Source organism: Pseudomonadota bacterium (genome assembly GCA_041395565.1).
Lineage (GTDB): Bacteria > Pseudomonadota > Gammaproteobacteria > UBA9214 > UBA9214 > UBA9214.
The window spans coordinates 1-162,390 of the sequence record JAWLAI010000009.1; the positions used below are offsets into that span (position 1 = coordinate 1).

General features: G+C 61.9%; 130 protein-coding genes and 1 pseudogene. 42 read left to right on the forward strand and 89 right to left on the reverse strand.

What is annotated here, in order from left to right:
- The 3 genes from R3F42_14400 to R3F42_14410 form a co-directional block, all read left to right on the forward strand.
- On the forward strand, positions 1-397 hold a 397-nt coding region (locus R3F42_14400; GenBank protein ID MEZ5543209.1), incomplete at its 5' end, for a hypothetical protein.
- A gap of 123 nt (positions 398-520) precedes the next feature.
- A complete protein-coding gene (locus R3F42_14405) occupies positions 521-3,076 on the forward strand; it encodes a S8 family serine peptidase (GenBank protein MEZ5543210.1) in 2,556 nt (851 codons plus the stop codon).
- The gene (locus tag R3F42_14410) at positions 3,073-3,600 is read left to right on the forward strand and encodes a protease complex subunit PrcB family protein (protein MEZ5543211.1); all 528 of its coding nucleotides are present in this window, start codon (positions 3,073-3,075) and stop codon (positions 3,598-3,600) included. Before R3F42_14405 ends, R3F42_14410 begins: the two co-directional genes overlap by 4 nt.
- A 26-nt stretch (positions 3,601-3,626) precedes the next feature.
- Here the strand turns inward: R3F42_14410 and R3F42_14415 are convergent, their stop codons facing one another.
- From R3F42_14415 to ampD, 3 genes are read right to left on the reverse strand one after another with little or no spacing between them, the layout of a single operon-like run.
- Positions 3,627-4,550: an ROK family protein gene (locus R3F42_14415; GenBank protein MEZ5543212.1), complete on the reverse strand. Its 924-nt coding sequence runs from the start codon at positions 4,548-4,550 to the stop codon at positions 3,627-3,629.
- Positions 4,537-5,142, reverse strand: coding sequence for a histidine phosphatase family protein (locus R3F42_14420; GenBank protein ID MEZ5543213.1), 606 nt, complete (start codon positions 5,140-5,142; stop codon positions 4,537-4,539). Before R3F42_14420 ends, R3F42_14415 begins: the two co-directional genes overlap by 14 nt.
- Entirely contained in the window at positions 5,135-5,695 is a 561-nt protein-coding gene (ampD, locus tag R3F42_14425; protein MEZ5543214.1) for a 1,6-anhydro-N-acetylmuramyl-L-alanine amidase AmpD, read from the reverse strand. Before ampD ends, R3F42_14420 begins: the two co-directional genes overlap by 8 nt.
- A gap of 146 nt (positions 5,696-5,841) precedes the next feature.
- On the opposite strand from ampD, the gene R3F42_14430 reads away from it, so the two are divergent.
- A complete protein-coding gene (locus R3F42_14430) occupies positions 5,842-6,510 on the forward strand; it encodes a TIGR04211 family SH3 domain-containing protein (protein MEZ5543215.1) in 669 nt (222 codons plus the stop codon).
- Between the two features lie 66 nt (positions 6,511-6,576).
- Here R3F42_14430 and R3F42_14435 read toward each other — a convergent pair.
- Positions 6,577-8,246, reverse strand: a pseudogene (locus R3F42_14435) (dihydroxy-acid dehydratase).
- Positions 8,247-8,584: 338 nt separating this feature from the next.
- Between R3F42_14435 and R3F42_14440 the strand changes: the two are divergent.
- The 6 genes from R3F42_14440 (at position 8,585) to cpdA (ending at position 15,371) form a co-directional block, all read left to right on the forward strand.
- Positions 8,585-8,737 (forward strand): hypothetical protein, encoded by a 153-nt coding sequence (locus R3F42_14440; protein MEZ5543216.1) that lies wholly within the window; start codon positions 8,585-8,587, stop codon positions 8,735-8,737.
- 122 nt (positions 8,738-8,859) lie between these two features.
- Entirely contained in the window at positions 8,860-9,573 is a 714-nt protein-coding gene (locus tag R3F42_14445) for an MBL fold metallo-hydrolase (GenBank protein MEZ5543217.1), read from the forward strand.
- Positions 9,574-9,806: 233 nt separating this feature from the next.
- A complete protein-coding gene (locus tag R3F42_14450; protein ID MEZ5543218.1) occupies positions 9,807-11,777 on the forward strand; it encodes an EAL domain-containing protein in 1,971 nt (656 codons plus the stop codon).
- A gap of 73 nt (positions 11,778-11,850) precedes the next feature.
- Positions 11,851-13,017 (forward strand): acetylornithine deacetylase, encoded by a 1,167-nt coding sequence (argE, locus tag R3F42_14455; GenBank protein ID MEZ5543219.1) that lies wholly within the window; start codon positions 11,851-11,853, stop codon positions 13,015-13,017.
- An 8-nt stretch (positions 13,018-13,025) separates the two neighbouring features.
- The gene (argA, locus tag R3F42_14460; GenBank protein MEZ5543220.1) at positions 13,026-14,363 is read left to right on the forward strand and encodes an amino-acid N-acetyltransferase; all 1,338 of its coding nucleotides are present in this window, start codon (positions 13,026-13,028) and stop codon (positions 14,361-14,363) included.
- A 186-nt stretch (positions 14,364-14,549) separates the two neighbouring features.
- Positions 14,550-15,371 (forward strand): 3',5'-cyclic-AMP phosphodiesterase, encoded by an 822-nt coding sequence (gene cpdA / locus R3F42_14465; protein MEZ5543221.1) that lies wholly within the window; start codon positions 14,550-14,552, stop codon positions 15,369-15,371.
- Between the two features lie 118 nt (positions 15,372-15,489).
- On the opposite strand, the gene gspF is transcribed toward cpdA, so the two are convergent.
- The 5 genes from gspF to rhlB form a co-directional block, all read right to left on the reverse strand.
- Entirely contained in the window at positions 15,490-16,707 is a 1,218-nt protein-coding gene (gene gspF, locus R3F42_14470; GenBank protein ID MEZ5543222.1) for a type II secretion system inner membrane protein GspF, read from the reverse strand.
- A 52-nt stretch (positions 16,708-16,759) separates the two neighbouring features.
- The gene (gene gspE, locus R3F42_14475) at positions 16,760-18,292 is read right to left on the reverse strand and encodes a type II secretion system ATPase GspE (protein MEZ5543223.1); all 1,533 of its coding nucleotides are present in this window, start codon (positions 18,290-18,292) and stop codon (positions 16,760-16,762) included.
- Positions 18,285-20,300: a type II secretion system secretin GspD gene (gene gspD / locus R3F42_14480; protein ID MEZ5543224.1), complete on the reverse strand. Its 2,016-nt coding sequence runs from the start codon at positions 20,298-20,300 to the stop codon at positions 18,285-18,287. The genes gspE and gspD overlap by 8 nt, the downstream gene beginning before the upstream one ends.
- 96 nt (positions 20,301-20,396) lie before the next feature.
- Complete coding sequence (gene gspC / locus R3F42_14485; protein ID MEZ5543225.1) at positions 20,397-21,308, reverse strand: type II secretion system protein GspC; 912 nt, start codon at positions 21,306-21,308, stop codon at positions 20,397-20,399.
- Positions 21,309-21,344: 36 nt separating this feature from the next.
- On the reverse strand, positions 21,345-22,640 hold the full coding sequence (gene rhlB / locus R3F42_14490) for an ATP-dependent RNA helicase RhlB (protein MEZ5543226.1): 1,296 nt from the start codon (positions 22,638-22,640) through the stop codon (positions 21,345-21,347).
- A 425-nt stretch (positions 22,641-23,065) separates the two neighbouring features.
- Between rhlB and trxA the strand changes: the two genes are divergently transcribed.
- Both trxA and rho read left to right on the forward strand, forming a co-directional pair.
- Positions 23,066-23,392 carry a thioredoxin TrxA gene (trxA, locus tag R3F42_14495; protein ID MEZ5543227.1) on the forward strand — a complete coding sequence of 109 codons (327 nt, stop codon included), beginning with the start codon at positions 23,066-23,068 and terminating at the stop codon, positions 23,390-23,392.
- A 176-nt stretch (positions 23,393-23,568) separates the two neighbouring features.
- Positions 23,569-24,825, forward strand: a complete 1,257-nt coding sequence (gene rho, locus R3F42_14500) for a transcription termination factor Rho (protein MEZ5543228.1) — start codon at positions 23,569-23,571, stop codon at positions 24,823-24,825.
- A 664-nt stretch (positions 24,826-25,489) separates the two neighbouring features.
- Here rho and R3F42_14505 read toward each other — a convergent pair.
- The 12 genes from R3F42_14505 to R3F42_14560 form a co-directional block, all read right to left on the reverse strand.
- The gene (locus R3F42_14505; protein ID MEZ5543229.1) at positions 25,490-26,587 is read right to left on the reverse strand and encodes a M48 family metalloprotease; all 1,098 of its coding nucleotides are present in this window, start codon (positions 26,585-26,587) and stop codon (positions 25,490-25,492) included.
- 45 nt (positions 26,588-26,632) lie between these two features.
- Positions 26,633-27,190, reverse strand: a complete 558-nt coding sequence (locus R3F42_14510; protein MEZ5543230.1) for a LemA family protein — start codon at positions 27,188-27,190, stop codon at positions 26,633-26,635.
- Between the two features lie 97 nt (positions 27,191-27,287).
- The gene (gene purD, locus R3F42_14515; protein ID MEZ5543231.1) at positions 27,288-28,595 is read right to left on the reverse strand and encodes a phosphoribosylamine--glycine ligase; all 1,308 of its coding nucleotides are present in this window, start codon (positions 28,593-28,595) and stop codon (positions 27,288-27,290) included.
- Positions 28,596-29,243: 648 nt separating this feature from the next.
- Complete coding sequence (gene purH / locus R3F42_14520; GenBank protein ID MEZ5543232.1) at positions 29,244-30,806, reverse strand: bifunctional phosphoribosylaminoimidazolecarboxamide formyltransferase/IMP cyclohydrolase; 1,563 nt, start codon at positions 30,804-30,806, stop codon at positions 29,244-29,246.
- Positions 30,807-30,810: 4 nt separating this feature from the next.
- On the reverse strand, positions 30,811-31,071 hold the full coding sequence (gene fis / locus R3F42_14525) for a DNA-binding transcriptional regulator Fis (GenBank protein MEZ5543233.1): 261 nt from the start codon (positions 31,069-31,071) through the stop codon (positions 30,811-30,813).
- Positions 31,068-32,054 (reverse strand): tRNA dihydrouridine synthase DusB, encoded by a 987-nt coding sequence (gene dusB / locus R3F42_14530; protein ID MEZ5543234.1) that lies wholly within the window; start codon positions 32,052-32,054, stop codon positions 31,068-31,070. The genes fis and dusB overlap by 4 nt, the downstream gene beginning before the upstream one ends.
- Before the next feature lie 113 nt (positions 32,055-32,167).
- Positions 32,168-32,950 carry a DUF3426 domain-containing protein gene (locus R3F42_14535; GenBank protein MEZ5543235.1) on the reverse strand — a complete coding sequence of 261 codons (783 nt, stop codon included), beginning with the start codon at positions 32,948-32,950 and terminating at the stop codon, positions 32,168-32,170.
- Positions 32,951-33,044: 94 nt separating this feature from the next.
- Positions 33,045-33,932 (reverse strand): 50S ribosomal protein L11 methyltransferase, encoded by an 888-nt coding sequence (prmA, locus tag R3F42_14540; protein MEZ5543236.1) that lies wholly within the window; start codon positions 33,930-33,932, stop codon positions 33,045-33,047.
- Positions 33,933-34,095: 163 nt separating this feature from the next.
- Positions 34,096-35,436 (reverse strand): acetyl-CoA carboxylase biotin carboxylase subunit, encoded by a 1,341-nt coding sequence (gene accC / locus R3F42_14545; GenBank protein ID MEZ5543237.1) that lies wholly within the window; start codon positions 35,434-35,436, stop codon positions 34,096-34,098.
- Complete coding sequence (accB, locus tag R3F42_14550; GenBank protein MEZ5543238.1) at positions 35,436-35,879, reverse strand: acetyl-CoA carboxylase biotin carboxyl carrier protein; 444 nt, start codon at positions 35,877-35,879, stop codon at positions 35,436-35,438. The genes accC and accB overlap by 1 nt, the downstream gene beginning before the upstream one ends.
- Before the next feature lie 50 nt (positions 35,880-35,929).
- Positions 35,930-36,379 carry a type II 3-dehydroquinate dehydratase gene (aroQ, locus tag R3F42_14555; protein ID MEZ5543239.1) on the reverse strand — a complete coding sequence of 150 codons (450 nt, stop codon included), beginning with the start codon at positions 36,377-36,379 and terminating at the stop codon, positions 35,930-35,932.
- 377 nt (positions 36,380-36,756) lie between these two features.
- A complete protein-coding gene (locus R3F42_14560) occupies positions 36,757-37,680 on the reverse strand; it encodes a hypothetical protein (protein MEZ5543240.1) in 924 nt (307 codons plus the stop codon).
- A gap of 590 nt (positions 37,681-38,270) precedes the next feature.
- Between R3F42_14560 and R3F42_14565 the strand changes: the two genes are divergently transcribed.
- Complete coding sequence (locus tag R3F42_14565; protein MEZ5543241.1) at positions 38,271-39,782, forward strand: tetratricopeptide repeat protein; 1,512 nt, start codon at positions 38,271-38,273, stop codon at positions 39,780-39,782.
- A gap of 152 nt (positions 39,783-39,934) precedes the next feature.
- Here R3F42_14565 and R3F42_14570 read toward each other — a convergent pair whose 3' ends face one another.
- The 5 genes from R3F42_14570 to R3F42_14590 form a co-directional block, all read right to left on the reverse strand.
- Positions 39,935-41,578 carry a sulfotransferase gene (locus R3F42_14570; protein ID MEZ5543242.1) on the reverse strand — a complete coding sequence of 548 codons (1,644 nt, stop codon included), beginning with the start codon at positions 41,576-41,578 and terminating at the stop codon, positions 39,935-39,937.
- Positions 41,571-44,042: a tetratricopeptide repeat protein gene (locus R3F42_14575; GenBank protein ID MEZ5543243.1), complete on the reverse strand. Its 2,472-nt coding sequence runs from the start codon at positions 44,040-44,042 to the stop codon at positions 41,571-41,573. The genes R3F42_14570 and R3F42_14575 overlap by 8 nt, the downstream gene beginning before the upstream one ends.
- Positions 44,039-45,322 carry a tetratricopeptide repeat protein gene (locus tag R3F42_14580; protein ID MEZ5543244.1) on the reverse strand — a complete coding sequence of 428 codons (1,284 nt, stop codon included), beginning with the start codon at positions 45,320-45,322 and terminating at the stop codon, positions 44,039-44,041. Before R3F42_14580 ends, R3F42_14575 begins: the two co-directional genes overlap by 4 nt.
- A 171-nt stretch (positions 45,323-45,493) precedes the next feature.
- Entirely contained in the window at positions 45,494-46,297 is an 804-nt protein-coding gene (locus tag R3F42_14585; GenBank protein ID MEZ5543245.1) for a phytanoyl-CoA dioxygenase family protein, read from the reverse strand.
- A gap of 6 nt (positions 46,298-46,303) precedes the next feature.
- Complete coding sequence (locus tag R3F42_14590) at positions 46,304-46,879, reverse strand: tetratricopeptide repeat protein (protein MEZ5543246.1); 576 nt, start codon at positions 46,877-46,879, stop codon at positions 46,304-46,306.
- A gap of 357 nt (positions 46,880-47,236) precedes the next feature.
- On the opposite strand from R3F42_14590, the gene R3F42_14595 reads away from it, so the two are divergent.
- Positions 47,237-47,935 (forward strand): 2OG-Fe(II) oxygenase family protein, encoded by a 699-nt coding sequence (locus R3F42_14595; protein ID MEZ5543247.1) that lies wholly within the window; start codon positions 47,237-47,239, stop codon positions 47,933-47,935.
- Between the two features lie 65 nt (positions 47,936-48,000).
- On the opposite strand, the gene R3F42_14600 is transcribed toward R3F42_14595, so the two are convergent.
- From R3F42_14600 to R3F42_14610, 3 genes are read right to left on the reverse strand one after another with little or no spacing between them, the layout of a single operon-like run.
- Positions 48,001-48,633 (reverse strand): TIGR02466 family protein, encoded by a 633-nt coding sequence (locus tag R3F42_14600; GenBank protein ID MEZ5543248.1) that lies wholly within the window; start codon positions 48,631-48,633, stop codon positions 48,001-48,003.
- A 27-nt stretch (positions 48,634-48,660) separates the two neighbouring features.
- Entirely contained in the window at positions 48,661-49,734 is a 1,074-nt protein-coding gene (locus tag R3F42_14605; protein MEZ5543249.1) for a hypothetical protein, read from the reverse strand.
- Between the two features lie 17 nt (positions 49,735-49,751).
- A complete protein-coding gene (locus R3F42_14610; GenBank protein ID MEZ5543250.1) occupies positions 49,752-50,450 on the reverse strand; it encodes a 2OG-Fe(II) oxygenase family protein in 699 nt (232 codons plus the stop codon).
- A gap of 167 nt (positions 50,451-50,617) precedes the next feature.
- Here R3F42_14610 and R3F42_14615 point away from each other — a divergent pair, with 167 nt between their 5' ends.
- From R3F42_14615 to R3F42_14625, 3 genes are all read left to right on the forward strand, one after another.
- The gene (locus R3F42_14615) at positions 50,618-51,664 is read left to right on the forward strand and encodes a hypothetical protein (protein ID MEZ5543251.1); all 1,047 of its coding nucleotides are present in this window, start codon (positions 50,618-50,620) and stop codon (positions 51,662-51,664) included.
- A 370-nt stretch (positions 51,665-52,034) separates the two neighbouring features.
- The gene (locus tag R3F42_14620) at positions 52,035-52,190 is read left to right on the forward strand and encodes a hypothetical protein (GenBank protein ID MEZ5543252.1); all 156 of its coding nucleotides are present in this window, start codon (positions 52,035-52,037) and stop codon (positions 52,188-52,190) included.
- 230 nt (positions 52,191-52,420) lie between these two features.
- Complete coding sequence (locus R3F42_14625) at positions 52,421-53,404, forward strand: tetratricopeptide repeat protein (protein ID MEZ5543253.1); 984 nt, start codon at positions 52,421-52,423, stop codon at positions 53,402-53,404.
- Between the two features lie 257 nt (positions 53,405-53,661).
- On the opposite strand, the gene R3F42_14630 is transcribed toward R3F42_14625, so the two are convergent.
- The 3 genes from R3F42_14630 to R3F42_14640 form a co-directional block, all read right to left on the reverse strand.
- The gene (locus R3F42_14630; GenBank protein ID MEZ5543254.1) at positions 53,662-55,224 is read right to left on the reverse strand and encodes a sulfotransferase; all 1,563 of its coding nucleotides are present in this window, start codon (positions 55,222-55,224) and stop codon (positions 53,662-53,664) included.
- Between the two features lie 11 nt (positions 55,225-55,235).
- The gene (locus R3F42_14635) at positions 55,236-57,320 is read right to left on the reverse strand and encodes a tetratricopeptide repeat protein (protein ID MEZ5543255.1); all 2,085 of its coding nucleotides are present in this window, start codon (positions 57,318-57,320) and stop codon (positions 55,236-55,238) included.
- A 334-nt stretch (positions 57,321-57,654) separates the two neighbouring features.
- The gene (locus R3F42_14640) at positions 57,655-58,392 is read right to left on the reverse strand and encodes a VPLPA-CTERM sorting domain-containing protein (GenBank protein ID MEZ5543256.1); all 738 of its coding nucleotides are present in this window, start codon (positions 58,390-58,392) and stop codon (positions 57,655-57,657) included.
- A gap of 791 nt (positions 58,393-59,183) precedes the next feature.
- On the opposite strand from R3F42_14640, the gene R3F42_14645 reads away from it, so the two are divergent.
- From R3F42_14645 to R3F42_14685, 9 genes are all read left to right on the forward strand, one after another.
- The gene (locus R3F42_14645) at positions 59,184-60,566 is read left to right on the forward strand and encodes an outer membrane protein transport protein (GenBank protein ID MEZ5543257.1); all 1,383 of its coding nucleotides are present in this window, start codon (positions 59,184-59,186) and stop codon (positions 60,564-60,566) included.
- A gap of 86 nt (positions 60,567-60,652) precedes the next feature.
- Positions 60,653-63,295: a hypothetical protein gene (locus tag R3F42_14650; protein MEZ5543258.1), complete on the forward strand. Its 2,643-nt coding sequence runs from the start codon at positions 60,653-60,655 to the stop codon at positions 63,293-63,295.
- A gap of 175 nt (positions 63,296-63,470) precedes the next feature.
- Positions 63,471-64,046 (forward strand): polysaccharide biosynthesis/export family protein, encoded by a 576-nt coding sequence (locus R3F42_14655; GenBank protein ID MEZ5543259.1) that lies wholly within the window; start codon positions 63,471-63,473, stop codon positions 64,044-64,046.
- A gap of 173 nt (positions 64,047-64,219) precedes the next feature.
- Positions 64,220-65,419, forward strand: coding sequence for a hypothetical protein (locus R3F42_14660; GenBank protein MEZ5543260.1), 1,200 nt, complete (start codon positions 64,220-64,222; stop codon positions 65,417-65,419).
- A 282-nt stretch (positions 65,420-65,701) separates the two neighbouring features.
- Complete coding sequence (locus R3F42_14665) at positions 65,702-67,453, forward strand: Wzz/FepE/Etk N-terminal domain-containing protein (protein ID MEZ5543261.1); 1,752 nt, start codon at positions 65,702-65,704, stop codon at positions 67,451-67,453.
- A gap of 235 nt (positions 67,454-67,688) precedes the next feature.
- Positions 67,689-68,486 carry a CpsD/CapB family tyrosine-protein kinase gene (locus R3F42_14670; protein MEZ5543262.1) on the forward strand — a complete coding sequence of 266 codons (798 nt, stop codon included), beginning with the start codon at positions 67,689-67,691 and terminating at the stop codon, positions 68,484-68,486.
- 13 nt (positions 68,487-68,499) lie between these two features.
- Positions 68,500-69,885 (forward strand): tRNA (adenosine(37)-N6)-threonylcarbamoyltransferase complex ATPase subunit type 1 TsaE, encoded by a 1,386-nt coding sequence (locus R3F42_14675; GenBank protein MEZ5543263.1) that lies wholly within the window; start codon positions 68,500-68,502, stop codon positions 69,883-69,885.
- An 11-nt stretch (positions 69,886-69,896) separates the two neighbouring features.
- The gene (gene galE, locus R3F42_14680; protein ID MEZ5543264.1) at positions 69,897-70,883 is read left to right on the forward strand and encodes a UDP-glucose 4-epimerase GalE; all 987 of its coding nucleotides are present in this window, start codon (positions 69,897-69,899) and stop codon (positions 70,881-70,883) included.
- Positions 70,884-70,885: 2 nt separating this feature from the next.
- A complete protein-coding gene (locus R3F42_14685; protein MEZ5543265.1) occupies positions 70,886-71,341 on the forward strand; it encodes a VanZ family protein in 456 nt (151 codons plus the stop codon).
- Here R3F42_14685 and cysQ read toward each other — a convergent pair.
- Positions 71,283-72,098 (reverse strand): 3'(2'),5'-bisphosphate nucleotidase CysQ, encoded by an 816-nt coding sequence (cysQ, locus tag R3F42_14690; protein MEZ5543266.1) that lies wholly within the window; start codon positions 72,096-72,098, stop codon positions 71,283-71,285. The two genes, R3F42_14685 and cysQ, sit on opposite strands and share 59 nt — an antisense overlap.
- Positions 72,099-72,223: 125 nt before the next feature.
- On the opposite strand from cysQ, the gene yrfG reads away from it, so the two are divergent.
- On the forward strand, positions 72,224-72,916 hold the full coding sequence (gene yrfG / locus R3F42_14695; GenBank protein MEZ5543267.1) for a GMP/IMP nucleotidase: 693 nt from the start codon (positions 72,224-72,226) through the stop codon (positions 72,914-72,916).
- Positions 72,917-72,943: 27 nt separating this feature from the next.
- On the opposite strand, the gene R3F42_14700 is transcribed toward yrfG, so the two are convergent.
- From R3F42_14700 to R3F42_14755, 12 genes are all read right to left on the reverse strand, one after another.
- Positions 72,944-73,381, reverse strand: a complete 438-nt coding sequence (locus R3F42_14700; GenBank protein MEZ5543268.1) for a YkgJ family cysteine cluster protein — start codon at positions 73,379-73,381, stop codon at positions 72,944-72,946.
- Positions 73,382-73,463: 82 nt separating this feature from the next.
- Complete coding sequence (locus R3F42_14705; GenBank protein ID MEZ5543269.1) at positions 73,464-74,984, reverse strand: hypothetical protein; 1,521 nt, start codon at positions 74,982-74,984, stop codon at positions 73,464-73,466.
- Positions 74,985-75,010: 26 nt separating this feature from the next.
- Positions 75,011-75,757, reverse strand: coding sequence for a type II secretion system protein N (locus R3F42_14710; protein ID MEZ5543270.1), 747 nt, complete (start codon positions 75,755-75,757; stop codon positions 75,011-75,013).
- Entirely contained in the window at positions 75,754-76,245 is a 492-nt protein-coding gene (gene gspM / locus R3F42_14715; GenBank protein ID MEZ5543271.1) for a type II secretion system protein GspM, read from the reverse strand. Before gspM ends, R3F42_14710 begins: the two co-directional genes overlap by 4 nt.
- Positions 76,242-77,453: a type II secretion system protein GspL gene (gene gspL / locus R3F42_14720; GenBank protein ID MEZ5543272.1), complete on the reverse strand. Its 1,212-nt coding sequence runs from the start codon at positions 77,451-77,453 to the stop codon at positions 76,242-76,244. Before gspL ends, gspM begins: the two co-directional genes overlap by 4 nt.
- 82 nt (positions 77,454-77,535) lie before the next feature.
- Complete coding sequence (gspK, locus tag R3F42_14725; GenBank protein MEZ5543273.1) at positions 77,536-78,498, reverse strand: type II secretion system minor pseudopilin GspK; 963 nt, start codon at positions 78,496-78,498, stop codon at positions 77,536-77,538.
- A complete protein-coding gene (gene gspJ, locus R3F42_14730) occupies positions 78,495-79,109 on the reverse strand; it encodes a type II secretion system minor pseudopilin GspJ (GenBank protein MEZ5543274.1) in 615 nt (204 codons plus the stop codon). The genes gspK and gspJ overlap by 4 nt, the downstream gene beginning before the upstream one ends.
- Entirely contained in the window at positions 79,106-79,498 is a 393-nt protein-coding gene (gspI, locus tag R3F42_14735) for a type II secretion system minor pseudopilin GspI (protein ID MEZ5543275.1), read from the reverse strand. Before gspI ends, gspJ begins: the two co-directional genes overlap by 4 nt.
- Positions 79,498-80,088, reverse strand: coding sequence for a type II secretion system minor pseudopilin GspH (gspH, locus tag R3F42_14740; GenBank protein MEZ5543276.1), 591 nt, complete (start codon positions 80,086-80,088; stop codon positions 79,498-79,500). Before gspH ends, gspI begins: the two co-directional genes overlap by 1 nt.
- Positions 80,054-80,476 carry a type II secretion system major pseudopilin GspG gene (gene gspG, locus R3F42_14745; GenBank protein ID MEZ5543277.1) on the reverse strand — a complete coding sequence of 141 codons (423 nt, stop codon included), beginning with the start codon at positions 80,474-80,476 and terminating at the stop codon, positions 80,054-80,056. Before gspG ends, gspH begins: the two co-directional genes overlap by 35 nt.
- A 181-nt stretch (positions 80,477-80,657) precedes the next feature.
- Entirely contained in the window at positions 80,658-81,149 is a 492-nt protein-coding gene (locus tag R3F42_14750; GenBank protein ID MEZ5543278.1) for a DUF5063 domain-containing protein, read from the reverse strand.
- A gap of 157 nt (positions 81,150-81,306) precedes the next feature.
- Complete coding sequence (locus tag R3F42_14755; protein MEZ5543279.1) at positions 81,307-81,480, reverse strand: rubredoxin; 174 nt, start codon at positions 81,478-81,480, stop codon at positions 81,307-81,309.
- A 107-nt stretch (positions 81,481-81,587) separates the two neighbouring features.
- Between R3F42_14755 and R3F42_14760 the strand changes: the two genes are divergently transcribed.
- The 4 genes from R3F42_14760 to R3F42_14775 all read left to right on the forward strand — a co-directional run bounded on the left by R3F42_14760 (position 81,588) and on the right by R3F42_14775 (position 86,501).
- Positions 81,588-82,385, forward strand: coding sequence for a hydroxymethylpyrimidine/phosphomethylpyrimidine kinase (locus tag R3F42_14760; protein ID MEZ5543280.1), 798 nt, complete (start codon positions 81,588-81,590; stop codon positions 82,383-82,385).
- Positions 82,385-83,017 (forward strand): thiamine phosphate synthase, encoded by a 633-nt coding sequence (gene thiE, locus R3F42_14765; protein ID MEZ5543281.1) that lies wholly within the window; start codon positions 82,385-82,387, stop codon positions 83,015-83,017. Before R3F42_14760 ends, thiE begins: the two co-directional genes overlap by 1 nt.
- Before the next feature lie 163 nt (positions 83,018-83,180).
- Positions 83,181-84,461 carry a glutamate-1-semialdehyde 2,1-aminomutase gene (gene hemL / locus R3F42_14770; protein MEZ5543282.1) on the forward strand — a complete coding sequence of 427 codons (1,281 nt, stop codon included), beginning with the start codon at positions 83,181-83,183 and terminating at the stop codon, positions 84,459-84,461.
- 21 nt (positions 84,462-84,482) lie between these two features.
- On the forward strand, positions 84,483-86,501 hold the full coding sequence (locus R3F42_14775) for a phosphatase PAP2 family protein (protein ID MEZ5543283.1): 2,019 nt from the start codon (positions 84,483-84,485) through the stop codon (positions 86,499-86,501).
- Between the two features lie 6 nt (positions 86,502-86,507).
- Here the strand turns inward: R3F42_14775 and R3F42_14780 are convergent, their stop codons facing one another.
- The 7 genes from R3F42_14780 to R3F42_14810 form a co-directional block, all read right to left on the reverse strand.
- Complete coding sequence (locus R3F42_14780) at positions 86,508-86,912, reverse strand: response regulator (GenBank protein ID MEZ5543284.1); 405 nt, start codon at positions 86,910-86,912, stop codon at positions 86,508-86,510.
- Between the two features lie 42 nt (positions 86,913-86,954).
- Positions 86,955-88,610: a hypothetical protein gene (locus R3F42_14785; GenBank protein ID MEZ5543285.1), complete on the reverse strand. Its 1,656-nt coding sequence runs from the start codon at positions 88,608-88,610 to the stop codon at positions 86,955-86,957.
- A gap of 512 nt (positions 88,611-89,122) precedes the next feature.
- Positions 89,123-90,490: a sigma 54-interacting transcriptional regulator gene (locus R3F42_14790; GenBank protein ID MEZ5543286.1), complete on the reverse strand. Its 1,368-nt coding sequence runs from the start codon at positions 90,488-90,490 to the stop codon at positions 89,123-89,125.
- Positions 90,477-91,019, reverse strand: coding sequence for a hypothetical protein (locus tag R3F42_14795; protein MEZ5543287.1), 543 nt, complete (start codon positions 91,017-91,019; stop codon positions 90,477-90,479). Before R3F42_14795 ends, R3F42_14790 begins: the two co-directional genes overlap by 14 nt.
- On the reverse strand, positions 91,016-92,395 hold the full coding sequence (locus R3F42_14800) for a HAMP domain-containing sensor histidine kinase (GenBank protein ID MEZ5543288.1): 1,380 nt from the start codon (positions 92,393-92,395) through the stop codon (positions 91,016-91,018). The genes R3F42_14795 and R3F42_14800 overlap by 4 nt, the downstream gene beginning before the upstream one ends.
- A gap of 370 nt (positions 92,396-92,765) precedes the next feature.
- Positions 92,766-94,484: a putative Ig domain-containing protein gene (locus tag R3F42_14805; protein ID MEZ5543289.1), complete on the reverse strand. Its 1,719-nt coding sequence runs from the start codon at positions 94,482-94,484 to the stop codon at positions 92,766-92,768.
- A 297-nt stretch (positions 94,485-94,781) separates the two neighbouring features.
- Positions 94,782-96,260, reverse strand: a complete 1,479-nt coding sequence (locus tag R3F42_14810; protein ID MEZ5543290.1) for a TIGR03013 family PEP-CTERM/XrtA system glycosyltransferase — start codon at positions 96,258-96,260, stop codon at positions 94,782-94,784.
- A 737-nt stretch (positions 96,261-96,997) separates the two neighbouring features.
- Here R3F42_14810 and asnB (R3F42_14815) point away from each other — a divergent pair.
- Both asnB (R3F42_14815) and R3F42_14820 read left to right on the forward strand, forming a co-directional pair.
- Positions 96,998-98,818: an asparagine synthase (glutamine-hydrolyzing) gene (gene asnB / locus R3F42_14815; GenBank protein ID MEZ5543291.1), complete on the forward strand. Its 1,821-nt coding sequence runs from the start codon at positions 96,998-97,000 to the stop codon at positions 98,816-98,818.
- Between the two features lie 7 nt (positions 98,819-98,825).
- Positions 98,826-100,232, forward strand: coding sequence for an O-antigen ligase family protein (locus R3F42_14820; GenBank protein MEZ5543292.1), 1,407 nt, complete (start codon positions 98,826-98,828; stop codon positions 100,230-100,232).
- A gap of 96 nt (positions 100,233-100,328) precedes the next feature.
- Here R3F42_14820 and R3F42_14825 read toward each other — a convergent pair whose 3' ends face one another.
- The 6 genes from R3F42_14825 to R3F42_14850 form a co-directional block, all read right to left on the reverse strand.
- On the reverse strand, positions 100,329-101,288 hold the full coding sequence (locus R3F42_14825) for a glycosyltransferase family A protein (protein ID MEZ5543293.1): 960 nt from the start codon (positions 101,286-101,288) through the stop codon (positions 100,329-100,331).
- Between the two features lie 502 nt (positions 101,289-101,790).
- Positions 101,791-103,845: a hypothetical protein gene (locus tag R3F42_14830; protein MEZ5543294.1), complete on the reverse strand. Its 2,055-nt coding sequence runs from the start codon at positions 103,843-103,845 to the stop codon at positions 101,791-101,793.
- A 760-nt stretch (positions 103,846-104,605) separates the two neighbouring features.
- Positions 104,606-105,076 (reverse strand): glycosyltransferase, encoded by a 471-nt coding sequence (locus tag R3F42_14835; GenBank protein MEZ5543295.1) that lies wholly within the window; start codon positions 105,074-105,076, stop codon positions 104,606-104,608.
- A 521-nt stretch (positions 105,077-105,597) separates the two neighbouring features.
- Positions 105,598-107,481 (reverse strand): asparagine synthase (glutamine-hydrolyzing), encoded by a 1,884-nt coding sequence (gene asnB / locus R3F42_14840; protein MEZ5543296.1) that lies wholly within the window; start codon positions 107,479-107,481, stop codon positions 105,598-105,600.
- A gap of 80 nt (positions 107,482-107,561) precedes the next feature.
- Positions 107,562-108,908, reverse strand: coding sequence for a hypothetical protein (locus R3F42_14845; GenBank protein MEZ5543297.1), 1,347 nt, complete (start codon positions 108,906-108,908; stop codon positions 107,562-107,564).
- A gap of 1,408 nt (positions 108,909-110,316) precedes the next feature.
- On the reverse strand, positions 110,317-111,093 hold the full coding sequence (locus tag R3F42_14850) for a class I SAM-dependent methyltransferase (GenBank protein MEZ5543298.1): 777 nt from the start codon (positions 111,091-111,093) through the stop codon (positions 110,317-110,319).
- A gap of 445 nt (positions 111,094-111,538) precedes the next feature.
- Here R3F42_14850 and R3F42_14855 point away from each other — a divergent pair, with 445 nt between their 5' ends.
- Positions 111,539-112,666: a glycosyltransferase family 4 protein gene (locus R3F42_14855; GenBank protein MEZ5543299.1), complete on the forward strand. Its 1,128-nt coding sequence runs from the start codon at positions 111,539-111,541 to the stop codon at positions 112,664-112,666.
- 224 nt (positions 112,667-112,890) lie between these two features.
- On the opposite strand, the gene R3F42_14860 is transcribed toward R3F42_14855, so the two are convergent.
- The 5 genes from R3F42_14860 to R3F42_14880 all read right to left on the reverse strand — a co-directional run bounded on the left by R3F42_14860 (position 112,891) and on the right by R3F42_14880 (position 118,989).
- Entirely contained in the window at positions 112,891-114,012 is a 1,122-nt protein-coding gene (locus R3F42_14860) for a hypothetical protein (GenBank protein MEZ5543300.1), read from the reverse strand.
- A gap of 263 nt (positions 114,013-114,275) precedes the next feature.
- Positions 114,276-115,169 carry a glycosyltransferase gene (locus R3F42_14865; GenBank protein MEZ5543301.1) on the reverse strand — a complete coding sequence of 298 codons (894 nt, stop codon included), beginning with the start codon at positions 115,167-115,169 and terminating at the stop codon, positions 114,276-114,278.
- A gap of 7 nt (positions 115,170-115,176) precedes the next feature.
- Positions 115,177-116,481, reverse strand: coding sequence for a phenylacetate--CoA ligase family protein (locus R3F42_14870; protein ID MEZ5543302.1), 1,305 nt, complete (start codon positions 116,479-116,481; stop codon positions 115,177-115,179).
- 104 nt (positions 116,482-116,585) lie between these two features.
- Positions 116,586-117,767 carry a glycosyltransferase gene (locus R3F42_14875; GenBank protein ID MEZ5543303.1) on the reverse strand — a complete coding sequence of 394 codons (1,182 nt, stop codon included), beginning with the start codon at positions 117,765-117,767 and terminating at the stop codon, positions 116,586-116,588.
- A 64-nt stretch (positions 117,768-117,831) separates the two neighbouring features.
- Positions 117,832-118,989 carry a glycosyltransferase family 2 protein gene (locus tag R3F42_14880; protein MEZ5543304.1) on the reverse strand — a complete coding sequence of 386 codons (1,158 nt, stop codon included), beginning with the start codon at positions 118,987-118,989 and terminating at the stop codon, positions 117,832-117,834.
- Positions 118,990-119,668: 679 nt separating this feature from the next.
- On the opposite strand from R3F42_14880, the gene R3F42_14885 reads away from it, so the two are divergent.
- On the forward strand, positions 119,669-120,661 hold the full coding sequence (locus tag R3F42_14885) for an NAD-dependent 4,6-dehydratase LegB (protein MEZ5543305.1): 993 nt from the start codon (positions 119,669-119,671) through the stop codon (positions 120,659-120,661).
- 38 nt (positions 120,662-120,699) lie between these two features.
- Here the strand turns inward: R3F42_14885 and R3F42_14890 are convergent, their stop codons facing one another.
- From R3F42_14890 to R3F42_14945, 12 genes are all read right to left on the reverse strand, one after another.
- On the reverse strand, positions 120,700-122,247 hold the full coding sequence (locus R3F42_14890; GenBank protein ID MEZ5543306.1) for a lipopolysaccharide biosynthesis protein: 1,548 nt from the start codon (positions 122,245-122,247) through the stop codon (positions 120,700-120,702).
- 171 nt (positions 122,248-122,418) lie between these two features.
- Positions 122,419-123,525, reverse strand: a complete 1,107-nt coding sequence (locus R3F42_14895; protein ID MEZ5543307.1) for a hypothetical protein — start codon at positions 123,523-123,525, stop codon at positions 122,419-122,421.
- Positions 123,522-124,874 (reverse strand): polysaccharide pyruvyl transferase family protein, encoded by a 1,353-nt coding sequence (locus R3F42_14900; protein ID MEZ5543308.1) that lies wholly within the window; start codon positions 124,872-124,874, stop codon positions 123,522-123,524. Before R3F42_14900 ends, R3F42_14895 begins: the two co-directional genes overlap by 4 nt.
- Before the next feature lie 7 nt (positions 124,875-124,881).
- Positions 124,882-126,030 carry a sialidase family protein gene (locus R3F42_14905; GenBank protein ID MEZ5543309.1) on the reverse strand — a complete coding sequence of 383 codons (1,149 nt, stop codon included), beginning with the start codon at positions 126,028-126,030 and terminating at the stop codon, positions 124,882-124,884.
- Between the two features lie 18 nt (positions 126,031-126,048).
- Complete coding sequence (locus R3F42_14910) at positions 126,049-127,362, reverse strand: DUF4910 domain-containing protein (protein ID MEZ5543310.1); 1,314 nt, start codon at positions 127,360-127,362, stop codon at positions 126,049-126,051.
- A gap of 22 nt (positions 127,363-127,384) precedes the next feature.
- Positions 127,385-128,797, reverse strand: coding sequence for a nucleotidyltransferase family protein (locus R3F42_14915; GenBank protein ID MEZ5543311.1), 1,413 nt, complete (start codon positions 128,795-128,797; stop codon positions 127,385-127,387).
- A 25-nt stretch (positions 128,798-128,822) separates the two neighbouring features.
- A complete protein-coding gene (locus R3F42_14920; protein MEZ5543312.1) occupies positions 128,823-130,199 on the reverse strand; it encodes a hypothetical protein in 1,377 nt (458 codons plus the stop codon).
- A 42-nt stretch (positions 130,200-130,241) separates the two neighbouring features.
- Positions 130,242-131,294 carry an N-acetylneuraminate synthase family protein gene (locus R3F42_14925; GenBank protein ID MEZ5543313.1) on the reverse strand — a complete coding sequence of 351 codons (1,053 nt, stop codon included), beginning with the start codon at positions 131,292-131,294 and terminating at the stop codon, positions 130,242-130,244.
- 10 nt (positions 131,295-131,304) lie between these two features.
- Complete coding sequence (locus R3F42_14930; protein ID MEZ5543314.1) at positions 131,305-132,219, reverse strand: hypothetical protein; 915 nt, start codon at positions 132,217-132,219, stop codon at positions 131,305-131,307.
- Between the two features lie 39 nt (positions 132,220-132,258).
- Positions 132,259-132,981 (reverse strand): acylneuraminate cytidylyltransferase family protein, encoded by a 723-nt coding sequence (locus tag R3F42_14935; protein ID MEZ5543315.1) that lies wholly within the window; start codon positions 132,979-132,981, stop codon positions 132,259-132,261.
- 221 nt (positions 132,982-133,202) lie between these two features.
- Positions 133,203-133,835 (reverse strand): acetyltransferase, encoded by a 633-nt coding sequence (locus R3F42_14940; GenBank protein MEZ5543316.1) that lies wholly within the window; start codon positions 133,833-133,835, stop codon positions 133,203-133,205.
- Positions 133,832-134,971: a LegC family aminotransferase gene (locus tag R3F42_14945; GenBank protein MEZ5543317.1), complete on the reverse strand. Its 1,140-nt coding sequence runs from the start codon at positions 134,969-134,971 to the stop codon at positions 133,832-133,834. Before R3F42_14945 ends, R3F42_14940 begins: the two co-directional genes overlap by 4 nt.
- Before the next feature lie 703 nt (positions 134,972-135,674).
- Between R3F42_14945 and R3F42_14950 the strand changes: the two genes are divergently transcribed.
- Both R3F42_14950 and R3F42_14955 read left to right on the forward strand, forming a co-directional pair.
- Positions 135,675-136,670, forward strand: coding sequence for a polysaccharide deacetylase family protein (locus R3F42_14950; GenBank protein ID MEZ5543318.1), 996 nt, complete (start codon positions 135,675-135,677; stop codon positions 136,668-136,670).
- A 23-nt stretch (positions 136,671-136,693) separates the two neighbouring features.
- Positions 136,694-137,737, forward strand: a complete 1,044-nt coding sequence (locus tag R3F42_14955) for a GNAT family N-acetyltransferase (GenBank protein MEZ5543319.1) — start codon at positions 136,694-136,696, stop codon at positions 137,735-137,737.
- 44 nt (positions 137,738-137,781) lie between these two features.
- On the opposite strand, the gene R3F42_14960 is transcribed toward R3F42_14955, so the two are convergent.
- The 10 genes from R3F42_14960 to R3F42_15005 form a co-directional block, all read right to left on the reverse strand.
- Entirely contained in the window at positions 137,782-139,083 is a 1,302-nt protein-coding gene (locus R3F42_14960) for an outer membrane beta-barrel protein (protein ID MEZ5543320.1), read from the reverse strand.
- Between the two features lie 42 nt (positions 139,084-139,125).
- Entirely contained in the window at positions 139,126-139,746 is a 621-nt protein-coding gene (locus R3F42_14965) for a polysaccharide biosynthesis/export family protein (protein ID MEZ5543321.1), read from the reverse strand.
- A 154-nt stretch (positions 139,747-139,900) separates the two neighbouring features.
- Positions 139,901-140,758 (reverse strand): DUF3473 domain-containing protein, encoded by an 858-nt coding sequence (locus R3F42_14970; protein MEZ5543322.1) that lies wholly within the window; start codon positions 140,756-140,758, stop codon positions 139,901-139,903.
- 67 nt (positions 140,759-140,825) lie between these two features.
- Entirely contained in the window at positions 140,826-141,737 is a 912-nt protein-coding gene (locus R3F42_14975; GenBank protein MEZ5543323.1) for an XrtA-associated tyrosine autokinase, read from the reverse strand.
- Between the two features lie 4 nt (positions 141,738-141,741).
- Positions 141,742-143,316, reverse strand: a complete 1,575-nt coding sequence (locus tag R3F42_14980; GenBank protein ID MEZ5543324.1) for a GNVR domain-containing protein — start codon at positions 143,314-143,316, stop codon at positions 141,742-141,744.
- Between the two features lie 605 nt (positions 143,317-143,921).
- A complete protein-coding gene (gene prsT, locus R3F42_14985; GenBank protein ID MEZ5543325.1) occupies positions 143,922-146,717 on the reverse strand; it encodes a PEP-CTERM system TPR-repeat protein PrsT in 2,796 nt (931 codons plus the stop codon).
- Positions 146,718-146,731: 14 nt separating this feature from the next.
- Complete coding sequence (locus tag R3F42_14990; protein MEZ5543326.1) at positions 146,732-148,255, reverse strand: EpsI family protein; 1,524 nt, start codon at positions 148,253-148,255, stop codon at positions 146,732-146,734.
- 12 nt (positions 148,256-148,267) lie between these two features.
- Positions 148,268-149,644, reverse strand: a complete 1,377-nt coding sequence (gene prsR, locus R3F42_14995) for a PEP-CTERM-box response regulator transcription factor (GenBank protein ID MEZ5543327.1) — start codon at positions 149,642-149,644, stop codon at positions 148,268-148,270.
- 56 nt (positions 149,645-149,700) lie between these two features.
- Entirely contained in the window at positions 149,701-151,785 is a 2,085-nt protein-coding gene (gene prsK / locus R3F42_15000; GenBank protein ID MEZ5543328.1) for a PEP-CTERM system histidine kinase PrsK, read from the reverse strand.
- A 501-nt stretch (positions 151,786-152,286) separates the two neighbouring features.
- Complete coding sequence (locus R3F42_15005) at positions 152,287-152,487, reverse strand: hypothetical protein (protein ID MEZ5543329.1); 201 nt, start codon at positions 152,485-152,487, stop codon at positions 152,287-152,289.
- A 72-nt stretch (positions 152,488-152,559) separates the two neighbouring features.
- On the opposite strand from R3F42_15005, the gene R3F42_15010 reads away from it, so the two are divergent.
- Both R3F42_15010 and R3F42_15015 read left to right on the forward strand, forming a co-directional pair.
- Positions 152,560-153,186: a PEP-CTERM sorting domain-containing protein gene (locus tag R3F42_15010; protein ID MEZ5543330.1), complete on the forward strand. Its 627-nt coding sequence runs from the start codon at positions 152,560-152,562 to the stop codon at positions 153,184-153,186.
- Positions 153,187-153,257: 71 nt separating this feature from the next.
- On the forward strand, positions 153,258-153,839 hold the full coding sequence (locus R3F42_15015; GenBank protein ID MEZ5543331.1) for a hypothetical protein: 582 nt from the start codon (positions 153,258-153,260) through the stop codon (positions 153,837-153,839).
- Positions 153,840-154,890: 1,051 nt separating this feature from the next.
- Here the strand turns inward: R3F42_15015 and R3F42_15020 are convergent.
- The 4 genes from R3F42_15020 to R3F42_15035 all read right to left on the reverse strand — a co-directional run bounded on the left by R3F42_15020 (position 154,891) and on the right by R3F42_15035 (position 160,122).
- Positions 154,891-156,612, reverse strand: a complete 1,722-nt coding sequence (locus R3F42_15020) for a hypothetical protein (GenBank protein ID MEZ5543332.1) — start codon at positions 156,610-156,612, stop codon at positions 154,891-154,893.
- A gap of 184 nt (positions 156,613-156,796) precedes the next feature.
- Positions 156,797-158,173, reverse strand: coding sequence for a UDP-N-acetylmuramate:L-alanyl-gamma-D-glutamyl-meso-diaminopimelate ligase (gene mpl, locus R3F42_15025; GenBank protein ID MEZ5543333.1), 1,377 nt, complete (start codon positions 158,171-158,173; stop codon positions 156,797-156,799).
- A 13-nt stretch (positions 158,174-158,186) separates the two neighbouring features.
- Complete coding sequence (locus R3F42_15030; GenBank protein MEZ5543334.1) at positions 158,187-158,705, reverse strand: hypothetical protein; 519 nt, start codon at positions 158,703-158,705, stop codon at positions 158,187-158,189.
- A gap of 94 nt (positions 158,706-158,799) precedes the next feature.
- Positions 158,800-160,122 (reverse strand): adenylate kinase, encoded by a 1,323-nt coding sequence (locus R3F42_15035; GenBank protein ID MEZ5543335.1) that lies wholly within the window; start codon positions 160,120-160,122, stop codon positions 158,800-158,802.
- 229 nt (positions 160,123-160,351) lie between these two features.
- Between R3F42_15035 and R3F42_15040 the strand changes: the two genes are divergently transcribed.
- The 3 genes from R3F42_15040 (at position 160,352) to R3F42_15050 (ending at position 162,344) form a co-directional block, all read left to right on the forward strand.
- Positions 160,352-160,690: a hypothetical protein gene (locus R3F42_15040; protein ID MEZ5543336.1), complete on the forward strand. Its 339-nt coding sequence runs from the start codon at positions 160,352-160,354 to the stop codon at positions 160,688-160,690.
- 116 nt (positions 160,691-160,806) lie between these two features.
- Positions 160,807-162,078 (forward strand): 6-phosphofructokinase, encoded by a 1,272-nt coding sequence (locus tag R3F42_15045; GenBank protein ID MEZ5543337.1) that lies wholly within the window; start codon positions 160,807-160,809, stop codon positions 162,076-162,078.
- A gap of 68 nt (positions 162,079-162,146) precedes the next feature.
- Entirely contained in the window at positions 162,147-162,344 is a 198-nt protein-coding gene (locus tag R3F42_15050; GenBank protein ID MEZ5543338.1) for a hypothetical protein, read from the forward strand.
- Positions 162,345-162,390: the final 46 nt, after the last annotated feature.

A 162,390-nucleotide genomic window follows, 5' to 3' on the forward strand; every position in this document is an offset into this window, starting at 1 on the left:
GCTGCAGGATTGCCTGACGTGCCTGGACATCCCCACCCGGGTGCTGCACAGCACGCACGAGCTGCTGTTCGAACTGGTCGTCAAAAACGTTTACATCGTGACCACCAACTGCGCCGGCCTGATTACCGGCGGCACCGTCAGCGAATTGTGGGCGCAGCACCGCGAGCTGGCGCAGGATGTCGCACACGAGGTGATCCGGATCCAGGAACACCTGACCGGCATGCGCTTCGATGCGGAACAGGTGCTGGCGGCGATGCTGGCGGCCTTCGCGGGAGACCCGCAGCACGGCTGCACCGGGCGCAGCGCGCCGCTGCGCCTCGCGCGCGCGCTGCAGCAGGCGGAGCGCGCCGGGATCGAGACCCCGGTGCTGCGGATGATCGCCGACCGGAATAGCTGATTTAACCGGCAACCAGCCGCCGCGCGGCACGCGCCGGCTCAACGTGTTGCCTTGACAGGCCGCGCACTGTGCCCCTAAGGTGACGCGCTGCGCAGCCAGGACGAGGATTACAGCGCTTTGTACATGCACAGCCTCACGCCCGACCGCCCGCACCCGCTCCACGCAGTACTGGCCGCCGCCATGCTCGCGCTCACGGGCTGCGGCGGTGGCGGCGGTGACAGCACGGCAGCCAGCACCGGCTACACCCTGAGCGGCAGCATTCAGGCTGCCGCCGGCAATGCCGTCGACAGCGATGTCAACGATCCCTTCGCCCCCTATGCCAGCAACGACAGCGTTGCCGCGGCGCAGGTCATTCCCAATCCGGTGGTCGTTGGCGGCTACCTGAACCAGCCGGGCGGCGGGCCGGACGGCCGTTCCCGCAGCAGCGGCGATATCTCCGATTTCTACCGGATCTCGATGGCGACGAACCAGCTCGTCATCCTGAATATCGCCGACCATGTTGCCGGGGACCTGGATCTGTTCCTGTATGATGAAGGCAATACCCTGGTCGACAGCTCGGAAGGTATCGGTCCGACGGAAACCGTCACCGCACCGCTCGCGGGCACATACTACCTCGAGGTCAGGATCTACGCCCGCGCCACACCGGGTGCGTCCAGCTACACGCTCACGCTCGGCCAGCAGTTGAGCGCGGCGCAGTCCGGCGCGAGCTTCCCGGCCGACGATTTCGTGCCCGGCGAGATCATCGCCCGCTTCAAACCCGGGAGCAGCGCCGGCAAGTCCGCCGCCGTGCAGGCAGCCGCTTCCGGGCTGGCATACAAGGCCGGCACGACCGGCCGGGCGCTGCTGTTGACACTGCCGCGACCCGCCGGCAGCAACGCTGCCGGTAGCGCCACCGAGCGCCGGCAGTACCAACGTGAAACCATCCAGGCCATCAAGCGCCTGCGGCAGCGGCCGGACGTCGAATTCGCCGAACCGAACTACCTGCGCCGGGTCACGCTTGCCCCCGGCGACACGAACTATCCCCTGCAATGGCACTATCCGCTGATCAACCTGCCACAGGCCTGGGACATCACCACGGGTACGGACACCGTCGTGGTCGCGGTGATAGACACCGGCATCCTCACTGCCCATCCCGACCTGCAGGGGCGCATCGGCCCGGGCTACGACTTCATCAGCGACCCGACCAATGCCCTGGACGGCGACGGCATCGACCCGGACCCGGAAGACCCCGGCGATGGCGGCGTTGCCGGCAACAGCAGCTTCCACGGCACCCACGTCGCCGGCACGATCGCCGCTGCCACCGACAACAGCATCGGCGTCGCCGGCACGAGCTGGGCGACCACGCTCATGCCGCTGCGCACGCTCGGCCTGAACGGGGGTACCAGCTACGACATCATGCAGGCCCTGCTCTACGCGGCCGGACTGCCGAACGATTCCGGCGGCGTCCCCGTACAGCGGGCGGACATCGTCAATCTGAGCCTGGGCGGATACAGCTTCTCCCAGAGCGAGCAGAACGTCATCGACCAGGTGCGTGGGCAGGGCGTCATGATCGTTGCAGCGGCCGGCAACGATGCGACCAGCAGCCTGTTCTATCCGGCATCGTACAATGGCGTGCTATCCGTGAGTGCCGTAGACATCAACCAGCAGGCGGCGCCCTACTCGAATTTCGGCGCCGCCATCGATCTTGCCGCTCCCGGCGGCAATACCGCCGCGGATGTCAACGGCGACGGCTATCCCGACGGCGTCCTCAGTACCAGCGGCGACGATTCCTCCGGCAGCCCGCCCCAGTATCTGTATCGCTTCCTGCAGGGCACTTCCATGGCGACGCCGCACGTGGCAGGTACGCTCGCGCTGATGAAAGCGGTCACGCCAACACTGACACCCGCCGATATCGACAACCTGCTGTTGAACGGCCAGCTGACAACCGACCTGGGCACACCGGGCCGCGACAATGTCTTCGGCTACGGCCTGATCGACGCCCACCGGGCCGTGGCGGCGGCGCAGGGCGGCATCACGCCGGTACCGCCAACCCTGGTGGTGTCACCCTCGGCGCTGAATTTCAGCACGCTCGGCACCACCGCATTCATCAGCGTTGCCAATGGCGGCGGCGGCACCCTGACCGTGAATCCACCCACCGATGACGCCGGCTGGCTGAACGTCGTGCCGGCCGTGACCGATCCCGTCACCGGGACCGGCAGCTATGTCGTCAGCGTCTCGCGCAACCGACTGGCGGAAGGCACCTATACCGCGACGATCACCATCAGCTCCAGCGCCAACAGCATCCAGGTTCCCGTCATCATGCAGGTGACGCTCCTGAACCAGGATGCCGATGCCGGATATCACTACATCCTGCTGATCGATCAGGCGAGCGGGGTACCCAAATACCAGGCCAGCGCGGCGGCTGCGAATGGTGTGTACCAATACACGCTGAACGGGGTCGCTGCGGGGACCTATGAGCTGCTCGCCGGCACCGACCTCGACAACGACGGCATTATCTGCGTGGGAAGCGAGGCCTGCGGCGGTTACATTTCGCTCGACCAGCTCACACCGGTCACGGTAGCGGCAGACCGTACCGGACTCGACTTCAACTCCGGCTTCAATGTCGTCATCACCACGGCGGGGCAGGCATCCGCCACCGCCGGCGTCGCCAGGCCGAGCCTGGAACGGGCCACGCCATGATGGCGGCGCAGCGCCGCCACGGCACTCGCCTCGCGACACTGCTGCTCGTGGCCGGGCTGATGGCGTGCAGGCCGGCCATCCCGCCCGCGTCCGGTACGGACACGCGCGCGGTCACCACCCTGGCCACCGGCACTCAGTGCGCACCCAGCGCACCAGCGCCGGCGGCGCGCTGGCTGGACACGCCAGCGTCCCTGCAATCCGCCTACCGCGACATGACCCGCCACTCGCTCGGCGCGAACACGTTGCCCGCACCGGTGCCGGATTTCGCAGCATACGGGGTCTTGCAGGTGTTCATGGGGCAGCAGCCGACGGGGGGCTACCAGCTGCGTTTGCTGCGGCCAAACTTAGAACTCCACGCCACCGCTGCCACGGTGCGGATCGAGTGGCTGTCGCCGCCGCCCGGCGCCATCCTGCCCCAGCTGGTCACCAGCCCCTGCCTGCTGCTGGCCGTGCCGCGCGGCGCATACCATACCCTCACCGTCACCGACCAGGCCGGCCGGATCCGCGCCAACGCCGCGCTGTAGCCCACCGCCCGTACACCGGCCCCGGCTCAGCCCGCAGACTGCGCCGGCCACAGCCAGGCAGCACCGCGCACCCCGCTCGAATCCCCGTGCAGCGCACGGCACAGCCGGGTATCGACCTGGTCGGAAAACACGTATGCCCCCCAGCGTTGCGGCACGGCCTGGTAGAGCCCCCCGATGTTCGACATGCCGCCGCCCAGCACGATCACCTCGGGATCCAGGATGTTGATCACGCCGGCCAGCGCCCGCGCCATGCGGTCGGCATAGCGCGTCAACGCCGCCTGCGCCGCCGCTTCACCGGCGGCGGCACGCGCGTTGATGGCAACCGCATCCAGCGCCGCGCCCGTCGCCGCGCTGTAATCCTGCGCCAGCCCGGGACCGGACAGCCAGGTTTCGATACAACCGTGCCGGCCGCAGTAGCAGGCCGCTCCGGGCAGTTCATCCGGCAGTGGCCAGGGCAGCGGATTGTGCCCCCATTCGCCGGCGATACCGTTCGGTCCGGACAGGAGACGTCCGTCGACGACGATGCCGCCTCCGGTACCCGTGCCGACGATGACACCGAACACGCTGCGCGCGCCCGCCGCCGCCCCGTCATGCGCCTCGGACAGGGCGAAACAGTCGGCATCATTGGCGAAGCGCAGCCGTCGCCGGAGACGCTGTTCCAGATCAGCGTGCAGCGGCCGGCCGTTCAGACACACGGAATTGGAATTCTTCACCAGCCCCGTCGCCCGCGAGATCGAACCCGGCATGCCGATTCCGACCGTGCAGCGCCGCCCCGCCGCCTGCTCCAGCGCCTCGACCAGCGCGGCGACTGCCGCGATGGTCGCCGCGTAATCACCCTGCGGCGTGGGCACGCGCCGGCGCAGACATTCGCCGCCGTCGTCCTGCAGCACGACCCCCTCGATCTTGGTACCGCCGAGATCGATGCCGATGCGTGCCTCAGGCACAGCCATGCGCGACCAGGCTGTAGCCGCGGCTGCGGTCGGTACGCAGGCGCGTGATGCCGGCATTGGCAACGTGGATGCGATACATCGCGGCGGGCGGGATATCCAGCGCGGTGGCGATGACGGCACGGATGACACCGGCATGGGCCACCACGAGCACCGACTGCCCCGCGTGCCGGTCCAGCAACTCCAGGAAGCCGGCACGCACGCGCGCCACGAAGGCATCCAGCGGCTCGGCGCCGGCCGGCCGCTGGCCGACCGGATCGCGCAGGAACCGGTCCACCTGGCCAGGGTCCCTGGCCTCCAGCTCCGCCCGCGTGTGGCCTTCCCAGGTACCGAAACCGACCTCGGCGAACCGCGGCTCGGCGCGCAACGGCAAGGCCTGCCGCGCGCACAGTGCGGCGGCAAACCCATGACAGCGCGACAGCGGTGAACTCACCACCTGCTGCCACGGCCCGCGCCCGTCAACGGCGTCCCACATCTGCTGCCAGCCCCGCTCGCTCAGCGGATCGTCACGCTGGCCGCGAAAGCGTGTACCACCCACCGGTTCACCATGGCGCAACAGCTCGATCATGGTGGCTGGCGCCGTGGTCTCAGACATACCGGGTTTCCAGGCGTGCGTGGAAATCGGCCCAGTCGAAAGCCGGTCCGGGATCGGTCTTGCGCCCCGGTGCAATGTCGCTGTGTCCGGCGATGGCCTGGCGCGACAGTCCGGGATAGGTCCGCAGCAGCGCCCGCGTCACCGCGCCCAAGCGCTCGTACTGTACCGGTGTGTAGGGGTCCTCGTCCTGACCTTCCAGCTCGATGCCGATGGAAAAATCATTGCATGCCCGCCGCCCCTGAAAGCAGGAATCCCCCGCGTGCCAGGCGCGCTGATCGAATGGCACGTACTGGATCACTTCGCCATCGCGTCGGATCAGCACGTGACTGGAAACCCTGAGTCCGGCGATGTCCCGGAAATAGGGATGTGCGTCCGGGTCGAGGCAGTTGGTGAACAACCGGTCGATCGCATCGCCACCATAGCAGCCGGGCGGCAGACTGATACCGTGGATCACGATCAGTTCCGGCGCGCAGCCGGCCGGCCGCGCGTCGCAATTCGGCGACTGCAGCTGACGGACATCACGCAGGCGGTGTGTACGGGGATCGATTTCCACGATGCGACCATCCTCCGGGCATTGACCCGGAATACTATACCGCGGATGCCGGGCAGACTTGCAGCCGGAACTGGCAGGGGTTTGACCGACAGGCGCCCGGATCGGCTAGAATAGCCGCCACGATTTCCTTGCCGTCTGGAGCTGCAGTGAAGACCCCATCCGCCATCCTGCTTCTGTTCCTGCTCCTGGCAGGCAGCGCCGCAGCCGAAACGCGCTACGTCAGCGACAGCCTGGAGATCACCATGCGCAGCGGCAAGGGCAACAGCTACAGTATCACCCGCATGCTGGACAGCGGCACCCCGGTTGAGGTGCTGGAGGTGGACAAGGACGAGGGCTACACGCGCGTGCGCACCAAGAGCGGCAAGGAAGGTTGGGTATTGACGCGCTACCTGATGAAGACCCCGGCCGCGCGCGACCGCCTGGCGAGCGCCGAGAAGGATCTCGCGGAACTGGAACTGGAGAAGCGCAAGCTGGAAACCACGATGGCGGCGCTGAGCGAGGAAAAGAACGCGCTCGCCAGCGAACTCGAGTCACTCGGCGGCACCAACCGCAAGGTCAGCCAGGAACTGTCCGAGATCAAGCGCACCGCCTCCAGTGCCCTGGCCATCGATTCCGAGAACAAGGAACTGAAGTCCCGGGTCGTCGCGCTGGAGCGCGACCTGCAGATCCTGCAGCAGGAGAACGAGGGATTGCGCGACCGCACCGCCCGCGACTGGTTCATGGCCGGCGCCGGCGTGATCCTGGTCGGCATCCTGGTCGGCCTGATCATCCCGCGCATCCGCTGGCGCAAGAAATCGAGCTGGGACACGTTCTAGCTCCCAGCGCGGGTTCCCGTGCGGCCGTGGCGGTTGTGGCCCCCGGCAGCAGGGCGCAGTGCATGCCTACTCGTCCGTTACACAGCCTTCCGAGGCGTTCCTGACCAGTTGTATATACTTGTGCAGCGTACCGCGCTCCGCCTTGTAGGGCGGCATCCGCCAGGCAGCGCGGCGCTGTTCCAGCTCGGCATCGCTGAGCGCCACCGACAGCGACTTGCTTTCCGCGTCGATGGTGATGACATCGCCGTCGCGGATCAGCGCGAGCGGTCCGCCTTCCTGGGCCTCCGGCACGATGTGACCGATGATGAAGCCGTGTGATCCGCCGGAAAAACGTCCGTCGGTCAGCAGTGCCACGTCCTTGCCCAACCCCGCGCCCATGATGGCAGAAGTCGGTGTCAGCATCTCCGGCATGCCGGGGCCGCCCTTCGGTCCCTCGTAGCGGATGACCACCACGTCGCCCTTGCCGATGCGGCCTTGCTCCAGCGCCGTTAGCATGTCCTCCTCGGCGTCGAACACCCGAGCCGGGCCGCTGAAATGCAGGCCTTCCTTGCCGGTGATCTTGGCGACCGAGCCCCCCGGCGCAAGATTGCCCTTGAGGATCTGGATATGCCCCGTGGCTTTGATGGGATCGGACAGGGTGCGGAAGACATCCTGTCCCTCCCTGAGCCCGGGCAGGTCCCGCAGGTTTTCCGCTACCGTCTTGCCGGTCACGGTCAGGCAGTCGCCATCGAGCAGCCCCTGTTCCAGCGGAATTGTTCATCACTGCCGGCGTACCGCCCGCGTTATGCAGGTCTTCATCACGTAGCGGCCGCTCGGCTTGAGATCGGCCAGGAACGGTGGCCGGTCGCTGACGTCCTGGAAATCGTCGATGAGCGACACGTTCACGGCCCGCGCCGGCGATGAGGTGCAGCACCGCGTTGGTGGATCCGCCGGTGGCCATGACGTCCTGTGGCGTGAGCTGCGCGCGTCATGATGTCGCGCGGCGAGGAATCCAGCTCAGGCAGATTGCGGATGGCCCTGCCGGCACTGTAGCACTCCGCCAACGGCAGGATCCACCGCCGGCGTCGAGGAGACAAGGCAGCGACATGCCCGCTGGCTCGTGGCCCGGGCCATGGTATTGGCCGTGCGCCCACCGCAGCCCCGCGCCGGGCAGGCATGATTGACGATGTTGTCCGCCGCGTCTCCTCATCGATCTTGCCGGCGATGAACTCGCCATGCTCTGGAAGGCCGAGACGATATCCAGGGCGGTACTAGTTGTGGTAGTGCCCGGGCTTGATGGTCCCCGCCGTAGATCGCGGAGCGCCGGGCGGTTGAGCCGGCCCATGGCGATCAGGCAGCCCGGCATGTTCTTTGCGTCCCAACCCGGCAGCGAGATGTTCGCGTCATACCACCTGACGCACCGCGATGACGGTCTCGATGGAGTCGGCGATCAGGTCGCGTGACTGCAGCGAGTAGCTCCGTACCCTCGGTCCCATGGAAATACCGTCGCTAACACCGATGGTGTTGAAACGCATGCCGACCAGCCCGGCATCGATCACGCCCTCGCGCACCTTCGCGGCCAGGTCGTTCAGATGCATGTTGCAGGTATTGCCTTCGTACCAGACGCTCGAGATACCCACCTGCGCCTTATCCATATCGGTATCTTTCAGCCCGGTGCCGTACAGCATGGCCTGGGATGCGCCCTGCGACTTCGGTTGCGTAATGCGTGAACTGAAACGGTTCAACGGCTTGGTCATGCGATCTACTCCGGTTGATTCAGGCGCCCAGGGTTGCAGCGGACTGTTAACTATACAGAGGGATCAGCCGGGGCAGAAACACGCGTGGCGGCACACCCGCCGGCCGCCGCACCCGGCAGCCGTCACACCGCAGCCGGTAGGTCGTGACAATGCGGGTCAACGCTGCGGAGCGGTCGGTGCGTCAAGATGACGCTGCGGCAGATACCGTTAATTAATATATAAAACAGCATATTGGGGTCAATATCAGGCTAAAAATTCGCTTGCATGCCAGGTCCCAGAATCGTAGAATATAAGCAGTTACTTATTTTAAGACGTTCTAAACGTCGAGGAGGTGCAAGATGTACTTCGACAACCTGACGCTGGTTTCGCTGGTGGTATTCCTGATCGCCTTCGGCGCCTTCATCTACTCGTGCCTGTTCCGCAACTGTATCTCCGGCAGCGCGCGCGACGACTGGCACGAAGACACGAACCGGGACGAGGACCGCGGCTAACCGGGCCGGCGCCAGTCCGGCTTCCATTACTCGCCCATTCCAGCACGGCCGCGGGCGACGCGGCCGTGCGCCGGGGTGATTCGGCACCGCATCACCAACCGGAATACACAGGACACACCGTCATGGAAATCCGTCAACTGCACGACGCAGCCAGCTCCACCTTCAGTTACCTGTTGTGGGATCCCGCCAGCCGCGAAGCCGCGTTGATTGACCCGGTGCACGAGCAGGTGCGACGTGACATACACCTGATCTGGGAACTCGGCCTGAAACTCAGATACACCGTGGAGACCCATGTACACACCGGTCACGTGACCGGCTCCGGCTACCTGCGCGAGGTATTCAATTCCATCGTCATGGTGCATGAAAACAGTCATGCCAAGTGCGCTGACGTGCTGGTGCGGGACGGTGATTTCATTCCGCTGGGCAATGCACGCCTGAATATACTGCACACCCCCGGCCATAGCGGCAGCGACATCTGCTGTACCCTGCCGGGTGCGGTCTTTACCGGCGGCACCCTGCTGGTCGGGAGCTGCGGACGCACGGACTACCAGTCGGGCGATGCAGGCATGCTGTACGACTCGATAACACAGCACCTGTTCACGCTCCCCGATGCGACCCTCGTCTACCCGGGACACGGCACCACGGCGGCACCCGTATCGACCATCGCCGCGGAAAAGGCCGGCAACGCACGCATCGGCATGGGTCGGCGGCGTGACGACTTCATCGCACTCATGCGGGATCTGATGCTTGACCCCCCGGCCCGCATCCACGAAACCCTGCCCGTCAACCTGCGCTGCGGCAGCTACCTGGCAGCCGGCAGCGCCGTGGGCCGCTAGCGACCCGCAGCCGCACCGGCATGCCGGGCCGCAGCAGGCGGTGGCGGCATACCCCTGCAAACCCGCGCAGACCGCGGCAGTGCCGCGCGTGCACGCTATACCGCTGCCCGCAGCCGCGCCAGCCGCCTTCAAGTCCGCCCGCCCCATGCCGATTGTTTCAGGGATAGCTTCCTGCTTGCGGGAGATATCGGACACCTCCTGTTCAAGGACCAATCAGGGAGCCAGGCCAGCGCATGAAGGACAATACCCGGACACTGATAATGCTGGGTGTAATGGCTGTCCTGGGACTGATGTTCGCCTTTGCCTCCATCGCGCTGCTGCAGATGCATACCATCACCGAGCGCATGGGCGACCTCGTGGAGGTACGCAATGCCAAGATCGCCGCCGCGAACAAGATGCGCGACGCGATCCGGTCGCGCGCCGACAGCCTCAGGAAGATGCGCCTGACGCAGGACCCCTTCGAACGCGACGAGGAGTATCAGCACTTTCTCGCCCACGCCGGCAACTATCGCGCCGCCACCGAGCGTCTTGCGGGACTGGGCGTGACCCCGCAGGAGGCAGGAATACACGAGCGGCTGCAGCAGCTGACGCGCCAGGCCCAGACCGCGAGTGACGCCGCCGCCCTGCTGCTGGAAAGCGGCGCCGATGGAGATATTGAAGCCGCCATGCGCGATGCCGTATCCCTGCAGGCAGGGATGCTGGAGCAACTCGACGCGCTGGTGGAGCTGGAAGAGGCCGCCTCGGGCCAGTCACTGGCGGATAGCCGCGTGCACTACCAGCGCAGCAGGAACCTGCTGATCATACTGACCGGCGTCATCCTGCTGTTCTGCTACTTGCTCGCGCGCCTCATCTCCCGCTATGTCGCCAGCAAGAACCGGCAGCTCAACTACCAGTCATCCCACGATGCGCTCACCGGACTGATCAATCGCCGTGAATTCGAGAAACGTGTCGAGCGCGCGATCCGCAGTGCACAGTCGCTGCCCGCGGCGCATACCCTCATGTACCTCGATCTCGATCAGTTCAAGGTCATCAACGATGTCTGCGGTCATGGTGCGGGCGACCTCCTGCTGCAGCATCTCGCCGGCCTGCTGCGCGGCACCGTGCGCCATCGCGACACGCTCGGCCGGCTGGGCGGGGACGAATTCGGGCTGCTGCTCGAGAACTGCCCGCTGGACAAGGCGGTCGGGATCGCCGGCAAGCTGCTCAAGTCGATCGAGGAATATCACTTCACCTGGCAGGACAACACCTTCACGCTCAGCATCAGCATTGGCGTGGTTCCGCTCGATGAAACCACGACGGACATTGCCAGCGCGATGAGCGCGGCGGATGCCGCCTGCTACATCGCCAAGGAGGCCGGACGCAACCAGATCCAGGTCGCCTATCTCGGTGACCGGCAGCTGCAGCAGCGGCGCAGCGAAATGCAGTGGGTCGCCCGCCTGACGCGCGCGCTCGAGCAAAACCAGTTCAAGCTCTACTACATGCCCATCATCTCCTGCGCGGAAGGTAATGGCAGCAGCAGGCAGATCGAGTTGCTGCTGCGGATGATCGACGACGACGGTTCCGTGATCTCGCCGCGCCTGTTCCTGCCGGCGGCGGAGAAGTACAACCTCGCCACCGCCATCGACCGCTGGGTCATCGACCATGCACTGCAGTGGCTGGCCGAGCACAGCTATGACCACAACTGGCCAATCACCATATCCATCAACCTGTCGGCACCGACACTCGCCAGCCATGACATGCTGAGATACATTATCGAGCGCGCCGAGCAGACCGGCGCACCGCCCGAGCGGATCATTTTCGAGATCACCGAGAATGCTGCCATTGCCAACCTCACCGAGGCAACGGGCTTCATGCTCACGCTGCGCGGACGCGGCTTCCGCTTCACGCTGGATGATTTCGGCAGCGGCCTGTCCTCGTTCGTCTTCCTCAAGAAGCTCCCGGTCGATTTTCTCAAGATCGACGGCGCCTACGTGCGCGACATCCTGTCCGACCCGGTCGATTATGCCCTGGTCCGCTCGATCAACGAACTCGCGCATTTGCTCGACAAGCAGACCATAGCCGAGCGGGTGGAAACCATGTCAGTGGCCAACGAGCTGCGCGAACTGGGCGTCAATTACCTCCAGGGCTACGCCTACGCCGGGCCCGAGCCCCTGAGCTGCTTCACGTACACGCAGAAACCGCGGCTCGTTGTGGTAGCGCGCTGATCCGGCGCAAACGCGACACATCCGCAGCGCAACCGGTGCTATAGTCGTCCGGACACAGAGCTTGGCAGCCGCGATGGCACGACCTCCTCCACTGCTGGAAATGATCGGGGCGCTGATCGGCACGCCTTCCGTCAGCTGCGTCGACCCCGCGCTCGACCAGGGCAACCGCGCCGTGATCGACCTGCTCGCAGGCTGGCTCGAAGCCGCGGGCTTCAGCGTCGAGCTCATGCCGCTGCCCGGCACCCCGACCAAGGCCAACCTGATCGCAACGCTCGGCAGCGGTCCCGGCGGACTGGTGCTGGCCGGTCACACCGATACAGTCCCCTACGATCATGGCGCCTGGCGCCATGACCCGTTCCGCCTGACCGAGGCGGACCAGCGCCTCTACGGCCTGGGCACCTCTGACATGAAGGCCTTCCTCGCGCTCGCCATCGAGGCAACCCGTGGACTGCGCGCGCGGGACTTGCGTGAACCGCTGATCCTGCTGGCGACGGCCGACGAGGAGACCTCCATGTGTGGCGCCCGCGCGCTGGTGGAGCGGCAGCGACCGCACGCGCGCCACGCCGTCATCGGCGAACCCACCGGCCTGCGCCCGGTGCGTATGCACAAGGGCATATTCATGGAGCGCATCCGGCTGCACGGTCATGCCGGCCATTCCAGCAACCCCGCACTCGGTAACAACGCCCTGGAGGCCATGCACCACGTAATCGGCGCGATCCTTGCCTGGCGCGGATCGCTGCAGGCACAGCATCACAATGCGCTGTTCGCTGTCCCGGTGCCAACGCTCAACCTCGGCCACATCCATGGCGGCGACAACCCCAACCGTATCTGCGCCGACTGCGAGCTGCACCTCGACCTGCGCCCGCTGCCGGGCATGGACATCGGCGCTCTGCGCGCGGAGCTGCACAGCGTGGTCAGCACCGCGCTGCAAGACAGCGCGGTCAGGGCCAGCTGCGACGCCCTGTTCGACGGTATCCCGGCCATGGAAACTGCGCACGGCGCCCCCATCGTCCGGCTCGCCGAACGGCTCACCGGCCACGTACCGGAGGCAGTGGCGTTCGCCACTGAGGCACCCTATCTGCAACAGCTCGGCATGGATACCATCATCCTGGGCCCAGGCGACATCGCGCAGGCACACCAGCCGGATGAATTCATCGCGCTCGATCGGTTGCAGCCGACCGTGGAACTGCTGCGCGACATGATCAAATCCGTTTGTATAGACACCGCCCCCTTGCTATAACAGGCGCCATGAAAACCAGCGAACTCAACGGGCAGTTCATCAGGAGCTTTCGGCACTCGGCGCCGTACATACATGCGCACCGTGGCCGCACCTTCGTCCTGGTGTTCGGCGGCGAGGCCGTTGAGGATCCCGCCTTTCCCGGCCTGATCCACGACATCGCGCTGTTGCACAGCCTCGGTATCCAGCTGGTGCTGGTCCACGGCGCACGCCCGCAGATCGAGCGCAAACTCTCCGCGGGCGGCATCCAGATGGAATACGCCCATGGCCTGCGCATCACCGACGACGCCGCACTCGTATGCGTGAAGGAGGCTGCCGGTTCCGTACGCGTGGAAATCGAGGCATTGCTGTCGATGGGGCTGGCCAATACCCCGATGTCCGGCGCCCGCATCGGCGTGAGTTCAGGCAATTTCGTCACCGCCCGGCCGCTCGGCGTGCGTGACGGCATCGACTACTGCCATACCGGCGAGGTGCGGCGCATCGATGGACAGGCCGTCCGGCAACACCTCGCCGAGCGCCGCATCGTGCTGCTCTCCCCGCTGGGTTACTCCCCCACCGGCGAGGTGTTCAACCTGAGCGCGGAAGAAGTCGCCACGGCCAGCGCCATCGAACTGCAGGCCGACAAGCTGGTGCTGCTCAACGAAGGCGAGAAACTGCGTGACGGTCGCCGCCGGCTGCTGGCACAGCTGACCGTCAACGAGGCGCAGGCACTGCTGCACGGCCGGCGCCACCTGACGGAACCCATGCGCCGGCAACTGCACAGCGCGATCCAGGCCTGTCGCGGCAATGTGCGGCGCGTACACCTGCTCGACCGGCAACAGGATGGCGCCCTGCTGTTGGAGCTGTTCACGCGCGACGGCCTGGGGACCCTGATCACCTCGGATCCCTTCGAGGGGCTGCGTGCGGCGTCCATCGACGATGTCGGTGGCATACTCGAGCTGATCTCCCCGCTCGAACAGCAGGGCGTTCTGGTCAAGCGTTCCCGTGAACTGCTGGAGATGGAGATCGATCATTTCCTCGTGATCGAGCGCGACGGCACCATCATCGCCTGCGCGGCGCTATATCCGGGCGACCGGCCCGCCCAGGCCGAACTGGCCTGCCTGGCAGTGCATGCCGACTACCGCAACGAGGGGCGCGGCGACGCCCTGCTGCACGCCGTCGAGCAGCGGGCCATGCAGCGCGGCGTCGAGCAGCTGGTTGTTCTGACGACCCATACGGCGCACTGGTTCCGGGAACGTGGCTTCCTGCCGGGCGACCTGTCACACCTGCCCGCCAAAAAAAAGGCGCTATACAATTACCAGCGCAATTCCAAGGTGTTCTACAAGCCGCTGGAACCTGCCGGCCGGTAGCCGGAGGTCCCGGCAAACATGACAAAGCGGTCCCGTTCTGTAAAATACGCACCACACGGGGAGTGTGACCTGTATCACCGGCGTCCGCCGGCGCTGTTATAGACTGCCACGAGCAGCCGTTAACAGCATGAACCTGATGCAATAACAGCAAACGAGCCAAAGCATGCACGGCAGGTAGCTACAGGCATGGGGACAAAGACGACACAGCCGTCGGCCGGACAGACCGTCAGGGTTCTGCAAATAACCGATACGCACCTGTTCACCAGCGGCAGCGGCCGCCTGCTCGGCCTCAACACCGAGCAGTCGCTCAGCGCCGTACTCGCGGCCGTGGCTGGCCGTAACCCTGCTGCGCACCTCGTGCTCGCCACCGGCGACCTGGCCCACGATGGCACGCCGGGAGCGTATCAACGTTTCTTCCGACACATGAACGGGCTCGGTCTCCCGGTGTACTGTCTGCCGGGCAACCATGACGAGGCCGGGGCATTACGCCGGGCTCACGACGCCGGGCAGTGCCGCTACAACAGCCATGCCGTGCATGGCGACTGGCATTTCATCCTGCTGGACTCCACCGTCCCCGGCAGCGAGGGTGGGCACCTGTCGGATGCCACGCTGGCCATGCTGGAACAACGGCTGCAGGCGGAGCCAGACAGGCATACCATCGTCTGCCTGCATCATCAGCCGGTGGCGATGGGCAGCCAGTGGCTGGACACCATGGCCGTGGACAACCCGGCGGATTTCTTTGCCATCATCGACCGCCATCCGCAGGTACGCGCGATCCTCTGGGGACATGTACACCAGGAACTACAGAGCCGGCGCGGCGACGTACTCCTGCTGTCGACGCCTTCGACCTGCATCCAGTTTCTGCCGGGCAGTACCCGCTTTGCCGTCGACACGGCCCCGCCCGGCTATCGCTGGCTGGAACTGCAGCCCGACGGGCGCATCGTGACGGGGATAGAGCGGATCGGCGCCATTCCCGGCCAGATCGACCTGGCCGCAGGCGGTTATTGAACGCTTGCTCGCACCCGGCGTCGCCCGGGCTGCATGACCAGGGCGGACTCGCATGCGGCAGGATCGGCCTGAGCCGGCGGAGTCGCCACCGCGTAGCGGCCAGTGACCGTGGCCGGCTTCACTGCACGAGCTGGTTGAGATCGAAGATGGGCAGCAGGATCGCCAGCACGATGACCAGCACCACACCGCCCATCAGCAGGATCAGCAGCGGCTCGAACAGCCCCATGACCGCAGCGATCAAGGTCTCGATCTCGCGTTCCTGGTTGATCGCGGCGCGCTCCAGCATCTCTTCCAGCTTGCCGCTGGCTTCGCCACTGGCGATGAGGTGCACGGTCATGGCTGGAAAATAACCGCTGCGTTCCAGCGCGGCGGCAATCCCAGAACCCTCGCGCACGCGCGCTGCCGCTTCGTTGACAGCTTCGCGCATCGGCAGGTTGGAAACGACCTGGGCGGAGATGCGCATCGCCTCCAGCACCGATACACCGCTCGCGGTGAGGATACTGAAGGTACGCGCGAAACGTCCCGTGTTGAGGCCGCGCTCCAGGCGCCCGACCAGCGGCACACTCAGCAGCAGGCGGTGGAACCGGCGTCGATTGTCCTCGCTGCGCAGCAGCCAGCTGAAACCGACACCCGCCAGCACCAGCAGCCCGATCAGCAGAAGTCCGTGGTTACGCAGAAAATCGCTGACCGCGATCAGGCCGCGGGTCAGCGCCGGCAGACCCTGGCCGATGTTCTCGAATACCTGCACCACCTGCGGCACGACATAGGTCATCAGGCCGCCGACCACGAGGATCGCGACTATGGTGAGCATGGCCGGATAGAACACCGCCAGCTGGATCTTCTGGCGCATCTGCTGACGGTTCTCGGCGTAATCGGCGAGCCGTTCCAGCACCCGGTCCAGATGGCCGGACTGCTCCCCGGCCTCGACAGTGGTGCGATACAGTTCGGGGAAGACATGCTTGAAATCCGCGAGACCGGCGGCCAGGGTATGACCTTCCATCACCCGCGAGCGCACCGCCAGCAACATACTCTTCAGGCGCGCGCGTTCGGTCTGCTGGGCGACCGCGCGCAGGCATTCCTCCAGCGGCAGTGCGGCACGGACCAGGGTTGCCAGCTGGCGCGTGATCAGTGCCAGATCGGTCGGACTGATACCGCGCCGCAGCCAGGCGGACCGGCTCCGGCTGCGCGTCTCGCGCTGCGCGACCTCCTGTACCTCGACCGGCACCAGCCCCTGGTCACGCAGCTGCTGGCGTACCTGGCGCGGCGCATCACCCTCGATGACGCCTTTTTTCTCGCGCCCGCTCGCGTCCAGTGCGGTGTATTCGAAAGCACCCATGGTTGTTCAGCAGGCCGTAACAGGCGACATGCGCGGCACTGGTGGACCGGCGTCAGTCGCCCTGCGTGACGCGCAGGACTTCCTCCACGGAGGTTGCGCCGTCGAGTATCTTACGCCAGCCGTCCTGACGGATACTCGGGGTCTTCCGGCGCGCCTCGCGCTCCAGCTCCAGCTCGCCGGCGCCATCATGAATGCTGGCACGCATGGTGTCGTCGAGGATCACCAGTTCGTAGATGCCGGTACGCCCGCGATAGCCCAGCTGGTTGCAGGACGGGCAGCCGCGGGCCCGGTACAGCGTCGGGGGATTCTCCGCAGGCATCCCCAGCGCCGCGCAATCGTGCTGGCCTGCCGTGTAGGGTTCCTTGCAGTCATCGCACAGCACGCGCACCAGACGCTGCGCCAGCACGCCGATCAGGCTGGAGGACAGCAGGAAGGGTTCCACGCCCATGTCGCGCAGGCGGGTCACGGCGCCGACCGCGCTGTTGGTATGCAGGGTGGAGAATACCAGGTGGCCGGTAAGACTGGCCTGCACGGCAATCTCGGCCGTCTCGAGATCGCGGATCTCGCCGACCATCACCACGTCCGGGTCCTGACGCAGGATCGCGCGCAGACCCCGCGCGAAACTCAGGTCGACCTTGGTATTGACCTGGGTCTGGCCGATACCGTCGAGGTAGTACTCGATCGGGTCTTCCACGGTCATGATGTTGCGGCGCTTGTTGTTGAGCCGGCCGAGCGCCGCGTACAGCGTCGTGGTCTTGCCGGAACCGGTCGGGCCCGTGACCAGGATGATGCCGTGCGGCCGGTTGATCAGCACGTCGAGGAGTTCGCGCGCCTGTGCCGACATGCCGAGCTGCTCGAGGTCGAGGCGCCCGGCCTGCTTGTCCAGCAGACGCAGCACCACGCGCTCGCCGTTCCCGGAGGGCAGCGTGGAGACACGCACGTCCACGGCACGGCCTGCCACCCGCAGCGAGATGCGGCCATCCTGCGGCAGGCGTTTCTCCGCGATGTCGAGCCGCGCCATGACCTTGATGCGTGACACGAGCAGCGGTGCCAGCACCCGCTGCGGCTCCAGTACCTCACGCAGCACACCATCGCAGCGGAAGCGCACCACCAGCCGGTTCTCGAACGGCTCGATATGGATATCCGAGGCGTTTTCCTTGACCGCCTCGGTCAACAGGGCGTTGATCAGGCGAATGATCGGGGCGTCGTCCTCGCTTTCGAGCAGGTCCGCCGGCTCGGGCAGGGCCTGCGCCACATGCATCAGGTCCAGGTCCTCGCCGAGATCGCCCATCATCTGCATGGCTTCGCTGGAACCCTGCTCGTAACTGTTGGAGAGCAGTGTATTGAACTGCTCCTCATCGATCTGCTCCAGCCGCAGCGGCATCCCGACCAGGCGGCGCAGCTCGATCAGCGCGGCCGGCGTCACGCCGGCCGTGTGGGCCACCTGGGCGTAATCGTCGGTATAGCCGGTGACCAGCACTCCGTTGCGTTTGGCGAACAGGAACGGCGGGCGGCGCTGCGGCGTGGCCGTCGCGGGCGCCGGGACCGGTGACTGCCCGGTTTCCTGCAGTGAATTCTCACTCATCCCAGATGAACTGTGACGATTTGTCTTCGACGGGGATATCCGCAGCAGGCGTTTGGACGTCCGGTAGCTGACCGCCGTATGTGCTGATATCCGGCAGTATGGGGTGTGACTTACCGGGCATCAGATTGACACCATCCTCATTCTGCTGGCGCTGCAGCTCGCGAACGTAGTTGTACTTGCTGTTGGTATATTGCGCTGCCACGGCATTGTCGCGCAGGATCACGGGATGGATGAACACCATCAGGTTGTTGCGCGTCACATCAGCGGTCTTCGATTTGAACAACAGCCCCAGCAGGGGGATGTCGCCAAGCAACGGCACCTTCTGTACACCCTCGTTGACCGTCTCGTCGATCAGCCCCCCAAGCACGACGATCTGGCCATTGTCCGCAATGACGCTGGTCTTGATGGAACGCTTGCTGGTCGTCGGACCATCGGATCCAGTTGACTTGACACTGGACACCTCCTGCTGGATGTCCAATCGCAGCGCATCGCCTTCGTTGATCTGGGGCTTGATCTTCAGCTTCAGGCCGACATCCTCGCGCGAGATGGTGGTGAAGGGATTGGTCGCGTCACCGGCCGCACTGGTGAAGGAACCGGTCCGGAACGGGACGTTCTCGCCGATGAGGATCTCGGCCTCCTCGTTGTCCAGGGTAACCAGGGTTGGCGTGGAGAGGATATTGGTATTACCGTCCCTGGCCAAGGCATTGAGCACTGCAGCATAGCTGAACTCGTTTCTGGCGATGTCGCCGAATCCAAGCAGCGTGTTGGTCTCTCCGATAGAAACGCTGCCTGTACCGCTGGTGGTACCGCCGCCGGTCAAGCTGGACACCGCGCTGGCAATGCTGGTGATGGGCACACCCGAGTTGTTAGTAAAATTGACGACGCCAACCGGCACCCGTCCGCCTCCGGTATCGGCGAATATCCATTGCACGCCGAGCTCGCGCGCCACGGTATCGGACACCTCGGCAATAGCCGCCTCGACCAGCACCTGCGCCTTGCGGACATCGAGCTGGCTGATCACCCGCCGCAGGGTGCGCATGATGTCGGGCGGCGCGGAGATCACCAGTGCATTGGTTGAGGCATCCGCCTGGATATCGAACGAGCCGCTCTTCGCGGCAGCGGCCTGGCCCTGGGGCGCGTCCTTCTCTTCCGACTTGCCCACACCCATGAGCACCTTGACGATCTCCGTGGCATCGGCATAGCGCAGGTAGATCACATCGGTATTGCCGCCGGACTCGAGCGGGGTGTCCAGGTGCGAAATGATCGCGCGCAGACGCAGACGCTCGGCGCGCTCGCCGCCCAGCAGCACACTGTTGGTACGCTCGTCTGCCACCAGCACCTGTTCGGTCCCGCCGCCGCCGGCCGCCTTGGCCGCCGAGGCGCGAGTCAGGGTGGTCAGGACGCGCACCACCTCGTTGGCGGAGGCATGCGACAGGGGGATGACCTCGATCTCGCTGTCGCTGACCTGGTCGATGCGGCGGATGATGCTGACCAGGCGCTCCACGTTGTCGGCACGGTCAGAGATGATCAGGACATTGGTGGCAGGGTAGGCCGCGAGATGACCCTGCTGCGGCACCAGCGGCCGCAGGATGGGCACGAGCTGGGCGGCCGCCACGTTGTCCACCTGAACCACGCGCGTGACCATCTCGTCGCCGACACCGGGATTGTTGTCCGTCGTCGTGGGGATGCTGTCCTGCTTGGCGTTCACGTCCGGGATGATCTTGATCACCTCGCCGGTCGGGACAGCGGCGAATCCGTGCACCTTGAGGATGGAGAGAAACACCTGGTAGACCTCGTCGCTGTCCATCGGGCGGGACGAAATCACCGTTACCTTGCCCTTGACGCGTGGATCGACGATGAAATTCTTGTGCGCCACCTCGGCGACGGTGCTGATCAGGGCGCTGATATCGGCGTCCTTGAGATTGAGAGTGACGGTCTCGGCCTGCAGCGGCAAGGCGCAACACAGCCAGACCAGTATCACTGCCGCAATCTTTACCGGAATGCTCATTCCTGATTCCTCAAATACGCCTACCACCGGAAGGCGGCTGCCGCCGTCCCGGTATAGTGGCTATCTTGCCTTATAAATCAATCAAAAAATACCTGGTTATTGACTGCCGTCGATCGACAGTGTCTGCTCCACGCCATCGCGCAGGAGCCGCAGCGTGACCGGTTCGCCACTCTGCAGACTCTGCAGCGCCATGGCGCTGTTTTCTGGATCCGTCAGAGCCAGGCCGTTGACTTCCGTGACCACGTCACCCGTGCGCAGGCCGACCTGTTCGAACAATTGCGGATCCCTGCCGGGCGCCACCGTGTAGCCGGCCAGCTTGCCCTCGGCGTCATTGTACGGCGCCACCTGGAGCATACCGGCGAGCGAGGCCGGCTGCTGTTTGATCTGGCTGCGGATCGCCTGCAACCGCTGCGATGCACTCTGCGGGGAGCGTGCTGTTGGTGCCGTGGCGGCGGAGTAAACATTACCGCCGCGCGGCTTGTCATCCGTCGGCAACCGCAGGGTCTCGTAGCGCCCGTTCCGCAGCAGGATCACCCGATCCGGGTAGATGGCGCTCAGCTCGACATTGCCAGGGAGGGTGCCGCCGATCGCGTAGTGTTCGTCCTGTCCGCGCTGGTCGGCGATGATGGCCCGCGCATCCTCCTTGACATCGGCCGCCAGCACCCCCTTCAGGGTCAGGTTGAGTGAGGTGTCCGGGGCCTCGACCGGCGCGGCGACCTTGACCGGCTGTTCCGCTGCCGTGTTGACTTCTCCCATCAGATGCCAGCCGGGCAACTGGCGAATCAACACCAGATCGGGATCCGGCTTCGCCGGCACGTTGCCCTTGGCTGCGACCACCGGCGTAGGCGCGGGCGCTTCCTTCTGCGGCAGCAAACCCCAGGTCAGGATGGCAAGCCGGCTCGCGATCCAGACCACCAGCAACAGGTTGATGACGAGTATGGCACGCTGGGCAGTCCTGCCCTGCAGCAGCCTGCCCAATTCCGCGGGTTGTAACGTCGCTGCATTCATCGACCGACCTGCACTCCTTCAGCCTGGCAAGACAGTTTACCCCTGGCGCGCCTGATGTCGACCGCGGCCACCACCGCGCCGCTCGGACTGGCGCCGCGATGACCGTCCGCCCTTCTCGCCCGGCCGCGGTGGACGCTTGATCTTGACCGGCGGCTTGAGCTCGCCGATGACGTTCTCCGGCACCGTCGCCACCGGGATCTTGTGCCCGATATAGTCCTCGATATCGGGCAGGGAATAGACGAAGTTCTCGCAGGCGAAGCTGATCGCGTCGCCATCCTTGCCGATCCGCGCTGTACGTCCGATCCGGTGTACATAGTCTTCGGCATCTTGCGGCAGATCATAATTAAATACATGGCTCACGTCGGGTATATGCAGCCCCCGGGCCGCCACATCGGTGGCGATCAGGATCGGCAGCTCGCCCTTCTGGAACTCGTTCAGCAGGCGCTGGCGCTTTTTCTGGGGCACATCGCCCGATAACACCGCACATTTGAACCCGTTCCCTTCCAGATACGACCAGACCCGGTCCGCGGCGCGCTTGGTGTTCACGAACACGATGCTGCGATGCGGGTCCATGTGATTGAGCAGCCCGATCAGCAGTGGGATCTTCTCCTCGTTTGCCGTGTGATACAGAACCTGCCGAACGCGCTCAGCAGTGACCTTCTCGGGTACGACATCGACGTGGAAGGGCTGGTTCATGTGCTCGTAGGCCAGTTCCTGCACGCGGTGTGACAACGTCGCCGAAAACAGCATGCCCAGCCGCTGCTCCGGCGGCGGGCAGCGCCGCAGCAGAAAGCGGATGTCCTTGATGAAACCGAGGTCGAACATGCGGTCCGCCTCGTCCAGCACGATGGCCTGGATCATCTTCAGGTTGAAGACATGCTGCTTGAAATAGTCGATCAGGCGCCCCGGGGTGCCGATCAGGATGTCCACCCCCGCGGCGATCGTCTCGCGCTGCTCGTCATAACCGGTGCCGCCATAGGCAAGGCCGAGCCGCAAGCCGGTATGGCGCCCGAGCACCGCGGCATCATTGTAGATCTGGATGGCCAGTTCCCGGGTGGGCGCCAGGATCAGGGCACGCGGTTGTTGCTGCTGGCGCCGGGCATCCGCCGGCTGGGTCAACAGCTGATGGAAGACCGCAACCAGGAAAGCGGCGGTCTTGCCGGTACCGGTCTGGGCCTGGCCGGCGACGTCACGCCCCGCGAGGGCGACCGGCAGGGTCTCCGCCTGTATCGGCGTGCACCTGGAAAAACCCGCGTCTTCAATACCTTGCATCAGCTCCGCGGGAAGGGAAAAGCTGTTCCAGGCTACATCGGTCAAGTGTGTTTCGGCCATGTCAGGCTCGCTGCAGCGTGCAAAATCGCATAATGTAATAGAATTTCATATTATATTTCAATTGCTTGTTAATATGCCAATGATTCTTCCAAAAACCTGCGTCATCCCCCTACCCTCGCGGCCGCACCGGATGGGTGCGCGATCGCGCCAGCGTCGTCGGCCCCGCGTGCAGCTCACGAACGCGACGCGACATGTGACAACGCAGGCTTGTAAATTTTCCAGAATTAGGCTGAAATAGCACGTATCAAGGTGTCGGCGGGTGTTCCTGAGCTGACACATCATAACGACTCCTGCCAGGGTCACGCCTCCCGAAACGAGCCTAGACATGGCGCACAACGGTTTCCATTCTGCCTATCATCCCGGACCTGCCCCTGTTACAGCCGCAACGAACCGACAGTCTTTTCATCTCAAGGAGAAATTCGACAGTGAGTGATAACATCCTCCAGCTGAGCGACGACAGTTTCGAACAGGACGTCATCAAGTCGTCCGAGCCCGTACTGGTTGACTACTGGGCCGAGTGGTGCGGTCCCTGCAAGATGATCGCACCCATCCTGGAAGAGATCGCCACTGAATACAACGGCAGGATCAAGGTCGCAAAACTCAATATCGACGATAATCCGCAGACACCGCCCAAGTACGGCATCCGCGGCATCCCGACCCTGATGCTGTTCAAGGACGGCAACGTGGAGGCCACCAAGGTCGGCGCACTGTCTAAATCGCAACTTACGGCATTCATCGACAGCAACATCTGACAAAAGAACACTAAACATATCGCCGGGGGTTACTGAGGTCACGGGCACAGTCCCGAACCGACACAGCACGACCGCACTCGCACCGCTGCGCCGCAGGCAGGTCGTCACCCCCGTTTTTCCCCGGCCCCCGGGCCCATCCAAACAACATTTGCCATGATACCCAGCAAAGGCCACCTATGAACCTGTCCGAACTCAAACTCAAGCCCGCCTCCGAGCTGATCGACATCGCCCAGGAAATGGGCATCCAGGATATCGCGCGCCAGCGCAAGCAGGACATCATCTTCTCCATCCTCAAGTCACACGCCAAGAAGGGCGAGGACATTTTCGGCAACGGGGTGCTGGAGATACTGCAGGACGGGTTTGGCTTCCTGCGCTCGGCCGACAGTTCCTACCTCGCCGGCCCGGACGACATCTATGTATCGCCCAGCCAGATCCGCCGTTTCAGCCTGCGTACCGGCGATACCGTGGACGGCAAGATCCGCCCCCCCAAGGACAGCGAGCGCTATTTCGCGCTGCTCAAGGTCAACCAGATCAATTACGAGAAGCCCGAGGTCGCCAAGAACAAGGTCGCCTTCGAGAACCTGACACCACTGCACCCGAACGAGCGGCTGGTACTCGAGCGCGGCAACGGCAGCACCGAGGACATCACCGCGCGCATCATCGACCTGGTGGCGCCACTGGGCAAGGGCCAGCGCGGCCTGATCGTCTCGCCGCCGAAGGCCGGCAAAACCATGCTGCTGCAGAACGTCGCGCAGTCCATCACCGCGAACCATCCCGAATGCTATCTCATCGTGCTGCTCATCGATGAACGTCCCGAGGAAGTGACCGAAATGGCGCGCTCGGTACAGGGCGAGGTGGTCTCCAGCACCTTCGACGAACCGGCCAGCCGTCACGTCCAGGTGGCCGAGATGGTGATCGAGAAGGCCAAACGACTGGTCGAGCACAAGCGCGATGTGGTGATCCTGCTGGACTCCATCACACGCCTGGGCCGTGCCTACAACACCGTGGTGCCGTCCTCCGGCAAGGTGCTGACCGGCGGCGTCGACGCCAATGCCCTGCAGCGCCCCAAGCGCTTCTTCGGCGCGGCACGCAACATCGAGGAGGGCGGCAGCCTGACCATTCTCGCCACCGCGCTCATCGACACCGGCTCGCGCATGGATGACGTGATCTACGAGGAGTTCAAGGGCACGGGCAATCACGAGATCCATCTCGACCGCCGCATCGCCGAGAAACGCGTCTACCCGGCGATCAACCTGAACCGGTCCGGCACCCGCCGCGAGGAACTGCTGACCGATCCGAAGGAATTGCAGAAGATGTGGATCTTGCGCAAGCTGCTGCACCCGATGGACGAACTGGCTGCCATGGAATTCCTGCTCGACAAGCTCAAGGCCACCAAGAACAATTCCGAATTCTTCGAATCCATGAAGCGCTGAGCGGCGGGTTTCGACAACCCGTCTTGCGCAAAGGCACCAAGAAATTCGACGCAGGGTTGCCACAGAGAACACAGAGCGCACAGCGGATGTAACATCAGGGATCGAACCATGCCGGCCTGGTCTGGCCAGATGCGCCAATCCCCAAGCTGATTCTGCGCACGCGCATGAATGCATCGAGAATGCGGCAGCACATGACCGCGCGACTCCCGTCCCCGGTCCTCAGGTCATGCAAGCTCCCGCCCCCGTGAATATCACGCTGCAGGCACTCGCGGCCTGCAGGAGCGCCCGGATTCGATCGTTCGGGGACGCGGTCCGCTGCTACCGCATTAACATGCGCCGGGCGCTCCGCGCCCCAGTGCAATTATTGATTTTCCTTGCGCCCTGGCGTGTTTGTGCGCAACAGCGTGTTCCTGCCTGAAGGCTGGTACCTATCTCATCGTCCCGCGCGCGCCGCGCCTTGCCAGGTGCACAAATCGCCACGGTCGCAGCCGTGTAAATTATGCGATAGGTTCTAGAACCTATCTAAAAATTGGTATAAGCATTCTTACATTGTCATGCCCGCGCAGGCGGGCATCCAGAAAACCCGCGCAATACTGGATTCCGGCCTGCGCCGGAATGACGACAAACATGGCCACCGCAGGATTTTCCAATATTGAGATAGGTTCTAGTCGTTGCCCAGGTTGCGCAGGCGGTTGATGCGCAGCTCGATCGGGGGATGAGTCGCGTACAGGCGGCTGGTCTTTTCGCGGAAGTTGCGGAACGGATTGACGATGAACATGTGCTGGGTGGCACGGTTCGCGCCGCGGAACGGCTGGGCACTGGCGGCCAGCTTTTCCAGCGCGCTGATCAATCCCTCGGGATGGCGGGTCAGACGGACGCTGGTGGCATCGGCAAGGAATTCGCGCTGCCTCGACACGGCGAACTGCACCAGCAGCGCGAATACCGGCGCCAGCGCCGCGAACGCCACCAGCGCCAGCATCACGAACAGCGCACCGGGCCCGGCCTTCGAGGAATTCCGCGAGCGGTCGGAGAAATACAGCGCGCGCAGCGCCGCATCGCTGACCAGCGCGATGAGACCGACGATAACCCCGACCGCGGTGGCATAACGGATATCCCAATTCACGATATGGCCCATTTCGTGGCCTACCACGCCCTGCAGTTCCTCGCGGTTGAGGGAATCCAGCAGGCCGCGCGTGACGCCGATGGCGGAGCGTGCCGGCGTCATACCCGTGGCGAAGGCGTTCAGCGCGGGATTCTCGAGCACATACACGCGCGGCTTGACGATACCGGCCGCGATCGCCATTTCCTCGACCACGTTGTGCAGCACGGGCTCCTCGTCCGCGGTGACCTCGCGGGCACCGGTCAGACGCAGCACGATCCGGTCGCCGCTGCGGAAGGCGATACCGGACCATACCGTCCCGATACCGAACAGCACCAGCGAACACCACACACCCCAGCGGCTGACGAACCAGACATCCACGCTGCCTTCCGGCAGGCCGTGCGTGGCCAGTTGCAGACTCCAGCCCAGCAGGTAACCGAGCACACCGAGGACCAGGAGCAGCGTGCCGACCAGGCGCAGGGTGGCTCGCTGGTTGGCACGCGCGGCGGCGAGGAAATCCGTACGCCGCAGCACCTTGTTGCGCAGCAGGCGATGCGCTTCCCAGCCCGTGGTGAAGGGCACGCCGCACTGGGCGCATACGCGCGCATGCGGGCGCCGGACGGCGCCGCACTCGGGACATGTCATGGACGGGGTTTGCGGCATGCGCCTGTCACGGACTCGCCCCGATTCGCCTCAGGGCCGTTGCGTTCAGCGCAGATTGACCGCCGGTGTCGCCGTTTCGGTTTCCGGCACCTCGAAATAGGTTGCCTGCTTGAAGCCGAACAGGCCGGCCACGATGTTCGACGGGAAGGTCTCAACGCCGTTGTTGAGCGCCATCACGCTGTCGTTGTAGAACTGGCGCGAGAACGCGATCTTGTTCTCGGTGGCGCTCAGTTCCTCCATCAGGCGCGAGACGTTCTCGTTGGCCTTGAGATCGGGATAGTTTTCCATGAGCGCAAACAGCTTGCCCATCGCTCCGCTCAGTATGCCCTCCGCGGCGATCGCCTCCTCCGGCCCTTTGGCGGCGACGGCCTGATTGCGGGCGTTGATGACCATGGTCAGTGTTTCCTGCTCGTAGGACATGTAGTCCTTCACGGTCTCGACCAGATTGGGGATGAGGTCGTGGCGGCGCTTGAGCTGGACATCGATCTGGCGCCAGGCGTTGGCGACCTGGTTCTTCAGGTTCACCAGCCGGTTGTACAACAGCACGCCCCAGAGGGGTATGGCTATGATGAGTGCGAGTAAGACCCAGCCGATATTTTCCATCTTTTTCTCCTTGTTGCGGCCGGCAGGCCGCCGCTACCGTGACCGAAGGTTTCAGCGTCAGCAGCCCCGGCCGGCGTGCCCGGCAAGCACCTGCCGATCAGTCCAGGCGTACTGCGCCGGCCCGGGTTTCGCGTTCCAGCGCACGATAGCCGATGTCGGTACGATAATAAACATCCGGCCACTCGATGCGGCTGACACAGGCATACGCCTGCTGCTGCGCGGCGCCGATGGTCTCGCCCAGCGCACACACACAGAGCACGCGCCCGCCGCTGGTCTTCACCGCATCGCCATCAGCGACCGTCCCGGCATGAAACACCTTGCAGGGCATGCCCTCGGCAGCCGCCAGGCCCGTGATCACATCGCCCTTGCGGTAACCGGACGGGTAACCGCCCGCCGCCATCACTACCCCCAACGCGACTCGCGGATCCCACACTGCCTCCACGGTGTCGAGCCGGCGGTCCAGCGCAGCCAGGCACAGCGCCACCAGGTCACTCTGCAGACGGCACATGACGGGCTGCGTCTCCGGATCGCCGAAGCGCACGTTGAACTCCAGCACCTTCGGCACACCGTCGGCACCGATCATCAACCCGGCATAGAGGAACCCGGTGAAGGCGTTGCCCTCGGCCGCCATACCGCGGATGGTGGGCAGTATCACCTGCTGCATGACCCGCTCGTGGAGCTCCGGCGTCACCACCGGGGCCGGCGAATAGGCCCCCATACCGCCGGTGTTCGGTCCGGTGTCGCCATTGTCGCGTGCCTTGTGGTCCTGCGAGGTAGCCAGCGGCAGGCAGTGCTCCCCATCCACCATCGCGATGAAGCTGGCCTCCTCGCCCTGCAGGAATTCCTCGATCACGACACGGTGTCCGGCCGCGCCGAAGGCATTGCCGGCCAGCATGTCGCGCACGGCCGCGATGGCCTCGTCCTGCGTCTGCGCCAGGATGACGCCCTTGCCGGCAGCCAGCCCGTCGGCCTTCACAACGAGCGGGGTGCCCTGCGCGCGGATGTAATCGATGGCCGCATCGACATCGTGAAAGCTCGCGTAGGCTGCCGTGGGGATCGCGTGTCGGTGCAGGAAATCCTTGGCAAACGACTTGGAGCCTTCCAGTTGCGCCGCGCCGCGGCCCGGCCCGAAACAGGGCAATCCGGCATCCCGGAAGCGGTCGACGATCCCGGCCACCAGCGGCACCTCGGGCCCGATGATGGTCAGGCCGATGGCCTGCGCCCGCGCGAAGGCGATCAGGGCGTCGATGTCGAGCGCATCGATGGCGACGTTCTCGACACCCGGTTCCAGCGCGGTACCGGCATTGCCCGGCGCCACGTACACCGCGTCCGCGAGCGGCGACTGCGCCGCCTTCCAGGCCAGCGCGTGCTCGCGCCCGCCATTGCCGATAATGAGGATGTTCATGATTGCTGTATCAAATGTATCCGCCACAGAGATCACGGAGCGCGCAGGGAAGTGAATACTCCACCGGCTAAAGCCCGTGGCTTCAGGTTACCGCTGAAAGCTGGATCGATCGGCCATCCGGCCGATTGCCCCGACATTCAACTCCGCTGGCATTCCACGCTCCCCGTGCACCGCAATTGCCCATACGCCTGTATGAAGGTCCCCGTCATTGCGGCGCAGGCCGCAATCAGATCTACCCATGGAGCAGTCTCTCTGGATGCCGGCATACGCCGGCATGACGATTTGCCGCCTGAAGGCGGGGGGTTTACTGATCCCCTATTAGAGACGCTAAATATACGTGTCGCGATTTACGATCATACGTGAAGCACAGAAATTACTTACGGAACCTCTGGTCAATGAATCCCGTCATTGCGAGCGTAGCGATGCGATCCCCCACATGGTATCAGCCAGTTCGAGATTGCTGCGTCACCGCGTTCCGCGGTAACCGTTCCATGCGCTACGCCACCTCGTGCATGGCCCAGGCCAGTCTCTCGGCCGTTCCCGGCCTCACCTTCTCCCTGCGATCGTCGCCATGACGGACGAGCCAGATGTTACTTAAAAATACGCCTGCGTGAATTACAACACCCCGTGTTCTCTGTGGCGTTACTGTCAGTGCCGGAAATGCCGCATGCCGGTGAATACCATGGCGATGCCGTGTTCGTTGGCGGCAGCGATGACCTCGTCGTCGCGCAGCGAGCCGCCGGGCTGGATCACCGCGGCGACGCCAGCCGCCGCCGCCTGGTCGATACCGTCGCGGAACGGGAAGAAGGCGTCCGATGCCATGACCGAACCCTTGACCTCGAGACCCTCGTCCGCGGCCTTGAGCGCCGCCACCCGGGCGCTGTAGACACGGCTCATCTGGCCGGCGCCGACGCCGACCGTCATGCCGTCGCGGCAATAGACAATGGCATTGGATTTGACGAATTTGGCGACCCGCCAGGCGAACAGCAGATCCTGGATTTGCGCTGCAGTCGGCGCCTGCCGGGTCACCACCTTCAGCGCGTCGGCCGTGACCCGCCCCAGGTCGCGGTCCTGCACCAGCAAGCCACCGTTGACGCGTTTGAAATCAAGCATGGAAACGGGTTCGTCCGCCCAGCACCCGCATTCCAGCACCCTTACGTTCTTCTTGGCGGCCAACACCGGCAGCGCCTCGGGATCGACCGCAGGCGCGATGATCACCTCGACGAACTGGCGCTCGAGGATTGCCGCGGCGGTTTCCGCCTCCAGGGTGCGGTTGAAAGCGATGATGCCGCCGAAGGCCGAGGTCGGATCGGTCTTGAATGCCCGCTCGTAAGCGGCGAGCGGGGTGTCGCCCAGGGCGACCCCGCAGGGATTGGCGTGCTTGACGATGACGCACGCCGGCCCCTCGGGGAAGGATTTAACGCATTCCAGCGCAGCATCGGTATCCGCCACATTGTTGTAGGACAGCTCCTTGCCCTGCAACTGGTGTGCGGTCGCGACTGACGCCTCGCGTGGTTCGTGCTCGACATAAAAAGCGGCACGCTGGTGCGGATTCTCGCCGTAGCGCATGGTCTGGGCACGGCGGTACTGCAGACTGAGGGTATGCGGGAAATCCGCGCGCTCGCCCGCGGCATCGATCGCCCCGAGGTAATTCGCGATCGCGCCGTCGTAGCGTGCCGTGTGTTCGAAGGTCTTCAATGCCAGCCGGTAGCGCGTGGCTGCGGAAACCCGGTTTCCACCAGCGCGCATTTCCTCGATCACCGTCTCGTAATCCGCACTGTCCACCACCACGGTCACCGCGGCGTGATTCTTCGCCGCCGCGCGCAGCAGCGTCGGACCGCCGATATCGATATTCTCGATAGCCGTACCCAGATCGCAATCCGGTCGTGCCACGGTCAGCTCGAACGGATACAGATTGACCGCCACCAGATCGATGGGCAGGATGCCGTTCGAGGCCATGACTTCCGCATCGATGTCGCGGCGCCCCAGGATGCCGCCGTGGATGCGCGGATGCAGGGTCTTCACGCGTCCGTCCATCATCTCCGGGAAACCGGTGTAATCGGACACCTCGGTGACGGCAACACCGGCCTGCTCGAGCATCCGCGCGGTACCACCCGTGGACAGGATCTCCACACCCAGCGCGTGCAGCTCCCTGGCAAAGTCGACCACACCGCTCTTGTCGGAAACGCTTATCAGTGCACGCGCGATCATGTTTTCAGTGTTCCAGGTTGTATTGTTTGAGTTTCTTGCGGAGGGTCGCGCGGCTGATGCCCAGCATTTCGGCGGCCTGACTCTGGTTGCCGTCCACGTGATGCATGACGACATTGAGCAGTGCGGGTTCCACCTCGTTGAGTACCAGGTGATACAGGTCCTTGACCTTGTGTCCGTTCAGATCGCCCAGATAGAGCTGTATGGCCGAGGTCACGCTGCGGCGGATAGGCTGTTTGCGGCGCTCGCGCCGGGGCTGCGCGATCATGCGGCCTGTACCTGTTGATCAGCACGCCGGGCGAAGAACTCGTGCACACACGCCAGCTGCGCCGCCGCACTTTCCAGACGGTTGATCCGGTCACGAAAGGCATTGCCGTCGCGCTGCCCGCGGCTGTACCAGGCGATGTGCTTGCGCGCCACGCGCACGCCGGTATATTCGCCGTAGAAATCGTACAGATGCTCGAGATGACCGCTGAGAACGCGGCAGATTTCCGCTGCTCCCGGCTCCGGCAGCAGTTGCCCGGTACGCAGGTAATGGGCGATTTCGCGGAAGATCCAGGGCCGGCCCTGGGCTGCACGCCCGATCATGATGCCATCGACCCCGGTGTAGCGCAGCACCGCCGCCGCCTGTTCGGGGGTATCGATATCACCGTTGGCGATCACCGGTATCCCGACCGCGGCCTTGATTGCGCGCACCGTATCGTGTTCGGCCGCACCGCGATAACCGCAGGCACGCGTACGTCCGTGCACGGCAAGCGCCCTGATCCCCGCCTGTGCGGCGATCCGCGCCACGCGCAGGCCGTTCCTGTGCCCTGGATCCCAGCCGGTACGTATCTTCAACGTGACCGGCACCGGAACTGCCGCGACCACGGCATCGAGGATCCGGCCCACCAGCGACTCGTCGCACAGCAGGGCGGAACCAGCCATCACGTTGCATACCTTCTTTGCGGGACAGCCCATGTTGATATCGATGATCTGCGCGCCCTGGTCCACATTGAAGCGTGCCGCGTCTGCCATCATGACAGGATCGGAACCGGCGATCTGCACCGATACCGGCGCCGGCTCGCCGCGATGATCGATGCGGCGCCGGGTCTTGCGGCTGCCCCAGAGCAACGCGTTCGAGGACACCATCTCCGACACTGCCATGCCGGCACCGAGTTCACGGCACAACTGACGGAACGGCCGATCGGTCACACCGGCCATCGGCGCCAGCACGAGATTGTTTGGTAATTGATAGGGTCCTATGTTCACCGGTGTTATGACGTTTGGAGTAACGGATTTCATCCCGGGCCGAAGGGACCGGAGATAATACCCGCTTGCGTGATCATGTAAAAGCGTTAAAAAAAGCGAAGTGAATTCAGGCTTCAGAGAAAGCCGAACTGATATGACACGGCTTTGTCACCCGGATCCTGCACTTCCAGAACCACCTGCACGGTCGCGTGTGCCGGCAAACCGGCGTTGTAATCGGGCCCATTGCGCAGGTATTCCGCCGGCCGGAACCGGCGCATGGCGACGGGATTGCCGGCCATGTCGGTAAAACTGACCTCGAATACGGGATATGGCTGGGTAAAGTCGGCACGATTCTCGAATGCCGCGTTGATCAGCAGGGCACCCGCCGCAACCGGGTGTTGACGCACATCGCGCTCCAGGATGGCCAGTCGCGACAGATCGACACGCAGCGGCAGTTCGCAGCGCAGCACCGCGCAGAAGCGCTCGAGTGCCGGCCGCCATGCGGGATCGGCCGCCAGGCCGACCCGGTTAAAAAACGTCCATTGCATGCCGAGCAGGACGACCAGCACGGCGATCGCGGAGAGACTGAACAGGTCCCGGCCCTGCAGGCTCCGATGCTCCCAGGACGATCCGGTGAGCATGGGCGGCAGCGCGTCCATTTCCGCCGCCGGTTCGGTCATGCGCTCCTCCACGTCGGGCTCGACTTCGATGCCTCCCATGCGCGCCGCCTCGCTGGTCAGGGCGAGACTACCGGCCGCATCGACCGCTGCGCGCACTGCCGCCAGGTCTTCGTACAGATAGTCGACGGCGCTGTAGACCTGCCGGCACTCGCCGCAGCGCACCCTGCCCCCCGCCCTCCCCAGCTGGGCGGCGGATACCTGGAACACCACAGAGCAATTCGGGCAATAGGTATACATGGACAAAAGTTTACCTTAATTCACTGACGGATTGCCGGAATCGGCGGTGCGTGCAATGGCGCTGCGATCCGCGGCGCGCACCCTGTGTCGCGGTTTACGCTCCAGCAGTGTGTTTCGTACCCGTCAGCAGCACCCACTCCTCACGCTGCTGTGGCGCATCGAATACGATCCAGGGGGCGTAGGCCGCGCTGACCGCTTCCGCCTGCGTCGCCAGGATGCCGGTCAGCAGCAGGGTGCCGCCCGGCCGGAGCAGGGCGGACAGTACCGGCGCCAGTTCCACGAGTGGATTTGCCAGAATATTGGCTAGCACCAGATCGGCCGGGGTCCGATCGAGGTCGTCGGGCAGACAGACATCGATACCCGAGACAATGCCATTAGCCGCCGCGTTTGCCCGGGTAACCGCCAGCGCAGCGGGATCGATGTCCGTTGCCAGCACCTGCGCGGCGCCGAGCCTGGCGGCCGCGAGCGCCAGGATGCCCGAACCGCAACCGTAATCGATGACACGCCGGGCGACCGGCGGATGATGGTCCAGCCACTCCAGACACAGCGCCGTGGTGGCGTGGGTGCCGGTGCCGAAGGCAACCCCCGGATCCAGGGTAATCACCGCGGCCCCGGCGTCCGGACAGGCCGCGCCGGATGGACAGACCCACAGCCGCGCGCCGAAACGCATCGGCCTGAATGTATCGCGCCAGGTATTGGACCAGTCACGATCTTCCAGTACGGAGACGGCAAGTGGCGGCAGCGGCTCGCCCAGGACCGCACGCAGTGCCGCCTCGACGGCAGCGGCATCGGCAGCGGCGGAAAACAAAGCCACCACACGCGGATTGCGCCAGATCGGCTGGGCCCCGGGCAGCGGCTCCACGAGCAACTCGTGCGCCGCATCCTGCAGCGACACGGACAGCGCACCTGCCGACTCCAAGGCGGCGGTCACGGCCTCCGCCAGCTCGCGCGGCACGTCAATGGAGAACAGCAGCCAGTTCATGCCCCACCTCTATAGCCGCGTGTAACGCAGTCGCGGCAGGCGCGCCGACTGTCACCGCGATCCGCCCGGGCGCATGCCGTGCCCGTCGACGCGTCGTGTTGCGAAAGGGAATCAGCACAGGCATGGAGATCCTGCGGTCGGGACCGTCGCGGAGGCGTGGTGGCTACAGCCCCAACTTCTTTTCCAGGTAGTGGATATCCGCGCCGCCGGCCATGAAAATCGGATCCGTGACGATATCGCGCTGCAACGGCACGTTCGACTTGATACCCTCGATGACGATCTCGTTCAGCGCGACGCGCATGCGTGCCAGCGCCGAGGCGCGGGTCTCGCCATGCGCAATCAGCTTGCCGATCATGGAATCGTAATACGGCGGCACACGGTAGCCGTTGTAGATATGGGTATCCATGCGGATTCCCGGGCCACCCGGCGCATGGTAATTGCTGATGGTGCCCGGTGAAGGCATGAAGTTGGTCGGATCTTCCGCATTGATGCGGCACTCGATGGCGTGGCCGCGGATCCGGATATCCTTCTGCTTGTAGCTCAGCCCCCTGCCTGCCGCGATGTACAGCTGTTCCTTGACGATATCGACACCGGTCACCATCTCGGTGACCGGGTGCTCGACCTGGACACGGGTATTCATCTCGATGAAATAGAACTCACCGTTTTCGTACAGGAACTCGAACGTTCCCGCCCCGCGGTACTTCAGCCTGGCACAGGCCTCCGCGCAACGCTGCCCCATCTCCTGACGCTGCTTCTCCGTGATGCCCGGCGCCGGCGCCTCTTCCACCACCTTCTGATGCCGGCGCTGCATGGAACAGTCGCGCTCGCCGAGGTGGATGGCATTCCCCTCCCCGTCGCCCAGCACCTGGAATTCGACATGACGCGGCGTCACCAGGAATTTTTCCATGTAAACGACGTCGTTGTTGAATGCGTTCTTGGCTTCGGTGCGGGTCAGCGAAATGGCGCCGAGCAGCGCCGCCTCGGCGTGCACCACGCGCATACCGCGCCCGCCGCCACCGCCGGCCGCCTTGATGATGATCGGATAGCCGATCCCGCGCGCCAGCTTCAGGTTGGCGGCGTCATCGTCCCCGAGCGGGCCGTCGGAACCGGGAACGGTCGGTACGCCGGCCTCCTTCATGGCACGGATGGCCGCGACCTTGTCGCCCATGATGCGGATGGTTTCCGGCCGCGGGCCGATGAAAATGAAACCGCTGCGTTCAACCTGCTCGGCGAAATCGTCGTTTTCCGAGAGGAAGCCGTAACCGGGATGGATCGCGCTGGCATCGGTCACCTCGGCCGCGCTGATGATGGCCGGGATGTTGAGGTAGCTCTCCGTCGACGGCGCCGGCCCGATGCAGACGCTCTCGTCCGCCAGCAGCACATGCTTCAGGTCCCGGTCTGCCGCGGAATGCACCGCCACAGTGGCGATACCGAGCTCATGGCAGGAACGCAGGATGCGCAGGGCGATCTCGCCCCGGTTGGCGATGACGACTTTTTCCAGCATCAGCTGATCACGAACAGGGGCTGACCGTATTCGACCGGCTGACCGTTATCAACCAGCTTCGCGGAAATCTTGCCGGCCTTGTCGGCCTCGATCTGGTTGAGCATCTTCATGGCCTCGATGATGCAAAGCGTGTCGCCGACCTTGACGGTCTGGCCCACCTCGACGAAAGGCTTCGCGCCGGGTGACGGTGCCTCGTAGAAAGTGCCGACCATCGGCGAGGTGACACTGTGACCGGCGGGTACGGCAGGCTCAGCCGCAGCCTCGGGTATTGCCGCGGCCGGTGCTGCGGCGACGGGTGGTGGCAGCGGCGGCGGATAATAGGCCGCGGGCACCGGCCCGGTACGGCTGATCCGCACCGACTCCTCGCCTTCGTGAATCTCGATTTCAGCGATCTGCGACTCCTCCAGCAGCTCGATGAGTTTCTTGACCTTGCGAATATCCATTGCTGTGTCCGTTCAGTTAAGTGTTCGTTGCGGGAAGCACATCTGCCGGCTTAATCAGTTTGTTTGTTCAGATAGTCCACCGCCGCCTCCAGCGCGAGCCGGTAGCCGGTCGGCCCCAGACCCGCTATGACACCGACCGCGATGTCCGAAAAATAGGACTGCTTACGGAACGGCTCGCGGGCATGGACGTTGGACAGATGGACCTCGATAAAGGGAATCCCGACCGCCTGCAGCGCATCGCGCAGACCGATACTCGTGTGAGTGAGCGCCGCCGGATTAATAATAATGAAAACAATATCCTGCGCGCGCGCGGCCTGCACCCGATTGATCAATTCATGTTCGGCATTACTCTGGAAGTGCACCAGCTCGAACCCGGCCTCGGCTGCCTGCGCCTGCAGGTCGGCGACGATCTCGTCCAATGTGGCGGCGCCGTAATGCTCCGGCTCACGCGTGCCCAGGAGATTGAGATTCGGGCCGCTGAGGACGAGTAATTGAGTCATGCTGTGTCGTGGAAACTTATTGATTTGACCAGTTTTTCATCAACGATATGGCCGCAAGCGGCGATTCGCCCAGGATCCGGGCGAATTCTAATTAATTCGGAGTGGTCTTGTCCAACGAATGTGCGCTATCGCGCTCGAATGCGCCCCTGTTTACTGCAATACCAGGCAAGATCGCGGATTAATCGTGGCAGCGCCACCGCTCCGGCTGCCGGCTTGCGGGCGCCAGAGTCCGGCCCGGCGCATTGGCCGAGCCGGGGACACGGGAGGGGGTTTCGGATGTCGCCGCGTACCGCCGGGGCTGGCGGCGTCAGGCACGTCCAGCCGGCGATCGCGTGTTAGCGGGTCTGCCGTGACTATCCATCACAGCAGCGCAGCCTTCAGAACATATCGACCGTGTAATTCGCCAGCGAAGGACCACTGACTAGCGCGCCGTTGATGTCGAAGTGACGCACCTGTGTCACCACCGGCGGTGCCGATGGCATCGTACCCGGCAGGGGCCCGGTTATCGGCCTGGCCGGCAGCGGTACGATGGTGAATCTGGGTTCGTAATACTGCAGCAGACCGGTCGGGCTGATGTAACTGACAACCAGCGAATCGCCCGCCACCTTATGGATGACATTCCGCTGGGAGCCGGTGTACGAGCTGATGTCCTCGGGAATCAATTGGAATGACGAGGGCGGCGCGCCGTCAGCCGCGAATTGCAGGGTAATCTCGATCGCACCATAGGTCGGCCATGTCGCATTCGGATCGAATGTGGGGTGCGTCACGATGCCATGTGACGGTTCGATGTTGTTCAGGTTACCCAGCGCAGTCGACCCCAGACCGATATTGTATTCGAGCGGATGGGGCGTGCCGGTACCCGGCAGAATCTCGAGGTTGATCGGCACGTTGTTGACGTGGTCGGCAATCGTAGGGTATTCGGCCGTGGTCGATACGTGGATCGCACCGGTTCCGACAGGAAGTCCGGATGTCGGCAAATCGATGACAAGCACGCTCAGCCATGGCTGGTGTCCGGACGAGTTCGTCAGTTCCCAGTAGGAATGGGTGGGGTTCTGCACGGCACGAGAGGTCTGATCCGGCAGCAACCTGACAATCGACTTGATAGGCAATGCAACGGAGCCGCCACCGCTCGGCGCGTAGCTTGCCGTCGTATTCGCCAGGGTCATGCCATCAGGAGAACCGACCGCCACAGTGATCGTGTCCCCGGCCCTGGCTGCGATCGGCATGGTGTTTATCGCGGTACAGCCATACAGGACCGACATCCCTGCGAGTATGGAAAACAAGATTTTCAGGAATTTCATAGTAGGCAAGCGTCGATCCATTCGGTTGAGTTGGGGAATTTCAGTAGACATTAGGTGAAATAGCGGAAATTCGCAATTGTACCTTTTGCCGATATCCGTGTAGGCGTTCCGGCAGCGGCCTGCGACCCGTAATTGCCTTTTATTTCATAATGATAAGGCACCCCATGCGGCGCCGTCCAACACCCCGGTGCCTTGGATCTACAGCATGACCGGCTTTCCGGTCGCAGGGGGAGCAAGCGCATGCGCGCCGACGCCGGGCACGGCGCCCGGCGCCACGACCGCGCATTCCCCGCAGGGACGGCATCCCGAGAGATCCGGCGGTCATCTGGCCAACTACCACCGATCGTCGCAGGTTGTACAGCTGCTATGCCCGGATAGCGCCGGGCGCCCGGGATGCGAGCCGGCAGCCGTCCTGCGTCCACGCCGCAACACGCGCGGGCCGTGTGCGGGCATCCGCATTATGATGTAATCTAAAGTTCAATTCTGGTTCCGAAACAACCAGTTCAACCCCGTATCACAACCGGACCCCAGAACCAGCAGGCCCTGACGGGTGCAATGACAATGCCGGTTCGTCGGCAAGATAACTCCACGTGGCCAATCCGCAAAAGCTGGTAGCAGAGGGACAGACCGCATTCAGGGAAGGACGCCTTCCTGAGGCGCTGGATCTGTTTCTGCAGGCAAGCAGAAAATTGCCGCAGGACCCAGGGATTTGGCATATGCTCGGCATACTTCACAGCATGACCGGCAATGCCGATGCGGCAGAAGCATCCTGCCGCAGGGTCATCGCCCTGCAGCCGAACTCCCACACCGCCTACAACAACCTCGGGACGATACTGAAAAACAAGGGTCAACCCAGCGCCGCCATCGCATGCTACCGCAAGGCGCTCGAAATCGCCCCCGGATATGCCAATGCAGCGAACAATCTTGCCACCCTGCTGCGCGAGACCGGCGACAGAGATGAGGCGCTCGCGCACTATCGGAACGCAGTGCGCTTGCAGCCGGATTATGCCGAAGCCTACAGCAACCTCGGCGCACTGCTGCAGGATATGGGCGACCTGGCCGGCGCATTGCAGGCCTATCAACAAGCGGTGCGCCTGCAGCCAGACAGTGCGCTGTGGCTGTTCAACCTTGGCTGCGGCCTGCGCGAGGCAGGCAAATTCGAGGACTCGGCACGCGCATTCCAGCAGTCATTGCAGCGCGATCAGAACAGCGCGCGCACCTGGGACGGTCTTTGCCACGTCCAGCTGGAATTACGTCGTTTCGAGGATGCATGTCAAAGCGGGCTGCGGGCCCTCCAGCTCGAGCCCGACCTGGTCGAGGCCTGCTTGCATACGGCAGCGGCGCATCAGGCCAGCGGCCGCACGGCAGCAGCCATCGAACTGTACCGCCGTGCGCTGGAGATCGATCCCGGAAACGAGACGGCCCGCTACTTCCTCGCCGTCATGGGTGTCATGGAGACACCGGACAGGTCGCCGGCTGACTATGTCAGGAAGCTCTTTGATGGCTATGCAGAGACTTTCGACGAAGCCCTGGTCAACAAGCTTGAATACCGCACCCCCGCGCTGCTGTTCGATCTGGCACGACAGCATTTCCAGCCGGACCGGGATAAGCTGGACATCATAGACCTGGGTTGCGGTACCGGCTTGTGTGGCACCCTGTTCCGCCCCCTGGCAAAGCAGCTGGTCGGCGTGGATCTGGCCCCGAAGATGATCCAAAAGGCCCGCGAGCGCGCTGTCTACGACACGCTGCTCGTCGACGATCTGACCCCCCCGCTGCTTGCCAGCCCCGCAGCTTACGACCTGGTGCTCGCCGCCGATGTGTTTGTTTACATAGGCGATTTGTGGCCGGTATTTGCGGCCACGACCGCGGCACTGCGCCCGGGGGGGCATTTCCTGTTCTCCACGGAAAAGGCCGAAGCCGGGCAGGCTATCGTCCTGCGTGATTCCGGCCGCTATGCGCACAGCAAGGATTACATCAGCGAGCTGGCCGCGAGAGCCGGTTTCGAGATGATCAGTTCTGATGACGTATTTCTGCGCAAGGACGGCGGGAAGGACATCAGAGGCATGCTCTACAACCTCCGGCGGCCGGCGGCCGGCAGTTAAGCGCCCGCGCATGACGACAAATCAGCTCGGGCTGGATTTTGCCGCACGCCCGCCAACGCCTACCCGCATGACGGGCGCAGCTTACCGGTCGCATCTGCCCGCGCGAACCGCGTTGCTGACTGAAATCCGGCCCTGCCAGGTGTGACAAATCACTACGGTCGCGGCTGCGGCTGCGGGGAACTATGAGCCTGGTTCCAGGCGGAATAACCGAACGCCGCCACGTAGGGCGCGAGAATATCCTGTATAGCTGCGACCTGCGCGCCGTAGTTTTTCCAGCGCCCCACCGCGCGCGTGTAGAGTGGGGTGGACACGTCGATGAAACTCGGCGTGCGCACCATCTTCGCGCCTGCCTGTTCGTGGAATGACCTGACAGCAAGATCCCATTCGACGCCGACGAATTCCAGGATTTGTTTCGACGTCGCATCAAAATTCACGACCAGGTCCTCATAGCGATACTCATGGTAGCGCAAGCCGCCGAGAATCGACTTGTAATGCCCCCACAACTCCAGCACCGCGGCATAGAAACGCGCAGTATCCTCAAGATCAAGAAAATGCAGCGTCGCCGGATTGAGTTTGAATGACTGCATAAAGCAGCTCAGACAGACGTCACGAGGATCCCGCAAGGCAACGATGAAGCGTGCGGCAGGAAACAGCATGTGGATGAATCCCGCCTCGATGATATTCAGCGGCAGCTTGTCGATATAGGTCAGACCCGCACCGCTCGAGCGCGTGACCCGCTGCAGGTTTTCCATGTAGAGCTGCCGCAGACCGTCGATAGCGCTTGCAGAGAGGCCGGCGAGAATTGCCGGATATGCATCAAGCCTGCGCTCGCCACCTGTCAGCTGCGCGATCAGGTCGGTAATCAGCGGCTCTTCCTGCGTTGTCACGACGCCAGGCCGGGTTTGCAGTATCTGCTCGAGCAACGTCGTTCCGGAGCGCGGGAAACCCACGAAAAATATCAGTTGCCTTCCGGTTTCATCGCTCTCGCCGGCGCCCGCGGGAAGGGTGCCGGCGTCACGAAAATGCGCGATACGGCGCCGATATAAATCCTTGTCGAACGGCGCACTTGCCGCAACGGCCTGCAAGTCCGCGTTCGCCCGCCTGAATGCATCGAATGCCGCATCGAAATCGCCCATCCTGTCCAGCGCATGGCCGAGCTCACTCAGCAGATTCGCGCGGTGGATCGGATGCTGATTGTTTGCGATTGCCACCTGGAGGCGCGCGACAGAGTCCCTCGTCCGGTCGTCCCGGCGATCGAGACGCGCCAGCACGAGGTTGGCGGATGGATTGTCGGCATCGAGTTGCAGCGCTTCGGTAGCCGCCTGGCGCGCCTCGCCGTTACTGCGCAGCATTTCCAGCGAGATCGCCATGTTACCCCAAACACCGGCATCAGCATGGGCGTTCTCGACGAGCCAACGATAGCTCTCGATTGCCTGCTCATGCTTGCCGAGATGCGCATAGAGATTGCCGAGCGTCAGACGCGGCTCAGGTGATTCAGGCTGGAGTTCGCTTGCCTCCAGCAGGCAAGCCTCGGCGCTTGCCGTCTTGCCGGCGACCAGATACAGCTGCCCGAGCAGCAGCAGTCCCTGGTAACTCCGCTCAATCTCCAGTGCGGCTTTGAGCCTGGCCTCTGCTTCAGCATAGCGCTGCTGCCTGGCGCAGATCATGCCGTCGAGCTGCAGCAACCGCGCATTCGCCGGATCCATTCGCAGCAGCTCACCAGTCACCGCCCGTGACTCGTCAAGCCTGCCTGCGTTGAACAGTTGCCAGGCCTGCTGCTCGCGGGTCTCAGGCATCGAGCACCTCCAGCAACGGCCCGAGATGCTTTTCGTATCGACGCCAGCGCTCCACCGAACCGGTATATATGGGTTTCCTTACCTGGTCATAACTCGGAGTATTCACTGTACGATCCAGTTCGTGGTAGTTGAGGCATCGTTCATTCCAGTCAAGACCGATGAATTCTATGATCCTGCGGCTCATCTCTTCCTGGTTTGCGACCACCTCTTCGTACTGAACATCCATGATCGGAATCGTCAGCGTCCGTTTCCAGTGCGCCATCAGTCGCTCGTACTGGCGATAGTACAGACCTAGCGATTTCAGGTCACTGGCATAAGGGTGGAAGGAATTGAAATGCTTGAAGTAGATTGACAGGCAGGTATCGATCGGGTTGCGCATGCAGTGTATGACCCTGGCACCGGGAAAGAGGGTATCGATCAGCCCCAGTGCCTCGAAATTGTGCGGCATCTTATCGACTATCCGTTTCGCTCCCGGCGCATAATGGCTCAACTGTTCCAGGTATTCGGTGGCGATCCGATCGAGCGCATCCTGGGATGCCTCTCTCATGCAATGCGGGTAGGCAAGCGCGCTGGACAGTCTCTGCTGCATGGACGCAGACAGGTGGTAGATGTCCTCCAGTTCTCCGGCGCCATGCACGTCCGGGTGGCTGGCGAGAATCTGTTCCAGCAAGGTAGTGCCCGAGCGCGGCATTCCCACGATGAAGACCGGCAGCTTCGAACGATTTCTTGACCGTCGGTGTTGCTTGTGTCCCGAGTGGGCATAGGCCTGCATCTGCGTTGTAAACAGCCGTTCGGTCTGCTCGACACTGTAACCCGGGTGATCCTCGGTGTTAGCCGCATGATAATGCGCAAAGGCCCTGTCGTAGTCACCGGCATCGTTGTACAAATCTCCCAGCACGAAATCGCGCTGGATACGCCCCCACTTCTCCAGACCTTCCGGATCGAGCCGCTCGAGGGTGCTCAGCGCCAGCTCGCGCTTGTCGAGATGTTTCGCGAGCACGCCGAAGGCAAGCGCAACGAGTACATTGTCCTGATGCGTCTGCAACAAGGGGTGCAGGATGCCCTCCGCCTCCCCGATACGGCCGAGCCGTTCCAGCACCATTACCTGCCCGGCGGAGGCCTCGGGATAATCCGGTCGCAGCGCAGTCGCCCTGCCGAATTGCACATAGGCCTCTTCGAAGCGGCCCTGCTGCTGCAGGCAGGTCCCGTAGTGGTAGCAAGCCTCGGCGAAATCCGGCTGCAGTTCGATCGCACGGAGATATGCCTTGTTTGCTTCGGGAAAATTCTCGCGGAATCCATCGACGCACAGGAGGGCATTGCCCAGGTTGTTCCAGGCAGCCGCCAGCCCCTCGTTATGGGTGATTGCCGAGCGAAACGTCGCGATGGCCTCGTCGAAACGGCCCTGGGACATGAGCACGGTACCCAGATTGTTCTCGAATTCGGCACTGGCCGGCTCGATTGCAAGCGCCGCCCGGAAATGCCGCTCTGCGCCAGCGTGGTCGCCGGCTTCCTGCAACAGCAACCCCAGGTTGTTGTGCGCCAACGCACAGCGCGGGTCGATCGCGATCGCACGCTCGAATGTCGTGCTCGCCGCCTTGATATCGCCCAAGGCATGCAACGCGCCGGCCAACGTGTTATACGCTTCCGCATAGTCGGCCCGTGCAGCAAGCGCCCTTTCAACCCAAACGATCGCATCCTGGGGCCGGCCCGCCTCCACGAGCGCAAGCCCGAGCAGGTTCCCGAACTCCGGATTCTCGGGATGCCGCTCGCAAGCTGCGCGGTAGGTTGCGATCGCATCGTCAAGCCTGCCCAGACGTCGCTGGATCTTGCCCGCTTCCTTGACGACCTCCGCATTGCCAGGATCGCTTTCCATCAGCGCGGCCAGCCCACCCAGCGCCGCATCGCGATCGCCGCGCAAGCCAAGCGCCAGACATTTGTTCAGTCGCGGACCTGCCGCGCCGGGATCGAGCCTGGCTGCCGCATCAAACTGCTCGATCGCCGCGTTATACTCACCCTGGTCCAGCAACGCCAGCCCGAGATTGTTGACTGCCGCGAACTGCCGCGGATCGAGCTTGACGGCCGCACGTGCGTAACGCAGCGCTTCCGACTTGCGGCCGATCTGCCGCAGCACAGCGGCGATATTGATATAGGCGGAGAGGTATGCCGGATTCAGGCTGATCGCCTTCGCATAAGCGTCCGCGGCCTGCTCGTGCTGATGCAGTCCCTGCAGGGCCACGCCCAGGTTATACCAGGCGCCGACGTGTCCCGGCGACAGTTCCACCACCTTGCGACAGCACTTCGCGACCTCATCCAGCGCACCCAGTTGTGACTGGACCCCGGCACGCAGAAACCAGGCTTCCGCCTGCCCTGGAGATTCGCGGCAGTACTGTTCACACAAGCGCAGCGCAGCGCCGGTCTCGCCGGTGCCAAGCAGCGCCATGACCTTCTCGGGATAAGCCTTCACCCCGACTTCCCGCCTTTAGCCAGAACGAAGACGAGACCGATGATATCTTCGCCGAATTCCTTTCTGAGCACGAACTGCTCAGTGGACAGCGTCCGGAGACCGCGCTCGGCTGCAAGCTGCGTGACATGCCCGGGGTTCTGTGCGTAGCGGCCGGATTCGCGCAGCACATAGGGCTGCTGTCCTTCGTGCTTTTCAATCGAGAGACTCATCAACCCGCCGTCACGCAATGCCAAGGCACAGGCATGGAGCAGCGACCGCAGGTCACCGATGTAGGTAAAGAGGTCGCCGGCAAGGATCAGGTCCCAGACTCCAGCCTGTCCGGCGAGAAATGTGCCCACATCCTCCTTGACAAGCCGATCATATATTTTCAGCTCCCCCGCCTTGTCCAACATGCGCTGCGAAAGATCGACACCGGTAAGCGAGCGTGTGATATCGGTAAACTGCCGCGCACATAAGCCGGTTCCGCAACCGAGGTCCAGAGTATCCAGCAGCTGGTGATTCTGGCCCAATGCACCGCGGACCAGCCGGTTCATGACCTCCGGCGCGGAGTATTGCAGCGTGCCGACGAGGTGCGCCTCGAAGCTGTTCGCATATCCGTCGAACAGCTCCTCAACATAGTTGACCGGTGACCGTGGCGGCGCCTCACTGGCACCGATAACGGAAAGAAAGTAAGCGGCATTAACGTGCCCTGGCTCAATCGTCAGGATGCGCCGGAAACAATCTTCCGCCTCCGCCAGCGCCTTGCGCTTGTGCAACAGGAAACCCAGATAGTAAAGTGCACCGGTATGCTGCGGCGCGACGGCGAGTGCCCGTCTGAGGCAGGTTTCAGCGTCGACGGGGTTGTTGTCGAACAACAGCGACATTCCCAGATTGGCCAGTGCGTCCGGGTAGTGCGGCTGCGCACGTAACGCCCTCCGGTAATACCCGGTGGCCTCCCGGTAGTGGCCCTGCTGACGCAGCGATGTGCCCAGATTGTTCAGCGCTTCGGGATGCTCCGGGGCCAGCGCAAGGACGGCACGCAGCACGCGCTCGGCTTCGGTGTAATGGCCGCCGTCGATCAGCGCGACACCGAGATTGACGTTGGCGCTCACATAGTCGGGCCTGAGCGCGACAGCCTCGCGGAACTGGGTCGCCGCCGCTGCGGTCTCGCCCAGCGCCCGCAGGACACAGCCCAGATTGTTGCGCAGCATGGCATTGCCAGGCTGGAGCCTCACCGCCCGTTCCAGGGCCACTCTTGCCGCCGCGTTGTCTCCGGTCATGCTGCGCACCAGGCCAAGCATGCCGCAGAGATTGGCATCATCGCACTTACCGTATTCCTCCAATATATGGCGCGCCTCCGCAATCCTGTTGGATTGAATCAGTTCCTGCGCACGTTGTGTCGTGGCTGCCAGGCTGCCGGGTTTGGTCGTCATCGTCAGTACGGTATTCGCAGCAGCTGACCGGCGCGCCCGTCAGTTCGCATACCGGAACAATGCCTGGAGTTCGGCCGGCAATGCCGCAAGCGTATCCGAACCGATCAGCAGGGGCTTCTGGTTATAGAAATTCGTCGAATCCCGCCACCATGGCCGACAAAAAATCAAATACAGGATCGGGCGCTCGGACGCGGTGTAATTGGCCGTTCCGCCATGCAACAAACGCGCGTCGAAGAGATAGCAGCCGCCGGGTTCCGGGACAACCGACAGTGAATCCATCAGGTCAGGCTGCTGCTTTTTCCATTCGATGCCGCGGCGGTGAGTCCCCGGCCAGATACGCGTCACACCGGTCATGGCATTGAGCGGAATCAGCGGAATCGCCAACGTGATCGCGTAGGGCGGCAGGGACTGCGACAGGCCCTCGTCCTCATCGAACAGGAAGGGGAAATCAACATGGACATGCTGATCCGCGGAATCAGGCCGGGACGTGACGGCGACATAGGAATCGAGGATGCAATCAGAACCAAGGAGTTTGCGCAGCACCCGCATCACGGCAGCGGGCGCAAACAGGTCCGGATCATTGAAGGGCGGCCTGATATCTATCGCAAGCATCGTCCGCTTGTCACCGACCTCCTTAGCGGGATTCACGGTATTGCCGTAAGCCTCGTCGTAGGCCTGCCCGATCCCCGCAATATAGTCCGGCGGGTAGACACCGTTTATGACTACCGCCCCATGCGCCAGGAAAGACTCCGCACAGGATTTGGCGAAGTCTTCGACCGCGGATTCATTGCCGGCATCCGGCGCCCGGAATGAAATGCTAGCGGCCAATGTCTTTGCTGTCATCGTCAGTCACCCTGAATGATCAATCTGCCTGAGCAACTGCATAGCCGGGGCGCTGCCGGGCTCCAGCTGGAGCGCCTTCGAGGCGGCCGCTCTTGCCTCAGGGAGCCTGCGCCTGAGCAGCTCGATCTGCGCGAGCATGGTGTACCCCATGGCCAGGTCGGGCGCAATCTCCAGCGCGGCGCTTATATAGCGCAATGCGTCGTCAAGGCGGCCCGAGGACAGCAGCACGCCACCGAGGAAAAGGCGGGGCTGCGCGGCGCCGGGTTTCATCGCTACCAGCTTCTCTCCCTGCTTGATGGCGGCAGCGACATCCTTTGTCAGCGTATAAACGTTGGCGAGGTGCGAGGCGATCTCGAAATGATTCGGCGCGAGCTCCGCTGCGTGCTGGAGGCAGTGGCGCGCGTGGCCGAGATTCCCCGCGCGGACGTAGCCGATACCCAACTGCTGCCATGCCACGGCATGCTCCGGCGCCTGATCACAGAGCACATGGAGCAGCGACAGGGAGGCCTGCAGCTTGCCGGTTTCGCGCAGTTCGACTGCTTTTGCGAGCGCAGGATTTTCAGGGTAGAGTTGATCAATCATGGGACGGCGGCTCGATCGACTGTCAGTCTCCCAACAACGCGTCGAGCGGGTAGCTTATTCGTAACGCATTGATAATTAATTATTATCCATCGCCCGGCCGCAGGCCGCAGCCGCCATTCCGGAACGATTCCTCCATATGTCATTTGACTTTAGCAATTCGTACAATGTTTTGGAACCATCCGCCCCGCTGGTCCGCTGGCGGCAGCGCGGAATCCGGAGCGCCAGCGCGGGCGCGGTGGCGGCAGCGGCGACAGTCACAGCACCTGGGCCAGCACGCACCCCAGGCGCCCACGACCACTCCCGCGTTGGCGGTTATCACAAACGATCGCTGCGGCGAACAGTAATCAGACGGGCGACATGAACGACAGCGGCATCTTCAATCCGGATATCGACCTCACCGCCCACCGGAAGACATTCGCGGACAAGGGATATGTCAGGATCGAAAACGTCCTGCTTCCCGAGCAGGCCGAACGCATCGAAACAGCGCTGGCGAGCGGCGTCCCCTGGGAATTGTGCTATCTGACCGAATCCGGACCGGTATCGATACCGCAAAGCGAGTATCGGGCGTTCGGCCCGGCACAGGCAGCGGACTTAAATCAGGCCATTCTCAAACAGGCGAAGCAGGGTTTCGCGTATTTTTACTACCGCTCCGACCTGGTCCGCAGCGAGAACGAGACACTGCGGGCATTCTACAGCGAGCTGTCCGGCGAACGCTGCCTCGGCATGTTCCGCTACCTTACCGGTGAACCCGGCATTCGCACGGTCAACGGCCAGGTGGCCTGCTTCACCGCGGCCTGTTTCCTGAAACGGCACCAGGACGTCACCGACAAGGAAAAGCGCATCGCGGCCTATGTTTTCAGCTTCACCCGCAACTGGGACCCTGACTGGGGGGGACATCTGCATGTGCTCGACAGTCAACTCAGGAACACCGATGTCTTCGAGCCGAGCTTCAACAGCCTGACCATATTCCGGGTCCCCAGAATCCACTTCGTCTCGCAGGTATGCAATTACGCCATGGGCGCACGCTACACGGCAACGGGCTGGATGCTGGCTTAACCACGGGTAAAGCTCCCGCGCCGACGCTGTCAGTCACCGGTTCCGGCCGGGACCGCAACCCCGCCTCAGGAAGGCCGGGCCGCAGCGGCTATATAAGCGATATTGAATGCAATCGATATGCGCTGCTCGTCAGACGCGTTCTCCTCGACATGATGCTCCATCCAGGCGGGGAAGAACAGCGCATTACCTTCGCGCGGCGGTATCCTAACGGTATATGAATTAATCACGTTGGGTTCCTGGAACGGCAGCTGCAGGTAGCGCATCGGTCGTCCAAAATCCTCCAGCACCAGAGCCCCGCTGTTATCCGGTACCCTGACGTAGTAGCAGCCGCTGAGCACCAGCGGATTCAGCGTGCCGGTCGGGGACTGGTGCGAGTGCACGATGTTCGAGTTGCCGCTGGCGTTGACGTTGGCCCACATCGAGGTCACACGCAGCCGGCTCGACTCCCGCCCGAAACCATACTCGAGCCCGACCTTTCCGAGCCGCTCTGTGATAAATCCGACGAGCGGTTGAAAGGCCTTTTGCCGGTGCAGTTTGCCGTGGCTCTGCCACCCGCCCCTGTTGGAGTAGCGCACACCAGGGTCGTGCTGCATCTCAGCCACCACCGCCGCGGCCAGCCGTGCATTCACGGAGACGGATTCCGGCATCTCGAAAGTCCAGAGCGGCACCCCGAAGAGCAACGACATGGCATCAGACATGCAGGACTCCTGCTGCGCGCAGCCGCATCACGCCCTGGCCACCCCGGTGCCACCGGGGTCAGGACGGCAGTTCAATTCCCGCGCATAACGCACCGTTCGCTTCCAGCCATCGAATCGCTCTATCCACTCGAGTCCCGCATTCACTTCCGGGCCGATATGACTCATCAGGCTTGCCATCTCACGCTGCCGCTCGGCAGACGTGTATTGCTTGCTCGTGTCCTTGGCATGCTTGTTCCAGATACCGGATTGCATGATCGACGCCAGCACCTGTGCATCCAGCCCAAGCCCCAGAAAATCACTGCTCTCGCTCAATACACAGCGGGCATTGTCTAACAGTGTTGCAGAATCGACGCAGACGCACCTGTGCGGCAACGCATCGAGGGCACTGTTGTAGCTGCGGACCTGGGTCATCCAGACGTAGGCTGCCAGTTGCGCCTCCGTCAAATCGCCGACCTGCAGCGAATGAAGCTCCGAGTGCCGGTCCAGCATATTGTCTCGTAACGCGCGCCCCACGAAACGCCGCATGAACATCCGCCGGCCCGCCGATTTCAGGTTCGCCGCTATGAAGTCATCCGCCTGCGCATATAACAGTACGGCTCGGCTGTTTTCGTGCAGGGAGAGAATGTCAGCGATGATGTTGTTGCAGGAGTCGGTCGGCTTGATGATCGACCGTTCGCCGGCATGCCATCCTTTCGACAGCATCGACATGGAAAATCGCAGCAGCTCACCCCAACGAGCGCTGACGTAGCGGGGGAAATCGTCAGCCCTGCGCCTGGCGACAGCAAGCTGATGCAAATGCACCGGTTCGCGATAGACCAGCGTGCTTCCCGCCACATCGAGCGCCCGGCTCATCAGGGTTGAACAGCAATAGGCGGTATGGAACAGCAGACGCGCGGGCTCCGGTGACGGGACGGAGTCGAGCACCTCGTCAAGCGCGAACGTGTGCGTCCGTGCAGTGGGACTGACAATTCGACTGTCCAGAAAACTGCTTTGCCTGAACGAATCGCGCGTCATGTCGCGGAATACGGCGACACCCGCCTCGAAATCATACTTTTGCAGATACAAACCCGGATCGGCGACCCGTCCAGCAAGATTGCCCATGCGTGGTATATCCCGCGCTAAACCGTCAACCAGCCCGTGATGCTGTAGCGAGGCCGTGGTGCGAATGGCATCACGTAGGAGACGAGATGCAGGACCGGCACGGTGAATATCACCAGGGAGTTGTAAGTCGGTACGTAGGTATCCGTAACCGTCCCGTCAACATCCAGAAAATGGGTAAGACCGCCCCAGTCCGGATGCCAGTCCCTGCTCAGATTGAATACGAAAGCCGCGCGACGCTCCGGCTTTTGGGTATCGTTGTGCATCATCAGGAAATCTCCGCCGCTATAACGTGCCGCCAGGATTTCCACTTTGATCACCTCATCCATACCCGTCACAGCGCGGGCGAATTCGAGAAAGCGATCCGATTTGAGGAATTCCCCGAACGCGTTGACGAATGCGTCCGGCCTGCATTGTTCGCGGTTCCTGTCGGAAACCGAGTAATGCCCGTAACAGAACTGGAACCCCCGCGCGCCCAGGGCGGTTATCTTTTTCTGGATTGCAGCCCACTGTTCGTCGGACATGGCGGCCCGCTGTTCCCGGGAAAAGACACAGGGCTTGCCTTTTTCCATATAGGCGATCTGCCATGGAATGTCGTCATTGAGGGAGCGCAGCAGCTGCCCGGCGCTATCCGGTTCCAGGGCATTCCGGATCAGGATGCGATTCTTGCGCGTGTATTCCCCGTGCAACTGCTGTACGTCTAACTGACTGTTCAACATAATTGTTTACCTTGACCCCCTGGCTGTATCGGGGTTCTTGCGCCTTGACCCTGTATACCCGATACATCCTACCATTGGCAGTATAATGAATTCTGCTGCCCGCTGCCCGAGCCGGGCGGGTCGCGCAGCCGGCAGGACGCGGACAAAGACAACGAACCGGGGACGACATGATATCGCTCACAGAACTGCTGGCTATGCCCGAACTGTTCCCGGACGCCATCTTCGCTGACCGCGGCTTACTCGATTGCTACCGGGTCGACCGGACCCTCTTGGCGGAAAGCCCGTTCCTTGATAACCGCATGACGGCACGATCAGGCGGCAGAGAACGGGTCAGCTATACGGATGCGGAGATCCAGGCGCTCGCCAGCGGCGCACGGACGGAAGCCATCGGCTTCATATTCCATACCTCGTTCTGCCGCTCCACGCTTATGGCGCAGGCATTGCACGTCGACGGCCAGAGCTTCGCTCTCAAGGAGCCATCGATCCTGCTCTCGCTCGCAGACTCGATCCGCAATACACGGACAATGCGCGATCTTGACAAGGTCAGCGTCACATTGCCGGCCATGCTCCGACTCACGACAGGACTGATGACAGCGGGCGAGAAGGTGATCATCAAGCCAACCAACTTCGCCAACAACCTGCTGCCCCATGTCGCCAGGACCGGCGCAAGGATACTGCTGATGTATTCCGATCTGCGCAGCTATCTCACGAGCATCCTCAAGTACCACAACCGGGGACGCGCTTTTACGCGCCAGTTATACGTACGACTCATGGCAGACAGCAGGGAATTGCGCGACATGGACCCCAGGCGCGCCCTGCTGCTTACCGATCTGCAGATAGCCGCCCTGGTCTGGAAGCAGCAAATGAATCTGTTCACTCAGGTAATGCAGGACACACCGCCAGGCCAGATATGCACTCTCGCCAGCGACGTGTTCGGCGCCCGCCGGGAGGAAACCTTGGCCGAGGTTTTCAGGTTCTTTGCCATACCGCTCGTACCCGGCCGGCTGGCGGACATCCTGTCGGGTCCGGTCTTTCAGCAGCACTCCAAGAGCGGCAAGTCAGTGGACGAACACAGCATCCAGCAAGATAACCGGATGATCGCCGACACGCACAAGGAGGAACTCGAGGCGGCGCTGCATTGGGCCGAGAGCAGCACCACCGGCGGCCGGGTCGTGGTGCCACTGCCGAACGCGCTGCCCGTTCCGCCGGGATAGCCCTGTCACAACATATTTCATAATCCCCCGCGGTCGCGACCGTGGCGATTATGGTCCTGGCAAGGCGCGGTAAGCCTGAGGCAGCCGCAGCGACATGGGCGAGCCGCAACAAGGCCCCTTGTCCGCGCAGCCCCGTACAAGGTGTCCGGACCCGTTCGGCGCCGCACGCCGAACCGGCCGCCACTGACGCCGACCGCCTGCCGCACCACCGCGCGCCCATCACATCATAACACCATGTAATTCATGGATTTTAAGCGGGTGCGCCGAGCACCCTCCAAGCGCCGGGCAACCGGATCTGCGCCCGGCCCGGCAGGGCCCCTGCTATCGTTCATGCGGTATTGCGGGTTGCCTCGGCAGAAATGGAAGGGGTATGCTGATCATTCCAAAGGCATTAAAACTATTACAAAAAATTGCTCAAATCCATGCCAGCACCCTGTATGCATCAACTGGCCGCCATGCCGCGCCAGGCACGTCTGCAAGATTGCGCCAGCGGCAACAATACGTGTTCAGCCCAGCCTGGCATTGATGACGCGACCGACCGCGCCGCTATGACAGCCCGGATAGGCGAGCACGCGTTTGCCAAGCACGGTTCAGGTCGGTACCGTTTCCCGCTGGATGCCCGCGGTTGCCGGACAGGCCGCACCAGAATTGCGCGACCGGCAGCCGGCTTACCGCATCGTCAGGGTGACCCCGACCCGGACCCCGGCGCGCAGGGCAAGGCTGTTAATACACTGAAACCAACCGGAAGAATGCACCATGTCGAATGAACGGATCGAACAACTACTCACCGACGCCAATGCGGCTATCGACGCAGGCGACATCGGGCGCGCCGTCGCCGGTTATCAGGAAGTGCTGGCCAGCGAACCGGACAACTACGAGGCCTGCCTGATGCTGGGGTCACTGCTCGGCGAAGCCGGCCAACTCGAACAGGCGGCAGCGCTGTTACGCTCGGCCGCGGCCGTCCGGACGGACGACGCAACAGCGAGCATCACGCTCGGACATGTCCTGCGCGCCATGGGAGACGGCGCTGGCGCTATCGCCGCGCTGGAGGAGGCGGTTCGCCGCGAACCCCGCGATTACGATGCAATATGCACGCTTGGCAGCATGTTTGCCGAAAGCGAATACCGCGCAGAGGCAGTGGCACAGTTCAGGCAGGCTGCCGAGATCGATCCGCAACGCGCCGAGGCCTGGTCTGCCCTGGGCGCAATGCTCATCCTGCAAGATGACGCCCAGGCGGCGGTGGACACGCTGAAGACGGCGCGGCGTATCGACCCGGAAGACCGCGAGATACCGCTCCAGCTGGGCATGGCTTACATCCAGCTCGAGCGCCTGGATGAGGCCGAATCGATTCTGCAGGAGGCCCTGTCCCAACATGCGTCTTATCCGGATCTGCAATTCTGGCTGGCCGAGGCACAGAAACGGCATGGCAGGCTTGCGGATGCGCTGCTAAGCAACGCCGCTGCACGGTCCATGGCACCTGACAATGACCAGTATGTCATCCAGGCTGCGGCGATCACGGAGGCGCAGGGTGACACGGACGCGGCATTCGCGCTGCTGCAACCCGTCCTCCAGTCAGACGACGTTCCGGTGGAAGCAGCCCTGCTATTCGCACTCATGAGTCGCACCCTGGGCAGGATGAATGATGCACGCAGCCTGCTGGATAGTGTCGCGAGTAAGGACATAACGCCTGAACAGCGCGGCAAGATTGATGAAGTGATGATCTGGCTGGAGACCGTCTAGAACCTGTCGCATCATCCCGCGCGAGCCGCGTTGCAGCCGGAAGCGCGCGCACGGCATGGCCCAGGCCAGTCTATCGACCGCTTGTGCGGCCGCGCCTGCTCCTGCCGCCCGCCGCGGCGCTGGACACGACTGCAGGGAGAAGGTGAGGCCGGGAACGGCCGAGAGACTGGCCTGGGCCATGCAGGCGGTAGCGCAATGCCTGCGCAAGTGCCGGGTATGCCCGCGTGTCGCGGCGCAACTCGGCACCGCAGCGACAATCAGACACCCGGCGCCGCCACCAGATCCGCCAGCGCGCCGAGGTGGCGCTCGTAATTGCGCCAGCGCCCCACCGATTTATCGTAGATCGGTTGGCGCACGTCGTGATAGGTAGGCGTGCTGACGACCCGCGTATTCTCGAAATACCGCAGACACTGTTCATCCCATTCGAGCTCGCAGAAATCGACCAGTTCGTGCGCGCCGCGCTCAAGGTCACCGACCAGGTCTTCATACCGCACCTCGAGCAGAGGAACCCTGATAACGGATTTCCAGTGCGCCATCAGTGCCAGATATTGGCGGTAGTAATCCGCCAGCGCGTCCAGGTCATTCGTGTAGGGATGATTGCCCGTCATCTGCTGGAACCAGATCGAGAGGCAGGTATCGCGCGGATCCCGCGTGCAGTGAATGACCCTGCAACCGGGAAAAAGCAGATCGATGTACCCCAGCGCCAGGAAGTTATGCGGCATCTTGTCGATGATCCGCGCGGCCTCCGGCGCAAACCCGGCAAGTGTGGCGAGATACGCCTGGGCCGCCTCCGCCAGACGCATGCCGGTGAGCCGCTCGAGGTCCGCCGGCTGGGGCGCGGGTCCACCCAGCGCATGTACCAGCCTGGCTATGTCGTCGCGTTCACCGGCACCGAACATGCGGGGATGGCTGGCAAGTATCTGCTCGACCAGGGTAGTACCAGAACGCGGCATGCCGACGATGAAGACCGGCAACGCGGAGTCGACTCCGCTGCGGGGAAGCACGCGCTGGCGCTCAGGTGAGAATGCCCGCATGATCGAGGTAAAGGTGGCATGGGTCCGCCCCGGATCGTATTGATAGTTCAACAGCCGGTTGCCGGCATGGAAATTTTCAAAGGCCCGCTCGTAGTCACCACACGCATCATATAACCTGCCGAGCGCGAAGTGACCGTCACGCCTTGCGTTTCCCGGCACCGTTGAACGCAGCATTTCCTCGAGCAAGGCGATAGCCTGCCTTTCCTCGCCCAGTTGCTTCGCGAGGGCCGCATAGACAAGCACAATGGGTGGCGCGACCGGCGTTTGGTGCAACGCGTCCCTCAGCACCTCGAACGCCTGCACGTGATTACCCTCGTATTCATAGCTCAATGCCAGTGCAGCACAGGCATCCGGCTGACCGGGATGGCGTGCCAGCACCTGTTCCAGGCCGGACCGGGCTTCGGCGTAACACCCGGATGTACTCAGCAGCCGTGAGAGGTTGACGTAGGCCGGGATGGATTCCGGCAGTATCCTGATTGCCTCTCGATACACCTGCTCGGCACCGTGGATCTGCGCCATCGACTCCAGGCGCACGCCAGCCTGCAACAACGACTGATACAGCCGCTCGGCAATCTGCCGGTCGCCGGGCGCGAGCGCATAGGCCTTGCGCAGCGGTTCGGCGGCCAGCACCGGGCGGCCCAGGCTCATGAGTATGGTACCGAGCAGCAACCAGCCCCGCACATCCGCGGGATGCTCGCGCGTCACCCGCTCGGCGACAGCCCTGGCCTCATCCAGCCTGCCGGCACGCGCCAGCCCCTCGATGTGTTGCATGATATCGGTCTGCATTCAGGCGCTCGTCATGGTGCTGCAGCCAGCGCATCGAACAGGGGCTGCAGAAATTTCTCGTAGTGCTTCCAGCGCTGCGTGGAGCGCTTGTAAATGGGTTGCCGCACCTGGTCGTAGCTCGCCGTCTTCGTCTTCTGACCTGTTTCATAGAAGCGCAGGCAGCGCTCGTCCCAGGTCAGCCCGCAGAATTCAACCAGCACCCGACTCATCTCCTCGGTTGCATCGACCAGGGACTCATACCAGTTCTCGAGCATCGGTATTTCCAGTATGTTCCGGTAGTGATCCATCGCCCTCTCATACTGCCGGTAGTGCTGCCCGAGATGCGTCAGATCATAGGCGTAGTTGTGATAACTGGCGAAGTCCTGGAAGTAGCAGGATAGGCAGACATCGGCGGCGTCACGCCGGCAGTGGATAATAGGCGCATTCGGAAACAGGCGACTCAACAATCCGAGGTACTGGAAATTGTGCGGCATCTTATCGGTAACGAAGGCGGCGCCCGGAGCGATCCCGCGCAGCTCGTCGAGGTACTCGCGCGCCATCTCCTCGCAGTCGCGCTGCGTCAGATTGGGAAGATAATCCGGATATCCGTACGATCCACCGGCATGACCACGGGCCCTGGAGGCGATCCGGGACAGGAATATCAGCTCATCACCCGCCACCACATCCGGGTGGCTGGCCACGATCTGCTCGACGAGGGTGGTCCCGGAACGCGGCATGCCGACGATGAAAATCGGTGTAATATCAGGGGCTGGCGCAACTGTCGGCAGGCGCGCATACAGTTCCGGTGACTGCACTTCGATCAGGCGGTCGATATAACGCGCGTCCTCGTCCGCACTGTAACGGTAGTGTTTCAGGCGATTGCCGGCCTCGAAATGCGCAAAGGCCTGGTCGTAGCGCCGCTGCCGGTCATAGAGTTCGCCGGCACGAAAGTGCAGATGCCGCTGTTCGGATTCGCCGACCTTGCCGGAGCGGAGGCGGGCCTCCATGTGCTCCAGCACCTCGTTGCAGTCGCCGAAGTGACGGCACAACTTGGCAGCGGCATCGAACGCGCGCAACCCCGCCCTGCCGGACGCGATCTCCGGCGCCAGCAGCGCGTGGGCTGCCGCAAAATCCCCCTGCTTCTCCAGCACACCGGCACGGGCGCCCACGAGATCAAGGTCATGCCCTTCCGGCGGGACCTCCGCATAGCCAGCGAGCGCCTGGTCGAGAAGGCCCATGCGCTCGTGAACGTACGCACGGTAGTACAGTGCCATGGCATTGCGCACATCCATCCTCAGAACGGCTGAGAAGCAATCCAGGGCCTCGTCGAGGCTATCGACTTCCATGAGCGTGTAGCCGAGATCCAGCAAGGGAGCGGCATCCATGGGCGCGGCCTGCACGGCACGCCTGTAGCTGGCGACCGCCTCGGGGAAGCGGCTGTACTGATAGTAAATGGCACCGATATTGCGCAGTGCCTGCAGGTCGTCCGGGACAAGCTGCAGGACCTGCATCCATGCCGCGATCGCATGCTCACCACGCCCGCTCGCCTGCAACGCGGCAGCCAGCGCGCCCAGATAGCGCGCTTCGGCAGGCGCCAGCCGGCTGGCATCCGCATAATGCCGCACAGCGGCTTCCCACTGTCCCAGCGCCTGGCACGCCGTACCGAGATTGAAATGCACATTCGGGTCAGCGGGCGTCAGCGCCAGGGCCCGCCGATAACTGGCAACGGCGTCCGCATGCCGACCCAGCGCGGCCAGCGCCACGCCCAGGTTGGAATGGTCTGCAGCCTCCCCCCCCGAAAGCGACAGCGCCTCGCGGAATTGCGCCTCGGCCTCCGCGGCACGACCGAGCTGCAGGAGGTAGTTGCCCAGGTTGCGGTAGCCGGCAGCGACCGCAGGCGCCAGCCGGACCGTTTCCCGCGCACAGCCGGCGGCGTTTTCGGCATCGCCCAGCGTAGCGTACACCACCCCGAGCATATGCCACGTCCCGGCATCGCCGGGTCTCAGCCGACGCAGGCCGTCATAATCCGCCAGCGCTTCGCGCAGCCGACCCTGCCTGAAATGCTCCAGCGCGCGACGCTCCAGCTCAGCGATCTGTAAGGCGGGCGGCTCCGTCATGGGATAGTGCTGAAACTCGCGCGGGTTCGGGTTCGGCGCCGGAACCGGGGGCCTGGTGATACAGGCGTGCTTACGGCCAGGGACGAATAGTCAGTTTACCGACTGAGACGAAAAAAAGAAGGGGCGACGCGCGCCACGCCGAGCGTAGTGGTGATTGCGGCCACGAGGGCGGATTTTCCAACGCCCATGCGCAATCTCCACGCGCCCACATCGACGGTCTGACCAATTGCCCGACCTCAGCCGCAAAAAAAGAAGGGGCGCCGGAGCGCCCCTTCAATTTCGCTGTCATCAAAGCGATTACAGGTAATCGCCCGATCGAGCCAGGCGCGATACCTTAGCTCTGCCTCCGGCGACGGGCTACGCCCACCAGGCCGAGCAGACCGGAACCGAACAGCCAGACTGCGGCAGGTACCGGAACGGCGGCAGGTGTCACCGAGGTGATCGTGATGTCGACGATGTCGAAGTTGGCATTGAAGCCCGGGAACGGACCGTTGTCCATCGGGCTGCCGCCAACACCGTCATCACCCGTGATACATGCTGCTGTCAGCACGCAGGCCGGGTTGTTCTGGAAGTTGGTGTCCAGCGTCGAGGTGGCCATCGGGGCCGGGCCGATCGGGAACTTGCCCTTGTTGATGCCGTCACTGGCCGGGGTGGCACCCACACCAGCGATGACTTGCCCGGTGGAGTACGGACCCGAACCGAAGAAGCCGGCCGCGTCAAGGATGATGCCCACGTTGATGTTGTTGTTGCCATTCCAGTCGAACAGCAGGGAGCCGGCGACCAGCGTGCCACCGCCACCTACGCCATCACCGATGGCCTGCATGTTGATGTTATGGGCAACTGCCGGACCCGCTGCGAAGAAGTCGAACGGATTGACCGTTGCGGTGCCGGAACCGGTAGCGGTGTCGAAGCTGAAAGTGCCGGTAATCTGGGTGCGCAGGCCGTAACCCCAGGTGGGATCACCATAGTAGGGGTAGCTGGTGTTCGCCGTCGGGGCACCCGAGGCATTCAGCATGGTAAACAGGCCATTGAAGCTCGCTGTGATGATATCCGCACTTGCGGCTGTCGGCACAGCCGCTGCGCCGAAACCGAGCGTAACGGCAATTGCAGAAGCTACAGCAGTTTGTTTCAGGTTCATTATGGTCACTCCAAAAAAGCAGTTTATGAAATATCGATATTTAATGACTGTGGCTTATTATCCCTGAACCGTTATCCCTGGACCGTGATTCAACCTTGATTTCCTGAGCCTCCCCCTCCGAAAGGCGTTGGCGTCAGCGGTACAGGTACGACAGACACACACAAACAAAGCAAATTGCAGGCCATAATTTTATTTTTAATAAATTACAAATAGTTACAAATCATCCCGGACAACCCGATACAAAGCCGCCACATGATTTGTAAACAATTCCAACAGCCCCGCAGCGCCCTCATCACTTGATCTGGGACAAATTGAGCAAGACAAAACAGCACGTTATCGATACAACCCCGGTCGGGCAAGGCAAGAAGTGCGCATGTAAAATACACCGACGTGTGCACACATCTGGTTACCGCCTGACTCGCATCCGGAACTATCGATAGGGGGCATGCTGCGCGGGGAGCGCGCGATTCGGTAACGCGGCGGTCCGCCGCGGCCTGCGCACGGTTGGTGCATGCGTGATACGTGCTTGCTTGACAAAGCACTTCGTTACAAACAATCATCCGTACCACAATGTAATGGCACAGTCATATTCTGAACTGTGCTGAATAATCAAGCCGTTCCGGGATATCGGACTGCCCAGGCAGTTGCGATGCACCGCGTCCGGGCGTGCATAACTTAAAGAATACCAAACCATCCACTTGGCACGGACTTCTGGAGGATAACCAATGAAGAAGTTTCTAACCTTGCGCACGCCAAAGCTTTGCGCCCTTATGCTGCTGATCGCCCCGCTCAGCGCCTACGCCACCAATGGTTATTTTCTCATCGGTTATGGGGCGAAATCACGCGGCATGGGGGGTGTCGGTGTCGCCTATGCACAGGACGCCATCGCCGGCGCCTTCAACCCGGCCGGCATGGCGGATGCCGGTGTCAGCACCATGCGCATCGATTTCGGTCTCGAGCTGTTCAATCCGCCGCGTGCCGTCGTGCACAGCAGCGACACGCTCGGCTCACCCGTATCCGTGACCAACGAGACAAGCGGCAGTAATGAATTCCTCATCCCCAGCTTCGGCGCCATATACAAGTTCAATCGCAAGCTCTATCTCGGCATGGCGGTCATCGGCAACGGCGCCAACACGCGCTACCACCAGTCGGTACCGACCCTGCCGACGTGCGTGAACGGCGACACCTCCGGCGGCACGGGAAGCTACTTCTTCAACTTCAACTGTAACGCGGACAGCAACACGGTTGGCGTCCAACTCCTGCAGGCACAGATGCTGCCCGGGGTCGCCTATCAGGTAAACAAAAACAATATCGTTGGCGCCTCATTGGCCATTGGCGTGCAGCAGTTCCGCGCCTACGGCCTCGGTGCCTTCGAGGATCTGGGCTTCGCCGGCGCCGGCGCCACTGGCACCAGCGGTAACGGTAACGACTACTCGTACGGTCTGGGCGTTCGTTTCGGCTGGCTGGGTAAGTTCCTGGACAAGAAACTCACCCTGGGTGTGAATTACGCTTCCCGCGTCTACATGACCCAGTTTAACAAGTACGACCAGCTGTTCGCCGAACATGGCGATTTCGACATCCCGGAAAACTACAGCATAGGACTTGCCTTCAAATTGACGGACAAACTGACGGTTGCCGCCGATGTCCAGCAGATCAACTACAGCAACGTCGCCTCCATCGGCAACCCGGGACCGATCGACCCCGTTGACCTCAACCCCCTCTGCCCGGGTGTCGACCCCGCCATTTGCCAGCTGGGCGGCGATCTGGGCATGGGTTTTGGCTGGTCCGATGTCACGGCCTACAAAATCGGCCTGAATTACGATTACAGCAATGCATGGAGTTTCCGGATCGGCTACAACCATGCCGACACCCCGATTCAGAAAGACCAGGTGCTGTTCAACATGCTGGCGCCTGCCACCGTGGAGGACCACATCACGCTGGGCGCGTCTTATCGCCCGTCGAAGAACGTCGAATGGACAGCCAACATCGTACATGCATTCGAAAACACCATCAGCGGTCCGACGGCCTTCGGCAACCTGCCCGGCGACGACGCGGCCATCTCGATGAAGATCAATACACTTGGGATAAGCTTTGCATACAACCTGTAACCGCCCGGTTATAGCAACTGATCACAACAAGTATGACAACTGCAGGCAGCGCTGCCGGCAGATAACAGTTCTGGAGGGACAAGGTGATGTTTGATAAACACCCACATCGTGGCACCCCGCTGAGGCACACCGCTCTGGCCAGCGCCGTCATGGCGGCGCTCGGCGGCAGCATGATCGCAACACCCGCATCCGCGGTGGACCTGACATTTCAGTTCACGGCAGTGGGCGACGGCGGCCTGTTTACCATGCTGGATCCGAACGGCGCGCCGGCCCAGAATACCAGCTATCCCTATTACGGTGATCCCACCTGGGGTTACGGGGTGCGTACCCAGATTTCGGGCACCATCACCATCGATCCCGCCACCATGGCCGGCAGCATGAACATCGCGCCGTTCCAGTTCTTCGACGGTGATCCCAACTTCCCGGCAACGGCCAAGAACATCACCTTCACCGATGCGAGTTCGGATCCGCTGAACACGGGCGGTGGCACCCTGCTGCTGGGTAACATGCAGTTCGACTGGAACGGCAACAACAACATCCCCGTGTCCATCGTCTGGGACGCCACCGGACTGATGACCGCCATCAGCGGCGGCCTGTCGGTCGGCGACGTGGTCGTCGGCGGCGCATCGTGCACGACCTGCGCCACCCCGGCATCCGAAGGCATCCGGAAAGGCAGCCTGCCCATCGGCCCGATACCCGTGGCCACCACCTCGCTGGATCCAACCCACACGGGCGGCGCCAGCTCGGTCGGCATATTGCCGCTCGCGGGTGACGATGGCATTGGCGGTTCGCCCATGCAGGCCGGACCGTTCCCGGGCTTCAATGCCAATTTCGACTTCTTGACCCTGACGCTCATCAGCGATGGCAGCGGACCGACCTTCACCGCCCCCGCCGCCGTGAATTTCACCGCCCCCGAGCAGTCCACACCCGCCAATATCAGCGTTGATCTCGGCACCGTCACCGACGAGGCCCCGGGCGGCACGACTGTGGATTACAGCATTGATGGCAAACCCTTGAGCGACCCGACCAAGACCTGGGTTGCCGACGACAATGCAACCAACACCGTCAGCGTAACCGCCACCGACACGGTCGCCACCCTGACCGTCGACTGGCGTGCGACCGACACCTTCGGCTCGCAATCGTTCCAGACCCAGGGCGTCACGGTGACCATTACGGATACGACGGCCCCCGTGATCACCAGCACGCCCGCAGATGTCGTGGTGAGCGTGGCCAGTACGGCCGACAACGTCTGCTTCGGGACTCTGGCGGCAACGGACGCGATCGACTCGGCACCGCTGGTGCAGTGGTCGCATGACGGTTTCACTTTCTTCACCGCGAATACGAGCGACAACTGCTCGACCGGATTTGGTCCCAATGTCAATACCGTGACCTGGCGCATCACGGACGATACCGGCAATGTAACGACCTACGCCCAGACCGTGACGCTGAACCTGCCTGTCGGCATTACCGGCAAGGCCTGCACCATCGACCTCGCCACCGCAGGCCTGCGTCTGGTCGACGGCAACTTCACCATGCGCACGGCAAGCGGCTCGATCACGGGCAGCATCGATACGGGCGTGACCGGCAATATCGATACGACCGTATTCTGTACCGACCCGGATATCGCCAACTGCAACCCGAACCCACCGGCTGTCACCTTGAATTCCGGTCAGCCTTTCTTCGGCTTCAACTGGACCGCCGCGCCCGTGCGGCTGTTTGACCAGGGCACCTGGACATTCGAGTCCTGCCCGTTCCCGCGCAGCTTCGACTCGGCGAACAACGACTGGATCGGCGCTGACGGCTCGACCAAGTGCGGCGACGCCACCACGCCCAATCCGATCACCATGACCGTCGCTCCAGGCCAGCTCGGCGCGCACATGCTGTTCGACTGGGCATCCAACGTCGCGATCGACGTGGTCGTGGTCTGGGACGTGAACTGCAACAAGTTCCAGCTGACCACCACCGACCCGGACGGTGACGGCATCCTCGCAAGCCAGATGGTGGACGGTCCGTTCAAGGGATTCAATGCGGCATTTGATCTCAACACCGTCGCCGGCGAACCGCCGATCGCGGATGGCGGCTACACGGTGACCATCCCGACCGTGCAGAACCCGGTTGACGGCGAGTCACCCCTGCCGCTGACGACCCTGCCGCTGCCGGTGTTCACTGCAGACCCGGATGCATTGCGTTCCTGCGTTGGCGGCTGCGCCAAGTTCTCCACGACGGAACTGCGAAGCGGCACCGACACCGCCGGCGCCTACCAGTACACCCAGGTGGTCCTGCCGCTGTCCGAGACGACGCCGTTCTGGTCCCTGTATCGCAAGTACGACGAGGCGACCAACTCATGGGTGCCGTTCGTGATCGACGGACGCAACAATGTCCTCACCGCACCGCTGGATCCCGTCTCCAACGAGTGTCCGGAACCGGGTAACGGCGCCTACGACCGCCCGTTCTCCGGCGCCCTTGCCGACAAGTTGCGCGAGAATGACTGGTGCGTCCAGCTCACCATCGAGGACAACGGCCCGAACGATGCCAATCCCGCTGTCGGGACGGTCGATGATCCTGGCGGTGTGGCAGAGGTCGCGTCAGGCGTACTGCCCAGCCCCTCGACCAGCGGCGGTGGCTGCACCATCTCCAGCAATCCGGATGCTCCGGCCAGGGATGGTACCTGGTGGCTGGTGACCGGACTCCTGGGCTGGCTGGGATGGCGGATGCGCAGAGTACGCTAATACCCGCATCCGGCGTTTCCTAATTGCGGCACAGTCGGTTCGACTGTGCCGTTTTTTTTGCCGCGCTGCCGCGCACGGCGCGCCATACATTGACGCATGGACGGCAATCTGCTGAAATCAGCCGAATATCTGAGGATTTTGTGCATTTCCCGTTAGCCATTGCAGAGGCCGTATCATGCTGAGACTCCCGCTGAACCTACTGATAGCGCTGCTGATATCCTGCCTGTCCATACGCCCCGGCCTGGCTGAACAGCAGGGCGACGGTTCCGCTGCCTACCTGATCCAGCCCGGCGATGTACTGGACATCTCGGTCTGGAAGGAAGAGGACCTGAACAAGCAGGTGCTGGTGCGACCGGACGGGGGCATTTCCTTCCCGCTGGCCGGCGACCTGCAGGCGGCACGCACCTCCGTCAGCGAGCTGCAACAGCAGCTCACCGCCAAGTTGCAGAAGTACATTCCCGACCCGCTGGTCACCGTGTCCATCCTGAAGCTGGACGGTAACAAGGTCTATGTCATCGGCAAGGTCAACCGGCCCGGCGAATTTGTCGCAAGCCGTAACCTCGACGTGGTCCAGGCGCTCAGCGTTGCGGGTGGCATGACCCCGTATGCTGCCGCCAACAAGATCTCCATATTGCGCCGCACCAACGGCAAACTGACCTCGATACCCTTCCGTTACGGTGACATCGAGAAGGGTGACAACCTGCAGCAGAACATCATGCTGCAGAGCGGAGACGTGGTGCTGGTGCCATAAGCGCCGTGGGCCGGAGTACCGTCCAGCCCGCACGCCAAGGCTGCCACAGTCCCTACTCAGCACCGGCCGGCAGCCTTTGGTAAGAAGGGTTGTGAAACATACCTGCCGCGACCGGATCCGGCCTGTGGCCGTATCCGAGTGACAGGGTCAGCGAGCAAGGGAATCGTATGCGCATGCACAATCTGACAGGCTGGGTACTACTGCCTCTGGTCGCTTTCCCGCTGCTGGCGCCGGCAGCTGAGTGGTCGATCGAACCGAAAATCTCCCTGCGTGCCGGACGTGATGACAATATCCGCCTCACCGCCGCGGCCCATTCGCCCGTGTGGGAAACCACGCTGTCCCCGAGTGCAAAATTCGGTGTCGCAACGGAAACCTCGGGGCTGACCGGTGACGCCATGATGGCGATCCGGCGTTACACCGGCGGCACCGGGCGTGAACGCGGCAGCGTGCTGAATCGGGAAGACTACCACCTTGGCACCACGGCCTATCACAACACCGAGGCGGACAACCTGAAGGCAACCCTCGATTTCACCCGCGACAGCACCCTGGACTCCGAGCTGGACGAAACCGGGCAGGTGACGGACAACCGGGTCACGCGGCAGAAGCTGGCGCTCGGTCCATCATGGTCGCGGCTGCTGACCGAACTCACCCGGCTCGAGCTTTCCTATCAGTTCAACGACGTCAATTACAAAAACGATCCCGGCAGAAACGATCAGATCGACTATCGCTACCACGTGGCCAATGCCTCCCTGATCCGCCAACTGACACCGCGGGTATACGGGACGCTCACTGCGGGTTACAGCAACTACCAGCCGGAAACCAATTTCGACTCCGTCACCGTATCGCTGCAGGCCGGCCTCACGACCAATTTTACGGAAACGCTGCAGGCATCGTTTCTGGCTGGCCAGCGCAAGACCACGTCCGATACCGTGCCCAGCGTCAGCGCGAGCGGCAAGTTCGATTCCACGTCCGCCATCTACACGGCCAGCATCACCAAGACCCTGGAGACCGGCTCGCTGAGCGCCTCCGTATCCCGCTACTCGTATCCCAGCAGCCTGGGCGAATTGCTCGACAGTACCCGCCTCGCGCTGAAAGGCGATCACAAGCTGACGGAAACCCTGCGCACCTCGCTGCGGGTCGAGTACGTCGAGAACGAGACCATCGTCAGCCGGGGGGTTACCGTCCCGAGCCAGGATAAGGAGACATTCCTGCGTATCAGTCCCAAGGCGTCCTGGCGCTGGAGCCGCACCTGGGAACTGGAAGGCGAATACCGCTACGTCGATAACGACGATCCGGTTTCCGGAACCGCAACACGCAATTCCGTGTACGTGACTTTGACCTATAAACCGCCCAAGACGTCGCTCGCGCGATAAAGGCGGCCAGGGACATCCCGCAGACCCGAATCCCAGGGCGGCGATAGACAAATAATTACAACAATATCAAATAGATAAATAACCACTTCGCGGCTTGTCGCAAGGGGTAACGGGATGGATCGGAACCGGATCCCGGCGACAGGCGGCGTGAAGCCGCCCGCAGCGCGCTGCGCGTCTCGACAAATACCCCGGATTAGTACCAAGATACGATGCCGCAAGACACTGAATTCGTATAATCTTCGTAGCATTGGCTGCAGCCCCCGATCTTGACAGGAACCTGACATGGCTGAACTTGCACTGGAGCAAACACTGGATTTTGGCGATTACCTGGCGGCGTTCCGGCGCCGGCGCGGGATGATCGCGCTGGTCGCGGGCATCGTCTTCCTGCTCGGACTGATCATCGCCCTGGTCTGGCCACCGACCTACCAGGCCTCCGCCACCATCCTCATCGAAGAGCAGGAGATCCCCACCGAACTCATCCAGTCGACGGTTACCAGCTACGCGGCGCAGCGAATCCAGGTCATCAGCCAGCGCGTCATGTCGCGTGCGAACCTGCTCGATATCATCGAAAAGTACCACCTGTACGAGAAGGAGCGCCGCCTTAACACGATCGAGGAAGTCCTCAACGACATGCGTGGTGACATCACGATCGACATGATCAACGCGGATGTGATGGACCCGCGTACCGGGCGTCCCACGGCCGCCACCATCGCCTTCACCCTGGGCTACAAGAGCGACAACCCGCAGCAGGCGCTGAAGGTCGCCAACGAGCTCACCACTCTCTACCTCGACGAGAACCTGAAATCACGCACGGAGAAGGCTGCCGAGACCTATGACTTCCTGACCGAGGAGGCCAGCCGCCTGAGTGACGATATCAGTCGACTCGAGAAGGAGCTGGCCGAGTTCAAGGAGAAAAACGTCAACACGCTGCCGGAACTGCGCGATCTGAATACCCAGATCCTCGAGCGTACCGAGCGGGAGATCGCCGATATCGATGCCCAGACGCGCGGGCTTGAGGAGCGGCGGGTCTACCTGAACGGCCAGCTCGCCGTGATGGATCCCTATGGCGGCAGCAACACGCTGAGTCCGTCGGCCCGACTCGATGCCCTGCGTACGGAATACATCGGCCTGATCAGCCGTTATTCACCGGATCACCCCGATGTCACGCGAGTCCGCCGCGAAATCCGGGCGCTGGAACAGGAAACCGGACAGGGCCCGTCGAACGCCGAGATCCAGGCCCAGCTGCAGGCGCTGCGGGACCAGCTGGCCACGGCGCGGCAGACTTATACCGACGAACACCCGGACGTGAAGAGCCTGAACCGGCAGATCAGCAACCTGGAACAGGAACTCCGCGAGGCGTCCGCCGCACCGGGCGCGAATATGGCACCCCCCCGGGCCGATAATCCGGCCTACGTGACGCTGCAGTCCCAGCTTGTCGCCGCCACCACGGAAATGCGCTCCCTGCAAAGCAAACGCGCGCAGCTGGTGCAGAAGGTTGCCGAGTACGAGTCGCGCCTGATGCAGACCCCGCGCTCCGAACAGGAATACAGCGCCATCGTGCGCGACCTGGAGAACTCGACCCGCCGCTACCAGGAAATCCGGGCCAAGCAGATGACCGCGGAAGTGGCGCAGGAAATGGAAAAGGAACGCAAGGGCGAGAAATTCACCCTGATCGACCCGGCGATCCTGCCGGAAGAGCCGGTCAGTCCCAACCGCGGCGCGATCGTGTTCCTGAGCCTGGTGCTCGCCCTGGGCGCCAGCGTGGGCTCAGCGGCCGTCAGCGAGAGTATGGACAAGGCCGTGCGTGGCGTTAAGGGCGTGACGATGCTGCTGCATACCGCACCGCTGGCCGTCATCCCCTACCTGCCCAACACGGCAGAGAACAGCGGACGGAAACGACGGCGCACCCTGATCGTTGTCACGCTCCTGGCCGGCCTGGTCGTGCTCCTGCTGCTGGTGCATTTCCTGGTCACGCCGCTGGATGTGATGCTGTTCAAGGCGCTGCGCAAATTCGATCAGTTGACGGGCGCATGAACGTCCTCGCACACGGGCACCGACCAATAACGGTGGTCACCGCGACATATTGATTACAGGTCTCTAATCTTCGGGGTAGGCTTAACAACAGGTACCGATCCGGCCATGCCAGGCAGTACCAGTGCGACCTGGCGCACAAGCCGGGCGTCCTGTACCAAAGGACAGTATCCAGGAACATACCTCTTGAAATATAAAGGCTTTATACTGAAAGCCTGGCCAAGGGATGACATAACTTATGGAACGTATCAAACAGGCGCTGGAAAAGGCCCGCCAGGAACGCCAAAACGTACAGGGTGGCAATGTCGTGCAACCGCTGCCGCCGTCACCGGAAGCGACGCCCGGATCGGGTCAGGCGCTCACCACGGCGGTCAGCCTGAACGAAAACATCCTGCGCGATCACCGCATCATCGCCGGCCTGCCGCCCGGCCCTTTCACCGAGGCTTACAACCTCCTGCGCACGCGGCTGCTGCAGACATTCAAGGAACACGGCTGGAATACCCTGGCGATCACCAGCCCCGGCATCAGCGCCGGCAAGACGCTGACGGCGATCAACCTGGCGATCAGCATCGCCCGCGAAGTCGACTACACCGTACTCCTGGTCGACGCCAATCTGCAGCAACCCGGCCTGACGGACTACTTCGGCCTGCCCCGGCGCAAGGGCCTGAGCGACTACCTGACGTCCGAGGTTGCCGTCTCGGAACTCCTGATCAAGCCCGGCATCGTCGATCGACTGGTGGTGCTACCCGGTGGCCAGCCACTGGCGAACTCCTCCGAGATGCTCACCTCACCGAAGATGGGTCGGCTGGTGGAGGAAATGAAGGCCCGTTATCCGAGCCGGATCATCATTTTCGACCTGCCGCCGCTGCTGACCTCGTCCGACACGCTGGCATTCGCGCCCCATGTCGATGCCGCTCTGCTGATCGTCGAGGAAGGCGTGACCCAGAAGGACGAGCTGCAGCGCGCAGTGGAACTGCTCAGCGTCACCAACATTGTGGGAACCGTTCTGAACAAGGCCGACGGCAAGCTCGTCTGATACGGTTGCGAAGATGTACGAAACTTATTACAGACTGAAAGAGAAACCGTTCACACTGCTGCCGGATCCGGGCTTTCTGTATCTCAGCGACAAGCATCGCATGGGCCTCACGCTGCTCGAGTACGGCCTGATGAACCAGGCAGGCTTCACCGTGATCAGCGGCGAGATCGGCGCCGGCAAGACCACCCTGATCCGCCAGCTGCTCAACAACATGGGCCAGGAATACACCATCGGTCTCATCACCAACACCCATCGCTCGTTCGGCGAGCTGCTGCAATGGATACTGCTGGCCTACAACCTCGACCACAAGGACATGAGCAAGGTCGAGATGTACCAACGCTTCGTCGATTTCGTGATCGAGGAGTATGCCCAGAACCGGCGCGTGGTTCTGATCGTCGACGAGGCCCAGAACATGGACGCCGAGACGCTCGAAGAGCTGCGCATGCTCTCCAACATCAATGCGGACAAGAACCTGACCCTGCAGGTGGTGCTGTCGGGTCAACGTGAGCTGCGCGACACCCTGCGCCGCCCCGATCTCGTCCAGTTTGCCCAGCGCATCAACGTCGACTATCACCTCGAAGCGTTGTCCGAAGCCGAGACGGCCGGCTACATCCGCCACCGCCTGAAGATCGCCGGCGGCGATCCGGACACGTTCACGCCGCGGGCCTGCGCGGCGGTGCACCGCTACAGCGGCGGCGTGCCGCGCCTTATCAACCTGCTCTGTGACACCGCGCTGGTCTACGGCTATGCCGACCAGAAACGGCGCATCGATGCCAAACTGATCAGCGACGTCGCCCGGGAAAAGCAGGCCGGCGGCATTTTCCCGGTCATCGTCCCCGCCGAAGTCAGCCCGGAAGATCGCGCCGACGAGCAGGAAGCCGCGGAGCTGGCTGCCCGGGTCGATGCACTGGAAGCCGCCGCCGCGGCCAGTACCGCTGCCGCAACGACCGCAGCGCCGCTAGCGGAGAGCGAGATTCCGGAGCAGGGGCCACCGGAGCAGGATATGCCAGAGGCCGCCTCACCCGCGCCGACTAAAAAAAAACTCCGGCTGGTGGTGTGCGCAAGGGAAAAATCCCGTCAGTACTTGTCAGAACTGTTAGAAGACTGTGGCTTTGAGATCGTAGACAGCTTCACCCCCGATGCCGAGCTGATCGCCGGACTGCTACCGCAGCAGGTCGAGATCCTGCTGATCGACGGACTGGAGGACCGGCAGGCGCACCCGCCGGCGCTGGCCGCGCTGCTGGCCGGCTGGAACGGCCCCGTCCTGTACAATGATCCCATCAGCACCCGCACCAGCCAGCTGCGCAACAAGCGCGCCGCATTCGGCCGGATGCTGACCCAGCGTATTCTCGACCGCATCGACCGGCGCCCGATCACCTCGACCGTCATCAATCACTGATACAGCGCCACATGAGCAAACCCGCCATTCTGGTTGTCGGGGGTGCCGGTTATATCGGGTCGCACATGGTGCTCGACCTCCTGCGCGCCGATTACCCCGTCGTCACGCTCGACAACCTGTCGCGGGGACACCGGGAACTGCTGCCTGGCGGCGATTTCGTCGCCGGCGATCTGGGCAATCCCGCGGACCTGCGCCAGGTATTCGCGCGCTACCCGATCGACGCGGTGATGCATTTCGCCGCCCATTCGCTGGTGGGCGAATCGGTCGCACACCCGCTGGCCTACTACCGCAACAATGTCGCCAACACCATCAACCTGCTCGAGGCGATGCAGGAGGGCGGTATCAGGCACTTCATCTTTTCATCGACGGCAGCCGTGTACGGCGAACCCGAACGGGTACCGATCAGCGAGTCGCACCCGTGCCGTCCGGCCAGTCCGTATGGCTTCACCAAACTGGCGGTGGAGCGCCTGCTGGCCGACCTGAGCCCGGCCAGCGATCTGACATGGAGCATTTTGCGCTACTTCAACGCCGCCGGCGCCGATGCCTCCGGCACCATCGGGGAACGCCACGCGCCGGAAACACACCTGATCCCGCTGGTGCTGCAGGTGGCGACCGGCCAGCGTGCCGGTATCCGCATCTTCGGGGACGACTACCCGACGCCGGACGGCACCTGCCTGCGTGACTATGTGCATGTCTCGGATCTGACGCGCGCCCACCTGCTGGCGCTCGAGGCGCTGCTTGGCGGGGCCGGCAACTCGGTCTACAACCTGGGGAACAGCGCAGGCTACTCCGTCCGCCAGGTGGTCGATGCGGCACGCGCCATCACCGGACACCCCATACCGGCGGAGGTATCACCGCGCCGGGCCGGCGACCCGGCGGCCCTGGTCGCCGACTCCAGCCGTATCCGCGCCGAGTTGGGCTGGCAGCCGCTGTATGAAGACATCGACGCCATCATAGCCACGGCCTGGACCTGGCACCGGCGCGAAGCAGGGATCTGAACTTGCTGCAACACCCGCGTGTGCGCCCGCTGTTCCTGCTCCTTGCCATCGGCTGGGCGGCCGTCATTTACTATCTCTCCGACCAGCCGGGGATCGATCTGCCACCCCTGTTTCCGCACGTGGACAAGCTCCTGCACCTGATCGCCTACGGTGTCCTCGGCTTCCTCGCCATGGGCGCCTGCAGCCCGGCAGCCTGTCGACAGCACAGCGGGTATTACTGGCTTATCGTGGCATTGGCCGGTCTGTACGGAGTACTGGACGAATATCACCAGTCCTTCGTACCCGGCCGCGACACGGACCCGTACGACGCCCTCGCGGATGTCTGCGGCGGACTGCTCGGCGCCGGCCTGATGTTCCTGCTGCTGCGCAGGTCAGCGGCGAATACAGCGCCGGCAACCGCTAGAGGTACCGCGACCAATCCCGGCCGGCGTCGCCGAACACCAGGAAATACGGATTGAGCAGCGAGTCCTTGGTGTTGTAGCGCAGCGGCTGCATACCGGTGTCCGTCACGTGGCCCCCGGCCTGTTCGACTATGCACTGGGCTGCCGCCGTATCCCACTCCGAGGTCGGACCGAGACGCGGATAGATATCGGCAATGCCCTCTGCGACCAGGCACAGCTTGAGCGAACTGCCCATGCCGACCAGTTCGTGCGCACCGAGTTTGGCAAGAAAATCGTTGAGTGATTTGCCCCGGTGCGAGCGACTGCCGACCACCATCACGGGCCCGCCATCCAGCCGGCGCACGCGAATCGGATCCGGCCTGGCATCCCCGGTCTGCTTGAAGGCGCCGCGTCCACGGCAGGCGCTGTAGCTGACACCGGTTACCGGCACGTGCACCACGCCGAGCACGGGCACGCCGTCCTCGATGAGTGCGATGTTGACGGTGAACTCGCCATTGCGGTTGATGAACTCGCGGGTGCCGTCCAGCGGATCCACCAGCCAGTAACGGCGCCAGCGCGCGCGCTCGTCGTAGGGCAGGCTGGAGGATTCCTCCGAGAGGATGGGAATCCCCGGGGTAAGCCGGCCGAGCCCGTCCACGATGGTGTGGTGCGAGGCGAGATCCGCGGCGGTCAGCGGGGTCCGGTCGTCCTTCTCCTCCACCGCGTAATCATCGCTGTTGTAGACCTCGAGTATGCGCTCACCGGCCGTGCGCGCCAGCGCCGTGACCGGCGCCAGCAACGACCCGATGTCACCGTCTGTCTCATCGTTGTTCACTGTATAACCCTTCCGGTTCTGCCCCTGAAATCCCGTTGCCCCGGCAGCTTCCACCGCGCGGGAGGCGGACAGTATACGCGATCTGCTACCATTGACGCTGCCATCCACGAGCGGCAGGCATACCCATGATACCCTGGCAGGAAATCGACAGCGTGTTTCTCGACATGGATGGAACGCTGCTCGACCTGCATTTCGACAATCACTTCTGGCGCGAGCACGTACCGTTGCGTTATGCCGAACGCAGGCAGATCGATATCGACGCCGCCAAGTCCGAACTGGTGCCGCGTTTCCGGCTCAAGGAAGGCACGCTGGACTGGTACTGCGTCGAGTACTGGAGTCGCGAGCTCGGTCTGGATATCGTCGCGCTCAAGCGCGAGATCCATCACCTGATCGCGGTGCACGAGCACGTGCCCGAGTTTCTACGCCGCGTACGCGCCTCTGGCCGGCGCGTGGTCATGCTGACCAATGCCCATGCCAGGAGTCTTGACCTGAAGATGGAGGTCACCGGACTGGCCGGCGCCTTCGATGCGCTGGTCTGCTCGCACGATCTCGGTTATCCGAAGGAGGACCTGCGTTTCTGGCTCGAACTGGAAGGCGTGGAGCAGTTCACCCGGGCGGCTACGCTGTTCATCGACGACAGCCTGCCGGTGCTGCGCACGGCCCGCGAGTACGGCATCCGCCACCTGCTGGCAGTAAGCAGGCCGGACAGTCAGGCACCGGTACGCGCGGTCGATGAATTCATTGCCATCGAGGGCTTCGACCAGATCATGCCGGGCGCACGTTATAGCGCGAGCGACCGGGGCGGCAACGGGCGTTGAGCACGCGCGCGCGCCTGCCCCGCCGCCTCAAGCCTGCCGCAGCTGCTGGTCGCGACTCGCCGCGTACTTGTGCCAGGTCTTGAAGCGTTTTTTCACGTATTTCAGCAATGCCGCGTAATCTTCGAAAAACAGGTCGAAACCCCGCTCGGCCGGCTCGTCGAACTCGCAGTAATCGTTGGTGTATTCACGGCAGATCAGCGGCCGGTCGTCGTAGATGCCGCAGCGCCCGTCCGGCAGCAGGTGGGTGCAGCTGTTATTGACCAGCAGGTACCAGCCGTCCTCGTCCTTGTAGGCCTGGATGTCCCGGTGTGAAAGCTGCCACAGCATATGATCGAAGTCGTGCATGGAGCGCGGCGTGGCCAGCTCCTCGGTGATGTAGGTACAGCACTTCGAGTTGGTACAGAAACCGCATTTGTTCTCCGTGGTGATCTTCACACCGACCGGAACATTCCTGCCTTGCTTCATTTGCTTCGCACCCCGCGACTGGCTTGCAGCTCTGCACGGCAGCCTATCATGACCACCGCGATTTGTCGCCTGCGGTCCGTGCTCAATGCGCGGCGAATTCGAAGCGGTCGAAAACCGGACTGTCGAAGACCCGCCGTCCCGCACGCACGTTGATCGTGCGGCCGCTGACATTGATGATGAGCCGGCTCCCGAATGCATACACGCCCTTGGCGGCCAGCAGCGTGGCGTGGGTGCGTTCCGATTCGTCGGCCGGCATGAACAGCGCCGGCAGTGCGGCGCTGCCGGGCTGGTCCGCGAGCTTGCAGTACACGGCACCAACGCCACCGGCGAGCAGTTGGACCCCGGTCTCCATTTCGCCCTGTGCCGGAACCCGCACCGAGCGGATGATGGCCAGCCGCAATACCTGCTGGCCTTGCTGTTGTTCCAGCACGCCGAGCAGGTCGCCGACGCAGGCGTCGCCGGCACCGCCATCCTCCCAGGCCAGCTTCATGCCTATGGCGCTGCTATCCAGGACGCGGCACTGCGGCTGCCCCGAGCGGCCGCTTCCGGTGCTGGCCGCGCCCTTGCCGGGGCCGCGCAGCAGGTAGGCGTGAATCTGCGCGAGACCGTGCAGCAGACTGACATAGCGACCATCGGGGTGACGCTGCTGGCGGCGGCGTTCGGTACCGCGATCCTCCGGCAGCAGCCGGCGCAGCACCATGGCCTCCGGGCTTTGCATGCGCAACCCCGCCGGGGTGCCGGCCAGCTGCTCGCGGATCGCGCGCAGTGCCGGGTTCGCATCGAGCAGATAGGCGTCCTTCAGCACGACTGGAGATTCGAGCTGGATGCAGGGTTGCGGTAGGCTGTCCCCTTGCAGGTCGAGCAGGAAGATGCCCTCGCCCGCACCATCCCAGCTGTTGCCGGGCAGGATTCTGCAGTCATCAGCGTGCCGCAGCAGGACGTCGTACAGCAACCCCGCCTCGCCTTCCTCCAACCGTGCCGGTTCCGCCAGCGCCAGCAGCATGCCGGCGTGGTAGTAACCGGCCGTCGTCACGCCGGGGACGCCGGCATCCGGCGCGGTGACGCCGAGGAATCCGAAACTGCGCGCCAGCCGGTAGAGCTGATGCGTCTCTGCGATCTGCGCCGGCTGCACCTCGCGGTAGAACCGGTAGTTGTCCAGCAGGACGTACACCATCAGCTGCAGGGCGCGGTGCAGGGCGATATCGAGCTGCGGCTGCGGCTTGTCCCGACTGCTGCCGGCATAAAGATCCGCCACAAGCAGCTTGTAGCCCCCGGCCAGACTCTGCAGGAGGCAGCCGATACCGGCGATGGCCTCGGTACGCCGTGTCCGCGACAGCTTCAGCTGTCCCAGCTGCAGTGGATCGAGGCTGTGCATCAACTGTTCCGACGTCGCCCGGTAAGCCTCGAGCAGCTCCAGGCGCGGTCCGGGCGCGAGTCGCTGGGCATTGAGTCCGTCCAGGCCGCCGCGTACCAGATGCAGGGTCTCGACCACGTCCATGAGTGGCAGATCATCCAGCCATGCACGCAATCGTGCGAGATCGGTCTCTACGGTCGGATCCGTGAAGACATGCTGGACCGGCAGGATAAGTTTCAGCGACTCCATGGTGCAGCAGTTGCCAGCCGTCCGGCTCAGATGCGACCGGTCGAATTGATCAGGAACTTGCCATCGGGTTGCCGTCGCAACATGGCCTCGAGCAACCCCGTCGTGGCGGGTGCAACCTCCGGCCCCGGCTGCAGCAGCAGACGGATGGTGTAACGGCCGTCGGGGCCGAGCGTGATGTCGCCGGCCACGCCCAGCGCCCCGCCCTGCGTGACACGCGCCACCAGGTCCTGCTCCCGGTTCTCGATGGCGCAGCTGATGTCGCCCAGCGGCAGCTGTACGGGAGAGCGCAGCTCAGCCGCCGCCCATTCCAACACACCCGTGACATCCCGGGCCTGGCCGCGCTCGAGCGTGAAGCGATCCAGCTGCAATCTCAGCTGTCCGCTACTGGAAATCGCGACCGGCGTGAAGGTGTTGATCAGGCGATCCGCTTGCAGCTGTAGATCGAACGCGTGCCCGACCAGGACCCCGTTCAGGCCCAGGCCGACCCGGCCCGCGCCGCGGTAATCGGGGTTGCGCAGATCCAATAGGTATTCGAGCCTGCCGCGCAGCAGGCCTGTGGGGCTGAAGCGCCAGCCCACCGGCCCGAGCTCTTCGCCCTGATAAGCCAGGGACCCGGCTTCGCCGGCGAACACCGAACCGGAGACCGCTCCGATCTGCAGGCCGTCGATCTGGCGCGTCACGGCGCCGGTGAGCCGCTCGACCGGCAGGGTCAGCAACAGTACCGGGATATACACCGCGATCCCGAGCGCGATGAAGCGCCAGGCGCGCTTCACAGCGCCGGCGCCTGCAGCGTCAGCCGTACGTTGACCCGGCCGGCCGCATCGGCGACCCGCTCGATACTGGCCGTGTCGGCGGAGATGCCGTAGCGCTCTGCCAGACTCCCCAGCCAGCGGACGACCTGGTCGAAGGCTGCGCCCTCCAGCCAGACCCGGACGCTGTCCGCACCTTCCGGCTCGACCCGCTTCAGCGCGCCGGATAGCCCGCCGGCGCGGGCGGTGCTGTCCGCCAGCGATAGCAGGGATTGACCGCCCAGCCCCCCGCCACGCACCCCGCTGCGCTTGAGCTGCGCGAGCAGCTGGGCGCTCTCCTGCATCCAGACGGCGGTGGCGCGCTGGTCGGTTACGGTATCGCGCAGGTCGACATAGCCGCCACGCAGGGGCGCCCAGATCAACAGGTAGGCCAGCAGCAATACGAGGAACGCGGCAACGGCCAGCACCATCATGCGCTCGCGCGGCGCCAGGTTATCCAGCCACTCTTTCATGTGCCCGCCTTCTGTATGCGCAGCCGGCTCTGCACGCGCTGGTCATCACCGGTGGTCGCCGACTGGATTTCCACCGCCAGCCCGCCGCTGCCGGCCAGGGCCTGCTTGAGCTGGTCGAGCGCCTGCAGGTTCGGCATCTTCACGTCCAGGTCAAGCCGCCCGGAACGGAAACTGATACCCCCGAGTTCCAGACCCTGGACGCTCTTCATGACCGAGCCGGTCTTGCCGAGCAGCACCAGGAAATCCGCGCCGCTGTCGGTACCGTGCTGCAGCCGGTCGAGTTGCTGCTGCATCTGGAGCCGTGGGTTGACCACCCGTTTGGTCCCCGGCACGGCGGCAAGGAAGGTTTGCTCGATGCGGGACTGGAGCTGCTCGCTCTCGCGACTGAGCCGGAAGTAATCGACGCCCATGGCGATCAGGCTGACCAGGATGCCGGCGAGCAGCAGGGCCGCGGTGGCACGCCACGGTTTCCACACCCGGGACCAGTCCCCACTGCGGATATAGTCGCCCTGCAGCAGGTTGATCGGCCGCCCCTCCAGGCCCTGCGCGAAAACGACCAGCGGATCGTCATCGTAAAAGGTCTCGCTGACCTCACCGGCGTAGTCATCGACCACCGGTGGCTGGACATCCGGACGCACGATCATGCGCACGGGGGCGGGCACTTCGCCCTGCTGCAGCGACAGCATCATGTCCAGATTGTCGCCGTCGACTGCGTAGCCGCTGTCCCGGCCGGTCCGTACCAGTACCAGATGATCGACCACGAGCGCCGTCATCGCCTCCTCGACCAGCGGCAGGGCAAGCATCTCGGGAATCACCTGCTGGACGTCCAGGGTGGTGGTATCCAGCGCGGCCGTCAGCTGGCCCATGTAATCGCGCTCGATGACCGCGACCGGCCATGCGCCATCCGCGTTCGCATCCCCGAGCGCGAAATGCAGCTGCTCCACCTCCTCGGAGAGCTGTTCCTCCAGCGCATAGGGCACGGCACGCAGCAGCTTCTGGCGGTTCCGGCCGGGGATGCGCACGCTGGTGAGCAGACACCTGTCACCCGGGGCAAGCACGACAACGCGCACGCCCTCGGCGTCCTGTGCAGCCTGCGCGAGTGGTCCGGCGTGCACGTCGCTGCGAGGCATGCCGGCGGGATCCAGGCGCAGCCAGCGCCAACTGTCGCCGGTGATGGAATCCGCTTTCAGCAGCAATGTGTCACGCATGCAGGTCCCTTCTCTTGCCTGAGGCGGCTATCCTAGCAGAATCGCCCGGAAAAATACGGAATTCCATTGCAGATACATCGTCTTAACCGGACGGTTGGACGATGTCCGTCACCCGGGTGCGGGCATGGACCTGCAGGAGCTTCGCATCCCGTTCCAGCACGCTCTCCAGCTGCGCCGTGCCGATGCCGACCTTGACGTCCGTCACCACCAGAAACCAGTGGCTGGCGACGTCCACATCCATCACGACAGTCACCCCATGCAGCGAGGGGTGGTCCAGGAAACCGCTGCGATTGTCGAACGGCGTCTTCTCCCGGTCCGCCAGCAAGGCCTCCACCCCGGTCACGGTCATTTTCGGGTCCAGCGCGAGCAATACCTCGGCCGTGGCGGTGTTTACATTAATCGGCGTCGGATCGGGCAAGGCGGTGACGTGCGGGGCCAGCACCCGCATCACCTCGTCGGTGAAGCCCTGCACCAACCGCAGCTCGCTGATCGAGGCCATCCGGCGGTTCGCGGCCCGGTACGGCGGATCCTGCAGCAGATAGGCATCGTCCTCGGCGCCGCCGGGAAAGGTGGCATTGATATCGGTATCGACCCAGTCCAGCAGCGCCGCGGCGAGCTCCGGATCCAGCTCCAGCACGCCCAGCAGACGCCGGAAGTAATCGACATTGACCGGACTGGCATTGCCGTTGTTGTCGACCAGGTTGTTCACGTTGAACCGGCCCTGCAGATCGCTGACGTGGCCGCTGACGAAGCCGCCCTCGACGGGGATCGGCGGCAGGGCGGTGGCCCAGTCCTCGTCCAGCGAGTCATGCGCGCTGCCATCCACGTCCCGGCGCAGGATGACCTCCGCCCAGCTCTCCGCCGCCAGCGCATAGAAATAGGCCTGTTCCCCGTGCACCAGGTTACCGGTACGACGGACATCGACGTGCAGACGCGTCGCCATGGCGACCGCGGCCACGGTCGCCAGCGCCACCACCAGCAGGGCGGTGACCAGGGCCACGCCCTGCTGCCGCGTAATCCTGATGTGGCGGCAGGTAGTTTTCATTCGGGTAACCGGAACAGCCAGACCAGCTTACCGAAGCGCTTGTGCTCCAGGGTGACCTCGATGGCCCGGGGCAGAACCGCGGCAGCAACCCCGGGTAGCGTGAGGGCGGAGGCTCCGGCCCAGCTGGTCTTCCAGCCATCGTTGTCCAGATAACGTATGTCGAGCTGCGTGATCTCGTCCGTCAGCGGCTGCCGCACCGGCTGACTGTCCTGGGCCCGATCGAGCACAGCCCAGGTGTAGCGCACCAGCTGGTCGTCCTCGAAGGCGTAACTGACCCGCTGCAGCGTGCTGCGCGCCAGCGCCAGCGGATTGCGCCAGCCACCGCGGGTCAGTTGCATGGTTTCGCTGCCCACGAGCGGCGGCAGCTCGGTGCCGTATTCATCCCGTACCGGGCGCGCCACGATCTGCTCCAGGTCGCGCTCCATCAGCAGGTAGACCTTCTGCAGCCGGCCCAGCTGGTCCGCGGCCTCGGCCGTGGCCGCGCGCTGTGACAGCACGCTGTTCAAGCCGCCATAGGCCATCACGGCCAGCAGGCTGAATATGGCCAGGGCGACCAGCAGTTCGAGCAGGGTGAACCCGCGGCCGGCGGTGATCGGGGATACGCGCCTCATGTTCCGGGCGTGATCAGTACCGGCTGCAGCAGAAATCCGCTCAGGGTGGTCAGCGGTTCCTTGGCCTCCTCCGCTGCAGGAAAGATCTCGACGTCCAGGCGCCGCAGTTCCGACTCCTCCGTCTGCGAAATCCGCGCCGTCCAGCGCCATTCCTGCCCCCCCATATCCGTGGTGCCCTTGCGCTCGCCGACCGACGGCCACTCGTTGCGCAACTGGAATTCCCCGAGCACATTGCGCGCCACCCAGGCAGCAATGGTCCGGTCGCGCAGGTGTGACTGGTTGGCGGTGTAATCGCTCGCAGCCTTGATCACGGCACCCATGGCCAGTGCGAGCACGGCGAGCGCCACCAGGATCTCGAGCAGCGTGAAACCGTGCTGGCGGCAGCGCATCACAATGGTCCCTCGCGGCTGCGGCTGACATCACCCAGGATCGTGGCAGAGAGGCGGTAGCGGTAGTCGCTGAGGCGCGAATCGAATATGACAGAGAATGGGGTCATTTCGCCACTGGACAGAATCAGCACCTGCGGCGGCGGCTCCTTGTCCCTCTCCGTGGCGACGGCATCGGGCGCCTGATCGCCTTCGAGTTCTAGCTTGAGGTGAAGATCAGCCGGCAGATCGTGGCTGCGCAGCATCGCGTCGTCAGGCACGGTCCAGCCATCCTGCTCCAGCACCACGAACTCGTAACCATCTTCGCCGAAACGGATCCCCAGCTCCTCGCCACGCACGATGGCCTCGTCGTTGACCAGCGCCAGCAGGGTCTCCAGCCGGCGTGCCTCCTGCTCCATGAGCTTCACCACGTCGTCACCGCGCAGCGACAGGGTGGCGAAGCTGAAGATGATCCCGATCAGGACCAGCACCACCATGAGCTCCAGCAGGGTGAAGCCGGGCGCGCACGCACGCAGGCCCCCGCCGGGCAGGCGGGCCGATGCGCCGGATGACTGCCGGTTATTGCAGGTTCCAGTTACCGATATCGTCTTCACTGGGTTGCCGGTCGGGGCCGAGCGAGAAGATATCGATGGCGCCATGCTCACCCGGACTCAGGTAGTAATAGGGCTGCTGCCAGGGATCAAGCGGCAGGCGGTCAACGTAGCCGCCGTCTTTCCAGTTGGGCGGCTCCGGCGAGGCGGGTTTGTCAACCAGCGCCTCGAGTCCCTGGTCGGTCGTGGGATAGACGTAATTATCGAGCTTGTAGAGATTGAGCGCGGCTTCCAGTGAACGGATGTCCTGGCGGGCCTTGGTAATGCGGGCCTGGTCGGGGCGGTCCATGACCTTGGGCACCAGGATCGCCGCGAGAATACCCAGAATAACGACGACCACCATGACCTCGATGAGGGTGAAACCGGAATGCCTGCGGGTGAATTGCCTCATGAGTTAACCCTTGCTGATTGACGAACGAAAGCCGGCTGCCGCCCGGCGGTTGCAGCCTATTCTAGTGTGTTTGCCGGCACGGCAACAGACACCCCAGGGACCGGTTCGGTTCATGATAAATACAGGAAACTCATGAAAACAGCTACGCCGTCACGGTCGCTGCCGGGGAGAATCGCGCGTTCTAGTTGATCGCCAGCTGGTTGCGCACCTTCAGGGCATACAGATGCCGTTCCGCATCCACAAGGTGCTGCCCCCAGTGCAGGCGGTAGCTGGAACGCCACGCCTGGGCAGCGCGCTGCGGCCAGAGGTCATCCAGCAGCTCGAGCCCGTGCCGCAGGTCGAAATAGATGTCGGTCAGGTCATCGGCCAGGCTGCCGGACATGTGCACCGCCTCCGGCGCGGCATCAAACTCCAGCCAGTAACCGTCCCGTTCGCCCAGGACCAGGCGCAGGCGGCTGTAGAGTTCGAAACGGTCATCGAGATCGGTGTCGGTGAGCGGCATGTCCACGCTATCGTAGCTATTGAGCGCGGTAACGGCGGCATGCAGTCGCGGCATCAGCTCGAACAGGGCTTCCAGCCAGTCATTGCGTCGGGTCTGCGCAGCATCGATCAGACGGCAGAAATCGCCGGCGACGGCCACCATCTCGGAAAGCGTCTGGGGAAAGCCGCTCATGTCACAATGTCAGCAGTGAATTCATGATAGTTACCCGCCACAAAGTGCGGTCCCGGGGTGATTTCGCTGCCTCAAGTGTAGCCAAAATCCGGCCACATGCACGGTAGGCCATGCGCAGGATTGCGCACCGCACTGACTGCGGGACGTTGCGAAAACGCTAGATTTCCACCAGCTCGAACTCGTCCTTGGTTGCGCCGCATTCGGGGCACACCCAGGTATCCGGGACATCTTCCCAGCGGGTGCCCGGAGCCAGCCCCTCCTCGGGCAGGCCCTCGGCCTCGTTGTAGACGAAACCGCACACCACACACACGTATTCACGGTAAGCGCTCATTTCTTTATCCGCTTGCTGGAGAGCTCCTATTGTACGGGTCTGCCGCGCCGTGAGAAGTGGACGCATTCGCAGCACCGGCCTGTGCCGACTTCCGCTATGATTCGCACATGCACGAAAGACCCGTGGTAATCACATTCGCCGGGCATGATCCGGGCGGCGGCGCCGGTCTGCAGGCGGACATCGAGGCCCTGCTGAGCCAGGGTTGCCGCGCCGCCACGGTCATCACCGCCCTGACCGTACAGGACACCGCCGATGTGATGGCATTCCAGCCGATCGAACCCGGCCACGTGGTCAGCCAGGCACGCGCCATCCTGGAGGATATGCCGGTCAGCGCCTTCAAGACCGGCATGCTGGGCAGCGTCGACAACTGCGCCGCCATCCACAGCATCCTGTGTGACTATCCCGATATCCCGCTGGTTCTCGACCCGGTGCTGGCCTCCGGCAACGGCACGGCGCTCGCAGAGACCGGCCTCATCGATGCCGTCCGGGATCTGCTGCTGCCCCAGGCCACGATAGCGACACCGAACAGCATCGAGATCCGCCGCCTGGCGCCGGAGGCCGATACCCTGGACGCCTGCGCCATGGCCCTGCTCGATCGCGGAGTCGAATATGTGCTGCTCACGGGCACCCACGAGCCGTCCCCGCACGTGGTCAACACACTGTACCAGGGACACCAGCGTCTGGAATCCTTCACCTGGGAACGCCTGCCGCACAGTTATCACGGCTCCGGCTGCACCCTGGCCGCCAGTCTCGCCGGCCTGCTGGCACACGGACTCGACATGCTGCAGGCCTGCCACGAGGCACAACACTACACCTGGCAGGCCCTACAGGACGGCTATCGGCCCGGCATGGGGCAATACCTGCCCAACCGCCTGTACTGGGCGGAGGCCGACCAGGACAGCTGATGCGCCGCGCCGGAGTGGCCGACGGCCTCTACGTCATCACGGATCCCGGCACCCGTGCGCCGGCGCAGTTGGTGCAGCAGGTCGCGCAGGCCCTGGCCGGCGGCGCGCGACTGGTCCAGTACCGCGACAAACGGGCCGACGCGGGGGAACGCCATGCACGGGCAGCAGCACTGCTGTCGCTGTGCCGGCAGCATGGCGCCACGCTGATCATCAACGACGACATCGAGCTGGCCGCGGCGCTCGGTGCACCCGGGGTCCATCTCGGGGCCACGGATACGGCCATTGCCATTGCGCGCCAGCGCCTGGGCGCGCATGCCATCATCGGCGCCTCCTGCTATGACCAGCTGGATCGGGCCCGCGCTGCCGTGGCAGCGGGTGCCGATTACGTGGCATTCGGTCGATTCTTCGCCTCGCACAGCAAACCCGAGGCGGTCCAGGCGCAACCGGCACTGCTGATGCGTGCCCGCCGCGAACTCAACGTGCCCATCGCGGCGATCGGCGGCATCACGCCGGAAAACGGGGCCGGCCTGATCGCGGCGGGTGCCAATCTGCTCGCGGTCATTCACGGCGTGTTCGGTCAGCCGGACATCGAGGCGGCGGCCCGCGCCTATGCGCGGCTGTTCGAACCCTGACGCCCTGCGCGCCCCGACTGCGACCACAGTGCTCATGCAGGGCCACGCAGTCCCGACCGCTATCCCTGCGACCCGCCGGTACCCATGACCTGCCTCACCTTTCACTTGGCGCGCTTTATGCGACAATCCACCCTGGCCATCAATACATGAAGGAACCCGCGCCATGAGTCGCTCTCAAGAACTGTTCCACGCCGCCTGCGAGCATATCCCGGGCGGAGTCAATTCGCCGGTGCGCGCCTTCCGCGGCGTTGGCGGCGACCCGGTGTTTTTCACGCGTGGCGAGGGTCCCTGGCTGTACGACGCCGATGGCAAACGTTACATCGATTACGTGGCCTCATGGGGGCCGATGATCGCCGGCCACGCCCATCCGGACGTGATCCGCGCAGTGCAGGACATGGCTGGCAACGGCCTGGGCTTCGGCGCGCCAACCGAGATAGAAACCCGCATGGCCGAGCTGCTGTGCCGGCTGGTACCGTCGATGGACATGGTGCGGATGGTCAATTCCGGCACCGAGGCCACCATGAGCGCGATCCGCCTCGCCCGTGGATTCACCGGCCGGGACCGTATCGTCAAGTTCGAGGGTTGCTATCACGGCCATTCCGATGCCCTGCTCGTCAAGGCCGGCTCGGGTACGCTGACACTCGGTGTCCCGACCTCGCCCGGTGTCCCGGCCAGCGTCGCAGCGCACACGAGCACGCTCACCTATAACGACAGCACGGGGGTCGAGGAGGCATTTGCGTCGATCGGCGACGAAATTGCGGCCATCATCGTAGAACCCGTCGCGGGTAACATGAATTGCATACCGCCGGAGCCCGGTTTTCTGGAGACCCTGCGCCGGCTCTGCGACAGCCATGGCTGCGTCCTGATATTCGACGAGGTGATGACCGGATTCCGTGTCGCCGGCGGTGGCGCCCAGGCGCGTTACGGCGTCACCCCCGACCTGACCACGCTCGGCAAGGTTATCGGCGGCGGCCTCCCGGTCGGCGCTTTCGGCGGGCGCCGGGAAATCATGGAGCAGATCGCCCCGCTGGGACCGGTGTATCAGGCCGGCACCCTGTCCGGTAATCCGCTGTCGCTGGCCGCCGGCCTGGCCACCCTGGAACTGGCCACCGCCCCGGGCGTGCAGGAACAGCTGGACGCCAGCGCGCGCCGCCTGACGGACGGCCTGCAGGCCGCGGCCGAACAGGCGGGCATTCCTTTCACCACCAACCAGGTCGGCGGAATGTTCGGATATTTTTTCAGTTCAGATGCGCCGATACGGCGCTTCAGCCAGGTCAGCGCCTGCGACATGGAACGCTTCCGCAGGTTCTATCACGGCATGCTGGACGCGGGCGTCTATCTGGCCCCGTCGGCGTTCGAGGCCGGCTTCGTCTCCAGCGCGCACAGCGCCGACGTCATCGACGCCACGCTGGATCGCGCCGCGCAGGTGTTCAGCTCCCTCTGACATCACCCAGCCCGCCGCCCGATGGATGCGCTGCTGCAAACCTCGCTGACCTGGATTGCACAGCACCCGCATGCCTTCAACGCGGTGGTCTTCCTGGTCGCGCTGATGGAATCCCTGGTGGTGCTCGGATTGCTGATCCCGGGCGCCGCACTGCTGTTCGGCGCCGGCGCCCTGATCGCCACCGGCGCACTGCCGCTGCATCCCATCCTGATCTGGACGATCCTCGGCGCCGCCATCGGCGATATCATCAGCTTTCTCCTCGGCCGGCATTATCACCAGCGCCTGCGCGTGATATGGCCGTTCAGGCGCTATCCGGCGCTGGTCAACCGGGGTGTCGACTTCTTCGTGGATCATGGCGGCAAGGGCGTGTTCATGGCGCGCTTCATCGGCCCGCTGCGCCCGATCGTACCGGCCATCGCAGGCATGCTGAACATGGCGCCCGGACGCTTCCTGCTCATCGACAGTCTCGCCTGCCTGTTGTGGGCACCGGTGTACATCCTCCCGGGCATGGTGTTCGGCGCCTCGCTGGGCCTGGCGGCCGAGGTCGCCGGCCGGCTGGTGGTGCTGCTGGTGGTCATCGCCGCGCTGGCCTGGGGCGGCGTCTGGCTGATCGGCACGCTGATCCGGCTGCTGCAGCCGCATGCCACACATACCCTGGAGCAGGCGCTGGAATGGAGCCGGAGACACCCGCGCATCCGGCCGCTGGCGGGCTCGCTGCTCGATCCCGATCACCCGGAAGCACGCGGCCTGGCCGTGCTCTCGGTACTGTTCTTCATCACCCTCTGGCTGCTGCTGCTGATCTCGCGCCAGGTGCTGCACGGTCATGCCCTCGAGGGCATCGATGCGTATGTCTACCAGGGCCTGCACAACCTGCGCACGCCCTGGGCGGATGCGATCATGCTGTTCTTCACCCGCCTCGGCGACCGCCTGGTCCTGGCCCTGATCATCGCGGGCAGCTGCCTGTGGCTGTTCTGGCGTGGCAACAGCAAGGCCGCGCTGCACTGGCTCGCGGTCTACAGCTGCACCGGGTTGCTGACCTGGATCCTGAAAATCTCGACGCACATCACGCGCCCGGTAGCATACGACGGCAGCTACTCGTTCCCGAGCAGCCACACCAGCATGAGCGTGGCGGTATACGGCTTTCTCGCCCTGCTGGTCGCACGCGAACTGCCGCAGACTCGGCGCTGGCTGCCCTATTTCAGCGCAGGCGTCCTGATCGTCACGATCAGCCTGTCCCGACTATACCTTGGCGCACACTGGCTCTCCGATGTACTGGCGGGACTCAGTCTGGGGATTTTCTGGGTGGCGCTGATCGGTATCGCCTACGATCGGCACCCGGCACCGCCGTTGCGCACCCGCCCCCTGCTGGTGACGGGCCTGCTCCTGCTGATTGCTGCCGCCAGCTGGCAGACCCGGCTCTCCGACATTGATAACGAACTCGCACATTACACGCCTCCGAACTCCATACAGCGGATCAGCGGCCGCACCTGGCGCACCAGCGGCTGGGAGACCGCTCCCGCCTTTCGCATCGACCTCGAGGGTCGGAACGAGCAACCGCTCAACTTCCAGTGGGCCGGCACGCTGCAATCACTGCAGCAGGCGCTCACCAGGACTGGCTGGCATCCCGCCCCGGCGTTGAGTCCGCTGACAGCGATGAGGTGGCTCGCGCCCGCCCCCGCCATCGATGAACTGCCGGTGCTGCCCGAGGTGAACGACGGCCGCCACCAGCAGCTGCTGTTGCTCGGACCGGCCGGCGCGGATCCGCGTCAACGGACGGTCCTGCGTCTGTGGCCGTCCCATATGCAGCTCCTGGATAGCGGCTACCCGGTGTGGGCCGGCAAGGTCTCGACCCTCTACCTGGAGGATGGCCTGCCGTTGATCACCTACCTGCGCTCCGCAACCGACTACACGGCACCGCTGCAGCTGCTCGAGTCCGCCCTGCATCAGAATCCGCACATCAGCACGCTGCTGCGTAACCGCGTGGCTTCCGTACCGGGTATCCAATGGCAGGGCGAGGTCCTGCTCGGCTGGGAGCACTGACCAGCTTCAGACGACGTCAGCGCAAGCCTCGATGCCACGCCGGCTGCGGATCGCACGCTGCATATGCTCAAGCAGCACCTTGCTGTTGAACGGCTTGGTCAGATAACTGAACACGCCGCGGCCTGCCGCATCGAAGGCATCCGGGATCGTTCCATGCGCCGTCAGGATCAGCACCGGCAGATCGGGATCGCGCGCATGCAGGCGATCGAACAACGCCATGCCGTCCATCCCGTCCATGCGCAGATCCGTGATCACCAGGTCGGGCTGGAACAGCGGATGCTGCGCGAGCGCCTGCTCCCCGCTCTCCACGGCGAGCACGTTGTAACCCGCAGCCGACAGCCGCATGGACAGCAAGCGCAGCAGACTGCGGTCATCATCCACCAGCAGGACACGCGGCTGCGGCACCGTCATGACTGCAGCCTCGGCGCACGGTGCTGCCGTACCATGCCCGCATCAGGGCACATTCTTGACCACCTCGGCCGAGTACGCACTCTCCAGGCCGCCGGTATCGTAGGTTGTCATAACCAGGTAATACGTTCCGCTCGCCAGGTTCGCGACCTTGGCGCTGCGCGCCGCGCCATCGGCGATGGTACTGCTGTTCGGATAGTCGCCGCGCCGGTTGCCGTAATAGATGCGGTAGCCGGCGATCGCCGACAGTGTCAGCGGCGTACCGTCACTGCGCGCGACTGGCGCCACCCAGTTTACGGTGAAGCTGCCGGTCGCGGCGGCAGTGCCACCGCTGCTCGCACTACCCGCCGTCGCGGTCGAGCCACTGCTCGTGCCACTGGAACTGCTGCCCGTACCACTGCCCGATGCGGTAGCCGTCCCGCCCGTACCCCCGGTCGCGGCGGTGCCGCCTGTGCCCGTAGTGCTGCCGGAACCCGTAGTGCTGCCGGAGGCCGTGGCGTTCGACCCACCGCCCGAGGTGGCGCCACCGGAAGCCGCCGTGGTCACCCCGGTATCGCCCTGGGCAAAGACGACCTGGTTGATCTGGGTGAGATTGGCGTTCGAGGTACCGGCAACCCTGCTGCTGGCGGTGGCAAGACTGTTCGTGGTGTTCGCCGGCAGCACGCTGGCCACCGCACTTGCCGTGCTGTTACCGGTGAGTGTGCCGACCTTCTGTTCGATGCTCGCAACCGTCGCGCTGCTGTCCAGCACCTGCGCGGCAGCCAGCGCGGTCTCCGCCTGCTGGATCATCGTGCCACTGATCCGCACGCTGCCGCTGAGCTGGGTATCACCGACACCCGCGTGCGTGCTCTTGATCGACTGGTCGATCACGCCCGTGGCAATCACGCCGCCGACCCGCAGATTGTTGCTCATGGCCTCGACCAGCACCTGCGCGGATACCACGTTGGCCACCGCCGATACCGTCGCGTCCGTACCGCTCGCGCCGAGGCCGTCCACGAAACCGTCGACCAGATCCGCCGCCAGGGCCGTCATGACGCTGTTGCCCCCGATGGTCCTGCCGGTCGCCCTGATCAAGTCGCGGGTGCGCCGCACCAGCTCGCCCAGTGACTCGCTGGCCTTGACGAGGTTTGCCTCATTCCCAGCAGTAAGGCTCGATGTGATCGGATTCAGCAGTGTGCTGGAATCCAGCCCGAATCCCAGTCGCTCGACTACGACACTGCGCGCCGTGTTCATGTTGCTGGCCGTCATACCACCCGGCATACGGTCCGCGATGTAGACGATCAATGTACTGAAGGGATTGATATTGGCGATGCGGTCCGAGGTCCGCCGCACCACCGAGACCAGATTGAAATCAGGCGCCTGCCCTGTGACCAGGTCGATGCCACCTTTGGCGACCAGGCGTAACGGATACTGACTGGCCTGCACCTGCAGGTCCTTGCTGTAACTCGCCGCACGGTCGCTGACGACGGTGCCGAGCAAGGCACCACTGGCGTCATAGACGCTGATCGTTGCGCCCGTAACCGGACCGTCGCCGACGCTGCCGCTGATGGTCACATCCAGCGTCGCCGCGCTCGTCCCGCCGCCACTGGCGGTGGTGCCGGTCGCGGTAGCGCCTGTCGACTGTGGCGCCGTCGTGGTATCCGTGACGTTACCGCCGTTACAGCCTCCCAAAGCCGCTGCAAGCAGCAGGAGCAGGAGCACACGGTGAATGCTGTAACGCAACCGCTGCGTCGCGGTTGATGGTAGTGAAAGCATGTCAAACGCCCCGGCTGCACGCCGCCTCGCAATTTTTTGAGGCTACTTGCAAGGACGATGCCAAGCAGATCGCTCCAGTCCGGGCGTTCCGAATCGCCCCGCCGTAGCGAATAAATACTTTTTATATCAATTAGTTGAAAAGGCCGGGTCAGACGGCCCTGATCCGCAGTTACCGAAACACCCCACCCTGCTTCGGGACTGCCTGCTGATCGCGCCGAAGATATCGGCCGCACCCGGAATTATTCATTCTAATTCATGGAGTTGAATCAAACCGGCGGCGCGGTTACACAGCGCCGCATCAGCACGGGCCGCCACCGCCAGCCGGCCGGCTGTCTCCGTACGGATACGTTTATTTTTATCTGCTATCAGATACTTATGCAGATGCCGTGATTGAGTGTCCACAATCGACGACAGCCAAAACCGGCGACGCCACAGCCGTCGGCAACCGGCGTTGGCAATCAGGAACTGACCGACTTGAACTGAGGCGGACTGAGTTGATGCTTGTGCAGGAGCTTGTAGAACTCGGTGCGGTTGCGCTTGGCGATGCGGGCCGCCTGCGCCACGTTACCGTTGGTGATCTGCAGCAACTGGGTGAGATAGTCACGCTCGAACTGGTTACGCGCATCGGCGAAGGAGGGAATATCCGCGGACTCGTTGCGCAGCGCCCGCTGCACCAGACTGGCAGGTATCAGCGGTGTCGTGGACAATGCCACCGACTGCTCGACGACGTTGTACAGCTGGCGGACATTACCCGGCCAGGCGGCGTACAGCATCGCCTCCTGCGCCTCGGGCGAGAATCCGCTGATACCGCGCTTTTGTGCATCCGGAAACTGGCGCAGGAAGTGATTGGCGAGCAGGATGATGTCCTCGCGCCGCTCGGCCAGCGATGGCAGCTCCAGATTGACCACATTGAGCCGGTAATACAGGTCCTCGCGAAAGGTGCTTTCCTCGACGGCCTGCAGCAGGTCCTGGTGCGTGGCGGAGATGATGCGCACGTCCACGTCGACGTTACCGGTCGAGCCGACCGGACGGATGACGCGTTCCTGCAGCGCCCGCAGCAGCTTGACCTGGAAACTGAGCGGCATGTCGCCGATCTCGTCCAGGAACAGCGTGCCGCCCTCGGCGGCACGAAACAAGCCGGGATGGTCGCGGGTGGCGCCGGTGAAGGCCCCCTTGACGTGCCCGAACAACTCCGATTCGAACAGGGTTTCGGGAATGGCGCTGCAGTTGAGCGCCACGAACGGCCGCGCTGCGCGCGGGCTCGCGTTATGGATGGCGCGCGCGAGCAGTTCCTTGCCGGTACCGCTCTGTCCCTGGATCAGGACGCTGGCATCGCTGTCCGCGATCAGGCGTGCCTGGGTGAGCAGGTTCTCCATCAGCGGGCTGCGCGTCACGATCGCGCTGCGCCACGCCTCGGATTCCGCATCCGGCTGGCTGATCGGGACATCACCGGTCAGCTTGAGTGCCCGTTCGACATGCTCGAGCAGTACTTTGCTGTTGAACGGCTTGGTAAGATAGCTGAATACGCCGCGGCTGGTCGCGTCGACGGCATCCGGGATGGTGCCGTGCGCGGTGAGGATCAGCACCGGCAGTCCGGGGTTGCGCTTGTGCACCTGGCCGAACAGCGTGATCCCGTCCATCCCCGACATCTGCAGGTCAGTGATGATCAGCTGCGGACGGAACAGCGGCAGCTGCGCCAGCGCCTGCTCCCCGCTCTCGACCGCGCTAACCGCGTAACCGGCTGCCGACAGGCGCATGGACAGCAGCCGCAGCAGGCTGCTGTCGTCATCTACCAGCAGGATTCTTGGCTTCTCACTGTTGCTCATTTTCGATTACCGCCGGGGCGTCCCGGCTCTGTATGTTCTGTTCAATCGTGGTCAGGGCCTGCAGCTGCTGCTCGAGCTCCTCGATGCGCCGATTCTGCTCGGTCACCTGCTTCCACAGTATACTCAGCTTGCGGGCGGACTGTCCCTGCTCGTCCAGCATTTGCTGCAGCACGACGACCATCTCCCGATCGGCCGCAGCTTCCGGCAGCGGATCAACCTCATCCAGCAGGCGGCGTGCACGCCGGATATCGCGCACCGACTCGCCGCCCAGGGTCATCAGCAGCACCAGGCGCATCCGGTTATCGATGTTGGGCTTTGCGGCAAAGGACCGCTCCCAGTCTTCTAGGATCTGCTGCTGCTGTTCCGGCGATTTGTCCCGCACCCCATGCAGCGCCTCCAGCCAGATGTTGGCACCGGACCTGCCATCCACCACCGGCGCCAGCACGGCGGCGCGATAGGGCTGCAGCTCAGCACATCCGCAGAGGCCTGCCAGCAATGCCAGCAGCACGAACGTCCGTTTCGATATCATGCGGCTTGCTCCAGCGGCAGTATGACGCGCAGACTTGCGCCCTTGCTTTCCGATTTTAGCACGGTGATATTGCCCCCGTGCGCCTGCGCGTACTCCCGCGCGATCGAGAGTCCAAGACCGGTACCGCGCACCGCACCCTTGTCGGCTGGCGCGCCCTGATAGAAGGCCTCGAACACCAGCTCCTGCTCCGCATCCGGTATACCCGGACCGGCATCGGTCACCTTGATGATGGCGTATTTCCGGTCAGCGATCAGCGAAATCTGCAGCTCACCGCCGTCCGGCGAATATTTGATGGCATTGGATACCAGATTATCCACCATGACTCGCAACTTCTCGCGATCGCCCATGAGCCTGACCGGATGCAGGCGAAGTTTCGGCACGACCTGGCGCGCGATCATGGCCATCCGGTGATCGGCCAGCACCTCCTCGATCACCACACCGAGATCCACCTGCTTGCGCACCAGCCCGGCCGAGCGGGAACGCATGATACTGAAATTGAGCAGGTCCTCGATCAGCTTCTGCAGCTGCAGACTGTTGTCATGGAGTATGTCCACGATCTCACGCTGCTGCTCGTTCAGCTCGCCGGCCACCTGTTCACGCATCAGTTCGGCACCCTCGCGGATGGCTGTCAGCGGGGTCTTCAGCTCGTGGGAAATGTGCTGCAGGAATTTCTTCTTGTCCTGCTCCACCTCGAGCAGGCGACTGCGCAGCCAGTCGAGCCGCTCGCCGAGCTGCTGCAGGTCACGCGGGCCGGTGATCTCGGCAGACTCGGAAAACTTGCCGTCGCCCAGCCGGCGGATTGCGTTATCGATCTGGCGGATGGGGCGCGAGATCAGAAAGGCGAAAATACTGGTCAGTATCAGCACGGAAGGCACGAGCGCCACTGCCTGGATGACCAGGGTGCGCTTCACTTTTTCCGATTCGTTCTGCATCTGTTCCACGCCGTGGGTGATCAGGTCCTGATTCTCCAACAGGATCTGCTGCGCCATGCGGCTGAGTTCGATGAACGAAGGCAGGGCATCGTTGGTTTCCGGCGCGTCATGCGGATACGTCAGCAACACGGTATGCAATTCGTCCTCGGCGATGCGCAATTCCTCGAGCAGGTTGCGCTGTCCCGGCGCCAGCTCGAGCGATTCCAGCCCTTTGGCCGTATCCACGAAGCGCGTGTGGTTTTCCTTGTACACCCCGAACAGGACATCATCGCCAAGCACCTGATACTGGCGGGCATTGCGCTCCATGGCCTTGATCGCCTCCATCAGTGTCTGACTGCCCTGGGTGGCGAATACGCTTTGCAGCAGGGCCTGCTGACCGTGCGTCACCAGGCGGTCGACCGAAATGGTTGCCACCACCAGGGCAACGATCAACGGCAGTGCCACCAGTGAAAAGCCGGTCAATATGAGCCGGAGGATGGATTTTGGCTGGAAAAAACTCACGGGAAGAATGTCAGTACGTTGCGTATACCGGATTACACAACTGGAACAATGCGGATCTTGCGGCCGCTCTCCGGCCGCAGGCTGGCGCCAAGTCTAGCAGAACAATCGTATCTGCAGCAGACGCAACGGCCCGATAACCCCACTGTTGCAGGGGATGCTTCTGATCCGGGTGCAGGCTTTGCACCCGCCGCGGGTCGTTGCAGCGGGCACGATGCAGCTACACAGAAGCCGGTTGACTGGAGCGAGTTTCAGGATGACATGCGGACGCGATCGCTGCGAACATGCGCCAACGGCCCGGCGTCACGATGCCCCGTCACTGCACGGTCTTGATCACGGGAGACGACTTGGCGCCCTCCAACCCGTTGCTGTCATAGGTACTGAGCACAACATAGTAGGAACCCAGCGCCAGATCCGTGATTGTAGCCGTCGTGGCCGCTCCGTCAGCGATTTCGACCGTATTGCTGTATGCGCCGGGCGTCGTACCGTAGTAGAGCCGGTAGCCGCCTATTTCTGACAGCGACAGTACCGTGCCATCGGCACGTTGCGTCGGCGCTACCCAGCTCAGTGTCATAATGCCGGTTTGAGCCGGCGCGGCCGTCACCTGGATGGCGAATGCCGCCAGGCTGGTCGTGTCGGTGCCGTCGGTCACCGCGATCCGGATCCCGCTGTAGCTGCCCACGTCTGTCGCGCCCGGCGTACCGCCGAGTCGCCCGGTCGTGTTGCTGAAGCTGGCCCAGGCCGGTTTGCCGCTGATGCTGAAGCTCAGGCTGTCGCCGTCCGCATCGCTCGCCGTGGGCTGGAACTGGTAACTGCTGCCCGCCTGGACCGCACCTGCGGGGCTGCCCCCGATCGCCGGCGGCGTGTTCCCGGCCGAGGTCGGCGGCGGCGGGGTGCTGCCGTCCAGCGCCACCACCTGGTTGATGGCGACCTGATCGGTCGTACTGGCCAGGGCGACCTGGTTTGCGGCGCCGGTCAGGACCAGACCGCCACTGGCCGGGAGCGCTGCGCGCGCTGCGCTCGGCAGGATACCCGGGGCAAGACCGGCGACACCGGTCGCCAATGTCTTTACCTCGGTGCCGGCATCGAGCACCTGCGCCGCAGCCAGCGCAATACGGGTCTGCTCGATCAGCTGGCCGGTAACTGTCACACTCTCGGTCAGCTGTGCAGTCGTAATATCGGGCCTGGCGATGGCGATGGCCTGGTCGATGGTGGAGGTCGCGACAACACCTCCGATGCGCAGTCTGTTGGTGAGGGTTTCTACCAGCACCTGCGCGGATACCACGTTGGCAACGGATGCCGTAAGTGCGTCCGCAGCGGCACCGCCCTGGCCGTCGACACTGCCGTCGACCAGATCGGCTGCCAGCGCTGCCATCACCGTGTCGCCGCTGACCGTACCACCGCTCGCCATGATCGCGTCGCGGGTACGCCTGATTGCCTCTCCCAGCGCCTCACTCGCCTTGACCAGATTCGCGGCGTTGGCCGATGTTATCTCGGCAGTGATCGGATCGGGCACGGCAGTTGCGTCGAGGCCGAAGCCCAGTTCACGCATGACGATAATGCGCGCTGCCTCGACATTGTTGCTGCTGAGCCCGCCGGGCGCCCGCTCGGCAAGCATGACGATGAGCGTGCTGAACGGATTGATGTTGACCTGCCTGTCGGACGGATTCCGCATGACCGAGGACATCTCGAAGTCGGGTGCCGCACCCGTCACCAGGTCGGTACCCCCGCTGACCACCAGGCGCAGCGGGTACTGGTTACCCTTCACTTTCAGTGTGGACCTGAAACTTGCGGAACTGTCGCTGGTCATGCTTCCCAGGACCTCGCCGCTGTTGCTGTAGACCGTGATCGTGGCACCGATCACCGGACCGTCACCGACACTCCCGCTGATCACGACATCCGCCCCGACAACAGACACGGATTGCGCAGGCGCATTCTCATCGAGCACCTCCAGGCACCCTGCCAGGGGCAGCGTGAGCAACACCCCCAGCATCGACCACTTGAGGAAGCTCCATGTCTTGTGCCATGCCGTCATACGCGCAATCTCCATGCGCCCGGCCAGACTGGCCGGGCAAGGCAATAGATACCGGGAAAACCCTTGAAGTATCTTGGGAGAATTCAGGCGTGGCGGGCGTGTCTGTTGCCACAGCGACGCTGTGCCTCAGATCACAAAACCGGATTAATATCAGGAGAATGCCGTCCCCGACAGTACAGCTGCCAGGGACTGGGGGATACAGCAGGGTTATGGCTGCAGGCAGCCCGGCGATGGATTCAGCCGCGGAGGTCCGGCGCGCGCAGTCAGGCCGCTGGCTGCCAGCGGAGAATCAGCAGGCTAGCGCGCACCCTTGCCCAACAGCACCACTTCGGCCGTCTGCAGGAGCACGAGCGCATCGAGCAGGATGCTGTAGTTCTTGACGTAATAGAGGTCGTACTGCAGCTTCTCCAGCCCGTCTTCCTCGGAAGCCCCGTAGGAATAGCGTATCTGCGCCCAGCCGCTGAGACCCGGTTTGACGCGATGCCGCTCGTTGTAATAGGGAATCTTCTCGGCCAGGCGCTGCACGAACTCCGGCCGTTCCGGCCGCGGGCCGACGAAACTCATGTCGCCGCGGAGGACGTTGAAGAGCTGCGGAATCTCGTCGATGCGAAACTTACGCAGCAGCGCACCGACGCGGGTGATGCGGGAGTCGTTCTTCGTGGCCCAGCGCGCCACGCCGTCCTGCTCCGCGTTGACCAGCATGCTGCGGAACTTGTAGATCTGGAAGGGAAGGCCGTTCTCACCCACCCGGGTCTGGGTGTAGAACACCGATGCCTTGCCCCGGCTCTCGATCAGCAGCGCGAACATGACGAGCAGCGTGATCGGTGCGACGATCGGCGCCAGCATCAGCACGGCGGCGATGTCGAACAGCCGTTTCCACATACGCCGGAAGTGGCTGACCCGGAAACCGCTGGACAGGAAGATCCAGCTCGGCTGTACGATGTCCAGGCGCACCTTGCCGGTATGCCGCTCGAAGAAGGTGGGCAGGTCGACGACTTCCACGCCGCCCATCTTGCAGTCCAGCAGATCGTGCACCGGCAGCCCCTTGCGGCGATCGTCCATGGCCAGCACGATCACATCGACGTTCTTTTCGGCGACATACTTCGCCAGCGCACCCTGGGTATTCACCAGGCTGAGGCTCTTGGCCTGCTCGTGATCTCCTGGTACCGGCATGTAGCTGATGATATTCAGCCCGTCGAGTTCGCCCGCCGACTGCGATTGCTTGACGAGCCCGGCGCTCCTGCCGTCACCCAGTATCAGCACACGCAGGCGCAGATCGTAGGTTCTCATGATGTTCATGAACGCCAGCCGTACGGCCATGATGCTGACAAAGCTCACGAAGACGGCCAGTGCCAGCGCGCCGCGGCCGAGGAAGAACGTCGGCACGATGTAGTAGGTCAGACTCAGAATGACCAGGCCGGCCACCAGGCTGCTGGCGATGCGCACGGCCAGCTCGCTGAGCGACTTTTGCGACTGGCGTTGATAGGCACCGAAGGCGATCAGACTGGAAAGCATGATCGCCGCATAGACGAAGGCGCTGTGTGTGTACGAACTGACCGCCTCGTGCCAGGGCATGTCAAACAGGCGCAATTCGATACCGACATAGAACGAAGCGAACAGGACGATCAGCTCGATCACGCCCAGGAGGACAAACTCGGTGGGTATGTGATGCCGGAATACCTCGGTGGAGTGCGAGAAGAAACGTACGTTCCCCTTGTGCGAGGTGCGCTCCTGCCGCCCCGCCTCGTCACGGGATCGAGGTGTGTTATCTGGCATTTGATCTATTCCGCAATATTTTGAAAAATGTCAAAATTGCTCATGCCGGATGGCAATCCAAATATACTTATCTATTTGTATTTTAAATAGATTAGTGGCGTCAGTCAGGAGCCGCCGTGAAACCTTGGCGAGTTCGTATATTGCTTTGCGCCTGGAAAGTGGCAATAAGTCTCTTCAATATATCCGAAACGGGGAAATAAACAATTCAGACAAAAGTATTAGAGAACCAGTATCCCCGTTTCAGAAATCTGTTTCCAAGTCACCCAACCATGTGCGCAGACTGCCGAGGACCAAAGGTACCGCTTGCATACCAGACGAAGAACGCATGACGCATCAACTGAGGTACAGCCTTGCTTGTTTTACGACGCAACTATCGGCTGCAGTTTGAAATTTCCTTAGGAGATGGCCATTGATTTGCATTCACCACGTACAGCCACACAACCTGCGGTATATGCTCTGGAGTATCACCCCGCAAATTACGGTACCATGCGCGCAGCGGGCAATACTCGCGCCAACATCACTACAGACAGCAAATCAATCCGAATCAGTTCACAGCCTTGCTATCGGATCACCGAACATGCAACTTACTGCTCAGTCACGATTGCGCGTTAACCTCTGCCCGTCCATACGACGGTCTCCCCTACTGACCTCTTCTCTGCCCGCGACAGCCGTGCATGGTATGCCATTTATGACCATCACAACTAGACAACAAATAGTGTAAAGGATTCTGACATTAAATGTGCGGAATAGCTGGCATTGTCACTCAGGATGTTTCAAGGTATCAATCAGCTCTGGACGGCATGGTTGCCGCGCTCAACCATCGCGGCCCTGATGGCCATGGAAAGCTTCTGTTTCAAAATTGTGGCCTCGGGCACACGCGACTGGCAATTATAGATCTTGCAACCGGGCAACAGCCAATGCCAAGCAGCGATAGATCAGTCGCTGTGACATTCAATGGTGAGATCTATGGTTTCAGGGATATCCGCAGAAACCTGAAAGAATATCCATTTCAAACCACCTCTGACACCGAGGTAATACTGGCATTGTACGATAGGTACGGGGACACGATGATGTCTCACCTGCCAGGGATGTTTGCTTTTGCAATCTGGGATGATAAGCGCCAGCAATTGCTCTGCGGCAGGGACCGGTTTGGGGAAAAGCCGCTTTACTACGCACAAACCCCAGATGACACCTTTGTTTTCGCCTCGGAGATCAAGGCCATCCTTGCTTCCGGACTAATAGCGCCGGAGATAGACCAGGCTGGACTAGTGCGCTATTTGCGACGCGGTTATCCATACTCGGATGGTTCCATTTACCGCAACATTCAGGCTGTTCCGCCTGCGCACATGCTGATACTACGAGAGGGTAAGGTCAGCATTCAGCCTTATTGGCAATTACCTCCAACGGAAACCCGTTACTCGTTATCGGAAGCAGCTGAAAGGTTCCACCACCTGTTTGACCAGGCTGTAAGCCGCCAGTTGGTTTCCGACGTTCCTGTTGGCGCATTTTTAAGCGGTGGACTAGATTCCACAACCGTCGTCTGCTCGGCAAGCCGTGTGAAACCGGACTTGAAGACATTCTCCTTCGACTTCCTTGGTAGCCACAGTGAAATCGAGTTCGCCCGCACAGTCGCGGCTGCGCGTTCCACGGACCATGTAGAACTGAGCGCCGATGCAGTACCGGTCGCCGACTTACTACTGAAAATGCAGGATGTGTATGATGAGCCGTTTTATGACTCATCGAATATCGCCACTTATCTCCTCTGCGAGCTTGCGAGCAAGCACACGAAGGTCGCACTGACTGGTGACGGCGCAGACGAGCTGCTTGGCGGATACCCTTGGTACCAATACTATCCAACCACTGCAGGACGCCATGATCATCTTTTCCTACGGTGGACCGCAGCGCGCATCATGGCGCGCGCCGCACGAATTTTACAGACGAAAAGCGCGCACCGACTTGAAACCAGGAATATTCGACTCCAGCTGCAGTATCGATACCCTTCTGCACTAACCGCACACCAGAACACCATGTCGATAATATGCGATCGCGAGTTATTATCATTCGGTATCACGCCACAACCATCGCGCCATTATGTATCTGCAGACTGTGCAGAAAGCCCGGCTGATGCCGCACTCCGCGACGATGTTACCGACTACATGCCGAGCGACATCCTGATCAAAACCGATCGCGCTGCCATGGCGCATGGACTCGAACTGAGAGCTCCATTCCTCGATACCGAACTCGCACAGTTTTGCATCTCATTACCAGCCAGCTTCAAGATCTCTGACTCATCTGACAAGATATTACTTCGCACCGCATTTGCGCAAGAATGGCCAGCATCAATCAGAAACCGGCAGAAGCAAGGATTTGGTGCACCAATATTGTCATGGCTTGCAAGAGACGACATGAAGGCGCTTGCGGCGACTCTCCTATATAGCAGCAACTCAAGACTCTATGACTTCCTCGACTACAACGGCACCAGGAACTTTTTGAGCAAATCCTCGGATATTCAGACATGGCAGCTCATCAACCTGGCCGCTTGGCTGCAAAGGCATTGATGATGTGATGAAATCGTTCAACGAAAGATCTCAACAAGCCGCGATGCAATCTCGACATCACAGCAATACCCCTTACATGGAGGCAAGCAACAACACCAGCAACGGCTACCCCAAAACAAACGCTGCAGTATTTTTCGCGTTTTTAACATACATCATTTATATCTACCTGGAAGTTGGCTATCGCATCCCATTTTTAGGAGAAATTCGCTTTCAAATGATTCTAGGGGCGCTGCTGGTTCTGACTGCCCTGCCAATACAGTTGTCCAAAAAGGAAAAAGCCAAATCCGGAATCTTTGGCTGGACAGCGCTGCTAATTTTTTTAATGACATTGATGACTTTTTTGTCAGCCGACGTTTCACACTCAAGCACTGTATATTTCGATCGCGTCATCAAGTTTTCCATGTTTGCGCTCATGATCGCAGCGTTTGTAAATAACCCAAGGGAATTGAAATGGTTTATTGCGGCGTTTCTACTTGCATGCATGAAAATGGGACAAGAGGGATTCGTGGGAACAATTACGGGTTCGATGATCTGGGAGAACCAGGGCATTCCCAGGCTTTGGGGTTCTACCCCTATATATTTTCACCCCAACTCCTACTCAGGCATGGCAGTAGGCACCCTCCCGTTTGTTTTATACATGTATCCGTTAGTATCAAAATGGTTCAAGCTGGCACTGCTCGCATTGGCCGCTCTCGCGGCAAACATCATTATTTTTACTGGCTCGCGGACCGGCTATGTTGCAGTAGCATTTGGCGTCGGCCTAATAATTAAACGATCCAAGAACTCCTGGAAAACCCTCTTCTGGATAGCCGCGATCTCAATCGCTCTGATTCCAGCAATTCCGCATGATTATTTGGACAGATTTGACTCAATATTTACACTTCATGAAAAGGAAGGCAAATCCTCAGAAACGCGGATACAAATCATCAAAGACGCTTGGGAGGTTTTTAAGGAAAACCCCCTGGGTATCGGCGTAGGGGCATTTCCGATCGTAAGATCACAGAAATTCGGCAGAAGCCAGGATACGCATAACCTCTATTTGGAAGTCGCCACCAACCTTGGTATACAAGGGCTGATAACTTTTCTAGGATTTATATACGTATTACAAAAATCTCTCAACACCCTGCAATCGAACATCGAGACACAGATCAAGCGACTAAAGGAAGTAATGGATCGAGAAAACGCGAATGATAACCCAACATACCTGGAGCATGTGGCGGATCTCAAATGGATGAATGCCACTGCCCAGGCGGTTTACATGTTCATTTTCCTCAGATTGGTATTAGGCTTGTTCGGAATGGATCTCTACGAGATATATTGGTGGTTCGCACTTGGTCTGACTGCGGCCTTACTCAACATGGAACTGCATGCTCGGAAAAGAACAGAATTGCTAACCGCGAAATTGCAGGCTTGAGATAAGCACAGCACAGTCGACTCCAACCCGTATCCCTGCGACTCATACGTCCACCCATACCGCCATCCTTGTTTTACGCACACGTAATTTAAAGCGTCACGATCGACCCAAAACCTTGCATAACCAGAGTTTCAGCAATACCTTCTTGTTACTGTATTCCGGTGAAAAGGCTAATATTTCCTGATAAACATTCCGCGCATCCCGGCACTTTCGCTCTTCGATACATCTATGTATATAGTTTTCGTACACACTGATACGCCGCTCCATCAGCACTTCAATCTCACTCTCCGAGATCTTTGCAGTACGAACCACCCGATCCATCTGGTTACTCCAGAAGTGATGCGCAGACGGGAATCGCTCTGTCGTGCGGCGCTCTAGACTACCCTTCCTAATTCGATAGGAATGCAACACTACATCGAGGAAATAGAAGCTAACAGATTTAAGCGCCAACCTTAGCCACAAATCTATGTCCTCTATGCAGGTCAGAGCCTCATCAAACGGATTATCCTTTAACACATAATCGCGCGTCATCACACCTGACGTGCCGATGTAGTTACTTGTATTCAGCGCCATATAAAGCTTGTCTGCGCCAAGCTGATAGACATTCTCCCCCCTTGCATGAAGAATGCCGCGGAAACTCTCGTATTCGCGTAAATAATCCGGTGTAAGGACGTTTCCGCTCGCGTCGATGCTTCGAAAATTGGTTGAAAGCAGTTCCATATCCGGATACTTCAAAAACATGGAAACTTGCGTTTCGAGTTTTTGAGGGAACATAATGTCGTCAGAATCAAACAGTGCGATCAAGCCACCAGCTGCCTGTGCAATTCCGATGTTGCGAGGTCTAGATGGTCCACCGTGATTCTCCGTACGTATGACCGTGATGTCATTACCGTATTTCGCCAACACGGAAGGAGTATCATCAGTGGATCCATCATCAACCACTATAATTTCTACGTCCTGATACGACTGGCGCAATACTGAATCTATCGATTCCGGCAGGTATCTGGCGTTGTTATAAGTAGGAATGATGACACTGACTTTGGGCTGTACATTCATGGCTCAGGTATACCGGGTTGGCATGCATCATTATTGATAATGCCCTGAAGATACACGAATTCTACAATATTCAAATGAAGTATCATTTTACGTACGAGTGATTATGCGAAATATAACTGCGCATGCCGCCACAAATCCAGCATCATGTATGGCCTGCACTCTGTAATGGCCTCAGGAGGTCGGCAGCACACTTGAAACGACCAGCACAGCTTCGCCGCAATATCCCTGGAGTTCAAAACACGCTCAGCACCTGCACACCGACAACACCCTGCATACCTGTCCCCCTGCAGCCAAGGCAACCCTCATAGCCAACACGCCGACCTTCACATACTTACTCTGGATGCTGCTGGAAAGCGATATTTCGTATAACCGAGAATCAGGGATGGCTCGTACTACTTGCAGATCAGCACTTATCAGACTTGTATACGGAACAACTGCGGAATCACATCTCCCAAAAAAAAGACCGGGGCTCTGATAGCCCCGGTCATTACCACTTTCAGGTTTATTGTATGCCGGAAGGAGGCAGCGGTGGACTGACTACCGAGCTTCCGTCACCGCATCCTATCGGCTGAGTAGACACGACGACATTATCGATCAGCTCCCCCACATTGGAGTGGCTGCCGTCATGGTGATACAAGCCCAACCATAGATTCTCCAGTTTCAGCGCGGCCGTCGTCCTGATCCAGAGATCACTGTAGTTACCCAGCAGCTCCGAATCGAGCCAGAGCGCAAACCGGCCATTTGCCGCCTGGCCACTGGATGTCGGCGTCCCCATATCCACCATTTCTTCCACACAATACCATCTACCGGCCTCTAGACTCGGCATCGTCGCCTGTGGCAGATGTTGCGGCTTCGTGCAGTAGGAAGAACCATACACACAGGGTAACGAGTCACCCCAGCAACTGCCATTGGGATCGCTGCAGTCCTGGTACATGCCGCGGTAGTAGCTGTAGGCAAATGGCTGCGCAGAGCCCGCCTCGTATTGGACGTAGAAACCCGCCCTGTCGCTACCGGTTGGCTGGATTCCAGACTGCCCTACAAGGTCTCTGCCACCAGCCGCTAATCCGCCACCGTGGTTCTGCGCATTGAAGTCGAAGCCTGCTTCGTACTTGAAGTACCAACGGGTGTAGAGCTTGTCATAGCTGCCGGGCAATACCTTGATTACATCTGAAATGCCCGACTGCCCGGATGGCACCCTGAAGCGCATCACGCTATTGGATGCATCCCCGCTGGGACCATTATCCGATATCACCTGGTTCTCCGAATCGGGATTTCCATCATAGTCATCGAAATTCGACTTGGGATTGGGTCCTTCAAAGTCCTCGCAGAACACCGTTCCCGCGGGAGGATTCGCGCATTCGGAGCTGGCAATTGCACCAACCTGGCTTGAGCTACTGCCACCTGTGGTACTGCCGCCCGTGGTACTGCCGCCCGTGGTACTGCCGCCCGTGGTACTGCCGCCCGTGGTACTGCCGCCCGTGGTACTGCCGCCCGTGGTGCTACCGCCCGTGGTGCTGCCACCCGTGGTGCTGCCACCCGTGGTGCTCCCACCCGTCGTGCTACCGCCCGTCGCGCCTCCAGCCTGGGAGGTACCTGCCGCGCCGATTACGACTGGATAGCCTGAATTGTTGACATTACCATTGGCATCCACGATGTACAGGTAAGCCGTCGATCCTGAATTGAATGCGCCCGTATTTACCGTCACACTGATCGAACTCGCAGACCAAGCCGAAGGCACCTGCATTTCAAATTGGTCTGACCCCGAGTAGGTTGGTGCATTACCGAGCATTACGCGGGCAAAAGATCTGTCGACATAAATGTCATCCATCCACCATGCCATGCTGGGCGGTGAATTGCCACCGCCATCGAATCCTATTTTCCACAACTCGTTGATCTGATAGGAACACGACGATGTCCAAGATGAGTTAGACACTATCTTACCATTCACTCTTACTATGTATTTCTTTGCAGCCGTATCGAACCATGCCTCATAAAAAAGCCATTCGTTGGGGCTGTTGCCTGTAGTAGCCCACACCAGCGTGCACTCAGTACCAGAACCAACTAAGTAATTGTGCATCTGCGTCCAGGAGAAAGTATGGCCCGTCAGGTCTGAAGAATCAGACAGTCGAATCCACTTGGACGAATGATCACCACCCGATACTGATCTGTCATACTTGAACCACCAGGATACATAGGTGTAGTCGGTCGCGGACCACGTCAAACCGCCAAGAACCCCCCTGTTCGCTGCCGAATACTGCGCGGTACTGTTGCCTCGCTGAGGGTCAGAGGTATTGTACTTGACAGCTCCCGATCCGTTTGGACCTTCATTCTGGTCGAAGGGATTTGCGCCGCCGACAGGAATTGATGCGCCATTCGCCAGCTTTGAATATGCTGCGATGTTGTCAACTTTGTCCCACAGCACAGGCGCAACGGTTGACTTGGTGCCAAATCCGGAACCGGATATTGCAATCGAATTATTGTTATCCAGTACACCAGTGACACCATTGATTGCCGGTGCTGCATATGATTGCGTTACGAACAATAATGCTGAAATCAAGAATGATTTCCGTACTTGCCCGATTGACGTCATGACTAACCCTCTTCATCCATTGATTTGGCGCAATTCGCAATAGTTAACACTACGCACCCCGATAACACTATGTGCAATCAATTCCAATGCGTGCTTAAACCCGTCTCGGGTTATCGTTCTGCGTACGCCTTGTGATTGACTGACACAGGGGCAGGTCGATGATTGCTAAGATGCATTTCTATGCAAGCAATATACCATTCACCCCTATCCCTCTGTATCAGGTTGATATTCCAACTTGAACTCTATCGGCAATCCGGCATAAGACAAACATACGCAACCCCTTCTGTCGCCTGTTCGCGACATGACTGCTGTGAGCGATGTCACCTGTTACATCCTCCATCGCCCGGCTTGCTTGATCTGCATCGGCATGCCTGAAATAAGCTACCAGTTGAATTCATGGTACTTTCTGAAAAACACGCCATAGTCAGTTGCATCATGCTGATAAGCTTGCGTAATTGTTGCCATGTCACGACAGCAACCAGGCTCTCGGCTCGCACCCTTCCCGCACGTCAGCCAAATCTATTTATGCACCACAAAACAAATTGTTGCATCAAACAAACCCGGAGGATGATGACCAATTCACACATTCCGAACGACACGACCTGCAGGCGCGTGCGGAATATTTAAGCCTTTTTATTCATATGCTTGCGATGCCATTCCTGGGGGCACACGCGTCCTGGAGTCATCCCAGCGGCAGCAAGCTGTCAGTATCGGCCTGTCGGCGCTTTCACAGGGTACTGCCGTCCAGCCAGCGGCTGAACCGGCCAAACTGCTGTTCCCACCTGCGGACAAGGTGCTCGCGCAGGATCTGCATTTCGGCCTGATGTTCCCTTCTATGCCGCAAGACTTCACGTATTGCGCGCGCAAGGTCGCGGGCATTGTTCGAGGCCAGGACGGCGCCAGGAATGAATATCTCCCGGTTGGCAGCGGTATCCGAAAGTATCACTGGAACACCCAGGGCGGTCGCCTCGTACGCCCCGCAGACCAGGCAGTCCGGCAAGGTCGTCAAATCGATGATGCAGTCTGACTCTCGCAATAATGTGACAAAGTCGGCATCCGGCACGAAGCCTGTGAAGACGACGTTATCGGGGGGCTCGGTCCTGAAACTGTCGCGATGGGCCTCAACATTGCCCGTCACCTGCACAGTGACCTCTGGGCGCAATGAAACGCCGCCCAGAACTTCCTCGTAAGGTTCCATCGCGTGCAAATGTACACACAAACGTAACCCGCGCCGGCCCGTCTTTGGCAGCACCAGAGGTACCGTCGTCTTTGCATAGTTTCTGGTGAAATCGGGCAGCGGATCGATGGCTCGAATGATTGGCCGCCGTTGCGCGTGACGATGTCGGCCAGCACGGAATTGGTAACGAGCGTCAGATCAGTGTGCCGGTGCATGAAGGGTAGATCGCATTGAATTTCTTGTTGACAGGCTTCTTCGCAGGCATAGACTCCCGCATTATGGGCGTCTGCCAGCGGTAACGCAACAGTGGTCGCAGCAATATGGCGAGCATGGTGAAAATACCGATGGGTTCTGGACTATGAGCACATCGGGTCGTTCACGCACCAGGGTAATAATGGTTTTCAGCACGAAAGCCGGATGACGCAACCACCGTCCATGACGGGAGTGGAACTCGAACAGTGGTATGTCCAGGGCTGCGACTATGCCGCGTGTTCGGCGGTGTCTCTCCCAGCTGACCCAGATAATCTTGTCAGTCCTTGCGCTCATGACATCGACTTGCCCGGCGAATCCATTACACGATCAATGAATGTACGCTGCCAGAGCTCCAGCGAGACCAAACCCCATAACACATCGCTATGATCCGATACTCCATTCCTGTGCCGCTCCACCAGCTTGCGCACACGGGAAGCATCACAATAATTACGCGCAGCAAAGGTATCATCCGTGACCAGATCCAGATATCTGCCCAGACCGTCCTTGTCCCGAAACCATTTGCCAACCGGGACGCCAAATCCGACTTTTCGTCGATATATCATCTCGCGCGGGAATATTCGGGCTGCCAGCTTCTTGACCAGGATCTTGTTGTCGCGCCCGATCTTCATCTTGAATGCTTCAGGTATGCGCATGCTCCACTCAACGAGGCGATAGTCAAGGAATGGCACCCTTGCCTCGACTCCGCTCGCCATGGTTGTGCGATCCAGCCTGTCCAGCAAAGCCGGCAGATAGGTACCGCGGTCGAAGGACAGCACCTGCTCCAGACGACTCAGGCCCTTACTCCGGGTGACTCGGTAAAGCTCCCGCCGCGCTTCTGGGATGAAATCAGTGATTCCGGCGGAAGAGAGCTCACTCAGGGAACAGAAACGCGCGCCCTCCAGTATGCTTCGATCCAGATCACTGCTAACTTCGAAGAGCTTGACCAGCCGTCGCATGTGCAATAATTCCAGGAGACGGCCAAGACCGGAATGTAAGGGTCCCGGCAACACGGCCAGCCGGGCGGCCAGCATGGGAATCTGGTAACGCGGGTAACCGGCGAACAGCTCGTCCGCCCCTTCGCCGGTCAACACCACTGTCACATACTGCTTGGCCAGTCTGCTCAATTGCAGTAATTGCACCGTATGGGCATGATTGATGGGCTGGTCGCAATACCACACGGTTTCTTCCAAGGCATCGGCATACTCGCGACCGCTCATGACCAGGGTATGATGATGGGTACCAAGCCGGTCGGCGACCACCTGGGCATACTGACTCTCGTCGTGCTCGTCTTCCATGAAACCGACAGAAAAAGTGTGCAGCTCGCCATCCATCTGCTGCCTCACCTTTGCAGTGATGAGACTGGAGTCAACGCCGCCGCTGTTGTAGGTTCCCACAGGGACATCGGCAATGAGTCGATATCTTATGGCGCTCTCGATGAGCTGATGAAACTGTTCTTCATAGTTCAGCGTCTTGTCAGCCCAGGCGCTGCCGTCATTTGCAACGTCATCCCAAAACTTGTCGATGCGTGGTGCCGCATCCCCAGGGCGGATACGCAACACATGTCCAGGCGGCAGGGCCCAAATGCCTCGGACAATGGTCTCGCTACCAGATACCGTGCGGAATGCAAGGAACTCCGGTACGGCCTTCTCGTTTACAAGGCGCGGCAGACCGACAGCCAGCAGGACCTTGATTTCCGATGCAAAATAGAACCTGCCATCGTGCAGGGTGTAGTACAGAGGCTTGATGCCCAGGCGATCCCGGGCCAGATACAACTCCTGCAACCTTTCATCCCAGAGCGCGAAGGCGAACATGCCATTCAGCGAATTCAGCCAATCGTCTTCACCCGGCTCCGCCATCTGCAGCAAAACCTCGGTATCACAATTGGACCGGAACGACATCCCACGGGACTGCAGTTTCGAACGCAGCTCACGATAATTGTAGACTTCTCCGTTGTAGACCAGAGCCCTGCCCCGCCCCTGATCGAGCCATGGCTGGTGACCGCCCTCGATATCCAGAATCGAGAGCCGCCTGTGCCCCAGACCGACCGGCCCCTGGATATACACACCTTTATCATCGGGTCCGCGATGGGCAATATAATCGACCATTCTAGCCAGCATCTCACTGTCAGCCGGCCTGGCACCATCGAGACTCAACATTCCTGCTATGCCGCACATAATGAGTTCTTCCGCTTATCAGACATGATCTGATCGTGGTTAACTGGGCGTATGATCGTGAGCGGCGTGATGCAGACTGATCAGCGGCCCATGCCAACGATCACGCGCATCTTTCCTGACGCTGCCCGTTCGATCGCAGAAACCTGCTCGAAGAGAACATTAGCATCAGGGTCCACATTGGCCCGGATCTCCCTGGTGATTTCAGACTCCACGGCGGGTCCATAACCTTGCTCCGGGACAATGCGCACCAGGAAACGGTCCAGATCCTGCTGCACCACTTGGAACTGCTTGATTCCAGCTTGCCGGCGCTTGATGTTCTCGAATATGTATATCATGAACTCCCCATGGAATGACTGACCTCGGCGGGTTCGTACCATGTCGTAAGCACGGCCATACAATCCCTCCAGCACCGCAAGCGTCCGACCACAGGAACAGCTCCCGGCGCTGATCGATCCAAAATCACCGGTGCGGTAACGAATCAGCGGCATGGCGTAATTATTCAATTCGGTAACCACGATCTCCCCCATCTCTCCGGGACTGCAAACACGATCACCATCCAGGATTTCGACCAACATGTTCTCTTCTGAAATATGCATGCTGCCTGCCTCACATTCGTGGGCAATGGTACCCAGCTCGCCGCAGCCGTACTCGTTGAATACCGGCGCATGGAATGCCTGGGACAGCTTCTCCCGCACCGTTTGGGTGAGGACTTCACTGGTAGTAATCACGCAGGTCAGAGCCAGCCGCCAGCGCTCCGGAGACGACAGGACATAATCGGCAAACTCCGACAGCATTGACACATACCCATAGAACCAGGCTGGTCTGAATCTGTTCAACTCTCTCAGGTAGCGCGCCAGATCTGCCTCATCGAATGCGAAGGCCGAGCAACGGTATCTATGACAGACAAAATCTGTCAGGCGCGCCTGCAGCCGCGCGTCCTTGTGCAAGGGCACGCCCCAAAAACGGGCCTGGGGATCCCCGATATCGATGCCGGCCCACCCGTACCCACGCCAGGTTGCCGCGAGCTCCCAGAGCCAGGCAGAGCGGGTCTTGTATATGGTAACCGGCTGGCCAGTTGAGCCACCAGTGGTCTTGCTGATGAGTCGCCCCAATGGTTGGTTTGAACGGCATCTTTCGGCATCGCTTTGGATCTCCTGCTTTGTCAGCAGCGGGACGTATTTCAGGTCCGACAGATCTTCCACACGAGGTGCATGCTGCGCGTTCAGCTTCTCCCGGAAGAGCGGAACGTATTGATAGGCATGATGCAGCAGCGTTTGCAGGCGCGCCAGATTGTGCGTATTCATCAAATCACGTGGTTGCCTCTCTGTCGCCCGCAGCCTCCGGAGCGGCGCACGTATATCCCCAGCCTTGTAGGCAACTACAGGATAGTAGATGCCATATTTAAAAAACTGCTTGCTGAGGTGCATACCAATTTTCCTTCTGACTCCAATTGCTATTTTCAAAGCGTAGAATTCTAATGAATTGCACTAGTCGATACCGATACGCTCTACACATCATTTTATGATACTAACGGGATCGTTGAATATTACATTCATGCAACGAAGATCAAAGACTATATTGGCTGCGCATACAATAGATAACATTTTTACATCCTTGAACCACTCAACTCCATTTGTGCTCTGATTTAAGAATCATTCAGTCAGACCTAACGCCTCATATTTACAATAGTATGACTACTCGAGTTCGACAGCTAGTGAGCTGCATATGAGGTGTTCCCAGCAATCAGAGACATGCTGTATGTGGGCTTCCAAATACTGATGGACTTCATTTCCTGGAGCAGCTCGACAGATAATATTTAGCCTCCTGAGCGAGCCCAGGGAGATCCCAGACTGAAGCATAAGCGTTTCAGCTTAGTCCAAATAATTTCTATCCTGAAGACAGCCAGACCAGGAACTCAGCGCCTAACCTGGCACGCCAGCATGGCACGGCGGCAACATGATCTACACTGAAAATCGTATTTCGTCGGCATAATGGCGCCCATGGCCTAATCTTCGCGGAAATTAATGCATGAGAACGCGAACAATCCCCAGCCAGCCGGTTGACCGGATTCAGTCGTTCGCTTGGCTGTCATCCGCACAAGGAACGCTCTGACTTAACCCTGCGGAGGCGGTTACGACCACTGACGCACACTAGCAGCATGGTTGTCAGACGCCGCAAGATATGCTTCAGACCAAGGAACTTGTGCACAATCACAGTAGCGCACGCCATTTTACGTAGAAGATGGCTTACAGGTCCGCAATCAATACCGCAATAAACTTACGCGTCTACGCGTAACTATGGCTGCACCCATCAGGATGAACGAGCATTCACCGATATGTTTTTCTCAGTTACTAATTAGCGAATAGTCGTCGCATTTGTGTGCGGCTGTAATCAATGACATGAATCGCTATCGTGCCATACTAGAAGTGACTTATTGATTTCCGATCATCTGCTAGCACGCAAAACCTTTTTTGCTCGCCGTACAACTATTGTGGCTAACAGCCCGGAACAGACCAGCATGGAGCAGTTATATTCATCATGCCAGGCCACTTGAAGCTGATTTTCATTCAATCGGGTCAACCAATCCAAAATGTATTTTTTGAGAACATGAACTGCCATCACGCTGCACACAGCTTGAAATATCACTGGCTTGCAAGCCGAGTGGTCGCCCGAACTACCAATGATACATGGTATACCCGCCACTACCATGTCGATCCACACCTTTCGCCAAGCATGAAACTGCTGACTGTGTTCGCACGGGAATCAGCCTGAAATTATCAATTCTTAACATGTCGCCAAGCTCAGTGACAGTGATACGTCAACTCATATACCAATCTATGCTGCATGTGAAAGAACTACTGAAATATTGTTTACGAATAACTCCTTCAGCAGCGGCACTCTTGAAAGCCAATTCATACCTTTTACGCATTCATATTTCTTGTATTGAGCGCGCAAACCACATAAGGAAATAATAGATTCGAATTTCGCTATCGTCATTTTGTTAAGCCCTGACTCAACATCCTCATATCTAATCGCACCATCTTCTCGGAAACGACTCCGTACATTCATTACAGTTCTCTCAGAAAATAGGATATTTAACCATGGCACCTTACAAAAGAAATGCATATGACTTCCATAAGGCGAAAACCACGGCGGGCCAAATGTAAGAAGAACTATACCAGTACTATTCAGAAGGGCTCCCATTTCATTGAGAGCTTTTTCTGGATCACGAAAATGTTCAAAGCTATTTTGAGATATAACCACATCAAAGCCGCTTAACATTTCAGGCGAAACACACTCCGCAAACACTAAACTATCTGATGGTATGTTATGCGCCTTTGCATTTTCCACGGCTATCGCCAATGTTTTTTCATTTGAATCTACACCCATAACAGCGCAGCCATATCTTTTAACAAGCGCAATACTTTGATAACCAATCCCGCAACCGTAGTCTACGACGCGCTTTCCTGAAACGAGCGAACTAAAGCTTGGATATACGCGCGATAGCAAATCTAACGCATTGTCAACTTTTAATTCAGAATCACCCTGATCGTAGTCAGCCTTACCCGGTGTTCTAGATAAAGACAGCAGGATCCACTCACCGATACTCATGATTTAATTTCCATATTGACAATAAAAAACCGAAGTATTCCTAATACTACGTATCGGAATCTTCACAGCAATAGGTCATTACTATACATATAAAATATGATTGAATCACTTTATGCAGATCCGCAATCCAAACAACTCATTCATACATCCAGAAGTTAATTAACCCACCACGCCGCGCGTACCGCATTCACTGATATAAACGTGGATCACCAATTGTAAACTAGTCAGACTTTCAGGCTTTATGTGATAAGAATTTCTTTATGAGAATGATGTTCTCAGATCTCTGCAAATTACTCGACAAAGCCCCAGATATACTTATACCCAGCATGGGCAGGTGTCTACCACTAACGGTCATAATATTAGACTCCACTCTTGACACAATGCACTTCGTTCATTAACACCTATGTTATAGTATTTGCATGCTTGGATCCCAGCCAGTTGTGATATGAAAGCTTCTTTACGGGTTACCGTTATATCTATCGGCGAGTTGTTTGGTGGCGTCGAGCGACATCTGCTCGGACTCGCGGAGTATCTGTCTAGCCGAGTCGATCATCTACAGGTCATACTCTTCCATGATCGGACACTCGCCCGCGAGCTGCGTGATCGTGGCATAGAGCCCACCATTATTCACTTCCGCTTCCCATTTGATCCACGTCAAGTCTTCAGACTCAGAGCTGTCTTGACCGCGAGTCCAACGGACGTCATTCATGTGCATGGCTACAAGGCCACGGTGCTTACCAGTCTCTGCGGGCATTCCTGTGGAATTGTAACGGTCAAGACCGAGCATGGCATGATAGAACCGCTCCAGGACCGAATGATCGATGCGTTGAAGGCGCGCCTGTATTCCGGCCTCGACTTATGGGCAACTCGCAGGTCATGCGCGACAGTATGCTACGTCACCAATGATCTCCATAAGCATCTCATGAATCAACACGGTGGAATTCGGCAGCACGTCGTTTACAACGGCATCGAACCATTATCACCCGAACGATATACCCGCCCCACCGAGTTTGATACCGGTCACTATCACATAGTGATCGCTGGCCGTGTGGATGTAGTCAAGGGCATAGCGCATGCTGTCAAGGCCATAGCGCACCCCTCGACCCCGAAGGCTGTGCGGCTGAACATAATTGGCGATGGTCCACTGACTGATTACCTCAAAGCACTGTCGGACAAACTCGGTGTCGCCTCGCAAGTCCGGTTCCTGGGTTTCAAGTCGGATGTGTACCGGTATCTCGCCCATGCCGACACCCTGCTGCTGCCATCGCTCCATGAGGGCCTCCCTTATATATTACTCGAGGCAATGTCACTGGGCCTGCCGATCATTGCCTCTCGCGTGGGCGGCCTGGCGGAGATACTGGAACATGGCCGCACCGCACTGCTGGTTCCCCCCGAAAATCCCGACGCTATCGCAGATGCTATAGCGACGCTACATGCCAACCCCGAGGTTGCAAGGGCGCTGGGCAATGCTGCCGCGCTAGAGCAGCGCCAGCACTTCGACCTGGCCGCCATGGGCGCCAGGTACATGGAAATATACGCAGAAGCGGCAAGCGCTGCTGGTGCGCACGTTTGAAACGCGCAAACCCAAGACACCGGCCATTCATCCGCATGCAGCACATCCATGACATGCGTTTCGCACCCGGCGCCAAAGGTCTCCTGCGGTCACACGAATAATGATTAGCTGCCATAGCATTGGCCATGCAGCAGCCACAAATCTATTACTTACTCGATCCCAATATATTCGGAGCTTAATGAGTTCACACGGATACCGGCATACGGGTAATACCGAACAAATACCTATATTCCTTCGAATGCCACAATAGGCGCCTCAATACGATCGAGAATTTTCTGATATGAAAATTCACGCGCATATGACATGCGCCGATCCCTCAAAACAGGATTTTCCTTGAGCGCAGAATGTATCGCATCTAGATAAGCATCATGGCTGTCTGCAATATATATCATTTCCTTTATCTGGAATAATTCGAACAGCGGCGGTGTAATTATCGGCTTGCCCTGCGATAGATACTGTAACAACTTAAATGGCGTGCGCATCTGCGTCTTTGCCTCTTGTCCGATCTTCTCCATCCTGTGCAGGATCAACGCCACGTCAAAGTAACGCACATAATTGGGCAAGTCGTTAAAATGTCGATATCCGAGCAACCGCACATTCGGGATAGACTGCAGTTTCCGCAACCCTTCGGCCGACAGATTGCGACCAATCGGATTGTCTTTGTATGGCCCAATCATGACAATCGTCACATCAGGCACTTCTGTTGCGATGCGTTCAACCAGATCGATATCAACATAGGAATCATGGATTGATCCTGCATAACCCAGAATAGGTCCATGTATATCACGCAGCTCGTCGGGCCTTTCGTGATCAGTATCCGCAAGAATGGCCTGCGCTTCCACAACAGGGAACCCGTGGGGTATCACAGTAATCTTGTCATTCGGCACGAATTGAGCCAGACGCTGCTCATATGCATCAGAAATGGCATACACCAAATCCGATTGCAAACACGTCAATCTTTCATACTCCTCCTCACCTGGCTCCGGGAATGCCGGATCCACACAATAGTAGATGGAGGTCTTCGGATTGATGCTCTTAACAAGGAACGGATTGGTCCCAAAATTGATGAGAATCGGCTCGTGAAAACCGCACTTTTCAACAGCATCTGCGGACATTTTCGCGATTGCCTCATGCAGAGTCTTTCCGTTCCTTGCACTAAACGGCCAAAGTCTTGGCGTAAAGACGGTCAAGTTATCCTGAACCTTCCTATACCCATGCAGCATCCTCACGCCATCAAGACGCCAGGAACCCTTGCCTCTGAGCAGACCAGCAACCCAAAGCGCCGGCTCTATAAACAGGACCCTGTTATTCTTGGATAGCTCACTTGATATCCAGTGTTTGCTCACCCACAAGCCACCCCAGTGCTGCGGTGAATTTATAATGATATCCCTGCCAGTTATCATCTAGATTGCCTCGTTATAGTCCGTTGACTTGGCGCACATACATAAACAGAACACGGCTGCTGCCGCATGGGACATACACCTGGCTTAGATATTGCGCACTTACAGGTACAGCAATTTTTCATCCAATTGTCGCAATCATGATGAGCACTGATGATGTCCAGGCACAGCCGGAAATATTCGGAAATGCACCATCACCACATAACTAGCTACGACTTCCTGCCCAGGAGAATCTTGACGAGCCCCTTTATAGCTGGAACATTCAGTGGATCCAGTCTTATGGCATGCAGCATCTCACGGAACGCGGCAATACGCCCTTCCCCGCTGGACATACGTGCGAAACCACGCGTGACATAAGTCGACGCTTTCGATTTGCGCAACGCGGATTTCCCAACCACATGGCCATGCTCATTCTCGAACTTGTCCAGCACCCGCAAAATGCAATCGGTCCGCTGCAGCATCTTGTGTGACATTTGCCCGCCCCATATCCGGTACTCGAGCATGGGTTCGTCCAGGCACATAAAATCGTAGGCTGTAGACAGCCTCAGCCACAGGTCGTAATCAATGGACATCGACAGAGATTCGTCGAAAACACCCAACTTATCCAATGCCTCGCGCCGAACCACCGCGCTGCCGAATTCGACGAAATTATCTATCAATAGCTGCTCGGTAATTCGGCCCTGGGGACGCTCGACCTGGCGCTTCCCGATCTCCCTGCCCTGCTCGTCGATGAACACCTCGTCACTATGCACGACCCCCACACGCTCATTCACATCGAACAGCGGCATCTGCCTTTCGAGTTTGGTCGGCCGCCAGCGGTCATCCCCATCCAGAAATGCGATGAATTTACCGCCCGCTTCTGCAATGCCACGATTTTTTGCCCTGGTCTGTCCCTGGTTTTCCTGATAGATATAACGCACCCTCGGATCGCCATCCCACTGCGCCACAACCTTTGAAGTGTCATCAGTCGAACCATCGTCGATGATGATGATCTCCAGTGGAGAATATGTTTGCGCACGCACTGACTCAACTGCGTCCGGCAGGTACAGGGCCATGTTGTGGGTTGCAATGACTACACTTACCAGACTGTTTTGATTATTCATCGCGTGATTACACCAGGCATTTTGCGAAACGGTATTTCCCCGAGGCTTCCCTCGGAATCTGCTCCAGACGATGCACATTCAAGCGCAGGTCAGCGCCGAAGACCAGTTTGAATTCCGCCTGCAGCTGCTCGATGGTAGCCTCCGTGAAGTCATCACCAGGAACGAGGTTTACCTCGATACAGTCCAGCGCGGTCTGCACCAGCTGCATCTGCGCAAGCCCTGGTATCGCTGTCAATGTACGCTCGACCAGCGACACGCCCGCCACCTGGGAGCCATCCTTGCGCTTGAGAAAATCTGCCGTGCGCCCGATCACCTGCTCGAGCATCGGCCAGCCACGCCCGCATTCACAGACACGCTCCGAATACGCACCCATATCACCGACCCGGTAGCGAATCAGCGGCATGGCCCGGTTATAGAGATCCGTCACGACGATCTCCGCAGTTTCCCCAGGTTGCGCCGGCTCCAGCCTGTCATTGAGAAACTCGATATACAGGTGCTCTATATTCAGGTGCATACCCCGGTGCCGCTCGCATTCGCATGCGATCAGTGCGACCTCCTCGCAGCCGTAGCGGTTGGTCACAGGGCAGCCGAAAACCTTTTCGATCACCGCCCTCTCATTCTCCAGCAACATCATGGAGGTCGCGATGATACCGACAGGATAGATCCCGTGATCCCCACGCGTCCTGAGATAATCGGCCAGAATATAAAGCGAATGCGCATGACCGAAGAGCACGTCCACGCCCCGCTCGCGCCACTGCGCCGCAAATGCATCCATGGTCTGCGGCGACATATTCATGGTGTCCAGGTAGAGGTCCATGCAGTAGAGCCAGCGGCTCTTGAATCGTTCATACCAGGAAGCCGGCACGGGTGGATTGCCCCATACGGCACCGACCTGCATGCCGAGCCGCCACCCCGCCCATTCATCGGATCGCATCGCATCGGCATTGCGGCGCTCTTCCCAGCGCTTGTCGAAATAAACCGTCAGCGACTGTCCGGTAGAGCCACCCGTCTTGTGCAAACCGAGTTGCGCCTTGTCCGCCCCCTCCATCAGCAGATCGTCAAGCCGGTTACGCACGGTATGCTTGTCCAGAAGCGGCAGGCTGGCGAACTGCTCCAGCGTGCCTGTAGCGGGATTGAAACCCGCCTGGGCGAATAGCTGACGGTAATACGGGCTGTGCTTGCCCGCATGTATCAGGAGCTCTCTGAGCCGTTCACGCTGGCCGGCCAGGAGTTCCTGGCGCGGTCGCCACTGGCTGACACGGAGTTCCGCCAGCGTATCGAGTCTGATGCTGTGTGCCTTGATATCGGACAATCGGTTCAAAATTCGCGCAGAGACAAACCGCTGCACGGCCTTAGCCATGCCGCCGGTCTGCCTGCGCTGATCCGGTTCAGAGTCCGTAGCGACCGTCTCGCGACTCATGTGTGTTCTTTTCCCTTGGTGCAACCGGCACCAACCTGCCTGCCGCCATCTTCCTCGATCAACCCGCCCTGGCGGCTTGCTGCCTGCAACAAGGTTTCGTACGACAGCATGTGCTTTTCCACCATATTCTCGATGGTCATTGCTGCAACCGACCGTACCGCTGCCGCACTCATCTCACGCAGCAATCCCGGATCCGTCAGCAGCCGCAGCAGATGCCGCGTCAAGTCATCCACGTTGCCAACCGGATAGAGAAAACCGTTGCTGCCTGCCGTGACCAGCTCAGGATTGCCGCCGACATCCGTGCATACTGCAGGCTTGCCTTCACGGAGGCATTCCATCAATGCGTTGGAAAGGCCTTCGGATTCGGAACAGAGTGCCGCCACGGTAAATCTCCTGATGACCCCGACGGGTTCCTCGATCCGGCCGAGAAAGTGCGTATTGCTGCCAACGCCTTCCGCCGCGGCCAGCTGCCGCAGTTCCCCTTCCAGGCCACCCTCGCCAACGATCACCAGATGTGCATCGGGCAGGGTGCGCCTGACCCCGGCAAACGCACGTATCAGGTCGGCATGACGCTTGACGGGCCGCAGATTGGCGACGATACCGATGACCGGCGCGCCCGCAGGGATATCGCCCGGCAGGTCTACGACCCCGGGACTTGCCGGTGGTTCCAGCCCGTTGCGAATGACCGAGATACGCGACGCCGCAATATGCTCTTCCCTCGCCACAAGCGCCTGGACGGCCTTGCTGTTAGCTATGACGCCATCCACCAGCCGGCTGCTCAGTCGCAACAGACGCAGATTCGCCGGGTTGTACCAGATGCCCATATCCCTGCGTCCGGCCACGAACCGCGCGCCTGCAAGTCGCGCGGCCACCGGGCCGAGCAGCGAAGCGTCCTGGAAGAAGGCATGCACTACCCGCGCATCCAGACGTCGTAGCAGCCGTGCGAGCCGCAGCAGCCCCCACAGCCCAGCGGGACTGGCCAGCCGTTCGATACCGATCACATCGACCGGGCAGGGCCAGTCACGCGCCTGCAGCGAATAATCGCTGTGGCGCAACAGCACCAGGTGCGGCGCGAAACGCTGTCGGTCCAGTCCCTGCATAAGATGCCATAGCTGGCGCTCGGTTCCGGCCCAGGGCCCGGTAAACGAATCGATAAGAAAGACAATACGATGAGTCATAGGACCAGCTACGGCGTGAAATTCGGTTTAACGGCCGAATATAACATCCATACACATCCGCGCCTCATCCCGTGCGCGGCTCCCAGACGACCTGCTTCTTGCCCAGCAGGAATTTCACGAAGGCCTGTGCCGCGGCAAGGTTGATCAGTACGAAGTAATACGGGAGATAACCCACCCTGCTGCGCTGGCCGGCACGACTCCGGGTATAGCCCCAACCGGCAAGCAGGTAGAAGCCTATTTGTGCGGCCAAGAGGAATCGGTATGCCGGGCCTTCGTACATCAGCGCCAGATTGCATATGGCGGCGCTGATGAGAAACATGAAGACGGCGTAACGGAGCAACTTGTGTGACAGTAGCTGCACCGAAAACAGGCCGTAGCGAAAGACGTTGAACAGATGGCGCATATCCCAGAGCGCCCACAGTGCGCGCAGCGATACCCTGACCCGCATGCGATACTCGTCCGCGCCGCTCTTCAGCGCCGTTTCCCGGAGTACCGCTTCTGGCTCGTAGACGACCCTGTAGCCCTGCCCGACCACGCTCAGCGGCAAAACGAAATCGGGCAGCTGGTCAGGCCGCATCGGCGCGAACAGCTCCTTGCGCACGGCATCGACACCGCCGTCAACGCCGACCACGGAGCCAACCGCGGTTTCCTGCTCGCGCAGGAAATTCTCGTAGCGCATATACGAGGAGCATCCCTCTCCCGTCGCGCTGTCACCTTCACTGACATAGACCATCTTGCCGGTTACATAACCCACTGCGGGATCGGCAAAATTTCTCGCCAGCTTGCGGATGGCATCCGGTGCATACAAGGAGTTGGCATCGGAGAACACCACGATCGTACCACGCAGGGTAGCGAAGGCCATGTTCAGCGCCGAGGTCTTCCCGGCCCTGGGATCCTGCCGCAGCAGCCGCACCCTGCCCGGGTAGCGGTTACAGAGCTCGGTTACCAGATCGTCCGTGCCATCCACGGACCCGTCGGAGATCACCACGATCTCCAGCTTTTCGGGGTCATACAACTGGTCGATCTTGTTTTCCACCGTCGCCTGGATGACCTGCCGTTCGTTGTACGCGGCAATCACCACGGAAACGAAGGGCTCGAGATCGCCCTGGCGGACCGCGCGGCCGGCACAACGCGCCAGCAGCAGGACCAGCAGCGGATAGCCGGCGTAAACATAAACCGGTACTGCAACCGAGAACCAGAAAAGCAGTTCGATGGATGTCATTGTATGGCCTGTCCTGCATCCCGATCGCTGCCGGCAACCAGACGCCGGAGCTGAAAAATTACAAACAAGCGGTCACCTGATTTACCGATTGCAGGGGCCTTGATCAGCCCTCCGATGGTGGAGCTACTGATCAGGAATGACACAGGAAATCCTTTGCGGGTTGAGTGGCGTCACTGTCCCAAACGGCCGCCGCGCAGCCGCTCATCAAACCTGCGGGACATACCTGGAACCGCGTCATGCATTTCTGGTATGCCGCATAAATCGGTGAAATAATAGCCCAACTACGGCTGCCACTGAAGAGATTCGGCGGGTAGCGGTACAGCCTGAAGCCCAGTGGACGAAATAGTGCAAACGGCCTGGATTGCGGCCAGCTGCAGCTATCGAGGGACCGCCACCGCCGCTCCGGCGCAATCCGCCGGAGCTCCGGGAACCGGGCGGATGAAATTTTTTAACTTGCTGTATTTAATATATATTGTTCGCGGCCGACGCGCCATACCGCTTCCTGGCACGCGGAACGGTGCGCCCCAATCGCGGTAGCGCAAGCAGGCCTGGAGCCGGCACGGGCGGCAGCCCGGCAGCTGCGGACACGCCGGCCCGGCGCGGCTGACCTGTAAATTGCAACCGGGCCGGTTATAGTGCGGCCTCCCTTTCTGACCAACATGGTAACCGGCTGAACCCTATGTCACTTGGCGACAAAGCAGTGCTGATCACCGGAGCCGATGGCTTCATCGGTTCTCACCTGACCGAATATCTGGCCGGCAGGGCCGGCAAGGTCCGCGCCCTGGCGCAGTACAACTCATTCAACAGCTGGGGCTGGTTGGAGGACATCGATGGTCTCGACGCGATAGAGGTCGTTACCGGCGATGTCCGTGACCCGAACTTCTGCGCCAGGATCACGGAAGACATCGACACCGTCTACCACCTCGCAGCGCTGATCGCCATACCGTACTCGTATGTCGCGCCGGACAGCTATGTCGATACCAACATCCGCGGCACCCTGAATATCTGCCAGGCGGCAATGCGCAACGGCTGTACCCGCGTCGTCCACACCTCCACCAGCGAGGTTTACGGTACCGCACAATACGTGCCGATCAACGAGGAGCACCCACTGCAGCCCCAGTCCCCCTACAGCGCCTCCAAGATCGGCGCCGATGCACTGGCCATGAGCTTCCACAACTCGTTCGAGCTGCCGCTGTCGATCGCGCGGCCGTTCAACACCTACGGGCCCAGGCAGTCAGCGCGGGCGATCATCCCGACGATCATCTCACAGATCGCCGCCGGCGAACGCGATATCAAGGTGGGGGACGTCCGGCCCACGCGGGATTTCAACTTCGTCACCGACACCTGTGCCGCGCTGGTCGCGATCGGGGAATCCGAGGCCACGATCGGCGAGACCGTCAACATCGGTTCCGGCACGGAGATATCCATCGGCGACCTGTTCCAGCTCATCGCACAGGAAATGGGACAGGAGGTGGAGTTCACGGTAGACCCCGCGCGCATCCGACCGCAGGCCTCCGAGGTATTCCGGCTGCTGTGTGACACTTCCAAGTACGAACGCCTGCTGGGACGCAGACAACCACAGACGCTCGCCGCAGGCATTCGCAAGACGATCGCCTGGTTCACGCAGCCAGGCAATCTGGCAAAGTACAAGACGGGTATCTACAACGTCTAGGTAACGCAGCTACCACCCGCGCGTGGACGCCTGGCTGTTCATGCTGAAGCCTCGCCCTGCTCCGGCTCCGGCTTCCACACCAGCGGGATCAGCGCGGCATACGTCATGCAGGACAGCAGGTTGAACAGCATGATGACGAAGGGCTCCTCCCGTTCGCGTAACAGCTCGATCAGCTTGCCCGACTTCCAGCTACCCATCCAGGTGGTTTGCAGGGCATCGACCAGGCCCGGCATGAGCTGCGTGCGCAGATAGACCGCCGGCGCGAAATCCGCATAACGGTTGCCTTCGAGCACATAGAACAGCATCACTGCGCTGATGACGATCAGGAAGAGATTCCGGTATTCGATCGCGATCGGATAGTACTGCTGCGACCGGATGCTGCTCCACATCAGCGTGATCGCGGCAATGATAGCCGCCGAGTACGCCGCTCCCGTTAGCCCCCATGTCGAAATCAGGACGTATGCGAGCGCGATCTTGAGTGGGGTCAGGATGATCACCATCCGCGATATCAACCGGGTATGCTTGCTGTAGAAGATTCCGAACAGCATGAAGGTATTGCAGCTGGACAAGATGGTCGTGACAACTTCCACCCGGGTGATTCGGACCGCCGGCCAGAATTCCGGCGGCGTCATCAGCTCAAGAATCTGGGGTATCGTTACCGCGAGTATCAGGCCGGCGAATACCAGCAGATAGAAATACCTGGTCAGCATCATGCCCATCACGACCGGCGCAGCCGGCTGCTCGGCAATTTCGAAGCTCTTCGTGCGCCAGGCCCGCTGGAACGGGATGGAGATGAAGAGGTTCAGCAGGGGCGGGAACTTGTAGGCCATTTCCAGGATGCCCACACCCTGGAGTCCGATCTGGATGCGCACGAGGATCCGTTCCGCCTGGCGCCCCAGGAAGGACACGATATCACCGGGCAGCATCGGCAGCTGGAAGCGCAGCAACTGAGCGGAGATCTCGCGGTCGAAGCCGAAACCATGATCCCGGATGGCGACGATATGGAACACCAGCGAGGCCACCGCGGCCGTAATGAGCGACGAGATGAAGACGCCGACCAGCCCGACCTTCAGTATCAGAACCAGCCAGATATTCAGCCCGATCCCGAGAAACATCCGGACCAGACCGATGAATGAATAGAGTACGGAGCGCTCCTTGATAACCAGGAAGGTACTCGCACTCTGCCCGGCCACATCGATGACGAACGTGGTCAAAGCAAGGCAGATCAGCGAATAGTACTCCGGCGAACCGAGTATCAGCCGGCTCAGCGGCACGCTGAATATGAACGGCAGCAGCGCCAGACCCACGGCCAGCCCCCAGACCAGGCGCATGCCGGTACCCAACGCCAGCGCCTTCCGCTCCGGCGGCTGCTCGTGGTAGATCCGGAGTATTGCCGTTTGCAGGCCGCCCGCCAGCAATACCGTGAGGATGCCGAGGCTGGTCTCGATCATGGCGATGACGCCATAGCCCTCGGTCTGAAAGATATGCGCGTAGAACGGCAGCATCAGGAACCCTGACAGCTTGCCGATGACCATGGCTGCGCTGTAGATCGCAGTATGGCGGAAAATGGATCTGCTCAGCCCCACCTTGGACCTTCCTGGCTGCGGCACCGAACCCGACTCAAACCCGCGCACGAAGGTAGCGCGCAGCGCAGTAGCAGCAAAGTGTTGCAGCCCAAGGTGGTCGCCGGGTTTCTGCGCCCCGAATAGAACCAGATGTCGCCGCGACGACCGCTGCGCGGCGCGTACACCCTCCGTCTATCGTTCCAGCACATCGACCACCTCGATCGGCGTAGTACGCCTGGCAGCGAACTGGGCATAAACCTTGCTGATATTGTCCTGATCCTTCAGCAGCAGTGAATTCGGCAGGCGAAACGCCCACAGCTTCAGGGCATCGCCGAAAATGGTCGCACTGTTCTCGATGGCGGATGAGAAGAACGTCGCAATGCCGCGCGGCCGCTCACCGCTGAAGGAGACGGCATACTCGAATGGCGCCGTGAAGCATTCAATCGGAATGCCGAGCTCGCGGATCACCTGCAACTGTGATGCCGATTCGCGCGGATGCATGACGTAGACGAGCTCATGCCCAGCAAAGAAGGTTTTGACTCGCCCCATCAATCCGGCAAAGTCCGCGCGCGAAAGATAGCTCTGATCCACCAGCGGCTGACCGATGAACAGCACCTTGTCCGAAGGGTGCGCATCCGCGACCACCGACTTGAGATAGGCATAGTCGTTCCGAATGGTGGCATCACCCGGGGCGAGGTCCAGTTCGTAAGTCGTGAAAAAGATCAGCGCATCGACACCCCGTGTGTCCCAATCGACCAGCCGGCTTCGGATCCAGCGCTTGAACAGCTGGAGCACACTGGCCGGCGGTAGCGATACGGCAGCGCCTGCATCGCCCGCCTTGTCGAGGTGCCGGTCCCGGTTGATGCGCAGCGTATCGGTGCCCACGTCCAGCACGTAGAGCTTGCTGAATTCCAGCCTGTTGACGAGATGGCGCATGTGCCGGTCGTATGCTCTCCGGTAATTGCCGACCACCAGGTTGTCCACGGGACCGATGGCACGCGCCATGCGGTTCGCGCGTTGCCGCTTCACGGCCTGGTCGAATACCAGCCACAGCTCTTCCAGCCGTTCCTTGAGATTTTTCGGCGGATGCGCCCCGTAATCCTTGTCGGGCATAATGTAGCGAAAATCGTGGAAGCTGACGGATGCCCACCGCTCCGGTTCGATCACGCTGTCGAATTGCGCACGGGTGAAGTGCCCGGTATCGACGATGTACAAATGATTGTCATCCAGATGCAGGTGATGGATGGCCTCAAGCGCGCTCAGCACCTGATAGGGCGCGGACAGCAGGAAACAGTTCATCCCTCCACCCCGGACCGGCGCCGGTCCTGCGCGAGCTGCACACCATCCGTCGCCGTGAGCTTGTCGAGGTAGGCCAGGTTGTCCCAGCAATTTTCCGCCTGCTGCCGCGCCCAGGCGCGCAGCCGGGCGCGCAATTCGTCGCCCTGCCCGATCAACCGCACGAGTTCCCGGCCGATGCGCTCGCTTGCGCCGGACAGGTCATAGGCGTCGATGGCCGTATCCTGCAGACCTGCCATTGACATCAGCGCCTGTATCTTGAACGTTTTGGATGACAGCGGTATGACCGGCGTACCGCCACGCAGTGCGAATATCGCGACATGCCAGCGGCCGCCCACGTATGCCTGGGCATTGCCGACGATGTCGATGGCCTGCTGTACGGGTATGGTCAGGCCGATCAACGGCAGCCCCAGTCTGCGGGCCACGGGCCGGAAGATGACTTCATCGATTCTGTCGGAGGCAGTCAAGACGATCTGTCCCGGGTAGCTCGATTGCAGGTGGCGCACGAGGGCCGTCACGTCATCGATGATCGCGGTCGGCTGGCCATCGAACGAAAAGCCGGAGGTGCCGCCGATACAGATGTAAGGACGCGCCGGATCGAAGGCCGCGGTATCAGGCCAGATATCGAAATAAGTCGGCCGCTGCGCCAGCGCCGACCACGCCGCACGCTCCGCCGGCTCGAACAGGAACGCGGTGTCGGGCGCATAACGCCCGGCCCAGCGGTCACGGCACAGTTCCGCCGAGATCTGGTCACGGTAGGTGACATCGTCGAGCTGGGGATAGACCAGCGCCGCCATCCGGTCCAGCTCGGGATGACTGAAGTCTGCAGTATGGTTTATCAGCAGCACCGGCTTGCCGAACCGCATCCTGGCCAGATAGGCGAGAAACAACTCGGACCGGGGCAGGATACCGTTTCCGACCATGCAGCCGTCGCCGTGAATGATCAGCACATCGGCCGCCGCGATGGCGGCGTGCAGCGCACCGTAGTCAGCACGGTTCTGCATGAACTGTTCCGCCTGTTCCTCAAAGGTATCGACGGTGAGCGGAATCGGTCCTCCCGTACCGCGGGCATAGCGCCCGGTCCCGGTGTAGTAATGGAACTTGTCGCGCAGTTTGAATACCACCGGCGGCAGCAACAGGCGTAACCAGTCCTGCAGACTGCGCCCGGTCGCCTGCTGCTCCCGCCCTTCCTCGCACGGGCGGAAGAAGCAGCTTTCGCGCAGCTCGTCTTCCGTGATGATAGCCGTGATCGTGCCGCCCCGCTCCCGGATCATCCGCTTGAGTGCCAGTGCGGCCGCGCGGTCGCCCCAGTTCGGGTTGCTGCTGGAATCGTTGATCAGTAATACGTTCACGGGCTGCCTATGTCTCCTGCCTTGCCAGGGTGATGCGCCATATCCACTGGTCGACCTGCGTGAATATCACGCCCGGCTCCACCTCGATGATGGTCGGATAGCAGGATCCGACACCAGTCGCGGTCACCTGATTCATCCAGCTGGTTCCACCGTCACTGCTCAAGGCCAGGCAAACCTGCCCGTGCCCCGGGTATTCGAACCGCGCGACGTCGCCGGCCTCGTCCAGCCGCGACCAGGCTTCCGGATAGCGCCGGCCCCAACCCAGCGCCACACGCCCGTCACCGAGCGTGATCACACACGGACTGCAGCCGCGGTCCAGACCCGTATAAACCGGGGATGTCCAACTACGACCGTGGTCGCTGCTCCAGCTCGCATACAGGGGATAGTGATGCCCTGTGCGCATGATGCATAACAGTCTGCCATCGTCCAGCCGCGTCATGGTCGGTTCGACGAACCCTTCGCCGATGGGATCATCCGGCCGCGGGGCCGCGACCGTCGCCAGGAATCGCCAGTTCCGGCCCGCATCGGACGACGTGAGCACGAAGCTGCGCATCATGTACTTCACTTCATGCCGGGACGAGCGATCCGGGGGCTCCTGACGGTCCACACTGAAATTGCCATACATGGTCAGCAGCCAGGATCCGTCCGGCATTACGAGGATGTTGCGGTGGACATACAATCCGTACCACGCGTCCTCTTCCGGTGCCGGTGAGCCCGCGGGGATCTCGAGCTGCGCCTGTTCCTCCGCCAGGGTACGCAGACCGTCGGTCGAACGCCAGGCCCGTAACCGGTAACGGCCCGGCGAGAGCGGCTCCGCCCTGCCACCGACAGCGTAAAACATGTCCGGTGTCGCGAGCACGGCACGCTCCGGCGTCGCATTGATCGCCTCGACATCGATCGCCTGCTGTGGTTGCACGGTACGGCCGCCGTCATGACTTGCCAGCCCACCGTGCAGATACAGCGTAGCGTCGGCTGCCTGGAAACAGCGGATCCAGCGGCCGTTCCCCAGTGCTTGAATCGCTCCGACCTGGGCGAACGTCGCCGGCACTGACGCGCGTACGGGTTGTGCCTGGGGTCTGCGGTAAACGCCCAGATAGTATGCGGCCGGCGCCAGCACCGCGGCCTGCAGCAAGAACAGTCGTCGTGTTAGCCTCATGCGGACACGGCGGCTGGTTTAGCCAGCATCCCCCGGCGGCACCTCGGCCAGCAATCCAGCCTGCAAGAGCCTGTCGACAACGGGGTACAATCGGCTGACCGGTATCCCGGTGACTGTGCTCATATCGAGCAAATCCCTGGTGCCATCTGCATAGGCCAGCACATTGAGCATATCACTCACCTGACGGTGCGAATCCCTGGTACCCGTTGACGGGTACAATCCGTATTTGCCAAGTTGCGGCTCTCCCAGGCAGGTGGCACGGTACACACTGTTCCGTTCCAGCAATTCCAGGCAATCGCGCAGCACCGCGTAGCCGCCCGCCAGCCCGGCCGGGGTGACCAGCTCCAGATTGTCGAGCGAGGTATGGTATTCCGGATATTCGCGATACTTGGAGCGCATGACCGAGGCGACCGGCAGGTCAACACCGGGACTGCAGTACTGCCGCTCATCGCTACCCCTATCCAGATAGGTATAGCGGCAGTACCCGGGATGCTGCTCGTTCAGGATGCACTGCGCGGCCCGATCCGCGAGCGTGTCGCCGGCACGGGAAGGCAGGTAGGAGTATGCCCGCTCATCGCCCATGCAGGTCAGGTTGAACCCGGCGATGACATGGCGCTGCAGGTATGCCAGGTTCCGGCTCAGATAGGTCAGGGCGCCGATGGTCTCCGGTATGAATATGATACGGTAACTCAGTCGGCGCGGGCGGCTGCGCAGCCACTGCGCCAGCGCCGTTGCCACGACGGGCCCGGATAGTTCGTTATTGGCCATCGACGGATGGCAGACATAGGTAGAAAGAAACACCTCCCGGCGTTCCGCACCGGGGATGAGCAGCTCGCCGTAGGTGAGCGAGCCAGCCGTCAGCGACGAATCGACAACAACATGGTAGTCGCCGTCCTGCAGCTGTTGCCGCTGGCGGTGCGACAGGCAGAAACCCCAGCGTTCCTTGTAATATGAAGTGATATACGGGATGGCTTCCGGCTGGTCTGGCAACGAATACAGATGCTGTTCCAGCGCCGCGCGCGGGAGCACGGTATCGACCGGCGTTGAATAACTCACGACATGCAGATTGTTCGCCTTGAAGTCGACGATCTTCTGCCCGCGGGGATCTTCGATGTAGGCATCCCGGATCGACCATTCCCTCGGCACGGTCCAGTCGAACACCTGTGTACCGCTGGGAACCTCGAACATCTGCAAGGGGATATAGCGCTGAATCAGCTGCAGCGTCTGGCGCACACCGTCACCGGTGATGCTGCGACAGATTGGGAACAGCTCCCGCGCCAGGTCATGCATGCCCTGGCCGGGATTTCCGGGATCGATCACGCGTTCTGTCATCTATGCACCTGGACCGGCAGATTCAAAACTTGCCGCTCTTGCAGTCCTCCTGTGCGCGCTGGTAGTCCTCGTGCCTGCCTATATCCAGCCAGTATTCTATGATCGGGAAACTGACGACCACCTGCTTGTTGCGCAGCAGCAGGTGTATCAGGTCGGGCATATCGAATCGCTCGCGCTCAGGAATCAGGTCGTAGGCCTCGGGCTCCAGCAGGTAAATCCCCGCGTTGATGAAAAACGTGAACGACGGTTTTTCCTGCAGCCCGATCACATGCATATTCTCGCTCTCGACCACACCGAATGGCACATCGACCTCGTACTTGCGCACGCCCACCGTCAACATGGCCTGATGCTGCTTGTGGAAAGACAGCATTTCCGCGAAGGATACACCGGTGAGGATATCCCCGTTGAGCACGACAAATGGCTGATTCGGACGCGGCAGCAGGCGCAAGCCGCCAGCCGTACCGAGCGGATGCTCCTCGTGGGCGTAGTTGAGATTGACGCCGAATTTACCGCCATCGCCGAAATGCTGCCTGATATTCTCGGGCAGATGATGCGTGGTCAGGTTGATGTCCCTGACACCGGAATCGCGCAGCCGGTTGATGGTCCGTTCGAGCAAGGGCTGATTGCCGACCGGCAGCATCGGCTTCGGTGTCTGCTCGGTCAACGGCAGCAGCCGCTTGCCGAAACCGCCGGCCATGATCACTGCCGACAGCTCCAGCGAATTGTCCTCTGCAAGATCGCGTCGCAGCAGAAAATCGTAGAGATTTCCGTCTTCGTCTACCACTGGCAGCTGGTTGATGTCGCGCTCCGTCATTATCCGCAAGGCTTCGCTGCTGGACAGGGGATGACGGACCGTGAAGGGATCGCGCTTGGCAATGTCCACGCATGGCGTATCCAGGGGCATACCGCGCAGGAAGGCGCGCCTGACATCACCGTCGGTCAGGAGCGCATCGAGCCGCCGGCCCGTCGCGCAAACCACCAACGCACCGGTTCCGGCTCGATCGAGTTGCGCGATTGCATCCGCGACGGTCCTGTCCGGCTGGATGATTACCTGCCCGAGCCGTTCCGCCGAACCGATCCGCAGGCTCTCGTCTGCGACGAGATTCTTGCGCAGCAGGACATCCTGGAGTATGCCGCCGTCATCGACGATCGGCAGCTGATCGATACCGCGCTGCACCATCAGGTGCAGGGCATCGTGGCCGCTCAGGCCTGGCCGCCCCAGGATCGGACCAGAGTTGGCGACCTCGCTACTGGGAGCATCCTGCGTGACACCGCGCAGCAGCGCGCGGCGGATGTCGCCGTCGGTCAGCAGACCGACCACCTTGCGGCTTGCATCGCACAACACCAGCGCGCCGCTACCGGCCAGATCGAGCCTGCGCAATGCCTCGCCCAGCGGCAGCTCCGGTGCGATTATCAGGGCATCCAGTTGTTGCATCCCATGCCTTTCCATAGCCATCGACTCAGGGTGAAACCGGCAGGTTCCAGTGCTGTCTGGCAACCTCGCCGCTGGCAGGATCGAGCACCGCCACCGTGGTGGTGCCATAGGCATTGTTCGCGGCCACGCCGACCGCGCTCAGCGCCGCCAGTGGCACGGTCTCGGCGTCGAACACGTACTGCCAGCGGTGGAACGGGATATCGATATCGAAGTTGTCGTGGTGATAGGTTCCGGCGAGCGTCTTCAGCGCCAGCCAGGGCTGCGGACCGAAGGTCGGCGTTGCCGACTCGACCACCATCACGTGGGTATGCGCATCGACGGCATTGATGCTGATATCCAGCTCACAGGGTGGTTGCGGCGGCAGCGCGAGTGCGCCGCGCATGGCTGCGACCGCGTCGGCATACCGGAACGGCACATCGGGATAGTCGGCTGCGACCTTGTGCAGCAGGCCTCTCACCTCGTCGACATCCGGCGCCATGTCGCGGAAATCATGATTGGTCACGGACAGTACTACCGGCCCGCCCGCACGCGCTTCCTCGAAGGCCTGCCGGACATCCGCTTCTGTGATCAGACGGAAACGCGTGCCCACGTTGAGACAGCGGGCGATCCAGCGCCGGCAGTCACCCGGCACCTGGTAGTCATCCGCCGCCGGATGATAGGGTGCCCAGCTGACCGGCGCCCGTCGCCAGTCGCCGAAGCGGCCGCCCCGGAGTCCGAACTGGGCGGTATCCTCCGCCGTCTGCACCATCGCCTGGCTGGAATAGTCGAACGGAATGAACTGTTCCAGGAACCAGTGACTGTCGGGACGGATCACGTGGAAGCCGGGACGGTTTGCCGCCGGGAACCAGCGCCGCTCGATCACGCGCCGGCTCAGTACCTGGAACAGGGTATCGGAAGCGGCCCACCAGTGCGTGGCGCAGCGATGGGCCTCGTGCCGGAAATTGTGCGGATGGAAGTGGAAATAGACCCCGTCCTGATGCGACCCCGTTTCGCGCAGCATGGCCTGGTAGTGGTCGAAGACGTTCAGATAGCCCAGATCGCGCCGCCGCGGGTTGTCACCATAGCCGATGTGATCGAGGCAGAACCAGCTGTAGACCCAGCCGCCTCCGGATGAGTCGGGCTGCTGCTGCCGGAAGCCGGTCGACATGATGCGGGTCAGCATCGCATCCACCTTGTCCCAGGTATCGTTGTACGCAAGCAAATGCGGATCGACCACCTTCTGCACGGCGGCCTCGATACCGCCCAGATCAACCTCGCCTGCCTGCAGTCGGCGCAACAGTGCGGCACCGGGCTCGAGCTCCAGGTTGAAAATCGCTTTCAGCCGCTCGAATGTCGCCGTCACCGACTCGTGCAACGGACCTTCGGTATCAATACAATGGACGACGTATACCGTGCTGGGCATCGTTCGCTCCCTCCGCTATTCGATTTCCAGGACCTGCCGCAGTCAGACCAGATCGCCCCAGGACAGGACCTGGTCTTCCGCAACAGCGTTGGCCAGCTTGCGGCCAACCACGTACTGCTGTTCTGACGGTGCAATGCCGGTTCCGGGACGCTTGGCCGTCAGGTCGGCGTCGGTCAGCACGTGTCCCGCCGGCAAGTCTGCGCGCGCCACCAGGCTGCGCCGGAACTTACCGCGCTTTGCCTGCTCGGCAGGTGACACGATGCGGGCACTGCTGCCCAGGGCATCGAATATGTTGCGGCCCTCGGCGGTGATGACATGCATCTCCTCGGGATCTGCGGAAATGGCGTGATCCCAGCCCGGCATGTCCTTGTCGATGGTGAAGTGCTTCTCGATCAGGCAGGCACCCAGGGCCACGGCCGCCAGCGGTATGGCCGTACCGAGGGAGTGGTCGCTGAACCCGACCGGCATATCGAACACCTGCTCGAGCATGGGGATGTTACGCAGGTTGATGGTGCTGATCTCCGGCGGGTAGATGGAGATGCAGTGCAACAGCACGATGGCGTCGTTACCCTCCCCCCGCACCGTCTCGACCGCCTGTTCGATTTCCGCCAGCGTTGCCATACCGGTGGAGAGGATCATGGGGCGCTGCTTGCGGGCCACATAGCGCAGAAACGGCAGGTTGTTGATATCCATGGACGCGATCTTGAAAAAGGGCACACCGAGCTGTTCCAGCAGGTCTGTCTCCTCCTCGGAAAAAGGGCTCGAACAGAACACGACGTTGCGCTTGCGGCAGTACTCCAGCGCCTCGCGGTGCTGGGCTTCCGTGAACTGGTACGCACGCACCATATCCTCAAGCGAGCCGAAGTGCTTCTTCTTATCAGAGTACTCGGTGTTGCGGTTGTACTCCTCCCGCGCGATCAGCGACTTGTCTGTCCAGGACTGGAACTTTACCGCATGGGCACCCGCATCGGCCGCCGCATCGATCAGCCGGCGGCAGAGATCCATATCGCCGTTATGGTTGGAGCCGATTTCGGCGATGACATAGGGCGGACGTCCAGGCCCGACTTCGTGTGTTCCGAGGATTACCGGTTTCATAATATGTCCCTTAAGCTGACCACAGCTGTCTGTAAGATGGATGAGCAACGCTGGACCACCAGACTGGCGCCGGGTCCAGCGCATTGAGTTCCTGTATGTACCTGTCCAGCAAGCCGGGTGCAGCCACGGCCCATGCCGCGAACCGTTCCACCTCGTCTGCCACCGCATTCAGCTCGGCAAGGCGCGCACCAAGCGCGTCCGCCGGCACCGCACCATGCAGCAGCCGGAAATGTCGGCGCACCCGCTCCGCATCGCGCATGACCTGGTCCCGGTTGAACGGCGCACAGACCCGCACCATGTTGGAGGCATGCTGGCGGTAATCCATGCCGATCGAGGGCTCGAACGCCAACCGTGCGCCAATCAACCACGCGCGGGTTGCTAGATACCAGTCGACGATCTCGACCTCGGCCGGCACCGGGAGACAGCGTTGCAGCAGCGTGCTGCGCCAGGCCGTGTTGGAGAGTCCGAAAATATTATGGCGCGGCAACACCCGGGCCGGGTCCGCACCCGATGCAAGACTCAGCTTCCTGCCCAGGTCCCGGCCGTGCTGGTCTACCAGCCGCAGCGCACACGCGACCAGATCATGCTGCATCAGTCCCCTGCGGGCGTCGGCCACCCGTTGCGGGTGCAGGATGTCATCACTGTCCACCAGCACGATACCGTCGCTTGCCGTCACTGCCTGCGATAACACCTGTTGCCGGATCGCTGCCGGAGTATCACCCGCGTGCGCAGCAACCCAGGTGGCGTCCGGCGTATCCCCGAAACAATCGCATACCTGCTCTGCAGTCAACCCGTCCAACGCGATCCAGAGCGCATAGGCGGAATCGGTCTGGCGCTGCAATGAGACATACCAGTCACGCAGGAACGGTTCCGAACCGGGATACACGGTGGTACAAACAATAAGGTTTTCCGGGGCACCCATCATATACAGTCTGACAACGACACCGTCATCTCCAGTCTGCCGCTAGCCGGCATCCCGTGCCTGTTCCAAGCGGATCAGCAGCATGGCCATCGCCCAGTCCTCTTCGGTGTCGATATCCATTCCGTGTTGCCAGCTGATCTCCCAGCCAGTGCGGCCGGCGATATGATAACCGCCCTCCCTGCGTAACACCTCGGCCTGCGCCCACCATACGGCACCGGTCGGGCAGTAAAGTTCTGGTAGATCCTGGCTGCGCGCGCGCAGCGCGTCGGGGAACAACGGCTCGAGTTGGTAGTTATCGCCGCGCTGCATTGCCCACCAGGGATTCTGCCAGCCATACCGCACCACCGAGATCTGCGATGCCGCAGCGGTCGCCTGAAACTGCCGGTGACTGTCCGCGATATCACGCGCATCGCGCAACGGACAGTTCGGCATCAGCTGGCAGACCTGCGCATAGCGGCTTGCGTCCGGGTCCAGGCGTTGCAGGATGTCCACCGTGACAGCTGACACCGGTGTCACATCATCGGCCAGATTCGCGTCGCGCAGGAACGGCACCTCCGCACCCGCCGACTGCGCCACCGCCGCTATTTCCGGGCTGTCGGTGCTGACCACAATCCGCTCGAACAGATCGGATGCCAGCGCGGCCTCGATGGTATAGGCAATGAGCGGTCGGCCGAGCATATCCCGGACATTCTTGCGCGGCACCCGTTTGGAGCCGCCGCGCGCGGGTATGACAGCAAGCCTGGCCATGTTCATGCTACTTATCACGATCTCGTCCGTACCCCTGCACCGGTGCCGTCTGCCGCCGGCGGTTGCAGGCTGTTGCTAAATTTTATGCGGCCCGGTGATGACAGCCGCCGCAAGCGCGACTGCCGGGTCCAGCCGTTCGCGCGAGCGGCATTCGATGCCGGCGTGGCTGGCACAGAGTGATCATTGGCGGTTAACTGACGATCTGGCACGCAGCCCTGCCGTGACCGGGCCTGCCTGGATCATGACCGCTGCCTGGCCGGCGTACCGATGTACACGCCCGCCTCCGGCAGATCGTCCGTCACCGTCGCCCCGGCACCAACCAGACAACGCGCGGCCACCCTGACTCCCTGTTTCAGCACCGCGCCAGCACCGATCATGGCGAGTTCACCGACCTGTACGTCCCCGCACAGGACCACCCCCGGCGCGAGATGGGCCCCGTCGCCGACATGACAGTCGTGGTCGACCGTGCAGCCGGTATTGAGAATACAGGCCATACCGATCCGGGCGCCGGTCACGACGACGGCCGCGTCGCAGACCACCGTCCCGGCCCCGAACCGGACATCCTCGTTGACAAGGGCGGCCGGCGACACCAGAACCGGCAGCTCGAATCCCATTTCGACTAGTGCCGTGGCTTTCTTTACCCGCAGGTCGGAAATGCCCGTGTTCCCCAGCCCCAACGCCGCGCAGCAGGTCGCATGCTCCCGCAACAGGGATTCGAGCACCCCGTCGTCGCCCAGGTACGGCACCGACAGGATGTCCGGCCGCGGCGCCGTGTCCGTGAAGCCGAGCAGCCGGTAGCCGGCCAGCTTTCTGATAAGGCTGATCACCACCCTGGCGTGCCCGCCGCCGCCGACGACCACGATATCCTTCATTGCGCCAGGGCTCTGAGAACGGTATCGACGTCGGCAGGCGTCAGGCTGGTACTGCAGGGCAGGTTTATGGTCTGTGCGTACAGGGACAGCGCACGCTCTACGCGATAGGCCTGGCAACCGCGATAGGGCCGCTGCAGGTGATTGAGATACCAGACTGGTCGCGTCTGGATCTGCTGCTGCCCGAGCGCCTGGATGACCTGTTCGGGCGTGCGCCCGTAGCGGTCCCGGTCGATGCGCAATGCATACATCCAGCAGTTGTTATCGGCATAGGGGGGGACAGCGGCAATACTGAGACCTGCTATCCCGGCGCAGCCCGTACGATATGCTTCGAAATTGCTGCGCTTGATTTCCAGGAACCGCGGCAACTGCTCGAGCTGCGCCACGCCCAGTGCCGCCTGCAGATTGGTCAGGCGGTAATTGTAACCGACCTCGTTGTGCACATAATGCAGCTCGTCGTCCTTGGCCTGGGTCGTCAGGTAACGGGCTCGTTCCGCGTAAGCTGCATTGTCGGTGACGATCATGCCGCCACCGCCGGTGGTCAGAATCTTGTTGCCGTTGAAGGAAAAACAACCGACATCCCCGATAGTTCCGGTATGCCTGCCGTCGCTGTAGACGGTGCCGAGGCTCTCGGCGGCATCCTCGACGATCCGGATACCACGTTCGCGGCACAGCGGCACGAGCTCCTGCACCCGGGCGGCATTACCGAAGACATGCACCGGCACCAGTGCGGCGATGCGGCGTCCGCTGCGGCGGTTGTAGCAGACGCCTTCCCTGAGCTCCGTCTCGTCCTCCAGGAACTCACGTGTGCTGTCGACATCGATGTTATAGAACTCGTCGCAGTCCATGAATACCGGGCTGGCACCCAGGTAGCTGATGGCATTCACGGAAGCGATAAAGGTGAGTGTCGGGACCAGTACTTCGTCCCCCGCGGTCACACCCACCAGACCAAGCGCCACATGCAGCGCAGCGGTACCGTTCATGCAGGCTATGGCATGCCCGGCACCCGTATAACGCCTGAAATCCTCTTCGAACCGGCTGACAAAGCTGCCGGCAGTCGACACCCATCCGCTATCCAGACACGTTTTCACATACTCCCACTCATTGCCCGTGATGCAGGGTACTGACAGAGGTATCATGTGGTTAGTCCCATCCAGTGTGCATAGTGCACGGGGTAGCGCCGATTCAGGACGCGCTACGGCTAAGGTGCCTGCGGCTACGCGCCCGCGGGTCGGGCCGACACCGCGCAGCAACCTGCCGTACTGCCGGCACCCGAGGCTGCGCTGCGACCCGCACCGAATGCGGGCGGTCAGCATGCACGCCTGTACGCGTCACCACGTCATTAATCGGCAGCATCCGGTCAGTGAAGAGTCTGCGGGATCATGGCCATAGGGCACCGGGCGCAGGAGCTACCGCCGGGACCCGGGTTGCAGACATGCGCTGATAGCATCCATTCCCCGGTTCCCGCTGCGGTCGAGGGCTGGGCACCGCTACCGCGACACACCCAGTCGGCCGACCCAGATCGAGAGGCAAATTCTATATATATTACAGTATCTTAAAATCAAGCATGGCAAATGCAGGCAAGCTCGGCAGGGCCGCCGCTAGCGGTAAAACCTCGCCTAAACATACCGCATCTATTCAGCCATTCCAAGCGCGGGCGCGCGCGGCGGCAGATACTGCTCGCAGACCATCAAGCATGCCCTGTTCATGCCGTCAAACCCCTGCCGTCCGGCACTAACGCCCGCCGGCGCGATCGGCAAGGCCGCAAGTATTGGCACGGCAGGCCAAATCTGTAGTATTGGCCAGGCCGCCGGGAACCGGCGACTGACCCGAGGGTTCATATTGACATTCAAAAATCTTGTCTCGATCATCGGAAATCCCTTCGCCCTGCGTCTGACTGCGCACGCCCCGCGCATCCTCATGTATCACCGGTTTGCCGTGCAGGACGAATGGCGGCGCTTTCCGATCGCGGCATTCGAGGCGCAGCTCCAATACCTGCAGAGACATTTCACCGTCATCCGCCTGACCGAACTCGCCGAGCTGCTCCGGGACGGGCAACCACCGCCGCGGAACGCCGCCGTGATCACCGTCGATGATGGTTATGTCGACTTCCACCGGCTGGCGGCACCGTTGCTGGTCCGCTACGGGATGCCTGCCACGGTATTCGTCGTGGCGGACTTCGCCGACCAGAGGATCTGGCTCTGGTACGATGCCTTGCATTACCTGATTACCCGGACGCCTGTATCCGCCGGCAAAATCACCTTCGCAGGCAAGCAGTTCAAATTCCGTCTGCACGACGACAGGGACCGCAACCAGCTTTGGGGCAGGCTCGCCGACCACGTTCTGTATGCGCCGCAAGCCAGCAAACTGCGCCTGATACAGGCGTGCCAGGATCAACTGCGCATCGAATTGCCGGCCACACCGACGGACAACTACCGCTCGATGAACTGGCAGGAGATCAACAGCCTCGATCCGCTGATCGACATCGGTTCGCACACCTGCAGCCACCCGATACTTTCCGGTGTCAACGACCCGGACGTGCTCGCCCACGAGATCGGCGCCTCCAGGCAGCAGATCGAGCAGCATATCGGCAGGCCGGTGACGACGTTCTGCTACCCGAACGGACAGGCAAGGGATTACAATGCAACCACCTTGCATGAGGTCGAACGCAGTGGCTACGTCTGCGCCGTATCGGCCCATGGCGGACTTGTCGATCCCGCCGTGAGCAACCTGTTTCACCTGCCACGGGTACCCGGTCCGAACACGCGTGATCAATTCGTGCGCACGATCAGCGGCCTGACACATCTGCGCCAGAAACTCCCCGACAAATGGACCTGACCCGCCCCAGCGGTCACCACCCTATGCAGAATGATTGCACCATCAGTGAACCGGCCCGCCTCGAGGATATCGGGCCGGATGCCTGGAATGCGCTGGCGGCGGCATGTCCGGACGCAACCTGCTTCCAGGCGTACGAATGGATCGCCGCCTGGTGGCGGGTCTTCGGCGCCGGCAGGGAACTGCGTCTCTATGCCGTCCGGCGCGGGGACGTGTTGTGCGGCCTGGCGCCGATGTATCTGGAATCCGGGATGCTGCGGTTCGTCGGCGAGGGGCATTCCGACTACAACGTATTCCTCTGGCATGCGCAGGAACCTGCCGTCGTGGAACTGCTGCTGGACATGCTGCTGCAGCACCGCAGGAGCAAGGTCATCGAATTTGCGGAAGTACCGGAGACCAGCGCGCTGGCGCAGGTGCTACACCAACGCAGCGACCCCAGGTTGAGACGACACGAATCCACGCCGTGTCCCAGGCTCACGCGCACGGAGGCATCCATCAACAATGCGCTCGGCAAGAAAAGCATCAAGCGCAATCGCAACAAGCTCGCCCGGCAGGGCACGCTAGCCGTGGAGCACCTGGACAACGCCAAGGACATCCTGCCCTGTCTCGACACGTTCTACCGCTACCATATCGACAGATGGTCGAACACGGAATACCCAAGCCTGTTTCTCAATCCGGACAACCGGTCATTTTACGAAGCGCTCGTACACTCGGCGCTGCCGATCGTGTTCACCGTCATCCGTGTCGACGGCCAGCTGGTCGCCGCACATTTCGGCATGCGCTCGGCCGGCTGGCTGATCTGGTACAAGCCCGCATTCGACACCGGCCTGGCCAACTGCTCGCCCGGCGAGGTACTGCTCGCATCGCTGATAGAATACGTCAGCGACAATGCCCTGGATGGCCTCGATTTCACTCGCGGGGAGGAAGCGTTCAAGCTGCGCTACTGTACCGAGATCAGGTACAACCTGAACTACGCGCATCATCGCCACCCCCCTTATCTGCAGGATGGCAAGCGCGCCCTGAAACTGGGCGTCAAGCGGCTGTTGCGACTGGCGCGGCTCCGGCCGTAGCGACGGAGTCCCACCGCATGCAGGCGGACGTGTGTCGGCTGCGGCTACTGCAGACTCTGGCGTTGCCCGTACAGGTCGTACACGAGGCCGGCGAAGATCTTGAATTCTTTGTAGGTATCGATGGTCTGCGTGCTGTCCTTGCGCTGATACTGCAGGCCGAAATTGCAACGCAGCTTCCTTGACAGACCGTAGGACGCATTGCCGCCCACGATATATTCCTTGTCGGTTCGGCCGGTATCCAGCTGCCGTGTCCTGATGTACTGGGCGATTATCCCCGTTTTCAGTTGCGCTGCTATCGGATAATCCAGACTCATACCGACGGCCTGCACCCGCAGATCCTGGGTTGATTCGGTATAGTCGAGATCACGCAGTTCGGCCCACAGTTGTGAACTCGTTGTCACATGTTTCTGCTGGTAGGTCACGCGCAGGGTGTTGTTGCGCAGGATATCGCTGGTCGCCTGCTCGTTGGTGAAATCTCCAGTCTGCGGATCGACCATAGATCTTAACAGGTCGATGTTTGCATCCGTCAGGCTGGATACCAGGTAGGTACGCAGGCTGGATGTGCGGGTAATGTTGTATTTGACGTCCAGCGACCCGGTCATGCCCTTACGGTCCTTGAACATGTCCCGGTCGACACGCGTCGCGCCGGCCGTGACGTTGTACTGCAGCCGCGACAACGTGCGCTCCAACATCCCGTGCAGGGTGTGTATGCTGTAGTTGGGATTCAGGGTTTCGTTATCGTAGTTCACCTGCCGCGTTTCCCCGTCGACGCCTACGACCAGGGTCGGGCGCAGGTTGAAGTGCCAGCCGGCGGTCAGGCCGTATTGACGATTATCGATATCGTCCTTTCCGTAGTAGTAGTCCTGCAACTGCGGCTGCAACAGCAGCTCGCTGCGCTGACCGACCGGGAGCGTGATCTCGGGGCCGAAACTGAAGACATTGGTATCCTGGATATTGTCCGGCGTAAACGCATCCAGCGTATCCACCGGAACCTGGGCAAAATAGTCCTCGACCTGCCAGACCAGCCGGTCCTTGAACTGCTCCCAGCTGGCCACACCGTTGAGACTGTAGTAATTCCGGTTCGCGAAGGTGCCATTCAGGTACTCGAGATGTTCCAGCGAAGCGGAGATGCCCGTCGTGAACGCTCCGGTGTCCTCAAATACCGTCACGCCTGCGGTCGTGTTGACAATCCAGTCGCTGTCCTCGTTGGTCGAGGTCAGCTTGGAATTATCCGTGTAGGTCATGCCGAGGTTGAGATCCGCGCCTATTTCGAGTGCGGCGGCGCCTGCGCTGCACGAGATCAGGACAAACAGCAGTACGATGCGCCCGAAGCTTTCCTGTTGCATGGTGTTTTTCTTCCTGCTGCTGTCCAGGTGTCAGCGCGACCGTCAGAAGATGCGCTCCGGCACAGTGATGACATCACCTGGCAGCAGCCTGACGTTGGTGGTCATGTCACCCTTCTCGAGTATGTCTTTCAGATGGATGTCGTAGGTCTGGGTCCCGCTATCGCTGCGACGGTGCAGCTTGGTGCGATTACCGTCCGCGTACACGTTGACACTGCCGGCCTCGAGCACCGCGTCCAGCACCGTCATGCCCTGGTGGTAGGTCATGGACATGTTCTTTTCGACCGCGCCGGTGACGCGCACGCGGGAGAGGAACGCATGCCCTACCAGGTCGGTCAGCACGACCGTCACATTCGGGCTCTTGATGTAGCTGAGCAGCTCAGACTCGATGTTCGCGGCAAGCTCCTCCGGTGTCCGGCCGGCTGCCTGGATATCACCCACCAGCGGCACGGCGACCATGCCGTCCGGGCGGATCGGCTCGGAAACGGACAGATCGGGGTTGTTCCACACGCTGATCTGGATCTTGTCGCCGACGTCCATCTTATAGGTGTCGACCAGCACCTCGTGACCTGTCACCTGCTCGGGCAAGTTCGGCGTTCCCACCGCACAGGCGGCCAACAGGATGACGAGCACGCCGACAATGCATTGTTTGAAAGCAGATTTCATGGTTTCACTCCCTGAGGCCGGAACTGCTGGAAAATCGATCGATCGCCAAATATATCGCATGCCACCGGCTTTATCCAACCGCCGGACGGTGATGCGCGACGCGTACCGCCCGCCTGCAGACGCCGGCGCCAGTGAGCAGCTGCAGCGTGCGCGGTCATCCGGTCCGTGCCGGATAGAGCGCCAGCTCGCCCAGCACATCGGCGACCGTGCCGAAGCGAAAATCTTCCAGCAGCCGCCGGAGTCTCGATTCGCATTTCGCCAGGTTATGGTAATGCCGGAAGCGGGAAAGCCGGCTGGCCTGCACCTGCGGCTGGGACGGATCGATTTCCCAGGGATGCAGGTAGAAGATGAACGGCCGGTTGGCGCGGTTGATCTGGGCCAGGCCGTAACGCGTGAGCGCATACGGGAAGATACGGAAATAGCCGCCGCCCGCAACGGGGAGCCGCATGCCCAGCAGAGATGCCGTGGAGAGCGGAAACTCCGTCAGCTCGTGTCCCGCCGGCGTGGTCAGCCGATAGGGGTGCCGCGGGGCATCCGGCATGCCGTAGCGGTCATGGCGGATCGGGAAGATGCTGGAATCGTAGCGGAAACCCGCCTCTGCCAGGATATCCAGCGCCCACAGCGACCGCTGGGTGATCGAATAGCTGGCCGCGCGGTAACCGTCCACCGGCGCCTGGATGATATCCTCCAGCAGCGCCTTCGACCGCATCGTTTCCGCGCGGAAGGTGGCGGGATCCTGGTTATACACCAGCTGATGACTGTAGCCGTGACAGGCCACCTCGTGGCCGGCTGCCGCGAGCTGACGGATGAGTTCCGGCACCCGTTCCGCGACCCAGCCCAGGACGAAGAAGGTCGCACGCACATTGTAACCATCGAACAGCTCGAGCAGGCGGTGCGTATTGTCTTCCACCCGCAGGCGGTAGCCGTCCCAGTCGGCAGGATCGATCCGGCCGGCAAAGGCCGAAACGTGAAAGTAATCCTCGACGTCGACGGTTAGGGCGTTGGTTATCATGATTGTGGACGCGGCCCCGGACCGCGATGGGGTCCGTCACCCGAGGCGGAACAATAAGGCCTGGGCGCTACCCCTCGTCGCCGGGCGGGCTCTCTTTCTCGCCGTAGGGCGCATAGTAGTTGTAGTAGTAGCCGCCACGGTTGGAGATACTCTCGCTCTTGTTGAGCACCAGACCGGTCGCCTTGTCCCTGGGTATCATGTTGAGCGCATCGCGCACGATGGCATAGGGCGTCTTGCCGGCTTCGATGACGAAGACGATCTGCCCGACGATGGTCGCCAGCACCTGGGATTCGGGCGTCGACAGCAACGGTGGCGCATCGAACACCACGATGCGATCGGTGTAGCGCGAGGCGAATTCATTGACCAGCCGTTTCATGCGCTGACTTGCCATCATCTCGGTGATGTATTCGTGCGGCTTGCCGGCCGGCAGCACCACGAGCCCGGGCACGTCGGTCTTCAGCAGCGCATCCTCGATCTGCACGTTCTCGCTGGCCAGCAGGTCGGTGATGTCCGGACGCCGCTGCTCGATGCCCAGCAGCCGACTGACCCCCTGCTTGGTGACATCGCAGTCCACCAGCAGCACGGTGTGGTCGCGCTCCTGGGCGAACGCCAGCGCAAGGTTGACCGCGGTGAAGGTCTTGCCCTCGCCGGGCACGGAGCTGGTCACCATGATCAGGTTGCCCTGATCGACGAGCGAGGCGGACTTGCCGAAGGCGTTGGACAGCAGCGGGCGCTTGATGCGGCGGTATTCACCGCGGATCTCCGGTCCCAGCGTGGTGTCGGGCACCAGCATCCCCTTCTCGCGCAGGCGATCCATGACCTTGACGGTGTGCGGTGTGGCTCGGGTTTCGCTCAATACGGCATTCTTCATCACATCGGTCCCGCCGCCGGGCGCAGCGCCGTCATGACCGGCACCCTCACGCCCCGCAGCCTTGCTATCGGCAAAATCCCTGTGCCTGTCGTATTTGCCGGTAAACATACGGTTACTTCACGATCTCGGCGATCAGGGTCCGGACCTGCCCGGATCCCTGCTGCTGGAACACGACCACGCCGCCGAAGAAGCCGAACATCAGCAGGACGACCAGCAGGAAGGAGGTCAGTTCCAGCCGGCGCTGACGCCGTTTCTCCGGGGTCATCTGCAGGGCGATGGTCCCCAGCACCGGCAGGTCGATCATCTTCTGCAATTGCTTGAAATCCACGAATGTCGGATAGAGCAGGAAACGCAGGAGACTCCAGCCGACCCCGGCCATCAGTGCAACCGCGAACACGCCGAACAACAGCAGGGAACGCCGCGGACCTGAGGGCAGCAGCGGGACGACCGGCGCCTCGACCACGCGGAAGATGATCTCGCTGTTGTTCTTCTCCACCTTCTGCGCGAGCCGCGCCGCCTCCCGGCGTTCGACCAGCGCGAGGTAGCGCTCCTTGGTGATATCGTAGTCGCGATTCAGCTTGACCAGGTCGGCCTCGACCTGCGGGATGATGTCGACCGACTGCTGCAACTCGACCAGCTTCTGGCGCTGCTCGGCGAGCTGGACCTGGAGGGTGCTGACCTCGACCCGGGCCCGGCTTTCCTGTGCCTTGAGATCCTGGTAGACGGGATTCAGGGTCACCTTGGTCTCATCCGTAAAGCGGGTATCCGTACCGGTGTCGGGGTCGAGCCCCTGTTCCAGGTCGGCAATCCGGGCCCGCAGGGCCTTAACGTTGGGATGCTCATCGGTGTACTGGGTCAGCATCTCGTTGAGCTGCTCCTGCAGGGCGCGCAGCTTGGCGGCGGCGGCACCGCTGATCTGGCTGCTCTGGAACATCGGCGATTCGCCCGAGAGCTGTTGGCGCAGGTCGTTGTAGCGCTGCTTGGCCAGGCGCAGGGCCGAATCCGTCCTGTCGATCAGCTCCTGCTGGCGCTGCAGACGGTCATAGTACCCGCCCTTTTCGTTCGGCATGAAACCGGAATTCTTCTTCTTGAACTCGGCCAGTCGCGCCTCGCCCTGCTCCAGGCGCTTCTCGTAATCCTTGATCTGCTCGTCCAGGAATTCCTCGGCCATGACCGTGTCCATCCGCCCCGATTTGAGCGTGCTCTCGATCAGGGTATTGAGCAGGGTGAAGACGACCTTGAATGCCGTCTCGGCGTCGCCGGAGGTGTAGCTGATTTCATAGATGCGGTTGTTTTCGCTGAACCCGCCCATGTTCTTCAGCTGGATGTTGTTGGACAGGTTCGCGATGAGCATCTCCTGGCCCTGCGGCGTCTTCACGTCGTGATCCATGTCCGTCTCGCGGATGACGGATAACAGACTCTCGCGGTTCAGCAGCATGCGGCTCATCACGTTGATTTCCCGTTCGGGATTGAGCTCGACTGCCAGCCCCTTGAGCAAGGGCTGCATGACCGAGGAGGTATCGATGTGTACCGCGGCGCGCGAGGTGTACTTGTCCGGCAGGGTGTAGACCACCAGCCAGCCGCTGATGGCAACGATCCAGGCGATGATCAGTGCAGACCAGCGGAACCGCCACAGGCTGTGCAGATAGCCGTATACGACGAGGAACTGTTCGTGTATCGAAATCATCTCGGTATTCTGTCGTGGTTGCCGGTCATCAGGGCCGCGACCAGACAGACCGTCGCCGGTCTTAACCCGGGATGAACACAGATGTGTACTGCCATCATCTCCAGCCCCGGGGCCCGTGGTCGCGGCAAAACGATCAAACCGCAACTGGCACCACTATAAAGTGAAAGACGCCAAAAAAGTATCAGCTAAAAGTCTTAGACGCGACGTCATCGGCACCGTCACACGCACGCTCCGGTGTGCGGCGGTTGAGCTGACCGCGGCACCTGGCCGTCACCGCAGGTTTGCGGAAACGCAAGGCACCACGGAGGTGACCGCAGGTATCTCCACGAACCACATACAGAGAGAAATAATTAACCATAACAACAGGTTAAGAATGCCGCTCGCGTTATGCCACCGGCCGGCGGGGGCATTATACGGGTTCAGGGGCGACATTTTACAGAGTACCCGCCGGAGTGAATACTGCACCGGTCAATTTCGCGAGAATTTCCTGGCTGGCTCCGGTGAGCGGTTTTCACAGGCACGGCGCCATCGAGGGCGAACGGTGCTGTCCGCTCCCCCGCTTGAAGGATCCAGGCCGGCAGCGACAAGAGCCGTCAAAAAGCCGTTCAATTGGCGCGACCACCCGCCTTCAGTAACAGGGCGGCATCGTCGCGGCCGGCAAAGGGTTCCCCACTGTCGAGCAACTGTCTCAGCAGACGCCGCCCCCGCGCCTGATCTCCCGCGCGGAGCTGGGCCACCGCATGGTGGTAGCGCACCTCGGCATTGTCCGGCAGTTTCTTGACAGCCTGTTCCAGCAGGCGCAGACCCTGGCTTTGATCGCCCGTCTGCAGCTGGATCCAGCCGAGGGTATCCATCACGCCCGGATTGTCCGGCGCGGCCTCAAGCGCGCGCTGCGCCAGCGCCAGCGCCTCGGGTCGACCCGTCTGCTGGTACAGACCGGCCAGGTTGTTGAGGGCGACCGCATTGTTCCCGTCCAGTTCCAGCACGCGCTCGTACTGCGTGATCGCCTGGTCGGGCCGGTCCATGTCCTGCCAGGTGGTGCCGAGAAATTCCAGGGCACGGATATCGTCCGGATGCTCGGCCAGCCACGCCTGCAGCAGCTCCGCGGCTGCCGCCAGGTTCCCTGCCCGCCCGGTGCTGCCGGCCTGCTTGAGCACGATATCCACCTGTTGCCGGTATTCGCGCGCGCGCGCGTATTCCTCGCTGGCGGCCAGGTAGTCGTTACGCGCCATGAGCGCATCCCCGGCCAGCTCGTAGCCCAGGTAAAGACCGGGATGTTCCTGCTGAATACGCTTACCAAGTTCCAGTGCCCGCGCATCGGATCCGCTCTCGAGCTCCAGCCGGGCCAGCAGGGACATGGCCGGGACACTCCCGGGCGCCTGCTGCAGCGCAGCCTCGAGCTGCACCCGCGCATCTGCCGGCCGCTGCAACTCCAGGTAGCACTCCCCCAGCAGCAGCCGGGCCAGCGCCGAGTTGGGTTCCTGCGACTGCAGCTGGGTCAGCGGCTTGAGTGCGGCCGCATAGTTGCTTTCGGCCATGAACAAGCGCCCCTGCATGGCCAGCACCATCGGATCGTGCGGACTCTTTTCCGACGCATCCCTGACCAATGGCCGGGCCAGCTCGAGTGAGCCGCTCTGCAGGTAATACTCCGCCAGCAGCACGCGCGGCCTGCTGTCGGCAGGCGCATGCTCCACTGCCCGCTTCAGCCAGTCCAGCATCTGCGCACCGTCGCCCTGCCGCTCTGCGATTCGCGCCAGTGCCAGCATGGGTATGGCGGAAGCCGTATTCAGGTCGACCAGCTGCCGGTTGAGGTCGATCGCGGCCTGATAGTTCCCCGCCTGTTCCTCCACGTGCGCCAGCGTCAGCAGCGCCGCCGGCAGCCCCGGTTGCAGCTGCAGGGCACGGCGCAGATACCGGCGTGCCTCGTCGGCATCGCCGCTGGCGGCGAACACGTTGCCCGCCAGGGTCTGCAGTACCGGGTCCTGCCCGCGGGTGCGGACCATCTCCAGGACCTGCTTGATCGCCTGCGGAAAGTCACCGGCGCGCAGGTGTGCCAGCACCAGCAGCATCTCCGCCTGCTGCTGCCCGCCTCCCGCCGCAAGCATGGCCTTGAGTTCACTGATGGCCTGGGCGGTATCACCCGCTTCGATATAGGCCCGTGCGAGTTCGGTGCGAATCTGCTGATTACCGGTGTCGAGCTTCAGTGCCTGCTCGAGTTCCGCGATACCGGCCTGACGCACGCCGCGGCGCAGATCGGAAAGCCCGACCAGGGCGAGCAACTCGACGTCGTTCGTCTCGTCGCTCAGCGCGCCGCCCAGTACCTCGCGCGCGGCATCGGCACGGTCCAGCAGGATATAGCTGCGCGCCAGCAGTTTGCGGGCAGCCAGATTGTCCGGTACGGCAGCGACATACTTGGCCAGGAAGTAGGCGGCCTGCTCGTAATTGCGAATGGCGAAGTTGACCGTGCCATAGAGCAGGCGTGTGGGATTATGCTCCGGCGCCAGTTTCAGGACCTTGAGCAGCAGCTGCTCCGCCCGGACATAGTCGCCCTGCTCGAAGGCCACGAGTCCGCCCAGATAGTTGATGACCGGATCGTCGGGATTCCTGCCGCGCAATGGCCGCAGGGCGGCCTCGGCCTCGGTGTACTGCCCCGCGACGATCTGCAGCTGACACAGCTGCAGCCGGGCAGTACGGCCATCGATGGTGATGAAACCGGGCGGATCGAGTTCCAGCACGCGGCGGTAGCGTGCCGTCGCCGCTGCGGTAGCGCCGGCGCGCTGCAAGGTGCCGGCGTCCAGCAACAGGAGCTCCTGGTCATCCGGGTAGCGCGCCAGCGCGTCATCCAGGATCGCGCGGGCCGCGCCCGCATGGCCGCCGAGTAGCTGCAGCTGAGCCCTGGCCAGCAACACCCGCAGGGCCGTCGGATCGATGCCGGCGGCCTCGTTCACCAGTTCGGCCGCACGCGCTGTAGCGCCGAGACCCGCCTCGGCGACCCCCTGCAGCGCCAGCAGACTGGCATTGTGCGCCGGCACGAATGCGGCATCCGGCTGCGCGACATCGCGCAGTTCGTCAAACCGGCCCATCCCGAGCAGGGCGCGCGCGACCCCGAGCCGCGCCTCTGCCGTATCCCAGCCGGCCGCTTCCGCCCGCCGGAACTCCTTGGCCGCGGTCGCGTAATCGCCGAAATCGAGATTGAGGCCCGCCAGCAGGTAGCGCGCCCTGGCGTTGTCCGGGTTCGCCTGCAGGACATTCTTCAGCTCGATGACCGCGGCGCTGATATCGCGACTGGCAAGGTAGGCATCCGCGCTCTGCATGAGCTGCTGTTCATCCAGGAACCAGTCGCTGCAGGCAGACAGCAGCAGCGCCAGCAGCGCGGGTTTGATCACGCTCCATCTAGACATCGGTACAGGCCATATTAACGTGAGCCACCGCGGCTGTTCGTGATACCGGCCAGTGCCGGGGCCATGGCCGCGGCGAAATCGGCCAGGTCAGACCGGGTCCGGGCGGCATCATCCGCGTAGTCCGCGGCGATCGCAATCACCGCCGACTGCGGCCTGCCCGTCACCAGACCGATGACCTGCATAACCTTGGCGAGCATCCTGTCGGTTACCTCCCGGTCGGCCACGACATACCAGTACCAGACCAGGCGTCGTCCGCCAGTGTCGTTCTGGAGTGACTGCTCGAGCGCACGGAGTGTGCCGGCTGCTGCTGGCGTTGCATGCTGCTGTACCATTTTCCACCTGCGTCCATCCGTGATGCTGTTGCGGTAATAGATCAGCTCGCTGCCCTGTTGCTGCACCGGGTAATAGCCCACATACAGGTAGACGGTCCGGCCATCCTTCCGGTACTGGCGCATTCCTTCGACTGCCCCCTGATAGACGGGGTTCCAGTCATCCGCCGCGGTCCAGGGCCCGGACCAGCCGCCCGCACCGGCGGGCAACGCCGGCAGCGCCGCCAGCGACGCGACTGGCCGGTGCAGGAGCTGCCAGCAGAGGACCGGCGTGGCGACCAGCAGGCCCAGCGCAGCCAGCGCCACCGGCACGAAACGCCGATAGCCACAGCCGCGCCCGCTCGCAGCCGTTGCGGGCGGCTGGGACGCCGCCGTATCCGCCACCCGGAAGAATCTCATATCGGCGAGCAATAGCAGCAACGCCAGGCCACCGAACAGATACCAGCCGAGGTAGAAATGATCCGTGACCAGCGAGGTCTGCATGCCGGTGACATGGCCGCGGTAGACGACGATCACCACGCGCAGGATGTTCGCGGCAATGGCGGCAGCGGCGGCGATCGTCACGACCAGCACCCGTCCCCGCAGGGAACGGTGGTACAGACTGGCGTAGAGCAGGCCCAGCGTCAGCGCGGCGAGCAGGTAAGCCAGTCCCGAGCATTCCTCGTCGACGGAAAATCTTCCCGTAGGCAGAATGATGAAGCGGCCGTCGCGGTAAGCGGGCACATCCAACAACCGCGCCAGCACATACGTGGCACGGACCGTCATATCCTGCAGCAACGGCAGCAGCGGCTCCCAGACCGGCAGGGCGAACAGGATCACCGTGAGCGGCAGCAGCATCCTGCCGGCCACCGCGGTCCCCAACAGCGACCAGATGACGGACAGGACCAGCAGCGGCAGCGCGAGGGTTTGCAACAGCAGGACGCCGGCCAAAGCCCCCACGAGCCAGAGCAGACAGGAAACCGCCACGGCAGCCAGCGCGCGCGGTTCCGCGCAGGGTGCGATCCGTGCCAGCCGGGCGCGCTGCACGTATACCAGATAAAGACCGATCGCCAGGGCCAGGTAGCCGTGCGAATAGTATTCCGCCCAATGCTGCCATGACGCGATCACGTGCAGCGTGGTATCACGGTAGAGTACGAGCAGCAGCAGTATCAGCAGCGCCGTGACGCCACCCTGCACCCTCCAGCCACGCCCGGTATTGGCAGCAGTCACGCTTCGACCCGACTAGAGCGCATTCTTCTCCGGCGTCTCCATATTCAGTTTCTTCATGAGATTGTAGAGCGAGGGGCGGCTGATACCGAGCGCCTCGGCGGCATGGGACATGTTGAAATTGGTCACATCCAGCGCACGCTGGATGACCCGGCGCTCCGCTTCCTCGCGCGCGGCGCGCAGGTCCAGCGACAGTGTATCACCCGTATCCTCCTGCAGTCCCAGGTCCGCCGCGGTGATGATACTGCCTTCCGCCATCACCACCGAACGCTTGACACGGTTCTCCATCTCACGCACGTTGCCCGGCCAGCCGTAGGCCTCGACACACTCGCGCGCCTGATCACTGAAACCGCGGAACTGGCGCCGGTGTTCGCTCGCGTACTTGTCCAGGAAACTGCGCGCCAGCAGCAGCCGGTCGCCCGCCCGTTCGCGCAATGCCGGGATGTGGATGACGATCTCGCTGATGCGGTAGTAGAGATCCTCGCGAAACTGGCCGGCATCGATCAGCGCCCGCAGGTCGCGGTGGGTCGCGCATACCACCCGCACGTCGACCGGAATCGGCTTGTGGCCGCCCAGACGCTCGACCTCGTGCTGTTGCAGGAAGCGCAGCATCTTGGCCTGCAGCGACATGGGCATGTCGCCGATCTCGTCGAGGAAGAAGGTACCGCCGCTGGCATGCTCGATCTTGCCCGGGTGCTGTCGGACCGCGCCGGTGAATGCGCCCTTCTCGTATCCGAACAACTCGCTTTCCAGCAGGGTTTCCGGGATCGCGGCACAGTTCACCGCGACGAATGGGCCGTCGCGGCGGACGCTGAGGCCATGCAGGGCGCGTGCGAACAGCTCCTTGCCGGTGCCGCTCTCGCCGGTGATCAGGGTGGTGGCATCGGTCGGCGCAACCTTCTCGACCATGCGGCAGGCTTCCTGCATCGCGCTGCTGGTGTAGATGATGCCGTCCAGCACATTGCCCGAACGCTCCGCGAGCAGACGCCGGTTCTCGGCCTCCAGTTCGTACAGCTTGCTGGCCCGGTCGACGATCAGTGCCAGCACCTCGGGGTCGACCGGCTTCTGATAGAAGTCATAGGCACCGAGCGCGACCGCCCTGAGCGCGACCTCCTGTTCGTCGTTACCGGTGACCACGATGATCTTGGTATACGGCGCCAGCTGCAGGATCTGCTCCAGGGTCGCCAGTCCCTCGGAGGCATTCGCCGTATCCGGCGGCAGACCGAGATCCAGTGTGACCACGGACGGACGGTGGCGCTGCAGCTGTTCGATCGCGGCAGCCCGCGTATCGGCGATATGGACATCGTAGCCGGCAAAGGCCCACTTCAGCTGCTTCTGCAATGCAGGATTGTCCTCCACGACCAGCAGGGGTTTGAGCTGACTCTCGTTCATGGCTGCTTCCTGAAACCGTCGTTGGTGAAATCGCGCTACTGCACGGACCGTCCCGCTCAGGCCGTCACACTCTGTCCCGCCTCGCCCTGCCGCGCCAGCGGGATCGACAGGGTGACGATGGTACCCGCACCCGGGGTGCTGGTGACGTGTATCTCGCCGCCCAGTCCGCGGATGAAATCCCGGCTCTCGTACATCCCGATACCCATGCCGGCGTTGCCCTTGGTGGTATCGAACGGCTTGAACAGGCGGTTGCGGATAAAACCGGCGTCCATGCCATGCCCGTTATCGGCTATCTCGACCCTGCATGCCCCGTCCTCGCGCTGCAGACCGATGCGTACGTGTCCGGTCGCGGCGGTCGCCTGCTGTGCGTTCTCCACCAGATGTGCCAACACATGCGCCAGCCGCTGCCGGTCCGCCGTCACCTTGCAACCGGCCGCGCAGGTCGACAGTTGCGGCACGGGCTCGCCGCCGGCGCGGCCGGCAATCACTTCCTGCAGCAGGACCCCCATGTCGACCAGCACCTTCTTGCCGGATACGGCATGCTTGTTGCGCAGCTGCTCCAGCAGGCGCTTGATGTCCGCTGCCGCCGTCGCCACCGAATCGAAGGCATCGTCGAGGAACGCGGGATTATCCTTGTGACGCACCGCGTTCTTCGCAACCATCTCCAGCCCGGCCGCGATATTCTTCAGGTCATGGACCATGTATGAGGACAGGCGATTGAACACCTCGAACTGCTTCGCCTGCGCCAGCGCCTCCGAGGTCATCAGCACGGCCAGATGGCTGGCCACCTGGCGCGCCGCCGTTTTCAGCAGGTCACGGTCCTCCCAGTTCACCTCCCGCACCAGCAGCGGTCTGGCCAGCACCACGAAACCCAGCAACGCGCCCGGCCGGGACAGCGGCACGATCAGCCAGCTGTGCTCGATATCCGCCAACCAGTCCGGCAGCCTGAGGCCGGCGTATTCCTCCGGCCGCTGCGCCATCTCGCGCAGATTGATCACATAACCCTTCCTGGCGAGAAAGCGCACCAGACTGGAATCGGCCGGCTCGACGATGTCGGCATGCGTCGTTGCCCATCCCGCCGTGCACGCGTAATCGCCCTGCTCGTCACGCAGCCAGAGCAGGCCCGCCCGCGCGTCCACCAGCTGCGCCAGCACCCGGATGGCGGTTTCATAGCCGTCCGCCGCCTGCCCCGCCTCACCGAGCGCACCGGTCAGGGACAGCCACTCGCGGCGGTAATCGTACTTGTTGCTGTAGAAGTGCTTGCCGAGAAATACGCGCACCTTGCGCCGGATCTGCACGGAGAACAGCACCGCGATCAGAAACACGATCGCGAGCGAGAAGAACACGATTTGCGCGACACGCCCCCAGTTGCCGCCGTACTCCTGCAGGTAATAGCCTGCCGCCGCCATCACGAGCAGGTACAGACCGCTGCCGACGATGGCCGTGGTATGCAGCACGATGTCGCGCGAGATGAAGATATTCGGCGACCAGTCCTTGTTGCGGGCAGCAGAGAGGGTGAGCAGGGGCACGGCAAACAGGGTGACAAAGCCGCGCGCCTGCCACAGCTCGCGGTCGATACCATTGAGCAGTAGCGCGTTGGCATACAGATAGAAATCGAACGCGAAGATCACGCCTGCGCCGACGAAGAGATGCTTGAGCTTGCGCCGGTGTTCGGGCATGAGATTGCGGAAGAGCTGCTCGATGATCGCCAGCCCGATCACCGCCAGCAGGACGTGGCCCATGAATCTGGCCACGGCAAGGTTGGCACCAACGCGGTCCGGGACATACAGCGGTACCAGTTCGATCAGTAGTACCAGCATCGCGAGGCTGCTGAACAACGCACGCGCGCGCCGCCGCAGAAACGGGTGGCCGACGATCTGCGCGGCCGCGGGTTCGAGCAGCTTGAGCAGGAACAGGTACCAGAGGACGTAGCGCAGGACCTCGAACAGCGCATAGGCACCAAGGAAACGCGGGACATCGAGGGCAACGGCCATGGCCAGCAGCGCCCACAGCGCGGTAACGGTCACGACCGCCGTCAGCAGGCGGCCCTGGCTGCTGCTGCGCCAGCTGAACATCAGCAGCACGGCCAGAAAGCCGAAGCCGAGCGCCGCACAGAGGTATCCGTAGAACCCGACTGTCATGTCCACTGTTGTCGTTGCCCGGTACCCGGCGATGGCTGCGCGATGGCATGACGCGCAGCCGACGCGTTCCCCTGCAGCGCCCGTCCGTCACACCTAAGGCATTGAATTATCGCTTAAGCATTGCGACTGTCAACAAATTTTACAAACCACGGCAGGCCGCCGCCTTAACGCAACAAGCTAAAAGATATGATGTTATGGCTCACAGCCGCATGATTTCAGTGGCCGGTTTCCCCGGGTCCACGCATCGATCGGTGCCGCCGCGTCAGCGACGCATAGAACCCGGCGCCACCCCGCGCTGACATCACCCTGACCGGCACCGGCACTATCCCCTGCCGATCCGCCCGACGGCGCGCGTCGCAGCCGCACGCAGCATCGAGCAGCCGAGGAGACCGTCGACCGCCTGTTGCCGCAGCGGCAGCCAGCGGGCACCCCGCACACGGGCACGCACCACGAACATCCATATATTTGAAATAATTGCAATTTATCTATCGGGCCGTACCGTCAATATTTTTTACACTCGCGCGCATCGGCCGTGACTCGATTTTTACTCATAATATCAATGGATTGCATCAACACATCGAATGCGGCCGCGCCAACCCCGCCCCCAGCCGTAAAAATTTGTAACAACCACCCGCATCCCGGCCCAGGGCAGCCCCCCAAAACAAGCTGTATCTCATTGTTTCTATTGTTCATAAGGCTCATGGCACGGATCATGCTTATTAACTGGCAGGAAGTAACCCAATGTCATCAACGACTCATCAAGGAATCATGGACATGAACTCAGTGCGTAAGGGAATTCTAGGACTTGCAATTATTCTGTTCGGTCTGTTCAGCGCCGGCGCCTATGCCGTCCCGATCACCGGCAGCATTGCGATGGCAGGGTCTTTCAAACTGGTCGACACCTCCGGCAACCTGACAAGTCTCGCCAGCGCTACCGGCATCGACTTCGCCCCGACGGGAAGCGGCGGCATGTTCGCGGTGGTGGGCGCGACCGGCGAATTCAGCTCCATCTCGCTGTTCACCACGATCGGCACGATCGCTGACTTCCAGTTCGACCCCTTCTCCGGGCCGATCAACAATTTCTGGAACCTGGCCAGCGACGGCTTTTCCTTCGACCTGCTGAGTATCGACAGCGTCGACAAGCAGTCGGTCGGTGCAACCGATTTCATCTCCCTGACGGGTTCCGGCCTGATCAACAGCACCATCGCCGGCCTGGACGCGACCTTCGGATCCTGGAGTCTGTCGGGTGACGCCACCAACGGCATCATCTTCGGCTGGTCATCCACGACCACGGCCAAGGGTGTGCCCGAGCCGTCAACACTTGCGCTGATGGGCATCGCCCTGCTGGGCTTTGGCCTGGTGCGGGTCCGCAACAGCCGTCGGGGCAGCGACGCAGGCTGATCCTGCGAGCGGCCGCCCAGCGACGCAGAAGATGCAGCGGAAGATAATAATAATGAAAACAGGACAGTACAATGAAAATGGATTTTCGCCTTGGATTCAGGCCCTTTCACTCCCTGATCGCGGGTTGCACGCTAGGGGTGGCGCTGACAGCGCTGCCCCTGGCAGTCAGTGCAGCCTCCATTAGCGGGACCATGACGCTGGGGGGCGGCAGTTACACGCTGACGGGGGGCACCGACTTCTCGAATGCCACCGGGATCGCGTTTGACTCCCCCACCCTCCTGGCGACGGGCGCCAGCGACCTACTGGGTTCGACTGTCGGCTTCCTTACGCTCGGTGACGTACAGGACTTCGATTTCAGCCCGCTGACCGCATCGATTGCCGGGTTTGTCGAGATCGGGGGCTGGTCCCTGCGACTCGACTCCGCCACGGCCGCCACCCCACGCTCGACTGGTGCACTGTTTCTCAGGGGGACAGGGACCTTGAGCGGGAACGGCGCCGACCCGACCGCAGCGGTCTGGAGTTTTTCCAGCAACAACCTGAATGATTATTCGATGACGGTGTCCGCCGTCCCGGTCCCGGCCGCCTCATGGCTGTTCGGCTCCGGTCTTCTTGCTCTGGCCGGTTTAGCACGCAGGGGAGAGGGAGACGCCTGAAACATAACAGGACGCTCCCACATACGCAGCTCCCGCTTGCGGGAGCTTTTTTTTGCCCCCCGTCGTTGCTCGTGACTCTGGCATAGTGACACGCGCTCGGATGTCACTCCGGCATGATGCAACGCGCTGCGCTGGCAGCGCCTGACAGCCCGTTGTCGTGACGCGTGCGGAATACCGAAATAGCGGCTGGACCCGAGCGCACGACTTTCACCGCATCTCCTGCACAGCCAATACCCCACGGGTTGATGCCCGGAACGCGCAGACAGTCCGCCGCAACAACGAATACGGGCCGCAACGCCCGTTGTCGCGCAGCGCCGGCCGGCATCCGCACGGGCGGCCACTGCCGTCTGACAATCCAGCTGCCGGCGTGCTGTGCGAAAGCCCGGACCAAATTCGACAGCCATGCCGCCAGCAGGCTGCAACAGGGTTGACTGCCGGGACCCGGCTCACCGCGCGGGCGCAGGCTGACCACACCCCGGCCTGGCCGCGATGCCCCCCCCCTGCAGTCTTCCGCAGACGGCTGCTGCGGCAGTCAGTCAGCTGCGGGTTGACGGAGACACGCCGGGACAGGTTGCGTGCAACAGCCCCGCCCGGCTGGGTACCTGGGGAACGGGATGGACCGGACACGCCCGGGGTACGGAAGCCGACAGGACCCGCCGGCACCGTCATCCTGACAAGGTACCGCTACGCTGCAGCAGCGCGATTTCCCTGCCATCGTGCCGATATCCGGCAAAAGGTTCCGCTGTCCCCGGACCGAATCCGCCCAGCGGTGCGCTGCTACGGTGCGGGTCAGCGGCTCAGTGCGCGCCCCGCGGCACCGGCCTGTCATCCCGGCAGCCGAGACGGGACAGCGTTCCAACTGCCGGGGGCTCGCGGAGACCGCCCGCCGCTGCGGCGGATCGGCGCGGGACGGTATACGGGAGTTGCCCTGCAATCAGTGGCACGGGAGGGCCGCGCCAGTTGCGGCGGGGCGGAAGCGACGGCTCAGATGGGTTGAGGGTTGTTGCGGTTTGTGGCGGCGCAGAACCGGGCGGGCGCAGGCGCCGTCGCGTCAGTTCAGCTGCGCCCAGCGATTGATGATCAGGAGGTCGTCGGCACCGATCACGGCATCGGCCGGTGCGGGCACACCGCCGACCAGCGGAGCGACATTGGCCCGGGCCAGCTGGGCCGGCGTCCAGGACATAAGCCCCGCCACCATACGGGTACCCAGCAGGATGTCGGTCGCATCGATGCTGTCATCGCCGTTGATATCGCCATAGAGCGTCGTATCGGCCGGATCCAGCGGGTCGTTGCCCGCCACCACCTCGACCCCGTCGATCACGCCGTCGCCGTCACTGTCTGCGGCCACGGGATTCAGGTCGCCGCTGTCGTAACTGCCTGAACCACCACCATATCCGATCTCATCGGCGTCGCTCAGGCCATCGCCATCGCTGTCGGCAAGCACCGTGCTGGTACACACGAGATTGGCGGTCTCGATGCAGATCTGGCGTTCGACCTGGTCGGCGAGACCGTCACCATCCGTATCGGTCGTGTCATGGTAGGCGTAGACCGCGCCCGAATCGAGCGCGGCGATAATCTTGTCCTGGGCACCGACAACGGCGACCTCGCCGTACGCAGTCACCGCGTTGCCGAAATGGTCCTGGGCCGCGGCGTCGCTGGCGAGAAGTTTCTGGACCTGCTGCCAGACGCCCGGGCTCTGTTCCTGGTACAGGTACGCCGACCCCGACTGGACGCCGCCGTCGCTGTTGTTCTGCGCGCTGACCAGGATGTAATTCTGGGCGGCTGCGCCGACACTGACACTGACCCCGATGCCGAAGGAATCACCCGCGGCCGCATCCGGCGTGACATTGTCCGCCTGGAACGGCTGCAGGCTGACCACCGGATTGGTATCCCACTGCCCGGAGGCGGCACGGGTATAGAGCCGTGCGCTACCGGGCTTGGTGCCGACCGCGCCGGGGGCGCCGACCACGAGCCGGTCGCCGGCCAGATCCAGGGTGAACCCGAAGGCATCCAGAATGGACTGTCCCGCCAGCGTATCCTCCAGCCCCCAGCCGGAGGCCAGGTTGCGGTTGAAAACGTAGACGGCACCGGTAAAGGAGTTGGCCTGATCCGCACCCACCGCGCAATAATCGCCGCTGAGGGCAACCGAGACGCCGAAATCCTGGCCGGTTGCCGGCGCCAGCCGCACGGTCGGCGTCCAGACACCGGTGTTGCGCTGGTACAGGTACGCGGCCTGTTCGCCTTTCGCACCGACGATGAGCGTATCACCGTCGATCGCAACCGCGTTGCCGAATGATCCACCGGCCACCGGTGTGCCTGCCGTGAGTTGCGCCGCGGGCTGCCAGCAGCCGACGCTGCAACCGGTCGTGGCGAGTTCGAAGACATAGGCGGCGCCGGCATTGTTCAGCCCCGACACGTCGTGCTCCGATGCACCGATCACGAGCGTGTTGCCGCTGATCGCCACGCTGATGCCGAAATCGTCGATGCTGCCGGCATCGGCGGCGACCAGCCGCTGGTATTCAGTATAGGACCCGTCCGCCTGGCGCCGGTAGACATAGGCCGCGCCCCCCTGCGGTGCGGGCGGCAAACCGGAGTCCTCGAGCAGGGCGCCGATAACCAGCCAGGGACCGGCCAGGGCGACGGCACGCCCGAAATCGCCATCGGCCTTCGGCTGGCTGGAGACCAGCCGGGTTTCGGCCGCCATGGCGCCGGCCCCCGGGGCGATTAGGAGGAAAGGTAACAGCAGGAAGGCAAGACGCGAACGTTTATGCATAGATGTGACCTGGCAGCGACAGACTTATTAATCGCATATTGTATAGGATTTCGCATCGTACTTTGGTCATATACGCGCGCGCGCAAGGCAGGCTCAGGCCGGCACCGGCCCCTGGCGGGTCAGCATTGAGAAACGTCAATCCCGCCGCAGGGACGGGAGCGGAGCCATGACCGGTTGCAGGCACTCAGCCGCTGGCGGCGGCCCGCCCCAGCCGCTCCAGCAACTTGTCGTGGATGCCACCGAAGCCCCCGTTGCTCATGACCAGGATATGGTCGCCAGGCGCAGCGGCGGCCACCACGGTCGCGGCCAGTTCGTCGATGGACGACGCTACCGCGGCCGGCACCGGCAGCGCCCGGGCGACGTCGGCCAGTGTCCAGCCGAGTCGTGCGGGCTGGTACAGCCACACCGCGTTCGCGCCCTGCATGGCGGCAGCGAGCGTATCCCGGTGCACGCCCATCTGCATGGTGTTGGAGCGTGGCTCCAGCACCAGCAGGATGCGCGCCGTCCCGACATTGCGGCGCAAACCCTGCAGGGTGGTGGCGATCGCGGTGGGATGATGGGCGAAATCGTCGTACACCGTGACGCCGCCCGCGCTGCCGCGCACCTCCAGACGCCGCCTGACGCCCCGGAATTCAGCCAGCGCCGCAATCGCCTGAGCCACCGGCACGCCGGCATGGCGGGCGGCCGCGAGCGCTGCCAGGGCATTGTGCACATTGTGCTCGCCCAGTTGGGTCCAGCGCACCGTTCCGGCCACCTGTCCGTCCAGCAACACATCGAAACAACTCCCGTCTGCGGCCTGCAGTTTGGCCCGCCAGCGCGCGGCGTCCGCATGTAGCCCGACCCGTTCCACCGGTGTCCAGCAGCCGCGCTGCAGCACGCGTTCCAGGTTGGCGTCAGCACCGTTGCTGACGATCAGGCCCGCTCCGGGCACGGTTCGCACCAGATGGTGAAACTGGGTTTCGATAGCCGCCAGATCGGGAAAGATATCAGCATGATCGTACTCGAGGTTGTTCAGCACCAGCGTGCGGGGACGGTAATGCACGAACTTGGAGCGCTTGTCGAAAAAGGCGGTGTCGTATTCGTCCGCCTCGACCACGAAGAAGGGCGTGTTGCCCGTCCGCGCCGAGACGCCGAAATTGACCGGCACGCCGCCGATCAGGAAGCCGGGCGCCAGGCCGGCCTGTTCGAGGATCCATGCCAGCATGCTGGCGGTCGTGGTCTTGCCGTGGGTGCCGGCCACCGCCAGCACCCAGCGTCCCTGCAGTACGTGTTCCGCCAGCCATTGCGGTCCCGACTGGTATGCCAGCCCGGCATTGAGCACATGCTCCACCGCGGGATTGCCGCGCGAGAGGGCATTCCCGATCACGACGCAGTCCGGCGCCGGCTGCAGCTGCGCGGGATCGTAGCCCTCGTCGAGCGTAATACCCTGTGCCGCGAGTTGCGTGCTCATCGGTGGATAGACGTTGGCATCCGAACCGCTGACGCTGACGCCCTGTTCGCGTGCGAGCAACGCGATGCCGCCCATGAAAGTACCGCAGATACCCAGGATGTGAATGTGCATGAGCTAGGGCTCCTTACGGGGCCGCTCCGGCGGCAAGCTGCGGGAAACCGGCCAGTATGATCTCAGTGCTGATCAGCATGTACACCAGCGACACCCCGAAACCGAGGGCCAGCGAACCCGACAGGGCATGGCGCATGATATGGGCATTGACCAGCAGGTTCCACAACAGCAACAGCAGCCAGGCGACCGCCGCCGGACCGGTCGTGGCAGCCGCCCCGGTCACTGCGACCAGCAGCACTGCCGGCAGGCCCAGCAGGCTGCCACTGCCCGTCAGCGCCGCCAGGGTCTGGCCGATACGCGCCGGCCGGCCGGTCAGGTAGAGCAATCCCGCGACGAACAGCAGCAGCAGTCCCAGCTCCAGCAGCGCCGCCTGCGCACCGTCCCGGAACCCGCCGGTCATGGCCGCAAGCGTCATCGACACCAGCAGATAACTGCCCGTCGACACGAGCAGCACCGTACGCGATGCGGACAGATCCTGGGGCGCTGCGGCGAGTACACAGAGCCCGAACCAGAAACGCAGCAACTGCTTCATGGGCCGCAGCTAGCGGCTGCGCCGCGGCGGGCGAACACGCCGGGTACCGGCCGGTACCGGCGTCGGGATGAACAGGGCAAGCGGCAACAGTCTCCTAACGCGGCTTGCCGGCCAGCTTGCTCCTGCCGGCAGTCGGCTTGCGGACCGGTCGTCTGGCTGCGGCTTGCTGAGATGGCGACTGCCGCTGTTTCGGCTGCGGGCGCCGCTTGGCGGAGGATTTCGCGGCAGCCCGCTGCGACGCCGCCTTGGGCTTCGCTGCCGCCTTTGGCTTCGGCGCGGCCTTGGGCGTCGCTGCCATCTTTTTCTTCGGGGCGGCCTTTGGCTTCGTCGCAGCCTTCCGCTGCGGCGCGGCCTTCGGCTTCGCTGCCGTCTTTTTCTTCGCGGCGGCCTTCGGCTTCGCTGCCGTCTTTTTCTTCGCGGCGGCCTTCGGCTTCGCTGCCGTCTTTTTCTTCGCGGCGGCCTTCGGCTTCGCTGCCGTCTTTTTCTTCGCGGCGGCCTTCGGCTTCGCCGCAGGCTTCCGCTTCGGCGCTGTCTTTGGCTTCGCTGCCGCCTTTGGCTTCGGCGCGGCCTTGGGCGTCGCTGCCATCTTTTTCTTCGGGGCGGCCTTTGCCTTCGCTGCAGCCTTCTGCTTCGGCGCAGCTTGAGCGGAGGTCACTTTGCCGGCAGCAAGTGCCGCAGGCGCGCGCCCGGTCTTGCCGCGCGTCGCCTTGTGTTTGGCCACGGCCGCGCGGATGGCATCGTTGCGACGGGCCTCGGAACGGGTGCTGGTCTTGACCTGGTCAACGATCCGCACGATCGCCCGGAACACATCGTCTACCGTGCCGACGCCCTGTACCGTGCGCAACTTGTCCTGCGTGCGGTAGTAATCCAGCACCGGCAGTGTCTGCGACTCATAGACGCGCAGGCGGCTGCCTATCGTCTCCTCGTTATCGTCGCTGCGGTGGCGCAGCCTGCCCCCGCAGCTGTCGCAGCGGCCGTCTATGTGCGGCGGAGCGTAGAAGATGTTGTACATCTGGCCGCAGGACAGACAGGTGCGCCGGCCGACCAGACGCTGGATCAGGGCATCGACATCGACGGCAACCAGCAGGGCAAGATGCAACGGACGACCCAGCCCGGCCAGGACGGCGTCTAGGGCCTCGGCCTGCGCCAGGTTGCGTGGGAAACCGTCGAGAATGAAACCGTTGCGCGCATCCGCACGGGCGATACGCTCCTGAATGATGCCGAGCACGATGTCGTCGCTGACCAGCTGACCCGCGTCCATCGCGACCTTGGCCTGGCGGCCGAGCGGCGTCCCGGCCGCCACCGCCTCGCGCAGCATGTCGCCGGTCGAGATTTGTGGCAGACGGTATTTGTCCTCGAGCAGTTTCGCCTGGGTTCCCTTGCCCGAACCGGGCGCACCCAGAAGTACGATTCTCATGACGCGTTGCGATCCCCTAGCATATTGATTTTATTAACTTCCTGTTCTGGCGAAGAATTTTGAATACTGATATATATATTTTTGCATGGCCGCTGCGCGGGACAGCGTTTAAGCTACCCCCTGCACGTGGTTCAAGTCAACGAAGCTCATGAAATAAATCAGGTTTTGAGCTAGAATTCCTGCCCTTTGACGGCCTGTCCGCGGCGACCCACAAACGGCACCAGCACCTATGAGCGCAATCGAAGATTTCACGGACAGTGAATTGTGGATCATCCGCACGACGCTCGAGGAACGCTACGGCGAGCGCATCGAACCCCAGCTGGCGGATACCGAACTGCGCCTGAATCCCCATGCCACCGAGCTGACCGTCTGCCCGGCAGCCTACTGGGAACACGCTGGCTGCCATTTCATTGTTTGCAAGACCGGCGCCACGCGCTACCGCTGCCAGTTCTACTACCGCGTGCACCAGATGTTCGGAACCGGCATCGAGGAATTCGATGACCTGTCGGAATGCATGGTCACCTTGCTGCAGGTGCAGGCGGATCACATGGCCAGCGAACGGGATTAACCAGCAAGGGGTCGGGGCCCGGCAACATTGCCTGTCTGTCACGCTGACGTCAGAAGGCCAGCGTATACAGGCAACACCGGGGCCCGACCCCCGAATTACCAACGGAGAATCAGCACATGGCAAAAGCGAAAAAGAATGCATTCTATGCCCAGTCCGGCGGCGTCACGGCGGTCATCAATGCCTCGGCCTGCGGCGTGATCGAGACCGCGCGCAAGCACAAGGACCAGATCGGCAAGGTCTACGCAGGGCGCAACGGTATCATCGGCGCACTCACGGAGGACCTGATCGACACCAGCAAGGAATCCGGCAAGGCCATCGCGGCACTGCGTCACACGCCGAGCGGCGCATTCGGCTCCTGCCGCTATAAGCTCAAGAGCCTGGAAGCCAACAAGCGTGAATACGAGCGGCTGATCGAGGTGTTCGAGGCGCACAACATCGGCTATTTCTTCTATAACGGCGGCGGTGACTCCGCGGACACCTGCCTGAAGGTCTCGCAGCTGTCGCAGTCCATGGGCTATCCGATCCAGGCCATCCACGTGCCGAAGACGGTGGACAACGACCTGCCGATCACCGACAACTGCCCCGGCTTCGGCTCGGTGGCCAAGTACATCGCGGTCAGCACGCGCGAGGCCAGTTTCGACGTCGCCTCCATGGCGAAGACCTCCACCAAGGTGTTCGTGCTGGAAGTGATGGGGCGCCACGCCGGCTGGATCGCGGCGGCCGGCGGCATGGCTTCCACCGAGGACGTCGAACTGCCGATCGTCATCCTGTTCCCTGAGGTCGTATTCGACCAGGCGGCATTCCTGGCGAAGGTCAAGGAAAAGGTCGAGAAATACGGCTATGTCTCGATCGTGGTCTCGGAAGGCGTGCATGACGCAGAGGGCAAGTTCCTGGCGGACCAGGGCCTGAAAGACGCCTTCGGCCATGCCCAGCTCGGCGGTGTCGCCCCGGTGATCGCCAACATGGTGCGAGAAGGCCTGGGTTACAAGTACCACTGGGCCGTGGCCGACTACCTGCAGCGCGCCGCGCGCCACATCGCCTCGAAGAATGACGTGGATCAGGCCTACGCCATGGGCAAGGAGGCCGTGAAGCTGGCACTGGCCGGCAAGAACTCGGTCATGCCGACCGTGGTGCGCACCTCGAACAGTCCCTATCGCTGGAAGGTGGGCGTGGCCGACCTGTCCAAGGTCGCCAATGTCGAGAAGATGATGCCCAAGAACTTCATCACGCCGGACGGCTTCGGCATCACCAAGAAGTGCCGCGAGTACCTCGAACCGCTGATGAAGGGCGAGGACTACCCGCCCTACGGTAAGGACGGCATGCCGAAATACGTGCAGCTGAAGAACGCGCCGGTCAAGCGCAAGCTGGGCGATTTCGAAATCAAATAACCACATCGCCGCATGGCGTGCGGGGCCACACGCCCCCGCGCCACGCGGCAGCCGGGTAGGGAGGCACCATGACGCTCGCCAAGGCACGTGAACTGCTCGCTGTCCAGGCGCACATGGGGGGCGGCTACAACAGGAACGCGGCCAGGCTTATCCTGGCCGAGATCCAGGCGGATCACGGCCAGGCGGCCGTCGACGCCCTGATCCGCGAGTTCGACCTGGAAACACTGTTCGGACTCACGCCCGGCACGGTATTCAAAAAACCCTGAGCGGATCAAGGGGGTCAGACGCGATTGATCCGCTGAAACACCGAAC

Excerpts from the sequence above, each read along its gene's own strand:
- R3F42_14405 (MEZ5543210.1), top strand. The coding sequence starts at position 521 with ATGCACAGCCTCACGCCCGACCGCCCGCACCCGCTCCACGCAGTACTG.
- R3F42_14410 (MEZ5543211.1), top strand. The coding sequence starts at position 3,073 with ATGATGGCGGCGCAGCGCCGCCACGGCACTCGCCTCGCGACACTGCTG.
- R3F42_14415 (MEZ5543212.1), bottom strand. The coding sequence starts at position 4,550 with ATGGCTGTGCCTGAGGCACGCATCGGCATCGATCTCGGCGGTACCAAG.
- R3F42_14420 (MEZ5543213.1), bottom strand. The coding sequence starts at position 5,142 with ATGTCTGAGACCACGGCGCCAGCCACCATGATCGAGCTGTTGCGCCAT.
- R3F42_14440 (MEZ5543216.1), top strand. The coding sequence starts at position 8,585 with ATGTACTTCGACAACCTGACGCTGGTTTCGCTGGTGGTATTCCTGATC.
- R3F42_14445 (MEZ5543217.1), top strand. The coding sequence starts at position 8,860 with ATGGAAATCCGTCAACTGCACGACGCAGCCAGCTCCACCTTCAGTTAC.
- R3F42_14450 (MEZ5543218.1), top strand. The coding sequence starts at position 9,807 with ATGAAGGACAATACCCGGACACTGATAATGCTGGGTGTAATGGCTGTC.
- argE (MEZ5543219.1), top strand. The coding sequence starts at position 11,851 with ATGGCACGACCTCCTCCACTGCTGGAAATGATCGGGGCGCTGATCGGC.
- argA (MEZ5543220.1), top strand. The coding sequence starts at position 13,026 with ATGAAAACCAGCGAACTCAACGGGCAGTTCATCAGGAGCTTTCGGCAC.
- cpdA (MEZ5543221.1), top strand. The coding sequence starts at position 14,550 with ATGGGGACAAAGACGACACAGCCGTCGGCCGGACAGACCGTCAGGGTT.
- gspF (MEZ5543222.1), bottom strand. The coding sequence starts at position 16,707 with ATGGGTGCTTTCGAATACACCGCACTGGACGCGAGCGGGCGCGAGAAA.
- gspE (MEZ5543223.1), bottom strand. The coding sequence starts at position 18,292 with ATGAGTGAGAATTCACTGCAGGAAACCGGGCAGTCACCGGTCCCGGCG.
- gspD (MEZ5543224.1), bottom strand. The coding sequence starts at position 20,300 with ATGAGCATTCCGGTAAAGATTGCGGCAGTGATACTGGTCTGGCTGTGT.
- gspC (MEZ5543225.1), bottom strand. The coding sequence starts at position 21,308 with ATGAATGCAGCGACGTTACAACCCGCGGAATTGGGCAGGCTGCTGCAG.
- rhlB (MEZ5543226.1), bottom strand. The coding sequence starts at position 22,640 with ATGGCCGAAACACACTTGACCGATGTAGCCTGGAACAGCTTTTCCCTT.
- rho (MEZ5543228.1), top strand. The coding sequence starts at position 23,569 with ATGAACCTGTCCGAACTCAAACTCAAGCCCGCCTCCGAGCTGATCGAC.
- R3F42_14505 (MEZ5543229.1), bottom strand. The coding sequence starts at position 26,587 with ATGCCGCAAACCCCGTCCATGACATGTCCCGAGTGCGGCGCCGTCCGG.
- R3F42_14510 (MEZ5543230.1), bottom strand. The coding sequence starts at position 27,190 with ATGGAAAATATCGGCTGGGTCTTACTCGCACTCATCATAGCCATACCC.
- purD (MEZ5543231.1), bottom strand. The coding sequence starts at position 28,595 with ATGAACATCCTCATTATCGGCAATGGCGGGCGCGAGCACGCGCTGGCC.
- purH (MEZ5543232.1), bottom strand. The coding sequence starts at position 30,806 with ATGATCGCGCGTGCACTGATAAGCGTTTCCGACAAGAGCGGTGTGGTC.
- fis (MEZ5543233.1), bottom strand. The coding sequence starts at position 31,071 with ATGATCGCGCAGCCCCGGCGCGAGCGCCGCAAACAGCCTATCCGCCGC.
- R3F42_14535 (MEZ5543235.1), bottom strand. The coding sequence starts at position 32,950 with ATGTATACCTATTGCCCGAATTGCTCTGTGGTGTTCCAGGTATCCGCC.
- prmA (MEZ5543236.1), bottom strand. The coding sequence starts at position 33,932 with ATGAACTGGCTGCTGTTCTCCATTGACGTGCCGCGCGAGCTGGCGGAG.
- accC (MEZ5543237.1), bottom strand. The coding sequence starts at position 35,436 with ATGCTGGAAAAAGTCGTCATCGCCAACCGGGGCGAGATCGCCCTGCGC.
- accB (MEZ5543238.1), bottom strand. The coding sequence starts at position 35,879 with ATGGATATTCGCAAGGTCAAGAAACTCATCGAGCTGCTGGAGGAGTCG.
- aroQ (MEZ5543239.1), bottom strand. The coding sequence starts at position 36,379 with ATGACTCAATTACTCGTCCTCAGCGGCCCGAATCTCAATCTCCTGGGC.
- R3F42_14560 (MEZ5543240.1), bottom strand. The coding sequence starts at position 37,680 with ATGAAATTCCTGAAAATCTTGTTTTCCATACTCGCAGGGATGTCGGTC.
- R3F42_14570 (MEZ5543242.1), bottom strand. The coding sequence starts at position 41,578 with ATGCCTGAGACCCGCGAGCAGCAGGCCTGGCAACTGTTCAACGCAGGC.
- R3F42_14580 (MEZ5543244.1), bottom strand. The coding sequence starts at position 45,322 with ATGCTTGGCCTGGTGCGCAGCATGACCGGAGACAACGCGGCGGCAAGA.
- R3F42_14585 (MEZ5543245.1), bottom strand. The coding sequence starts at position 46,297 with ATGACAGCAAAGACATTGGCCGCTAGCATTTCATTCCGGGCGCCGGAT.
- R3F42_14590 (MEZ5543246.1), bottom strand. The coding sequence starts at position 46,879 with ATGATTGATCAACTCTACCCTGAAAATCCTGCGCTCGCAAAAGCAGTC.
- R3F42_14595 (MEZ5543247.1), top strand. The coding sequence starts at position 47,237 with ATGAACGACAGCGGCATCTTCAATCCGGATATCGACCTCACCGCCCAC.
- R3F42_14600 (MEZ5543248.1), bottom strand. The coding sequence starts at position 48,633 with ATGTCTGATGCCATGTCGTTGCTCTTCGGGGTGCCGCTCTGGACTTTC.
- R3F42_14605 (MEZ5543249.1), bottom strand. The coding sequence starts at position 49,734 with ATGGGCAATCTTGCTGGACGGGTCGCCGATCCGGGTTTGTATCTGCAA.
- R3F42_14610 (MEZ5543250.1), bottom strand. The coding sequence starts at position 50,450 with ATGTTGAACAGTCAGTTAGACGTACAGCAGTTGCACGGGGAATACACG.
- R3F42_14615 (MEZ5543251.1), top strand. The coding sequence starts at position 50,618 with ATGATATCGCTCACAGAACTGCTGGCTATGCCCGAACTGTTCCCGGAC.
- R3F42_14620 (MEZ5543252.1), top strand. The coding sequence starts at position 52,035 with ATGCTGATCATTCCAAAGGCATTAAAACTATTACAAAAAATTGCTCAA.
- R3F42_14625 (MEZ5543253.1), top strand. The coding sequence starts at position 52,421 with ATGTCGAATGAACGGATCGAACAACTACTCACCGACGCCAATGCGGCT.
- R3F42_14630 (MEZ5543254.1), bottom strand. The coding sequence starts at position 55,224 with ATGCAGACCGATATCATGCAACACATCGAGGGGCTGGCGCGTGCCGGC.
- R3F42_14635 (MEZ5543255.1), bottom strand. The coding sequence starts at position 57,320 with ATGACGGAGCCGCCCGCCTTACAGATCGCTGAGCTGGAGCGTCGCGCG.
- R3F42_14645 (MEZ5543257.1), top strand. The coding sequence starts at position 59,184 with ATGAAGAAGTTTCTAACCTTGCGCACGCCAAAGCTTTGCGCCCTTATG.
- R3F42_14650 (MEZ5543258.1), top strand. The coding sequence starts at position 60,653 with ATGTTTGATAAACACCCACATCGTGGCACCCCGCTGAGGCACACCGCT.
- R3F42_14655 (MEZ5543259.1), top strand. The coding sequence starts at position 63,471 with ATGCTGAGACTCCCGCTGAACCTACTGATAGCGCTGCTGATATCCTGC.
- R3F42_14660 (MEZ5543260.1), top strand. The coding sequence starts at position 64,220 with ATGCACAATCTGACAGGCTGGGTACTACTGCCTCTGGTCGCTTTCCCG.
- R3F42_14665 (MEZ5543261.1), top strand. The coding sequence starts at position 65,702 with ATGGCTGAACTTGCACTGGAGCAAACACTGGATTTTGGCGATTACCTG.
- R3F42_14670 (MEZ5543262.1), top strand. The coding sequence starts at position 67,689 with ATGGAACGTATCAAACAGGCGCTGGAAAAGGCCCGCCAGGAACGCCAA.
- R3F42_14675 (MEZ5543263.1), top strand. The coding sequence starts at position 68,500 with ATGTACGAAACTTATTACAGACTGAAAGAGAAACCGTTCACACTGCTG.
- galE (MEZ5543264.1), top strand. The coding sequence starts at position 69,897 with ATGAGCAAACCCGCCATTCTGGTTGTCGGGGGTGCCGGTTATATCGGG.
- yrfG (MEZ5543267.1), top strand. The coding sequence starts at position 72,224 with ATGATACCCTGGCAGGAAATCGACAGCGTGTTTCTCGACATGGATGGA.
- R3F42_14700 (MEZ5543268.1), bottom strand. The coding sequence starts at position 73,381 with ATGAAGCAAGGCAGGAATGTTCCGGTCGGTGTGAAGATCACCACGGAG.
- R3F42_14705 (MEZ5543269.1), bottom strand. The coding sequence starts at position 74,984 with ATGGAGTCGCTGAAACTTATCCTGCCGGTCCAGCATGTCTTCACGGAT.
- gspM (MEZ5543271.1), bottom strand. The coding sequence starts at position 76,245 with ATGAAAGAGTGGCTGGATAACCTGGCGCCGCGCGAGCGCATGATGGTG.
- gspL (MEZ5543272.1), bottom strand. The coding sequence starts at position 77,453 with ATGCGTGACACATTGCTGCTGAAAGCGGATTCCATCACCGGCGACAGT.
- gspK (MEZ5543273.1), bottom strand. The coding sequence starts at position 78,498 with ATGAAAACTACCTGCCGCCACATCAGGATTACGCGGCAGCAGGGCGTG.
- gspJ (MEZ5543274.1), bottom strand. The coding sequence starts at position 79,109 with ATGAGGCGCGTATCCCCGATCACCGCCGGCCGCGGGTTCACCCTGCTC.
- gspI (MEZ5543275.1), bottom strand. The coding sequence starts at position 79,498 with ATGCGCTGCCGCCAGCACGGTTTCACGCTGCTCGAGATCCTGGTGGCG.
- gspG (MEZ5543277.1), bottom strand. The coding sequence starts at position 80,476 with ATGAGGCAATTCACCCGCAGGCATTCCGGTTTCACCCTCATCGAGGTC.
- R3F42_14750 (MEZ5543278.1), bottom strand. The coding sequence starts at position 81,149 with ATGAGCGGCTTTCCCCAGACGCTTTCCGAGATGGTGGCCGTCGCCGGC.
- R3F42_14755 (MEZ5543279.1), bottom strand. The coding sequence starts at position 81,480 with ATGAGCGCTTACCGTGAATACGTGTGTGTGGTGTGCGGTTTCGTCTAC.
- R3F42_14760 (MEZ5543280.1), top strand. The coding sequence starts at position 81,588 with ATGCACGAAAGACCCGTGGTAATCACATTCGCCGGGCATGATCCGGGC.
- thiE (MEZ5543281.1), top strand. The coding sequence starts at position 82,385 with ATGCGCCGCGCCGGAGTGGCCGACGGCCTCTACGTCATCACGGATCCC.
- hemL (MEZ5543282.1), top strand. The coding sequence starts at position 83,181 with ATGAGTCGCTCTCAAGAACTGTTCCACGCCGCCTGCGAGCATATCCCG.
- R3F42_14775 (MEZ5543283.1), top strand. The coding sequence starts at position 84,483 with ATGGATGCGCTGCTGCAAACCTCGCTGACCTGGATTGCACAGCACCCG.
- R3F42_14780 (MEZ5543284.1), bottom strand. The coding sequence starts at position 86,912 with ATGACGGTGCCGCAGCCGCGTGTCCTGCTGGTGGATGATGACCGCAGT.
- R3F42_14790 (MEZ5543286.1), bottom strand. The coding sequence starts at position 90,490 with ATGAGCAACAGTGAGAAGCCAAGAATCCTGCTGGTAGATGACGACAGC.
- R3F42_14795 (MEZ5543287.1), bottom strand. The coding sequence starts at position 91,019 with ATGATATCGAAACGGACGTTCGTGCTGCTGGCATTGCTGGCAGGCCTC.
- R3F42_14805 (MEZ5543289.1), bottom strand. The coding sequence starts at position 94,484 with ATGACGGCATGGCACAAGACATGGAGCTTCCTCAAGTGGTCGATGCTG.
- R3F42_14810 (MEZ5543290.1), bottom strand. The coding sequence starts at position 96,260 with ATGCCAGATAACACACCTCGATCCCGTGACGAGGCGGGGCGGCAGGAG.
- asnB (MEZ5543291.1), top strand. The coding sequence starts at position 96,998 with ATGTGCGGAATAGCTGGCATTGTCACTCAGGATGTTTCAAGGTATCAA.
- R3F42_14820 (MEZ5543292.1), top strand. The coding sequence starts at position 98,826 with ATGAAATCGTTCAACGAAAGATCTCAACAAGCCGCGATGCAATCTCGA.
- R3F42_14825 (MEZ5543293.1), bottom strand. The coding sequence starts at position 101,288 with ATGAATGTACAGCCCAAAGTCAGTGTCATCATTCCTACTTATAACAAC.
- R3F42_14835 (MEZ5543295.1), bottom strand. The coding sequence starts at position 105,076 with ATGGAACCTTACGAGGAAGTTCTGGGCGGCGTTTCATTGCGCCCAGAG.
- asnB (MEZ5543296.1), bottom strand. The coding sequence starts at position 107,481 with ATGTGCGGCATAGCAGGAATGTTGAGTCTCGATGGTGCCAGGCCGGCT.
- R3F42_14845 (MEZ5543297.1), bottom strand. The coding sequence starts at position 108,908 with ATGCACCTCAGCAAGCAGTTTTTTAAATATGGCATCTACTATCCTGTA.
- R3F42_14850 (MEZ5543298.1), bottom strand. The coding sequence starts at position 111,093 with ATGAGTATCGGTGAGTGGATCCTGCTGTCTTTATCTAGAACACCGGGT.
- R3F42_14855 (MEZ5543299.1), top strand. The coding sequence starts at position 111,539 with ATGAAAGCTTCTTTACGGGTTACCGTTATATCTATCGGCGAGTTGTTT.
- R3F42_14865 (MEZ5543301.1), bottom strand. The coding sequence starts at position 115,169 with ATGAATAATCAAAACAGTCTGGTAAGTGTAGTCATTGCAACCCACAAC.
- R3F42_14875 (MEZ5543303.1), bottom strand. The coding sequence starts at position 117,767 with ATGACTCATCGTATTGTCTTTCTTATCGATTCGTTTACCGGGCCCTGG.
- R3F42_14880 (MEZ5543304.1), bottom strand. The coding sequence starts at position 118,989 with ATGACATCCATCGAACTGCTTTTCTGGTTCTCGGTTGCAGTACCGGTT.
- R3F42_14885 (MEZ5543305.1), top strand. The coding sequence starts at position 119,669 with ATGTCACTTGGCGACAAAGCAGTGCTGATCACCGGAGCCGATGGCTTC.
- R3F42_14895 (MEZ5543307.1), bottom strand. The coding sequence starts at position 123,525 with ATGAACTGTTTCCTGCTGTCCGCGCCCTATCAGGTGCTGAGCGCGCTT.
- R3F42_14905 (MEZ5543309.1), bottom strand. The coding sequence starts at position 126,030 with ATGAGGCTAACACGACGACTGTTCTTGCTGCAGGCCGCGGTGCTGGCG.
- R3F42_14910 (MEZ5543310.1), bottom strand. The coding sequence starts at position 127,362 with ATGACAGAACGCGTGATCGATCCCGGAAATCCCGGCCAGGGCATGCAT.
- R3F42_14915 (MEZ5543311.1), bottom strand. The coding sequence starts at position 128,797 with ATGCAACAACTGGATGCCCTGATAATCGCACCGGAGCTGCCGCTGGGC.
- R3F42_14920 (MEZ5543312.1), bottom strand. The coding sequence starts at position 130,199 with ATGCCCAGCACGGTATACGTCGTCCATTGTATTGATACCGAAGGTCCG.
- R3F42_14925 (MEZ5543313.1), bottom strand. The coding sequence starts at position 131,294 with ATGAAACCGGTAATCCTCGGAACACACGAAGTCGGGCCTGGACGTCCG.
- R3F42_14930 (MEZ5543314.1), bottom strand. The coding sequence starts at position 132,219 with ATGATGGGTGCCCCGGAAAACCTTATTGTTTGTACCACCGTGTATCCC.
- R3F42_14940 (MEZ5543316.1), bottom strand. The coding sequence starts at position 133,835 with ATGAAGGATATCGTGGTCGTCGGCGGCGGCGGGCACGCCAGGGTGGTG.
- R3F42_14945 (MEZ5543317.1), bottom strand. The coding sequence starts at position 134,971 with ATGATACCTCTGTCAGTACCCTGCATCACGGGCAATGAGTGGGAGTAT.
- R3F42_14955 (MEZ5543319.1), top strand. The coding sequence starts at position 136,694 with ATGCAGAATGATTGCACCATCAGTGAACCGGCCCGCCTCGAGGATATC.
- R3F42_14960 (MEZ5543320.1), bottom strand. The coding sequence starts at position 139,083 with ATGCAACAGGAAAGCTTCGGGCGCATCGTACTGCTGTTTGTCCTGATC.
- R3F42_14965 (MEZ5543321.1), bottom strand. The coding sequence starts at position 139,746 with ATGAAATCTGCTTTCAAACAATGCATTGTCGGCGTGCTCGTCATCCTG.
- R3F42_14970 (MEZ5543322.1), bottom strand. The coding sequence starts at position 140,758 with ATGATAACCAACGCCCTAACCGTCGACGTCGAGGATTACTTTCACGTT.
- R3F42_14975 (MEZ5543323.1), bottom strand. The coding sequence starts at position 141,737 with ATGTTTACCGGCAAATACGACAGGCACAGGGATTTTGCCGATAGCAAG.
- R3F42_14980 (MEZ5543324.1), bottom strand. The coding sequence starts at position 143,316 with ATGATTTCGATACACGAACAGTTCCTCGTCGTATACGGCTATCTGCAC.
- prsT (MEZ5543325.1), bottom strand. The coding sequence starts at position 146,717 with ATGTCTAGATGGAGCGTGATCAAACCCGCGCTGCTGGCGCTGCTGCTG.
- prsR (MEZ5543327.1), bottom strand. The coding sequence starts at position 149,644 with ATGAACGAGAGTCAGCTCAAACCCCTGCTGGTCGTGGAGGACAATCCT.
- prsK (MEZ5543328.1), bottom strand. The coding sequence starts at position 151,785 with ATGACAGTCGGGTTCTACGGATACCTCTGTGCGGCGCTCGGCTTCGGC.
- R3F42_15005 (MEZ5543329.1), bottom strand. The coding sequence starts at position 152,487 with ATGAGCCTTATGAACAATAGAAACAATGAGATACAGCTTGTTTTGGGG.
- R3F42_15010 (MEZ5543330.1), top strand. The coding sequence starts at position 152,560 with ATGAACTCAGTGCGTAAGGGAATTCTAGGACTTGCAATTATTCTGTTC.
- R3F42_15015 (MEZ5543331.1), top strand. The coding sequence starts at position 153,258 with ATGAAAATGGATTTTCGCCTTGGATTCAGGCCCTTTCACTCCCTGATC.
- R3F42_15020 (MEZ5543332.1), bottom strand. The coding sequence starts at position 156,612 with ATGCATAAACGTTCGCGTCTTGCCTTCCTGCTGTTACCTTTCCTCCTA.
- mpl (MEZ5543333.1), bottom strand. The coding sequence starts at position 158,173 with ATGCACATTCACATCCTGGGTATCTGCGGTACTTTCATGGGCGGCATC.
- R3F42_15030 (MEZ5543334.1), bottom strand. The coding sequence starts at position 158,705 with ATGAAGCAGTTGCTGCGTTTCTGGTTCGGGCTCTGTGTACTCGCCGCA.
- R3F42_15035 (MEZ5543335.1), bottom strand. The coding sequence starts at position 160,122 with ATGAGAATCGTACTTCTGGGTGCGCCCGGTTCGGGCAAGGGAACCCAG.
- R3F42_15040 (MEZ5543336.1), top strand. The coding sequence starts at position 160,352 with ATGAGCGCAATCGAAGATTTCACGGACAGTGAATTGTGGATCATCCGC.
- R3F42_15045 (MEZ5543337.1), top strand. The coding sequence starts at position 160,807 with ATGGCAAAAGCGAAAAAGAATGCATTCTATGCCCAGTCCGGCGGCGTC.
- R3F42_15050 (MEZ5543338.1), top strand. The coding sequence starts at position 162,147 with ATGACGCTCGCCAAGGCACGTGAACTGCTCGCTGTCCAGGCGCACATG.